A 227,295-nucleotide genomic window follows, 5' to 3' on the forward strand; every position below is an offset into this window, starting at 1 on the left:
ATGTATAACGCAGCACCATAGGATTGGGAACACTTCTGACGCGCCGTCAGGTCTCCTGTTGCCTGCGGATCGCGGGTGGCTGGTCGCGCAGTTCCCCGCGCCCCTGAAGGGCGGGGCCTGCGGCCCCTGCCCCATCGGCGCCGGGCACCCCCAACCCCCAAGGGGCGCGGGGAACTGCGCGACCAGCCCCCACTCACCCGCACCCGAACGAACCGCCGGGACATTTGTCCCACTGAACCCCGTACAAGAACCTCTGCCGGGCCCCACGGGCCACTCCGTAGCGTCAAGGACATGACGCAGACAGCAGCCGCTGGCATTCGGCTCGTACACCGTGATCTCCTACCGACGGTCCGCGAGGACGGAGTGAGCCTGACGAACGGGGAGAACGAGAACGTGGCGCCCAGCCTGCCGAGATTGCCGGAGCTGCCGAAGAGGAGCGCGCGCGACGCCGACCTCCCCGGCCCCCCGGCCAGCGGATACACCCTGCTGCCCTGGCTCCTGATGGGCCTGGGCGCCTTCTCCAACCTGGTCCAGGGCAGGACCGCGAACCCCTGGGTCGGCGGCGCGGGCCTGCTCGCCTTCAACTCCCTCTACGTCACCGTCGCCTTCCGCGCCTTCGACAAGGAGAAGCGCGAGAGCCGGACGACGCTGGTGATCCTGGCCGCGATGGCCGCGATCACCTACGGCCTCGCCCTCTTCTACGGCGGCAACTGGCTGTTCTTCTTCCCGCTGCTCTCGCTGGCCTGCGGCGCGGTGCTGCGGGACAGGCGCCTCGGTCTCACGATCATGGTCCTGGCGGGCTCGGCGGGCGCCGTCTCCGGCATGAAGGCCGGCGAGGTGTGGGGCAACGTGACCCTCGCGTACGGCACGTTCCTCTCCGGCATGGTGACGGCGGCGGTCCTCTCCCTCTCCCAGACCGTGCGCGAACTGCGCGACACCCGCCAGGAGCTGGCCCGTACCGCCGTGGAGAAGGAACGTCTCCGCTTCTCCCGGGACCTGCACGACCTGCTCGGCCACACGCTCTCGGTGATCGTGGTGAAGTCGGAGGCGGCCCGCCGCCTCGCCCCGCGCGACCTGGACGCCGCGCTCGGCCAGGTCGCCGACATCGAGGCGGTCGGCCGCCAGGCGCTCACCGAGATCCGCGAGGCCGTCACCGGCTACCGCGAGGGCAGCCTCGGCACCGAGCTGGACCGGGCCCGCTCGGCGCTGCTCGCGGCCGAAGTGGAGCCGGTGGTGACCCAGTCGGGCCCGCCGCTGCCCGCGCAAGTGGAGGCGCTGCTCGGCTGGGTGGTACGGGAGGCGGTCACCAACGTCGTACGGCACAGCGGCGCGACCCGCTGCGAGATCGTGGTCGACGGCGCGCCCGAGCGGGTACGGCTGAAGATCACCGACGACGGGTGCGGCGTACCGCCCGAACAGCCCGTGGCTCCCGGTCCACGCATCGGCGGCACGGGTCTGAAGGGGCTCACCGAACGCCTCGCGGCGGCCGGCGGCTCACTCGAAGCGGGCCCCGGGCCGCGCGGCGGCTTCCAGGTGAGCGCCGAGCTCCCGGTCGACCCGCTCGACGCGGAGCTCGACGCGGAGTTGGAGGCGCAGGGCTCACGGCAGGACTAGCGGGACCGCTTGGCGTACTCCACGAGTCCGGCGAAGGTGCCGGGGGACAGCAGGAGAACGGGGCTGTCGGTCAGCTTGCTGTCCCGGACGGGGAGCGGCCGGCCGCGTGTGTCCGGCTGGGGGAGGACCCGTGAGAGCCGGGGGTGTCCCGTTGTCGCTGGTGGTCGGCCTTAGCCTGTCGCCATGGATGAAATGCCTCGCGACCACCGCCCCGGAAAGTCCGTACGAGTCCTCCTCGCCGAGGACCAGGGCATGATGCGCGGTGCCCTCGCCCTGCTGCTCGGGCTTGAGGAGGACATCGAGGTCGTCGCGCAGGTCGGCGCCGGGGACAAGATCGTGGACGCGGCGCTCACCTCGCGGCCCGACGTCGCCCTCCTGGACATCGAACTGCCGGGCCTCAGCGGCCTCGACGCGGCGGCCAAGCTGCGCGAGGAGTGCCCCGACTGCCGGGTGCTGATCCTCACCACGTTCGGGCGGCCGGGGTATCTGCGGCGCGCGATGGAGGCGGGCGCGGCCGGGTTCCTGGTGAAGGACGGGCCGGTGGAGGACCTGGCCGAGGCGATCCGGCAGGTGCTGCGCGGCGAGACGGTGATCGACCCGGCCCTTGCCGCGGCCGCGCTCAGCGCGGGCGCGAACCCGCTGACCGCGCGGGAGCGGGACGTCCTGAACGCGTCGGTGGACGGCGCGACCGTCGCCGACATCGCGGGGAAGCTGCACCTGTCGGAGTCGACGGTGCGCAACTACCTCTCGTCGGCGATCGGCAAGACGAGCACCCGCAACCGCATGGAGGCGGTGCGGGCGGCACGGCAGCAGGGCTGGCTCTGAGCGGTCAGCGCCTGGTGGTCCTGGGCAGCCACACCAGCGCGACCACCGTGCTCGCGAGCAGGACGAAGCCGCCGGTGCGGAAGGCGAGCGCATAGCCCTCGGTGAGCGCCTCGGGCGTCAGCGAGTCGCCGATACGGGCGGTGGCGGCGGTCGACAGGATGGCGAGGCCGAGCGCGCCGCCCATCGTGCGGGAGGTGTTGACGAGCCCGGAGACGAGACCGGCCTCGCCGGGCGCGGCGCTGGAGGTGGCGAGCGAGGCGAGCGGCGTCGTCGCGAGCCCGGCGCCGGTCATCATCAGCATGCCGGGCACCAGGATCGACATCCAGTACGGGTCGTGCGCGTGCATCGTGGACTGCCAGCCGAAGCCGGCGGCGGCGATCAGGAGGGCGATGACGGTGAGGTTGCGGGTCCCGGTCACCGGCATGATGCGGGGCGCGATCTTGGCGCCGAAGACGATGCTCAACGAGCTGGGGATGAGGGCGAGTCCGGCGCCCAGCGGGGTGTAGCCGAGGACGTTCTGGGCGTACAGCGTCATGAAGTACCAGGTACAGAAGGTGGCCGAGCCGCAGGCGAACATCACGACGTTGGCGGACGAGACGGCCCGTATGCGCAGCAGCCGCAGCGGCATCAGCGGCGCCGCCGCCCGCGTCTCGACGGCGAGGAAGGCGCCGAGCAGCGCGAGCCCGCCGAGCAGCGTGGCGAGGGTCCGGGGCGCGGTCCAGCCGGCCTGTTCGGTCTGCACGATGCCGTACGCGAGGACCGCGAGCCCGCCGGTGACGGCGACCGCGCCCGGCAGGTCCAGGCGGTTGCGGGTGGCCGCGCGGCTCTCCGTGATCCACAGGGTGGCGCCGGTGAGGACGAGAGCGCCGACCGGCACGTTGATGAGCAGCACCCAGCGCCACGACAGGGTGTCGGTGAGCACCCCGCCGACGAGCCCGCCCGCCGCGCCACCGCCCGCGCCGACCGCCGCCCAGGTGCCTATGGCCCTGGTACGGGCGGCGCCCTCGGGGACGGCGGCGGTGAGGATGGTCAGGGTGGACGGCGCGAGCACGGCGGCGCCGAGGCCCTGCACGCCGCGCGCCAGCAGCAGCTGCCAGCCCTCCTGGGCGAGCCCGCCGGCGAGGCTGGCGGCGGTGAACAGGCCGAGCCCGACGAGGAACATGCGCTTGCGCCCGAAGAGGTCTCCGGCGCGGCCGCCGAGGAGCATGAACCCGGCGTACGCGATGGAGTAGGCGTTGACGACCCACTGCAGCCCGGTCGGGGTCATCCCGAGTCCGGTCCGCATCGAGGGCAGGGCCACGTTGACGACGGAGACGTCGAGCACGACGAGGAACTGCCCGGCGCAGGCGGCGAGGAGGACGAGCCAGGTGCGGGTGGGTTTCGTCCGGGCGGGTATGGCGGCGGTGTCTGCGGGCGCTTGGACCATGTGGCCATGTTTGCAGCCGGTCGTTCGATTCCCCACCCCGCCCCTTCCCTAAAGCCCTCTGGCGGGCGGCCGGTTGGGGCCTCGCCCCCGGGCCCGGTGTTCGTCTGCGGACCGTGGCTGGCTGGTCGCGCAGTTCCCCGCGCCCCTCAAATGCGCCCCTGCGGGGCGGCCCTGTAGGGGCGCGGGGAACTGCGCGAGCAACCCACCACGGTCCGCAGACGAAGCACCCGGCGCCCGCCCAGGGCTTTAGGTGAAGGGGCGGGGTGGGGCCACTACCTCCGTAGGAGCGTCAGCACCGCCGCTCCCCCCAACCCGATGTTGTGCGCCAACCCCACCCGCGCGCCCCCCACTTGACGCGCGCCCGCCTCGCCGCGCAGGTGCTGGACCAGTTCCGCCGTCTGGGCCAGGCCCGTCGCGCCGAGCGGGTGCCCCTTGGAGATCAACCCCCCCGACGGGTTCACCACCCACCGCCCGCCGTACGTCGTCGCCCCGGACTCCACGAGCTTCCCGGACTCCCCCTCCCCGCACATCCCCAGCGCCTCGTACGTCAGCAGCTCGTTGATGGAGAAGCAGTCGTGGAGCTCGATCACGTCGACGTCCTCGATGCCGAGGCCGGAGCTCTCGTACACGAGGCGCGCCGCCGCCCGGGACATGCCCGCGCCGACGACGTCGATGCACCGGCCGGAGGCGAACGACTCCTCCGTGTCCGTCGTCATCGCCTGGGCGACGATCTCCACCGCCCGTTCCTCCAGGCCGTGTTCGGCGGCGAAGCGCTCGGAGACGACCACGGCCGCCGCCGCGCCGTCGGACGTCGGCGAGCACTGGAGTTTCGTCAAGGGGCGGTGGATCTCCTTCGACGCCAGCACCTCCGCCACCGAGTAGTCCACCTGGAACTGCGCGTTCGGGTTGTTCACCGAGTGGCGGTGGTTCTTCGCGCCGACCGCCGCCAGCTGCGCCTCGGTCGTCCCGTACAGCTCCATGTGCTCACGCGCCGCGTTGCCGAAGATCTGCGCGGTCGGCGGGCTCATCTCGAAGCCGTGGGCGGCGGCCATGACGGAGTAGTGGCGGGCCACCGGGGACGTCGAGAAGTCGTCACCCGCGCCACCCCCCAGCGCGCCCCGCTTCATCTTCTCGAACCCCAGCGCCAGCACGCACTCGCTCGCCCCGCCCTCCACCAGCTGCCGCGCCAGCATCAGCGCGCTGGCGCCCGTCGCGCAGTTGTTGTTGACGTTGTGGACGGGGACGCCGGTCAGACCGAGTTCGTACGCCGCCCGCTGGCCCGCCGTAGACGGCTGGAAGCAGTAGCCCGCGATCACCTGCTCGACCTGCTCGTACGGGAGACCGGCGTCGGCCAGTGCCGCCTCACCCGCCTCCCGCGCCATGTCCCAGTACTGCCACTCCCGCGACTCGGGTTTCTCGAACCTCGTCATGCCGGCTCCGGCCACAAAGCTCTTCACGTCCGTACTCCTTCAGTCTCGCGGCAGGCCGAGGATCCGCTCGGCCACGACATTGAGCTGGACCTGGGTGGTGCCGCCCGCGATGGTCAGACAGCGGGACATCAGATAGCCGTGGACGGCCCGCCGCGCCGGGCCCTCGGCCGTCGCGCCCGCCGGGCCGAGCAGCTCCAGGGCGAGCTCGGCCACTTTCTGCTGGTGGGCGGTCTGGACGAGCTTGCGCACACTGGCCCCGGCGCCGGGCTCCAGGCCCGACACCTGGAGCATGGTGGTGCGCAGCCCGATGCAGGCGAGTGCGTGTGCCTCGGCGGCCAGCGCGCCGATCCGGGCGCGGTACGAGCCGTCCAGGCCGTCGGCGCGGGCCAGCAGCGCCTCCAGGCCGGTGTCGAAGGTCAACTGGTCGGCCATGTGGACGCGTTCGTTGCCCAGGGTGTTGCGGGCGACCCGCCAGCCGCCGCCCGGCTCGCCGACGACCGCGTCGTGCGGCAGCGGTGCCCCGTCGAAGTACACCTCGTTGAAGAGCGCGTCGCCGGTGATCTCGCGGAGCGGGCGTACGTCGATCCCCGGCGTGTGCTTCATGTCGACCAGGAAGTACGTCAGGCCTTCGTGCTTGGGTGCCTCGGGGTCGGTCCTGGCGAGCAGGATGCCGTGGTCCGCCCACTGGGCCGCGCTCGTCCACACCTTCTGGCCGGTGATCCGCCAGCCGTCGTCGGTGCGCTCAGCCCGGGTCCGCAGGCTCGCCAGGTCGGAGCCCGCCTCCGGCTCCGAGAACAGCTGGCACCACAGCAGGTCCCCGCGCAGGGTCGGCAGCAGGAAGCGCTCCTGCTGCTCGCGCGTCCCGTACGCGAGCAGCGACGGCACCACCCAGGTGCCGATGCCCAGCTCGGCGACCTTCACCCCGGCCGACCTCAACTCCTCCTGGATGACCAGTTGTTGCGTCGGATCCGCGCCCAGGCCGTACGGCGGGGGCAGATGCGGTGCGGCATAGCCGGTGGGGGCGAGGGCGCGGCGGGCGGCCGCCGGGTCGAGGCCGCGTACGGACTCCGCCGCCTCCCGCGCCGGGCCCCGGAACGCCTCCGCCTCCTCGGGCAGTTCGAGCCGCAGCTCCCGGCGCGCCCCGGCCCCGGCGAGCCGGACGGCCCGCTGCCGGTGGGCGTCCCCGGCGCCGAGGAGCTGGCGGGCCACCAGGGCGCGGCGCAGCTGGAGGTGGGCGTCGTGCTCCCAGGTGAAGCCGATGCCGCCGAGGATCTGGACGCAGTCCTGGGCGCAGGTGAACGCGGCGTCCAGGGCGGTGGCGGCCGCAAGCGAGGCGGCCAGGCCGCGCACCTCGGCCCGCTCCGAGTCCGCCGCCCGCGCCGCGTCCCACACCAGCGCGCGGGCCTGCTCGACCCGGACCAGCATGTCGGCGCAGAGGTGCTTGACCGCCTGGAACTGCCCGATGGGCCGCCCGAACTGCTCGCGCACCTTGGCGTGGGCGACCGCCGTGTCCAGCGCCCGGGCGGCGGTGCCGCACGCCTCGGCGGCGAAGAGGACGGCCGCGAGGTCCTGTACGAGCGCGGGGTCCACGGCGAGTACCCGGTCGTCCGCGACCGTGCGGCCGTGCGCGACGACCTCGGCGGTGGGGCGCGTCGGATCGGCGCTGTCGTGCGCCCGTACGTCCAGGTCCGCCGCGCCCACCACCAGCCACAGCGTCTCCTCGCCCGCACGGGCGGCCAGGACCAGCAGGTCGGCCTGCGCCCCGGCGAGGACGGGCGGCGCGACCCCGTCGAGCGTCCAGCCCGCCGGGTCCCGTACGGCGGTGAGGGTCCCGGGGCCCAGCGCCACGGCCGCGGTCCGCACCCCGGTCGCGATCGCGTCGACCTCCGCCGGATGTCCCGCCCGCTCAAGCACCGCCGCCGCGAGCACGCTCGACAGGTACGGGCCCGGCAGCACGCCCCTGCCCGCCTCCTCAAGGACCACCGCGAGCTCCACCAGGCTCCCGCCGCCGTACCGCTCGCCCAGGTGGACCCCGAGCAGGCCCTGCTCGGCCAGCGCGTCCCAGTACGGCGGCCTGGCGGCGTCCCCGGCGGGCGCGTCGAGCAGCTTGCGCACCTCCTCGACCGGCACGGCCCGCGCCAGCCGGCCGCGTACCGCCTCGGCCAGCTCCCGCTGCTCCCGGGTGATTCCGATGCCCATGCGCACTCCCCCGCCGCCACGGCCGCCACTGGAACGGCGTCAGACTAGAACACGTTCCAATCTGACGGAAGGTCAGATCAACGGCCGGTTCGGCGGGGATTACGATGTGGCGCCACCCGGAGACACGATCCGCGTCCCCTCACGACCCACAGGAGCCCTGCCATGGCGACACCCAAGCCGGAGATACTCGCCGCCTTCGAGGCCGCCAAGGGCTTCATGCCCGTACGCGAAGGGCTCGCGCTCTACGACGCGGCCGTGGAGGCGGGCGCGCTCGGCCTGCCGCTCCTGGAGGTCGGCACCTACTGCGGCCGCTCCACACTGCTGCTCGCCGACGCCGCCCGCGCCGCGGGGACCGTCGCCGTCACCGTCGACCACCACCGGGGCAGCGAGGAGCAGCAGCCCGGCTGGGAGTACCACGACCCCACCGTGGTCGACCCGGAGGTCGGCCTGATGGACACCCTGCCCACCTTCCGCCGCACCCTGCACCAGGCGGGCCTGGAGGACCACGTGATCGCGGTCGTGGGGCGCTCGCCGCAGGTGGCGCGGGTCTGGGGCGGCCCGGTGGGGCTCGTCTTCATCGACGGCGGACACACCGACGAGCACGCCACCGGGGACTACGAGGGCTGGGCCCCCCACCTCGCCGAGGGCGGCCTCCTGGTGATCCACGACGTCTTCCCCGACCCGGTCGACGAGTTCACCGGCCAGGCCCCGTACCGCGTCTATCTGCGCGCCCTCGCCTCCGGCGCGTTCACCGAGGTGTCGGCCACCGACTCGCTGCGCGTCCTGCGCCGCACGCGCGCCGGCGTGTGAGGACGCACGCCGCAGTGCACCCCTTCGGCCGCACGAACCGCGCCCCCACCGACCTCCCCGGCTAGCATCGCAGCGTGTCGTACGACAGCGAGTCCCCCACCCCCGCCCGGCGCCGTATGCGCGGCAACCTCGTCATCGTGACCGCCGCGCTGGTCCCGACCGCCCTGGCCGGATGGCTGGTGTGGCAGGCCATGGGCGGCTCCGGCGGCCAGGACGACAAGCCGCCGAAGGTGCTGCCGCTGCCGAGCGGGCCTGCCGTGCCGCCCTCGGGGAACGGGACCGCGAAGCCGCCGACCGTGACCGTGACGGCCACCCCGTCGCCGTCCGCCTCGGCCTCCACCCAGTCGGCCCGCCCCACCGGGCCGCTCGCCGGACGGGTCGTGGTGATCGACCCGGGGCACAACCCGAGCAACTTCAAGCACGCTGCCGAGATCAACCGCCAGGTCGACATCGGGACGAACAAGAAGGAGTGCGACACCACCGGCACCGACACGCAAGGCGGGTACACCGAGGCCGCGTTCACCCTGGACGTCTCGCACCGCATCCGGGCGCTCCTGGAGAAGCTGGGCGCGACCGTCACGTACACCCAGGACAACGACCGGCCGTTCGGCCCGTGCGTGGACGAGCGGGCGGCGATCGGCAACCGGGCGAAGGCGGACGCGGTCGTCTCGGTGCACGCCGACGGCGCGGACCAGGGCAACCACGGCTTCCATGTGATCCTGCCCGCCCTGGTGAACGCGGGGAAGGCGAACACCGCCCCGATCGTGGCCCCCTCGCGTGAGCTGGGTGTGAGGATCGCGGGGAAGTTCGTGCACGCCACGGGCATGCCGCCCTCCAACTACGTGGGGGACGGCACCGGGTTGGACGTCCGCAAGGACCTCGGCGGGCTCAATCTGTCGACCGTGCCGAAGGTGTTCATCGAGTGCGGGAACATGCGGGATTCGGGCGACTCGGCCCTGCTGACGAGCGCGGACTGGCGGCAGAAGGCCGCCCAGGGCATCGCGGACGGGATCAGCAGCTTCCTGCAGAAGTAAGGGTGTCGCCGACGCGAGCGGTCGGCTGCGGGTCGGTCACGGTCTGAGCACCGAGGGGACTTCCCACCCGGTCAGACGATAGATTCTCCTCCGGGCGGGGAACCGCCCCCGTGCTTCGCGCCGTGTGCACGTACACCGGCGGCAGCGATGACCGCCCCGACGAGACGACCCAAAAGGACTATTTACGTGAACATCCGCTCCCTCACGCGAGGCGACGGCGTGGTGATCGGAGCAGCGGTGGTGCTGTTCATCGCCTCGTTCCTCGATCTCTACTCGGTCGGCAATTCGTGCTCCGGTACGTTCTGCCCGAAGCTCGACCTGCCGAACGCCTGGGACTCGCTGGGCCTGCTGATGAGCATGTTCCTGGCCGGCATCATCGGAGCAGTCCTCATCGTGGTGGCCCGTTCGCTGCCGCAGCCGAAGAAGATCGCCGGCATCGACCTGGGCCAGTTCGGCACCGCGTTCACGATCTTCTCGGCGTGGACCGCGTTCTGGACCATCATCGACATGGACAAGGCCGGGGCCGGCATGATCCTCGGCCTGATCGCCGCGCTGGTGCTCGCCGCGGGCGCCGTGGCCGGCCCGATGGTCGCCGCGCTCAAGGCCCCGCTGATGGGCGCCCCGCGCCCGGCCGTGGCCCCGTACGGCGCCCAGCCCTACGGCGCGCAGCCCGCGGGCGGCTACGGCTACCCGGGCGGCGCCCAGCCGCAGCCCCAGCCGTACGGTGCCGCGGCCCCCGACCCGAGCCAGGGCGGCCAGGCCCCGGCGCCCGGCGCCCCGGCCCAGCCGCAGCCCGCGGCCGGCGCCGCGGCGGGCGACTTCGCCCCGTTCTGGTTCGCCGTTCCGGTGGCCCGTCCCCTGTACCCGGAGGACGGCTCCCCCACGCCGATCGCGGAACTCGCGCCCGGCACGTGGTACCTGGCGGTTGAGCAGCGTGGTGCGGCGCTGGTCGCGCAGACGCAGGACGGTCGTCGTGGGGTTCTTCAGGACACCACGGGGATCCAGCGGGGTTAGTTCGTTCATCCACCGCATGGCATCCACGGCCCCTCGCCCCTTTCGGGCGGGGGGCCGTTCCCGTACGCTCCCCTGACGATCCGTCAGATCTTGCTACGGACAGGGGCTCTCGTCATGCGGCTGGGACTCGCACTGGGCTACTGGGGGCGGGGCCCCGACCCCGGGCATCTGGAGCTGGCCCTGGAGGCCGAGCGGCTCGGGTACGACTCGGTCTGGACCGCGGAGGCCTGGGGGTCGGACGTGTTCACGCCGCTGACCTGGATCGCCGCGCACACCTCCCGTATCCGGCTGGGCACGGCCGTCGCGCAGATGGCAGCCCGCACCCCCACCGCGACCGCCATGCACGCGCTCACCCTCGACCACCTCTCCGGCGGCCGCGTGCTGCTCGGCCTCGGGCTTTCGGGGCCGCAGGTGGTGGAGGGGTGGTACGGACGGCCGTTCCCGTCCAGCCCGCTGACGGCGACGCGGGAGTACGTGGAGGTGATCCGGCAGGTGCTGCGGCGCGGGGCGCCGGTGGAGCTGGACGGCCGCTTCCACGCGCACCCGTACCGGGGCGCGGACGGCACCGGCCTCGGCAAGCCGCTCAAGTCGATCACGCATCCGCTGCGGGCGGACCTGCCGGTGCTGCTCGGCGCCGAGGGCCCCAAGAACATCGCGCAGACGACCCGGATCGCGGACGGCTGGCTGCCGCTGTACTGGTCGCCGACGCGGCTGGACGCGTACGAGGCGTCGCTGGCGGGGGCGCCCGAGGGCTTCACCGTCGCCCCCATGGTCCGGGCGCACGTCTGCGACGACGTGGCCGAGGGGCTGTTGCCGGTGAAGGCGATGCTCGGCTTCTACATCGGCGGGATGGGGCACGCGGCCCGCAACTTCCACGCGGATCTGATGGCGCGGATGGGGTACGAGGCCGAAGCCCGCCGGATCCAGGCGCTGTTCGCGGAGGGCCGCCGCGAGGAGGCGGTACGGGCGGTGCCCGACACGTTCGCCGACGAGATCTCGCTGGTCGGGCCGCGCGAACGGATCGCGGACCGGCTGGAGTCGTGGCGCGCGGGTCCGGTGACGGACCTGCTGGTCACGTCACCGGACCTGACGACCCTGCGGGTACTGGCGGAGCTGAACGGCTGAGCCGGCTCAGCCGCCGCTGAGCTGGGAAGCGGACGGCACCTGGTCCTTGACCTCGGCGCCCGCGCTCTTCCCGGCGTCCTTCACTCCACCGATGACGCTCTCGAACATCCCGACGTCCGCGTCGGTGGCATCGCCCTTGCGCAGCTTGGAGCCGAGGTTCTTGAGCGAGTCGATGCCGGAGCTGAGGGGGGCGACGGCCTTGGAGAGAAGCGGGTCGCCCTTGGCGTTGTTCACGGCCGCCTTCAGCCGGTTGTAGGTGAAGGCGCCGGCCAGACCGGCCTTGACCAGGGCGAACGTCCGCCCCTTGGTGCCCTTCTTGAACTTGCCCGCCTTGAAGGGTTTCACGATCCACTGGTAGGCGGCGCCCGCCGCGAGTCCCGCGTTGGCGACGAACCGCGTCTTGGCGAGCTTCTGCTTCTCGAAAGAGCTGGACGGCGTCGGGGAGGCGCTGGCCTCCGCCGCGGTCAGGCTGTTGCGGGCGCTCTTGGTTTCGCCTCCGCAGGCGGTCGTCGACACCAGGACGGTGGTGGACAGGACGACCGCCACGAGTATGCGGCGGAAGTTGAGCGTACTGGGCACGGTGACCTCCGGGGATGTGTCGTCCTCCCCGGCAGCCTCACCCGCCCCGGCCGACACCGCCACTCGGGCGAGCCCATGTGAGTGCCCGGTCTTTGTCTGCGGGCCGGTGGGGGCTGGTCGCGCAGTTCCCCGCGCCCCTAGGTAGTTAGGGGCGCGGGGAACTGCGCGAGCAACCCAGCACGGTCCGCAGACAAACGAAGCGGGGCGCAGGGGCCGCAGGCCCCGCAAAAGGGGTCCGGGGGCGAAGCCCCCGGGAAACCCACCTCCACCCCCACCCACCCCCGGAGGGTTTAGGGAACGGGCGGGGTGGGGTGATCGCAGCACTCGGGGCGCAGCCCACGCGGCAGGCGGTCGCCCGCGAACACCGCCGCCGTCGCCTCGTCGCCGCCCAGCGCCGCCACCGCGAGCAGCAGCGACCCCGCCGTCCACGTCGTGAGCTCCTCCGGCCACACCGCCCGGTCGCCCTCGAAGACGTAACCCGTCCAGTAGAGGCCGTCCCCGGCCCGCAGGTGCTGGATGGACTGGAGGATCTCCAGGGCGCGGTCCGACTCGCCCATCACCCACAGCGCGAGGGCGAGTTCGCAGCTCTCGCCGCCCGTGACCCACGGGTTCGGCAGCACGCACCGCACCCCGAGGCCGGGCACCACGAAGTCGTCCCAGCGTTCCTCGATGCGCGCCTTCGCCCCGGCGCCGGTCACCGCGCCGCCGAGGACGGGGTAGTACCAGTCCATCGAGTAGCGGGACTTGTCGAGGAAGCGCTCGGGGTGGGCGGCCACGGCGTGCGCGAGCGCACCGGTGGCCAGCTCCCAGTCCGGCTGCGGCTCCTCGCGCTGCTCGGCGATGGCGAGCGCGCACCGCAGCGCCTGGTGGATCGAGGAGCTGCCGGTCAGCAGCGCGTCGGTGACCGGCGAGCCGTCCTCCTCGCGCTTCCAGCCGATCTGCCCGCCCGGCTGCTGGAGCCGCAGCACGAACTCGACGGCCGCGTACACCACCGGCCACATCCGGTCGAGGAAGGTGTCGTCGCCGGTGGCGAGGTAGTGGTGCCAGACGCCCACCGCCACGTACGCGACGAAGTTGGTCTCCCGGCCCCGGTCGGTGATCCGCGCGAAGTCCCCGTCGTGGTACGCCGCGTACCAGGACCCGTCGTCGTTCTGGTGCCGCGCCAGCCACTCGTAGGCACGCGCCGCGGCCTCGTGCTCGCCCGCCGCGTCCAGGGCCATGGCGGCCTCGGTGTGGTCCCACGGGTCCAGGTGGTGGCCGCGGAACCACGGTATGGCGCCGTCCTCGCGCTGCACGGCGAGGATGCCTGCCACTGTGGCGGCGGCCTGCCCGGCGGTGAGCACCCCCGGCAGGACCAGGTGTTCGGTCCGCTCCGGTGAGGTCACTTGGCGGCGACCTTGTCGAAGCGCGCGAGGTGCAGCTTGGTCGCGTACGCCACGAAGCTCTTGCCGACGACCGGGTTGAGCGCCTGCTCCGCGAGCCGTGTGACCAGGGGCTTCTTCATGATGTCCCAGACGAGCAGCTTGTGGTACGCCCGCACCGGCAGCGCTTTGTCGTTGTCCACGCCGAATGCGCACTTCAGCCACCAGTACGGCGAGTGCAGCGCGTGCGCGTGGTGCGTGCCGTACGGCTTGAGGCCCGCCTCCTTCATCTTGCCCAGGAGCTCGTCCGCCTTGTAGATGCGGATGTGGCCGCCCTCGACCTCGTGGTACGCGTCGGAGAGCGCCCAGCAGACCTTCTCCGGCCCGTAGCGGGGCACGGTGACCGCGATCCGACCGCCCGGCTTGAGCACCCGGACCATCTCGGCGAGCACGCCCTTGTCGTCCGGGATGTGCTCCATGACCTCGGAGATGATCACGACGTCGAAGGACTCGTCGGGGAAGGGCAGGTTGAGCGCGTCGCCCTCCATCGCGGTGGCGGTCGCCCCCTCGGGCGCCTCACCGGCCTCCTTCATCGCCGCGAACCACTTGGCGACCTCGCGGATCTCCTCGCCGTTCTGGTCGAGCGCCACGACCTGCGCACCGCGCCGGTAGCACTCGAAGGCGTGCCGCCCCGCGCCGCAGCCCAGGTCGAGCACGCGGTCGCCCGGGGCGAGCGGGAAGCGGGAGAAGTCGACGGTCAGCACGGAGCCTGCCCTTTCACATAACAAAGACCGGAGGCCGCGGAGCGGCCGGGATTCTGGGCCGCGGAGCGGCGGGGGCCTGGGCGGCCGGGGTGGTGGGGGCCGGGGCGGTGCCGGGTCACCCGGTGGGCTTTCCGGCCGCGGAGCGGCCCTGCGCGGCGATCGCGGAGCGATACAGCTCGGCGGTGCCCTCGGCCGCCCGGGCCCAGGTGAACCGGTCGAGGACCCGCTCCCGCCCGGCCGCGCCGAGCCGTGCGCGCAGCTCCGGGTCACCGAGCAGCCGGTTCAGAGCCGCGGCCAGTGCGCCCGGCTCGCCCGGCGGCACCGCGAGGCAGGTCTCCCCGTCGGGCCCGGCGACCTCCGGGATGGCGCCGCCGGTCGTGGCCACCAGGGGTGTCCCCGTCGCCATCGCCTCGGCGGCCGGGAGCGAGAACCCCTCGTACAGCGAAGGCACACAGCTGACCTGCGCGGACCGTACGAGGTCGACCAGCTCCGCGTCGGTGATGCCCTTGACGAACCGGACCGCGTCGCCGAGCCCGTACTTCTCGATGGCCTGCGCGACCGGCCCGTCCTCGGCGCGCTTGCCGACCACGACGAGGTGCGCCGCGGGGTGCTCGGCGCGCACCTTGGCGAGCGCCTCGACGAGGAAGACGAGCCCCTTGAGCGGTACGTCCGCGCTGGAGGTGGTGACGATCCGGCCGGGCACCTCGGCCACCGACGGGTCCGGGGACCACAGGTCGGTGTCGGCGCCGATGTGCACGACGGAGATGCGGTCCTCGCGCACCCCGAGGTGCTCGACGATCTCGCGCTGCGAGGAGCCGGAGACGGTGAGCACGGAAGGCAGCCTGCGGGCGACCCGCTTCTGCATCCGGGTGAACCCGTACCAGCGGCGCACCGAGGAGCGCCGCTTCCAGTCGCCGGCGGCGTCCAGCTCCAGCTGCCGGTCGACGGTGATGGGGTGGTGGATCGTGGTGACGAGGGGCGCGCCGAGGTCCGCGAGCAGGCCGTAGCCGAGCGTCTGGTTGTCGTGGATGACGTCGAACTCGCCCTTGCGGGCGGCGAGGTGGCGCCGGGCCCGCAGCGAGAAGGTCAGCGGCTCGGGAAAGCCGCCGGTCCACATGGTGGCGACCTCGACGGCGTCGATCCAGTCCCGGTACTCGTCCTTCTTGGGCGTACGGAACGGGTCGGGCGAGCGGTACAGGTCCAGGCTGGCGAGCTCGGTGAGCGGCACGCCCTCGTCCAGGACGGGGTACGGCTGCGCGCCGATGACCTCCACGCTGTGTCCCAGGCGGGCGAGTTCGCGGGAGAGGTGGCGTACGTAGACGCCCTGGCCGCCGCAGAACGGATTGCCCTTGTACGTCAGGAGGGCGATCCGCAGCGGGCGGTCGCCCGCACGGGCCGGCTCCCCTGCGCGGGGGCTTGCCTCTACGGCCTCTGCGGTCACTCGCGGCCCCTTCATCGCTGCGTTTCGCCGGAGCGTAACCGCTCGCGCTAATCTAGAACAAGTTCCAGACTTGATCCTTCTTGATCTCTCCGAGGAGCCTCAAGAAGCTTCGAATCTACCGGCAGGTAGTGCGCGTGTGAGGGCCGGAACAGGTGATTCGCGCCACCACTGGAGCCCCTGCCATGCTGTGCCCCCCGGAAACGGGCCACCAGGGGCGGGAACCGCACGGGGAACACACGGCATCGGACGACGGAACGGGACAGATGACAGCGGAAGCCAAAGCAGCCATTCCTGCGTCGCCCGCCCTGACCGAGCGCCAGGAGGCGCGCCGCCGCCGCATCCTGCACGCCAGCGCCCAGCTGGCCAGCCGGGGCGGCTTCGACGCGGTCCAGATGCGCGAGGTGGCCGAGGCCGCGGGGGTCGCGCTCGGCACGCTCTACCGCTACTTCCCGTCCAAGATCCATCTGCTGGTCGCCACCATGCAGGACCAGCTCCAGCATCTGCACTCCACGCTCCGCAAGCACCCGCCGTCCGGCGATTCGGCCGCGGAGCGGGTCGCCGAGACGCTGATGCGGGCGTTCCGCGCGCTCCAGCGCGAGCCGCACCTCGCCGACGCGATGGTGCGCGCGCTGACCTTCGCCGACCGCTCGGTCAGCCCCGAGGTGGACACGGTCTCCCGGCAGACCACCGCGATCATCCTGGACGCGATGGGCCTGGACCACCCCACCCCGCAGCAGCTCTCGGCGGTCCGCGTGATCGAGCACACCTGGCACTCGGCCCTGATCACCTGGCTTTCGGGGCGGGCCTCGATCGCCCAGGTGAAGATCGACATCGAGACGGTGTGCCGGCTGATCGACCTCACCGCGCCGGACGGCACCCTGGCCTGACGCGTTCCCGGTCCGATCGGGCTCCCGGCCCGATCCAGCGTGGCGGAACCGGCTCTGCGCCCGGCGCGCACATACTGCGGGTACTACCGCCCCGCGCCGCTCTGTGCGCCGTGCGCGCCCCCGTGCCACCCCGTGGCTGATAATCCGGGTTCCCGTCTCCCGGGGCGCAGATAGAAATGTTTCGCGTGCAAAAGGAAGGCAACCGGTAGGCGGGGAGCTTGAGGGGGCTGAAACGTGATCCGGGTACTTCTCGTGCACGACGCCTGTCTGATGCGGTCGGCATTGGCCGACCGCCTGGCCCGTGAACCGGGCTTCGAGATCCATCACGCGCCCTGGCGCAGTGCACCCGCCCGCGCGCGGGTCCTGCGCCCGGATGTGTGCGCCGTGGACCTGGACTGTTCCGACTCGTACGGAATCGCACCGCTGGGGGAGTTACAGAGCCGGCACAACGGGTCGCGGGGCACCCGGCTCGTCGTGCTGGCCAGCGCCAACAGACCCGGGCCGCTGCGCCAGGCCGTGGAGGCGCACGCGCTGGGCTACGTCGGCAAGGACGCCACTCCGGAGTGTCTCGTCACGGCGATAAGACGGGCCGCCGCAGGCCAGCGGTTCGTCGACGACTCACTGGGTTGCGGGTTCCTGCGGGCGGCCGAAATGCCGCTGACGAGACGGGAGCTGAGCGTGCTCTCACTCGCCGCCGAGGGCGCCTCCATCGCGGACATCGCGCACAGCCTCCATCTGTCCAACGGGACCGTACGGAACTACATGGCGGCGATCACCCGTAAGACCGGCGCCCGCAACCGCGTGGACGCCATCCGCATCTCCCAGGGCGAGGGATGGGTGTAATCCGGTCAACTCCCGGTAGAACGCGGATTGTTGGAGAAGTTCGTCGTGCGTGCCGCGTTCCACCCCGGTGCCGCCGAGCATCAGCACCTGCCGGGCCCGGCGTGCCGAGCCGGTCCGGTGTGCCACGACCACCAGGGCCGTCCCGGGCCGCTCAGCGAACGCCCGCTCCGCCCGGTCCTCCGCCGCCGGGTCGAGATGGCAGGTCGCCTCGTCGAGCAGGACCAGGGGCGCGGGGGCCGCGTAGGCCCGGGCGAGCGCGATCAACTGCCGCTCCCCGGCGGAGAGTCCGGCCGGTGCGACGGTGGCGTCGAGTCCGCCGAGCCGGTCGACGAGTCCGCGGGCGCCCACGGCCGCACAGGAGGCGAGCAGGCTCTCGTCGCCGGGCGGGTCGTCCGGGCACAGATAGCTGAGGTTGGCGCGGACGGTGTCGGTGAAGACGTACGCCTGCTGGGGCACCAGGACCCGCGCGCATCCGCGTAAAACCTCGCCGCTGTCCGGCGCCCGCACCCCCGCCATGAGCTCGGCCAGCGTGGACTTGCCGATTCCGCTGGGGCCGACGACCGCGAGGTGCCCGCCGTGCGGCACGGTCAGGTCCAGGCAGTCGACGACGGGCGCCGCGCCCGGCCCGTACGCGAAGGTGACGCCCCGCAGCCGCACGGCCTCGCCCGGTCCGGGCTCCCCGCCGGGGCGCTCGGGTACCTCCTCGTGCGCCCCGTCCGCCGTCAGCCGCCGCATCACCACGAACAGCCGCGCCCCCGAGGTGCCCAGGCCCTGCATCAGGGACTGCAGGGCCGGGATCAGGGACTGGGTGAGATAGGCGAGGGCGCCGACGAACGCGCCCGGGGTGACGCCGTGGTCGAGCAGCCAGGGGGCCGCCGCGAGCAGCAGCACCACGGTCAGCCGGCCGCCGATCCCGGCCGCGAGGGTCCGCAGCACGCCCCAGCGGGCCAGTGCGCGCGAGGCGTGGAACTCGGCGTCGATCCGCTCCCGTACGTCCCTCCCCACCCGGTCCTGCGCCCCGGCCGCCGTGATGTCCCGCAACCCGCCGACCGCGAGCCCGAGTTCGGCGGCCAGTGCCTCGTCGGCGGCGAGGAACACCTCCTGGCGGCGGGCGAGCGGGCGCAGGGTGGCGAGGAACAGGGCGAGTCCGGCGACCAGCGGCAGCGCCACCACCGGCAGCAGCACCGGCGCCAGCGAGAGCAGCCCGATCAGCGCCCCTGTCGCCGTGACGACGAAGGTCCGCGACACCATCACCAGACCGGCGAGCGTGTCGCGGGCGATCTCCACCTGGTGGGTGAGCCGGGAGACCGCCGCCCCGTCCGGCGTCCGCAGCGCCCGGCGCACCACCCTGCGTACCAGGTCGTCGCGTACGGGCTCGACGAGCGCGGCCACCGCCAGATGCACCCGGCCGGTGCCGAACGCCCCGGCCACCACGCCGAGCGCCGCGAGCCCGAGCCAGCCGAGGCCGACTCCGGTGTGGCCCGCGAGGAAGCCCCGGTCGAGCGCCCGCGCCAGCGCGTAGCCGAGCAGGAACGTCTCCCCCGCCTCCAGCGCCGACCAGGCGGCGAGCCGGAGCAACGCCCGCCACCGGGGGCGCACGAACCGCATCAGGCGCCCCTGCGCCCGGTCTCCTCTCACCCCGCCTCCTCCCACCCGGCCTCCTCCGCGAACACCGCGCGGTACTCGGGCAGCCGCCACAGCTCCGCGTGCGGGGCGAGCGCGCGCACCCCGCCGCCGTCCAGCCACACCACCAGGTCGGCGCGGGCGGCCGTGGTCACCCGGTGGGCGACGATGAGCCGGGTGCCCGGGGTCAGCTCGTCGAGCAGGGCGCGGGACACCTTCAGCTCGGTCGCGGAGTCCAGGCTGGAGGTGGCGTCGTCGAGGATCAGCAACCGTCCGCAGTGCGCGAACGCCCTTGCGAGGCCGAGTCGTTGGGCCTCGCCGCCGGACATCGGGGCCTCGGCGCAGGGCGTGTCGTAGCCGAGCGGCAGTCTGCGGACGAACTCGTCGGCGCACGCCGCCCGCGCGGCCGCCCGGACCTCCTCGGGGCCCGGTTCGCCGACGCCGAACGCGATCGTGCCGCCGACGGTCGCGCCGAGGAGCGCGGGGCGGGCGAAGGCGTGGCCGACCTCGCGGCGCAGCGCGTCCCTGGAGAGCTCGGGCAGCGGGACGCCGTCGACCAGGACCGTGCCCCGGTCGGGGTCCGCGAGCCGGCCCGCGACCGCCGCCAGGGCCGTCTTGCCGCTGCCGGACCGCCCCACCACGGCGGCCACCGCCCCGCCGGGCACGTACAGGTCGACCTCGCGCAGCGGGCCGGTGGAGACGCTCCGGAACTCCAGGGCCCCCGCACCTTCGGGAAGTTGGCGTGTTCCGTACGTCATGGCGGGCGGGGCGAGTGCCTCGGCCAGGCGGTCGGTGGCGGCGCGGCCGCGCACCAGGGCGTTGAGCTGGCCGACCAGGGCGCCGGTGCCGGTGGCGAGGACCGCGTACCGCCAGGCCGCGAGCATCCCGCCGACGCTCAGCGCGCCGTCCGCGAGCCGCAGCCCGGCGACCGCGAGCACGGTGAGCTGGAGCAGGGGCAGCAGGGCGGCGGCCTGGGCGGTGGAGCGGCCGGTGACGCGCCACATGCGAAAGCCCTGGCGGGAGAGTTCGGGCAGGGGGGCGAGGATGCGGGCCGCGTCGCGTTCGGCGGTTCCGGCGGCCGCGATGGTGCGGGCGCCCTCCACCGCCTCGCTGAGCCGCCCGGCGATCTCGCCCTGGGCGCGCAGATAGGCGGCGCCCGCATCGGCGGACGCGCGCACGAACACCCGCAGCAGCAGGGCGAGTACGGGCATCCCGGCGAGCAGCGCGAGGGCCGTCCACCCGTCGGTGAGGGCGAGCGCCACCAGGCCGCCGACCGGGGTGAGCACGGCGGCGAGGGTGGCGGCGAGGGTGGCGGGGACGGGTCCGGCCTGGGCCGCGTTGCCGACGAGCCGGGCCACCAGGTCGCCCTCGGGCAGGACGGCGCGCGGCCCGGTCGCGAGGACGTGGCGCAGGACCCGGTCGCGTATCCACGCGGTGGTGCGGGCGGTGGCGGTGGCGGTGACCAGGCCGTCGAGGGCGCCGAGCAGGACGGTCGCGCCGGTGAGCGCCGCGCACAGCGCGAGCCAGGGTCCCGCGTCCGCCCGGTCGTCGCCGAGCAGCAGGTCGAGGGTGCGGCCGAGCGCCCACGGCAGGGCCAGGCCCGCCCCGGCGAGGGCCGTGGTCAGCAGCAGGACGAGGGCGGCGGGTGCCGCGCCGTACCGAACGGTCTCGCGGAGAAAGGGGCGCTGCGCCAAGGGGCCCTCCGGGGCGCGCACGCCCCGGGCGGAGAGCAGATCCGCCCGGGGCCGCGTCACACAGTTGATCAGGTTCGATCAAGGTTGATCAGGTGCAACAGGGATTGATCAAGGTGGCTCGTGTGCTCAGAGGCAGAGCAGGAAACTGTTCGAGCTGTGCTTGTCACACGCGAGCAGGCTGAGGCTGCTCTGGTCGCCGCCACCGCCGCCGCCACCACCGGTGGTCTCGGGAACGTCCAGCTTCTGCAGGTCGAGAAGTGTCATCGCCATCTCCTTCAGTCCAGAACTTCTTCGTGGGGACGGGTTCACCGTCCGGCCCCTCGCGGGGCCGTCTTGGGGGCCACCGGAAGCGGTGGCAGGAAGGGCAGCCCGACCGGGCGCCTTCGGGCGGACGCGGCACCGGGCACGGAGCCCAGGGCGAGCAGAACGCCCGCCGTGCCGGTCGCGAGGTCCATGGAGAGCCGCATCATCTGGTCTCCGGGAAAGGCCAGTTGGCCCTTGTACGGCACGGCGTACCAGGCGAGCGCCGCGCTCTGCGCGTCCAGGTCCGGGCGCGCGGCGCGGGTGCGGGCGAGGTGCAGCACCATGCCCGCGCGGCCGTTGAACAGGCCCGGCTGGGCGTAGTACCGCAGCCGGGCGGTGGGCAGGATCGCGGCCCTGGCCTCAGCGAACTCCTCGTCGTACCGGTGCGCCAGATAGTCGTCGAGCACCATCGCGATGCCGACGCCGCCCGCGCCGAGATAGGGCATGATCCGCGCGCCCTCGTCGACCTGGAGGGCGCCCGAGCGGTCGGTGACGCAGCGGGCGAGGTCGCGCCGGAGGAACTCGGCGGCGTGGTCGAGGAGCGCGGGCTCGCCGGTGTGCTCGTAGAGCCGCAGGAAGAGCAGGGCCGGACCGCTGGCGCCGTGCAGCAGCCCGGCGCGCGGGCGCCCCGCGGCGTCCGGCTCCGGCTGCCCGGCGATGGTCCAGGCCGCTTCCAGCGCCCGGTCGCGCAGATCGCCCTCGCCGGTGGTGCGGCCGAGCGAGTCGAGGGCGAGCCCGAGTCCGGCGAGGCCGCCGTGCAGCCCGGGCGCGAGCCGCTGCCACTTCTCGTCGAGCACCCGGTCGACGAGGTCGAGCGCGCGCTCGGTGTGGCCGAGCCGGTCGAGGACGTACGCGACGCCGCTCAGCCCGTCGTAGAAGCCCAGCGGACAGCCGGCGGGCGGCTCCTCGGTGCGGCGCAGCAGCCACTCCTCGCCGTCCCGGTAGCGGTCGGCGCCGGTGACGTCCAGGGCGTAGAGCACCCCGGCCGCGCCGTGCGCGACCCCGAGGCCGCCGCCGTCCGCGAACTGGGAGATGTCACCGGGGAAGAGCCGGTCCTCGCGCTCGGGCGTGGCGGAGGCGAGGATCGCGCGGACCATGGAGTCGCGCCCGGCGGGCCACTCGGCGGGGGCGACGGGCAGGTACGGCCGCCGCAGGGGCTCGTCCGTGCCCCGGATGACCCGCACCGCCTCCTCGAAGAAACCTTCCGGCACGGCGGGGAACTGGCTCGCCGCGACCTTCGCCAGATGCGCCGCCTTGTCCTGGTCCACCACAAGGAGCGTCGTCATCGGCACGAACAGCGCCAGTCGCAGACAGGCCAGCGCGTACTCGTCGACCTCGAAACCGGTGCGGTCACGCGGGGCCATGAACCCGGGATGCGCCATCATCTGCCCCTGGTGCTCGTCGACCGGCACCGCGGCCTCGAAGTCGAGGAGCTGCACGGAGACTTCACGGCCGCCTTCCGCCTCGCCCCCGTCCGGGGCGACCATCACGTTGAACATGTGCAGGTCGTTGCAGACCAGGCCGCGCGAGTGCACCGCCTCCACCGCCTGTTCCACCGCCTGGTGCACCGAGAGCGCCCAGGTCGTGTACGAGGCCACCGCGTCCGGGTCGGGCTCGACGGCGAGCAGCGGGTGGCGCTCGGCGAAGAACGCGTTCAGCGTGCGCCCCTCCAGGAAGTCCATGACGAGGAAGCGGTGGCCGCCCAGCTCGAACCAGTCGCGCACCTCGGGCGCCACGCCGAGCCCCGAGAGCCCCTCCAGGGCGGCCTTCTCGCGCTCCAGACGGGTGACCGCGTCGCAGCCGTCGGCGGCAAGACCCGCGTGCGGCCGGGCCTCCTTGAGGACGACCTTGCTGCCGTCGCGCGCATCGGTCCCCGCGTACACCCCGCCGCCGTTGGAGAAGTGCAGCGCCCGCTCGATGCGGTACGGCAGGTCGGCCACGGTCGTCGCGTTGCGCGCCGCCAACTGGGGCCCCAGGAACGGGGGCAGCGCCACCCACTCGGGCACCTGGAAGGCGGGGTCCCGGCGGTCGGGGACCAGCTCGCCCCGGGCGTTCTCGATCGCGGGGACCAGCGCCCCGCCCTCGCCGACGCAGTGCCGCTCGACAAAGCCCCCGTAACGGACGTACAGGGGCCCGGAGTTCCAGCGCAGATCGGTAAGGATGTACGGGCCCGGCTCACCCTCCAGGAGCTCGCCGAGCTCGTTCAGTATGCGCTCCAGCTCGCCCACGCCGGACGGGTAGATCGTGGCGAACTTCCCGCTCGAACCGCGCCCGGCGTACTTGGAGTTGCGCAGGTGCAGCGGCTGGCGGCCCGGCACGAACTTGAACGGCACGGCTCTGGGGACGCAGTACTCCCACACCTGCGCCGCCATCTTCTCGGCGTTGTCCAGACACGCCGAGACGTGGATCTTCCAGCCCTGGAGGGGACGGCCCGGGCGCGGTTCGCCGGCCGCGTCCACCGGACTGAAGTGGAGCCAGTCCCCGGAGACGAAGGTGCGCCATCCCTCGGGGACCGGGCGCTGGGCCGCCTCGAAGAGCGGAACGGACTCCCCGGTCCTGGCCGACAGCAACCGGTCCGGAGTCTCGTAGAAATGCCTGTCGGCCAGGCAGAAGACCTCGTACCGCTTGTCCATCGCTTCCCCCCTCGGTGGCGTGGCAACGAACGTGCCATGCCGGCCGTGGGCCGGACAGTCGCGGATGTCATGGGGTCACTGTGCGGTACGCATGCGTCAACCTGCGTTCGTAGGGGTTCGAACAGGCGGCGATTCGGCTGCGGGCCGGTGGGGGCTGAGCGCGCAGTTCCCCGCGCCCCTAGAGACGCCCCTTCGGGGCGCCCTTCACTGGGTGCGGTACCCCGTACCCCCTAGGGGCGCGGGGAACTGCGCGACCAGCCCCCACCGGCCCGCAGCCAACCGACTACGCAGCTGGCGAAGCACTCACTCCTCGGGGGGAAAAACGGGCTCGCCCGAATCGCGCAGCGCGATGCTGATCGCCTCGACCGGGCACCCCTCGGCCGCCGCGAGCACGCGCTCATTGGCGTCGATGTCGGCGACCCGCGGCCGCGACTGCCGGGCCGTGTCCAGCCCGAACCCACCCGGCGCGGTGTTCACACACATGCCCGACCCGATGCACACGCTCCGGTCGACCTCGACGTGCCAGCGGTCGCCCATCACACCTCGCCCCCGTACCCGGCGGGCAGGTGGATCATCTTGTGCTCCAGGTACTCGCTCAGCCCCTCGGGCCCGAACTCCCGCCCCAGGCCAGAGTTCTTGTAGCCGCCGAACGGCCCGAACATGTCCAGGCTGAAGGTGTTCACATTGAAGGTGCCGGTACGCACCTGCCGGGCGAAGTCGATGCCGTGCTCGACGTCGCCGGTCCACACGCTGCCGCTGAGCCCGTACTCGGAGTCGTTCGCGATCCTCAGCGCCTCGGCCTCGTCCGCGTACGACAGGAGGCAGATCACCGGCCCGAAGATCTCCTCGCGGGCGATCCGCATGGAGTTGTCGACGCCGCCGAAGAGCGTCGGCTCGACGTACCAGCCCCGGTCCTGCCCGGCCGGACGGCCGCCGCCCGCAAGGATCTTGGCGCCCTCCTCCTGGCCGATCCGGATGTAGTCGAGCGAGCGCTGCCGCTGCCGTTTGGCGACCAGCGGGCCGACCTGGGTCGCCGGGTCGAGCGGATCGCCGACGACCAGCTGCCCGGCGGCGGCCGCGAACGCCTCCGCGAACTCGTCGTAACGGCTCGCGGGCGCCAGGATCCGGGTCTGGGCGACGCACGCCTGCCCGTTGTTCATCCACGCGGCCGGGACGACTCCGGCGACGGTCGACGCCAGGTCGGCGTCGGGCAGGACGACGGCGGCGGACTTGCCGCCCAGCTCCAGGGTGACCCGGGTGAGGTTGCGCGCGGCGACCTCCATCACCCGCCGCCCCGCCGCGACCGACCCGGTGAACGACACCTTGTCCACGTCCGGGTGCCCGACCAGGTACTCGCTGACCTCGCGGTCGGCGGGCAGGATCGAGAGCACCCCCTCCGGCAGCCCGGCCTCCCGGGCGATCTCGCCGAGTATGTACGCGTCGAGGGGCGTCTCCGGGGACGGCTTGAGCACCACCGAGCACCCGGCGAGCAGCGCGGGCGCGAGCTTGGCGGCGGCCACGAACTGCGGGACGTTCCACGGGACCACGGCCGCCACGACCCCGACCGGCTCGCGCCGGACCAGGATGGGCCCGAGGACGCCGGCGCGCCGTTCCTCGTACGGGAAGTCGCGCGCGACGGTGATCGCCGCGTCCCAGACCATCATCGCGCCGAGGGCCTGCGCGAGGACGCTCCAGGAGTACGGGGAGCCGTTCTGCGCGCTGATGGAGCGGGCGATCTCCTCGTGGCGCACGGCGATCGCGTCCTTGATACGGGAGACGACCTCGATGCGGTCCGCGAGTGGCAGCCGTGGCCAGGGTCCCTCGTCGAACGCCCGGCGCGCGGTGGCGACGGCGTGGTCGACGTCGGCCCGGGAGGCGTGCGGCACCCGGCCGATGACCTGCTCGGTGTGGGGCGAGACGACGTCGATGACGTCGGTTCCTCGGGGGTCGGTGAGCTCCCCGCCAATATAGAGCTGGGTGTGCTCGATGAGATCGCTGGTCATGGCGTAACGCCTCCCACTGCGGTCCATTTTCTGACGGCATTTCAGATCTGCCAGAACTGATACCAGTTCCACTATCAGGAGTCCACGGGCCGGGAGACCCCTTGAGCACTGACTGAAACACGTTCTACTGTGGCGGTGCCCTGGAGCTTCCAGCAGGTGGCCGGAGACGAGGCTGATCCATGACGCAGGTGACACGGGGAACGCGGGTGGGAGACCACGGCGGGGGCGTCCACTCGATCGAGGTGCCCATCCCGGACAACCCCCTCGGCCACACGCTGGTGTACGTCGTCGACACCGACCGGGGCCCGGTCCTGATCGACACCGGGTGGGACGACCCGGCGTCCTGGGACACGCTGACGGACGGCCTGCGGCGGCTCGGCACCGATGTCGCCGACATCCACGGGGTGGTGCTCACCCACCACCACCCCGACCACCACGGGCTCTCCGGCCGGGTACGGGAGGCGTCCGGCGCGTGGCTCGCGATGCACGCGGCGGACACGGCGGTCGTACGACGCACCCGGGAGGCCGAACCGGGGGCGTGGCTCGACTACTTGACGGAGAAGCTGACGGCGGTGGGGGCGCCGGAGGACCACCTCGCGCCGCTGCGGGCGGCGCGGGCGCGGGGGTCCGGCCGGTCGCTGCCCGGCATGCGGGCGGCGCTCCCCGACCGGGAGATCGTCCCCGGCGACCTGCTCCCACTGCCGGGCCGCCGACTGCGGGCGATCTGGACACCGGGTCACACGCCGGGCCACGTCTGCCTCCACCTGGAGGAACGGCACCCCTCCGACCGCCCCGGCCACGGCCGCCTCTTCTCCGGCGACCACCTGCTGCCCGGGATCACCCCGCACATCGGGCTGTACGAGGACCCCGACGACGCGACGGTGACGGACCCTCTGGGCGACTACGTGTCCTCCCTCGAACGGGTGGGCCGCCTGGGGGTGGCGGAGGTGCTCCCCGCCCACCAGTACACGTTCACGGACGCGGCCGGTCGCGTCCGTGAACTCCTGACCCACCACGAGTCCCGCCTCGCGGACCTGCTGGCGCTCCTGGCATCGGAGCCGTTGACCCCCTGGCAACTGGCGGTCCGCATGGAGTGGAACCGCCCCTGGGAGGACATCCCCTACGGCTCCCGCAACATCGCGGTGTCGGAGGCGGAGGCGCATGTACGGCGACTGGTGAAGCTGGGGCGGGCGGAGGGGGTACCGGGCCGGCCGCAGGCCTATCGGGCGGTGGGGGTGGGTGGGGGCTGAGGTGGGTTTACCGGGGGCTGCGCCCCCGGACCCCGTTCGTCTGCGGACCATATGTGGCTGGTCGCGCAGTTCCCCGCGCCCCTGAATGCGCCCCTTCGGGGCGCCCAGGGGATGTCGCGCAGCGGCATTCAAGGGGCGCGGGGAACTGCGCGACCAGCCCCCACCGGGGCCGCAGCGAACAGGGTCCGGGGCGGAGCCCCGGTAGGGGCCCCCGGGCCAGGGACACGGCGGCCGGTACAGTGAACCCGTCGTCCATGACCGTACGGGGGGAAGCCGGTGCGAATCCGGCGCTGACCCTTCCCCAAGCTCTCGACTCCGCTCGAGCAGGGGAGACCCCAATCCGTAAAGCCGGAGCACCCCTACGGACATGACCGGCTCAGCGGTCACCGGCAGACAAGCCGATGACCGGCCCCGTCGAGGTACACGGAGCCGGAGCCGGCGTGCCCCCGCGCCCGCCTGTCGCCCGGCCCCCGCAGGAGAGGCACCGCCCGCCATGACCGTACGCCGCTGCGCCGCAGTGCTCGCCGCCACCGTCGTCCTGGGCGGCGCCGCCGCCCCGGCCGCCTTCGCCGACGGCACGGCGCCGTCCTCCTCCCCCGCCTCGACCCTCCCGCAGGGGCTGTACGGGACGAAGGACCCCGCGTACGACGGCGTCTGGCGGCAGTCGCTCGCCCTGCTCGCCCAGAGCACGGTCGGCGTGAAGCCCGCCGCGCAGGCGGTGACGTGGCTGACCGGGCAGCAGTGCGAGACCGGCGCGTTCGCCTCGTACCGCCTCGACGCCACCAAGCCGTGCGACGCGAAGACGATGCTCGACACCAACGCCACGGCCGCCGCCATCCAGGCCCTCGTGGCCCTCGGCGACCACACCGACGCCGTGAAGAAGGGCGTCTCCTGGCTGAAGACCGTGCAGAACGACGACGGCGGCTGGGCCTACAACCCCGGCGCCAAGAGCGACGCCAACTCCACCTCCGTCGTGATAGGCGCCCTCGCCGCCGCCGGTGAGAAGCCCGCCGACGCCAAGTCCGCCAAGGGCGGCAAGTCGCCGCTGGACGCGCTGCTCACGTTCGCCATGCCGTGCGACAGCACGCCGGGCTCGGGCGCGTTCACGTACCAGCCGGACCTCAAGACCGCGAAGCTGTACGCGAACGCCGACGCCAGCGCCGCCGCCGTGACCGCCTCGTACGGCAAGGGCCTCGCCGCCACCGCAGGGAACCCCGACGCCAAGGGCACCACCTGCGAGAAGGCGGCCACGCCGGAGCAGGCCGCGCACAACGGCGCCGCGTACCTGGCCAGGACCATGGCCAAGTCGGGCCACCTCAACTCCGCGATGCCGGGCGCCGAGAGCCAGCCCGACTACGGCAACACCGCCGACGCCGTCGTCGCCCTCGCCGCCGACGGCCAGGAGGCCCAGGCCAAGCAGTCCCTGCAGTGGCTGCAGAAGAACGCGTCCGGCTGGGCCAAGGAGAACGGCCCCGCCGCCTACGCCCAGCTCCTCCTCGCCGCGAACGCCACCGGCGCCGACCCGAGGAACTTCGGTGGCGCGGACCTGGTGTCCCAGCTGAACGCGACGGGCCCGACCCCGGCGGGAACGCAGGCCGCCGACCAGAGCAAGCCGGCGGTCAAGTCCGACGAGAAGAAGGACGACTCCTCCGGTATGGCGGTGTGGTGGATCGTCGGCGTGTTCTTCGTGGCGAGCGTGGGCGTCGGCTTCCTGGTGAGCGCGCGCAAGAAGAACGCGCAGAAGTGATGCCCAGGCACCGCCTCTCGGCCGTGACCGGCCTCGCCCTCGCGCTGACGCTCGGCGCGGGGGCGGTGGCGGGGCCCGCCCAGGCGTCGGGGTACCGGTACTGGTCGTTCTGGGACCGCCAGGGCACGACGTGGACGTACGCCACCCAGGGCCCGGCCACCGCGCACCCCTCGGACGGCGACGTCCAGGGCTTCCGCTTCGCGGTCAGCGCGGACTCCAAGGACGCGGCGACCCCGCGTTCGGCGCCGACGTTCACGGAGGTGTGCGCGTCGACGCCCGCGAAGCCGGGCCGCAAGCGGGTCGCCCTGGCCCTCGACTTCGGCACCCCGCAGGACGCCCCGGGCGGCGAGACGCCCCCGGCGGCTCGTACGGCGTGCGCGCAGGTCCCCGAGGACGCGACGACGGCGGACGCCCTGGCCTCGGTGGCCAAGCCGCTCCGCTACAACAGCGCGGCCCTGCTCTGCGCGATCGCGGGCTACCCGCACACGGGCTGCGGCGAGCAGGTGTCGGGCAGGACGGATACCTCGAAGCCCGCCGAGCAGTCGGCCGAGCCGAAGAAGACGTCCGACTCCGGCCCGTCCCTGGGCCTGCTGGCAGGCATCGCGGCGATCGTGGCGCTGGCCGCGGCAGCGATCTGGCAATCCCGCCGCCGTCGCGACTGACGCGACGATCAGATGCCCACGAACGAGGACAACCGGCAGCCGCAGACGCAGTCCCCCGCCACGGGCGGCACTCCCACCCATCCTCCGCAGCCGCCGACGGCGAATGCGCCCCGCAAGAGGACCCGCACCGGCGAACCCACTGTCACGGGCGGAGCGGGTTGGTACGCCAACCCGGCCGAAGGCCGGGTGCACGCCCACGGCCCGCGGTCGACGGCAGGCGCGCCCCGCCCCCGCCCCCGAACCCGCACGCCCGGCGCAGCCGCCCGCACCCCCTACGCCACCCGGTCCAACGCCCTGCACCCAGGCGCCTGGTGGCTCTGGGCCATAGGTCTCGCCACGGCCGCCTCCCGCACCACCAACCCCCTCCTCCTCGCCCTCCTCGTCGGCGTCGCCGGCTACGTCGTCGCCGCGCGCAGGACCGACGCCCCCTGGGCCCGCTCGTACACCGCCTTCGTCAAGCTCGGCCTCGCCGTCGTCGCCATCCGTCTCGTCTTCAACGTCGCCCTCGGCTCGCCGATCCCCGGCACCCACACCCTCCTCACGCTCCCCGAGGCCCCCCTCCCGGAGTGGGCGAAGGGCATCCGTATCGGCGGCCGCGTCACCGCCGAGGGCATGCTGTTCGCGCTGTACGACGGCGCCCGCCTCGCCACGCTCCTCATCTGCGTCGGCGCCGCGAACGCCCTCGCCAACCCGGCCCGCCTCCTCAAGGCCCTCCCGGGCGCCCTGTACGAGGCGGGCGTGGCCGTCGTCGTCGCGATGACGTTCGCGCCGAACATGGTCGCCGACGTCGCCCGCCTGCGTACCGTCCGCCGTCTGCGCGGCCGCCCCACCGGCGGCATCAAGGCGATCCTCCAGATCGGCCTGCCGGTCCTGGAAGGCGCCCTGGAACGCTCGGTCGCCGTCGCCGCCTCGATGGACGCCCGTGGCTACGGCCGCACCGCGCACGTACCGCCCGCCGTCCGCCACATCACCACCGTCCTCACCCTCGGCGGTCTCCTCGGCGTCTGCGCCGGTACGTACGGACTCCTCGCCGCCGAAGGCGCCCGCTACGGCCTGCCCGTCCTGCTCACCGGCCTCGCCGCCGCCCTCGCGGGCCTGCGCCTGGGCGGCCGCCGCTCGGTCCGCACCCGTTACCGCCCCGACCGCTGGGGCGCCCGCGCCTGGCTGGTGGCCGGTTCCGGCGCGGCGGTGGCGGCCGCGATGATCTGGGCGGGTACGTACGCACCGGACGCCCTGCACCCGGGCGTGGTCCCGCTCACCGCCCCCACGCTCCCCCTCTGGCCCGCCCTCGCCACCCTCCTCGGCCTGCTCCCGGCCTTCGTGACCCCCGCGCCCCAGGCCCCCCAGGCCCCCCAGGAGTCAAAATGATCCACTTCGAAGAGGTGTCGGTCACCTACGAGGGCCACGCCACCCCCACGATCCAACAGGTCCAACTCACCGTCCCCGAGGGCGAGTTGGTCCTCCTCGTCGGCCCCTCCGGAGTCGGCAAGTCGACGCTCCTCGGTACGGTCTCGGGCCTGGTCCCCCACTTCACCGGCGGCACCCTGCGCGGCCGCGTGACGGTCGACGGCCGTGACACCCGTACCCACAAGCCGCGCGAACTCGCCGACCTGGTCGGCACGGTGGGCCAGGACCCGCTCGCCCACTTCGTCACCGACACGGTCGAGGACGAGCTGGCGTACGGCATGGAGTCGCTGGGCCTCGCCCCGCACGTGATGCGGCGCCGAGTCGAGGAGACCCTCGACCTGCTGGGCCTCGCCGACCTCCGCGACCGCCCGATCGCCACGCTCTCCGGCGGCCAGCAGCAGCGCGTGGCGATCGGCTCGGTCCTGACGCCGCACCCCAAGGTCCTGGTCCTGGACGAGCCGACGTCGGCGCTCGACCCGGCGGCGGCGGAGGAGGTCCTGTCCGTACTGCAACGGCTGGTCCACGACCTCGGCACGACGGTACTGATGGCGGAGCACCGCCTGGAGCGCGTGATCCAGTACGCCGACCGCGTCCTCCTGCTCCCGTCCCCGTCCACACCCCCGGTCCTTGGCACCCCCGCGGAAATCATGGCAATCTCCCCGGTCCACCCCCCGGTGGTAACCCTGGGCCGCCTGGCGGGCTGGGACCCCCTCCCCCTATCGGTACGAGACGCCCGCCGCCGAGCAACCGACCTCCGCAGCCGCCTGGCAAGCAAGGGGCCGCAGCCGCCGACGGCGCCCCACGAGGAGACCCGCACCAGCGAACCCACCCGCCCCGCACCGGAAATCACCAGCCGCCTCCGCGCAGCGCTCCGCCGACGCCGAGGCACCAAGGCAACCCCCGCCACGACGGCAACCGCAACCGTCACAGGACTCGGCGTACGCCGAGCCCGCATCGACGCCCTCCGCCACATCACCCTCACCGTCACCCCCGGCGAAACCCTCGCCCTCATGGGGCGGAACGGCGCCGGCAAGTCCACCCTCCTCAACACCCTCGTCGGCATGATCGAGCCCACCACCGGCACGGTGACCGTCAACGGCCGCACCCCGCACCGCACACCCCCGCGCGAGCTGATCCGCGAGGTCGGCCTCGTACCGCAGGAGCCGCGCGACCTGCTGTACGCGGACACGGTCGAGGCCGAATGCGCGGCGGCCGACGCGGACGCCGAGGCGACCCCCGGCACCTGCCGCGACCTCGTCTCCGCCCTGCTGCCCGGTGTCCCCGACGACACCCACCCCCGCGACCTCTCCGAGGGCCAGCGCCTCGCCCTCGCGCTGGCGATCGTGCTGACCGGCCGCCCCCCGCTGCTCCTCCTGGACGAGCCGACCCGAGGTCTGGACTACGCCGCGAAGGCCCGCCTCGCGGACATCCTGCGAGACCTCGCCGCCGAGGGCCACGCGATCGTCCTGGCCACCCACGACGTGGAGCTGGCCGCCGAGATCGCCCACCGGGTGGTGATCCTGGCCGACGGAGAGGTGGTCGCGGACGGCCCGACGGCCGACGTGGTCGTCTCCTCGCCCTCCTACGCCCCCCAGGTCTCCAAGATCCTGGCCCCGGACCCGTGGCTCACGGTCACCCAGGTACGCGAGGCCCTGGCATGACGGCACCCCTGCAACAGAGCGACCGCCAGGTCAGAGCCGTCCACCTCGGCCCACGCGGGGTCGTCGCCCTCGCCCTCGTCACCCTCGTCGGCGTCGCCGCTTTCGGCTGGCCCCTTCTCGCGGACGAGGATTCCGGGCTCGCCCACTCCCAGGACGCCCCCTGGCTCTTCGCCGCGCTCCTGCCCCTCCTCGTCGGTGTGGTCGTCGCCACCATCGCGGACGAGGACGACGGCATGGACGCCAAGGCCGTCGCCATGCTCGGCGTCCTCGCGGCGGTCGGCGCCGCCCTGCGCCCGCTGGGTGCGGGCACGGCCGGTCTGGAGCCGATGTTCTTCCTGATGGTGCTGAGCGGCCGCGTCCTGGGCCCGGGCTTCGGCTTTGTGCTCGGCTCGGTCACGATGTTCGCGTCCGCCCTGCTCACGGGGGGTGTCGGCCCCTGGATGCCGTTCCAGATGCTGGCGATGGGCTGGTTCACCATGGGCGCCGGGCTGCTCCCGGGCCGACACCGCCTCCGGGGCCGGGGCGAGCTGGCGATGCTCGCGCTGTACGGCTTCGCGGCGTCCTTCGCGTACGGCACGATCATGAACCTCCAGGGCTGGACGTACATCGGCGGTATGTCGTCCGGCATCTCCTTCCACCCGGGCGACCCGCTGGGCGAGAACCTGCTGCGCTTCGCCGCGTACTGCGCGACCACCTCGCTGGGCTGGGACCTGGGCCGGGCGGTGCTCACGACGGTCCTGACGTTCACGCTCGGCTCGACCGTACTGAAGGCACTGCGCCGGGCCACCCGGCGTGCCGCCTTCGAGGCCCAGGTCACATTCGACGGGTCCCCCTCGGAGGCCCAGGTCACATCCGGGCGGCCGCCGGGGTGAGGCCCCCCACAGGACCTACGTCACATACGACCCGGAATAGTTGCTTTATACGGGCTAGATAAAGCCACAAATAACCCTTCCGACCAGCCGTTTCTCCGGCACCCCCCACCCGGGCCGTTCCGCCCCGGATGCGAGGACCACTAGTAACAGGGGTCGTTGCACCGGCCCCTCGGGGTCGCTAAAACTGGTGCAGTCGCCGGGCACCGCCTGGCCCGTCACCCGGGCCGCGGAAGCCCACGCAGGACGAAGAAACCCTCGCTCCTCCCGGGAGCTCATGTGGCTCTCCGGAGCTGCCACCTGCTCCGCGACAGCCCATGTCCCCGAAGTTAGGTGTCTCTGTGTCGTTCGCCGCCCGTCTCGCCGCCCGCAAGAAGTCGATCGCCGCCGGTGCTGCCACGCTGCTCGCCGCCGCCGGTATCGCGGTGGCCGCCGTTCCCGCCCAGGCCGCCCCCATGGGCGCCCAGGACGTGGCGAAGAAGATGATCCCCAGCGCCGCCCAGTTCCAGTGCTTCAGCAACATCGTCAACCACGAGTCCGGCTGGAACATCCACGCCTCGAACCCGTCCAGCGGTGCGTACGGCCTGGTCCAGGCGCTGCCCGGCTCCAAGATGGCCACCAAGGGCTCCGACTGGCAGACCAACCCGGCCACCCAGATCGCGTGGGGCCTGGACTACATGAAGTCGCGCTACGGCAGCCCGTGTGGCGCCTGGAACTTCTGGCAGCAGAACAGCTGGTACTGAGCCACCAGCTGAGCACGAGCAATGCGAAGCTCCCCGGTAGGAACGCCTACCGAGGGAGCTTCTCCCTTATGTCCGGGCGCCGGTCCTACAACCGCTGCTATCCGGGCGCCGGTCCTACAGCCGCTGCAGGATCGTCGCCGTCGCCAGCGCACCCCCCGCACACATCGTCACCAGCGCGAACTCCCGGTCACGCCGTTCCAGCTCGTGCAGGGCCGTGGTGATCAGGCGGGCGCCGGTGGAGCCGACGGGGTGGCCCAGGGCTATGGCGCCGCCGTTGACGTTCACCTTGTCCAGGTCCTGGTCGAAGACCTGGGCCCAGCTGAGGACCACCGACGCGAAGGCCTCGTTGATCTCGACGAGGTCGATGTCCCGCAGCGACATCCCGGCCTTGCCGAGCACCGCCCGCGTCGCGTCGATCGGCCCGTCGAGGTGGAAGTGCGGGTCGGCCCCCACCAGCGCCTGTGCCACGATCCGCGCCCGGGGCCGCAGCTTCAGCGCCCGCGCCATCCGCTTGGACGCCCACATGATCGCGGCCGCGCCGTCGGAGATCTGGGAGGAGTTCCCGGCGGTGTGCACGGCGGTCGGCATGACGGGCTTGAGCCCGGCCAGCGCCTCCATCGACGTGTCCCGCAGGCCCTCGTCCCGGTCGACGAGCCGCCACATGCCCTGCCCGGCCGCCTGCTCCTCGTCGGTGGTGGGCACCTGCACCGCGAACGTCTCCCGCTTGAACCGCTCCTCGGCCCACGCCACGCCCGCCCGCTCCTGCGAGAGCAGCCCGAGCGAGTCGACCCGCTCCCGCGTCAGCCCCCGGTGGCGCGCGATCCGCTCCGCCGCCTCGAACTGGTTGGGCAGGTCCACGTTCCACTCGTCCGGGAACGGCTTGCCCGGCCCGTGCTTGGACCCCGATCCCAGCGGCACCCGCGACATGGCCTCCACCCCGCAGCTGATGCCGACGTCCACGACGCCCGCCGCGATCATGTTGGCGACCATGTGGCTGGCCTGCTGGGACGACCCGCACTGGCAGTCCACGGTGGTCGCCGCCGTCTCGTACGGCAGCCCCATCGCCAGCCACGCGTTGCGCGCGGGGTTCATGGACTGCTCACCGGCGTGCGTGACCGTGCCTCCGACGATCTGCTCGACGCAGTCGGCGTGGATCCCGGTCCGCCCGAGCAGCTCGCGGTAGGTCTCGCCGAGCAGATAGGCGGGGTGGAGATTGGCGAGCGCACCTCCGCGCTTGCCGATCGGCGTGCGTACGGCTTCGACGATGACGGGTTCCGCGGCCATGAGCTCGTCCTCTCCTCGCACAGTCGCCGGGGCCTCCCGGAGCCCGCCGCGACCGAACCGGTCCGGAACTAGTACGCGTTCTAGTTCCGTATGCAGTCTGGTGAGACTTACCCCCGGTACGCAAGGGTTGTGCACGCACCCGCGCACTCCCGCGCCCGCAATCAACCACCCCCGCACCCTTGCGACTTGTAGAACCCGTTACTACCTTTCAGTCAAATTCTGATGGGCCGTCAGACAAGTGCCGTCGAGATGGAGTTGCCGATGCGCTGCCCCCACCTGCCCGAGGGGTTCGACTTCACCGACCCCGACCTGCTCCAGGACCGCGTCCCGTACCCGGAGTTCGCCGAGGCGCGGCAGACCGCCCCGGTCTTCTGGTGCCCGCAGCCGCACGGCCTCGCCGGCTTCGGCGACGACGGCTACTGGGTGGTGACCCGGCACGCCGATGTCAAGTACGTCTCCACGCACCCGGAGCTGTTCTCCTCCACCACCAACACCGCCGTCATCCGCTTCAACCAGAACATCACCCGCGACCAGATCGAGGTCCAGCGGCTGATCATGCTGAACATGGACCCGCCGGAGCACACCCGGGTCCGCCAGATCGTCCAGCGCGGCTTCACCCCGCGCGCGATCCGCTCCCTCGAAGGCGCCCTGCGCGACCGCGCCCGCCGGATAGTCGACACGGCCCTCGCGGCCTCCGAGGGCCACGACTCCTTCGACTTCGTCACCAACATCGCGGTGGAGCTGCCGCTCCAGGCGATCGCGGAACTCATCGGCGTACCGCAGGAGGACCGCGCGAAGATCTTCGACTGGTCCAACAAGATGGCGGCGTACGACGATCCCGAGTACGCCATCACCGAGGAGATCGGCGCCGAGGCCGCCATGGAGATCGTGTCGTACGCGATGAACCTCGCGGCGGCGCGCAAGGAGTGCCCGGCGAAGGACATCGTGTCGACGCTGGTCGCGGCGGAGGGCGAAGGGAACCTGCTGGCCGACGAGTTCGGCTTCTTCGTCATCCTGCTCGCGGTGGCGGGCAACGAGACGACCCGCAACGCGATCAGCCACGGCATGCACGCGTTCCTCACCCACCGCGACCAGTGGGAGCTCTACAAGCGCGAGCGCCCCGAGACGGCGGTGGAGGAGATCGTGCGCTGGGCGACGCCGGTGGTGTCCTTCCAGCGTACGGCGACGCAGGACACGGAGCTGGGCGGCCAGAAGATCAAGGCGGGCGACCGGGTCGGCCTGTTCTACTCGTCGGCCAACAACGATCCCGAACTCTTCGACGAGCCCGAGAAGTTCGACATCCTCCGCGACCCGAACCCGCACCTCGGCTTCGGCGGCGGAGGCCCGCACTTCTGCCTCGGCAAGTCGCTCGCGGTCCTCGAAATCAACCTGATCTTCAACGCGATAGCCGACGCCCTGCCGAACCTGACGCTGGCGGGCGACCCGCGCCGCCTGCGTTCGGCATGGCTGAACGGCATCAAGGAGTTGCAGGTCAGCCCGTGAGCTCGCGAGCTCGTGACCCCTACAGCTGCCGTACGAAGTCGCTGAAGGCGGCGGGGTCGAAGCGGATGGCGGGGCCGTGGGGGTTCTTGGAGTCGCGAACGGCGACGGTGTGAGGGAGGGCGGCGAGCTCTACGCAGTCGCCGCCCTGGTCACCGCTGTAACTCGACTTACGCCACCGAGCGTCGGCCAGCTCAGAGTTTCTGCTCCCCATAGCGCTCCTCCATCACCCGCCGGATCAGCTCTACCGAGTCCCGGAGAGACAGGGCGGCCGCCTGGAGATGATCGTATCGGAGCGAACAGTCCTTGACAGTCTCCGGGTTGGCCGTGGGATGCCCCATTCCGTAGCCCTCGGTGTAGACGATCGCGGGATCGCTGGAGAACCGATAGAGGTTGAATGAGCCTTGCAGCCCGGCGTGCGACCCGACCTCGTACGGCAGCACCTGAATGTTTACCTTCGGGTTGTCCTCGTAGCTCAACAGACGCGCCAGTTGATCCCGCATGACCTGCGAGCCACCAATTTCCTGGCTCAGGGCCGCCTCACTCAGGATCGCCCAGAGCACCGGCGCGCCGTCCTTCTCCAGAATCCGCTGTCGAGCGATCCGGACCGCCGTACGGTCCTCCAGATTGACCGGATCCACCGCACCCAGCACCGCCCGGGCGTACCCGCTCGTCTGGAGCAGCCCATGCACCATGTGCGTTTGGAACGTATAGACCTCAATCGCCCGCGCCTCCAGCTCAGCAACTTGCTGAAACCAAGCCGGGAGTTGACTTCGCAGCACCAGTGGCAGGAGCCGGGACAGCAGTCCGCCCGTGCCGAGCGCGATGTCCGCGCGCTCGCTGAAATCGGACGTCGGTAGTTTTCGGGCCGTTTCGATCTGGCCGATCAGTGAGCCCGTGTACGAGATGATCGCGCCCAGTTGCTTCTGGGTGAGCCCGCTCGCCTCGCGGTAGCGGCGCAGCTCGTAGCCGTAATAGTCGAGCGGCGAGGCGCTCGGGTCGAGGACGTTGATGTGGACCACGGCGGGTACCCCCTCGTGCTCAACTCCGCTTACTTCTAAGCAGGTTGCATTCGTGCCGTAGCCGAGAGTAGCCATCGCACGCCACGCTCGTCCCGTGAACGACAATACCCAGTACGGCATGCGCTTCACGGTCGGCGTGCACTCCGCGCGCCATGTCCGCAGGATCGTCCGTACGCACCTCGACTTCTGGGCCATGTCCGACCTCGCGGACGCGGCCGAACTCGCCGTGACGGAGCTGCTCGCCAACGTGGTGCGCCATGTGCCCGACCGCTACTGCGAGTTGAGCATCCACCGTCGGCCGCACGGCGTACGCGTCGAGGTGTCGGACAGATTCCCGCAGCTTCCCCTGCCGCTCACCGCGTCGGACGAGGACGAGTCCGGGCGCGGACTCGTCCTCCTGGACGCGATGGTCGACAAGTGGGGTGTCTCCCCGGGCCCGGCCAGGACCGGGAAGACGGTGTGGTTCGAGTGCACCACTGCCGACGGCACCACCGCCGACGGCATCGTCACCGACGGCCCCAGCGCCGATGACTCAGCCCGCGTAGTCGCGGATCACCTGCCGCGCCACGCGTGAGCGGGGGCCCGCGAGCTCGGCGTCGATCGCGGCGGTGGAGTCCTCGGTGGGGCGGACGGCGGCCGGGTGCGGCGCGGCCGCCTCGGCCAGGCGGCTGCGGCGCAGATGGGTCGGCGGGTGGGTCGAGTCGACGGCGTGGCCGCGCAGGGCGGCGGTTCGGCGCAGGCGCTCGTACTCCCGCTCCGGTACGGCTCCGATGTGCTCGGCGAGCCGGTCCCACAGGCCCCGCTCGGCCTCGTCGCGCGACGGGCCCCCGCGGCCCTTGGTGTGCGCGGCGACCGACTCGCGGCGCAGCTCAAGGGCGACCGAGCCGGCGACCAGGACCTTGTCCATCAGCTCCACGGCCGCGTCGGTCGAGGCGGCCCGGGCGGCGGCCTCGTCCGCGAGGTACTCGGCGCGCTGGGCCGCGCGGAGGGTGAGCTGGTCCAGCAGGACCAGCACGCCGTACACCACCCATCTCGGCACGGCCATCAGGTAGTTGGCGAACCGCTCGGTCATGGTCGGACACGGCTTGGGCGACAGGAAGTAGACCCACAGGGCGAGCGAGCGCAGTGCGTTGTGGACGATCGCGCCGTGCCGGGTGTCGCCGTTGGCGTAGTGGCCCAGCTCGTGGCCGAGGACGGCGACGCGCTGGCGGGGGGTCAGCACCTCCCAGAGGCCGAGCCCCAGCCGGAGCACCCGGCGCTGCCGGATCCCGTACGTGCTGACCGAGGCGTTGGCGTCGGCCTGGATCACCACCGCGTCCACCCCGCGCGTCCCGACCACGGCCGCGACCTCGTCGATCAGGCCGAACAGGTGCGGCGCGTCGGCCCGGTACAGCACCGGCTCCTCACCGGTCGCGGGCAGCGAACCGAAGCGGGGCCGGAGCACGAACGCGATGCCCAGGAGCAGAACGCCGAGCGCCCAGCCGCTGAAGGTGCCGATGCCGCTCACGAGGACCACCGCCCCCGCGACGGCGAGGCCGAGCGTGACGGCGTGCACGAGCAGCGCCAGCGCGCGGGCGAGAACACTGGACGGGTCCTTGTGGGCGCGGCCGTCGATCCCCTCCGCGAACAGCTGCTCGCCGTGCCGTCGCGCCAGTTGCCGCCGCAGCGCCTCCAGCCGCCCCTCGGGCGCTTCCGGCGAGCCCGGATCGACGTTCCAGCCGCACTCGGCGCACCACGTCACGAACCTCGGGTCGACGGGTACGTTCTGGCCGCAGTCCGGGCAGAGCTTCGCCGCCGGTCTTTCGGTCTCCACGGTTCTTTTTCCCTCCCCTGGCGGCCCCTCCCCAGGAGCCGCGTCCGATGCCGGGCGGGCGACCGCGCCGACGAGGCAGGGTAACGCCCGCCTCTTGATCGCCCACATGGCGAGGGGAGGGGCCGACGGTGAGCTCGGCCTCTGGGCCGGGGTGGTGCCGGTGCGGAGCTACTTCGACGCGCCGGAGCCCGACCCCGTTCTGCCCGCCGGCATCGCCTTGGCTCTCCATGTCGCCGCTCTGGGCACGGGCAGCTCCGGCAGCTGAATGCCGCGCGGGCCCGCCAGCACGTACACCAGGGCGAAGCCCGCGCCGACGACCGTCGCGCCGCCTATCGCGTCGAGCACCCAGTGGTTGGCGGTGGTGACGATCGCGCAGACCGTGAAGAGCGGGTGGAGCATGCCCAGCACCTTCATCCACAGCTTGGGCGCCACCACCGCGATCACGATGCCGCACCACAGCGACCAGCCGAAGTGCAGACTGGGCATCGCCGCGTACTGGTTGGTGACCTGCGTCATCGGCCCGTAGTCCGGGTTGGCCAGATCCTGCGGGCCGTGGACGGTGTCGATGAAGTCCATGCCCGGCATCAGGCGCGGCGGGGCGAGCGGGAAGAACCAGAAGCCGACCAGGCCGAGCAGCGTGGCGAAGCCCAGGGCGGCGCGCGCCCAGCGGTAGTCCGCCGGGCGGCGCACGTAGAGGACGCCCAGGATGGTCAGCGGCACCACGAAGTGGAACGACTCGTAGTAGAAGTTGAAGAACGACAGCAGCCATTCGGCGTGCTGGATCGAGTGGTTGGCCCAGTGCTCGATGTCGATGTGGAGGGCGCGCTCGATGGACACCACGGTCCGGCCGTGCGCCTCCGCCGTCTCCCGTCCGGCGGTGGCCTCCAGCCGGATGTGGGAGTACGCCGAGTAGCCGACGCGTATGACGAGCATTTCCAGGAGCAGGTTCGGGCGGCTGAGCACCCGGCGCCAGAACGGCAGCAGCGGGATGCGGGCCCAGCGGGCCGGGACGGGCTCCGCGTACGCGGTGGGGACCGGCGCCCGGAAGTGCTCGGAGGTGCGCGGCAGGAACGGCACCAGGCAGGCCGCCGTCAGCGCCGTCAGCAGGGGAACGTTGTCGCGTAACGGGTACAGCGACGGCACGTTCGGCAGCAGCACCGTGCCCGGGAGCGTCATCACCAGGATGACGACGGCGGGCCATGCCAGGCGGTCGCGGGCCCTGGTCCCGGCCCGGCCGACCATCGCGAGCAGCACCCACAGGAGCTGGTGCTGCCAGGCGGTCGGCGAGACGGCGACCGCGACGCAGCCGGTGAGGGCGACGGCGAGCAGGAGCTGGCCGTCGCGCGCGTAGCGGACGGCTCGGCGCAGCCCGAGGAAGATCACGGCGACGGCGAGCGCCAGGAAGAGCGCGATCTCCAGCGGCCCTTCGAGGCCGACCCGGAGCAGGGCGCCGTGCAGGGACTGGTTGGCGAGGCCGTCGGGGCGCGCGCCGAGCCCGGCGCCCGCCACGTGGTGCACCCAGTACGTCCAGGAGTCGTGCGGCATGACCGCCCAGGTCAGGGCGGTCGCGGCGACGAAGGTGGCGGTGGTGGAGAGGGCCGCGCGTCTGCGTCCGGTGAACCAGAGCAGCGGGACGAAGAGCAGCACGGTGGGCTGGAGGGCCGCGCCGATGCCGATGAGCACCCCGCAGGCGCGCTGTCCGCGTACGGCGAAGCAGCCGAGCAGGACGAGCAGAACGGGGATGATGCTGGTCTGGCCGGTGGTGAGGGCGTTGCGGACCGGCAGCGAGAGCATCAGGAGGCTGATGGCGACGGGCGCGGCCACCAGCGAACTACGGCGTGAAATCGGCCCCGGCAGCGCGCGGGCGGCGACGACGCCGAGAACCGCGACGAGCAGCAGGGTGGAGAACGTCCAGGCCACACCGAGCGCCTGCTCGGCGGAGTGGGTCAGCGGTTTGAGGACGAGCCCGGCGAAGGGGGTGCCGGTGAAGTGCTCCTGGTCGTACAGGGACCCTTTGACGTGCAGCACGCCGTTGACACCGTCGGCGCCGTTGGCACCGGTCCAGGTCTCCAGGTCGGTGAGCCGTTCACCGGGTGGAAGGCGCAGGACGTGGGCCATCTGCCGTAACGCGAGGACGGCGGCGACCAGCCACAGCACCGCCCGGGCCACGCCCGTCCGGGTGTCCGCCGACCCCGAGTCCACCGTGCTGCCGCGTCCGCCGTGCTCCGCATTAGCCACGCCGCGCCGAACCTCCCACCGTTCTCCGTAAGCCCGCTGTTCGCCCGTCGTACCGGCCCCCGACTGTGGGGCGACTCCCTAGAGCCTCGCACCACCCCTCCGAGGAGACTCAGACAACCCCCACTTCGCCTGACTGTCACCGGGGTTTTGACCGGAACCGCCTTGACCGAACTCCGGAACGGAGCGGAACCGGACGTGCCGCAACGCCGTCGTAGATCCCGTCGGCGTGCGGTATAAGGACGTCGTAAGGGCGTTGTAGCGACGTCGTACGGGCGTTGTTACGGAAGGCGGGGGAATGCGCGGCAAGGGCATCGGGCGGCGAATAGGGCTGCTCATGGGGGCATTGCTGACCCTCCAACTCGTTTCGCTCGTCTCCCCCGCGTACGCGTGCGGGTGCGGCGCGATGGTCCACGGCACGGGGACGCGGCTGGCGGTACGTCAGGAGACGTCGGCGGTGCGCTGGGACGGTCACAGCGAGCAGATCGTGATGAGCCTCACGGTCGACGGGAACGCCCCGAAGGCGGCGTGGATCATGCCGGTGCCGCACCGGGCGACGGTCGCGCTGGGCGACCGCGCGCTCTTCTCCGACCTGGAGAAGGCCACGGCGCCGGTGCACAAGGACCGCGACCACTTCTGGCCGGAGGACGGCGACTGGCCGTTCGCCCACCATCACCGCGCGGTGGGCGACGGCGCGGGCCCCCCGAGGGCGGCCGCGCCGCCGGTCGGCGTGGTCGACCGCCAGCGCCTGGGCCCCTTCGACGTGGCCCGCCTGACGGCGACGGACCCGGAAGCGCTGCGGAGTTGGCTGGAAACGAACGGCTTCCAGCTCCCGCCCACTCTCTCCACGGAACTGCGCCCCTACGTCGCCCAGAAATGGGAGTACGTGGCGATCCGCCTGGCCCCCGCGTCCGGCGACGGCCCCCTGACGGGCACGCTCGACCCCCTGAAGCTGACGTTCGCGAGCGACCGGTTGGTCTACCCGATGCGCCTGTCCCGCCTGGCGAAGACGGCCCAGTACCTGAACCTGTACGTGGTGTCGGCGCACCGGATGGAGCCGGAGTCGCCGATCGGGGGCACGCGGCCGGAGGTGCTGTATGCGGGGCGGGTACCGCAGGAGCAGGGCGAACTGGCGAGGTTCGCGGGGGTGTCGCACACCTCCGAAGGCGCCACCCCGTACCTCACGGCCCTGAGCCAGTCCTTCTGGCAGCCCTCCGCGATCACCGGCGACCACGAACTGACGCGCGCCACCGACGACACCCCGTTCCAACGGGTGATCTGGACGGACCGCCTGATGCGGATAGCGGGCATCCCGGCATGGCTCCTGACGGTGACCACGGGCTTGGCGGCGGTGGCAACGACGGCGCTCCTCCTCATACGCCGAGCCTTGCGCCGCCGCCGCGTGGTGATCCCGCCCGCACCGGTCGTGGTGCCGCCGCCGTTGGGGTGAACTCAGGCCCGTACGCCTGGAGTTCGCGTACGGGCCGTGCGTCCTGGCGCTGCTCCGCCTAGAGCTCCAGCATGCGTTCGGTGATCTCGCGGTAGTCGCGCAGTGCGAGGCGGAGTTCCTCCGTGTCGCCCTTGTCGGGGGCGGAGCGGCGGCGTTCCTTGACCAGTTCGGCGACGCGCGCGGTGGTCTCGCCCAGTACGGCGTCGGCCTCCTCGACGGCCTGTCGGGGCTCGTCGATGAAGCCGCTCACCGCCCGGTGCAGCCGCAGCGCCCACTTGTCGCGCTCCTCCGTGGGGAGCAGCGGGGCGGGCTTGAGGTCGGCGGGCGGGGGCGGGGCGGGCTGGTCGGGTGCGGCTGTCGGCGGGGCGGGGGCTCGTACGCCCGGATCGGACGCGCCCGCCGCCGGGGCGCGTACCGCCGGGTCCGACGGGTCCACCGCCGGGTCGGAGCCGCGTACCGCCGGAGCCACCGGGGTCGCCGCGACCCCGCCGCCCGCCGTCTCGTCCTCGTGGCGTCGCATCACACCGCACTTCCCTTCGCGTGCCGTCGCGGCAGGGCCGGGCGGCGGGTGGGCTGGGCGTGGCGGGGGCCCGCCGTGAGGAGTTGCTCGAACAGGGTGCGGGCCTCGATGACCGCCTCCCGTATCTCCTCGGTGTCGCCGGTGCCCCGCGCCGCGCTGTGCACCCGGCGGTAGCCGTCGAGCCGGCCGGCGTGGTGCACGGACAGCGCCGCGAGCTGGTCCTCGTACGCCTTCGCCGCCGGGAAGCCCCGGTCCTCGGCCAGCCGGGCCACCAGCTTGTCGGCCGCCTCGGCCGCCCGGCGCGGCGAGTCGACGAACTGCTCCTGGATGCCCGCCCAGCGCACGAGGTAGTGCTCCCGGGCCTCGGGGGGCAGCGGGCGTTCGGTGAGCGAGCCGTGCCGTTTCAGCCGCTCGGCGAGCTCGCGCTCGGCGGCCTTGCGGTCTCCGTCATGCAGGACGACCGCCCGTTCGTACTCGGGGCCGAAGCGCCGCCTCAGCCCGCGCCCGCCGGTCGTCGAGCCGCGCAGCGCGAACCGGACGGCGAGGGCGAGGGCGGCGAGGGCGAGCACCGCGATCAGGACGACAATCACGATCGTGGACATGTCTGCCTTCCCGGTGAGTTGGTCCGTACCCGCCGGGTTGCCAGGAATTCGGTGGCCAAACAGCACCGGTGTCGGGTAGGCAGACGCCCATGAGTTGGATCATGAACCGCGAGCCCTACGACTCCCCCGACGCGGCCCTGCTCCGCCGCGAGTACTACGACGAGGTGGCGAGCCGCTGGTACGGCCGCCCGGCCACCGCCGAGGAGATCGAGGAGGGCCTCACGGACGACGGCGCCGACCGGCTGCGCCCGCCCCTGGGCGACTTCGTGGTCGGCCGCCACGACGGAGTCGCCGGCGCCTGCGGCGGCATCCTGCTCTGCGAGACCGCCCCGGTCATCGACGGCACCGCCCCGGCCACCGCCGAGCTGACCCGGGTGTACGTACGCCCCGGCCTGCGCGGCACCGGCGGCGGCGCCGCCCTGCTCACCGCCCTGGAGACGGCCGCCCGCCGCCTCGGCGCCCGCCGCGTCGCCCTGGACACCCGCCACGACCTGGTCGAGGCCCGCGCGCTGTACGCGCGCAACGGCTACCGCGAGATCGAGCCGTACGCCCAACGCGCCTACGCGGAAAGGTGGTTCGCGAAGGAGCTGTGAGGGCGGCAGGGACACGCGCGGGAGGGAGTGACCCGCGCCTGGGTCACCTCGCGTGGTCCCGGCGCGCGTCGGGTCCCCTCGGGCTCTCCTCGTCCGAGCCCGACATCTCCGCCGTCAGCTCCTCCACCAGCTTGGCCAGGTCGGTCGGCCGGTCCGGGCCCCACCAGTCGCCGAGCAGCTCGGACAGGGACTCCTCGCGGGCCCGGGCGAGCCGGACCGCCGTCGCGCGGCCCGCCTCCGTGGCGACCAGGGCGATCCCCTCGCGTACGGCGAGGCCGCGCTCCTCCAGCTGGCGGGCGCCCTCCGTGATCAGCCGCAGCGGTACGCGCGTGCGCTCGGCCAGGAAGGCCGGTTCCGCCGAGCCGTAGTGGTGGATGCGCAGCAGGAACCAGCTCGACGCGGGCAGCAGGTCCAGGCCCGCGCGGGCGGTGATCTTCTCGTAGATCTCGCGGCGGCCCTCCCTCGTGCCCAGCACCGAAAGCGCCCGCGCGCACTCGTCGTACGACGAACGCTCGACCGGATTGGAGGCCACGGTCTGGCTGACGTCGGGCGCCGTGACCGCGCCGCGCAGCTTGTCCTCGCGCAGGAACCAGGCGATCACGAAGGCGACCAGTGTCACCGGCACCGCATAGAGGAAGACGTCGGTGATCGACTGCGAGTAGGCGTGCAGGACCGGGGGCCGCAGCGTCGGCGGCAGCTCGGCGATCGTGCGCGGATCCGCGGCCAGTTGGGAAGGGCCGGTGCCCGCCGGGAGCTCACGGCCCGCCAGCGCGTCGGCGAGCTTGCCGTTCAGGCGGTTGGTGAAGATCGTGCCGAAGATCGCCACGCCGAAGGACGCGCCGATCGAGCGGAAGAAGGTCGCCCCGGACGTGGCCACGCCCAGGTCCGCGTACGACACCGCGTTCTGGACGACCAGGACGAGCACCTGCATCACCAGGCCGAGCCCCGCACCGAAGACGAAGAAGTACAGGCTCATCTCCCAGGTGGAGCTCGTCTCGCTGAGCTCGTGCAGCAGGAGCAGCCCGACGGTGACGACGGCCGTGCCCGCGATCGGGAAGACCTTCCAGCGGCCGGTGCGCGACACGATCTGGCCGGACGCCGTCGACGTGATCAGCAGACCGAGCACCATCGGCAGCATGTGCACGCCGGACATCGTCGGGGTGACACCCTGCACGACCTGCAAGAACGTCGGCAGGTACGTCATCGCCCCGAACATCGCGAAGCCGATGACGAAGCTGATGACCGCGATGAGGGAGAAGGTGCGGATACGGAACAGCTTCAGCGGAAGAACAGGTTCCGCCGCCTTCCGCTCCACTGCGACGAACGCGCCGAGCAGCACCGCGCCCAGCACCGCGAGCCCGACGATCTGCGCCGAGCCCCAGGCCCAGGTGGTCCCGCCGAGCGAGGCGACGAGGACCAGACAGGTGGCGACGGACGCGATCAGGAAGGTGCCGAGGTAGTCGATGGTGTGGCGGGTGCCGTGCACCGGGATGTGCAGCACCGCGGCGATCACGAGCAGCGCGACGACACCGATCGGGAGGTTGATGTAGAACACCCAGCGCCAGCTGAGGTGTTCGGTGAAGAGACCGCCGAGCAGCGGGCCGAGCACACTGGTCGCGCCGAACACCGCACCGAACAGGCCCTGGTACTTGCCGCGTTCACGCGGGGAGACCAGGTCGCCCACAATCGCCATGGACAGCACCATCAGACCGCCGCCGCCCAGCCCCTGGAGCGCCCGGAAGGCGATCAGCTGGCCCATGTCCTGCGCGACTCCGCACAGCGCCGAGCCGACGAGGAAGATGACGATGGCGGCCTGGAACAGCTTCTTCCTGCCGTACTGGTCGCCGAGTTTGCCCCACAGCGGGGTCGCGGCGGTGGAGGCGAGCATGTACGCGGTGACGACCCAGGACAGGTGCTCCATCCCGCCGAGCTCGCTGACGATCGTCGGCAGGGCCGTGGAGACGATGGTCTGGTCGAGCGCGGCCAGCAGCATGCCGAGCAGCAGTGCGCCGATGGCCACGAGTACGGTCCGCCGCTCCTGGCCGACGCCGGGGCCGGCGCCCGGGGAGAGCGCGCTGGGGGCCGTTTCCTGAGCCATGGGCCGCCCCTCTCTGTCTCGGTCTCCACCCCGTCTGCCTCTGCCTCCGCCCCGCCTCCCTCCATCTTGATCGCAATGTCCGGATATGGCCTGCCGGGCCGGGCCGGGCGCCTCGGGCCGCCGCCACGGGCCCTGCATAATCGCAGGCAGTTCAAGGGGAGGGGACCCACGATGACGGGACAGGTATGTCCTGAATGCGGTACGGAGCGCGAGCCCACCGGCAGATCCACCGGCAGACCCGCCTGCGCCTGTGCGCTACGCGCGGAACGCTCGGCCGAGGTAGCCGCGTCGGAGGACTTCGACCCGCTCCGGATCAGGCCGTATGTGACGCTGGAGAACCTGGAGGGGGGCGACGGGGGTCCGACGGGAACCACCAGCGCCCCGGGCACGACGATGCCGCTGCGACCCGTCGACCCGGGGGCAACCATGCCGCTGCCGCCCATCCCCCAAGGGGCGCGGGGAACTGCGCGACAAGCCCCCACCGGCCCGCAGACACACCCCGGGCAGAAGGGGGCGCGACCAGCCACGGCCGACCCGCACCCGACCGAACGCACCCGGCGCCGCCCCCTCCTCCTCGCCCTCGCGGCCGCCGCAGCGATCGCGGCGCTGGGCACGACCGCGTTCGCGAGCGGCCTCTTCAGTGGCGGATCCGACGACAAGGCGACGGGCGCGGCCACGACCGTGAGCACCGCCCCGTACGGCGACGACACCACCTCCAGCGCCCCCTCCCCCACCGCACCGGCACCCACCCGCAGCACCCCCCGCACCAGCCCGTCCCCGCACAAGAGCTCGCCCTCCCCGAGCCGTACGCCCAAGCCCTCCACCAGCCCGTCCCGCCGCCCCGCCGCCCCCTCGCCGTCCTCTTCGCAGGTCACCGGCAGCGTCGACACCGCGACCGCCCCGGTCGCGCCGCCCGCCACGGCCCCCGTGCTGCGCCGGGGCGACGACGGCCCCGAGGTGGCCGAACTCCAGGACCGGCTGGCCCAGTTGACGATCTACAACGGGAAGGCCGACGGTCACTTCGGCTCCAAGACGGAGAGCGCGGTGCGTACGTACCAGTCGTACATGGGCCTCGAAGACGACCCGCCGGGCGTCTACGGCGCGGAGACGCGCAGCGCCCTGGAGGCACAGACATCGTGAGGGGCGATCAAGACACCTGAACCGGGCCGGTTGGACCGATCGGCACTTTGTTTTGTATCGTGATGGAACAAAGTGGTTCCGCCCGTACTCCCTGACCGGCGGGCGGAGCCACTTGTCTCTGCTCCCGCACCCAGGAGTCCGCCGATGACGGCCACGCCCACCACCCTGACCGCCCGCGCCCTCCTCCTCAACAGTTCCTCTTAAACACGCTCATCCGTCTGCGTTCGTGTCGTCGGCCCAGGGGTCGGGCTCCCATACCGGGTGCCATTCGATGCGCGATGCGGCCCGCACCTTGCCTTCCTGCTCGACTCGGTAAACCGCAACGCGCCGCAGGAGCTGGCGCAAGATCCCGCTACGCTCTCCGACTTCCAGGGTTTCCCATTCGTCGAGCAGGCCGACGATCAGTGGTTCGTAGTCGGTGATGTCTGGCGTTGCTTCGATGTCCGCCACCTTGGCGAGTGCGGCCTCAGCAGTCGCACGCTGGCGCTTGATGCGGTCTCTGGCAGCCTCGTAGGCCCCGTCCTGGTAGTCGTCTGGGTTGACGGCGCGGTCGGCTTGCAGTCGGGCTAGACCGGCTTGCAACTTGTCCAGCTCGGCGGTGAGGCGGGCTCGCTCCCGGGTTGCATGCGCTCGTTCCTTCGCGACGTCTCGGCGTTGCTGCGGCGTGGCTGGTGCCGCGTCGACACCCTCGGCGACCTCCCGGGCGAGCCACTTAAGGGTTTCCTGCTCGACGCGCTCGCGGGTGATCTGCCCGCCCTTGCAGCCGGTTCCGCCGGTGCGGTTGTTGAAGCTGCACCGGTAGCCGTAGCCGTTGATCGTCCCGTGTTTGCGGCTCTTGCTCTGTGTGGCGGCCATGCCCTGTCGGCAGTCCCCGTGTCGCATGAGGCCCGAGTGCGCGTAGGTGGCCGTCCGGGCGCGTGGTGCGAGGCTTTTGATCTGCTCACGGTGCTTCTTGTAGCGCTCCCACAGGTCGTCGCCGTCAGCGAAGATTGACGGCTGAGCGCCTGGTTTGAGTTGGTAGTTGGGGCACTTCCAGAGGGCCCCGCACTTGCAGGTGCGTTCGTGCACTCGGAGCAGGCCGGCAGGGAATCCGCTGTCCATGTACTTGCGTAGGGAGCTGTCGTCCCACAGATACCCGCGGACTGTGCGGTATCCGCCGAGGTTGAGCCATGCGGCGACGGTGGCGAATGCGTCACCGTCGACCTTCCGTTCGTACGCCTCGTAGAGGGCTTCGGCTGCTCCGTCGTCGCCGCTGAGCTCGTATCGCTCTTTTTGCAGGGTTTCGGTGATCGGGTCGTAGCGACGGTGCCATATGTAACCAAATCGGCGGCGGCCTGTCGCAGGCAGTTGGAGGGTGTCGCGTCTGTGGTCGTGCGTTTCTTTCCACTGTTCGGCTGCGCGGTTGCTCTCGAAGTTGCCGAAGGCGAAGATCATTTCACGCTGGAACTCGCCGATGGCTGTGCTTGCGTCCACGGGTTCGGTAGCGGATTCCAGCTGTCCACCAACCTGTTCGAGCCTCGCTAGGTTGACGGCATTGCCGGTGCGGTTGCGCCCGAAGCGGCTGTATCGCCATACGGCGATACCGCGGGCCTCGCCGCGCTCGACGCGTTCGATAGCACCCATGATCTTGCGCTTGAAGTTTCTGCCGGTGGCGTCGAGGTCGATGACCAGAGGCTCGATGAGTCGGCGCCCTGTACGTACCGCCCAGGCTCTGAGCGCCGACTCTTGGAGTTCCGGGCTGATCTTCTCTTCTTTCCACGTTGAGACGCGGATGTACCCGAGCCAGGGCTCGCCGTAATCCGGGCCGTCGACCGTGGGTGGTAAGTGCAGTTGGGTCACAGTGCCTTCCGTTCGGTGTCGCTGGTGGTCGGGTGCAGTGTGATCACGTTGCCCGCGGCCTGCTCGCGCTCGGCGGGGTGCCCTCCCCGGGGCGGTGAGGCGTGCTGGTCGAGCAGGCCGCGGGCGACGTGATCGAGGGCGCGGCGGTATCCGGCGTTGTCGGCGGCGGCGAGTTGGTGGGCGCTGAGGCGGTGCGCATTACGCAGGGCGCGTAGCGTGATCAGGAAAAAGGCGGTGATAGTGAGGAAGATTCCGCCGATTGTCTGGTCGTCGCTGTTGTCGAGCAGGCCGAGGGCGCCCGTGGTGATGCCGAGCCCGAGCAGGACGACGGCGGGTACGGGCGTGAAGCGGCTGATCACTGTGCCTCCGTACGGTTATTGCTCTGCGGCGCGGCCCTCGTTGTGGGTGGGGGAAGGGGTGCGTTGCAGGGTTTCTGTCATGTTGATGAAGAGGCGCCGCGACTGTTCGTCGGCGATGCCTAGTTCGTCGGCGGCCTGCTCGGGGGTGATGCGGCGGGAGCCGGGCGTGGGGTGTTGTACGGCGCGGAGTTCGGATTCGTCGAGGATTCCGGAGCGCACGAGTACTTCACCGAGGGGCAGGCGCAGGGCCTCGGAGAGGAGGGCGAGGACGCGGGTGTCGTTGGCGCCTTGGCCGGAGAGGATGCGGCTGATGGTTGCGCGGCCGATGCCGGAGTCGTCGGCGAATCGGGTTTGACCTCCGCCCCTAGGGCGTAGGTCGTAGCCGCGGCGTGTCAGCTGGTCGCGCAGCCATACGGCGAACTCGTGGGGGGTCGCCTGAGTCGTTCGTTCCATGGATGGAACATACCGCGCGTGGATGGTCCGTGGTGCGCACGCACAGGAAGTCGAGCGGAATGCACTGAATATCCCCCGTGTCTTGCCAGCGTAATGTAAATCGAACGTGCGACCGATGCGGCGGTCGCGCCGTCCATGTGGACCCAGTAGCCCCTCGGCCTTCGACGGGCCGAGAAAGCGCAAGCCAGGCGCAGACATGTCCGGCGCCTGGTCGCTGGGCAGTCAAGGCCGGGGGCCTGCTACCAGTTGGGGTCCTGCGCGGCGATGGGGGCGACGGTCGGCGCGGTGTCCCAGTTCGGGTCCTGCGGGGCGGGAGCAGCCCAGTTCGGGTCGCTCTGGGTCGCGACCATCCCGTCCGCGGCGGGGTCGGCCTGCGCGGGCACACCGAGACCGAGCACGAGGGCTGCGACGCCGGTGACACCGGCAGCGATAACGGCCAGCTTCCTTGTCATGATCAACTCCCTTTGACGGCAACAGGACCGCGTCAGCGCAGCCCCGCCGCCGCGAGTCTGGCGGGACCGGTTAGCGGGCGCATGACGTGCCGCCCCCTCCGTCCGCACAGGCATTCGACGATGCGGTTACAGCCAGTAGAGTGCGCGATTACGTATCGGTGATCAAGTAAGTTGCCGGGTGCATATTTCGGCAGTGCCGAAATTTTCCCTGGGGGGCAAAAGATGACTATTGAGGATGGAACTACTAAAAACGGGCTAACGGCAGAGGCGAATGAGCTCCGAGCACGGCTCTTGCAAGGGGGACTCGTAAAGGATGGCGAGAGCGGCCTCGACGAGCTGATGATCTTGTCGCTTGCCCGCCGCGATCCTATCCATGGCCAGTACATGAATGGTGACCTGCCGAGCGCTATCAGCGACATGGCCGACCGCATGGGTCGACTCGCCGCACTCCTGCGGGCTGGCGAAGAAGAAGACCGCCAGCACAGCAGGGGCGGCATCCGATGGGTCCCCACGAACAACCATGCCACCGCCGTCCTTTCGGCAGCATGCGAAACGGTCGCGTCCTACGTGTGGACATGCCACCCCACCGACCGGAACGCGGACGTGCTCGCGTCATCCGTGACACGCGACCTCGGCCTGCTTGAACGTGGCGTCCAGATGCGGACGATCTACCCGGACACCGCGCGGACGCGCCCCGCCGAAACGGCATGGGCCGCCGCGGTGAGCGAGGCCGGCGCGGAGGTGCGCACCGACGTACCGCCCTTCATGCGCATGGTGATCGTCGGCGGCGACGAACACGGCCGCGGCGCAGTCGCCGTCGTGGAGGACCCGGAACACACCGACGCGAGCGGCACACAGCCGCGGCCCGCCTACATCGTGACGTCGGCCGTCATGATCAAGGTCTTGGAGCACGCCTACAGCAGGCAGTGGGACGCAGCGGAGCCATGGATGGGCGGCATCCGTCGTCGCCCCGACGGCACGTTCACGACCCCCCGCCAACGCAAGATCCTCAACGCCCTGCGTGACCAGACGCCAGCATCGGTGATCCAGCGCGAGCTGGGGATCAGCGCGAAGACGTATCAGAACGACATCGCGAAGCTCTACGAAGGGTCCAGCACTAAAGGGCTGTTCGCGCTCGGGTATTGGTGGGGCTCGGAGGCGTCGGCCGCGGAGCGGCGCCGGAGCTGAGCCCGGCCGGGGACGGCCGGGCCCTCCCCCTCCGCTGCACGGTTCGGGCGACCGGCACACCGGAGGGCGGAGGGCGGCACCAATACCCCTTGCACGTGTGTTCGATGAACATTAACGTTCCACCCGTGGACGGAAGATCTCCGGCCACGAAAGGTCGATGCCCGTGTATGACCGTTCCCTCTTAGTTGACGCAGCCCGCAGAGCGGGCGACCGCACCCCCTCGGACACCGCGCGACGACTGACGATCGCGCGTAATACCGCGTGGCGCCTGTGGCACGGACACACCGCTCCCTCGGCCGCCATCGCCGCCGCCGTCGAGTACCACTACGGAGTATCGGCCGGTGAACTGCTCCAGCGGTCGGCCCCATGAACGACGCCGTGATCCCCCGCGAGCAGGCGTTCGCCGCCGCCCGCCGAGTCCTCGACGCCGCACGTCAGCGGCGAGACCGCGACCGCGCCGCCGGGCGCCTCGCCCCCGAGGTCGAGCAGCTCCTGCGCCGCCTCGAACACCAGCAGCGCACCGGGCAGCGCCCGGCATCGGCGTACCGCCCTGCCGCCTGAAACCACACGGCCAGCGCCCCGGATTGCGCTCGGGGCAACCCCGCCACGACCGCCAGGAAAGGACCGATCGTGCCCACCCCTGCCACTGCCTGCCGCACACCGCGCACCCCCCTCACCATCGACACCACAGTCGGGAAGGGGCGCCGATGATCCGTCCACAGCTGGACGGTAACGGGCTCGCCATCAGGTTGCCGATCGCCGAGCGCGCCACGCCGCTCGTCGACGATCTCTCCCTCGCCTACGCCGAGGACCCCGACATTGTCGGTCGTCTCCTGTGCGATCACGCCGAGAAGGTCGGACGCCTCGACCACGCCGCCGCGCGCCTCGACATGCCCGAGCACGTCCGAGCCATGCGGGCCGCCGAGGCCGACGGGACACGCGAGGCTCTGCTCGCCGAGACCGAGAGCGCCGACCGCCTCGACGACCTGCTCAGCCCCGACCAGGCGATCTCCCTCGCCAGCCGTCTTACGCATCTCGCCGCCCACATCCGCCACACCTCGAACAGGAGAACGCGCCCATGACCGTGTCACTCACCGACGCCGCGCGCCTGCTCGCCGAGCCGACGCCACTACCCGTGCCCGGACAGCTCGCCCTTGACGACGCCACACCGGCCCCCGCCGGACTCGCCGAAGCATTCGACGCCCGCACCCGCCAGACCGACGACGGCCATCGCGAGTGGATCGCCGGCACCACCACACACGGCGTCGGCCGCTTCCAATACAACGGCGCCGCCTACACCACCATGCGTGCGGCATTCATCCTGCGCACCGGACGCCAACCCGTGGGCACCGTACGCCCCGTGTGCGAGCAGCCCCGGTGCTGCGAGCCGGAGCATGTCGACGACCAGGCCACCCGCCAGCGCGACCGCGCTGCCCTCGCCGCCGTCCTCGGCATGACCCACCGCCCGCCGTCGTGCGACCACGACCGAGCCGTGCACGGCCGCCACCGCGCCGACGGCCGCCGCTACTGCAATGCCTGCAACAACGCGAAGGCACAGCCGAATTGTGAGTACGGCAACCCGCCGTGCGGCGCCAAGGCCGTGCGTCCTTACCCGTGCGGCCCGCGGTGCGAGGAGCACCAGCCGGCCCGGACCCGCCCGTACTACTCCGCCCCCTGATCGGGCCCCGGGGCGAGGACGAGCCGCGAGCCCTTCGCCCCGGGCGCCAACCTTGTAAGGAGCGCCCCGTTGTCTTGGTTCAAGGTCGACGACACCGCGCACGCGCACCCCAAGCTGTTGCGCGCGGGGAACGCCGCGCTCGGCCTGTGGATGCGGGCAGGCGCCTACGCCGCTCAGCACCTCACCGAGGGCGCCATTCCCGGTGTGGTCGCCCAGCTGTACGGCACCGCCCCACAGGTGCGGAAGCTGGTCGACGCTGGTCTGTGGCACGCCCACGGCCACCAATGCGCCCGGTGCGCCCAGCCGCCCGCTGGCGACTACGTGATGCACGACTACCTGATCTACAACCCGACCCGGGCCAAGGTCGAGGACGACCGCGCCCAAGCCGCCGGGCGCCAGAAGCGGGCCCGCGAGAAGGCCGCCGAGCAGCGGAACCAGGAACGTCATCCGCGCGATTCGTCGACGAACCGTCCGCGAATCAACGGCAATCCGTCAACGGAAAATTCGGAAAGCCACGCGAACCGCATCGAGTTTCCGGACGACATCGCAGGTCAGGGCCCTACGTCACAGCGTGACGGGGCCGACCCGTCACGGTCCCCCCGACCCGACCCGTCCCCTACTACCTCCTTCGGAGGTAGTAACCCCCCTTCCCCCCAAGGGGGCAAGCAGGCGCCCGCAGCCGAGATGTTCGACGCGTGGTGGACGCGCTACGGCCGCGGCACTGCCCAGGGTAAGGCCAGCATCCGCCGCGCCATCGAGGACGCCCTCGGCAACGGCATTGCCCCGCAGGAGCTTTGGGCCGCTCTCGACCGCCTCGGCGCCACGTCCAAGCCCGTCACGGGCGGCACGCTGCAATTCGCCCTCGCCGACCTCCGCAAGACCACGCAGACGGGCGCCGACGTGATCCCGCTAGCCGCCGGAGCACGCCGCGGCCGAGTCGCCCAGGCCGCCGACCTGTTCGCCGCCGCCCTCGCCAACACGCCCCAGGAGCACGCCCGATGAACCGCCAGGAAGTTGCCGCCCTGCTCGCCTACGCCGTGAAGCTCGCCCCGCATACCGCGCCCGCCGACCAGGCTGCCGCCGAGGAACGCCTCGACCAGTGGGCCGACCTGCTCGCCGACGTGCCGCCCACCGCCCCGCACCCCAACGGCCGCCACTGGGACGCTTCGCAAGTCGTCTTCCACCACGTCCGGACCTCGCCGTACCCGATCAAGCCCGTGGACGTAACTGGCCCGTGGCTCACCTTCCGCCGCGACGTCCTCGGCCGTCACACCGACCCCGTACCGGCCGTCGACCCGGACGACCCGGAGGCATACCGGTCTGAACTGCTCGGCGCCCGGTATGCCGTTGCCACCGGCGCCGTCGCAGCGACCACATACCGCGAACTGACGGGCGGGCCGCATCCGGACGTGGCCGACCGTCTCACCGCCCTCAGCAGCTCCATCCCGGACCACGTCGAGGAAGTCCTCGACCGGCACCGCCCGCGCAAGGCCGCCCGCCGCGCCGCCATCAAGGCCGGCCGTCCCGACGCCCTCGCCGTCACGTGCGCATGGTGCGGCGCCGAACCGGACGCCCCATGCACACAGCGCGCCATCGGCCCGAAGGCTGAGCACGGCACCCGTACCGAACGCGCCAACCCCCACCCGACCCGCCTCGACCGCGCCGCCCTCGACCAGAACCTCGACCGTCAGGAGTTCGCCGCATGAACCGCAGCAAGCACGCGGGCCGCGCCCCACACCGCCGCCGGGCGAACAGCACCGACCGCACGAAAAACACCACGGCGTACCGGATCACCGGATCGTGGAACGCCCGTCCGGACCGGCCCATCGTCAAGCCGACCGCCGACCGCAAGACAGCGCGCCGGATCTCCCGCGACATGGCCACACAGGGCGCGTACGTGATCGTCGAGGAACACGTCACCTACGGCCAGTGGCGCACGCTGTACGAGGTCGACGGGCCCGCGCTGCTCGCCGCACAGCTTGCCGCCGAACAGGGCCAGCACATTGCCGCCGAGGAAGCCGCACGAGCCGCCGCCGACGCCGAGCAGGCCCGCCGCACCGCCGAGCAGCGACGCGAGCGCGAACTCGCCGCCCTCGCCCGCCTGATGTGCCGCCCACCCGTCGCGCGCGAGGCGTGCGGACGCCGCGACGCTCGGCACATGACCGGGGCGCAGCGATGATCCCCGGTGCCGCGGTCGCCGCCATCCGGGCCGCCGTCGAGGAAGCCCAGCGCAACGACCTACGCCGCCCCGAGGCCGTGACCGAGCAGGTCGTCGAGGAACTGGCCGCCCAAGGCTGGACGATCACCAAGGAACCCGAAGGCCCGCAGCTCACAGCCGCGTAACCAGCAGGCAGGGGGCGGAATCTTCCAGGCCAAGGCCGCCCCCTACCCGCTATCGTCCATCCATGGATGGACATCAATCATCCACGGAAGCACATTCAGGTCGACTACATCCCGCAGGAGGCACCCTGATGGACCGGAAGACGCCCGCCCAGCGGTTCGCCGTCAAGGTCGACCCGCGCGGCCCCCTCCCGCTCATCCGCGGAGTCCTCGGCCCCTGCCACCTGTGGACCGGCAGTCTCAACGACAAGGGATACGGCACCTTTTGGGCCGACGGCCGCACCGTCAAAGCCCACCGCTACGCCTTTGAGCAGGCCAACGGCTCGATACCCGACGGCCTCGAAGTCGACCACCGATGCCGCCGCCGCAACTGCGTTGCCGTCCACCACCTCGACGCCGTAACCCACCGCGTCAACATCCTCCGCTCGGCAAACCACGTCGCCCGCCGCGCCGCCGTGACGCACTGCCCCGCCGGCCACGCCTACGACGACGCCAACACCTACCGAGCCCCCAACGGCACCCGGAAGTGCCGCGCGTGCAAGAACGCCCAGGCCCGTGCCGCCCGCGCCGCCAAGCGCGCCCCACAGCTCGCCGCCGTCGAGCCCATCCGCCTCCGCACCGACCACCACCTCGAAAGGGCCGCATAACCCATGAGTGGCGAGACCACCCTCACCATGACCGGCAACGTCGTGAACGACCCCGAACTCAGGTTCACCCCGTCGGGGGCCGCAGTCGCCAACTTCCGCATGGCCGCAACCCCGCGGAAGTTCAACCGCCAGACCAACGAGTTCGAGGACGGCGAACCGCTGTTCCTCGGCGTAGCCGTGTGGCGCCAGCAGGCCGAGCATGTCGCCGAGTCCGTCCAACGCGGCATGCGCGTGGTCGTCGTCGGCAGGCTCACTCAGCGCCAGTACGACGCCAACGACGGGACCAAGCGCAGCAGTTACGAAATCCAGGCCGACGAGGTCGCCCCTTCCCTGCTCCGCGCAACCGCCATCGTCACCAAGGCCGCAGGCAGCACCCAGAGCACGCCTCAGCAGCGCCAGCAGCCGCAGGCATACGGCTACGGCCAGCAGCCCGCCGCCGATCAGTGGGCCACCCAGCAAGGCGCCGAGCCGCCGTTCTGATCAGCCCCCGCGACCGGGCCGCGCGTCCGCTCGCGGGCCCGCCCGCGCGCGCGAACAGCACCTCGCCCCCTTGTCCTCGCACCATCGCACAGGAGCCCCCGCCCATGTCCCGCACACGTACCCGCACCGCCCGCAAGCAGCGCGACGCCGAGCGCGACGCCCGCCGCGAGTCCCTGTTCGTCCTGCTCGCCCGCGCACAGCGAGGCGTACCGCTCACCCCTGCCGAGGCCGGCCTGTTGCGCGCCCACGTCGAGGCCGAACTCGCCGAGGGCGACCAGGCCCGACGCTCGGCCGCCGGGCAGGCCACCGCCGTACGCCGCGAGCAGCAGCGCACCCGCGACGCCGAGGCCGCCATCGTCGAGGCCGAGGAGTACGCCCAAGAGCGCGCCGAGCAGCTGCTCACCGAGCGTGTGAAGAAGGCCGAGCAGCAGGCCGCCGAGCACGAAGCCGCGGCACTCCGGTACGCGAGCTACCTCGTAGACGCGCAGCGGGAATGCGGGGCGCCCAACTGGCCCGCGCTCCCCGACGCGATCAAGGCCCTTGCCGCCGAGCGCGACCGCGCCCTCGCGCGCCTCAGCAAGTAGCACCAGGAGCAGCCACCGTGACGACCGCCCTCGACCGTTCTCTCGCCCCGTCGCTCATTGCACGCCGCGCCGACGACGACCTCGCCGCCGTGCGTGAGCAGTGGGGCGATCTGCTCGCCGCCATCGCCCGGCCGCCGGCCGCCGAGTGGCCGCCGCGTGAGCGCCGCGGATTCCTCGACCAGCTCGCCGCCGACGGCCACATCGAGGACGACGCCCAGGCCGCCGAGCCCATCCTCGGCCGACTCCCGCTCACCATCCGCGAACACCCGGCCCCGCTCAACCTCGATGCCCTCGACGCCGCGGTCGAGGTCGAGCGCGACCTGTTCGCCCTCGCCGACCGCGTCGCCGAGCAGGTCCAGCGCCCCATACGCACCACGCGCGACGACCGCGGCCACCTCATTGCCGACCAGGCCGACGCCACCGACCCCGCACGGTGGCACTACCAGGCCCCCGACTCCCCGGGATCCCGCGCCTTTGGTCTGCATTGGGCCGTCGTGTGGATCGAGGGCCGCACCCTCGGCGAGGAGGACACCGACGGCCTGTTCGCCCCGATGCCCGCCCGCCTGCTCGACGAGGTCGCCGCCACCGCGCGCACTGCCCGCCGCACCGTCGAGCGCGCCCTCGGCCGTGACGGGCGCACGACTGATCTCGCCGACCCGTGCCCATGGTGTGGCGGACAGCTCGCCGGCCACACCCGACCCGGCGGCGAACCGGGCGTTACCTGCTCGACCGGCCCCCAGTGCACGGCCCCCGTCGAGGCCGACCACCGCGGACGCCGCACATGGCGGGGCGTCAAACTGGCCGACCTGTGGGGCGCCCTCGACGCCGCCCGTCGGCACGCCGCCGAGGCGTAGAACCCGGGCCGCACTTCCGGCCAACTTCCGCGGAGTGTTGGGCAGTTGTCCGACACTCCCTGCGTGAACTGACTTGAGAAACCACTTGTGTTGCGGCTTGTGAAGTGGCTACATTGGGTTCGCCGAGCCTCACTCGGCGAACCCGCCGGACCTCACCCGGCAACCACAACCAAGGGAGCAAACCCCATGGACACCTACGCACACGGCTACGGCTTAACCGGCCACTACGCCAAGCCCGGCACCCACGTGAGCTACTGCGGGCGCGAACTCCAGCACACCCCCAACACCGGCATAGCGGCACGCATCTGCGCCCCGTGCGCCAGGGCCGAGCAGCGCGACCACGTCGAGGCCGAGCAGGTCGCCGCCGACCGCGCCACCGACGGCCCCACCCTCGCCAAGCGTGCCAACGTTCGGTACACCACCGTCGGCACTGGCCGCCGTATCCACTACTCGAACAACGACGACACCCTCTGTGGGCGCGAGGTGAGCGAGTACGTCAGCGGCGAGGACCTGCTCGCCCTGCTCAACAAGGGCCGCGAATTGTGCACCCCGTGTACCAAGGCTGCCGAGCAGCGCGCGTACGACCGCGCCCTCGACGCCGCCGCGGCCAACGTTGCTAAGCAGATCGACAACGCCGACGCCCTGCTCGCCGACATTCGCCAAACCGCCACCGAGGCCGACAGCCTCGCGGCCGAGGTCGCCGCATGGGGCGCCGAGGTCGACGCCATAACCTCACCGACCGCCGAGGACACCAAGGCGCAGCAGGCCGCCGCCCTGATCACCGAAGCCGAGGCCACCGACGGCACATGGCGGGGCGAGTGGATCGGCGAGCAGCCGGCCGACGACACCCTGTTCACCGTCGAGCGCCCGACGGAACAGGGCGCCCTGTTCGACGCCGGGGCCACCGTCGAGGAGCGCCCCGCCCCCATCGTGGTGCGCGTCGCCTTCCGCCGCGAAGACCTCGACCGCATCCGCACCAAGGCCAACGCAGACCGGGCCGAGTACCGCGCCGAGATGGACGCCCGCCGCACGGCCGAGGCCGCCCGCTACGCGCCGCAGCAGGCCGAGCAGGCCGTCGAGCGGCACATCGTCGAGGGCGTGATCGTCGCGCACAACGGCCGGACCAAGGGCACCGCGCCCAAGCACTCGACCGATCCCGACACCCTCGCCGCCCTGACCGCCCTGGGGAATCTCCGCCGCGCCGAGGTCAGCGACCACGCCGACATCGGCGCCCGTCCGGGCGACATGGGGCACGCCCCGAACGCGTGGGGGTTCCTGATCGAGCCCCGCGGTAATGGGCGCGTCGCCCTCTATTGGGTCCAGGGCGGGCGCTACCTCGACCCCAGCGGCGAGCCGTGGATCGTCGAGCTGAGGATCGGCGCCGACAAGCTACGCGAGGCCGGTTGGCAAGTTGAGCCCACGTCCCGCCGATGCGTCTTTGCGTGGCGCCCCACCGAGTGAGCCGCCCTCGGCCCGCCCTCGCCCGAGGGCGGGCCCCGTCCCGACACAGGAGCAGCACACATGAACACCCCCGATCAGCAGCCACAGAGCCTTGAGCAGCAGCGCGCCGACCGCGGCATCGAGGCCACCCTCGAACCGGACCCCGCCGAATCCCGGGCCGCCCTCGACGCCCTGCTCGACGACCGCCCGCAGCTCGCCGCCCTCGCCCTCGACCTGCTCGACACTGTCGTACGGCACGGCGGTGCCGGCGGCACATGGACGCCCGCCAGCATCAAGCGCACCATGCGCCGGGGGCGCCGCGACCGCGAACTCGCCGAGCGTGCCGCGATGATTGAGGAGCGGTTCAGCGTCGAGCAGCGCCCCGCCGCCCACGCCCTCGTGCAGATTGCCGACACCCGCAAAGCAGGCGAGCAGGCCGTCGCCTCGACCCCTCTGGCAATCTGGCAAGCCGACACCGTCGGCATGAAGACGCCCGACGTTGCCCAGCTGCTCGGCCTCACGCCCTCCCGTGTCTACGCGATCCTGCGCGAGAAACGCGTCGAGTGGGACATCGAGCAGGGCGTCGCCGCCGACGTCGCCCGGGGCAACAACCCGCGCGCCTCCCTCGACAACTACACGCGCGCCCTCGCAGGCATCCCCGAGGGGCCGGACCGCACCGCCGCCGAGACGTTCCTCGACAAGCTGCGCGCTGAGGTCGAGAGGCACGAGCGCGCGGCGCACGAAGCGCGCCGCGCGCAACTGCCCGAGGGCCACGCGCTCTACACGTGGCGCCTCGACCTGTTCGACAGCGAGGCCGGCGAGGGGTGGCAGGAATGGGAGAGCGGCGAGGACCACCTCGCCGAAGGCAGCGAGGCCCGGCTCGCCGAGCAGGTCATCGAGAACGCAGGCGAAGGCGCCGCCACCCACCGCGCCCGCGTCCTGATCTGGGAAGGCCCCGAGGGCACCGACGACGAAGCCCTCTACCGCCACGAGCACACCCCGGACGCAAAGTAACCGGCCCCACGCAACAGCGCGGGCCCGCTTCGGCGACCTCACCGCCTCACGGGCCCGACTCACCACAGACGGGAGCAAACCCCGACCATGGATGACGCCAACCCTACCCAGCCCAAGACCACGACCCCGCCCGCACCCGGTAGCCGCCCCTCGGTACGCGTCGACCAGGCCCTTTCCGACGACCTCGCCGTCATCATGAGCACGGGCGGTACGTTCGCCGACGCTGTCCGACAGGCCGTCGGACAGCTCGCCGACATGTACCGGACCGCTTGGGCGCACGGCGTATGCCCGGACGGCACCGCGCCGACGCTGCTCAACTACCAACTACGCCGTCAGGCCCAGCCCGAGCCCGCTACCAGCGGGTATGACCGGCCGTCGGACAGGTCGACCGTCCGCGCACCGCGCCCGCTGGGCCGTCTGCTCCCCAGTCCGCCGCCCGGCCCCCACCTGCCCACGGCGTACGCCGACACTGTGCTCGGCCGTCCGACAGGGCAGCAGCCGCGACCGGACGCCGAGCGCGCCGCCCGCGCGTGAGGCCGCCCGAACCCCCTTGCGCCGTTATCGTTCCGTGACCTAGAGTTGGGTCCGTCTTCGGCGTGCCCGGAAACGGACGCCTTTCCCGAACGCCCCGCCGCTACCCCAGCGGCGGGGCGTTCGTATGCCCGCGGCGAGGAGGTGACCGCCCGTGGTGCGCCCTATCGACGACCGCGACCGCGAACAGGTCCGCCGCCTGCATGCCCAAGGCAAGGCGCGCAACGAGATCGCCCGAGCGATCAAGCGGTCGCCCTCGACCGTCTCGAAGATCGCCGCGGCATGCGACCCGCCGCTCACCTTCGAGCGCAGCCCCGAAGTCGTCGCTGCCACCGAAGCGCGCCGCATCGACCTCGCCGCGCGCCGCGCCCAGCTCGCCGAGCAGCTGCACACCGACGCCGAGCGGCTACGCGCGCAGCTGTGGGAGCCGACCACCCTTGGGGCGTTCGGTGGCAAGGACAACGTGTGGTCCGAGACCCGCCTCGACCGGCCCACGTTCGGCGATCAACGCCAGATCCTCGCCGCGGCCGGAACTGCGATCGAGAAGTCGATCAAGCTCGCCCCCGCTGAGGGCGGCGAGGACGCTACCCAGGTCCGTTCGATGCTCGGCGCACTTGGCGAGGCACTGACCCGCGCCGCCGACGATGACGAGGACGCCGACGAGGACGGAGGCGCCGCCGGGGGGTGAGCGTTGCTTGACCTCGACCTCGACGCCCTGCCCCTGTCCCGCAAGCAGCTGCGCAGCATCGGCCGCGCCGAAGCACGTATCAACTTGTGGCATGGGTCGGTTCGGTCCGGCAAGACGATCGCGAGTCTGCTTGCGTTCGTGATCGCAGTCGCCGCGGCCGGCCCTTCTGGGCTGATCATCATCTGTGGCCGATCGCTTCAGACGATCGAACGCAACTGCCTCGAACCGCTCCAAGACGTGGCGCTGTTCGGGCCGCTCGCCCGCCACGTCCACCACACCCGGGGCGCGACGACAGCAACGATCCTCGGCCGCACCGTCCACCTGATCGGCGCCGCAGACACCCGCGCCGAGGGCCGCCTACGCGGCCTTACCGCGCAGCTCGCCTACGTCGACGAGGCCACCCTCTTGCCCGAGGGATTTTGGACGCAGCTACTCGCCCGCCTCAGCACGCCTCAAGCTCGCCTGTACGCGACCACGAACCCCGACTCGCCGCGGCACTGGCTCAAGACCGGGTATCTCGACCGCGCCCACGAACTGAACCTTCGGGCCTGGCATTTCAAGCTCGCCGACAACCCGTCGCTGTCGCGCGAGTACGTCGCCGCCCTCGCCGCCGAGTACGTCGGCTTGTGGCGCAGGCGCATGATCGACGGCGCGTGGGTCGTCGCCGAGGGCGCCATCTACGACATGTGGGACGAGCCGCGCCACGTCGTGACCGACCTCCCCGAGATGCGCCGGTACTGGGCCGGAGTGGACTACGGCACCACCAACCCGTTTGCTGCACTGCTGCTCGGCGACGGCATCGACGGCCGCCTGTACGTCGTTGCCGAGTGGCGCCACGACTCCCGCGGCCGGCACCGCAGCATGACCGACGCCCAGTACAGCCATGCCGTACGGGCGTGGCTCGACGGCCTCGGCATCACGCCCGAGTGGACGTTCGTTGACCCGTCGGCCGCGTCGTTCTCTACGCAGATGTGGCAGGACGGATATCCGGGCCTCGCCCGCGCGAGCAACGACGTTGCCGACGGAATCCGCAGCGTCTCCAGTCTGCTCGCCGCCGGCCGCCTGCTCGTACACGAGTCGTGCGAGGGACTGCTCGGCGAGCTCCCCGGTTACAGCTGGGACCCGAAGGCCACCGCGCGCGGCGAGGACGCCCCGTTGAAGGTCGACGACCACAGCGCCGACGCGCTGCGCTACGTCGTCCACTCGACCGCGCACGAGTGGCGCCACCTGCTCACGACGCCAAAGGAGGCAACCCGTGCCCCTGCCTGACAACGGCGCCGCGTGGCCCCCGCCGCAGTGGGCCCCGTACTACGACGAGATGCGCCTTGACGACGCGTGGTACAGCGGCGACCCGCGCCGCCTCGCCCGCCTCTACACCAGCCACAAGCGGCCGGCCGAGCGTCGGCGCCTGTGGGGCCGACGCTCCGTCGAGCATCGCACCGGACGCCGCGACCACCGTCTACACGTCCCGTTGCCGGGCGACATCGCGAGCACGTCGGCCGACCTGCTGTTCGCGGACATGCCGACGATCACCGTCGAGGACACCGCCACACAGGCCCGCCTCGACCAGCTGCTCGACGAGGGCCGCGCGCAACAGACGTTCCTCGGCGCCGCCGAGCAGGCCGCCGCCCTGTCCGGGGTGTTCCTGCGCATCACATGGGACCGCGACCTAGCCTCGCGCCCCCTGCTCACTGTCATGCAGCCCGACGCGGCCCTGCCCGAGTTCCGATGGGGGATGCTGCGCGCCGTCAACTTCTGGCGCGAGCTGGACGGCTCCGACGGGGCCACCGTGTGGCGGCACATCGAGCGCCACGAGCCGGGCCGCATCGTGCACACCCTGTACGAGGGGACCACCGACAACATCGGTCGCGCTGTCCCCCTCAGCGAGCACCCCGAGACGGCCGAACTAGTCGACTCCCTCGACGCCGACGGGCAGTCGGTCAGCACTGGCATACGTGACCTGACCGCCGCGTACGTCCCGAACATGCTGCCCAACCGGCTGCACCGCGGCTCCCCAGTCGGGCGCAGCGACTACGCCGCCCCGCTGTACGGCCTGTTCGACGCGCTCGACGAGACGTGGACAAGTTGGATGCGCGACATCCGCCTCGCCCGCGCTCGGCTGATCGTGCCCGACGGGTACCTGCACAACGAGGGCCCCGGGCAGGGTGCATCGTGGGACGAGGACCGCGAGGTATGGCACTCCCTCAAGATGCCCCCGAACGAGGGCGCCGGAATCACCCTGGCCCAGTTCGACATCAGGGTCGAGGAACACCGCGCCAGCACCGAGGCGATCATGCGGCAGGCGGCACAGGCCGCCGGGTACTCGCCGCAGTCGTTCGGCCTCGACGGCGACGGGCAGCCCGTCACCGCGACCGAGGTCGACAACCGCGCCGCCCGCTCGATGGTGACCCGGAAGAAGAAGGCCGGGTATTGGCGCCATCCGTTGGCCGACATGGTGCATGTCCTGTTGCAGCTGGACGCGGTCGTGTTCGGCTCACGGATCACGCCCGCGCGCCCGCGCGTGGAGTTCGGCGACGGCGTTGCCGAATCCGAGCAGGCGACCGCCACCACGCTTGACCTGCTCAACCGCGCGGGGGCTGTCTCTACCGGAACCAAGGTCAAGATCCTTCATCCGGAATGGGACGACAGCACTGTTGCCGCCGAGGTCGCCGCGATCCTCGCCGAGAGCGGCGCCGCCGCGCCTGATCCAGTCGGGGCTTTCCCTCTCGCTGCATAAATAAATCGGGCAGCATCAAGGAGACAGGGATAGCTCACCCGTTAACCAGGCCGTGAGGAGAGCCACCGGGATTCCCACAACGAGAATAATCGATGAGGCCAGCAAGCCGAGGTTAGCCTGCACCATCCACTGCCGAAAGTCACCACGACTATACGGCAACACTTTCACACTTCCCCGCTGACGACCCAGCATACTAAGAAGCCCCATAGTCGCCGAAAAAGCGGCCGGGAACAAGTCATGATAGCGCCGAGGCATAGAACTCTCAAATTCCTGAAACCACGAAAATTGAATTAGGCTGCGAAACATCACCCACGGCATCCATGGCCACTTATAGCAAAATAGAGTAGTCCAAAATGCGGCCGCGTACCCACCAGCACTTTGAGCGTCCCAGAAGCGTCGCACCCAGGTCCGCCTCGCACCTCGGAAGACGTTGTTGATCTCAGTCTTGAGATACTGCTCAACATCTGCGGAGTAATCTACCCTCGCCGTCCTGAAGTCGATAACAATACTCGGACCTTCCGCGCGAAATTGCAGATGATTCAAATCGCGAGTGCGCGCCATCTTCAGGTCAGCAACTGCGTGAACCATTGAATCCCCGGGATGAATTGAGGCCCGCTGGGCACCGCTACAAAGAATCCCATAAATATCGTCCAAGTCTTCCAGCCATAACCTGACCCCTGGGATCTTTGCCGACTCCGGATATCGCAGAGGCGGATCAGTCGGGTACAGATAACTGCCCATAATCATCAGAGTATCGCCGCATCCGACCCGAGGGGAAGAGGGTTACAAAACCCTCTATCGATAATTTATTCGAGTCGATCATTCCGGGGGTTAAAGATCGCTATCCATCCCGGCATGGTCGAGCCCCTTGCCAAGCGCACACGCGACCTATACGCCGCCGCGGAGGAACGTCTACTCAGTATCATCGCCCGCCAGTTGGCCGACGGCCTCGACGCCCCCGGATGGGCCGAGCGCAAGCTCGCCGCCGTCCAGGCGTTGCGCCGCAGCGCGCAGGGGGTCGTCGACGAGTTGGGCAAGGCCGTGACCCTCGACGTGTTCGACGTGGTCGCCGAGGCGTACAACGAAGGGCACCGGGCCGCGGTCGCCGAACTTGGCGCCCTGTCCGACACCGCCCGCGCACTGGTCGACGACGTGACACCCAATGCGCAGGCTGTGGACAGGCTCGCCGCCGAGACTGTCGACCGCGTCACCTCAACGCACCGCAGCATTCTGCGGGCCGTCGTCGACATCTTCCGGGCCGTCGTTGCCGAGGTCACCGCAACGCCCCTGCTCGGGACCGGCACCCGCAGGCAAGCCACCCAGGACGCCATGCGCCGGTTTGCCGACGCGGGCATCCGGGCGTTCACGGACCGCGCCGGCCGCCGTTGGCAGCTCACCTCTTACGCCGAGATGGCGGTACGCACGTCCGTTGCCCGCGCCGCGACCGAGGCGCACATGCGGACCCTGTCCGATGCCGGTATCGAGTTGGTCGTCGTGTCCGACGCCCCGCGCGAGTGCCCGCTGTGCCGCCCGTGGGAGGGCCGCGTACTGGCCATCGAGGGGCCCGGCGGCGAGCGTACGGTCGAGGTCGAGCACGCCGTCGACGACGGCCGCATGATCCCCGTCAAGGTGGCGGGAACCCTCGACGAGGCCCGCCTCACCGGATTCCAACACCCCAACTGCCGACACAGCGTGTCCGCCTACACCCCAGGGCTCACCCGCACCGAGCAGGCCAAGCCCGACCCCGCCGGGTACGAGGCCGGACAGCGGCAGCGCGCCATCGAACGCAAGATCAGGCAGTACAAGCGGCGCGAGGCCGCCGCCGTCACCCCCGAGGCCAAGCAAGCGGCCCGGATCAAGGTCCGCCAGTGGCAAGGCGCCATGCGCACGCACCTTGGCGCGCACCCCGACTTGCGGCGCTTGCGCCAGCGCGAGCAGCCCGGAGCCTCGAACCTTCCCGAGCCGCGCCGCGAGGCGACGCCCGAGCAGGTCGAGGCCGCCCGCCTGTGGTCGGGCGACGAGCGGACCCCGCGCGAGATGAGCGACGACCAGCTCGCCGCCGCCGAGGGGTCCCGTCTGCTCGACGACCGCGCCCGCGCGCGCGTCGAGGCCGAGGCCGACCGCCGCGACCTCGACGACCTGCTCGCCCGCATCACGCCCGGCGGCACCCTCGCCGAGGACCTGACGCAGTTCGGCGACAGCGAGCTCGCCCGCGCGTACCGGCACCTCGACGACGGGGATGCACTGCGCGTCATGGCGGAGATGGACCGGCGCGACCGTGCCGCCCAACTCCCCGACATCAAGCCCGAGTTGGTCGGCTTGTCCGACCAACACCTCGCCGCCCGCGCCCGCGGAGCCGACGAGAGAACGCTCGGCCTGCTCGCCACCGAGGCAGCCCGCCGCGACCTGCTCGCCCGGATCTTCCCCGGCGGACAGCTGCGCGACGACCTCGCGGACCTGTCCGACGACGACCTCGCCTGGGCCATGCAGTACGCCGACCCGGGCGAACTGCGCGGGATCGCCGCCGAGTTGGACCGACGCGACGCCGTCGACCCGCCCACGCCAGCCGACAGCGACGACCCAGTTGCCGACCTGCTCGCCGACCGCGACGCCCTCGCCGACGCCATGGCCCCCGCGCCTGACCCGGAGCAGTGGGGGCGCCTCGCCGACGACGAGACGTTCGCCGCCGAGGCCGCCGCCCTCGCCGCCGGCCAGGAGCAGGAGGGCGACACCGACGAGCGGCACGTCATCACCCGCCGCGAGGCCCGCGCCCTGTACGACGAGTACGTCTATCGCCAGTACCTCCAGGCCGAAGAGGACTGCAACGGCTACTTGCTCAACAAGAAGGCCAGCGCCGCCGGTATCAACGCGGTATCCCTGTTCAGCGGGCCCGCGCGCATCGCGTACGCGCGGGCGTCCGACGAGCTGAAACAGTGGTGGGCCGAACATGGTCGGCTCACTCAGGCAGAGTTCATCGAGCAGGTAGTCGGCAAGCCCCAGCGATGGGCCACCGGCGCCCGTAAGAACGAGTCCGACCACCAGAACAAGCGATAGGGGGCGCAGCGTGGGTACACGCGAGGACATCGTCGAGGCAGTCACGGCCGGCCGCGACGCCGGGAAGCGGGGCGACCCGCCGACTGTCTGCCCCTACCCGCGCACGTCGACGCTGCGTACCGCATGGATTCGGGGATACGCCGAGTCGCGCCCTGTGTCGTCCCAGCCCGAGACGGCCGTCTAGCGCACACCAGCAGAACCACCCCAGGGGCCCGCCAGGAGCGGGCCCTTTTTGCATGTCCGCACGCGTCCGCCAGGAGCAGGCGCCCACCGCACCAGGAGTGCACCCATGAGCGAGACCTCGACGACCTCCGCAGCGCCGCAGGGCGACCCGACCGCGCCGACCGGGCAGGGCCCGACCGGCACCGCGCCGACACCGTCCGCGCCCCCGGCCCCCGTTGCGCCGCAGGGTGAGGACAGCGCCGCAACCATCGCCCGCCTCGAATCCGACCTCGCCGCCGCTCGCGCCGAGGCCGGAAAGCAGCGCGTCACCGCGAAGGAAAAGGCCGCCGAGGAGGCCCGTACGCAGCTTGCGCAGGACATCGGCCGCGCCCTCGGCATCGTTCCCGAGGGCGAGCCCGCCGACCCTGCCCAGCTCACCGCCCAGCTCACCGCCTCGCAGGCACAGGCACGGCAGACCGCGGTCGAACTGGCCGTGTACCGGCACGCCGCCGCGGCCGGGGGCGACGCCGACGCCCTGCTCGACTCCCGCACGTTCGCCGCCTCGCTCGCCGAGGTCGACCCGGCCGATACCGCTGCCGTACAGGCAGCGATCACCGCCGCCGTCACCGCAAACCCGAAGCTCGCCGCCGCACCGGCCGCGCCCGCACGCGGCGGGGCGGAGTTCTCCGGGGCGCCGAGCGGCGGAGTCACCCCGACCCAGTTCGCCGCCATGGACTACGCCGCCCGCGCCGAGCTGTTCCAGACCGACCCCGACACCTACCGGCGCCTCGCCGGGACCCCATAACAAAGGAGGGCCCGCGTGCCCCTGACGACCGCCGCAAATCTGATCGTTCCCGAAGTCTGGGCCGACATGGCACAGGCCAAGTTCACCGGCACCGTACGTGTCATGGGCAGTGGTGCCGTCGTCACCGACGACACACTCGTCGGCCAGCCCGGCGACAAGATCAACTTTCCGAAGTGGGCTGCGCTTGGCGAGCTGGATGACCTCACCGAGGGCACCGCCATGGCCACCAGCGTCATGACCCAGGCGGCAAGCAAGGCCGTTATTCAGGAGGCGGGCAAGGCTGTTGAGATCACCGACAAGGCCATGTTGACCGGTCTCGGCGACGCGCGCGGCGAGGCACAGCGCCAGTTCGGCATTCTCGCCGCCCGCAAGGTCGACGCCGCCCTCATTGCCCAGGCGCAGGCGGACGAGACCGCGCAGGGAGGCGGCAAGCCGTACCAGTTCACCACCGCGGCCGGGAAGACCCGGTTCACGTGGGGGGACGCGATCGTTCCCGCGCTCGCTCAGTTCGGCGACGAGTGGGAGCCGGCCGAGTTCGCCGGGTTGTTCCTCAACTCCGCTCAGCAGGCCGAGGCGTTCGCCGACCCGCAGTTCATCGACGCATCCAAGCTCGGCGGCGACACCCCGGTACGCACGGGCCAGATCGGCGCCATCGCCGGACTGCCCGTGTTCATCACGAACCGGATCGCTGCGGGCAAGTTCATGATCCTAAAGAACAACAGCCTTGGCGCCCTCTACAAGCGCCGCCCCCTCGTCGAGACCGACCGCGACATCCTCAAGCGCACCACCGTGATCACCACGAACGTCCATTACGCCGTCAAGCGCCTCGACGACAAGGGCGTCTGCGTCGGCACCCTCGCCGCCACCTGACCGGGAAGGAGAAACGTTCCCCCGTGCTGTTGCGCCGCTACCACGAACACCCCGCCCCGGACCCTGCTCCGGGCACCGAGCGCGACGCCCCGCAGCCACCGGCCGCGGAGCATTCGCCGTCTACCCGCAAGCCACGCAAGGAGGGGTAGCCGTTGGGCCGCGTCTACGCCACCCCCGAACAGCTCGCCGCATGGACCGGACAGCCCGCCCCGCCCGGGGCCGAGCGGCTGCTCGCCCGCGCCAGTGAGGACGTGGACGACGCCCTGTTGACCGCCCTGTATGCCACGGACAGCACCGGTATGCCGACCGAGGCGAAGGTCGCCGCGGCCCTCGCCGACGCCGCATGTGCACAGGTCGAGTACCAGGCCGCCACGGGCGACGACGGCACGGGCGCCGCCGGGAAGTGGGACGCCGTCAGTATCGGCCCCGTGGCCCTTTCCGGGCGCAAACAGGCCCCGACCGGCCCCGGCGAGGTCGACCTCGCCCCGCGTGCCCACCGCGCCCTGACCCGCGCCGGACTGCTTCCGGGGGTGATCTGGTGAACGTCCCCCGCTGGCTGCTCCGCCACCGCATCACCGTTGAGCCCTATCAAGGCGAAGGGGCGTACGGGGCCGTGTACGGGCCGCCCGTCGCCGACGTTCCCGCGCTGGTCGCCGAGACCGTCCGCACCGTGCGCGACCGCGAGGGGCGCGAGGTCACCAGCACCGCGCAGATCATCGCCGATCCCGGCCTCGTCTGTCCGGCCGAGTCCCGCATCACGCTGCCCGATGGCCGCACCACGAAGGCGATCACCATCGCCCACCACACCGCGCCGGGTCTGCCCGTGCCGCAGTCCACGGAGGTGAGTTGCGAATGACCCAGCGTGCCCGTCTTCGCTGGAACGGTGACGCCGTCCTGCGCGGCACCCGCGCCGGCGCCGTCCGCGGTCTGCGGATCGCCTCCGAGCATGTCCTGACCGAGTCCCGTAAGCGCGTTCCGATCGAAGAGGCCACCCTCGAACGGTCCGGTGCCGCGACTGTCGACGAGTCGAGCCTGACCGCCAGCGTCTCCTACGACACCCCGTACGCGGTGCGCCAGCACGAAGAGCTGAACTACCGCCACGATGCGGGGCGTACGGCGAAGTACCTCGAAGGGCCGTTGACCGAGGAAGCCGGAACAGTCGCCGAGATCATCGCCGCGCAGCTTCGGCGGTCGCTTCGTGGGTGACCTGCTCGACTCCCTCGCCCGACTGCTCACCGTCAAAGGCCACGCCACCTACCGGCCCGACGGAATCGGCGGCGACCTGTTCATCGAGAACATGCCGCCCGCCCCCGACGCCGCGGTCGGGTTGTGGCTGTACGACGGCGGCGCACAGGACACGCTCAACCCCTGCGACACCCGCCGTCTCCAGGTCCGTGTCCGCGGCGGCCCCGACCCGCGCGCCTCACGCCGCCGCTGTGAAGCGATCTACAGCGAGCTTCACGGCCTCGCCGGTATCCAGCTCCCGCCCGACGGACCGTGGTTGATCCTCGCCTCCGCGCGCGGCACCCCCGCCCCCATGGGCCCCGACAGCACCGGCCGGCACGAACACGTCGTGAACTTCGACCTCGACGTGTCAGCCCCCACCGTCCACCGCGCGTAGGGCTAAGCCAAGGTCGCCACACTCCACAGGGCCGCTCTGGCATCCCGAGCCGCTGCCACCCGAGGAGCCTCGCCTTCCTCGCCACGCACCCTTCACCCATTCGGGTGAACTCCGCCTCGCGTGCGAACTCGCACACATAGAGGCCATAAAATGAATTAGCCTTAGAGAAATAGGCTTGGAAATAGTTAAATTAATCAATTAAATAGTTCAGAAATCCTTGTCAATTAATTAATAAACCTCGCCTACATCCGAGGCCGATTCCGGCGCGCTGCGGCGGCAATTCCCGCTGCGCTACGGTCTTCCCCATGCCAGACATCACTGCGGCCATTGCGCCGCTCACTTCCATGGGCGCGATCGTTGGCGCCGTCATCGTGACCGCCATCGCGCACCCTGACCCCTTGGTGCGACTGCGGGCCCGCCAGGTGCTGGAAATCATCTTCACTCGGCGAGGCAATAGCTGATTCACGTGTCACGCTAATCCACAAGGGCGCTGGGCTGACCTCCGTCACCCCAGCGCCCTTTCCGTTGAGGAGGAAAGTCCATGGGGGGACGCCCCATTGATGCACGCGGCTGGGTTTTCGAAGTCGAGGACGGCACAGACCCCGCCGACAAGTGGCTAACCATCGGCCACCTGACCAGCTGGTCACGCAACGAGTCCGAGAACGAGGAGACCGCCGACACCACCACCAACGACAGCAACGGCTATTACGAACAGGACGTCATGCAGCGGGGCGCCACGATTGAGATCTCGGGCCTGTACGCCGCGGCCAACGGCATTCAGGACCCCGGGCAGAAGTACGTGGACGACGTGTGGACGTACCGGCTGGGGGCCGACTCCCGCAACAAGCTGCGCTATCGCCACGTGTCGCAGACCAGTTGGACCGTGTGGGAGGCGACGATGTCGCCGGGCGAGCAGTCCGGCGGCACCAACGACAAGACGTCGTGGGGCGCGACCTTCACCCGGTGCGGCAAGCCGACCACGGCCCCGGTGGTGACCGCCCCGTGAGCGATCCCCAGGACGGTGGTGTCGTTGACCATCGTGAAGTGGCGCCCGTACAGGTCGCCGACTTCGACGCGTTCTTTGCTGAGCATGGTCCGGCCAGGCGCACGGGTGCCGCGCTGCGCCTGTTCGGGCGCGACTACCAGTTGCCCGCCACGCTGCCCGCGCTGTTCACGGTCCAGCTCCACCGCGTGCAGCATTCGGCCCGTCCCGAGGACATCCTCGCCCTGCTCGCGACCTTGTTCGGTCCGGACGCCGCCGACGACTTCACCACCCATGGCATGGACGACGACCAGCTCGGCATACTGCTGATCTGGGCGACCGCGAACACCGCCGACCCGGGCAGCATCACCATCGCCCAGGCGGCCGAGCAGTACAAGCAGCGCGAGGACGCGAGGGGAAAAGCTCCCTCGCCCCGGCCCACGCAGAATCGTTCCGGCCGCCGGAGCGCCAGTCGGGGGCAGGGGAAGCGGCCGAGTTCTGGCAGGCAGTCGTAACCCACTGGGCCGCCGTCGAGGCCGACCTCGCCCGCGAGTACCACCTCGCCGCCCGTGATCTTGCCGCCCTGTCCACGCGGCGCCTGCTCGTGCTCCTTGCCGGCCTGCCTGCCGAGTCAGGGTTCGCCACGGCGTGGCGCACGACGCCCCGGGCCGTGACCGATCCCGCCGAGATCGCCCGACTCACCGGCCGACGGGGGCACTTGATCAACAACTGAACAGCTCCACAACTTCATAGGGGGTGCTCCGTGGCCCTCACCATCGGTGAACTCACCGGCTATATCGACCTCGACGACACCGGCGCCCGCCGCGGTGTCGCCGGGGCCGAGGCAGCACTCCAGGGGTTGCAGCGCGACACCGCCGGGCGGCTGCGCGATATGCGCGGCCGCTACGTCTCGGAGTCCGCGGCCATGGGCCGGGCACTCGGTGACGGAGTGCGGGCCGGGGCCCAGACTGCCGGGCAGGCGCTGACGGATGAGCTCACCGCTGCGGCCGGGGATGCGGGCCAGGCACTGGGCGAGGGTGTCCGGGCCGGGGCACAGGATGCCGGGCGGGCGCTCGGCGAGGACGTGGGCGGTGGTGCCGAGAGGGCAGGCCGCTCGCTGAATGTGCTGGGGCCGCTGCTGTCGGCCGTCAAGGTCAGCACGATGCTGCTGGCCGGTGGCGCGGTCGCGGCCGGTGGCGCACTCGCCGCGGTCCCGCTGGCGGTGATCGGGCTCGGGGCGAAGGTGCTCGCCGAGAACGCGAAGGTCAAGGCCGCGTTCTCCGACATGGCCGAGTCGGTCAAAGCCATCGTGCAGAAGGCGGCTCAGCCGCTGGTGGCACCGTTCGTTCAGGCCGCGCACCAGATCGAAGGAACGTTCAAGCAGATCGCCCCCAGCCTGGGCGGTCTGTTCGCGGCGGCTGCGCCGATGGTGCAGCCGCTCGTGGCGGGCATCGGGGCCCTGGTGGCGAACGTGCTGCCGGGGCTGGTGTCCGCACTGCAAGCCTCCCTGCCCGTAGTCGACGCACTGTCGACCGGGCTGGGACAACTCGGTACGGGCGTGGCCGGCCTGTTCCAGGGGCTGAGTACGGGGGCCTCGGGAGCGGCAACAGCGCTGGGCGGCATCTTCAGCGCCCTGTCCGTGATCCTTCCCGCTCTGGGGCAGTTCCTCGGCGTGCTGGCTCAAGCCGGTGGACCGGTGGTGTCCGCCCTCATGGGCGTTCTGGCCTCCCTCGTACAGACGCTGCTGGGCTCCCTGGGGCCCGCGCTGGCCAAGCTGGGGCCGCCACTCGCCCGTCTGATCACGGAGTTCGACGAGGGGCTGGCACCGGTCATCAAGGGACTCGGCCCGGTCTTTGATGCCGCCGCCGATGTGCTGGCGGCGCTGGTGAACGCGGTGGCCCCGCTGCTGCCGATCGTGGGCAAGCTCGCCGCGTCCCTGCTGCCCGCGCTCACCCCGCTGCTGACGGCGCTCAGTGACGTGATCAAGCGGGCCGCCCCGGTGGTGCAACTGCTCGTCGAGGCACTGGCAAAAGCACTCGCACCCGTTCTCGCACAGCTGCCCGCGCTGGTGACGCCCGTTGCCGCACTGCTGTCGTCGCTCGCACAGACGATCTTCCCGGTGCTGGCGCAGCTGGTCGTGGCACTCGCGCCGAGCATTGCCCAGATCGGGGCCGCGTTCACGTCGGTGGTGGTGGCACTCGCGCCGCTGCTGACGGTCCTGGGACAGCTGATCTCCACGGGGCTCGCGGCGCTCATGCCGCTGCTGACTCCGCTGATCACTCTTGTCGCCCGGCTCGCCGCGGTGTTCGCCGACCTGCTCGCCGGATACCTCACGAACATTGTCGTCCCGGCCCTGACCATGGTCACGCAGCTGCTCTCGGGCGACTTCTCCGGGGCCTGGACGTCAGCAAAGACCCTCGTCAGCAACGTCGGAACGTTCCTGCGCGACCTGTTCACCAAGCTCGGAGTGTGGGCACAGCAGGGCATCGACACCGTCGTGCGCTGGGTCAGCGGCCTGCCGGGCCGGGCCATGTCGGCGCTTGCGTCGCTCGGGCCGACCATGAACCGGGCTGCCACCAACGGGTTTCAGCGATTCAAGGACGGCGCGGTCGAGCGCAGCGAAACGCTGCTCACGTGGCTGCGCGGCCTGCCGCAGATGCTCGCTCGTGCTGTCGGACACCTCGGCTCGCTCCTGGTGGACGAGGGCAAGAACCTCGTCCGTGGCCTGTGGGAGGGCGTGCAGTCCCTCGGCGGCTGGATCAAGGACAAGCTCACCTCGTGGGCCAAGCAGATGATCCCCGGCCCCATCCGTAAAGCATTGGGCATCCACTCGCCCAGTCGTGTGCTGGCGCGCGATGTGGGCCGGTGGATTCCCGCGGGCCTGGTGGCGGGCATCGAGTCGGGCTCGGGTGCGGTCGACCGCACCATGCGCAGCCTCGTCACCCCGCCCCCCATCCCCCAGATTGCGCCTGCCCCCGCACGCGCGGGCGCCTACGGCTCCCCGTTCGCCGCGGCTGTGCCGGGCGGCGCGGTCGTGCACATCGAGCACTGGCACGCCGCCGAGCATCAAACCCCCGACGACACCGCCCGCGCACTCGCATGGCTGGCCAAGACGAGGGGGTGAGCGGTGTTCGTGGCTGGCTCGCTCCTCACCCGCCCCGGGCAAGCCCAGTACGGCGACCTCCTGCTCGGCGCAGGAACCCCCTACCGGTGGCGGACTCTCACCGGCTGGGAAGACCTCCCTTCCCTGGACTCCGGCAGCGTGCCCCGCAGCAACGCCCACGGTGCGCTCCCTGGTCCGCTGCTCGCACAAGCGCGGACGGTCAGCGTCGACGGTCTGGTCGTCCGTGCGCCGAACAGCACGGTCGGCGCGGTCGTCGGCGCACTCAACGCCGCGACCGCACCCGTCGAGGAGGAACGCCCCCTCGCGGTATGGCTGGATGAGCGCGGCCCCCTGCTCGCCTACGCACGCGCCACCCGCCGGGCGATCCCCACGACCCTCGGCTACGCCCTGGGAACGATCACCGGCGGGGCACTTCAGTTCGAGGCGAGCGACCCGCGCCGCTACAGCCTGACCGAACAGCGCATCGAGACGCGCTTGCCACAGGCCGAGCCCGGCCTCGACTGGAAGTCCGGCCTTGCGTGGCCGCTCGATTGGGGACCGCCCGGTGCGACCGGCAACCTGACCGCGCGCAACGACGGCGACGCCGCCACACACCCCGTCGTCTCCTTCCGCGGCCCGGTCGAACGGCCGAGCCTGACCAACATCAACACGGGCGACGTTCTCGAATACGACCTCGTCCTCGCCGACAGCGACGAGCTGATCGTCGACACCGCGGCCGGGACGGTCACCCTCAACGGCTCGGCTTCCCGGCTCTACACCGTGAGTGCGCGCAGCGTGCCCGAGCAGCTGTTCGCCTTCCCGCCCGGCGCGACGAATCTCGCCTTCCGGGCGGCGCCCGGTTCATCCGATCCCCGAGCCACCGCGACGCTGCGGTATCGCTCGGCCTACTGGTAAGGAGGCCGAAGCGATGACCGTGCGCTCTGCCTGGCTGCTCACCGCCCCGGGCGGACAGACCCGTGAAGACACACGACAAGCGCCGCTCGGCACGATGGTGCCCGAGGGCGAACTCACCTCCCGCGACGGCGTGATCGCCGGGGGTACACCGCTCAAGGCGACTGGCCTGTCGGCCATGTCGGTGCAGATCGGCACCGGCCGCGCTCTCGTGCAAGGCACCCTCTCTCAGGGCGCCTACCCGATTGCCGTCACCGCCCCGGAAGTCGTGAGCGTCGGTGATGGGCACGCGCAGTTCACCCGGGTCGACTCCATCGTCCTCCGCGTCTATGACGGTCTGTACGACACGAGCGGGCAGACACTCGCCCGTATCGAGGTGATCGTCGGCGAGGCGAATTCGGCACCGTCCGCACCGCCCCTGCCCCCGGCCACGCTGCGCCTGTGGGACGTCGTCGTTCCGGCCGGAGCGTCCGCCGGTAGCGGCGGCATCACCTGGGCCTCAGCCCTCATCGACCGGCGCCGCTACACCACCTCCCACGGCGGGATCACCCCGCCCGGTGGCCCCCAGTCCACCCCCGGCGCCTACGTCGGCCAGTACCGCGACAACGGGCGGGTCCTGGAGCGCTGGGACGGCACGGCCTGGCGGGACGCAGCCGAACGGCACTATGCGAGCGCCTTCAAGTCCGCGAAGTACAACCTCACCGCGCGCCAGTACACCACCGTCGTGTGGGACGGCACGGACGCCGCGACCGACGCGGCTATGTGGTCGCCGTCCGCGCCGACAAGGCTGGTCGCCCCGGTCACTGGTTTGTACGTCGCCTACGCCCATCAGATCTGGCCGAGCGGCGCCACCAACGCCCGCGTCCGCATCCTGATCAACGGGACCGGCGACATGCAGGTGTCCTACATCGCCACATCCAGCGGAGGGCAGGGCAACGCCGCCGCCCGCCCCGTAGTGCTGCGCGCCAACGACTACATCGAAATGTCGATCTACACCGACTCTGCTTTGACGGGTATCGACGGCTCGTACAGCAAAGCCGCCCTCACATGGCAGGGCCCGGCATAGCGGTACCGGAAGTCTGGTCACGGACCGCTCGCGGTGCCTCCTCCAAGCAGGCCGAGCGCGGTCAGCACGGTGACGGAAAGCGTCATCCACAGGATGAACGCGCCACCGCCGTAGAGCACTGAGCCAGCGATCCCCGTTCCGGCCACGTGGCAGAGCACGCCAGCGACCACGGCGACAAGGGCGGAGGAAACCACCGCCAGGACCAGGAAGAGCAGTTGCGCGGCGAAGGCGGAGAGTTTCACCGGTCCGAACCCTTTCGAAAGGGTGGCCGAACCGATGGCAGGGGGTACACCTCAGCTCGGCCACATGGATGTAGATGTGGCCTTACTGAGGCTTCGGACGCTTCAAAGCACTCTTCCGTACAGCTACGCCGCCGGTGCCCCCCTTGGAAGCCGTCCACCGGTTGAACGCAGCTCGTTCAGCAGCTTCTTCGACGGTCCTCGTTGCCGTCGTCCTGCCTCACTTCCACGCGCGAGGCCCCGCCTCGCTGTCACGAGCGTAGCTCTCTCAACTCATTGATCGCCATGGCGAGTTCTAAATTGCGAGGTGCCTACTGTCTCCTTCTGCCTACCGCGCCCTGTTCTGCGATCTGCGCACCGATCAGCTTCTCGACGTCTTGCCTATTCAGGGGGTGGGCCTCGATGACTGGATCGGCAAGACCGGCAGTGCGACAGGCGCGATCCCGATCCCCAATGCCGGTATGGCTGCACGTATCCGCGCCGCCGTGCAGCCCGCCCGAACCGCTCTGTGGATCGAGCGCGGGCGCTATCTGTGGTGGGGCGGCATCCTGTGGACCGCCACCGTGACCAGCGATGCCCGCGGGTTCCTGTCCATGGCCGTAGGGGCCGGCACGTTCGACAGCTACCTCGACCACCGCAGACTCCTCGACACCCAGACCGCGACGGGAGTTGATCAGTTCGACATTGCGCGGGGCCTGGTCGACTACGCGCAGCGCGTACCTGGCGGCGACATCGGCATCGAGTGCGACGACCACCTCTCGGGCATCCGCCGCGACCGCGTATACAGCCGGTACGACATGCCGACGATCCGCGACCTCCTTAGCCAACTCGGCTCGGTCGACGGCGGGTTCGAGTGGCGTATCGCCGTCCACCGTGATCCCGAGACCGGACGCCGCGTCAAACGCCTGCAACTGGGCCACCCGGCCATCCACAGCTCGACGACCGAGATCGTCCTCGCTCACCCTGGCCCGGTCCTCGCTTACGCATGGCCCGTGGACGGGACACAGCGGGCGACGTCGTGGCAGTCGCGCGGCGCCTCGACGAACTCGAACCAGACCACACAATCGGTACCGCTCCTGTCCGCCGCCCTGGTCGCCGACGACGACATCGGCGCCGGATGGCCGCGGCTCGACGGCGCGAGCGACTACTCGACCGTGGAAGACCAAGGCGTCCTCGACGCGCACGCCCGCGCCGACTTCGCCACCGCGCGCCGCCCGCACACGATCCCCGAAATCACGGTCGCGCTCGACCGCACCGAGCTGTCTCCCGCCCTGCTCGGCTCCACCATCCGGCTACGCATCCGCGACCTATGGCACCACCTCGACGAGCGATACCGCATCGTCGGCCTGTCCATCAGCCCACCCGAGAGGGGGCGACCAGAGACCGCCAAGCTGTATCTGGAGGTGCCGTAAGTGGCAGTGATCCCCCTCGATCTCCTTGACCGCATCCGCGCCCTCGAACGCCAGGTACGCGAGCTGTCCGGCCGGGCTCAGATGCGCCCGGCCATGGACACGATCACTCACGGGCGGGTGACGATCGGCGAGGGCGGAAGCCTCGCCGTGATCGGGCCGAACGGAAAGGTCGCCTTGTCCACGGGGCAGTGGGCCGACGGCACGTACGGTACGCGGCTGGGACGGGACGACGGCTCGGCGGCATGGACAGTGGGCGGGTCCGGTACGGACACCTCCAACATGGTCCGTATGTGGAGCCGCGACGGGCGGTCGGCCATCGTCATGGACGATGCATACAGCGACCGCCACCTCGGCCGCCCCTCGCTGCCCATCGCATGGCAGCCCACATCAGGCGCCACCACCAACAGCACCACAGGCGCGGTCGCGTGGTACGCCGCGACGCGGGTGCAGTGCCCGGTGTTCTGGCTCGGCATCGAAACCTACTGCCCCGCCAACGTTTCCGCGCGCGTCGAGCTGGAAGCGAACACGGCCGGATCAAACACGTGGGAGAACTGGCAGACGTGGACGGTTTCCGGCGGCGCCTCCGGGCGCTGGACCGCCAACGAGCTCACCCGCCCCATGCACCGCTTCGCCCACTTCGCCCACGTCACGTGGCGTATCCGCCAGACCGTGACCAGCGGACAGGGCCAGATCAGCACCAATGTGATGGGTGGCTACCAAAGGAACACGTTCACCCCTGGTGAGGCGCCGCAGGCGCCGCCCGCCTCTTTGACGAAGACCACCGCCGCACACCTGCTCGGCGCGCCCGGCGCCGAGCCGGCCCAGCTGTCCCCCGGCGCCGGAAGCGACCGCTCGTAACCGCGCCGGCCCGACTCATTCCGCCCCGTGCCTGTTGGCCGGGGCGTTTTTCATGTCCAGCCCAGGAAGGTTCTGCATGCAGTTCGTCACCCGCGCTCGGTGGGGCGCCCGCCCCTCGCGGTACTCGCTCACCTATATCGGGAGCACCCGCGGTGTGAAGATCCACTACGAGGGCACGGCCGTCCCGGCATCGCTCGCCCGCCCGGAGAGCCACGGCTCGTGCGCGGGCCGCGTCCGCGCGATCCAGGCAAGCCACCTCGCCAACCGTGAGGAGGACTACAGCGACATCGCGTACAACGCGATGGTCTGCCCCCACGGCTACGTCTATGAGGGGCGCGGCGCGCACAAGAAGACAGCCGCCAACGGCAATCAGCCCCTGAACATTGCGCACTACTCAGTGTGCGCCATGGTCGGAAGCTCCGGACTGACCCAGCCCACCGACGCCCAGCTGGGCGGCCTGCGCGACGCCATCGAGTGGCTTCGCGCCAGCGGCGGCGCAGGCTCGGAGATCCGCGGACACCGCGACGGGTACGCGACCGACTGCCCCGGCGCGCCCCTGTACGCGTGGGTCCAGCGCGGCGCTCCGCGGCCCGGCGGAAGCGGCACGCCGACACCAGCGTACGAGCCGTTCCCGGGCGTCGGCTTCTTCCAGCGCTCCCCTCGCTCGCCGATCATCACCGCGATGGGAACGCGTCTGGTCGCCGAGGGCTGCTCGGCCTACGTCGAGGGCCCCGGCCCGCAGTGGACCGACGCGGACCGCGCCAGCTACGCGAAGTGGCAGCGGCGGCTTGGGTACCGCGGCGCCGACGCGGATGGATGGCCCGGCCCGACCTCGTGGGAAGCCCTCCACGTCCCCAACGTCTAAACCCACCCCGAGAGCAGCCCCCCAGACCTCCCCGACCGAAGGAAAACCCCCATGACCGATGCCGCAAAGCGCACCATCCGCACCGTCCTTCAGACCGCTGTTGCCCTCGCCGTGGCTTTGCCGGCCATCGTTGACGCGTCAGGCGTCCCCGCGTCCCTGCCCTGGGTCGCGGGCGCCCTCTCTGTCGCCGGTGGCCTCGCCCGCGTGATGGCCCTGCCCGTCGTCGAGGCCCTGCTCGACCGCGTCGGCCTCGGCCTGGCCGACGACCACGGCGAGGGCGCGTGACCCAACCGCCCCCGCCCGAGCCCGTCGCCGTCGAGCTCGAAAAGCTCCGCGGCACCATGGCCGAGGGATTCGCCCGCGTCGACGGCGCCCTCGCCCTGCTTGTGCAGCGCGGCGACCAGACCGACCGCGCCCTCGCCGACCTCGACAACCGCGTCGACGCCCTCGAACGCGGCCGGTGGCCTCTGCCCTCACTGGCCGCCGCCGTCGGCGTAATCGGCCTTGCCCTGTCCCTGTGGCAACTCGCCCGCCCCTAACAGCACCACGCCCCCCGTCACCGGCCGATGCCGGTGACGGGGGGCACCTTCTTCGTTGTGGCAGATGCGAGAGGGCCCTCGACGGCAACCCCGCAGCCGTCGAGGGCCCCGAAGGGGGGCACCGCGCCGGGGACCTACACGGCCACCGGCGCGGGAACTGTATCCCCCTCCGTGCCGCAGTCCGCCTCTTCTTCTGGGGAGGCTGGGCGGACGCGGCGATCGTGGGCAGGCCATTCGTTGCGGGCATGCACCCGCCGTCTGCGGCCTGCGCCGGTGTGGACGGTCACGCGCACGGGGGCGCGCCAGCAGTAGCAGGTGTACGAATAGCCGTCCCGATCAGTGGGAGGCTCGCACGTGGCCCGGTACGGAGAGGGCATCGAGGAGTAGATCGCTACCAGGGCGAGCAAACCAAGGCCCACCGCTAAGGCGAGCAGGCCCCATAACGCGGGCGACGCACTCATGTAGCCACCTCCCACGAAGAGCCGCGGGGAGAGACAGCAAGCCCGAGTTCGTCACCCAGCTCGTACGTGAGGGAGCGCGCCTGTTCGGGCGTCAACTCGACGAGCGTCGCGAGGTCGCACCACAACTGCACCGCTGCCGGGGTGCCCACCGGGCCATAGCGCACCACGTGCACGGTTTCCGGGCGGATCATGCGGACGCCCCCTTGCCGCCCTCGTTCATCTTGAACCAGACAGCTTTGGAGTGCGGTTCCGCACCACCGTAGACAGTTACGCCCCACGCGTCGGACATGAGAGTCACGAGCTTGAGACCCATCCCCTGTTCTTGCAGCGTCAGGTATTCGGGCGGCACAGGTTGTACGCGGGGCCGATCGTCGTACACGTACACCGTCACGTACGTGGGGGCGAGGGTCACCTCGACGTGGACGAGAGCCGCGTTCGTATGGCGGTAGACGTTCGCGACCAGCTCGCTCGTGCACGAACGCGCGGACTCTACAAGCCCCTTGTGACCGGTGAAGGTCAACAGCGCGGCGACCAGCGCCCTCATCTCGCTGGCGGTGCTCGCACGGTTCGCCGCGCTCACGCGCAGGGTCCTCGTCGAGGTCGGTACAGGTGGTGCGGGAGGTACTAAGGCTGCGGTCATGTCGTCGTCTCCCAATGCGGTTGTAGACCGCGCGTAACCCGCCCGCCGTGGCGTTGGTCGCCCCCAGGGAACACGCCAACGGGCGTGCTTGCGACTGCACTTCGGACTCACTGGCGTGCGACGCGGTGCTACTAGGACCATAAGGCAGGCGGGATCAACATAGCTACCCCAAGCCGTAGCTATGTTGATCAGGGTGGACCCCGGCCACCCTCACAGGCACACTTGCGGCATGCCTCCCAGGACAGTCACGACAGCGCGCCAGCGGCGACTTGGCGCGGAACTGCGAAGGCTCAGGGAAGGCGCCGGCCACAACTCCCGCGAGGCTGCGGTACTACTGGGCATCGACCACACAAAGATCAGCCACATGGAAACGGCGCGCTTCGGCGTCAGCGGGGAGCGCATTCGCGCGCTTGCCTGCGTCTACGGCTGCGACGATCAGCAGTACGTCGACGCGCTTATCAAGATGGCCGAAGATCGCACCAAGGGCTGGTGGAGCGAGTACCGGGAAACCCTTCCTGCCGACTTCATTGATCTGGCAGAACTTGAGCACCACTGCCAAGGCTTGCGCACATATCAGATTGCACACATTCCCGGCCTACTACAGACCCCGGAACACATTAATGCGATTTTTTCCGAGACTGATCCGCCACTACTCGGAATCGACCTCGAACGCCGCATCACCCACCGACTGCGACGTCAGGAGATCCTCAACAGAGAATGGCCGCCGAAGTACGCCGCAGTAATCCATGAGGCAGCCCTTCGCATGCAGTTTGGCGGGAAGAAGGTGGCCCGCAAGCAGCTCGAACACCTGTTGAGCATGAGCGAACTTTCGCACATCACAATTAAGGTCATTCCGTTCAGCGCTGGAGGATTCGCAGGGTCCGGACAATCCATCTTCTACGCCCAGGGCGACGTTGCCGAGCTGGACACTGTACAGCTTGACGCCACCCACGGAGTGGCTTTTCTGGACTCACCTACACAGTTGCGGAATTATCGCAACCTCCTCGACCGAATGGAAGCCAAAGCTCTTTCGGTGGCAGAATCACGAGACTTTATCCAAGGCATCACAGAGGAATTGTGAAAGGCAAGGCATTAATGTCGGATAATCTTTGGCAGGAGTCGTCATTCTGTCAATCTGGGAATTCCTGCATCGGCGTACGCAAGGTCGGCAAGGCGATCCAGCTGCGCGAAAGCGATCAACCCGACGAGTTGATCACCACGACCCCGGAGAAGCTGCGCGACTTCATCCTTGGCGTCAAGGCTGGCGAATACGATCACCTAATCTAGAAGCACACAGACGCCCCGCATCGTTCAGATGCGGGGCGTTTTGCGCGCCTGGCATATGCCAATCTTGAACAGTTTCACCCTCGCGATGTAGCGGTGTTGTTCCCGACACATCACTGACGCTACGGTCTCCCTACGTCGCGGCTCGGGCCACTTTCATCGGCGAACCCATGCCGATTGCACCGCCAACTTCAATCACTGGCAAGCCTGTTGAAGGGGACCCCAAGGTCGGTCTCCCAAGCATCGTCAGCCATAGGAAGTCGGCAACCGCGCCGCCGCACTAGGAGGGCAGACGATGGGGACGAAGACACTCCGAGCGTCGACCCTGTCTCGCGCTGAAGGAGCCATCGCCGGAGGGTTTTGGTACGAGGTGCTGCTCTATCCCAGCGCCCACACCGCCGTACCTCACGTATCCCGGCTGTCCATGCTGGATACGGCATGGCGAGCAGTGCGCACGCTCCGGTGTGACCTGCGCGCCGGTCACGTTCTGGCACTCGACGCACGCGAGTCCCGCCGGGCCATTTCCTGGGCAGACACCGGGCACGTCCCTGCCCTCGGCACCTTGGCCCGTGGCGAGTCCGTCACGTTCACCCTGATGCTCCACGATGGCCGCACGGCCCAGTGGTGTATCCGGCCCGCTCTTTTTCTTCAACTCACGGCACACAATTGGTGCGACGGTCCTGGCCACAGCAACACGCCTTGACCGCACCGGAACGCTCTACTGCCCGTTGCTCAGGCCAGCGCCGCACGTCGTGTGGCGGCGCACCAACAGCGCAGAAAGAGGCGACCATGTCCATACAGGCTGTCAGCAGCGACAGCAACTCGCTTGACCTCGTGACGCATTCGCCAGATGGCGAGTCCCGAGGGATATTCGAGCGGGTCGGCGATCTCTTCCCGCTGAACCCCTTCCGGCACATCATGACCAGCATCGCCGACGCCCCGACCCCCGCCCGCCCGTGGGGACTGGCGTTCGCCACCGTCCCCCGCCCGTCGGCCGGCAAGCACGAAGGAGCGAGCAAGGCGACCAGCGGTGACACCGACTCCTCCAGCCCCGGCGAGGAAGTCTCGGACGACTGAGGAGCCCGCAGCCATGGGAAACACTGTTCTGATCCTCACCAACGACGAGGACACCACCGCTAACCGTGTAGCGGCTGAACTCGCTGTGCGCGGCGTCCCGCTCGTGCGGCTGGACTCCGCCGACTTCCCGACTCGCATCACCATGTCCGCAGAGATCGCAACGGGCGCGACATGGGCCGGGACCATCACCGGAACCGGGCGCAGTGCGCTCGACCTCACCGACGTGGGCGCCGTCTATTACCGGCGCCCCACGCAGTTTCAGTTACCCGAGGGCATGAATCCCGCCGAGCAGCAGTTCGCCTACGGAGAGGCCCGGCGCGGATTCGGCGGTGTCCTCGGCGCCCTCGACAGCGCCGTATGGGTCAACGACCGGATCGCGGCGGCCCGCGCCGAGTACAAGCCGCATCAGCTCGCGGCCGCGTCCCGAGTCGGCCTCGACATCCCGTCGACCCTGATCACCAACGACCCAGACCGAGCGCATCACTGGGCCAAACAACAGGACAGCCCGATCGTCTACAAGCCCCTCTCCGGCATCTGGCACGCCGACGACAACAAGCTACGCGCCATCTACACGAGTCCGGTAACCAATCTCGACGACTTGCTCGACCCTGCCCTCGGACACACCGCCCACCTGCTTCAACAGCAGGTCCCCAAGGCTCACGAAGCGCGGGCGCTCGTCGTCGGTGAGCGCGTGTTCGCCGTCGCGATCGATGCCTCGACCGACCGCGGACACACTGACTGGCGTTCGGACTATGACGCCCTCAGCTACCGAGTGATTGAGCTACCCGAGGCCGTGTCGCGCAAGCTCGTCGAGCTGCACCGGCAGCTTGGACTCGTCTTCGGTGCCGTCGACTTGATCCACTCGCCAGACGGCCAATGGGTGTTCCTCGAAACGAACCAGTCCGGCGAATGGGACTGGCTCGCCGAAGAGACCGGGATAGGCGTGGCCAGCGCACTCGCCGACCTGCTCACCGGAAAGGCCCCCACATGAAGGAGCAGCACCTCGCCCACCAGCTTGCCCAGCAGCTCACCACGGCCGGCAAGCTCTCCGGCCCATGGCGCGCAGCCTACGAAGCGGTACCGCGCCGCCACTTCATCCCCGACGTGGCGTGGGTCAAGCCCGACGGCCCCGCCCCCGGGTACAGCATCGACCGCGACCAGGACGAACTCTCGTGGTTGAGGGCGGTCTACTCCGACGCCTCCATCGTGACCCAGCTCGACGGCGGCACCGGCGATCTACGAACCGGCAAAGGCACCCCCACTTCGTCCTGCTCCGCCCCAGGCATCGTCTTCACCATCCTGAAGATCCTCGATGCCCGCGACGCAGACCGCGTGCTCGACGTCGGTACGGGCACTGGATGGACCGCTTCGCTCCTGTCGCACCGCGTCGGCTCACAGAACGTCGTCTCGGTCGAAGTCGACACGGAAGTCGCGGCCCAAGCCGCCGACAACATCAACGCAGCGGGCTACGCCCCTCGACTCGTCGTCGACGATGGCGGCGACGGGCACCCAGAGGCCGCCCCCTACGACCGGATCCATGCCACGTGCGCGGTCGAGCGCGTCCCGTACGCCTGGGTCCGTGACACCCGCCCCGGCGGCGTGATCGTCGCCCCATGGACCCCCGCCTACGGGCACGGGCTCCTTGCCCGGCTCGTCGTCACCAGCGAGGACCAGGCGATCGGACGCTTCCCCACCACTGCGAGCTTCATGTTGCTGCGCTCGCAGCAACAGAGCGCCGTATGGTCGCCCCACCACAACGACAAGGCGCACGAGTCGACGACCCGGCTCGATCCGCGATCTGTGGCGGTCGCCCCGGCGGGAGCAGATCTCTTCATCACTGCCATGGCGCCCGGCATCACGGCATTCCCCACCCCGGATGCGGACGGCGGGTTCTCCCTGCTGCTCGTGGAAGCTGACAACCCCGGCGGCGCGTGGGCCGCGGCCGACTACGTCCCCGGAGCGAGCGCGTACACGGTGACTTGGTTCGGCGACCGCAACCTCTGGGACGAGATCGCCGCCGCCTACCTCACTTGGGTGGCCGCGGGACAGCCTGAACGCGACCGATTCGGAATGACGGTCTCACCCCACGGTCAGCACCTGTGGCTCGACCAGCCTCAGCACGTGCTCGGCCCTCCCGGGTAGCCACCAGACCACTGCGCCCGCCATCGATCCGCAAGGGCCCCGACCCTCTCGTGGAGAGGGTCGGGGCCCTTGCCTGTGTGGTCAGCCTGGGGCGCTGGTCATCATCGACCGAGTTTTGTATCGTTGTGGAACAAACCCGCCGTGTCACACAAGGATGGTTCCTTTGCCCAGCTCACAGGTCATTAGTGGTTTTAAGGCACTCCTCCTCGACATGGACGGCACGATCGTCAACTCCGACGCCGTGGTCGAGCGGTGCTGGCGCCGCTGGGCCGTGGAGCACGGGCTGGACCCCGAAGAGGCGCTGAAGGTCGTCCACGGCCGCCAGGGCTACGCCACCATGGCCGTCCTGCTGCCGGACCGCCCGATGGAGCAGAACCTCGCGGACAACCGCGTGATGCTCGCTGAGGAGACGGCCGACACCGACGGTGTCGTCCCCGTCCCGGGCGCCCCCGCCTTCATGGCCTCCCTCGCCGGGCTGCCGCACGCCCTGGTGACCTCGGCGAACGAGCCGCTCGCCCAGGCCCGGATGAGCGCGGCCGAGCTGCCGATGCCGACCGTACGCGTCACCGCCGAACGGGTCGGCGCGAGCAAGCCGGACCCGGAGGGCTTCCTCAAGGGCGCCGCCGAACTGGGCTTCGCCCCGGCCGACTGCATAGTCTTCGAGGACTCGGAGGCAGGCATCCAGGCGGGCCTGGCAGCAGGAATGCGAGTCATAGGCATAGGCCCCCGAGCGGCCAAGCACACGCCGACGGCGCACGTCCCGGACCTGACGCACATAACGGTGACGGCAGAACCGAACGGCACGCTGACGCTGGAGATCGCCCAGTAGGGCGACCACCTTCACAGGGGCGCCCTTTCATAGGGGGCGCCCCTTCGGCGATCGCCCCACAGGGGCGCTTTCAGGGGCGCGGGGCTGTGACACTGTGCGGCTCCGCCGCGTGGGCGCGACCAGCCATAGACGGCCCGCGCCCGACCAACGACCGGAGATCGCCCCGCAGGGGCGTCCAAGGGGCGCGGGGAACTGCGCGACCAGCCACAGCCGGCCCGCAGACAAAGCCACCGCACCCCCGGAGGGCCCCGCACCCGAAAGTAGGCTCAGCCGGCCACGGCCTCAAACAGGCTGAACCCGGCGAGCGCACCCATCAGCGCCGCCGCAACCTTCGTGATCAACCGAAGCGGCACGTACTTCATCAGCGTCCGCCCGCCCAGAATCCCCAGCCCCGCGACCGCCCACAGCGCCAGCACCGCACCCACACCCACCGACAGCGGGCTGTCGTACCGCGCGGCCAGATTCGCCGTCATGATCTGCGTCAGGTCCCCGAACTCGGCGACCAGGATCAGCATGAACCCCGCCCCGGACACCTTCCAGAACGACTGGTCGGCCGGGGCCTTCACCCCGTCCTCCTCCTCGTCCTTCTTGAACAGCAGCATCGCCGCGCCCGCGAGGAAGAGGACGCCCACGATCGCCTGGAGCAGCCGGTGCGGCAGCAGGGTGAGTACGCTGCCCGCCGCGATGGCGAGCGCGACGTGCAGCAGGAACGCGGCCGCGACGCCGACGAACACGTACGACGCCTTGTAGCGGGTGCCGAGCATCAGGCCCGCGAGCGCGGTCTTGTCGGGGAGTTCGGCAAGGAAGACCACGCCGAACGTGATCGCCAGGATGGTGAAGCTGAGCACGGAAGAGGTTCCTCAATCGGTCGGGCGCGGTGCGGCCGTACCGAGAGCGTGACAACGAAAGAATCCGGGGTCGCTTCGGCACAGCAGCTGCGCCATGAAGCGGAAGCGGTCATGGTTCACTGCGGCCGAAGGTCTCGCTGGCGAGCCCTCGCGGGCCTGCCTCCGGGCGCCGGCTGGGTCCCTCCCGAAGGAGGGTCCAGCAGTATGTCGACGTTCCGGCGAAGAGCTACTCCCCTTCTGCTCCGTACAGAATACGTGACACCGCCCCGCACCCGGCAGGGACCAAAGTCCCCCGGGTCCCGGACGGGGCCGAGGTCACAGCGGCACGTCCCGGTGCACCCGCCCCCGCGCCACCAGCTCCAGCACCACCGACACCGCCACCGCCTGCACCGCCATCAGCGCGACCAGCACGAACAGCTGCACCGCCCCCGCCTGCACCGGTGACGCCCCGCCGAGCAGCATGCCGACGAACGCGCCGGGCAGCGTGACGAGCCCCACGGTCCGGGTCTGGTCGAGGCCGGGCAGCAGCGCGTCGGACGCGGCGGTCCTGGCCACCTCCAGCCGGGCGTCCCGGTCGGGCAGCCCGAGCGCCATCCCCGCCTCCACCTCGCCGCGCCGCACGGTCAGCTCGTCCAGCGCACGCCGCCCGCCGAGCACGGTCGCGGTGAGCGCGCCGCCGATGAGGATGCCGGTGACGGGGATGAGCGCGATGCCCTTGGCCGGGACGAGCCCGGTGAGCAGCAGGGCGCCGACCACCGGGGCCACCCCGGCCGCGATCGGCAGCGCGGCCCACCGCCAGGTGTCGTTGGCCGTCATCCGGCGCCCGGCCGTACGGACCGCCACCGCGTACATCAGCAGCAGGAAGCAGAGCAGCAGCGGCACCGAGCCGACCACCCAGCGGATGGCGCTCGCCACCACCGCGAGCTGAACGGCCGCGCGCACCCCGGCGACCAGGATCTCCTTCGCCCGGCCGAGCCGCGCCACCGCCGCGACACCGGCCGCGACCAGGAGCAGTACGGCGAGAACGACCCCGAGCGTGACATTGACGGGCAGCAGCACGCGCCCACGGTACGCCGGACCCGCCCCCGTATCGGGTGGGGCAACCGTGGCATACGGGGCGTCAGTTACCTTGCGGGACAAGGGTGTCAACAGCGCCGCAGCCCTTGATGTGACGTGCCCATGTCGTCACTCTGTTACCTGGCGCCCACCCCACGGAAACCTGGTGCCGCCACGATGACCGGGCCGCGCACCCGCGCGCCCGGCCAAGGTCCCCCCACACCAAGGGAGTTCGCATGTCAGGTGTCTACGCGCGTCGAATAGCCAGGCTCTCCGCGCTCACCGCCTCCGCCGCCCTCCTCGCCACCGCGAGCCTGCTCACCGCCCCCGGCGCCCAGGCCTCGCCCCCCACCCCGGTCAGCGCCGCCACCGCCCGCAGCTATCTCGCCGCCATGACCGCCACCCCGGAGGGCTCCTCCGACGGCTACAGCCGCTCCAAGTTCCCGCACTGGATCACCCAGTCCGGCACCTGCAACACCCGCGAAGTCGTCCTCAAGCGCGACGGCACCAACGTCGTGACGGACTCCAGCTGTGCGGCCACCAGCGGCAGTTGGTACTCCGAGTACGACGACGCCACCTGGACGGCCGCCGCCGACCTCGACATCGACCACGTCGTCCCGCTCGCCGAGGCCTGGCGCTCGGGCGCCAGCTCCTGGACGACCGCGCAGCGCCAGGGCTTCGCCAACGACCTGACCCGACCCCAGCTGATCGCGGTCACCGACAACGTCAACCAGGCCAAGGGCGACAAGGACCCGGCCAAGTGGCTGCCCTCGCGCACCGCGTACCGCTGCACCTACGCCCGGATGTGGGTGGACGTGAAGCACTACTACAACCTGACCGTGGACACCGCCGAGAAGTCCGCGCTGCAGTCCGTGCTCAACGGCTGCTGAAAGCCCGCCGGCTGCTGAAGATTCGCTGTCCCGCCCCTTCGTCGTTCCGTACCGTACGGAGCGACGGAGGGGACGACATGGCCGGACTGCGCCTGGGACCACTGCTGCGGTACGTCGACGGCGCGTCCGGCACCTCGGCCACGCTCTGGGTGGAGGCGGACCGGCCGTGCACGGCCGAGGTGCGCTGCCCCGGCGGCGCCTCGGGCTCCTCCCGTACGTTCCAGATCGCCGGGCACCACTACGCGCTGATCCCGGTCACCGGCCTCGCCCCGGGCACCGCCACCCCGTACGAAGTACTGCTCGACGGGCGGGGGGTGTGGCCGCCCGAACGCTCCCCCTTTCCCCCGCCCGTGATCCGCACGCCCGCGCCGGGCGCGGGCCCGCTGCGCGTCGCCTTCGGGTCCTGCCGGTGGGCCGCCCCTCCCAAGGGCGAGCGCGACCCCGCCGGGCCCGACGCCCTGGACACCCTCGCCACCGTCCTCTCCGCGCGCCTGACCGCCGACCCGGACGCCGAGCGGCCCGACGTCCTGCTGCTCCTCGGCGACCAGGTGTACGCCGACTCCGTCTCGTCGGCGACCCGCCGCTGGCTCGCCGCCCGGCGCGATCTGGCCGACCCGCCGGGGGCGCAGGTCGGGGACTACGACGAGTACACCCGGCTCTACGACGAGTCGTGGGGCGACCCCGAGGTGCGCTGGCTGCTCTCCACCGTGCCGAGCTGCATGATCTTCGACGACCACGACCTGATCGACGACTGGAACACCAGCGCCGCCTGGCTGGCCGAGATGCGCGCCACCCCGTGGTGGTCGGAGCGGCTGGTCGGCGGGCTGATGTCGTACTGGGTCTACCAGCACCTCGGCAATCTCCCGCCCGCCGAGCTCGCCGCCGATCCGCTGTACGCGGCGGTGCGGAGCAGCCCCGACGGCACGGAAGCGCTGCGCCGCTTCGCGGCCGGGGCGGGCGCCGATCCTGCCGCCGTGCGCTGGAGCTACCGCCGCGACTTCGGACGCGTACGGCTGCTGATGGTGGACAGCCGGGCGGCCCGGGTCCTGGACGAGCAGAAGCGCGCGATGCTCGACGAGGCGGAGGCCGACTGGGTGCGGGAGCAGGTGCTCGACGGGACCGGCCCGTACGACCACTTGCTGATCGGGACCTCGCTGCCGTGGCTGCTGCCGCCGCTCGTCCATGACGCGGAGGGCTGGAATGCGGCCCTGTGCCGGGGCGAACGCGGCCCGCGCTGGGCGCGGTTCGGCGAGAAGGTGCGCCGCCGGGCCGACCTGGAGCACTGGGCGGCCTTCCCCTCCTCCTTCGCCGGGCTCGCGGAGCTGATAGCCCGCGCCGGCACCGGGCCGCAGGCGCCGGCCACGGTCTGTGTGCTCTCCGGCGATGTGCACCACGCCTACCTCGCGGAGCCGGTCTGGCCCACCGGCGGCCCCGACGCGCGCGTGCTCCAGCTGACCTGCTCGCCCGTCCACAACTCCGTCCCCCGGGCGCTTCGGGCCGCGTTCCGCTTCGGGTGGAGCCGGTGGGGGCGGCGGCTCGGCCGGGGGCTGGCCCGGCACGGCCGCCTCGGCCGGCCGCCGGTGCGCTGGCGCCGCAGGGGCGGCCCCTGGTTCGGGAACCAGCTGATGACGCTGACGCTGACCGGGCGCGCGGCCCGGCTCCGGCTCGACCAGGCGCGGGCGGGGCGCGCCGGGGCCCGCCTGGTCACGGTCCTGGACGAGGACCTCACTCCGTAACCCTGCGTCCCGGCGCATTCGCTTTACGTCCATATATGCCCCCCGTAAAGGCAGATTCCAGCCAACCCCAGTCGGGAATCAACCGGAATCTGGCCATCTACTTAAACTTGAACTTGCAAGCACTAATCAGGTCTACCTAACCTTGAGGCTCCACCGGCCCCGTCCCCCACACCGAAGGAGCCCGTCCCCATGGCTTCCCCCACGCTCCCCTCCGCTCTGAACACCGAGCGCGCCAAGCCCTACGCCCTGGGCCTCTTCCGCATCGTCACCGGCTTCCTCTTCGCCTGCCACGGCGCCGCCTCGCTCTTCGGCTGGTTCGGCGGCGCGGCCGGCACCGGCGGCACCATCGAGACCGGCGCCTGGCCCAACTGGTACGCGGCCGCCATCCAGCTCGTCGGCGGCCTGCTGATCATGGCCGGACTCTTCACCCGCTCGGCCGCCTTCCTCTCCTCGGGCTCCATGGCGTACGCCTACTTCGACGTGCACCAGTCGGGCGCGCTGCTCCCGCTGCAGAACGGCGGCGAGAACGCCGCGATGTTCAGCTGGGTCTTCCTGCTGCTCGTCTTCACCGGTCCCGGCGCCCTCGCCCTCGACCAACTGCTCGGCGGCCGCACCGCCACCGCCGCCGCTCCGGAGGCGACTGCCGCCGCCACCCCGGCGGGCACGGCGCGCTGACGCGCTGACACATCCGAACGACCGTTCATCGGCTCGCCGGTGACACCCCACCCCCGAACGGAAACCCCATGCGCCCCAGGCGTACGCTGTACGGCTGTACAGCGACCCGGCCGCAGACCAGCGACAGCGGGGCGCATTCCGTTCGGGGGTCGTAGTGCTGGAGAGTGTGGGGTCGCTGACCGGCAGCCCATGGATTTATGCCGTGGTGACTGTCTCCGTTCTCCTGGACGTGTTCCTCCCCGTCCTGCCCAGCGGGGTCCTGGTGATCACCGCCGCGACCTCCGCGGCGGCCGGATCGACCACCGCGGCGGGCGCCCCGCACGCCATACGCGACGTGCCCGACCTGCTCCTCCTCGCCGCCTGCGCCGCCGCGGCCTCGGTGCTCGGCGACCTCGTCGCGTACCGCCTCGCCTGGCGCGGCGGGGCGCGGCTCGACAAGGCCATCGCCCGCTCCCGCCGGCTGACCCGCGCACAGGAACGTCTCGGCGCCGCACTGAGCCGGGGCGGCGGCGCGCTCGTCGTCATCGCCCGGTTCGCCCCGGCGGGCCGGTCCGTCGTCTCCCTCGGCGCGGGCGCGGCACACCGCACGCCCAGGGAGTTCCTGCCGTGGTCCGCCCTCGCCGGGGTGGCCTGGGCGGGCTACAGCGTCGGCCTCGGCTACTTCGGCGGGCGCTGGCTCGGCGCGACCTGGCTCGGCACGGGCATCTCCGTCCTCGCCCTGTTCGCGGCGGGCTCCCTCGCCGCCTACGTCATGCGCCGCCCGGCCCAGGCCGCGGTGGCCGGCCCGGCGGCCTGACGCACCGCAGGGCTACGCCGACGCCGGTGTCCTGACCGGCACTCCCCGTATCTCCAGGCCTTCGAGCAGCTCGGCCGTGGCCCGCGCTATCTCGTCCACCGCCCGGTCGAAGGCCTCCTGGTTGTGCGCGGCGGGCGCCCGGAAGCCGGACACCTTGCGCACGTACTGGAGAGCCGCCGCGCGGATCTCCTCGTCGGTGGCCTCCTCGGGGAGGACCGGCGGCCTGAGCGTCTTGATGCTTCTGCACATGCCTCAAGTGTGACGGGTACCACTGACAACGGCCTCGGTAGAGTCGGAGGCATGGCGGCAGCAGACGAGGCGAAGACACAGGAGCCCAAGGGGCCGACGGCACCGGCGGCACCGGCGGGGCCCTCGGAGCCCGTACGGATCGACAGCTGGATCTGGTCCGTCCGGCTCACCAAGACGCGTTCCATGGCGGCGACGGCGTGCCGGGCCGGCCATGTCCAGCTCAACGGCGAGCGCGTCAAGCCCGCGCACACCGTGAAGGTGGGTGACGAGGTGCGGGTGCGCCTGGAGGGGCGGGAGCGGATCGTCATCGTCGCGAAGGTCATCCGCAAGCGGGTGGGCGCGGCGGTCGCGGCCGAGACCTACGTCGACAAGAGCCCGCCGCCGCCCGCCCGTTCGGACGTGCTGGCCGCCGGTGTGCGCGACCGAGGCATGGGCCGGCCGACCAAGCGGGACCGCCGGGAGATGGAGCGGCTGCGCGGACAGTAGGGGCCCGCGAGTCGTTGGCCGGTACGTAACTCGGAGGCCAACTCCCGCTGTACCGGAGTAACTTGGAGGGCCGGGGGCCAGGGGAGCCCCCGAACCGTCCCTAGAGGAACACGCCATGATCCTGTTACTGCTCGTCCTGGCGCTGGTCCTGTACGGCTTCGGCTTCAGCCTCGGCGGCATAGTGTTCTGCGTCGCCGTGGTGGCCGTACTCTTCAGCGTCCCGCGCCGTGGCCGCTCCACGGCACCGTCCGGGGGTTCGTCCGGCAGCTCGTCCGGAGGCGGCGGATCCAGCCGTGGCACGGACACCGACTACCGGGCCTACCGCGCCCGCCGGGAACGTATGGACCGGTGGGAGCGGCGCTACCGCAGGGAGCGGAACAGCCGTCTGTTCTCCCTGCGTCGCCCTTGACCGATCGAGCGCCACCGAACAGCGCACCGAGCACGACCTACGCGCGCGAGGGCCCCGACCGACATCGTCACCGACGTCGGTCCGGGGCCCTCGTGCGTGCGGCGCGCCCGGTCAGTGGGCGGCCGCAGTCGTGCTGTCGACGGCCGTGCCCGTGCCGCGGGGCTCGGCCGTGGCGGCCTTGGGCGCCAGGAGCCGTTCGGCGAGGTGGCCGAAGACCAGCCCGAAACCGGCCCACAGGGTGAGCTGGATGGCGAGGGCCGCGAGCCGGAACTTCCAGAGCAGCATCGCCGGGAAGTCCTTCGGGACCTCGTTGACGGCGGGCAGGAACGCGTACGCGAGCCCGATGGCGACCAGGAAGGCGGCCGAGGCGGCGACGGTCGCGTTCCAGTTGCCGAGGCGGGGCGCGAGCCGCTTGCCGAGGATCACGGCGGAGACGGCGAGCAGCACGCTCAGCGCGATCATCAGGAAGTACAGGGCGGTGCGTTTGCCGATCGTGTCGGGGTCACCGATGGACGGCGGGTTCGCCGGGTACTTCAGGAACGGGACGACATAGACGGTCGCAAGCGCGCCGAGCGAGACGAACGCCGCCGTGGCGCGCGGCCCGAACCGGCCGATCCGGCCGAGCGCGACACAGAACGCGAGCGCGGCGATACCGCCGAGGGCCACTCCGAACACGAGCACACCGGTGGCGAGGCCGCCGGTGGACTGCAGGGTGCGGCTGAACACCTCTTCGCCGTGCTCGTGCGCGTGCGCGTCCTCGAAGTCGATGGCCGCGTCCACCCGGGGCTCGCCCAGGACGTACGCCACGATGAGCGCCAGCAGGCCCGCTGCGAGACCGGCGAGCATGCCGCGCACCAGCAGGGCCCTGACGTGCAGGGAGTTCACGAGTTGGTTCCCCTGGTCTCAGTGGCAGGGGAAGCCGAGCAGGTGGCGTCCGTCGTGGACCCACTCGTGGACGTTCTCACCGGAGAGGAGGCTCGTGGCGCCCTGCTCGGCGCCGACGAAGTACAGGAGGACGAGCATGAGGATGCCGAAGAAGAGCGCCCAGGGGGCGATCGCCTTGAGCGATATGGGGGTGATGGCCGGCGTTGCTGCTGCGCTGGGCGCAGGGGCGGCGGAGAGTGCCACGGCAGAACCTCCTGGGGAACACGCGTCCCGGTCATTGGTGCCTTTGTCGACGGTGGTGGGTCTGACTTCCCCGTCTTCGCTCCCTGTTGAGGGCGCTCGCCGGGTTCACAGTGGCGCGACCGTGCCGGATTCTCACCGGGCTTCCTTCACACCGTCTTTATGTCGACGAGACCGTACCGCGTGAGGGACCGCGCCGCTACGGCGCGCGGGGGCACAGCCCCCGCGCGAAGTGCGCGAACGGCCGTGCTCTGCTTGACCCATGACCGTACGCGTGATGTTGATCTCACCCCCGGCCGACCGCTACGCGCGCGAGGCGAGAGTCGGCGACGACGCGGCCGCCCCGGACGAGGGCGCGGTCCGCAGGGTCAAGGACGCGGCGGCGGCGCTTCCGGTGCCGGCCCGTCGGCTGAAACCGCCCGCCTCCCGCTACGAGTTGGCGGACGGCCTGCCCACGGGCGACGAACCGGCCCTGGCCGACTGGGATCTGGGCCGCTGGCGGGGGCGGCGCCTCGACGAGCTGAGCGCCACGGATCCCACGGGGGTACGGGCCTGGCTCACCGATCCCGGGGCGGCGCCGCACGGCGGGGAGAGCCTGCTCGCGCTCGTCGCGCGCGTGGGCGCGTGGCTGGACACGCTGCCCGCGGCGGGCGGCCGGATCCTCGCGGTCGCCTCCCCGGCGGTGGTCCGCGCGTCCGTGACCCACGCCCTGGCCCTGCCGCCCGCCTCCTTCTGGCGCCTGGACGTGGCCCCCCTGTCCCTGACCGAACTCTCGGGCCGCGCGGGCCGCTGGAACCTGCGGTGCGGGCGGCCGGCGGAGGGGGTGCAGTAACGACGAAGGTCCCCCGCCGTCGGATCCGGATGCGCTGGTGTGCCGCAGGGACGCGGCCTCGCCATCGACTCCGCCACCGGCTCGGAGGGGTCTGCCGTCGCTGGCCCTGGACCCGTACCGCAGGCAGTACGTATGAAGACGCCCCCCGTCTGGCCTTCGGGCCGGGCAGGGGGTCTTTCGTCCTGCCAGTGTTGACGGGCAGGATCAAGAACATGCGACGCACTCTCCTGCTCGGCGGCACCTGGTTCCTGGGACGCGCAATTGTCGAGGCTGCGCTGCTTCGCGGTCGGGAGATCACCATCTTCAACCGCGGGCGCTCAGGCCCCGACCTTCCGAACGTCGAATCGGTCCATGGCGACCGCACCAACACCGACGATCTCCAACGCCTCGCAAGACTCGGCCCGTGGGATGTGGTGATCGACACATCAGCGTCCGAGATGGCGCCCCGGCAGGTCCTCGACAGCAGCAAGGCTCTCGCGTCGGTCGTCGACCGGTACGTATACGTATCCACGGTCAACGCCTACAAGGGATGGCCCAACGAGCCACTGTCCGAGGCCAGCCCCCTCTATCCAGCACTCCCGAACGCCGACCGCGATTTCGGGGTGGCCGAGGGCGTCACTCTGCATTACGGGAAGCAGAAGGCCGGAGCCGAGGCAGCCGTGTCCAGCGTCTTCGGCAGCCGCGCCACGATCCTCCGGCCGAGCGTCATCCTTGGACCTGGCGAGTACGTCGGTCGTCTGCCCTGGTGGTTGCGCCGGGCGGAGCGTGGCGAGAGCATCCTCGCCCCCGGGCGGCCGGACAAGACGATCCAGCCGATCGACGTACGCGACGTCGCGGACTTCGCTCTCATGGACACGATCAGCGGCGCGTACAACTTGGCCGCGCCGCAAGGTCGAGCCACCATGAACGATCTCCTGACTACATGCGTGACGGTGACCGGCAGGCGTGGACACCTCGTATGGGCGGCCGATGAAGTGCTCACGTCCCACGGCGTCCGCGAATGGACTGAGCTCCCCTTGTGGCGCACCGCCGCCGGCACATGGGCTGTCGACACGACCCGGGCACAGGCAGCAGGACTGGTGTGCCGTCCGCTCACCGACACCGTGGCCGACACCTGGGCATGGCTGTGTGACGGAGACGGTCCGGTGGCTCATCCGCGTTGGGCCGACCACGGGATCGACCCTGTGAAGGAAGCCGCGATCCTCGCCGAGCTGGACTAGCTCTCTATCGCGATGCGGCTGCCCGGTAGCGACCGGGCAGCCGTCGCCGTGATGAAGTCCTCGATACGCTCGCCCAGCAGCCGCGCGACAGGCGCACCCTCCAGCTCGGGCCGCGTCAGGCCCGCCCGCAGATGCGAGACCCGATCGACGAGGCCAATGGTCCGCCAAGCGACCGGAGTTGCGAATACCTGCGCAAGCGCCTCTTCTGCGCCCTCTAGCTCACCTCGTTGCAGGCGCGCCCGCGCTAGGTCCACCACTACCCGCATGTGGACCGGTCGATCCCCGACTGGTCCGGAGTCCAGCAGGGCCAACGCGTGGAGTGCCGATGCCTCGGCTTTCGCGCTGTCGCCCAGCACGAGGTATGTCGTCGTGTGGCTCATCGCGGCGCGGGCGGGCGGGAACGCGAACCCGCCTCCGATGTCGTCGTGGAGCTCGTCGCGTACGCCGCTGCCCGACTCCAGGGCGGCCTGCACCGCCCGCTCGGCCTCGCGGACGCGTCCGAGGTGCGCGCAGGCCCGCGCCTCGATTGCCGATAGTCGGATGCGGCCCGTATCCCCCACGGCGGCAAAAGACTTGGCGATCTGGATGTCCCGCAGCGCCGCCGTGGGGCGCCCGTCCCAATAGGCCAGGTAGGCAAGGACGCCATGGGCGTACGCCTGGAGCGGAGCATGCTCGATGACCTGTCCGTACATAGCCGCAGTGCGGGCGAACTGCGTTGCCGGGCCGAGCATCCCGAGATCGAACGAAGCGACCGACAGGAGTGCCCCGGCCTGGCCGGCTGCGAGGTAGAGGCGTGACTGCTGGCTCGGGCGCCGAGTTCGTGTCAGCTTGTCCTGCGCGTCGAGCAGCAGTTCCTCCGCCCTGCGGAACGCAGCGACTGGGTCAGTCGTGTCGTAATCGATCGCCAGGGCGTGGACTTCGTCGTCGAGTTGGTCGAGGGTCATGTCGGGAAGGTGGGCCGAGGCGTCCGCGGCGTGGGCCGAGGCCTCACGAGCAGTCATGGCGATATCACTTTCCTTGAGCACTGGTTCTGAGGTGACCGCTTCCAGGCTCGGAGCAGGGGCCATCAGTTCCCGGACCGTAAGGCCAAACAATCGCTCCAAGATGCGCGGTGCTGGGGGGTTCGGGACCACGGGGTGCCCACTCGTCCACCGACGCCACGTAGGTTCAGAGATGTCTGCGGTCCGGTACAGGTCGTCGTCGTGTGCGGCGCCTATCTCTTTGCCGACCCGTCGGTATGCCGCCGCCACCTCCGCATACGGCCAGCCACGGGCCAGCGTCAGGGCATGGAGCAGATTCCTTGGCTCCTGCTGCGACATGAGCGTCCCTCCGGAGCATGCGCCAGGCCAATGGCGCCAGCCGGTCAGCATGGTGACTATCGCCCTCCCAGAGTGCCGTGGAACGGCTCTCGGCGAGGTGATATCCATGTGAAACCCCGCCGCGTCGTGTGAGACCCACGTGATAGCTCCAGCGCATGGTGCGCCTTCGCCTAGATCGCGAGCCTGGATGGCCAGACAAACCGGCCATGTATGAGGGGGCATTGGTGAATACGACTCGCGGAATCGGCCAGGCAACGGGCAGAGCCGCCTCGGAGCGCTGTGCTTTGGCGCAGTACCGGCGCTGCGAGGTGTGCCACGAGATGGGTGCAGACGTCATCACCCGCATGTTCGTCGCTGACTCCGGTGGCGACCACACGAGCTATGCGCACCGTGGCTGCGCCGAGGCGGCCGGGACCGCTGTGGTCCTGGAGGGCCAGACCTGGGAGCCGGGGCAGCTCGCCCCCGCCGGCCCGGCCACGGGCGGCTGCTGCGTCGGCCTGTACGCCTGCATCTCCGACAGCCGCGACCCGGACACGATGCTCGACGCACTCCGCACCTACGCCTCGGCCCAGGGCTGGATCGTGACGGCGGCGCTGTATGACGTCGGGCCGCTGGACCGCCCGAAGGACAAACGGCCGGGCCTCACCCGCGCGCTGCGATTGCTGGAGGACGGGCGGATCCAGGGCCTCGTGACGCTCACGGCGGCGCATCTGGCCGTCGCCGCCCCGTTCCGGGAGCTCGCCGCCGGTTCATTCATCAGCTACGTCCAGCCCAACGAAGTGAGCGCGCCGTGATGAACCAAGCCAGCAAAGCCATCACCGACTGGCTCGCCTCGGCCCACGACGTGCCGGCGCAGGCCCGCCGGGAGTTCGCCGTGGGTGTCGCACTCGTGCCGACCGGCGAGAAGTTCGACGCAATCCGTCTGCCCGCCGACATCGTCCACGCGGCGGCGGGCGGCGAGGACCCGGACACCGTCGCCTCGTTCCTCGCTGAGGCCCTGGAGGACGGAGCGGTCATCCATGACGCGTACGGCGTCGGCGTCTGGTACTACGCACTCGTTCCACCGGGCACGCACGCTGCCTGGCGAGTGCCGCGCGTCGAGTGCCTACGCCCGGGAACCTGGCTGGGCATGCCCCGCATCGACCTGACCGCACGGCCCGGCCCGTACTGGACCCTGCCGCCGAACGCGGTGGGCTCCGTGTGCGCGGCGCGGGCCGTGGCCGACCTGGTGGCGCTCGGCCAACGCAGGCTGCGACAGGCGCGGTCGGCGGAGCGGACGCTGTGAGCGACCCGCTGCACAAGGAGCCCGCACCCCGATGAACCGCCCGCTCCCGGTCGGATTGGGCCGCCGGGGGCGGGTGCCTACCTCGGCCGCTTGCCAGCCGCTGGCACGCGGCCGGGGTTACGCGGCGACAAGATGGGCGGGTGGGATCCTGATCGCTTCAGCGATCAGGATCAGGGAGTCGAGCGAAGGTGACGACTGGCCCTGCTTGATGCGGTTGTACGTGGCTCGGTCCATGTCGCACCGGATCGCCGCTGTCTTCTGCGACAGCTTCGCGTGGAGGCGTGCCTCGCGGATGCGGTCACCGACGGCCCGTCGGCGGGTGAGTACCCAGGCGGAGCGTGGCACCTGCCCACGCTCGTGGGTGCATGATCAAAAGCATGTAAAACCCCGCGGGAGTGACACATGAGCATGATCACTTGGGAATGTGGACTCTTAGTGGACTTCGATCACGCAACAGCCCCCCAGTCGATCAAGACTGAGGGGCTGTTAATCGTGCTCCTACCTGCTACGGAGCCTCACGGTGGGCATGGACGGTTTCGAACCGCCGACATCTGCTTTGTAAGAGCAGCGCTCTACCCCTGAGCTACACGCCCGTGGCACATCCGTGGATGAGGGAACAGCGTACATGGCCCCCGGGGCGGAGCTGCAAACCCGTTCGTGGGGGCAGGCGGGGTCGGGCCGGGTCGGGGGGGGGAGAGCGCGAACTAATCGGGCCGTGTGTTCGTCAGTACCAGGTGGGAGAATGAACCGGCAGGCGGACACGGCACGGGAGAGGGATGTGACGGCGACACACGCGCGGCCGTACAGCAGAGCGGGTGCCATCGTCCCCGGTGTCGCGGTGCGGGCCGCCGGGGGGCGGCGGGCCCTCGGGGACGCGCTCGCGCTCGTCGCGCTGCCGCTGGTGCTCGGGGCCGCGCTGCTGCCCGGGGCGTTCGCCGGAGGCGGGACGCGGCGGTGGTTCGGCGGGCGCGGGGAGAGCGTGCGGGCCGACGCGCAGGCGGCCAAGGACGCGGCGGCAGCCGCCTTCTACGAGCTGGACACCGCCCAGCGGGACCTGCGGATCTCCATCGAGACGATCACCGCCGTGGACAGCTCGCCGCGCGCCCGCAAGGCCGTGGACGACTTCGCGGCGCTCGGCCGGCGGATCGACGAGGTCAGCAACGACTACATCACCGCCGTCGACGCGCACGACCTGGACCGCGACGGCCTGGAGGCCTCGGTGGCCTCCCGGGCCCGGGGCGAGCTGACGAAGGCCAAGGACGACCTCGTACGGGTCAAGGGCGAGCTCGACCGGTTCGAGCAGAGCCTGGGGCCGCTGCTCTCCACCGCCGAGACCCAGCTGGCACGGCTCGCGCCGGCCGTGGAGCGGGCGCGACAGGCGCTCCTGGGCGCGAGCACCGCTCTCGATTCGGTGCGGGCGTCCGGACTGAGAGCGGACGATCTGGCCGCCCGCCTGGCCGCACTGGGGCCCGAGCTGACCCGGCTCAACCAGGGCGCCGGGCAGCACGGCGTGCCCGAGACCCTGGAGCGGGCCGACCGGGTGCTGCGGGAGGCCGAGGGCGTGCGTGCCGAGGCCGAGCGGCTGCCCGAGCGGGCCGCCGAGATCGACCGCCGCCTGGTCTCGCTGCGCACGCGCGCGCAGGCGCTGACCACCCGGGCCGGGACCGTCGACCCGGTCCTGAGCGAGCTGCGGCGCCGGTTCGCGGCCGCCTGCTGGCAGGACCTCCAGCAGGTGCCCGACCAGGCGCTCGCGAACGTACGGCAGGCCGAGGAGAAGCTGAAGGAGGCGGCCACCGCGCGCGACGAGCAGCGCTGGGCCGACGCGACCTCCCGGCTGAGCACGGTCAGGGCGCTCCTCAACTCCACCGACGAGGCCGTCTCGGCCGCCGGGGACCGGCTCCAGCGGCTCAACGCCGTCGCGAAGGACCCGCAGCAGGAGATCCAGCGGACGCGGTTCGCGATCCGGGACGCACAGCGCCTCGCGATGTCCGGCCGCAACACCCCGGACCCGCGCGACGCCCGCCCGCTGGACGACGCCGTGGCGCGCCTGGAGCGCGCGATCGCCACGCTGGAGGGCCGCCACCCCGACTACTGGCACTTCCTCACCGAGACCGAGGCGGTCCGGCAGACCACCGCGCGCGTGGTGGCCCAGATCCGCGAGGAGCGGGGGCACGGGGCCTGACGGCCGTCACCGGGACGAGTTGTCTCCGCCGCGCGGCGGGCGGATCCTGGGAGGTACGGACGACACGAGGAGGCCGCCCATGGCCACCCAGCCGCTTCATCCCCTGCGCCACCCCATGCGTACCCCCCATGTGTCCCTCGACGAGCATCTGCCCGTCGACCACCGGCTGAGCCAGGTGTACCGCTTCGGCGCCGGGCTCATGGGGCTGTTCCTGCTCGTCTTCGGCATCCTGGGGCTCACCCACAACATCGGGTTCTTCGACACCGGCGGCAAAGAGGTCGCCGGGCTGAGCACCAACGGCACGCTCAGCGTGATCTCGATCGTCGTCGGGGCGCTGCTCCTCTACGGCATGGTCAAGGGCGGCAACTTCGCCTCCTGGCTGAACATGTCTCTCGGGGTGCTGTTCCTGATCAGCGGGTTCGTGAACCTGGCCCTGCTGGACCGCGGCTCGCAGAATTTCCTCGCCTTCAAGATGCAGAACGTGATCTTCAGCTTCCTGGTGGGTCTGGCGCTGATGGTCTTCGGGATGTACGGGCGGGTCAGCAGCCATCTGCCGCACGACAACCCGTACTGGAGGGCGCGGCGCGAGGCGGAGGCGCAGGCGGAGCCGGGCGTACGGGAACGGCCCCTGCGGTAAGCGCACGCGGCCGCGGCAGGCCCGTTAGCCTTGGGCCATGCCTCGCTATGACTACCGCTGCCGCTCGTGCGGCGACACGTTCGAGCTCAGTCGGCCCATGGCCGAGTCCGCCGCGCCCGCGATGTGCCCTGCCGGGCACGAGGACACGGTGAAGTTGCTGTCCACCGTGGCTGTGGGTGGGATGGCCAAGGGTGCGCCTGCGCCGTCCGGCGGGGGCGGGTGTTGTGGTGGGGGCTGCTGCGGGTAGGTGCTTTGACTGCGGGCCGTATGGGGCTGGGCGCGCAGTTCCCCGCGCCCCTAGTGTCGCTTCCGCGACAATGTGAGGCCGTCCGCCACGATCAGCATCACCGTGTCCATCCGCTCGTCCCGCCTCACGTGCTCGTTGAACCGCTGGATCCCGGCGGCGGGACCGGTCGCCGCCGGGTCCAGGACCTCACCGTGAAAGAGCGTGTTGTCCACGGCGATGAGGCCGTTCTGCCGCATCCTGGGCACCAACTCCTCCCAGTACGCGATGTAGTTGTCCTTGTCCGCGTCGAGGTAGGCGAAGTCGATGTGCGGCTCGGCGGGCATCGCCCGCAGGGTGTCGAGCGCCGGAGCGATCCGTAGCTCCACTTTGTGCGCCACGCCCGCCTTCGTCCAGGCCTCGCGGCCGTACGCCGTCCACTCCTGCGAGATGTCGCACGCGATCAGCCGTCCGTCGTCGGGCAGCGCCTGCGCCATGGCGAGCGCCGAGAACCCGGTGAAGGTGCCGACCTCCACCACGTGCCGGGCGCCCGCCAGCCGGACGAGGAACGCGAGCAGCGGGGCCTGTTCCTCGGCCGACTGCATGCCCGCGTGGTCGGGCAGCCGGGCGTACGTCGTCTCCACGAGCTCGCGCTGCACCGCGTCCAGGGGCGGGTTGTGCGCCAGCATGTACGCGTACAGCTCGTCGGTGATCTTCGTGCTGTTTCCCTTGGTCATACGGGCGAGTATGCGACCGGTCAGGGCGTGGCGAGCGCATTGCGGGAGGCCGTGGCGCGGGCGGCGAACCGGCGCACGATCTCCTCGCCCGCCAGCACGCCCCGCTCGTCGAGGACGTCGACGTGCGGCGCGGTCCAGCCGGAGTCCGCGAGCTCGCCGTGGCCCGGGCGCCAGCCCTCGTCGGCGGCGAGCAGCAGGTCCGCGTCGAGGAGCGAGTCCCCGGCGGCCAGGGTGAGTTCGGCGCCGGTGCGGCGGGCCACCTCGTGCACGGCGGCGCTCTTGGTGAGCGGTTTCGGCACCGCGTAGATCTTGCGGCCCTGGAGCGAGACCGTCCAGCCGCGCTCCTCGGCCCAGGCGCCCAGCTCCTTGACCCAGTCCTCGGGCAGCAGCGCGCGCTCGACCACGAGGTAGGCGAACAGGTCCTCGGCGACCCGCTCCTTGCGCAGCCAGAGCGGGTCGGCGGTGGCCGAGATGTGGGCGCGCACCTCGTCGAGCGTGGCGCACTCGGCGGCGATCGTGGCGTCCACGAGCCGCCGCCAGTCGCGGTCGGCCACCCCGTCGACGAGGAGCTGCCCGCCGTTGGCGCAGATGGCGAACTTCGCGGGCAGGCCCGGCAGTTGGATGCGCTGGTACTGCTTGCGGGTCCGGGTCGTGGTGGGCACGAAGACCGTGTCCGGGTCCGCCTTGAGCGCGGCGAGCAGGGTGGCCGCGTTCTCGGTCATGTACGAGAGCGGCTTGTGCTCGTGGATCTCGACGCAGAGCAGCCGAGGCGCCCGGGGGTCGGGCATGGTCAGGTCGAGGGCCGCCGCCGAGTAGATCAGCGTACGGTCCAGATCGCTGGCTATCAGGGTGCTCATCGGGAGGCCACCGCCTTGCCGTCGGCGCCGGTCGCCCCGCGCGTGTACTGGGGGTGGATCAGTCCTACGCAGCTGTACGGCAGGTCGTCGACCCATTCCACCGGTACCCCGCGCTGCTCCGCAAGGAGGCGTACGTGGTCGAGGTCGGCCCCGGCGTCGCGGTGGGCCAGGATCTTCCAGGGGACGCGGCGCAGCAGGACGCGGGTGGTCTCGCCGACGCCGGGCTTGACGAGGTTGACGTCGTGGATGCCGTACTCCTCGCTGATCCGCTCGACGGCGGCCCAGCCCTCCCAGGTGGGGCTGCGGTCGGCGGCCCGCAGCGCCTTGGCCTCGCGCTCGACGTCGGCGGCGACCTCGTCGAAGCGGGCGGCGACGGCGTCCAGGAAGTCCACCGAGACGTCGGAGTCCGCCAGCTCGCGGTAGAACTTGGCGCCGTGGAAGTCGCCGGGCCCGATCAGGTCCTTGCGCAGCACGGTCCGCGATATCAGCCCCGACACGGTCGAGTTGAGGCACGCGGACGGGATCAGGAAGTCCTCGCGGGTGCCGTACGTACGGACGCAGGAGCCGGGGTCGGCGAGGACGGCGATCTCCGGGTCGAAGCGGTCAACCCCCGAGGATTCGGCGAACTCCCGGATCGCCGCGGCCAGTTCGCGCGTGATGGCGCCCTTGCCGGTCCAGCCGTCGACGAAGACGACGTCGGCGGGGTCGTGGTGGGCGGCGAGCCAGCGCAGCGCGTTGGGGTCGATGCCGCGGCCGCGCACGATGGAGACGGCGTAGTGCGGCAGGTCGAGCCCGTGCCGCTGCCCGGCCCAGCGGCGCATCAGGACGCCCACGGGGGTGCCCGCGCGGGCCAGCGAGACCAGGACCGGGCGGGGCGACCGCTCGGCCAGGACCGTCTCGGTCACGACGCCCACGGCACGGGCGATGCGCTCGGCCGAGGAGTCGAGCGCGGTGCGGAAGAGCTCCTGGTACTGGGGGGACGGCTGGTACTCGACCGGCAGCGACTCCGCGTAGTGGGCGCCGCCGCTCTGGATCGCCTCCTCGCGCTCCTCGGTCGGCGCCTCAAGCTCGACCCCGGACAGGTCCTTGAGCAGCCAGCCGACCTCGTCGGGCGCGTACGAGGAGAAGGCGGGCCCCCGGAGGGGCTCGGGCAGGGGCTCGGGCATGGGGGCACCTTTGGGTACGTACGAGGGGACGACGGCCAGCACGACGTGCGGGATGTGCGCGGCGAGCCTGGCGAGCAGGCCGTCGGGGGCGTGCAGTTCGGGGGTGTCGGCGGCGGAGTCGACGACGGCCACGACGGTGTCGTACCCGGCGCCGGCCACGTTGTACGCGTAGCGCTCGCCGGGGCCGTCGGCGGGGTCGTCGTGGGCGGGGAAGACCAGGCGGGTGCGGATGGCGTACCCGGGGTCGTCGACGGCCAGCACGGGCGACCTGGTGGTGGTCGAGTAGCGGACGTCCGTTCCTGTTCGCTCCAGGGCGAGGGCGAGGCGCAGGGGTGCGTACATCAGCTCCTCGAAGCCGAGCACGAGGGTACGGCCGGGGGTGGGCCCCAGGGCTCCCTTGATGGCGGCGGCCATCTGCGGAAGCGCGGCTTCCAGGTGCGTGCGGTGCGCCGGGGTGAAGCCGTGGCGTCCGCCGTCGGGGATGTTGGGGGGCCAGGGGAGGCCGACGCGGACCGGGGCTGGGGTCGAAGGAACGGCGCCCGGCGCCGGGGTGCCGCTGTGCCCACCCGTGCCGCCCCTGGCGGCACGCATGCCCACAGCGGCAGCGGGAACAGCAGAGGCAGCCGCAGGCGTCGTGGCCGCCCGGTCAGGGCTTTCGGGAAGGGGCGGGGTGGGGGAATTCTCGTGCTCGGCCGGCAGCGGCGCCGGGCGCGGGTCCGGCTCGGCCGCGGCCTCGTGCTGCGCCACCAGTGCCATCCCCCGTTCCAGCACCCCCTCCGGCAGGAGAACCGTTCCTGCTGCCAGGGTCACCAGGGCCACCTCCGCCCCGATCTCCGCCGCGAACGCGGTCAGGCGGGAGCGGTCCGCCGGGGAGCGCATGTCGACCAGGGCGACTATCACGTACCGGGTGCGCGGGTACCGCGCGTGCAGCGCCCTGATCGTGTTCAGGACCGTGTTGCCGGTCGAGAACTCGTCGTCGACCAGGACCAGCACCCCGTCCCCCGCCAGCAGCGCCGGATCCTCCGGCAGCAGCAGGTGGGAGGTCGCGTGGGAGTGGGACTCCTCGAAGCCGCCCGCCCGCGCGACCCCCTCGACGGGGCGGCGCGTGGAGTGGAGGTAGGGCGCCGCGCCCAGGCCGTCCGCCACCGCGTGGCCGAGGCCCGTCGCGGTCTCCGCGTAGCCCAGGACGACCGCTCCGGCCGCCTCCGGGCCGAGCAGCTCCCGTACCTCCTCGCCCAGCGCGTACCCCGCCCCGTACACCCGCGAGGGCCGCTGGGGCACGTGCTTGCCCAGCACGTTGGAGACCAGCAGATGCGCACGCTTGGGGTTGCGGCGCAGGGCGAGGCCCAGCAACTCGGGCAACCGCTCGTCACCCTGGAGTTCGACTCCGAGCCGCTCCGCGACCCACGTTCCCGACCAGACCACCACGTTGTCGACGCTCTCCGTCTTTGTCATCCGGCCAGGCCGGCGGTCAGCAGCTCCACGAAGCCGGTGTCCTCGTGCGCGACGCCGAAGACCTCGGCGCGCAGCAGAGTCCGCTCGGCCCACGCACGGTGCGGCTTCACTTCGTTCATTTTGTTCGTATACGCGGAACGCAGCACTCCGCCGCCGCCCCGCTCCGGCCGCAGGATGTCCCGGGCGTCGCTGTACTCCTCGTGGCTGACCACCGACAGCGCGTGCACCGGCACCACGTGCGAGGGGTGGATGCAGGTCTTGCCGAGCAGCCCGTTGGCGCGGTCGAGCTCGATCTCGCGCAGCAGGCCGTCGATGTCGTGCTCGATCAGCGTGTCGCGCAGTTCCTCCGCACGCCCCTCAAGGAAGGGGCTGCGGCGCAGCTGGGGCTTGAACATGCGCTCCTGGAGCCTGAAGTACTCCCAGACCGGGCCGGTGATCGTGAAGCCCGTGCCGTCGGCGCGGCCCAGCACGTTGACCACGTCCGCGATCACCCCGGCCACGATCTGCACGTCGTACGCCGTCATGTCCGGCGAGCGCCGCAGCCCGTACGCCGAGCAGAAGTCGGTCACGCCGAGCCGCAGCGCCAGCACCCGGTCGCGGTACTTGTCGACGGTCCGGGCGATGCCGGTCAGCGTCTCGCAGCGGGTCTCCAGGTGCAGCAGCTCGGGCGATTCGAGCACCGGCATGGCGAACAGCCGCCGCCCGCAGGCCGCCTCGGCCGCGCCCAGCGCCTCCAGGAACGGCACCCCGCGCTCCTCGGTGAACTTCGGCAGTACGAATCCGGACAGCATCCGCACCGAGGAGCCGAGCCGCCGCACCAGATCGGGGATCTGGGCGGGCTCGCGGACCCGGATGAACAGCAGCGGGGTCTGTCCGCCGCGCGCGTCGAGGTCGGCGAACTGGCGGACCAGATTGGCCTCCGCCCCCGCCACCTCGGCGTCGTCGATCGAGTCCTCCAGGCAGAGCACCATGGACACGACACCCCGGCGGGCCTGCTTGAGCACGTCGTCGGCGAGCGTGGGGCGGGTCGCGGGGCTGTAGAGCGTCGCCCCCAGGGCGGCGGACAGCACCCGCGCGGGAGAGTCCGAGTCGAACTCGACGGGTTCCCGGTGGAACAGGTCCTTACGAGCAGCAGGCGGAACGTGCCCGAAGTGACGCATATGGATTCCCCTGTACTGCAACGATGGCCCGGACTGAGTGAGGGTGGGTGGCCGGTAATAGTACGTAAGAACACATGTCGCGAGTTCCCCGCGTGCGTGAAATCCAGGTAACCGGCCCGCGCCCTTCCCGTGGCGCGCGCGGACGCGGTACGTAAGGTACGTACCGCTCATCTGCGGGACAAGGCCGCCCTCGGGCCCCCGCGTTGTCCGGGCGGGCGGCGGGAAGGCAGGATTGCGACCATGACGCACGCGATGCTGAAGGGATCCAACGTCCCGCTGGACGCCATGGCCGTGAGGGCCGTGCTCCGCTGGACGCCGGGCGCCGACGTCCCGGACGTGGACGCCTCGGCGCTGCTGCTCGCCGCCGACGGCCGGGTGCGCTCCGACGAGGACTTCGTCTTCTACAACCAGCCGCGCCACCCCTCGGGCCTGGTGCGGCGGCTGCCGAAGAAGCGGGTCGGGGACGGACTGACCGACACCATCGAGGCGGATCTGGCCGCGCTGGACCCGTCCGTCGACCGCGTCCTGGTCACCGCCTCCTCGGACGGCGCGACCTTCGGGTCCGTACGCGACCTGCGGATCCTGCTGTACGACGCGGGGCCGGGCGGCACCGAGCCGCTGGCTGTCTTCGATGTGAAGGCGGAGACCGGCGAGGAGACCGCGATCATCTGCGGCGAGCTCTACCGGCGCGGCGAGACGTGGAAGTTCCGCGCGGTGGGGCAGGGCTATCCGACCGGTCTGGTGGGTCTGGCGACGGAGTACGGGATCTCCGTGGACGAGGACGGCGAGGCGGGCGAGGAGGCCGACGCGGGCTCCTCCGGCGCCGACCGGGCCAGGACCCACGGCCAGGCCTCGCCCGGGGCCCACTCGGCGTCCGTGCCGCAGCCGCACGCCGTTCCCCCGGACCGGTCGCAGCCGCAGACCGAGCCCTATGTGCCGCCGCTGCCGTCCGCCTCGCCGCCCTCCTACGGCTATCCGCAGCCCGCGCCGCCGCAGCACCCTCCCGTGCACCAGCCCTCGTACGGCTATCCGCAGCCCGCGTCGGCGCAGCCCGGCTACGGCTATCCGCAGCCGGCGGCCGCGGCGGCGCACCCCGGGAACCCGGACTTCGTGCTGCCGCCGATGGGGCCGCAGTTCATTCGGCAGTGACGGGCGGGGCCGGGCGGGCGGCTGCCCGCCTGACCCGCTCACGGGCGCACTCTCAGGCCTTCGTCTTGTAGCCGCGCCCCCACTGGAGCCCCCATCCGTAGAGGCGGTCCAGCTCGGCCTGGAAGCCGTACACGAACTTCACCTCGCGGCGCACGACCATGTCCCCCTTGATGTTCTCGATGGAGACGACGGCGCAGGAGCGGGCCTGCGGGGCGTGCTCGTCCAGGTCGATCTCTATGCGCGGGCCGTTGCTCGGGTAGAGCGTGACTTTGGCGTGCGTACGGTCGAAGGCGGGCGTCTGGTCGTAGATGTAGACGAAGACCAGCAGCCGCTTGATGGACTCGCGGTGGTCGAGGTTGACGTAGATCGTCTCGCCGGACGGCGAGCCGAACCGGTCGTCGCCGCTGAGCTGGACGTACGGCGCCGCGTTGGTGGCGCCGAAGAAGCCGCCGAGCGGCTGCACCACGCCCTTGGAGCCGTCGTTGAGCTCGTAGAGGCAGCCGAGGTCGAGGTCGACGTTGACCACGCCCTGGGTGTGCGCCTGGACCACATCGGGCTTGAACAGCTTGAACGGGTGCCGCAGCACGCTGGGCCCCGACCGGCCGCCGAAGTCGGAGGTGCGCATCCGCCACGACAGGTTGACGCGCAGCGACCCGGAGTTGGCGCCCTGCTTGCCGAGCGAGACCACCGGGTGCCGTTTGGTCAGCTCGATGGCGTTGCTCGCGGCGCTGCCCGTGTCGAACTGCGCCGAGGGCCTGCCGCCGCGCAGCAGGTTGTCCCAGAAGGCCATCTGTTCCCCACCCCTATACGAACCAAGTGAACGGCCCCGCACCGGAAAGAACGGCGGGGCGGCCGGAAGGCGCGAACCTTCCGGCCGCCCCGCTCAGAGCGTTCCGCAATCGTCGACGGGTCACACCACGGATTCAGACCCCCGTGGAGACTTCCGCCTTCTCACTGAAATCCCCGCCGCCCTCCGCGGCGATCCGCTTGTTGCGGCGGACCGAGGACCAGAAGGACCAGGCGATCAGGAGGACGCCGACGCTGCCGGTGATGACCTCGTGGATCTCGTACTGGATGGTGACGAGCAGGATCACGGCGAGGGCGCCGATCGCGTAGTGCGCGCCGTGCTCCAGGTAGACGTAGTCGTCCAGGGTGCCCTGGCGGACCAGGTAGACCGTGAGGGACCGCACGTACATGGCGCCGATGCCGAGGCCGAGCGCCATCAGGACGATGTCGTTGGTGATGGCGAAGGCGCCGATGACGCCGTCGAAGGAGAACGAGGCGTCCAGGACCTCAAGGTAGAGGAACATGAAGAACGCGGCCTTGCCGGCGAGCAGGACCGCCGAGGCGCCGCCCTTGCCGCTCTTCTTGGCCTCTTCCTCGGCCTCCAGCTCGGCTTCTTCCTCTTCCTCCAGCTTGTCCTCGAAGTAGCCGGAGAGGCCGCCCACGATCATGTACGTGATCAGACCGGCGATGCCGGAGATGAGGACCGTCTCGCCCTTGTCCGCGTGCGCCCCGCCGTGCAGATGGGCGTGGGTCGCGAAGGTCATCGAGGAGACGAGCAGGACGCCGAGCGCGATGGCGACCGAGAGCATGTCGACCTTGCCGAGCTTGGCCAGCGGCCGCTCAAGCCAGCGCAGCCACTGGATGTCCCGGTCCTCGAAGATGAAGTCCAGGAAGATCATGAGCAGGAACATGCCACCGAAGGCGGCGATCGACGCGTGCGCGTCGGTCACCAGTTCCTTGTAGTGCTCCTTCTCGTTCAGCGCCAGGTTGACGGCCTCGATGGGGCCGATCTTGGCGCTGATGGCGACGATGACGACGGGGAAGACCAGTCGCATACCGAAGACGGCGATGAGCACGCCGATCGTGAGGAAGATCTTCTGCCAGAAGGCATTCATCTTCTTCAGAATTCCGGCGTTGACCACCGCGTTGTCGAACGACAGCGAGATCTCCAGGATGGACAGGATCGCCACGATCCCGAAGGCCGTCCAGCCGCCGTAGAGCACCGCAAGGACAAGACCGACCGCAGTGATCACGAATGACCAGCCGAAGGTTTTCAGAATCACTGACTTCCCCATCTAGCTAGTGGGGGTCCCCCCAGACGGAGTCTGGGGGAGGGTCTCCCCCCGCGCCGCACCCGACTTGGGCGTGGCTTTACGAAACGTTGACCCCGAAGTCTAGAGCGATCCCCCGGAGTCCGGACGCGTACCCCTGACCGACCGCACGGAACTTCCACTCGCCGCCGTAGCGGTAGAGCTCGCCGAAGATCATCGCGGTCTCGGTGGAGGCGTCCTCGCTCAGGTCGTAGCGCGCGAGTTCCTGGCCGTCGGCCTGGTTGACCACCCGGATGAAGGCATTGCTGACCTGGCCGAACGTCTGGCCTCGGTTGTCCGCCTCATGGATCGAGACAGGGAAGACGATCTTGTCGCAGCCGGCCGGCACCTTCGTCAGGTCGACGATGAGCGACTCGTCGTCGCCCTCGCCCTCACCCGTGAGGTTGTCCCCGGTGTGCTCGACCGAGCCCTCCGGGCTCGTCAGGTTGTTGTAGAAGACGAAGTAGTCGTCGCCGAGCACGCGCCCGGTCGCGCACAGCAGCGCGCTGGCGTCGAGGTCGAAGTCGGCTCCGGTGGTGGAACGCGCGTCCCAGCCGAGGCCGACCAGCACCTGGGTGAGGTTCGGTGCGGCCTTGGACAGGGAGACATTGCCCCCCTTGGCGAGCGTGACGCCCATGATCGTGTGTCCTCCCCTGAGTGGCGAACGAAGGGTTGAGCGCGTCCGGCGCCGCACTGGGGTGCGGCGCCGGACGAGGGAGAGCGACGGCTCAGACGTTGACGCCGAAGTCCTGCGCAATGCCACGCAGGCCCGACGCGTACCCCTGGCCGATGGCGCGGAACTTCCACTCCGCCCCGTTGCGGTACAGCTCGCCGAAGACCATGGCGGTCTCCGTCGAGGCGTCCTCGCTCAGGTCGTACCGGGCGAGCTCGGTGTTGTCGGCCTGGTTCACCACGCGGATGTACGCGTTGCGGACCTGGCCGAACGACTGCTGGCGGCTCTCGGCCTCGTAGATCGAGACCGGGAAGACGATCTTGTGAACCTCGGCCGGGACACCGGCCAGGTTCACCTTGATGACCTCGTCGTCGCCCTCGCCCTCACCGGTGAGGTTGTCACCGGTGTGCTCGACGGAACCGTCGGGGCTCTTGAGGTTGTTGAAGAAGACGAAGTTCGAGTCGTTGGCGACCTTGCCCTGGTCGTTGGTCAGCAGTGCGCTGGCGTCCAGGTCGAAGTCACCCCCGGTGGTGGTACGAGCGTCCCAGCCCAGACCGACGATGACCGCGGTCAGGTTGGGGGCGGCCTTGGTCAGCGAGACGTTGCCGCCCTTGCTGAGGCTGACTCCCACGAGTCCTCCCAATGGTGTGAGGGGCCGGCTTGGTCAGCGTCCCCGTCGTGCGTTGGCATCGGATCAACGTCTGGATCCTAGTGACCGGTTCCCGCCTCAAACAGGCGATTCGGCCGAAGGTTCACAGGGTGTCGAGCGCCTTGACGTAGTCATTCAGGTCCCGGGCGTCCGGCAGACCGTTCTCGACGGTCCAACGGACCACGCCGTCCTTGTCGATGACGAAGGTTCCGCGCACCGCGCAGCCCTTCTCCTCGTCGAAGACCCCGTACGCGCGCGAGACCTCGCCGTGCGGCCAGAAGTCCGAAAGCAGCGGGTACTCCAGACCCTCCTGCTCGGCGAAGACGCGCAGGGTGTGGATCGAGTCGTTCGAGACGGCGAGCAGCTGGGTGTCGCGGTCGGTGAACTGCGGCAGGTTGTCCCGCAGCTCGCACAGCTCGCCCGTGCAGACGCCGGTGAAGGCGAACGGGTAGAAGAGCAGCACCACGTTCTTCGCGCCGCGGAAGTCCGAGAGCTTCACGGTACGGCCGTGGTTGTCCTTCAGCTCGAAGTCCGGGGCCTTGGTGCCGACCTCGATCGCCATGGAAACGCATCCCTTCTGTGGGCCAGAACGGGCGGCCGCGGTGGGCCGTCCGGTGCGCCCCACCCTACGCACAGGGCCCCCACCGGCGATGCCGGTGGGGGCCCTGGGACGTGGAGGGTCAGCGCTTGCCGGACTTCAGGCGGGTGCCCGACCAGTCCTTGCCCACGCTGATGCTCTTGGCCGGGGAAAGGCCAGCAGTCTGCGCGGCGTCGTTGACGTCACTGGGCTCGACGTATCCGTCCCGGCCGGTCTTCGGAGTCAGCAGCCAGATGGTGCCGCCGTCCTCCAGGAGGCCGATGGCATCGACCAGGGCGTCCGTAAGGTCGCCGTCCTCGTCGCGGAACCAGAGAACGACGACGTCGGCGACGTCGTCATAGTCCTCGTCAACGATGTCCTGGCCAATCAGGGACTCGATGCCCTCGCGGAGATCCTGGTCGACGTCTTCGTCGTAACCGATCTCCTGGACCACCTGTCCGGGCTCGAACCCCAGCCTGATGGCCGGGTTGGTCCGCTCCTCCGCGTGGTCCGCGGTCGCGCTCACGGCTTGCCTCCTGATCTTGATTCGGTAAGTAATGCGGCCCCACGCACGCGCGAGGCTTGGGCGTAGTCCACACGGGCGGGACGAATCGCGCAAGTACCAGGCCCCCGAACCCGCCCTTTGGGGTGCAGTGTCCCCCCGGTAAGGGGCGAACCCGGGCCCGGTGGTGATTCATCCCACACCCTTGCAGATAGTTTGCACGCTTCTGCTCCGTGCGTACGCCAATCGGGGTGACGCGCCCTTTGGGGAACACACGCACGGCTTGGGCGTAAGGTTGCGATTTGGGCGGCCGCACACCTCGTTACCCCTCGGTAGAGATGACGTTTGCGTCCTCGCGGTCCACGATGGGATGCGGCGCACCAACCCCGCACGCCCCCCGACAGCGAAGGAACAGCGTGGCTTCCGGATCCGATCGCAACCCGATCATCATTGGCGGCCTTCCCAGCCAGGTCCCGGACTTCGATCCGGAGGAGACCGAGGAGTGGCTCGCCTCCCTGGACGCGGCGGTGGACGAGCGGGGGCGTGAGCGCGCCCGCTATCTGATGCTCCGCCTCATCGAGCGGGCCCGCGAGAAGCGCGTGGCCGTGCCCGAGATGCGCAGCACGGACTACGTCAACACGATCGCCACCAAGGACGAGCCGTTCTTCCCCGGCAACGAGGAGATCGAGCGCAAGGTCCTCAACGCGACCCGCTGGAACGCCGCGGTGATGGTCTCGCGCGCACAGCGCCCGGGCATCGGGGTCGGCGGCCACATCGCCACCTTCGCCTCCTCCGCCTCCCTCTACGACGTGGGCTTCAACCACTTCTTCCGGGGCAAGGACGACGGCAAGGGCGGCGACCAGATCTTCTTCCAGGGGCACGCCTCCCCCGGCATCTACGCCCGCGCCTACCTCCTGGACCGGCTCAGCGAGCAGCAGCTCGACGCGTTCCGCCAGGAGAAGTCCAAGGCGCCGTACGGGCTGTCCTCGTACCCGCACCCGCGTCTGATGCCGGACTTCTGGGAGTTCCCGACCGTCTCGATGGGCCTGGGCCCGCTCGGCGCGATCTACCAGGCCCGGATGAACCGCTACATGGAGGCGCGCGGCATCGCCGACACCTCCGACTCGCACGTGTGGGCGTACCTGGGCGACGGCGAGATGGACGAGCCGGAGTCGCTGGGCCAGCTCTCCATCGCCGCGCGCGAGAACCTCGACAACCTGACCTTCGTCGTCAACTGCAACCTCCAGCGCCTCGACGGCCCGGTGCGCGGCAACGGCAAGGTCATCCAGGAGCTGGAGTCGCAGTTCCGCGGCGCCGGATGGAACGTCATCAAGCTGGTCTGGGACCGCTCCTGGGACCCGCTGCTCGCCCAGGACCGCGACGGCATCCTGGTCAACAAGCTGAACACCACGCCGGACGGCCAGTTCCAGACGTACGCGACGGAGACCGGCGGCTACATCCGCGACCACTTCTTCGGCGGCGACCACCGGCTGCGCGCCATGGTCGAGAACATGACCGACCAGCAGATCCAGCACCTGGGCCGCGGCGGTCACGACCACAAGAAGGTGTACGCGGCGTACGCGGCGGCCAAGGCGCACAAGGGCCAGCCGACCGTGATCCTCGCGCAGACCGTCAAGGGCTGGACGCTCGGCCCGAACTTCGAGGGCCGCAACGCGACCCACCAGATGAAGAAGCTGACGGTCGAGGACCTCAAGCGCTTCCGCGACCGGCTGCACATCCCGATCACGGACGCCCAGCTGGAGGCCGGCGCCCCGCCGTACTACCACCCGGGCCGCAACTCCGAAGAGATCCAGTACATGCACGACCGCCGCAAGGGGCTCGGCGGCTATGTGCCGACCCGTGTGGTGCGCGCGAAGCCGCTGGCGCTGCCGGAGGACAAGACGTACGCGGCCGCGAAGAAGGGCTCGGGCCAGCAGTCGATCGCCACCACCATGGCGTTCGTCCGCATCCTGAAGGACCTCATGCGGGACAAGGAGATCGGCAGGCGGTTCGTGCTGATCGCGCCGGACGAGTACCGCACGTTCGGCATGGACGCGTTCTTCCCGAGTGCGAAGATCTACAACCCGCTCGGCCAGCAGTACGAGGCGGTCGACCGCGATCTGCTGCTCGCCTACAAGGAGTCCCCGACCGGTCAGATGCTGCACGACGGCATCTCCGAGGCGGGCTGCACGGCCTCGCTGATCGCCGCGGGCTCGGCGTACGCGACGCACGGCGAGCCGCTCATCCCGGTCTACGTCTTCTACTCGATGTTCGGTTTCCAGCGCACCGGTGACCAGTTCTGGCAGATGGCCGACCAGCTCTCGCGCGGTTTCGTCCTGGGCGCGACCGCCGGCCGCACCACGCTGACCGGTGAGGGCCTCCAGCACGCCGACGGCCACTCGCATCTGCTCGCCTCGACGAACCCGGGCTGTGTCGCCTACGACCCGGCGTTCGGGTACGAGATCGCGCACATCATGCAGGACGGTCTGCGCCGGATGTACGGCGAGACCGCCGACGGCAAGCCCGGCGAGGACGTCTTCTACTACCTGACCGTCTACAACGAGCCGATCCAGCACCCGGCCGAGCCGGCGGACGTCGACGTGGACGGCATCCTCAAGGGCATCCACCGCTACGCCCGGGGGACCGCGGGCACCATCCCGGCGCAGATCATGGCGTCCGGCGTGGCCGTCCCGTGGGCCCTGGAGGCGCAGCGGATCCTCGCCGAGGAGTGGAACGTACGGGCCGACGTCTGGTCCGCGACCTCCTGGAACGAGCTGCGGCGCGACGCCGTCGAGGCGGAGGAGCACAATCTGCTCCACCCGGAGGAGGAGCAGCGCGTCCCGTACGTCACGCGCAAGCTCTCCGGCGCCGAGGGCCCGTTCGTGGCCGTCTCGGACTGGATGCGGGCCGTGCCGGACCAGATCTCGCGCTGGGTGCCCGGCCGGTACACCTCGCTGGGCGCCGACGGGTTCGGCTTCGCCGACACCCGGGGCGCGGCGCGGCGCTTCTTCCACATCGACGCCCAGTCGATCGTCCTGGCGGTGCTCACCGAGCTCGCCCGGGACAACAAGGTGGACCGCTCGGTCCTGAAGCAGGCCGTCGACCGCTACCAGCTGCTCGACGTCACCGCGGCGGACCCGGGGGCCGCGGGCGGCGACGCGTAGCCGTCACGTTTCCGAGAGGGCGGTGGGGCCGGTTCCGGTCCCGCCGCCCTTCGGCGTTCTTCTGGCCGCTTCACCGCTTTTAGAGCCTGTCTTTGAACCCCCGTCGTCCGCCCGGAGGGCGGGCGCAGCGGCGGTCGGTGCGTGCGATCGGTGTGCGGCGCCCCAGGTCATGTGGCGGAGCCACCTGTCCTGGGGCGCCGTGCGCCGAGCGTGCGTGCCGACCGCCGCTGCGCAGACGGGGGTTCAAAGACAGGCTCTTACGATGCGCACATGAAGCAACTACCCGCACAGACGCGGTGGGAGCGGCGGACCCAGTGGCCGCTGCTCGCACTGGCCGTCTCCTTCGCCCTCGCGTACACCGTGCCCGTCGTCCACCCCGGGGCGGGGACCGGGGTGCAGGACGTGTGCGTCGGAGTGGAGTGGGTGGTGTGGGGCGCTTTCGCCTGCGACTACCTGGTGCGGCTCGCCCTGTCCGGGCAGCGGCTGCTGTTCGTCCGCACCCACTGGCTGGACCTGCTCGCGGTGGTGCTGCCGCTGATCCAGCCGCTGCGGCTGCTCCGGGTCGTCTCCACGCTCGCCCTGGTGGGGCGGCGGGCGCGGATGGCCCCGCAGATACAGCTGACCGTCTATGTCGGCGGGGCGGTGGTCGGGCTGCTGATGTTCGGCTCGCTGGCCGTCCTGGAGGTGGAGCGGGGCGCGCCGGCCGGGAACATCAAGACGCTGGGCGACGCCGTGTGGTGGTCGTTCACCACGATGACCACCGTCGGCTACGGCGATCACGCGCCGACCACCGGGCTCGGGCGGCTCATCGCGGTGGGCCTGATGCTGTCCGGCATCGCCCTGCTCGGTGTGGTGACGGCGAACATCGCGGCCTGGTTCATCTCCCGCTTCGAGCGCGACGGCGAGGAGGAGCGGCGCCAGACCGCGCTCTTGGAGGCGCTCACCCAGGAGGTGCGGTCGCTGCGCGGGCAGGTGGCGGCGCTGGCGGGCGGGACGGAGTGCGCCTGCGAGCGCGGCCCCCGGAGCACGCCCCTGCCCTGACGGAACACTCACCGCCTCTCAGCTCTGCCACACCTTGAATGCCCGGACCCGGTAGGGGTTCTGGGGCACCCAGGACCCGCCGCCCGGATGGGTGTCGAACTCGGCCGTCTCCGCGCACACCTCCGACTGGTACGCCGTCACCGGGCGGCCCGTCCGGTTGGCGAGGGACCCGGCGTCCGTGCCGGGCGGTAACGCCGTACAGCTCTCGATCTCGATGTTCCTCAGGTCGTACACCTGCCGGGCGCCCTTGAAGTCCGGCTGCTTCCAGAGGCACAGCTCGCCGGGCGCGCAGGCGCCGAGGCGCGGCGGGGCGGCCGCGCGGGCCTGGGCGGGCAGCAGGAACGCGGTGGCGGCGAGGACGGCCGCGGCTGTCGTCTGTGTGCGCATGGTGGGTGTTCGCATGGTGGGTCAACCCCCGTGTCATCGGCTTCGGTTGATCAGTGAACGCACCCCGATCACCCCGAGTTTCCGTACGACCCCACTTCACCCGGACAGGCGACCCCCCGCCGGATCATTGACGACCGAGCGCGAGGGGCTGGATGCGGAGAGCGATCCGCGCCCGCGTGTCGCGGTGGCCGCCTTCACCGATGTGACGAGAGTCGCGGGCGGGCCGCGGGGCAGGGGCGAGGACACCGGCGCGGAGACCCCGCGACGGTCGACCGAGGCCGTCCCGCCCAGCCGGGCCCGGCCCTCTCGGGCGACCGACGCACCTGATCACCGGGGGTGGATGCCGCACGGAGCGTGCGCCCGCGCGCGCGGTGGGTGAGACCTCCCCACCCTCCACGACCTGTTCAAACGTGATCTGAGTCACTGTCACCCCAGTGGACCTTCCGGGCCTCCTACTCTGTACCGCAGTGACTTCCTTCGACTCCTCCCCCACACTCAACGTCTGGCGCGCCCTGCTCGCGCTCGCCGTCGTGTTCATGATGCTCGCGACCTCGGGCTGGACCGCGGTCCGCGGCCACCAGGTGTCGACCGAGCCACGCTCCGTCGCCCTCGCCGCCTGGGCGAAGGGCACCCTCGACGGCGAGAAGCTCCCGGCCCCGGACACCTCACCGCGCCGGCTCAGCCGCTTCTTCGCCTCCCTGACGGCCATCGAGCGCACCGACCTGGTCCGGCACTACCCGCTGGTCGTCGGCAACCTCAACGGCGCGCCGATCCCGCTGCGCTACGAGGCGAACCGGCTGGCCCTCGCCGAGGCGCGCGACATCGAACGCGCCCGGATGCACGACAGCCGGCTCACCACCGACGGCCGCCAGAGCGCGGGCCGCCGGATGCACCGGTACGAGTCGCTGCTCGACGGCGACCGGCAGATCCTCGCCTTCGACCCGTCGGACAGCGGCCGCGTCGCCGAGGTCTTCGGCGACCTCGAACACGCCGAGCGCATCTCGATGGTCGTCCCGGGCGTCGACACGAACGTCATGACGTTCGAGAAGAGCACGCGCAAGTACTCCGCCCCGGTGGGCATGGCGCAGTCGCTGTACGCGGCGGAGCGCGCGGCAGGTCCCCGCACCCGCACCGCGGTGATCGCCTGGGCCGACTACACCACCCCGGCCGGGCTCGGCATCGACTCCGCGATCGGCCGGCTGGCCGAGGACGGCGCGGTCCGGCTCGACAAGCTGGTCCGTGCTCTGCCGGGGAACGCGCCGGTCTCCCTCTTCTGCCACAGCTACGGCTCGGTGCTGTGCGGCGTCGGCGCGCACCGGCTGCCGCCCCGGGTGGTCGACATAGCGGTCGCGGGCAGCCCCGGTATGCGCACCCAGAGCGCCTCCCACCTGGGCACCTCCGCCCGGGTGTGGGCGATGCGGGACCGCGACGACTGGATCGAGGACGTGCCGCACCTGGACGTCGCGGGCCTGGGCCACGGCGCGGACCCGGTGTCCTCCGGGTTCGGCGCGCGGGTGCTCTCGGCGGCCGGCGCCGTTGGCCACGCGGGCTATTTCGAGCCAGGCACACAGAGTCTCGCCAACTTCGCCGCGATAGGCGTCGGTTCGTACCAGTCCGTCAGCTGTCTCAAAGCCAATTCGGCCTGCCAGCGCGGTATTTCCGGCGCGGACGCGGCCTGACGCGCGTAGAAATCGGCGCCGCCGCGGACGTACGTGTGACATTGCGGCCGGCGCCGAGGGGGGACGCGCGGGCGTGCGCCGCCTACGATGAGGCGCATGGGTGATGTGCTGGCCGGAATTCATGCCACCTGGGAGTTCGAGCCCGACTCCGTACTCATCCGCTTCGAACGGGGGATCCGCACGCCGAAGCTGTTCACGGCGCTGCGCGAACGGCGCATCCCCCACGAAGCGTTGGAGTCGGTGACGCTGACCCCGGGCAAGCGCGGCACGGTGGTGCTGCACGCGGTGCCGAGACCGGGCGCCGACCCGCTGATGGAGGCCGCGGCGGGGCAACTCAAGGACGGGTGCGACCCGTACCGCCTGGTGCTGCCCGCGGAGCGGGAGACGCTCGCCGAGTACTACGCGGACGAGCTGCGCGCGCTGCTCGCACCGGATACGGCGGAGCCTTCGGAGCGGTACGTGGTGGCGGCGCCGGAGCTGCCGCAGAGCTTCAAGGCGTACGACGGGAAGGCCTCCTTCGACGGCCGCCAGGTGTCGTTCCGCTGGTTCTGGACGGGTGCCTCCTCGGCGAAGTGGAAGGCGGGCGACCAGACGTTCCCGCTGGCGTCGCTGTGCGGGGTCGAATGGCGCTCGCCGGAGGTCTTCGACGGCCATCTGCGGCTGCTTCGGCGCGATGCCGACGCCACCGCGCCGCAGGCCGACCAGGACCCGGCGGCGGTCGTCTTCGGCCTCGGGTACGGGCCGGTCCACGAGTCGCTGCCGTTCGCGGCGGCGCTCCTCCAGGCGATCCGGGGCGCGGCAGGCGCGCCGGTCCCGGTGGCCCACGCGTCCCCCGGGCGGCGCGACCCGGCCGACATCGCCGAAAGGATCCGGCACCTGGGTGAACTCCATCAGGCCGGGCTGGTGACGGACGCGGAATTCAGCGCGAAGAAGGCGGAGTTGCTGGCGGAGCTGTAGGCGGCCGGGGCGGGGCCCGTGGCCCCGCCCCGGCCGCCTAGGCTTGATCACGCCATGAACAACGCACCCCTCAATGTGCTCGGCTCACTCGTCCTGGCCCTGCGCACCCCGGCCGAGTCCGCCGAGCCACTCCTCGCGCGAGCGCCGCGGCGGTGGCAGCGGATGACCCCGTACGCCGTCGTCCTCTGCTTCGTCGTGCTGCTGCTCCCGATCACGGTCACCGTGCTGACGCACGACTACAAGGCGCCCGGCGGCTGGGCGGGGGCGCTCGCCATGGCGCAGACCGCGCCGCTGCTGCTCGCCCTGACCCGGCCGCTCCAGGCGTGGTGGATCGTGTTCACCGCCGACGTGGTGGGCGCGGTGGTGCTTTCGGGCACCCAGGGGATGGAGGGGCGGCCCTGGCCGTGGACGCCGATGGTGATCATCGGCCATCTGGTGCTGATGGCGTGCCTGGGGCTGCGCGCCGCGCCTCGTACGCTCGTCGCGGTCTGGCTGGTGACCGGCGCGGCCGGGGTGGCGCTCTCGGCGATGAAACCGGCGTACGCGACCTCCGCGACCAACGTCCACGTCCTGATGTTCGTGCTCAGCGGGGTGACCCTGCTGCTCACCGGCGCGCTGCGCGGCCGGGGCGAGGCGGAGCGCCTGCTCGCCGAGCAGGAGGCGATCAGCGAGGCCGAGCACGCCCAGCGGACCATCCTGGAGGAGCGCGCCCGGATCGCCCGCGAGCTGCACGACGTGGTCGCCCACCACATGTCGGTGATCACCGTGCAGGCCGACTCCGCGCCGTACCGCGTCCAGGGTCTGCCCGCCGAGGCGCGGGAGGAGTTCGCCACGATCGCGGCGAGCGCGCGGGAGTCGCTGAGCGAGATGCGGCGGCTGCTCGCGGTGCTGCGCAGCGACGGCAGCGAGAGCGAGCGGGCCCCGCAGCCGGGCGTCGACCGGGTGCAGCAGCTGGTCGAGGCGACGGTACGGGCCGGGGTGCCCGCCGAGTCGGCGCTGTCGGCGGACCTGCCGGGGCTGCCGCCCGCGGTGGACCTCTCGGCGTACCGGATCGTGCAGGAGGCGCTGGCGAACGTGGTCCGGCACGCGCCGGGCGCGCCGACGCGCGTCTCGGTCGGGGCGGACGGCGCGGATCTGCTGGTGGTGGTCGTCAACGGGCCCGCCGCCGAGCCCCGTTCGGCCCTGGAGACGACCGGGACGGGGCACGGGCTCGTCGGGATGCGCGAGCGCGTACGGTTGACCGGCGGAACGCTGGACACCGGCCCGCTGCCGGACGGCGGCTTCCGGGTCGCGGCCCGGCTCCCGCTGCACGCGCCGGACGGCTCCGGCTCCGGCACCCCTCTCTCCGACAGCACCGACAGCACCGACAGCACCGAGGACACCCGTTGACCATTCGCGTGATCATCGTCGACGACCAGGCCATGGTGCGGGCGGGGTTCGCCGCGCTGCTCTCCGCGCAGGCGGACATCGACGTGGTGGGCGAGGCTCCCGACGGCAGGCAGGGCATCGAGGTCGCCCGCCGCACGCATCCCGACGTGGTGCTGATGGACGTCCGGATGCCGGAGATGGACGGGCTCGCGGCGGCGCGGGAGCTCCTCGACCCGCCGCCCGGGGTGGTCCACCGGCCGAAGGTCCTGATGCTGACGACGTTCGACGTGGACGACTACGTGTACGAGGCGCTGCGGGCCGGGGCGTCCGGGTTCCTGCTGAAGGACGCGCCGCCGGCGGATCTGATCGCGGCGGTACGGGTGGTGGCGGCGGGCGAGGCACTGCTCGCGCCCTCCGTGACGCGCCGTCTGATCGCGGACTTCGCCAGGCAGCGCCCGCCGGTCCGCAAGGCCCCGGCCCTGCGGCTGAACGGGCTCACCCCGCGCGAGACGGAGGTCCTGGAACTGATCGCCCGGGGCCTGTCCAACCAGGAGATCGCGGCGAGCCTGATCCTCGCCGAGCAGACCGTGAAGACCCACATCGGCCGCGTCCTGGCCAAGCTGGAGCTGCGCGACCGGGCGCAGGCGGTGATCTTCGCGTACGAGTCGGGGCTGGTGTCGCCGGGGTCGTAGCCCCGTACACCCCCTACCCCGGTAGCACCCCCCACTCGGCACCCCGGTGTGACGCCCCCGCACCCGCCTTCTTCCTACCTTCCTCCTCGCAACGCCACACAACAGCGAGGAAAGGCAGGGCCACACCATGCGCCGATTCGGGAGGACCCTGGTCGCCGCCGCGCTGACCGTGACGGCCGTCGCGGGGACCGCCGGGTGGGCCTCGGCGGGGAGTCAGCAGGCCGTGGTGGGGCCGCCGCCGGGGGCCGCCGCCTGGGTGGCCGACACCGTGCTCGGACGGCCGCTGCCCGACCCGGCCACCGCCTCGCCGCGCGAAGTGGCGCTGTTCTTCGCCGGGTTGAGCCACCGGCAGTGCCAGGACCTGGTGCGGCGGCACCCGTTGACCGTGGGGAACCTGGACGGCGCTCCCGTCTCCCTGCGGTACCAGGCCAATCGGCTCGCCCTCGCCGCCGCGCACGACCCGCGCTACGACCGGCTCGCCGGGCCCGGTCACCGCGTCCTCGCCTTCGACCCGCGCGGACGCGGGCAGGTGGCCGAGGTGTACGGGGACCTGGAGCGGGCCGAGCACGTGTCCGTGGTGGTGCCGGGGTCGGACATCGACGCGGGCAACTTCGACCGGAGCAGCGACCCTTACGGCACCCCGGCCGGGATGGCCTCCTCGCTGCGGGCCGCGACCGGGGGCCGCAGCGCCGTGGTCGCCTGGACCGGCTACACCACCCCCGTCGGCCTCGGCGTCGACGCGGTCACCGATGACCTGGCCAAGGCGGGCGCGACCCGGCTGGCCCGGTTCACCGAGGGCCTGGCGGCCGTGGGCCTCCCGGACCCGGCGCTGTTCTGCCACAGCTACGGCTCGGTCGTGTGCGGCCTGGCCGCCCCGCGCGTCGTGGCCTCCGACATCGTCGTGCTCGGCTCCCCCGGCATGCACGCCGACACCGCCGCCGACCTGGGCACCGACGCCCGGGTGTGGGCCGCCAAGGACCCCTCGGACTGGATCTCGTACGTACCCAATGTTCGGTTCCTGGGCCTTGGGCACGGGGCGGACCCCGCTGATCCGGACTTCGGGGCGCGGCGCGTGGACGCCTCCGACGCCCAGGGGCACACCGGCTACTTCGCGCCCGGCACCGCCTCGCTGCGCCAGTTCGCCGCCATCGCGACGGGCGACGCGTGATGCCGGGGCACGTGGCTTCGAAGGACTTCGAGGGGCTTCGAGAGTCAGCCCTCGCGGCCCACCGACGTCGACGACGACATGTCCGGGTAGCGGTCGCCCGCCACCAGGTCCGCGATCGGCTCAAGAGCGGCCAGTTCCCCTGCGGTCAGCGTGATGCGGGTCGCGGCCGCGTTCTCCAGGAGGCGGGTGCGCTTGCGGGTGCCCGGGATCGGGACCACCGTCAGACCGTGCACCTGGGCGCGCTGCTGCACCCAGGCGAGGGCGATCTGCGCGGTGGTCGCCCCGCGCTCGGCGGCGATCTTGTGCAGCGGCTCCAGGAGCGCGGTGTTGGCGCGGGCGTTGTCGCCGGTGAAGCGCGGCTGGTGGCGGCGGAAGTCGCCGCCCGACAGCTCCTTGGCCGCGTCGGCGAACGCGCCCGTCAGGAAGCCGCGTCCGAGCGGCGAGTACGGCACGAAGGTCACACCGAGCTCGGCGGCGGCGCCGACCGCGCTGCGCTCGACGTCCCGGCTGAAGACCGACCACTCGGACTGGAGGGCGGCGATGGGGTGCACCGCGTACGCCTCGCGCAGCTCGGCGCCGGTCACCTCGCTCAGGCCCAGGTGCTTGACCTTGCCTTCCCGTACGAGGTCGGCCAGCGCGCCCACCGACTCGGCGAACGGGACGCCGGGGTCGCGGCGGTGCATGTAGTAGAGGTCGATGACCTCGACGTCCAGACGGCGCAGGCTCGCCTCGACGGCCGTCCTGATGTAGGCCGGATCGTTGCGGACGGCCCGGTACCCGGGGTCGTCGGCGCGGCGCTCGATGGCGAACTTGCTGGCCAGGGTGATCTCGTCGCGGTGGGCGGCGACGAACGGGGCCAGGAACTCCTCGTTGGCGCCGGACCCGTAGATGTCGGCGGTGTCGATCAGCGTGACGCCCGCCTCGACGGTCGCCTCCAGGGTGTCGCGGGCGGCGGCCTCGTCGGTCTCGCCGTAGAACTCGCTGATGCCCATGGCGCCGAAGCCCTGGACGCCGATCTCGGGGCCGCCGTCGCCGAGCCGTACGGTGGCGATCTTCTCGGTGCTCGTGCTCATAGCCGTTCAGGCCCTCTCCGACGCCCGCCGGGCGTCCGCGTAAAAGTCGATCTTGTGATCGAGGACGGCGAGCGTGTCCTGGAGCTCCGCCATGCGCGTGATGACGTCGCGCCGGGTCTGCTCCAGGAGCTCCTGCCGTTCGTCGAAGGTGTGCTCGCCCTCGCGGACCAGCTCGGCGTACCGGACCATGTCGGCGACCGGCATCCCGGTCAGCCGCAGCTTGGTGACGAAGGCCAGCCAGTCGAGGTCCTTGTTGGTGAAGCGCCGCTGCCCGGTGTGCGAGCGGTCCACGTGCGGCATCAGGCCGATCCGCTCGTACCAGCGCAGGGTGTGCGCGGTGAGGCCGCTGAGGGCGGAGACCTCGCTGATCGTGTAGCGGTCCTGGCCCTCGGGTCGCGGGTGCGACGGACGGGTCTTGCACAGGTCCACGACCGCCGACTTCACAGGGATGCTCTCGATCACCGTCATGACCTCCACGCTAGAACGTTGGAGTGCACTCGAAGCAAGCGGAATAGGAGGGCGGTTTCCGTGACCGTTTAGGCTCGTACGCATGAAGAGCCTGGCGCTGATCGAGAACTGGCCCGTGCCGCACGCGGCGGCCGCCGTCGTCCGTGCGGACGGCACCGTCGCCGGGGCGCACGGCCCGACCGGGCAGCGCTTCCCGCTCGCCTCCGTCACCAAGCCGCTCGCCGCGTACGCCGCGCTCCTCGCGTACGAGGAGGGCGCCGTCGAGCTGGACGAGCCCGCGGGGCCCCAGGGCTCGACCGTGCGCCATCTGCTCGCGCACACCTCGGGGCTCGCCTTCGACGAGCACCGGGTGATGGGTGCGCCCGGGGAGCGGCGGCTCTACTCCAACGCCGGGTTCGAGGTCCTGGGCGACCACATCGCGAAGCGGACCGGGATCCCGTTCGCCGACTACCTGCGCGAGGGCGTCCTCGAACCGCTCGGGATGACGTCGACGTCGCTCGACGGCTCGCCCGCCAAGGACGGCGTCTCGACCGTCGACGACCTGGTGCGGTTCGCGGCGGAGGTGCAGGCGCCGCAGCTGCTGCACCCGATGACGGTCGCGGAGGCGATGACGGTGCAGTACCCGGGTACGAAGGGCGTCCTGCCGGGGTACGGGCACCAGAACCCCAACGACTGGGGCCTCGGGTTCGAGATCCGGGCCGCCAAGTCCCCGCACTGGACGGGGATGTCGTCTTCCCCTCGCACGTTCGGCCACTTCGGCCAGGCCGGGACGTTTCTGTGGATCGACCCGGAGGCGTCGGCGGCGTGTGTCGCCCTGACGGATCGGGCGTTCGGGGCGTGGGCGGTCGAGGCTTGGCCGGCGTTCACGGATGCGGTGCTGGCGGAGCTGGGTTAGTTCCCCACCCCGCCCCTTCCCGAAAGCCCTGGGCCGGGCGGCTGGTTCGTCGGCTGCGAGCCGGTGGGGGCTGAGCGCGCAGTTCCCCGCGCCCCTGACCACCTGGGGCCCCGGGCCCCCCCTACGTCTCGTTCAGTTCCCAGAACAGGACTTCCGCCCCCGTCGTCGCCACCAGGTCCAGCTCGGCCGCGTCCGTCACCCTCGCCGAGTCGCCCGGGCCCAGGTGTTCGGTCGCCAGGACGACCTCGCCTCGTACGACGTGGACGTAGACGCCCGGCGCATCCGGGACCGCCGTGCGCTCGCCCGGAACCAGGCGGCGGACGTAGAGCATCGCGCCCGCCGCCAGGACCGCGTACGGGGTCGAGTCGGCTATGCCGCGGACGATCTCGTACGACGGGGTGCCGCCGGGCTGCCTGGGGGCCAGCCACATCTGGACGAAGACCAGGGGGGCGGTGCCGTCGTTGCGCTCCTCGTGGCGGACGCCTCCGGCCGAACTGAGGTGCTGGACGTCCCCCGCCCGTACGACCGTCGCATGGCCCGTCGAGTCGCGGTGGGTGAGCTCGCCCTCCACCACCCAGGTGACGATCTCGGTGTGGCTGTGCGGGTGCTCGTCGAAGCCCGCGCCCGGCGCGAGCCGCTCCTCGTTGCAGGCCAGGACCGGGCCGAAGCGCAGATTGTCCGGGTCGTAGAAACGGCCGAAGGACAACGCGTGCAGGGACTCGACACCGGCCGCCGCGTCGCCGCCCCGGTAGCGCTCGTGGGCGCGCCTCACGGAAATCACGGGGTCCACGGTAGGGCCTGTCCGGGCCCCCCGAACCCCCGGCACGGCACTCACCCGTCCTGATAAGGCAGTCTTGTCCCCGTGCCCGAACCCGAATCTGCGCCGCCGCCGAACGCCGCCCATCCGCACGCCGCGACCCTCAAGCGCCTTGAGCGGTCCTCCGGCCGGCTCGCCGCGAACGCCATCGCCCGCATGGACGAGACGCTGCCGTGGTACCGGGCGATGCCGCCGGAGAACCGGTCCTGGATCGGTCTGGTCGCCCAGGCCGGCATCGCGGCCTTCACCGAGTGGTTCCGGCACCCGGAGACCCCGCAGGCCATCTCCACCGATGTCTTCGGGACCGCGCCCCGCGAGCTGACCCGGGCCATCACCCTGCGCCAGACCGTGGAGATGGTGCGCACCACCATCGAGGTCATGGAGACCGCGATCGAGGAGGTCGCGGCGCCCGGCGACGAGTCGATCCTGCGCGAGGCCCTGCTGGTCTACGCGCGCGAGATCGCCTTCGCCACCGCCCAGGTGTACGCCCAGGCCGCCGAGGCACGCGGTGCCTGGGACGCCCGGCTGGAGTCCTTGGTCGTCAACGCCGTGCTCTCCGGTGAGGCCGACGAGGGGGCCGTCTCGCGCGCCGCCGCCCTCGGGTGGAACTCTCCCGAGCACGTGTGCGTGGTGCTCGGCACCGCCCCCGACGGCGACAGCGAGCTCACCGTCGAGGCGATCCGGCGGGCCGCCCGGCACGCCAAGCTCCAGGTCCTCACCGGGGTGCTCGGTGACCGCCTGGTCGTCATCGCGGGCGGCAGCGACAATCCGCTCCAGGTCGCCAAGGCCCTGATCGGGCCGTACGCGGCCGGTCCCGTGGTGGCCGGCCCGGTCGTCCCCGACCTGCTGGCCGCCACCCGCTCCGCGCAGGCCGCCGCCGCCGGGCTCAAGGCGGGCTCGGCCTGGCAGGACGCCCCCCGGCCCGTTCTGGCGGACGATCTCCTGCCGGAGCGCGCGATCGCCTCCGATCCGGCCGCGCGCGAGCAGCTGGTGGAGGAGATCTACAGACCGCTGGAGGAGGCGGGCTCGGCGCTCCTGGAGACCCTGAGCGTCTATCTGGAGCAGGCGAGCAGCCTGGAGGGCGCGGCCCGGATGCTCTTCGTGCACCCCAACACCGTGCGCTACCGGCTACGACGTGTGACGGACGTCACCGGCTGGTCCCCCTCCGATGTACGTTCCGCCTTCACTCTCAGGATCGCCCTGATCCTGGGGCGTCTGGCCGACGGAGATCCTCAGTCCTAGACTTTTGTCGGACACCCACAATTCCCCCGACGGTTCTTCGTCCCTGTCCCCACGGGCGAGCAGGGCCGTCCACAAGAGAGAGTGTGAGAGTGCTCGTACTCGTCGCTCCCGGCCAAGGCGCTCAGACGCCCGGCTTCCTGACTCCCTGGCTCGACCTCCCCGGCGCCGCCGACCGGCTCGCCGCATGGTCCGACGCCATCGGGCTCGACCTTGTCCACTACGGCACGCAGGCGGACGCGGACGCCATCCGCGACACCTCCGTGGCCCAGCCCCTGCTGGTCGCCGCCGGTCTGCTCTCCGCCGCGGCACTGGGTGACATCAGCCCGGGCGCGGTGGCCGGCCACAGCGTCGGCGAGATCACCGCCACCGCGTACGCGGGCGTGCTCTCCGAGGAGGCCGCGCTCGGCTTCGTCCGTACCCGGGGCCTGGGCATGGCCCGAGCCGCGGCCATCACCGAGACCGGTATGTCCGCGCTGCTCGGCGGCGACCCCGAGGTCGTCTTCCCGCACCTGGAGAAGCTCGGCATCACCCCGGCCAATGTGAACGGCGCGGGCCAGGTCGTGGCCGCGGGCACCCTGGAGCAGCTGGCCGCCCTGGAGGCGGACAAGCCCGAGGGTGTGCGCCGGGTCGTACCGCTGAAGGTCGCCGGCGCGTTCCACACGCACCACATGGCCCCGGCGGTCGACGAGCTGCGCGAGGCCGCGAAGTCGCTGGACATCGCCGACCCGAAGATCACCTACGTCTCGAACGCCGACGGCCGCACCGTCGCCACCGGCGCCGAGATCGTCGCCCGCCTGGTCAACCAGGTTTCGAACCCCGTCCGCTGGGACCTCTGTATGGAGACGTTCCAGGAACTGGGTGCCACCGCGCTGATCGAGGTGTGCCCCGGCGGCACCCTGACCGGCCTGGCCAAGCGCGCACTGCCCGGCGTGAAGACCGTCGCCCTGAAGTCCCCGGACGATCTCGAAGCGGCTCGCGCGCTCATCGCCGAGACCGGGACATCTGCCGCTGCCGCGGCGGGTGCCGAATAAGGAGCCGTAGCGCATGTCGAAGATCAAGCCCAGCAAGGGCGCGCCGTTCGCCCGGATCATGGGCGTCGGCGGCTACCGGCCGACCCGGGTGGTTCCCAACGAGGTCATCCTGGAGAAGATCGACTCGTCCGACGAGTGGATCCGCTCCCGCTCCGGCATCTCCACCCGGCACTGGGCCTCCGACGAGGAGACCGTGACGGCGATGTCGGTGGAGGCCGCGGGCAAGGCCATCGCGGACGCCGGTCTCACCCCCGAGCAGATCGGCGGTGTGATCGTCTCCACGGTCTCGCACTTCAAGCAGACCCCGGCCGTCGCCACCGAGATCGCGGACAAGATCGGCGCCGTCAAGCCGGCCGCGTTCGACATCTCCGCGGGCTGCGCGGGCTTCGGCTACGGCCTGACCCTCGCCAAGGGCATGATCGTCGATGGTTCGGCGGAATACGTCCTCGTCATCGGCGTGGAGCGGCTCAGCGACCTGACCGACCTGGAGGACCGCGCGACGGCCTTCCTGTTCGGCGACGGCGCGGGCGCGGTCGTGGTCGGCCCCGCGGACGAGCCGGGCATCGCCCGTACCGTCTGGGGCTCCGAGGGCGACAAGTCCGAGACCATCAAGCAGACCGTGCCGTGGACGGAGTACGACAGCTCCGGCAAGTTCCCTGCGATCACGCAGGAGGGCCAGGCGGTGTTCCGCTGGGCCGTGTTCGAGATGGCGAAGGTCGCCCAGCAGGCGCTGGACGCGGCCGGAATCAGCGCGGACGACCTGGACGTCTTCATTCCGCACCAGGCAAACATGCGGATCATCGACTCGATGGTGAAGACTCTCAAACTGCCGGAGCACGTCACGGTCGCCCGTGACGTGGAGACCACCGGCAACACCTCGGCCGCCTCGATCCCGCTCGCGATGGAGCGGCTCCTGGCGACCGGACAGGCGAAGAGCGGTGACACCGCGCTCGTCATCGGCTTCGGGGCGGGTCTCGTGTACGCCGCGACGGTCGTTACCCTCCCCTAGGCACACCGGATCTTCCGGATGCCCACAAACCCGTAAAAAAACCGAAGGAGCGCCACATGGCCGCCACCCAGGAAGAGATCGTCGAGGGTCTCGCCGAGATCGTCAACGAGATCGCCGGTATCCCCGTCGAGGACGTCCAGCTGGAGAAGTCCTTCACGGACGACCTGGACGTCGACTCGCTGTCCATGGTCGAGGTCGTCGTCGCCGCCGAAGAGCGCTTCGACGTCAAGATCCCGGACGACGACGTCAAGAACCTCAAGACCGTCGGCGACGCCGCGAGCTACATCCTGAAGCACCAGGTCTGATCCGGTATCCCCGGAATCAGTCCCGGACTCAGTTCCGCGTGACTGCCGCCACCCGGCGGTGGCGCCGCTGATCCCCCCTTACACCGTGGAGAAATTTCCTGTGAGCTCGACCAATCGCACCGTGGTCGTCACCGGTATCGGCGCAACCACACCGCTGGGTGGCGACTCCGCCTCGACCTGGGAAGGTCTGCTGGCGGGCCGTTCCGGCGTCCGGCCCCTGGAGGGCGAGCGCTTCGCCGACCTCCCGGTCCGCATCGCCGCCACCGCCGCCGTCGACCCGGGCGAGGTACTGCCCCGCCCGCTCGCCCGCAAGCTGGACCGCTCGGCGCAGTTCGCGCTGATCGCGGCCAAGGAGGCGTGGGCCGACGCCGGCTACACCGCTCCCGCCGGTGAGGACCAGCCCGTCACGCCCGAGCGGCTCGGCACGGTCATCGCCTCCGGCATCGGCGGTGTGACCACCCTGCTCGACCAGTACGACGTGCTGAAGGAGAAGGGCGTACGCCGCGTCTCCCCGCACACCGTCCCGATGCTGATGCCGAACTCCCCCTCGGCCAACGTCGGTCTCGAAGTGAACGCCCGCGCGGGCGTCCACACCCCCGTCTCCGCCTGTGCGTCGGGCGCCGAGGCGATCGGCTACGCCGTGGAGATGATCCGCACCGGCCGCGCCGACGTCGTCGTCGCCGGCGGCACCGAGGCGGCCATCCACCCGCTGCCCGTCGCGGCGTTCGCCAACATGATGGCGATGTCCAAGAACAACGACCACCCCGAGCAGGCCTCGCGCCCGTACGACAAGGCTCGTGACGGCTTCGTCCTCGGCGAGGGCGCCGGAGTCGTCGTCCTGGAGTCGGCCGAGCACGCCGCCAAGCGCGGCGCCCGGGTCTACTGCGAGGTGCTCGGCCAGGGCCTGTCGGCCGACAGCCACCACATCGCGCAGCCCGAGCCGACCGGCCGGGGTGTCGCGGCGGCCCTGCAGAACCTGCTGGACTCCACGGACCTCAAGCCGTCCGAGGTCGTCCACCTCAACGCGCACGCGACGTCCACCCCGCAGGGCGACATCGCCGAGATCAAGGCGCTGCGCAAGGTCCTCGGCGACGACATGGACCACATCGCGGTCTCCGCGACCAAGTCCATGACCGGGCACCTGCTCGGCGGCGCCGGCGGCATCGAGACCGTCGCGACGGTCCTGGCGCTGCACCACCGGGTCGCGCCCCCGACCATCAACCTCGACGACCTCGACGACGAGGTCGAGGCCGACATCGTCCGCGGCGAGCCGCGCGCGCTGCCCGCCGGGTCCATCGCTGCCATCAACAACTCGTTCGGGTTCGGCGGGCACAACGTCGTGCTGGCGTTCCGTTCCGTCTGAGACGCGTATACGTAACCGGAAGGGCCCCCACCGAGCGGTGGGGGCCCTTTCCGTTACGCATCAGACCGTGGTGCGTGTCAGACGACCTGGTGCAGCCACCTCACGGGCGCGCCCTCGCCCGCGTACCGGAACGGCTCCAGCTCGTCGTCCCAGGGCTTGCCGAGGAGGCGGGCGATCTCGGCCTCCAGATCGGTCTCACCCCGCACCGAGCGGGCGAGCGCGGCCCGCAGCCGGTCCTCGGGGATCAGGATGTCGCCGTGGATGCCGGTGACCGCGTGGAAGATTCCCAGGTCGGGCGTGGCGCTGTAGCGCTCGCCCTCGGCCTTGGCGCACGGCTCCGCCGTGACCTCGAACCGCAGCATCTGCCATCCGCGCAGGGCGGACGCGAGTTTGGAGGCGGTGCCGGGCTCGCCCTGCCAGGAGAACTCCGCTCTCCACGTGCCGGGCGAGGCGGGCTGGCGGATCCAGTCGAGCTGGACGCGCACACCGAGCACCCCCGCCACCGCCCACTCGACGTGCGGGCACAGCGCGCGGGGGGCGGAGTGGATGTACAGAACTCCACGTGTCGTCACCGGGACCTCCAGTGCGGTTCGAGGTTCGCCTTCCCCAGCGGCCTCGCGCCCCTACCGGTCCCGGTCAGGACAGCACCTGACATTCTGCCCCGGGGTTCAACAGTAAACAGCATCGGGAGTTAATCTCCTGAATGGGGACAGTATGTGACGTGATGTAATTTACCGGAGCCGTCTGGCGTGGTTCCTCTGGCTGGACGGGCCAAAGCTACCGCGCGGAGCAGACAGAAAGGTGTCGTACGGTCGGTCCTGAGCCCGGGAAACACGAAGCTTTCACCCGGCAGGACGCCAGTGGCACCCGAGGGAGGGGACCAGGGGATGGACCAGGGGACGTTGCCGACGCGCCGAAGCCGCCCCGCGCGGGGCCGCACCGCTGCCGCCGCCGCTCTCACGGCGCTCACTCTCGCCGTCACGGCGGGGTGCACCAGCTCGGAACCACCGGCGGACCACCGCGCCGAAGCGGCCCCGAAGCCGTCACCGTCGCCCGCCCCCCGCTGGAACCCCCGCCCGGCGTCGATCGCCGCCGTGGGCGACTCCATCACCCGGGGCTTCGACGCCTGCATGGTCCTCTCCGACTGCCCCGAGGCGTCCTGGGCGACCGGCAGCGACTCGGGCGTCCAGTCGCTGGCGACCCGGCTGCTCGGCGCCGGGTCCGCGGCCGCCCGCAGCTGGAACTACGCGAAGACCGGCGCCCGGATGTCCGACATCCCGGCCCAGCTGACCCGGGCGGCTGCCCACCGCCCCGAGCTGGTCACGGTGATGGTCGGCGGCAACGACGCCTGCCGGGACTCGGTCGACGGCATGACGTCGGCGGCCGACTTCCGGGCGGGCTTCGAGACGTCCCTGCGCCGGCTGCGCACCACCCTGCCCAAGACCCAGGTGTACGTGTCGAGCGTGCCGGACCTCAAGCGCCTCTGGTCGGAAGGGCGGGGCAACGCTCTGGGCAAGCGGATCTGGAAGCTGGGCATCTGCCAGTCCATGTTGAGTGACGCGGACGATCTGGGGGCGGCGGCGGGCGAGCGGCGCGACGCGGTGTACGAGCGGGTGGTGGCGTACAACAAGGCGCTGAAGGACGTGTGCGCGAAGGACCGTTACTGCCGTTACGACGGCGGCGCGGTCTTCGACTACCGCTTCACCGACGACCAGCTGAGCCACTGGGACTGGTTCCACCCCAGCAAGGACGGGCAGGGCCGGCTGGCGGAGATCGCGTACCGCAATGTGACGGCGGCGGGGCCGCCGCGGTAGGACGGTGCCCGGCCGTCGGCGGCTGGATACCTCCCCTTACCCTCCCGTAACTCCGAGCCCCCCTGTTCACACGGGAGTTCCTTCTCGATACTGGCCGCCCAGGCCTCGACGGAAGGATGCGCGGTGGTACGTGGACGGCGTGTACGGGTGGCACGGCTGGCCCTGCTGGTCGCTTCGATGACGTTCGGCGCGGTGCTCGCGCCGGTCCCGGCGCAGGCGCAGGCCCCGGCCGCGACGGGGGCGCCGCCGACCGTGGAGGAACGGCGCCTGGACCTGGCCGTACCGCAGGAGATACTGCGGCGCTCCGGGTTCGACGGCGTGGCCCCGGAGTTCGCGCGCGAGCTGCGCGGCGTACGGTCCTACCGCGAGGCCGAGCAGCTGGTCGCCCGCGAGGGCGCGGGGCTGTGGCGGCGCGCCGTGGACCGGGCGCAGGGGCGCGGCCCGGCGGGCGGCGACCTGTCCCGGGACGACGACCGGCCGCTGTACTGGGCGCGGCTGGGGATGACACGGGAACTGCGGGGCTGGGAGCCGGGGTTCGAGCTGTCGGCGGCGCGGCGGTCGGCGCTGCTCGACCGCCTGGAGCGGGGATCAAGGGGCCAGAACTCGATCACGTACGGGTCGGGCACGGGCTACAAGCGCGTCCTGGTCACCGGCTTCGACCCCTTCACGCTCGACCGGGACATCCGGATCAGCAACCCGTCGGGCGCGACGGCGCTGGCGCTCGACGGGACGTGGATACGTACGGCCGCCGGGCCCGCCCGGATCGAGACGGCCATGTTCCCCGTCCGCTGGGACGACTTCGCGGCGGGCACGGTCGAGCGGACGCTGCGGCCGGTGCTGCCGCAGGTCGACCTGTTCACCACGGTGAGCCAGGGGCGGATCGGGCGGATCGACGTCGAGCGGTTCAACGGGGCGTGGCGGGGCGGGTTCCCGGACAACGAGAACGTGTCGCGGACGGAGCAGGTGCCGGTGTCCGACCCGGCGAGCCAGCCGCAGTGGACGACGACGACGCTGCCGTACCAGGCGATCGTGGCGGCCCGGACGGGGCCGTACCCCGTGTACGACCACACGTCGGTGACGGAGGTTCCGGCGGGCGGGACGGGGCCGGTGGTACGGGACTCCGGCCCGACGCCGGGCTCTGTGGCGCGGGCGGGGGGTGGGGGTGACTACCTCTCCAACGAGATCGCGTACCGGGCGACGCTGCTGCGGGACCGGCTGGGGCTTTCGATCCCCGGGGGGCATGTCCACACCCCGGTGCTCCAGTTCGCGCCCGACAACGCGGATCCGTCGACGGGTTCGATCACGGATCCGGAGTTCGTGCGGAACCGGGGGGAGATTGTGGGGCAGGTACGGGCGATCGTGGCTACGGCGGTTGGTTCCCCCACCCCGCCCCTTCCCGCTGTGACATTTGCGGCTCCGCCGCGTGGCCTCCGGGGGTAGGTGGCTCTGCAGGCCGCCTGTGGCTGGTCGCGCAGTTCCCCGCGCCCCTTGAATGCCGCTGCGCGGCATCTTCAGGGGCGCGGGGAACTGCGCGAGCAACCCAGCACGGTCCGCGGACAAGGAACCCAGGCCGCCCGCCAGAGGGCTTTCGGGAAGGGGCGGGGTGGGGGTCAATCCCGGAGGGACGACAGGTCCGCCCCGGCCAGATCCCCCCGCCCCACCAACACCTCCCGCACCGCCTCCAACACCGGCAACCCACCCACCCCCGTCGCCAACGCCACATCCTTCGCCGCCAGCTCCACGGGGAAGTGCGCCTCCGTCGCGAACGCCCGCCCCACCAGGGGCCCCATCGGGCTCGCCGCCAGCGCCGAACGCGTCAGCGACGCCGGCAGGCCGAGCGCCGTGGCCAAGCGGAGGGACTCGGCCACCAGGGCCACCCCGCCGATCACCGCGCTGATCAGGACCAGTTTGAGCGCCGCCCCCGTACCCACCTCACCGCATCGCGTCACCGACCCCAGCTCGGCCAGCAGGCCGTCCACCGAAGCCGTCTCGCCGCCCGCCAGGATGAGGAGTTCGCCCGTCGCGGCCCGGTCCACGCTTCCCATCACCGGCGCGTCGATGAACGCGACGCCGTCGGGGAGCCGGGACGCCAGTTCGCGGACCGTGTCCGGGCCGACCGTCGACGTGTCGATCCACGTCGTCCCCGCCCGCAGCGCCGGAACCACCGCGTCCGCCACGGCGAGCGCCGCCGCCGGGTCCGCCAGCATCGTGATGACCACGTCCGCCTCGCGGACCGCCTCGGCGGGGGTCGCCGCGGCCACGGCCCCCTCGGCCACCAGCGCCTCCGCCTTGCTCGCCGTACGGTTCCAGACCGTCAGCCCATGCCCCGCCGCGAGCAGCCGACGAGCCATCGGCGCCCCCATGTTGCCCAGCCCCAGAAACGCGACCCGCTGAACGTTCGTCTTTGTCGTCTCGGTGTTCATGGGACGACCGTACGAACCCCGCCACCCATGCCACAAGCGAATGTCTAGCATGGCAGCCATGAGCTCCCCGCATGCCACTACCCACAGCCTCTACGACGTCTTCCTCCGCGTCGCCTCCGACGGCTCCTTCACCGCCGCCGCCCAGGCCCTCGGCTACACCCAGTCCGCCGTCTCGCGGCAAGTCCAGGCGCTGGAGGACGAGTTGGGGAGCGTGCTCTTCGACCGGCTGGCGCGGGGGGTCCGGCTCACCGAGGCGGGGCGGGTGCTGGTGCCGCACGCCGAGGCCGTACGGGACCGGCTCGCCGCCGCCCGTGCCGAGCTCTCCGCGCTGCGCACACTCGACGGCGGGCTGCTGCGCGTGGGGGCGTTCTCGACCGCCGACGCCGCGCTGCTCCCCCGCGCCCTCGCCGCGTTCCGGCGCCGCCACCCCGGGGTGACCCTCGCCCGTACCGAAGGGCCATCCGTCAAGCACCTCGGGCTGCTCGCCGCCGGGGAGTTGGACATCGCCGTGGTCAGCGCCACCGCCGGGCGCGCCCTCGACGGCTGTGCGCTGCGGCATCTGCTCGACGAGCCGATGTTCGTGGCGATGCCGCAGGACCACCCGCTGGCGGGCCGGAAGCGGCTGCGGCTGGCCGAGCTCGCCGACGAGGAGTGGGTCGCGGGCAGCACGCGGCCGGAGGACACGTTGATGCGGCCGGTGCTGGAAGCCGGGTTCCGGCCGCGTACGACCCTCGTCGTACGGGACTGGATCGCCAAGCAGGGCTTCGTCGCGGCCGGGCTCGGCGTCACGCTGCTGCCCGCCCTCGCCGCCGACTCGGTCCGCGCCGACATCGTGCTCGTCCCCGTGCACCCGGACGACGTACCGCACCGCGCGGTCTACGCGGCGACCCCGCACGGCCGCGCCGACTCCCCGGCCGTGGCCGCCTTCCTGACCGAACTCCGGTCGGCGGCGCGGCAGATCACCCCGCCGTCGAGCCGCCCATAGGTGCCGACTCCGGCTCCGGCTCCGGCCGCGAGTCCGCCGTCTCGTCCAGCAGGTCCCGCACCATCAGCGTCGCCCCCGCCACCGCCCCCGGCATCAGGAACACCGCCACGAACGGCACCAGGAACGCCAGCGTCAGCGGGACGCCGAAGCCGAGGACGAGCAGGCGGCGCGTACGCAGCAGGGCGAGGCGATCCGCCAGCTCCACTCTCCGGCGCTGGAGCGCCACCGCCGTCAGCTCCTCGGTGAGGAAGAAGCCGGAGACGCAGAAGCCGATCGCGGGGACCACCGTCTGGCCGATCACCGGCACGAAGCCGAGGGCGAAGAGGAGGACGCCGTACAGGACGACGCGCGTCAGGACGCGTACGGAGTCACGGGCGGAGATCCACAGCTCACGCCAGAGCGGCAGGCCGGACTCCGGTGCCTCGCCGCCGCTCTCCGCGCGGTCGACGTCCTCGGACAGCTTCTCGTAGAAGGGCTGGCCGACCAGGAGCGTCACCGCCGTGAAGGTGATCACCGCCAGGAACAGGCCCATCGCGAAGACCAGCGCCGTCAGGAAGCCCCGGAACAGGCTCAGCCACGGCGAGGACCAGCCGTCGGCGAACGGGGTCGCCCAGTCGACGAAGTCGTCCGCCCCGTAGCCGAGCCCGGTCAGCGCCGCCGCGTACAGGACCAGGGTGACCAGGCCGGGCAGCAGTCCGACCCCCAGGGACCGGCCGTGGCCGGTGACCCATCGCTGCCCTTTGACCAGATAACCGAAGCCCGCCCCGAGATCACGCATGGCCGAACTCTATCGGCCGGTAACCGCCCCTCTCGTACGGGAGTTCCCCGCTCCGGAACACGGCGAAGGGCCGCACCCCGCCGTGCCGGGTGCGGCCCTTCGTACGGACGTCGGGCGACCGTGGGGCCGTCAGGCGACCGCGAGGTCGACCGTGATGTTGCCGCGGGTGGCCTTCGAGTACGGGCACACCTGGTGCGCCTTCTCGACGAGGTCGCGCGCGGTGGCCGCGTCCACGTTCGGGATGGCCGCGGTGATCTTGACGATGATGCCGAAGCCGTCGTCGTTCTTGCCGATGCCGACCTCGGCGGTGACCGTCGAGCCGGATATGTCGGCGTTCTCCTGGCGCGCGACCACACCGAGGGCGCCCTGGAAGCAGGCGCTGAAACCGGCCGCGAACAGCTGCTCCGGGTTGGTGCCCGCGCCGCTGCCGCCCATCGCCTTCGGCGGGTTCACGACCACGTCGAGCGAGCCGTCGTCGGTGGCGACCCGGCCGTCCCGGCCGTTCTCGGCGGCGGCGACGGCGGTGTACAGAACGTCGGACTGCTGGATGGACATGCTGCGTGCTCCTCTTGCTCGTCCCCGGCCGCTCGCGCCCACGACAGCCGGGATGTGGAAAGACCTTATCGGATGGCGGAAGTCATCCGATAAGGTCTTCAGGAGTGGCAGAGGTCACTCGGGCGGGGTTACGCGGGCGGGGTCACTCGCCCAGCGAGACGACCATCTTTCCGGTGTTCTCGCCCCGGAGCATGCCCAGGAAGGCGTCCGCGCCGTTCTCGATGCCCGCGACGACCGTCTCGCCGTACTTCAGCTCGCCGGAGGCGATCCAGCCGGCCACCTCCTGGACGAACTGCGGCTGGAGCGCCGCGTGGTCGCCGACGAGGACGCCCTGGAGCCGCAGCCGCTTGCCGATGATCATGGCCATGTTGCGCGGGCCGGGGGTCGGCTCGGTGTCGTTGTAGCCGGCGATCATGCCGCAGATGGTGGCGCGGCCGTGCACGTTCAGCGAGGAGATCGCGGCTTCCAGGTGCTCGCCGCCGACGTTGTCGAAGTAGACGTCGATGCCGTCCGGGGCGGCCGCGCGCAGCTGGTCGCGGACCGGGCCGTTCTTGTAGTTGAAGGCAGCGTCGAAGCCCAGCTCCTCCACCAGCCACTTCACCTTCTCGTCGGAGCCGGCCGAGCCGATCACCCGCGAGGCGCCCTTGAGGCGGGCCAGCTGGCCGACCTGGCTGCCGACCGCGCCGGCCGCGCCGGAGACGAAGACCGCGTCACCCTCCTTGAAGGAGGCGACGTCGAACAGGCCCGCGTACGCGGTCAGGCCCGTCATGCCGAGCACGCCGAGGTACGCGGAGAGCGGGGCCAGCGAGGCGTCGACCTTGGTGGCGTGCTTGGCGTCCAGGTCGGCGTACTCGCGCCAGCCGAGCCCGTGCAGCACGTGGTCGCCGACGGCGAAGCGCTCGTCGCCCGAGGCCACGACCTCGCCCACCGCGCCGCCGTCCATCGGCTTGTCGAGCTGGAACGGCGGGATGTACGACTTCACGTCGTTCATCCGGCCCCGCATGTACGGGTCGACGGACATGAAGAGGTTGCGGACCAGGATCCGGCCCTCGGCGGGCGCGGCGACCGGGACCTCGCGGAGCGCGAAGTCGGCCGGGACCGGCCAGCCGTGCGGGCGAGCGACGAGGTGCCATTCACGGCTGGTGGCGGGGAGTGCGGACGGTGCGGACATGAGGGTGCGTCCTCCTGCGGTGCGGTCGCCGGATCCGGCGGATTACTTCAGGTACTGAAACAACCATGCTCCTGGATATTTGAGATTGTCAAGTAACTCGGTACGCTGGTTCCATGGCCACGCGTATGGATGCCCTCACCCTCGAAGTCGTCGACCTCATCGGCTCGGTGGTGTCGCGCTACCACGAGGAGTACGAGCGGGCCGCCGCCGAGCACGCACTCACCGGCGCGCAGGCGCGCGTGCTCGGGCTGCTCTCGCTGGAACCGGTGCCGATGCGCAAGATCGCGCGCAAGCTGAAGTGCGAGCCGTCGAACGTCACGGGGATCATCGACCGCCTGGAGGCCCGCGGCCTCGTCGAGCGGCGCCCCGACCCGGCCGACCGCCGGGTCAAGCTGGCCGCACCGACGGAGGAGGGCCGCCGTATGGCGGCGGCCCTCCGCGACTCCCTGGACTTCGCCCGCGAGCCGCTGGCGGAGTTGTCGTCCGAGGAGCGGACGGTGCTGCGGGATCTGCTGCGGCGGATGCTGGGGCAGTGAGCCCGGGGTTCGTCCGCGGACCGTCTGTGGCTGGTCGCGCCCACGCGGCGGAGCCGCACATGTCACAGCCCCGCGCCCCTAAATGCGCCCCTCCGGGGCGCCCAGGGGGTTGCCGCGAAGCGGCATTTTAGGGGCGCGGGGAACTGCGCGCCCAGCCCCCACCGGCCCGCAGCGAAACTACAAGCACCACCACAGGAAGCGGTTGCACGTCTGGGTCGGGGTCGGCGAGGGGGACGGCGCCGGTGGTGGCGGTACGTCCGATGTGGACGGCTGGGGCGAGGTCGACGGCAGGGGGGAGCCGTCCGGACCCGTCGGCGTGGGCGCCGGGGCGCTGGTCGGGCCGGTGGCCGGGTGCGAGCCGCCCGGGGTGGGGGCGCCGCCGGTCCCGGTTCCGCTACCGGTGGAGCCCGGGCCGGGGCGCGTACCGCCCGGGGTCGGGTGGCTCTTGCCGTGACCGTTCCCGGCGGGCACAGCGCTCGGCCGCTTGGGCCCGCCCACGTCGCTCGCGTCGGGAGCCGGCGCCTCCGTCTCCTGCGAGATCTGCTCCTCCTCGTGTACGGAGGTGGCGGCGCCGCGGTCGTCCGGCGGCGGCTCGATGGCGAGCTGCGCGATACCCAGCGCGCCGGCCGCGAGGACCACACCCGCCGAGCCGAACAGCACGAGGCGGCCGCGCCGCTTGCGGGCGCGGCGGCGCGGTCGGGCCCGGGGCGGCTCGCGGCGCGCGCGGCGGTGACCGGCGGGGGCCGGGTCCGCACCGGATGCGGCGGCCTCGTAGACCCCGAGGTCGATGGTTTCTGGCTGCCGCAGTTCCTCCGCGGGGGTGCCGCATCCGGCGCAGGCCAGTGCGCCGTTGAGGTGCCGTCGGCAGGCGTGGCAGTAATCCATGGCCAACGGAGGCTATGCGGGTAGCGGTCGACAATTGGGGACGGGAATGTGTGGATCTTGTGTGGAACCCCTCGTTCCAGGGCGTGTCGGGGGCACGAAGTCGGGCGTTCGGTGCGATGTCGGTGGGGCCGGGCAGGATGGGGTCATGACGGACGCACAGCCTCACCGTTTCGGCCCGCTCGACTTCCAACTCGTCCTGCTGCAGCGGATGGCCGACCACCAGCCGGAGCTGGTCGACGACGCCCGCCGCGAGCTGGGGGTGTCCATGGCGGAGATGCGGGAAGCCAACCGCCGCTGGCAGGCGATGGCCCGCTCGCCGCGCTCCCGGGGCGCCGCCGCGCGCTACCGGTCGGTGCTCGGCGAGCCCGAGACGGTGGCCCGGCGCAAGGTCGGCGACCTGGAGTGCGAGGCCCGGCTGTGGCCGGTGCCGCTGTGGCCGACGCTGCGGTTCGAGGTGCTGGCCGGGCCGGACGGGACGGTGTGGAACGAGTGGCTGGTCCGGGCCCCCGGCGAGCCCGGCCCCGCCCTGGAGGCGGCGGCGGACCTGCGCCCGTGGTCCTGCACGGTCGACGAGGCGGCCCGCGCCTTCCCCCCGGCCCGCCCGATGGAGGGCAGCGCCCCCACCCGCTGGCAACTGGAGCTGACGCTCCCGGGCGATGAGAAGTGCGTGGCCGAGTTCGCGTGGGGCTTGCTGCAGCGACTGCTGTCGCCGGTGTAGGCGGGGTCCCGGGGCACGTCTTTCACCTGCGGGCCGGTGGGGGCTGGGCGCGCAGTTCCCCGCGCCCCTTAAGGGGACGTGGTCGCCCAGCGAGGCAAAGCCAGGCGCACCGGCCCCGCCGAGGTCGCACCCCCGCCGATCGGCAACCCCCTAGGGGCGCGGGGAACTGCGCGACCAGCCCCCACCGACCCGCAGACGAAAGCGCACCCAGGACCCAGCCCGCGCCCCCCAACTCCCGCAGGCGCACCGATGCGCACCCCGCAGTCCCCCAATTGGCCCTCCCCCGGAGGGAACTCGCACTCAGTCAGCCGACGCCCGACCGGCGCAGCCCAGCGCGCGCCCCGGGTGCGGGGGCCGGACGATTCGATCAAGAGCCGCCACTCGGGAGGATCGCCGTGACCGTCAATCTGGAGCAGTTGCGCCGTTGCCACGTAGCCGTCGACCTCGGCGCCGCGAGGACGCGCGTATTCGTCAAGGGCCTGGGACTCGTCGTGGACGAGCCCAGCGTCGCGGCCGTCAACACCCGTACCGGCGCGCTGATCGCCGTCGGCGCGTTCGCCGAGAAGATGACCGGCCGTACGCCCGACTACATCCGCGTCGCCCGGCCCGTGACCGGCGGCACCGTCGTCGACATCGAGATGGCCCAGCGCATGCTGCGGCATCTGGTCGGTGAGAAGCTGCGGCGCCAGCTGCGGCGCAAGCCCGGGCTGCGGGCCGCCGCCTGCACCCCGCACGAGGCCGACCCGCTCGCCCAGCGCGCCACCGTCGAGACCCTGGTGGGACTCGGCGCCCGCCGGGTCGAGCTGGTCGACACCCTGATCGCGGCGGCCGTCGGCTGCGGGCTCCCGGTCGAGCAGCCGACCGCCACCATGATCATGGTGTGCGGGGCGGCCACGACCCAGATCGCGGTGCTCTCGCTCGGCGCGATCGTCACCGCCCAGCGGATCCCGGTCGGCGGCGACGCGATCGACCACGCCGTCATCCAGCATCTGCGCCACCAGCACGAGCTGATGCTGCCGAGCCAGTCCGTGCGCCCCCTCCAGCTCGCCCTCAGCGGCAACGGGCTGACCCCGCACGGCCCCGCCTCCACCGAGATCCACGGCCGGGACGTCGCCACCGGCCTCGCCCGCTCGGTCCAGGTCGACACCGCGGCCGTCCGCGACGCGATCCACACCCCGCTGACCGCCGTCCTCGACGGCATCGGCAAGGTCCTGCGCGACTGCCCGCCCGACCTGGTCGCGGACCTGGCGGACCGGGGGATCATGATGGTCGGCGGAAGCGCCCTGCTGCCGGGCCTGGACCAGATGCTGCGCAAGGCGACCGGCATGCCCGTCGCGATCGCCGAACGCCCGGACGTCTGCGCCATCCTGGGCCTCGGCGCGATGCTGGACGGCAAGATCGAGCCGTTGGTCCTCGACCCGCTCGCGGAGTGAGGTGCCGAGTGAGGCGCCGGCTGAGGTGCCGGGTGATGGCAGGAGGGGCGCGGTGCGCGCGGACGACGGATCCGGGGCCGGGACACCGCTGCCCGTCCTGCTCGAAGCCGTCCTCGGCGTCGGCTCCGAGCTCGAACTGCGCACCACCCTCCAGCACATCGTGGACACCGCGGCCGAACTGACCGGCGCCCGGTACGGGGCGCTCGGCGTCGTCGACCCCGAGCGCGGCCGGCTCACCGAGCTGTTCACGGCCGGGCTCACCGACGCCGAGCGGGAGCGGATCGGGGCGCTTCCGGACGGGCACACCGGGGTGCTCGGCGCGCTCGTCCAGGACCCGCGGCCGCTGCGGCTCGCCGACCTCACCACCGACCCGCGCTCGTCGGGCGTGCCGCCCGGCCACCCGCCGATGCGCTCGTTCCTGGGCGTCCCCATCCGCGTACACACCGAGGTGTTCGGCAACCTCTACCTCACCGAGAAGCGCGGCGGAGCGTTCACCGAGGAGGACCTGGCGCTGCTGCGGGTGCTCGCCTCGCAGGCGGGGATCGCGATCGGCAACGCCCGGCTGTACGAGACGGCCCGGCGCCGCGAGCGGTGGATCGAGGGCGCCGCCGCCGTCACCACCTCGCTGCTGACCGGCGACACGGCGGCGGACGCGCTGATGACGGTCGCCGAGCGGGCCCGGCTGCTCGCGGACGCGGCGGCCGGGGTGGTGCTCCAGCCCACCGAGGAGGGCGGGATGGAGATCGTCGCCGCCTCCGCGCCGGACGACCCGGGCGACATCGTGGGGACGACCATCGCGCCCGGCTCGCCGGTGCTGGTCCAACTGCTCGGCGGGGAGCCGGTGTTCATCGAGGACTCGGCGAGCGACCCCCGGATGACCACGCACGTACGGACCCGGTTCGGGCCGAGCATGATGCTGCCGCTGCAGAGCGGCGGCAAGCTCATCGGTACGCTCGCGCTCCCCCGGCGCCGCGGGGCCGAGCCGTACACGGCGGTGGAGCGGCTGCTGGCAGCGCAGTTCGCCTCGCAGGCGGCGCTCGCGCTCGTCCTCGCGGACGCGCAGCACAACCGGGAGCGGCTCGCGGTGTACGAGGACCGCGACCGGATCGCCCGCGACCTCCACGACCTGGTCGTCCAGCGGCTGTTCGCGACCGAGATGATGCTGGAGTCGACGCGCCGCCGCGCCGCGAAGGCCTCCGGCGACGACACGGACGAGCTGCTCATCCGGGCCGTGGACGAGCTGGACTCCACGATCCAGGAGGTCCGCACCGCCATCTTCGCCCTCCAGCAGCCGCCCGCCGACGCGCCGACGACCGTACGGGGCCGGGTGCTGCGCGAGACGGACGGCGCGGGGGCGCTGCTCGGGTTCCGGCCGTCGGTGGTGTTCGCGGGGGCGGTGGATGCCGTTTTGGGCGACGCCGTCGCCGGGCGGCTGTTGTCGGCCCTGCGCACCGCGCTGGCCGCCGCGCACCGCCGTACCGGGGTTTCGTCCGTCGCGGTCGCCGTCGATGCGACCGTCGTCCTCCCGGACGGGCGTCCCGGTGTGCGGCTCACCGTCACGGACGACGGGGAGGGGGGCGGTCCCAAGGTGTGGGAGGCGCGGCTGTAGGGGGCGGTGGAGGTGCGTCGGCGACTGCGGATCGTGCTGGGTTGCTCGCGCAGTTCCCCGCGCCCCTTAAATGCGCCCCTGCGGGGCGCCCCTTTAGGGGCGCGGGGAACTGCGCGACCAGCCACAGCGAGCCCGCAGACGAACGGCATCCGGGGCGAAGCCCCGAAAGCGGGGTGCAGGGGCCACAGGCCCCGCAACGGGGTCCCGGGGGCAGCCCCCGGGAACGCGCCTCCACCACCCACCCACCCCCGGAGGGCCCACGTAGGGTTTCCGATGGCCCTTCAGGGCCGGTGCCGTCGACCGCGAGGAGCCCTTTCCGTGTCCCCTCTCTTTCCCGCGCTGAGGACCGCCGACCGCAAGGAAGCCCTTCGGTTCGGCGAGCACGTCCTCACCTACGCCGAACTCGCCGGGGCCGCGGGCGCCCTGGCAGGCCGGATCGCCGGGGCGGGCCGCGTCGCCGTCTGGGCGACCCCGACCCTGGAGACGGCCGTCGGGGTGGTCGCGGCGCTGCTGGCCGGGGTGCCCGCCGTACCGCTGAACCCCAAGACGGGCGAGCGCGAGCTGGCGCACATCCTGACCGACAGCGCGCCCACGGCCGTCCTCGCCGCCCCGGGCGACCCACTGCCGCCCGCGCTGGCGGCGCTGACCAGGATCGACGTGGTCCCGACGGCGGGACCGGCGGCGCGGCTCCCGGCCACCGAGCCCGACGACCCCGAGTCGCCCGCCCTCATCGTCTACACCTCCGGCACCACCGGCCCGCCCAAGGGGGCCGTACTCCCCCGCCGGGCCGTCGCCGGCACGCTCGACGCGCTGGCGGAGGTCTGGGCGTGGACCCCCGACGACGTCCTCGTACACGCTCTGCCGCTCTTCCACGTCCACGGCCTGATCCTCGGCGTCCTCGGCCCGCTGCGGCTCGGCGGCTCGGTCCGGCACCTGGGCAGGTTCTCGGTGGAGGGCGTGGCCCGCGAGCTGTCGACGGGCGCGACCATGCTCTTCGGGGTGCCGACGATGTACCACCGCATCGCCGAATCCCTCGACACCGACCGGGAGTTGGCGAAGGCGCTGGCCGGGGCGCGGCTGCTGGTGTCTGGTTCGGCGGCGCTGCCCGTCCACGACCACCGGCGGATCGCGGCGGCGACCGGCCGCACGGTGATCGAGCGGTACGGGATGACCGAGACGCTGATGAACACGAGCGTACGGGTGGACGGCGAGCCGCGCCCCGGCACGGTCGGCGTGCCGCTGCCGGGCGTGGAACTGCGCCTGGCGGACGAGTCGGACGGCATCGGCGAGATCCAGGTGCGCGGCCCGAACCTGTTCAGCGGCTATCTCAACCGGCTGGACGCCACGGCCGCCGCGTTCACCGAGGACGGCTGGTTCCGCACCGGCGACATGGCGAGCCTGGACGCCGACGGATACGTACGGATCGTCGGCCGCAAGGCGACGGACCTGATCAAGAGCGGCGGCTACAAGATCGGGGCGGGCGAGATCGAAAACGCGCTGCTCGACCACCCCGGGGTGCGTGAGGCCGCCGTCACCGGCGAGCCGGACGCCGATCTCGGGGAGCGGATCGTGGCGTGGGTGGTCCCGGCCGACCCCCAGTCCCCGCCCACGGCCGAGGAGTTGGCCGGGCACGTGGCCGCCCAGCTCTCCCCGCACAAACGGCCGCGTACGGTCCGCTTCCTGGAGGCGCTGCCGCGCAACGACATGGGCAAGATCATGAAGCGGGCGCTGGGGAACGGCAATGGCTGACCGCCTGAGCGCGAGGGCGGCGATCGCGGCGGCGACTTCGGGCTTCACCGAGCTGCACGCGCCCGAGCGGGAGCCCCGGCGGGAGACCGCGGCCGAGGGCCCGCTCGGCTGGGAGGGCTACGAGGCGTCACGGGCGCGCGCGAGGGAGCGCACGGGCGAACAGGAGTCGGTGATCCACGGCCGGGCGACCGTGGAAGGACAGGAGTGCATCCTCCTCTCCTTCGAATTCGGCTTCCTGGGCGGCTCGTTGGGCGAACGTACGGGTGACCGCCTGGAGGCGGCCTACCGGGCGGCGCGGGAGCGGCGGCTGCCGCTGGTCTCGCTGATCGCGACCGGCGGCAGCCGAATGCAGGAGGGCATGGTCGCGCTCACCCAGCTCCAGCGGGTGGCCCGCCAGTCCACCCTGCTGCGGTCGGCCGGGCTGCCGCAGATCGCGGTCCTGCGCGACCCGACGACGGGTGGCGGCTGGGCCACGCTCGGCGCGGGCGCGGACGTGGTCCTGGCGCTGCCCGGGGCGCAGGTGGGCTTCGCGGGTTCGCGGGTACGGCCCGCCGACGCGGATCCGGCGGCGTACGCGGCGGAGGGCCAGCTGGCGGCCGGGGCGGTGGACGCGGTGGTTCCGGCGGCGGAGCTGCGCGGGGTGCTGGGGAGGTGGCTGGGGCTGCTCTCCGGCGGGACCCCGGGCGGCCCGGTGCCCCCGGCCGACGTGCCCCCGGCGCTCGGGGGGACGGCGCTGCCGGGGACGGGCTGGGAGGCGGTGGAACAGGCACGCGCGCGTTCCCGCCCACGGGCGTCGGCATACCTGGACGCGTACTTCGACTTCCGCCTCCCCCTCCACGGGGACCGGTGCGGGGGTGTGGACGCGGGGATGCTGTGCGGGTTCGGGGAGCGGGCCGGACGTACGGTCGCGTACGCGGCCCAGGCCGGCACCCCCACGCACCCGGCGGGCTACCGCACCGCCGCCCGCCTCCTCCGCCTCGCCGACCGCCTGGGCGTCCCCGTCCTCACCCTGGTCGACACCCCGGGCGCGGCGAACGACGCGGCGGCGGAACGGGCGGGCCAGGGCGCGGCCGTCGCGGACTGCTTCGCGGCGGTGGCGGGGGTGGGGGTGCCGGTGACGACGCTGGTGATCGGCGAGGGCGGCTCCGGCGGAGCCCTGGCGCTGGCGTCCCCCGGCCGCACCTGGGTGACGCCGGACAGCTACTTCTCCGTGATCGCGCCCGAGTTGGCGGCGGCGATCCTGAAGCGGGGCGCGGCGGAGGTGCGGGGCACGGCGGACCAGCTGGGGGTGCGGCCGCAGGACCTGGTACGGCTGGGGGTGGCCCGGGGAGTGGTCTCCCCGGGCCACCCCCTTCCCTGAACGGTTGCGCCGGTTACGCCCGGTTACGCCTCCGGGTTACGGGAGTCGTACCGCGCGAACCGGCGGCGGGTGACGCCGAGCAGCGTCACCGCGAGCACGCACGCGAGGCCGCCGCCCGTGACGGCGACCGTGGGCGAGGCGAGGTCGGCGGTGGTGCCCGCGAGGAAGTCCCCGAGCCGGGGCCCACCGGCGACGACGACGATGAAGACGCCCTGCAGCCGCCCGCGCATCTCGTCCGGCGCGGCGACCTGGAGCATGGTGTTGCGGAACACCATGGACACGGTGTCGGCGCACCCGGCGATGGCGAGGAAGACCAACCCGAGCCAGAGGTTGCGGGTCAGCCCGAACACGGCGATCGCGGCGCCCCACGCGCCGACGGCCAGCAGGATCGCGAGCCCGTGCCGGTGAATGCGGGCGAGCCACCCCGAGAACACCCCGCCGAGCAGCGCCCCGAGCGCGGGCGCGGCGACCAGGAGCCCGGTGGTACGGGCGTCACCGCCGTACCAGAGCGCGGCGACGGCCGGGAACAGCGCGCGGGGGTGCGCCAGGATCATGGCGCAGAAGTCGGAGAAGAACGTCATGCGCAGATTGGGCCGGCTGGCGAGGAAGCGGAACCCGTCGAGGACGGAGGCCCGCTTGGCGGCCGTACGGTCCCGGTCGGGCAGCATCGAGGGCAGCCGCCACATCGCGTACAGGGAGGCGGCGAAGGTGACGGCGTCGATGAGGTACGCCGACTGGTACCCCGCGAACCCGACGATCAGCCCGCCCAGCATCGGGCCGAGCAGCGTCCCCGAGGTCATGGTGATCGAGTTCAGCGCGTTGGCGGCGGGTAGCTGTTCGGGAGGCAGCAGCCGGGGAATCATGGAGGACCGAGCAGGCCCGTTGAGAGCAGCACACACGGACTGCAGCGCGACGATCCCGTACAGGAACCACACGTGCGCGAACCCGGCGATCGCGGCGGCCGCGAGCCCCGCCGAGAGCACGGCGGACCCGGACGCGCTGCCCAGCCCGAGCCTGCGCCGGTCCACGGTGTCCGCGATCGCACCGCCGTACAGCCCGAACACCATCAGCGGCACGAGGGAGAACAGCCCCACGAGCCCCACGCTGAAGCTGGACCCGGTGATGTCGTACACCTGGAGCGAGATCGCCAGGGAGGTCATGCCCTGCCCCACCCAGGAGATGGTGCTGCCGAACCACAGCCGCCGGTAGTCCGGGGAGCTGCGCAGGGGGGTGAGGTCGGCGAGTATTCGGGAGCGGGGTGGGGAGCTGGTGTCGGGGGTCACGGGGGATGCTAACCGGTGCCGTGGGGCGGTTGGCCTGCGGGTCCTTTTCGGCCCGGTGTCTGTCTGCGGGTCGGCTGTGGTTGCTCGCGCAGTTCCCCGCGCCCCTGAGGGGGTTGCTGGGTGGCCGGGGTGCGGGCTTGCCCGGGGCGGTGCGGATTCGTCTGCGGGTCGACTGTGGCTGGCCGCGCAGTTCCCCGCGCCCCTTCTCGGCCCGGTGTTCGTCTGCGGGTCGACTGTGGTTGCTCGCGCAGTTCCCCGCGCCCCTAAAGGCAGGACGGGGTCCGGCCAAATTCAGCCCCTCCGGCGTTTGAGGAGCGGGGTCCGGGGCGGAGCCCCGAAAGCGGGGTGCAGGGGCCGCAGGCCCCGCAACGGGGGTCCGGGGGCGCAGCCCCCGGGAAACCACCCTCACCCCCACCCACCCCCGGAGGGTTAAGGGAACGGGCGGGGTGGGGGGAATCAACCGTCAGATGCGCTCCGCGTGCACGTACGACATCGGGTACACGATGCGCCCCTTCGCGTCGACATCGAACGCGTTCGGGTCGAACGGCAGCGTCCCACCGGTCTCGGCCCGCTGCTTCTCGAAGTACTCACGCGTGTGGTTCGTCGTGCACAGGCTGTCCTCGATCGCGAGGATGCGCCACGTGCCCTCCAGGTTGACGCGGAAGTTGTCCTTGCTGACACGGAGCTGCTGCGGCGGCAGCCCGACCAGCTCGGACTCCGCGAAGGCGAACAGGTGCAGCTGGGCCCCCGGCGCCGTCACCCGGTGCAGCGCGGCCGCGTACTTGCGCCGCTGCTCGTCGGTGAGGACGTGGTAGAGCCCGTAGTCGAGGACCGTCTCGAAGTCGCCCTCGACGCCCTCGAAGGCGGTCGCGTCCGACACGGCGAACTTCACATCGGCCCCGCGCTCCCGCGCCCGCTCCTGCGCCTGCTCGATCGCGGAGGGCGAGAAGTCGAGGCCGGTGACGCGGTGGCCGCGGCTCGTCAGGTGCAGCGAGTTCTGCCCGGTGCCGCACCCCGCGTCCAGCACCTTCCCACGGAACGCGCCGGACGCCTCCAGGGCGACCACGACCGGCTGCGGCTCGGGGATGTTCCAGGGCGCGAAGTCGAACTTCATGCCCAGGCCCTCTGTCCGCACCTTCCCCGCGTACAGCGGATCGAAGTTGGCACTGCCCGCCGTGTAGACCTCGCCGCCCTGCGGTTCTTCCGTGCTCACCTGGTGCCTCCCCTTTGCGAATCGTGATGTGGTCAATCTCCCGGACCGAATCACCTCCGGACAAGCCCGGGCGGCTGATCAGACGTTCAATCGCGGGAACTCCGCGGTTGAACACAGGGCTTGACAATTCAACGAAAGAGACGATGGAGGCGAAGGAAATGCGCCACGGGGTCGCGGGCCCGCCCCCGGCTCGCCGCGCCGACGCCCCAGGCCGCGCAGCCACGCCCCCCGCGCCCCACCGGCCCAGCCACGCCCCCCAGGCCCCCACGCCCGCCCGCCTGCGGCCGCGGCCCCGCCACCCCGGCGGACGCCACCCCGGGCGGCCCCCGCCCCGCCCCCGCCCCCGGGGCCGGGACCGGATCGGAATGCGGGGGAATTCAATTCACTCCCGGCCCATCTCTCCCGTACACGTACACGTACACGTACACGCACACATACACGCACCCGGAATCGGGAATTCACGGCGCCCGAAAGACGGCGCGGCGCACCACGGCGTATCGCAATTACGGGGAATGCGCCCCAGAACTCCGGAAGCCGCGAACCCCGGAACCCCGGAAGAAAGCCCGCCCCGCGCGCCAAGCCGTACACCCGGCCGCGCCTCCCGCTCCCCGGCCCCGCCCGGCCCCCGCTCCGCCGTCACTCCGACCGGGTGGGTGCCACGATGCCCCCGGTGTGTCGTACGTGGAGTACGACGCCCCGGGGGCATCATGGTCGCGCCTGTCTGAAACGTTCCTGCAGGAACGCCGCGTGGTGGGGCGGGTGGGACTCGAACCCACGGCCGACGGATTATGAGTCCGCTGCTCTAACCGGCTGAGCTACCGCCCCTAACGGCGCGTCGCGCACATTTGTGCGCGCCGTCTGCCGCAGCATAGCCGCTCATACGATCTCCTGCCTCGGATGGTCGGCAACGCACGACCATGAGGACCCCGTCGCGGCCCGCCCGGTTCCCCGGGGCATGAAAAAGGACCCTCAAGGGGTCCTTTTCACTGCTCTCCCGACTGGACTCGAACCAGTAACCTGCCGGTTAACAGCCGGCTGCTCTGCCAATTGAGCTACAGGAGACCGAGCTCCCCCGACTGGACTCGAACCAGTAACCTGCCGGTTAACAGCCGGCTGCTCTGCCAATTGAGCTACAGGGGAATGTCTCGTTGCATCGAACGTACCTACCCCGGGTGTCCCCGGGCGGCGTGCGCTCGCTGCGACACATACATTAGCGCAAGCAGGGGGGTGCTCCGCCAATCGGTTCCGCCCCGGGTGATCACGGGGCTGCACGGGTAGGCGCAGCACACGACGCCACAGCGACGTCAGACAGACGCCACAGAAGGGTGACCGCCATGCGCTACCGGCTCACGTTCGCCGTCGGACTCGTCGTCGGGTACGTGCTCGGGACCCGTGCCGGACGCGAGCGGTACGAGCAGCTGAAGAAGTCCGCCCGGCAGGTCGCCCAGAACCCGGCGGTCCGCAACACCGCGGAGTCGGCCGCGCAGAACGGCCGCGCGTACGCGGGCAAGGCGCTCCACGCGGTGAGCGAGAAGGTGTCCGAGAAGGTCGGGGACGGCGTGCCGGAGGCGGTCGCCAAGCGGGTGCGGGCGCTGCGCGAGCGCGGCCAGGGCTCCGCCGAGGACGACTGGGGCACCAGCAACACCTGACGGATCCCGCACACCGGCGGCGCTCGCCGGGGCCCCCGCCCGCAAGACCGGACCGCCGCGGGGCCCCGGTGGCCCCCGGCGTGATGCAGAATCGTGCGCATGGGGATAGTCGCCGGGCTGGACAGCTCTTCCGCCTTCACACGCATCGTCGTCTGCGACACCGACACCGGTGCCGTGCTGCGGCAGGGGTACGCCCCGCATCCCGTCGACCCGAAGGCCACCGAGGTCGATCCGCAGGCCTGGCTGCTCTCGCTCGGCGAGGCCGCGGCGGGCGGGCTGCTCGAAGGCGTGCAGGCCATCGGCGTGGCCGCCCAGCAGCACGCGCTGATCGCACTCGACGGGCAGGGCGCTCTCGTACGGGCGGCGCTGACCGGCAACGACAAGCGCGCCCAGGCCGGCGCGGCGGATCTGACCGACGCGCTCGGCGGGCGCGAGGCGTGGGCCAAGGCCGTCGGCTGTGTGCCGCAGGCCGCCCAGGCCGTGGCGAAGCTGCGCTGGCTGGCCCGTACCGAACCGGAGTCCGCCCAGCGCACCGCCGCGATCGTGCAGGCGCACGACTGGCTGGTGTGGCAGTTGCTCGGCCGTCCGGCCCGCCGCACCACCGACCGGGGCGCCGCCTCCGGCACCGGCTACTGGTCGGCCGCGACCGGCTTCTACCGCCCCGATCTCGTCGAGCTCGCGCTCGGCCACCACGTCGCGCTCCCCGAGGTGCTCGGCCCCTCCGACGCGGCCGGGACCACCCCCGAGGGGCTGCTGATCTCGGCCGGCACCGGCGAGACGATGGCCGCCGCGTTCGGGCTCGGCGTCGGGCCCGGCGACGCGGTCGTCTCGCTCGGCGCGTCGGGTTCCGTCATGGCCGTGCACCACGAGGCGCTGGCCGACCCGGCCGGGATGATTACGTCGTTCGCCGACGCCACCGGCCGCCATCTGCCGGTCGTGCATACGAGCAACGCGGTACGGGCGCTGCGCGGCACGGCGGAGATGCTCGGCACCGAGAGCCTGGAGGAGCTCTCCGCCCTTGCGCTGAAGTCCACTCCGGGCGCCTGCGGGCTCGTCCTGCTGCCGTATCTGGAGGGCGAGCGCACGCCCCGGCTGCCGCACGCGGCCGGCACGCTGGCGGGGCTGCGGCGCGAGTCGATGAAGCCCGAGCACCTGGCGCGGGCCGCCTTCGAGGGCATGCTCTGCTCGCTGGCGGACGCGCTCGACGTACTGCGGCTGCGCGGGGTCGAGGTGCGGCGGGTCTTCCTGCTCGGGGCCGCGGCCGAACTGCCCGCCGTACAGGCGGCGGCGCCCGCGATCCTGGGCACACAGGTGGTCGTCCCGCAGCCCGCCGAGTACGCGGCGCTCGGCGCGGCCCGGCAGGCGGCCTGGGCGCTCGGCGTCTCGCAGGGCACCCTCGCCGCGCACACCCCGCCGGCCTGGCAGGGCGCGGCCGCGCAGGTCTTCGAGCCGGGCGAGGAGCTGCCCGTGGGGCAGGCGGTGCGCCAGCAGTACATCGCGACGCGCGACGAGATCCACCCGGGCGCGTTCGACACGGGAGCCTGAGTTCGACGCGAGTGGCTGAGGCGGTGCTTCCGGTCGCCGGAGGCGGAGAATCAGCCGTACGGGGTGCTCTTCGGCGTGTCGTCTTGACTGCGCCGGAGGTCCCCTCTTGACTCATCCTTTTGACTCGCCCTTGGCTTAATCGCTTGAGGTTCCAGGGGTGGAGTGTCGCAAGATGGGGGGTCGAACCCCTCGATCTTGCCGACCCGGAGAGCCTCCACGTGCTCATACGACTCCTGCGGACCCATCTGGTTCCGTACAAGAAACCGATCGCGCTCCTGGTGCTGCTGCAGCTGCTCCAGACGTGCGCGACCCTCTATCTGCCGACCCTGAACGCCGACATCATCGACAACGGTGTCGTCGGCGGGGACACCGGTTACATCCTGGAGTTCGGCGGCATCATGATCGCCGTCAGCCTGGTCCAGGTGGTCTGCAACGTCGGCGCCGTCTACTTCGGCGCACGCACCGCGTCCGCCGTGGGCCGGGACATGCGGGCGGCCGTCTTCGGGCGCGTCCAGTCGTTCTCCTCGCGCGAGGTGGGCCACTTCGGGGCGCCGACCCTGATCACCCGGACCACCAACGACGTACAGCAGGTCCAGATGCTGACGCTGATGTCGTTCACGCTGATGGTGTCCGCGCCCATCATGTGCTTCGGCGGCATCATCATGGCGCTCGGCCAGGACGTGCCGCTGTCGGCGGTGCTGCTGGCCGTGGTGCCGGTGCTCGGCATCTCCGTCTCGCTGATCGTGCGCAGGATGCGACCGCTGTTCCGCACCATGCAGACCCGCCTGGACACGGTGAACCGCGTACTGCGCGAGCAGATCACCGGCAACCGTGTGATCAGGGCGTTCGTGAAGGACGACTACGAGAAGAACCGCTTCAAGGGCGCCAACACCGAGCTGACGGACGTCTCCCTGGGCACCGGCCGGCTGATGGCGCTGATGTTCCCCACGGTCATGACGGTGGTCAACGTCTCCTCGGTGGCCGTGGTGTGGTTCGGCGCCCACCGGATCGACAGCGGCTCCCTGCAGATCGGCCAGCTCACCGCGTTCCTCACGTATCTGATGCAGATCGTGATGGCCGTGATGATGGCCACGTTCATGTTCATGATGGTGCCGCGCGCCGAGGTCTGCGCCGAGCGCATCGAGGAGGTCCTCGCCACCGACACCAGTGTGGTCCCGCCGCTCTCGCCGGTGCGCGAGCTGCGCCGCAGCGGCCATCTGGAGGTCCGCGGCGCCGACTTCACCTACCCGGGCGCGGAGGAGTCCGTCCTGAACGGGGTGGACCTGGTGGCCCGTCCCGGCGAGACCACCGCGATCATCGGGTCTACGGGCAGCGGCAAGTCGACGCTGCTCGGGCTGGTGCCGCGGCTGTTCGACGTGACGGACGGCACGGTCCTGGTCGACGGCGAGGACGTGCGCGGAATCGATCCCGTACTGCTCGCCAAGACCGTGTCGATGGTGCCGCAGAAGCCGTATCTGTTCTCCGGGACGGTCGCGACCAATCTGCGGTACGGCAACCCCGACGCCACCGACGACGACCTGTGGCACGCCCTGGAGGTCGCCCAGGCCAAGGAGTTCGTCTCCGAGCTGGAGGGCGGGCTCAACGCGCCGATCGCGCAGGGCGGCACCAACGTCTCCGGCGGCCAGCGCCAGCGGCTCGCGATCGCGCGGACCCTGGTGCAGCGCCCGGAGATCTACCTCTTCGACGACTCGTTCTCGGCGCTCGACTACGCGACGGACGCGGCCCTGCGGGCGGCGCTGCTGCACGAGACGCGCGAGGCGACCGTCGTGATCGTGGCCCAGCGGGTCTCCACGATCCGCGACGCCGACCGGATCGTCGTCCTGGACGAGGGCCGGGTCGTCGGCACCGGCCGCCACCACGAGCTGATGGCCGAGAACGAGACGTACCGGGAGATCGTGCTCTCCCAGCTGACGGAGGCCGAGGCGGCATGAGCGGAAACATGGCCCGGATGATGGGTCAGGGCGACGGCAAACGCTCGATGGACTTCAAGGGCTCCTCGAAGCGGCTGCTGCGGCAACTCGCCCCGGAGAAGGGCACGCTCTATGTGATGGTCGTCGCCGCGGTGCTCAGCGTCGCGCTGTCGGTGGTCGGGCCGAAGATCCTCGGCAAGGCGACCGACCTGGTCTTCGCAGGCGTCGTCGGCCGGCAGATGCCGGACGGGACGACCAAGGAGCAGGCTCTCGACCGGCTGCGCGAGAAGGGCGACGGCGGGCTCGCCGACATGCTCTCCGGGGTGGACTTCACCCCCGGCCACGGCATCGACTTCGGCTCGGTCGGCGGGGTGCTGCTCTGGGCGCTCGCGGTGTACGTGGGCGCGGGGCTGCTGATGCTGGTGGCGACCCGGCTCTCCAACCGGGCGATCAACCGCACGGTGTTCCGGATGCGCGAGCAGGTGCAGGCGAAGCTGTCGCGGCTGCCGCTGTCGTACTTCGACCGCGCCAAGCGCGGCGAGGTGCTCAGCCGCGCCACCAACGACATCGACAACATCTCGCAGACGATGCAGCAGACGATGGGCCAGCTCATCAACTCACTGCTCACCATCGTCGGCGTGCTCGCGATGATGTTCTGGATCTCGCCGCTGCTCGCCCTGGTGGCGCTGGCGACCGTACCGCTGTCGGTGGTCGTCGCGACGAAGATCGGCAAGCGGTCGCAGCCGCAGTTCGTGCAGCAGTGGAAGACCACGGGCCGGCTCAACGCGCACGTGGAGGAGATGTACACCGGGCACACCCTGGTGAAGGTCTTCGGGCGCCAGGAGGAGTCGGCGCGGCAGTTCGACGAGCAGAACGAGGCGCTGTACGAGGCCGGGTTCAAGGCGCAGTTCAACAGCGGTGTGATGCAGCCGCTGATGATGTTCATCTCGAACCTGAACTACGTCCTGGTCGCGGTCGTCGGCGGGCTGCGGGTCGCCTCCGGCGCGCTGTCGATCGGCGATGTGCAGGCGTTCATCCAGTACTCGCGGCAGTTCTCGATGCCGCTCACCCAGGTCGCCTCGATGGCGAACCTGGTGCAGTCGGGGGTCGCCTCCGCCGAGCGGATCTTCGAACTGCTCGACGCGGACGAGCAGGAGCCGGAGCCGGACGCGCAGTCGGCCGAGCGGCCGGTGGAGCGGCGCGGCGCGGTGACGCTGGAGAAGGTGGCGTTCCGCTACGACCCGCAGAAGCCGCTCATCGACGACCTGTCGCTGAAGGTCGAGCCGGGCCAGACGGTCGCGATCGTCGGCCCGACCGGCGCGGGCAAGACGACGCTGGTCAACCTGCTGATGCGGTTCTACGACGTGACGGACGGGCGGATCACCCTGGACGGGGTGGACGCGGCCCGGATGTCGCGCGAGGAGCTGCGCTCGGGCATCGGCATGGTCCTCCAGGACACCTGGCTGTTCGGCGGCACCATCGCGGACAACATCGCGTACGGGGCGTCGCGGCCGGTCACCCGCGAGGAGATCGAGGAGGCGGCCCGGGCCGCCCACGCGGACCGGTTCGTACGGACGCTGCCGGACGGCTACGACACAGTGATCGACGACGAGGGTACGGGGGTGAGCGCGGGCGAGAAGCAGCTGATCACCATCGCCCGGGCGTTCCTGTCCGACCCGGTGATCCTGGTGCTGGACGAGGCGACGAGTTCGGTGGACACCCGGACCGAGGTGCTGATCCAGAAGGCGATGGCGCGGCTCGCCCACGGGCGCACGAGCTTTGTGATCGCCCACCGGCTGTCGACCATTCGCGACGCCGACGTGATCCTGGTGATGGAGAACGGGTCCATCGTCGAACAGGGCACGCACGACGAGCTGCTGGCGGCGGACGGGGCCTACGCGCGGCTGTACGCGGCGCAGTTCGCGCAGGCGGTGGCGGAGGTCGACTGAGGCCGGGGCGGGGGCGGGCCCGGAGCCCGGCCCCGCCCGCTCAGTCCAGATAACCGCGCAGCTGGTCCGCGAACGCGTGGTCGCGGAGCTTGTTGAGCGTCTTCGACTCGATCTGGCGGATGCGCTCGCGCGTGACGCCGAAGATGCGGCCGATCTCCTCCAGCGTGCGCGGGCGCCCGTCCGCGAGCCCGTAGCGCAGCTGGACCACCTTGCGCTCGCGCTCGCCCAGCGTGGACAGCACCGCCTCCAGGTGTTCACGCAGGAGCAGGAAGGCCGCGGACTCCACGGGGGACGCCGCGTCGCCGTCCTCGATCAGGTCGCCGAGCGCGACGTCGTCCTCCTCGCCCACGGGTGCGTGCAGCGAGACCGGCTCCTGGGCGAGCCGCAGCACCTCGCTCACGCGCTCGGGCGCCAGGTCGAGCTGTGCGGCCACTTCCTCCGGCGTCGGCTCGTAGCCGCGCTCCTGGAGCATCCGGCGCTGCACCCGGACGACCCGGTTGATCAGCTCCACCACGTGGACGGGGACGCGGATCGTACGGGCCTGGTCGGCCAGCGCGCGGGACATGGCCTGGCGGATCCACCACGTCGCGTACGTGGAGAACTTGTAGCCGCGCGCGTAGTCGAACTTCTCGACCGCGCGGATCAGTCCGAGGTTTCCCTCCTGGACCAGGTCGAGCATGGTGAGCCCGCGGCCGACGTAGCGTTTGGCGACGGAGACGACCAGGCGCAGGTTCGCCTCGATGAGGCGGCGTTTGGACATCCGGCCCATGACCACCAACTTGTCGAGATCCACGGCGAGTTGGGAGTCCAGGTCCGGGGTGTTGCCGAGCTTCTCCTCGGCGAACAGGCCAGCTTCCACCCGGCGGGCGAGCTCGACCTCCTCGACAGCGGTGAGCAGCGGGATCCGGCCGATCTCACGCAGGTACTGCCGGAAGAGGTCGGATGACGGGCCGCCGGTGTCCACCCGTCCGGGCACCCTTTCGGGCGGCTCCGGCACGTCCACCACGTCGTCGACGATCTCGACGGCGGGCGCTTCGGCTTCGGGGTGGAGCACGGCCCGGGTCTGCGGGGGCACGGTGGCCATGACGTCGTTGTCGGTCAGGGTCTGGGTCTGCACGGGGGCGACCTCCAGGGTGATCGCTGCCGGATCGGGGGCGTGCGGCAGCGGGACGGGGGCGGCCGGGCCGCTGTCCGTCCCGTACACGATGAGCGGATCCGCGGGGGTGAGGTACCCACCTTCGGTGGGCCGGCCGCGCTCCGAGGACTCAGGCACCGCACCCCAGTGTGGGGTAAGACACATCTCCGCCACGAGGGGCGTGCGGTGACTTTTTGAAGCCGGTCCGTGACCGGGCGGTTACCCGAGCGGCAGCGGCTCGCGCCGCGCTGTTGCGGGTTCGGGTACCCCGGCGCCGGTCGGGTAAGCGGTCCGGGGCGCCCGGGACGGGCCGCGCGCCGGCCTCAGAGGGCTTCGGAGCCCCGGTTGCGCAGCGCCTGCCCGTACTGCTGGAGGACCCACAACTCGTTCTGCACGGCGGCCAGTCGCTCCGGGTCGCCGTTCTGCCCGAGACGCGCCAGGGTGCCCTGGATGTCGAGGAGGCGGCGGTCGACGGCCCGGCGGCGGACGGCCACCAGCTGCTCGCCCGCGTACGCCTCGTCGACCACGCGCGCGTGGATGGCCTCCACGGCGAGCTCGGTGACGAGCGCGCGGACCGTGTCGTTGGGGGCCGAGTCCATGACCGCCGGGAGGTAGTCGGAGGGGGCGTCCGTGGCGCCGCCCGCGTCCATGACGCACTGGCGCACCGCCGCGTACGGCGGGGCCGTGAACTCGTCCACGCCGTACGCGTCGAAGGCCGGGGAGACCAGGTGCGGGTGCTGGAGGGCGAGCTTGAGGAGCTCGCGCTCGGTGCGGTGGGCGGGGCTGCGCAGGTTCAGGGCGGGGCCGGAGGGGGCGGCGGACGGGGCCTGCACCTCCCCGTACTCGCGACGGCGGTCCGGGGCCGGGCCCTTGCCGCCGCGGTCGCGGGCCCAACGGGCCAGCTGGCCCACGCGCTTGACCACGAACTGGGTGTCCAGGATGCCGAGGATGCCGGCCAGCTGGACGGCCACCTCGTGCTGGGAGGCGATGTTCTTGATGCGGGCGACGATCGGGGCGGCCTCGTCGAGGGCGGCCGCACGCCCCGCCGGGGTCTCCAGGTCGTACCGCTGCACGATCTGGCGGATCGCGAACTCGAAGAGCGGGGTGCGCGGCTGCACCAGGTCCGCGACCGCCTCATCGCCCTTGGCCAGGCGCAGGTCGCAGGGGTCCATGCCGTCGGGGGCGATGGCGATGTAGGTCTCGGCGGCGAACTTCTGGTCGTCCTCGAAGGCGCGCAGGGCGGCCTTCTGGCCCGCCGCGTCACCGTCGAAGGTGAAGATCACGCGCGCGCTGCCGTTGTCCATCAGGAGGCGGCGCAGGATCTTGATGTGGTCGCCGCCGAAGGCCGTGCCGCAGGTGGCGATGGCGGTGGTGACCCCGGCGAGGTGACAGGCCATCACATCGGTGTAGCCCTCGACGACCACCGCGCGGCTGGACTTGGCGATGTCCTTCTTGGCCAGGTCGATCCCGTACAGGACCTGCGACTTCTTGTAGATCGCGGTCTCGGGGGTGTTGAGGTACTTGGGGCCGTTGTCGTCGTCGCGGAGCTTGCGGGCGCCGAAGCCGACCACTTCGCCCGAGACGTCGCGGATCGGCCACATCAGCCGGCCGCGGAAGCGGTCGATGGGGCCGCGGCGGCCCTCCTGGGAGAGCCCGGAGAGGGTCAGCTCCTTGTCGCTGAAGCCCTTGCCGCGCAGGAAGCGGGTGAGGTGGTCCCAGCCCGCCGGGCTGTAGCCGACGTCGAAGTGGGCGGCGGCGGCCTGGTCGAAGCCGCGCTCGGCGAGGAACTTGCGGCCGATCTCGGCCTCGGGGCTGGTGCCCAGCTGTTCGATGTAGAACTGCGCGGCGACCTTGTGCGCCTCGACCAGGCGGATGCGCTCACCGCGCTGGTGGGAGGGGTTGTAGCCGCCCTCCTCGTAGCGCAGGGTGATGCCCGCGGTGGCGGCCAGGCGCTCGACGGCCTCGGAGAACGACAGGTGGTCGATCTTCCGGACGAAGGCGATCGTGTCGCCGCCTTCCTGGCAGCCGAAGCAGTGGAAGAGACCCTTGCTCGGGCTGACCTGGAAGGACGGGGACTTCTCGTCGTGGAACGGGCAGAGGCCCTTGAGGTTGCCGCCGCCCGCGTTGCGCAGCTGGAGGTACTCGGACACGACGGCGTCGATCGGGACCGCGTCCCGGACCGCCTTCACGTCGTCATCGTTGATCCTGCCAGCCACGCACGAAGTCTACGTGGCAGCGGTGACAGTCAGGACTAGTCAGGACTGGTCGGGCAGCAGGTCTCCCAGGGGCACGGACGGGTCCGCGAGCCGGTCGGGGTCCACCTGGACGCCCTTGGTTCCGGCCCTGATCAGGCCCTGGATCGACTCTGTGACGTCCCACACATTCACGTTCATCCCCGCCAGCACCCGCCGCTCCTTCAGCCAGAAGGCGATGAACTCGCGCTTGCCCGCGTCGCCCCTGAGCACCACCTGGTCGTACGAGCCGGGGGGCGCCCAGCCCGAGTACTCCAGGCCCAGGTCGTACTGGTCGGAGAAGAAGTACGGCACGCGGTCGTAGCTGACCTCCTGGCCCAGCATCGCTCGCGCGGCGGCCGGGCCGCCGTTGAGGGCGTTGGCCCAGTGCTCCACGCGCAGCCGGGTGTCGAGCAGCGGATGGTGGGAGGCGGCCACGTCTCCGGCGGCGAAGATGTCCGGGTCGGAGGTGCGCAGCGAGGCGTCGACGGCGATCCCGCCGCCGTCGGCGCGGTCGACGAGGGCGAGCCCCGCGTTCTCGGCGAGGGCGGTGCGCGGGGCGGCGCCGATCGCGGCGAGCACGTCGTGCGCCGGGTGCTCCTCGCCGTCGTCGGTGCGGGCGGCGAGGACCATGCCGTCCTGGCCGGTGATCTCGGTGAGCCGGGCGCCGAAGTGGAAGCGGACTCCGTGCTCGGCGTGCAGATCGGTGAAGATCTGGCCGAGCTCGGGGCCGATGACCTGGTGCAGCGGGGTCTGCTCGGGCTCGACGACGGTGACCTCCGCCCCGTATCCGCGCGCGGCGGCGGCGACCTCCAGGCCGATCCAGCCGGCCCCGGCGATCACCAGGTGGCCGTTGTCGCGGCCCAGCGCCTTGAGCATGTTGCGCAGCCGCTCGGAGTGGGCGAGGCGGCGCAGGTGGTGGACGCCCGCGAGGTCGGTGCCGGGGATGTCGAGGCGGCGGGGCTCGGAGCCGGTGGCGAGCAGCAGCTTGTCGTAGCCGATGAGGGTGCCGTCGCCGAGCCGGACGGTCCTGGCCTCACGGTCGATGGCGGTGACGGTCTGGCCGAGGTGGAGCTCCACGTCGTTCTGCGCGTACCAGGCGGGCTCGTGGACGAAGACGCTGTCGCGCTCCTCCTTGCCGGAGAGGAACCCCTTGGACAGGGGAGGCCGTTCGTACGGGTGCTCCCGCTCGTCGCCGATGAGGATCACCCGGCCGTTGAACCCCTCGGCGCGCAGGGTCTCGGCGGCCTTGGCCCCGGCCAGTCCTCCACCGACAATGACAAATGTCCGGTCTGCGTCGACCACTTGATGCCTCCTCGTTGCTCAACCGCCATCTGCGAGCGTCCCGCACGGAGCGTGATGGGGGAAGAGGGCTTGCTCCGTTGGGGGCGCCGAGTGGCCTGGCTTCATCGGTGCGTCATAGGTGTGTCATAGGTGTGTCATACGTACGTCGTACGGGGGCGAAAGCGCCTTCCACCGTGCCTCATCCGCGCCGCGCGGTGAGTCTGGCGTGCAGGGACAGGGCGGCCGCGTCGGTCAGGGACGCGATCTGGTCGACGATGACCCGTTTGCGGGCGCGGTCGTCGGGGGCGGTCGCGAAGAGCGCGCGGAACTGCGGGTCGAGCCCCTCGGCGGGTGCGCGCGCGGTGAGCGCTTCGGCCAGTTCGGCCAGAATGATGCGCTGGTCGGCGCGGAGCCGCTCCTGCTCGTCGCGCTGCATCACATAGCGGTCGGCCACCGCCTTGAGCACCGCGCACTCGTTGCGCGTCGCGCGCGGCACGACCAGCTCCGCCCCGTACCTGGTGAGCCGCCCGGAGCCTCCCCCAGAGCCTGAAGGGCCTGGGCGGTGCCCCCAGTGCTCGCGGGTCGCGCCCTCGGCCGCCAGGCAGAACCGGCCGATGAGCTGGCTGGTGGCGTCCTTGAGGCGGGCCTGGGCGACCGCCGAGCCGTCGTACCCGTGCGGCCACCACTCCTCGTCGATCAGCCGGTCGAGGGCGTCCGCGAGCTCCTGCGGGGCGGTGTCCGCCGGCACGTACCGCCCGATCGCCACGCGCCAGATGTCCTGCCGCTCGGGCTCGGAGAAGAGCAGGTTGGGGTCGATGTGGCCGGCGTGCAGCCCGTCCTCGAAGTCGTGGACCGAGTACGCCACGTCGTCCGACCAGTCCATGACCTGGGCCTCGAAGCACTTGCGGTGGGGCTCGGAGCCCTGGCGCACCCAGTCGTAGACCGGCAGGTCGTCCTCGTAGACCCCGAACTTCACGGACTGCGGGTCGGTGGGGTGGCCGCCGCGCGGCCAGGGGTACTTGGTGGCCGCGTCCAGGGCGGCCCTGGTGAGGTTGAGGCCGACGCTGACGGGCTCGCCGGCGCCCTCGCCGCGCACGAAGCGCTTGGGCTCCAGACGGGTCAGCAGGCGCAGCGACTGCGCGTTGCCCTCGAAGCCGCCGCAGTCCTTGGCGAAGTCGTTGAGCGCCTGCTCGCCGTTGTGCCCGAAGGGCGGGTGGCCCATGTCGTGCGAGAGGCAGGCCGCCTCGACGAGGTCGGGGTCGCAGCCGAGGGCGGCGCCGAGCTCGCGGCCGACCTGGGCGCACTCCAGGGAGTGGGTGAGCCGGGTGCGCGGGCTCGCGTCCCACAGCTGTCCGGTCACACCGGGCGTCACGACCTGCGTCTTGCCCGCCAGACGGCGCAGCGCCCCGGAGTGCAGCACGCGCGCGCGGTCGCGCTGGAAGGCGGTGCGGCCCGGCCGTTTGTCTGGCTCGACGGCCCACCGCTCGACGTCGGACGGGTCGTAGCCGGGGTGGTGTGCTGCGATGCCTTCCATGCACCGACAGTAAACGGAACCACTGACAACCGGGGCAGGACGGTAATCAGGCCGTGGCGAGTTCGCGGTGCGGGGCGGCGAACGGGGCCGCGGCGAGGGCCTGGTCGTAGCGGGTCAGGACGAGGCGGGCGACGGCCGGGTGCGCGCCGAGCGGGGCGGCGGCGACACCGCGCGCGTGGGCGGCGCTCTGGGTGGCGAACCGGCCGGGCGCGGTGAAGTACGACGCGATCGCGACCCGGTGGCGGCCGCGCGCGGCGAGCGCCCGCAGCGCCTCGGGGACGGTGGGGGCGGCGGCCGAGGCGTAGGCGGGTATCACCGGCACCCCGCCGAGGCGCTCGCTCAGCATCGCGGCGGTGCGGCGGGTGTCGGCGGCCGACTCGGGGTCGCGCGACCCGGCCCCGGCGAGCACGACTCCCCCGGCGCCACGCGCGCGCGGGTCGTCGTCCCACCCGGCCTCGACGAGCCGCTCGTACAGCGCCTCGACGAGCAGCGGGTGCGGGCCGAGCGGCCGCGCGACGCGGGCGCGCAGCCGGGGGGCGTCGGCGACGGCCGCCGGGATGTCCTGCTTGACGTGGTAGCCGCGGCTCAGCAGCAGCGGTACGAGGACGGCGCGGCCCGCGCCGAGCTCGGCGAGCGTGGCGGGCAGCGCGGGCTCGTCGATCTCGATGTGGCCGAGCCGTACGTCGAGCCCGGGGCGCAGTTCGCGGACCAGGTCGAGCAGGGCGGTGACGGTGCGCAGGGCCCGGGGGTCGCGGCTGCCGTGCGCGACGGCGACCAGGGCGGGCCGGGCGGGGGCCGGCCGGGAAGTCGTGGGCATCGGCTTGCGGCTCCCGTTCAGTCGGACGTGGCTGAGCTGGCTGCCCAGTTGGGCGGCGATGCGGGTGACGAGTTCGGCTGTGCTGTCGAGTGGCAGCGACTGGCCGGCGGACAAGAACTGCGACTGAGTCTCCGGTTCCATCTCCGTCATGGACCGATCCTGCCGGGCCCACATTGCCATGTCGTTGCGCCGTGGTGACGAGTGTTTTCCGTCGCCTCACGGGGGCGGGGCGGGCGGTGGGATCGGGAGCGCCCCCGGGACACCGGGCAGAACCGCCCGCCCCTCCCCTGCGTCCGATCACTCGGAAACCGCCGAACCGCTCGAACACCGTCGAAACCCAGGGGGAACCTCATGCGCCTGCCGCGCACTCGCGTACGGATCGGGCTGCCGCGCACCCGCACCGGGCAGCGGCGGGCCGTGCAGGCCGTCGCGGCGCTGTGCACCCTCGCGCTGGCGCCCGCCGCGTGGATGTTCACGGCCGCCGACGGCAAGGTCGGCACCGTGGCGCGGGCGCCCGCGTCCGGGGTCGCGGTGGTGTTCGGGGCCGGGCTGTGGGACGGCGAGCCGTCGCCGTACCTGGCGCACCGCCTCGACGCGGCGGTCGAGCTGTACCGCGCCGGGAAGGTCAGGGCGGTCCTGGTGACCGGGGACAACGGGCGGGCCGAGTACGACGAGCCGGACGCGATGCGCGCGTACCTGGTCAAGCACGGTGTCCCGGACCAGCGGGTGGTCAGCGACTTCGCCGGGTTCGACACCTGGGACTCCTGTGTACGGGCCAGGAAGATCTTCGGGGTGGAGCGCGCGGTGCTGGTCAGCCAGGGTTTCCACATCCGGCGGGCGGTCGCGCTGTGCGAGGCCGCCGGGGTCGACTCGTACGGGGTCGCGGTCGACGCCGTGCACGACACCACCTGGTACTACGGCTCCACCCGCGAGGTGTTCGCGGCGGGCAAGGCCGCCCTGGACGCCGCTTTCAAGCCCGATCCGCGTTTCCTCGGGCCGAAGGAGAGCGGGGTGGCGCGGGCGCTGGCCGACGGGCGCTGAGCCAGTCGCCACTGGGCAGCGGTGTGCCGTGCGTCCGCAGCTCGCGGGCCAGCGGGGCCGCCGCCAGATAGACCCAGGCGCGGGCGGTGCCCCCGCCCGGCAGCTCGACGGTCCGCGCCACCCGGTCGTACAGGTTCCTGGGGTCGCCCGGCCCGTAGCACTCCTCCAACTGGTCGAGCACCCGCAGGACTTGGCCGTACTCCTCGGGGAGCGGCGTGATGAGCGCGCCGGTGACGACGCCGTCCCCCCGCGTCGCGTACGGATAGCCGGGCCCCTCGTACAGCACCGCCCCCGGCAGCCGCGCGGGCGCCTCGGAGGCGGTGCGGCCGGTCAGCAGGCGCAGGTAGTAGCGCTCGCCGGGGCGCAGGGTGCCGTAGACGAAGAACGGGAGGCCGCCGTCCCGGGGCGGCCCGTCGGCCGGTGTCACAGACGCTCTCCCTCGGGGTGACGGGGGCCTCCGGCCTGGCCGAAAGTCCCTGTTCGGACGGCTGAAGCTGTGCGTACGCACAGCTGTTACACAGTGTCCCGGGTTCCGTGATGATCCGGTTCTACCGTTGATTGTCGCGGCCGGCGGATCCGGCCGGTCCCCCGCCCCCGCCCTCTGTCACCAGGCCGTCCCGCCATGATCCAGTGCCTCCGCGCCACCGCGGCCGTCGCCGTGCTCGCCGTCTGCGTCCTCGCGGTGAGCGGCTGTGGCGCGCCCACCGGGCTCGGCGACGGCGGCGCCGCGCCGCCCGTGGCCGCGCAGCCGACGCCGCAGCCGCTGTGGCCCAACTGGTCCGACGGCGCCCGCAAGCGGCCCGGCGCCGGCGACCCGGCCGGGAAGCAGCCGCCGCCTGCGCCGCTGGCCAAGGGGCCCGAGGTGCCGAAGGAGGGGCTCGTGGCGGTCGACCCGTACGAGGTGCTGCGGGCCGATCCCCGTACCAAGGCGCTCGGCCGGCGCGAGAAGATCCACCGCCCGGGGCAGCCCGGTATCCGCCCGCCCGTCCTGCGCGATCTGACCGGCGACGGTTCGCCGGAGCTGATCGTCTCCGCCGATCTGGAGAGCGGCCGCACGGTGATGGCGGTCTACACGGCCCGCGCCGGCAAGGTCGTCCCGGTCCTCTACACCGTGGGCAAGGGGCTCGCGGTGGAGACCGTCGGCACCGACCTGGTGGTCCGCAGCGCCGCCGACGACGGCGCCGAACAGGCCGTCCGCTACCGGTGGGACGGGGCGCGGCTGGCATCGGTGAGCGACATCAAGACGTACAAGCGGGACGAGAGCGCCCCGGCGCCGGAGGGCGGGCCGTGAGGGCCGCCCCGCGCACGTGGCGCTGCCGGGCTGATTCCGCGCGCCCCGGCCGTCGGCTCCGGGCCGCCCGGCGGGCCTTCCGCGCGCGCCGGGCCCTCACGCGCCGCACCCCCGCGCGGCTCGCCCGGTCGGTGTGGGCGGGCTCGCGCGCCCTCGTCCGGCGCGTCCGCGCCTTCTCCCAGGGGCTCAGCCTGCGCTGGAAGATCGCCGCGGCGCTCGCGGGCGGGTGCGCGCTCGTCGCCGTCGCCATCGGGCTCCTGATCCACCAGGCGCGGGTCGCGCAGACGGTGACGACGGCCCGCGAGTCGGCGACGGCGCAGCTGGTACGGGTGCGCCAGCTGTACGAGCTGACCGGCCAGGTCGACCAGAGCGACGCCGACGCGGCGGTGGACGACGGGCGGCTGCCGTCCGCGCTGCGCGGGTCGGCGCTGGCGGGCCGCCGCAGCACCTTCGTCGACCTGGACGGGCCCGACCCGGCCGTGTGGGCGGCGCGGCCGATCGGCGGCCAGGTGCTGTCGGTACGGCTGCCGCTGGCCGCCGAGCGGGCCGATCTGCGGGAGTTCGACCGGGAGCTGGTCGCCTGGGGCGCGCTCGTGGTGGCGCTCGCGGCGCTCGGCGGGGCCGGGCTCGCCAGCCGCCTCAGCCGGGAGCTGCGTACGGCCGCGGCCACCGCGCGCCGGATCTCCCGGGGCGAACTCGACGCCAGGATCGGCCAGTCGGGCCCGGACACCGCCCGCAACGAGGTGGCGGAGCTGGCCCGCGCGGTCGACACGATGGCCGCGTCGCTCCAGCGGCGGCTTGAGGCGGAGCAGCGGTTCACCGCCGATGTGGCGCACGAGCTGCGCACGCCGCTGACCGGGCTGCACACCGCCGCCGAACTGCTGCCGCCGAGCCGCCCCACCGAGCTGGTGCGCGACCGGGTCGCCGCGCTGCGCACGCTCACCGAGGACCTCCTCGAAATCGCCCGCCTCGACGCGCGCGTGGAGCGGCCCGCGCTTGAGATACGGCCGCTGGGGGCGCTGGTCGAGGGGATCCTGCGGCGCTGCGGGTTCGCGGTGGAGCTGGTGGACGTCGACGGTCGCGAGGACACGCTGGTACGGACGGACCCGCGCCGCCTGGAGCGGATCGTCGCCAACCTGGTGGCCAACGCCCGCCGCCACGGGGCGTCGCCGGTCGAGGTCACGGTGACCGGGACGACCGTGACGGTCCGGGACCACGGGCCGGGCTTCCCCTCGCACGTGCTGCGCGACGGTCCCCAGCGATTCGTTACGGGCTCGCAGGAGCGGGGGCAGGGGTCGGGGTTGGGGCTGACGATTGCCCTCGGGCAGGCGGACGTGATCGGGGCGGAGGTGACGCTTCGCAACGCGGAGTCGGGCGGGGCGGTGGCGACGGTGGCGCTGCCGGGGGCTTAGCACGTCGGGGCTACGCCCCTTTTGGGCCCGGTGTTCGCCTGCGGGCCGGTGGGGGTTGCTCGCGCAGTTCCCCGCGCCCCCAAACCCCCGTCAATCCGCGGACCGTGCTCGCTCCTCGCGCAGTTCCCCGCGCCCCTAAGAATGCCGCTGCGCGGCATCCCCCCTGGGCGCCCCGCAGGGGCGCATCCAGGGGCGCGGGGAACTGCGCGAGCAACCACCCACGGTCCGCAGGCGAACTCCGGGCTAAAGAAAGGGCGCACCCCGGAGGGCCCCGCCCTATGGACACCACCTGTCATGTACCCCTAAAACTGATGCGGCATCAGCTTTACCCGAGCAGCCCCCCCCATGACCGAGGAGCCCGATGAGACCGACCCGGAACGCATCGCGCCTCACCACCGCCGGGATAGCCGTCGCGGCCGGTGCCATGCTCGCCGCCGCGCTCGCCCCCGTCTCCGCCGTGGCCGAACCCCGGCCGCAGGTCCCCTCCCGTGACGCCGCCGTCCGGGACGCCGACAGCGCCGTCGGCGCGCACGCGGACGCGCTCGCCGTGACCGCCGCCCAGGGCACGTCCGTACGGGACGTGATCGTGGACCCCGACGGCAGCCGACACGTGCGCTACGACCGCACGTACCGCGGACTGCCCGTGCTCGGCGGCGACTTCGTCGTCCACCTCTCCCCCACCGGTGCCTACCGCGGCGCCGACCGGGCCGTGGCGAACGACCTCGCCGTGCCCACCGTCACCCCCGCGCTCTCCGCGCCCCGCGCCGCCGGCCTCGCCTCCGCCGAGCTGCGCGCGGCCCACCAGGGCCTGAAGGGTCTGACCGCCAAGCCCGAGCTCGTCGTCGACGCGCTGCACGGCACGCCCAAGCTCGCCTGGCGCACCCAGACCGCCGCCCGGGACTCGCTGGGCAACCCGGTCGCGCGCGTGGTCCTCACCGACGCCCGCACCGGCGCCCGCATCGACGCCTGGGACTCCATCGAGACCGCGTCCGGCGACGGCAAGTCGCTGTACGGCGGGACCGTGCCCCTGGAGACCACGCTGTCCGGGTCCTCGTACCAGCTCAAGGATCCCACCCGCGGCAACACCTACACCGGTGACGCCCAGAACAAGACGGACCTGTGCATCTTCGGCATCTGCTTCGTCCGGGCGCCCGCCGTCGTGTTCACCGACGCCGACAACCACTGGGGCAGCGGCGCCAACACCGACCGCTCCACGGCCGCCGTGGACGCCCAGTACGGCACCAACACGACCTGGGACTACTACAAGAACGTCCACGGCCGCAACGGCATCGCCGGAGACGGGAAGGGCTCGTACAACCGCGTCCACTACGGCAGCAACTACAACAACGCCTTCTGGGACGACAGCTGCTTCTGCATGACGTACGGCGACGGCGACGGCACCACGTTCGGGCCGCTCGTCGCCCTCGACGTGGCCGGGCACGAGATGTCGCACGGCGTCACCTCCAAGACCGCCGCCCTCACCTACTCCGGTGAGTCCGGCGGCCTCAACGAGGCCACCAGCGACATCATGGGCACCATGGTCGAGTGGTACGCGGCCAACGCCGGCGACCAGGGCGACTACCTCATCGGCGAGAAGATCGTGAAGCCGGGCTTCGGCAAGCCCGCCCTGCGCTTCATGGACAAGCCCTCGACCGACACCAAGTCGGCGGACTGCTGGTACTCGGGCATCGGCAACCTCGACGTCCACTACTCCTCCGGAGTGGCCAACCACTTCGCCTATCTGCTCTCCGAGGGCAGCGGCGCCAAGGTGATCAACGGCGTCTCGTACAACAGCCCCACCTGCAACGGCTCCTCGGTCTCCGGCATCGGCCACGACAAGGTCGGCAAGATCTGGTACCGGGCCCTGAGCGTCTACATGACGTCCTCCACCAACTACGCGGCCGCCCGCACGGCGACCCTCAACGCGGCGAAGGACCTCTACGGCAGCGGCAGCGCCGAACAGAACGCGGTCGCCGCCGCCTGGTCGGCGGTCGCCGTCGGCTGACCCCGCACCCCGCTCCCCCGTCCGTACGCCGGGCTCAAGCGGCGTACGGACGGGACTCCTTGGCGTCCCGCAGCGTCCGTCCCCACCAGCCGAGCTGGTCCAGGAGCCGCTTGACGGCCGCCTCCGGCTCGGCGGGCTCGCGCAGCTCGCCGTCGGGCTCGAAGAGGCCGCGGGCGTGGTGGAAGCTGACCGTGTCCCGGACCGTGACCGCGTGCATCTCGGCGAAGACCTGGCGCAGCTGCTCGACGGCCCGCAGACCGCCCGACATCCCGCCGTAGGAGACGAAGCCGACCGGCTTGGCCTGCCACTGGACGTAGTGCCAGTCGATGAGGTTCTTGATCGAGGCCGGGAAGGAGTGGTTGTACTCGGGGGTGAGGACGAGGAAGGCGTCGGCCCGCGCGAGCTTGGGCGTGACGGTGTCGAGGACCGCCTTGACGGGCGGCGCCGGGTCGTACGAGAGCGAGGTCGGCAGGGCGATCTCGGCCAGGTCGATCAGCTCGACCTCGAAGTCGTCGCGCTCGCGCAGCCGGGCGAGCAGCCACTCCCCGACGACCGGGCCGAAACGGCCCTCGCGGTTGGAGCCGAGGATGACGGCGAGGCGGAGCGGGGCGGCGGAGACGGCGGCGGTGGGCTCCATGACGGGAGCGGTGGTGATGTCCATGCCGAGGAGCCTCACACCTCGACTTAGCTTCAGGTCAAGCCCGGTTACGGTGGCCCCATGACGTCTCCCTATGTCGAGATCAACGGCCGCCCCGCCGACGCCGAGAATCTGCGCATCCCCGCTCTGACCGGCGCGTACGGCCACTTCACCGCGATGCAGGTACGCGGCGGCCGGGTGCGCGGGCTCGCGCTGCACCTGGCGCGGCTCGACGCGGCGACCCGCGAGCTGTTCGGCCCCGGCCTCGACGGCGAGCGGGTCCGCGCGCTGGTCCGGCAGGCCCTGAAGGCGGCCGGCACCGAGGACGCGGCGACGCGCGTCTATGTGTACGGGCCGGACGAGGACCCGGCCGTGATGGTGACCGTACGGCCGCCGCTGGACATGTCGCCGGAGCCGCAGCGCCTGCTCTCCGTGCCGTACGAGCGGCCGGTCGCCCACATCAAGCACCTCGGCGGCTTCGGCCAGGCCTACTTCGGCCGGGTCGCCGCCCGCGAGGGCCGTAACGAGGCGCTCCTGACCGGTCCCGGCGGGGAGATCGCCGAGGGGGCGATCACCAACATCGCGTTCTGGGACGGGAGTTCGGTGGTCTGGCCGGACCGTGCGGCGCTGCTCGGCACGACCATGGCGCTGATCGAGTCACGGCTGCCGGAGTACGGCACGGCCACGGTCCGGCGCCCGGTCACGCTGGACGATCTCGGCGCGTACCGGGCGGCCTTCGTCACCAACTCGCAGGGCATCGCACCGGTGGCCGGGATCGACGACACCGCGTTCGCCGTGGACGCGGAACTGATGAAGACGCTCTGGCGGCTGTACGCGGAGGTGCCCTGGGACACGATCTGAGGCGGGGAGCGCGCGGCGGCGCCTCAGGGGCCCGCCCGCGCGAACGGGTGACGGGCGCCCCGCCGCCGTCACCCTTTCGCCCCCCGCCAGGGGGCGGGCGTCCGCGCGGGCCACTTACCTCGGAGGGAGAAGCAAGGCACCCCGCTCCCCGGAGGACCCATGCGTACTGCCCGCCTGCTGACCGGTTCCGCGCTCGCGGCCGCCCTGCTGGGCCTCGGCGGCGCACCCGCGTACGCCAATGACTTCGGCGGCGCGGGTCTGGAGATCTGGCCGTCGTCGGCCGCGCCGGGCACCACCGTCACCGTGAACACGACCGCGTGCGGCCACGACGGGCATGCCACCGGGGACGCGCGGGCGCTGGGCGACGGGGAGTTCCCGCTCACCGTCTCCACCCGTAAAGACGTGCTCGCCGGACAGTTCACCGTGCCCCACACCGCCAAGTCCGGGACCTCCGAGATCATCGTGACCTGCGACAACGGCAAGTCCGCCCGGGGCGATGTGACGATCTCGGGCGGCGGCGAGCACACCGGATGGGACCGGGGCGACCGCCCTGACACGCATGACAAGGGCGAGCACAACGAGCCCAAGGGCCATGTGAAGACCGGGCTCGGCGGCAGCGCGACCACCTCCAACCGGACCGAGATCGCGGCCGGTGCGGCCGTCCTGTCCGTCGCCGCCGTCACCGGCGGTCTGCTGCTGCGCCGCCGGGCGCGCGGCCCGCAGGACCGGGGCTGACGGCTCTTGTCGGCGCGGTCGGCCCAGTCGCTGCGGGACGCCCAGGCCGCCCGGCGCCGCAACGGCTGGCTGGTCTGCATCGCCGTGTGCGTCGGGGTCTGGCTGCTGCGGCAGGGCATGGAGACGACCGAGCCGCCGCAGCCGTCGCGAACGGAGTCGTTCACGGGCGCGGCGAGCGGCACCCCCGCCCCGGCGGGCGGCACCGGCTCGCCCCACGCGCGCGTGGGTGAAGCCCGCACGGGCGGCGCCCTCGCGGGAGCGGCCCTGCCGCCCTCCGAGCCCGTACGCATCCGGATCCCGGCGATCCGGGTGGACGCGCCGGTGATGCGGCTCGGCCTGGCCCGGGACGGCAGCCTGGACGTGCCGCCGCCCGGCAGCAGCGGGTCCGCCGGGTGGTACAAGGACGGCACCCCGCCGGGGGCCGACGGCACGGCCGTGATGGCCGGGCACGTCGACGACGCGCGCGGGCCCGCCGTCTTCTACGCGCTGGGCGCGCTGAAGAAGGGCAGCCGGATCGAGGTGGCCCGCGCGGACCGGCGTACGGCGCTCTTCACCGTCGACGCGGTCGAGGTGTATCCGAACGACGCCTTCCCCGACCGGCGTGTGTACGGCCCGGCCGGGCGCCCCGAGCTGCGCGTGATCACCTGCGGCGGCGGCTTCAACGAGAAGTCGGGCTACCGGGGGAACGTGGTGGTCTTCGCCCATCTGACCGGCACGTAAGCGCTCCGCCGGGTGCGGTGATTCCTCTGCGGGCCGTCTGTGGCCGGTCGCGCAGTTCCCCGCGCCCCTCATGGGCGCCGAACGGTGGCCGTCGGCACGCGGTGTCTCACGGCCGCCCCCGCCGCGTCTCCAGAACACTCACAGAGGTCCCCCCTCCGGGCTGAGCGGGCCGTTGCGCCCGGGAAACCGGTCAGATCCGACCGGGAAACAGCGGCCTTGCAGGCTGCGGTCATGGGTTCGGACACCGTGCCGGTCGGCCCGCCGGCCACCCCGCCCCCGCCGCACCCGCTCACCCACGACGGAGGGTTCCGACATGACCACACCCGCACCCTCGGCCGCAGCCCGCACGATCGTCGTGGTCGGCCACGGCATGGTCGGCCAGCGATTCCTGGAGGCCCTGGCCGAGAAGGGGGTCACCGACCACACCCGCGTGGTGGTGCTCGGTGAGGAGCCCCGCCCCGCCTACGACCGGGTCCACCTCACCTCGTACTTCACCGGCACCACACCCGACGAACTCTCCATGGTGGAGGACGGGTTCATCGAGAAGTACGGCATCGAGCTGCACCTCGGCGACCCCGCACAGAGCGTGGACCGGGCCGCCCGCACGGTCACCGCGCGCTCCGGGAGCGTCTTCGCGTACGACGTCCTGGTGCTCGCCACCGGCTCGTACCCCTTCGTGCCGCCGGTGCCCGGCAAGGACCTGGCGGGCTGTTTCGTCTACCGGACCATCGAGGACCTGCTCGCCATCGAGGAGTACGCCCGCACGGCGACCACCGGCGCGGTGGTCGGCGGCGGGCTGCTCGGCCTGGAGGCGGCGGGCGCGCTCCAGGGGCTTGGACTGGCCACGCACATCGTGGAGTTCGCGCCGCGGCTGATGCCCGCCCAGGTCGACGCCGGCGGCGGCGCGGCCCTCCTGCGCACCATCGAGAACATGGGTCTGTCGGTCCACACCGGCGTCGGCACCCAGGAGGTCACCGGTGAGCGGGCCGTGGACGGCATGCTCCTGTCCGACGGCTCCCGCCTCGACACCGACCTCGTCGTCTTCTCGGCCGGGGTACGCCCGCGCGACCAGCTGGCCCGCGACTGCGGTCTGACGGTGGGCGAGCGCGGCGGCATCGTGGTCGACGAGCAGTGCCGCACCTCCGACCCGGCCGTCTACGCGATCGGCGAGTGCGCGCTGGCCTGCGACGGAAAGGTGTACGGCCTGGTCGCGCCCGGATACGAGATGGCGGTCGCGGTCGCCGACACCCTCGCGAGCGGCGAGGAGCGGCCGGAGAAGTCCTTCACCGGCGCCGACATGTCCACCAAGCTGAAGCTGCTCGGCGTGGACGTCGCCTCCTTCGGGGACGCGCACGGCACCGCCGAGGGCAGCCTCGACGTCGTCTACACGGACGCGCGCTCGGGCATCTACAAGAAGCTGGTCGTCTCCCCCGACGGCACCCTGCTCGGCGGGGTCCTGGTGGGGGACGCCGAGATGTACGGCACGCTGCGCCCGCTCACCGGCCACATCCCGCCGATCCCGGCCGAGCAGCTGGTGCTGCCCCCCGGCCTCGGCGCACCCGTCGCGCTCGGCCCCGAGGCGCTGCCCGACGACGCGGTGATCTGCTCCTGCCACAACGTCACCAAGGGCGCGATCACCCCGCTCGGCTCGCTGCCCGAGGTCAAGAAGTGCACCAGGGCCGGTACGGGCTGCGGCAGTTGCCTCAAGACCATCGAGAAGCTGCTGCCGAAGACCGGCGACGGCGGTCTGTGCGACTGCTTCGCCCACACCCGCCAGGAGCTGTACGAGATCGCGCTCGCGCTGCGCGTCGGCTCGTACCAGCAGCTCCTGGACGAGCACGGGCGCCCGGCCGCGCGCGGCGGCGACGGCTGCGAGATCTGCAAGCCCGCCGTCGCCTCCATCCTGGCGAGCCTCGGCAACGGCCACATCCTCGACGGCGAGCAGGCCGCGCTCCAGGACACCAACGACCACTTCCTCGCCAACATCCAGCGCAACGGCTCGTACTCGATCGTGCCGCGCATCCCCGGCGGCGAGATCACCCCCGAGAAGCTGATCGTCATCGGCGAGGTGGCCCGCGACTACGGCCTCTACACGAAGATCACCGGCGGCCAGCGCATCGACCTCTTCGGCGCGCGGGTCGACCAGCTCCCGGTGATCTGGGCGCGCCTGGTGGCCGCCGGGTTCGAGTCGGGCCACGCGTACGGCAAGTCGCTGCGCACGGTGAAGTCCTGCGTGGGGCAGACCTGGTGCCGCTACGGGGTGCAGGACTCGGTCAAGATGGCGATCGAACTGGAGCTGCGCTACCGGGGTCTGCGCTCCCCGCACAAGCTGAAGTCGGCGGTCTCGGGGTGCGCCCGCGAGTGCGCGGAGGCCCAGTCCAAGGACTTCGGCGTGATCGCCACGGCCAACGGCTGGAACCTGTACGTGGGCGGCAACGGCGGCGCGACCCCGCGCCACGCGGATCTGCTGGCCCAGGACCTCACCGACGAGGGACTCGTCCGTCTGATCGACAGGTTCCTCATGTTCTACATCCGCACCGCCGACCGCCTGGAGCGCACCTCGGTGTGGCTGGAGCGGATCGAGGGCGGCCTCAAGCACGTCAAGGACGTGGTGGTCGACGACTCGCTCGGCATCTGCGACGAGCTGGAGGCGCTGATGGCCACCCATGTCTCCGCGTACCGCGACGAGTGGGCCGAGACGGTCGAGGACCCCGAGCGCCTCGCCCGGTTCGTCTCCTTCGTCAACGCGCCCGGCACGCCCGACCCCACGGTCCGGTTCGTGCCGGAGCGCGGCCAGATCAAGCCCGAACTGCCCGTCCTGACCCTGGAGGTGGCCGCACGATGAACAAGGCAACGATGAACAACGCGACGATCAGCGACAGCAGCATCCGACTCCTTCTGGACGACGGCTGGTTCGAGGTCTGCGAGCGCGCGCGGCTCATCCCGGGCCGGGGGGTCGCCGCGCTGCTGCCCGACGGGCGCCAGGCGGCGGTCTTCACCGACCGCACCGGACGCGCGTACGCGATCGACAACCGCGACCCGTTCACCGGCGCGTACGTCATGTCGCGCGGGCTGCTCGGGACGGCTCAGGGCCGGGCCTTCGTCGCTTCCCCGCTGCTCAAGCAGCGCTTCGATCTGGAGACGGGCCAGTGCCTGGACGACGACGAGGTCTCCCTCCAGGTGTACTTGACCGATCATTCCATATAGCTCTACTGTCGTCCTCGTGGCCAGGACCAAGGAATTCGATCCGGACGCCGCGCTCCAGTCGGCCATAGAACTGTTCTGGCAGCGCGGCTACGAGGCGACGTCGATGGCGGACCTCGTCGAGCACCTCGGCATCGGCCGCGCCAGCATCTACGCGACCTTCGGCAACAAGCACGAGCTCTATCTGAAGGCGCTCGACCGGTACGGCGAGACGCACAGCGCGATCCTGCTCCGCGAGCTGTCGGCGCCGGGCCCCGCACTGCCCGCCGTACGGGCCGTCGTCCGCCGCTTCGCCGCCGAGTCGACTGCCCCGGAAACCCGCCTGAACGGCTGTTTCGCCACCAACACCGCCGCCGAGGTGGGCCCGCACGACGCCGCCGCGGCCCGTCGGGTCGAGCAGGCCTGGGAGCGGCTGGAGACGCTGCTGCACTCCGCGCTCGTACGGGCCGGGGCCCAGGGCGAGCTGCCGCCCGAGCGCGATCCGCGCTCGCTGGCCCGGCTGTTCCTGGTGCTCATGCAGGGCATGCGGGTGATGGGCAAGGCCTCCGACGACCCGGCGAGGGTACGGGAGGCGGCCGAGGCCGCGCTGGCACTGCTGGACTGAACAAAGCAGCCCCGACACGGGCGCCGCACCACGACGGCGCCCGTTTTCTTCTCTCCCAATAACAGAACGATTGGTCAAAAAATGTCTACTCGCTCCACCGCCGCCCGCTTCACCGGCAGGACCGCGCTCGTCACCGGCGCCGGATCCGGCATCGGCCGGACCATCGCGCTCGCCTTCGCCGCCGAGGGGGCCCGGGTGGCCGTCGCCGGACGTACCGCGGCCTCGCTCGACGAGACCGTGGCGCTGATCGAGGAGGCGGGCGGGGTGGCGGCCGCGTTCACCGCCGACGTGTCCCGCGCCGAGGACGTGCGCGCCCTGGTGTCCGCCGTCGTCGACCGCTTCGGCTCGCTCGACATCGCCGTCAACAACGCGGCGGTGCTGCGCGGCAAGGGCGGAGCGGCCCTCGCCGACCTGGCGCCCGAGGACTGGCAGGCCATGCTCGACATCAACCTCACCGGCGTCTTCCTCGCCCTCCAGGCCGAGGTCGCCCAGATGCGCACCCAGGAGCACGGCGGCGCGATCGTCAACGTCGGCTCCAACCTCGGCGCCCACAAGCGGATCCCGGGCGCCGCCGGATACCTCACCACCAAGGCCGCGGTCTCCGCGCTGACCCGGGCCGCCGCCCTCGACCACATCCAGGACGGCATCCGCATCAACGTGGTGAGCCCCGGCGCCTCCGCCACCACGATGTCGCTGCGCGCGGGCGAGACGGAGGCCGAGCGCGCGGTGCGGATGAAGACGGACTCGCCGCTGGGCCGGGTCTCGACCACCGCCGAGATCGCGGCGGCGGTCCTCTATCTGGCCTCGGACGACGCGGCGTCGGCGGTGGGCACGGACCTGGTGATCGACGGCGGCTCGGCCGCGTAGGGGCGGTCCGGCGGCCCCCTGCTGTCCGGACCTACCGGACGGTACGGTGGGCCGCATGACTCAGGGCTGGAGCGCGAGGGACATCCCCGACCAGAGCGGCCGTACGGCGGTCGTCACCGGGGCGAACAGCGGCATCGGACTCGTCACGGCACGCGAACTCGCCCGCAAGGGCGCGCACGTGATCCTGGCCTGCCGCAGCGAGGCCCGGGGCAAGGAGGCGGAGGCCCTGATCAACCGTCAGGTATACGGCGCGAACGTCCAGTTCGTGCCTCTGGACCTGGCGGACCTCTCCTCGGTCCGGACTTTCGCAGAAACGTATCAGCAGTCCAGTTTGGACCTGCTGATCAACAACGCGGGTGTGATGGCGCTGCCGTACGGCAGGACGGCGGACGGCTTCGAGCGGCAGTTCGGGGTGAACCACCTGGGCCACTTCGCGCTGACCGGCCTGCTCCTGTCCCGGCTGCGGGCGGCTCCGGCGGCGCGGGTGGTCTCGGTCTCCAGCGGCCTGCACGCCCTCTCCAACATCGACCTCGCCGACCTCAACAGCGAACGCCGCTACCGCCGTTGGATCGCCTACGCCCGCTCCAAGACGGCCAACCTCCTGTTCATCCACGAACTGTCCCGCCAACTCCGCTCGGCGGGCTCGGCCGTGGTGGCCGCCGCCGCGCACCCCGGCTACGCCTCGACCAACCTCCAGACGGCCGGCGCCCGCATGGAGGGCCGCCGCACCGCCGAACGCCTGGCAGAACTCGGCAACCGCGTCCTGGCCCAACCGGCCGAGGCAGGCGCCCTCCCCACCCTGTACGCCGCCACGGCCCCGTCCGTCCACCCCGACTCCTTCACAGGCCCCCGCCTCCAGGGCTGGCGCGGCGCCCCCACAAGATCGGCCCGAGCGAAGTGGACGCTGGACGACGCGACGGGGGAACGCCTGTGGGTGGCTTCTGAGGAACTTACGGGGGTGCGGTACGGGTGGTAATTCCTGGGGTCACGCCCCCGGATCCCCCCGTTTGCCTGCGGGCGAGTGGGGGCTGGTCGCGCAGTTCCCCGCGCCCCTGGAAGCGCCCCTCCGGGCCGCCCAGGGGGATGCCGCGCAGCGGCATTCTTAGGGGCGCGGGGAACTGCGCGACCAGCCAAAGAATGCCCGCAGACGAACGGGGTCCGGGGCGCAGCTCCCGGGAAGCCACCCTCCCCGGAGGGTTCAGGCAAGCGGATTGCCCGGGGCTGGGGTGACCCGGCTGAACGAGGTCACGACGGCTCGGAACCCGGCATGATCATGCTGCCGCGCGGTGTGCCGGATCGCCCAGTCCTCCGGTCCCGCCCGCTCGTCGGAGGGCGGGGAGGCGTCGAGGCACGTCGTGCACTCCATTACGTGGATCGGTCCGGAGGCGCCGGGGGTTGGGTCCGCGCCGAGCATCCACTCTGCGTACCGGATCACCGACCGAGGGCTCACGGCATCCGCTCCGGCGACGGCACCTGACGCAGCCGGGTCTGCCCGAGCGCCACCAGGTCGGCCACGGCCCGCGCCGCGCACACGCTGCCCACCGCGCTCGGAGGCAGCGCCCAGTAAGGGCCCGGCCGTGCGGTCAGGTCGACGCGCGGTACCCCCAGCCACGTTCCCGGGCGCAGGCACTCGACGCCCGGCACCTGCCAGTGGGCGTGCGTGCCCGGGGGGACCAGCGCGTAGTACCAGACACCGACGCCGTACGCGTCGTGGATGACGGCCCCGTTCGCGAGCGTCTGGGCGAGGTACGCGGCCACGGCGTCCGGGTCTTCACTGCCCGCGGCCGCGTGGACGACGGGGGCGGACAGCCGGATCGCGTCGAACTTCTCGCCGGTCGGCACGAGCGCGATACCCACGTCGAACTCCCGCCGGGCCTGGGCGGGGGCGTCGTGGGCCGAGGCGAGCCAGTCGGTGATGGCTCCGGTTGACTGGTCGATCACGGCGTGACCGCCTCGCCGACCCCGGTCGCCTCGGCGCAGCCACGGTGGGCGTAGCTGGTGCGGTCGCCGCCGGCGTCGCCGATGACCATCCACGTGGGGACGTCGGCGCCCGGCTCCGTGCAGACCTCGCATCGGCGGTACGCGGCCGGATTGACCGGCTGCTCAATGGCGTTCACGGGAGCGCTCCTTTGGTGGTTGACTGTGCGCCCCCAGATTCCGGTCACGGTCGGTGCCGGTTCGATAACCGAGCGGTAATCTCACGGTGAGATGGATTCTCATCCCCCTGTGGATAGGGAGCACAGCCGTGTCCGCATCGGTCGGCGCCATCAGCATCCCGGCATGGGCGTGGGAGCAGGCCGCGGTCCGCCAGGCCCTCCGACGCCGGGACATCGCCTCGGTGTTCGCGTACGTCCAGCAGTACTCGGGAGCGAGCCAGGCCCGGATCGCCGCAGCGGTCGACATGACCCAGAGCCGCGTCAACGAGATCATCAACCGGCGCCGCGAAGTGGCCCGGCTCGACGTGTACGAGCGGATCGCCGACGGCCTCGACATGCCCGATGACGCCCGCCACCTCCTCGGCCTGGCGGCCGGCCGGGAGAAGCGCTCAGGCGGGGCCGCGTTCGACCTGACCGCCTTCCCCGAGGTCGTGCGCGTCTACGCCTCCCAGGCCTCCGCCCGCGAGGAGATCCGTCAACAGGCCCGTGCCGCCCAGGAACTGGACGTCCTGGCCGTACGCGGCCTCGGCCTCATCGGCCTCAACGACTCGCTGCTGCGGGCCTGTCTACCGCGCGAGCAGGGCGGCTCGGGGCTCCGGGTACGTGTCCTGCTCCTCGATCCCGAGGCGCCCGCCCTCGCCCGGCGCGCAGCCGAGATCGGAGAATCCGAGGAGTCTCTGGCCAGCGGCGTACGTCTGGCTGAGGCACGGCTGAGGGAGCTTGCCGAGACATGCGACATTCAGGTCTACCGGTACGGCATGCTGCCTACTTGGCGGATGATCCGCACCGACAGCACCATGTTCGTCAGCGCCTTCGACACCGGGTGGGAAGGACACGAGTCGGCGACGTACAAGGTGATGGAGACGCCACACGGACCGCTGTTCCGAGGATTCCGGCGGATGGTCGAGGCGATCGTCGGCGGGGCCGAGCGCACTGTCTGAGGAGAAGGGGGCACCACGTGATCGAGGCCGAGCTGAAGGCCCGCGTCCACGAGCCCGAGGCGGTGCTCCGGCGCCTCGACGAGCGCGCCCCGAGCCGGGCCGAGGTGTACCAGGACACCTACTACGACACCCCGGACGGCGCGCTGGAGGCCCGGGATGCGGAGCTGCGGGTGCGCACCGTGCACGGGCGGGACGAGACCCGCACCGTCCTCACGTACAAGGGCGCCCGGGTGGACGAGGAATCGGGGTCGAAGCCGGAGCACGAGACCCGTGTCGAGGACGCCGGGGCGGTGCACGCGATGCTCCGGGGCCTCGGCTACGTACCGGCCATCGCCTTCGAGAAGCGGTGCCGGAACTACGCCTTCGAGGCGCGCGGCCGTCGCATGCTCGCGACGCTCGTCCGGGTCCCGGAGATCGACGGGACGTTCGTCGAGCTGGAGACACTCGTTGACGAGGGCGACTTGGCGGCGGCTCTCGACGACGTACGCGCGGTGCTGGGCGATCTGGGCATCGACGCCGCCGACTTCACGCGCGAGCTGTACACCGATGCCGTACGAGCTCGGCGAGCGGCACGCCGGTGACGGCGGCGGAGCAGCGTCCCGGCGCGCACCAGCGCATCCGGCCCCACCCCGTCAAGACCCCGTAAGGAACCCACCCCCACCCGACAAGGCCCCGCCAATAAGCCCGGCCCGCCGGGCGAGCGCGGCGGACCATCGGGGCATGCTGATCAAGCCGATGACCCGGGCCGCCGAACCCGCGGCCGAGGAACCCCCCGGAGCCGCAGGCGCACCCCGCGAGGCCGACCGACACCGCCTCACCGCCACCCAGGGCCTCGCCGCCCTCTCCCTCGACGCCATGGCCTCCGTGGCGTACGGCCCCGAGGCCATCGTGCTGGTGCTGGCCGCGGCCGGGTCGTACGGGCTCGGGTTCACCCTGCCCGTGACGCTCGCCATCGCCGCCCTGCTCGCCGTGCTCGTCGCCTCGTACCGGCAGGTCATCGCCGCGTTCCCGAACGGCGGCGGCTCGTACGCGGTGGCCCGCGCCCACCTCGGCCCCCGCACCGGCCTGGTGGCGGCCGCCTCGCTGATCCTCGACTACGTACTGAACGTCGCCGTCTCCGTCACCGCCGGCGTGGCCGCGCTGACCTCCGCCTTCCCCGGCCTCTACGACGAGCGGCTCCCCATCTGCCTCGGCGTGCTCGTCCTCGTCACTGCCGTGAACCTGCGCGGCATCGTCGAGTCCGCCAAGGCCTTCCTCGTCCCCACGGTCGTCTTCGTCGGGTCGATTCTGGCGATCGTCGTCGCCGGGCTGCTGCGCGACGGGCCGGTCTCCACGCAGGCCGCCGACGGGCATGCCTCGGTCCTGACCGGCAACGCCACCAGCGTCGGCGCGCTGCTCCTGCTCAAGGCGTTCGCCTCCGGCTGCTCGGCGCTGACCGGCGTCGAGGCCGTCGCCAACGCCGTGCCGTCCTTCCGCGCCCCCGCCGCCAAGCGCGCCCAGCGCACCGAGGTCGCCCTGGGCGCCCTGCTCGGCGTGATGCTGATCGGGCTCTCCGTGCTCATCGGGCGCTTCCACCTCCAGCCGGTCGACGGCGTCACCGTCCTCGCCCAGCTCGCGGACGCCTCCCTCGGCCACAACTGGGCGTTCTACGTCGTCCAGTTCGCCACCGTCGTCCTGCTCGCGCTCGCCGCGAACACCTCCTTCGGCGGACTGCCCGTCCTCATGTCGCTGCTCGCCCGCGACAACTACCTGCCGCACGTCTTCGGCCTGAAGGCGGACCGCCAGGTGCACCGCCACGGCGTCCTCGCGCTCGCCACCGTCTCGGGCGCGCTCCTCGTCTTCTCGGGCGGCGACACCAACACCCTCGTACCGCTCTTCGCGATCGGTGTCTTCGTCGGGTTCACCATCTGCCAGACCGGCATGGTGCTGCACTGGAAGCGGGAGGGGTCGCCGCGCTGGCGCGCCAAGGCCGCGCTCAACGGCTTCGGCGCCCTGCTGACCGGGGTGAGCGCGGTCGTCGTCACCGCGACCAAGTTCACCGACGGCGCCTGGCTCGTGGCGATCGCGCTGCCGCTGCTCGTGCTGGCCTTCGAGGCGGTGCACCGGGCGTACGGCAGGATCAGCGAGCGCATCGGCCTGGGCCGCGTCCCGGAGCCGCCGCACCGCGACCGCTCCCTGGTCATCGTGCCGGTGTCGCATCTGTCCCGGCTCACCGGCGACGCGCTGAACGCGGCCGTGTCCCTGGGCGACGAGGTACGGGCCGTCACCGTCACCCACCCCGACGAGGAGGACCGCCGGGCCACGGAGGCGCTGCGCCGCGACTGGCAGCTGTGGAACCCGGGCGTGGAGCTGGTCGAACTGCACTCGCCGCACCGCACGGTGGGCCGTCCGGTCGCCGCGTACGTGGACCGCGTGCACCGGTACCACCCGAACACCCGGGTCACCGTGCTGATACCGGAGGTCGAGCCCGCCCACATCTGGCAGCGGCTGCTCCAGAACCAGCGCGGCTCGGTCCTCGCGCACGCGGTGCGGCGCGACACGGACGCGGTGATCTGCCGCCTGCGCTTCCGGCTCTGAGGTCGGGCCCGCGTACGGCGGCCCGGCACCTCCGGCGGCGGGCCCGCGTCCGAGGACCCGCCGAGGACCTGCCGGGGAGCGACTGTTTCCAGCCACTCCCCGGCCCGTACGCCCTACAGCGTCGCCGGGGCGGAACGTTCCGCCATCACCGGCTGGCCGCCCCGCAGCAGCGCCGTCCCCAGCGGGGTCAGCGTGTGCAGCACCGCGCTCCCGTGCCGCAGGGTCACCAGCAGGCCGGCCTCCCGCAGGACGCCGGCGTGCTGGCTGGCCGAGGCGAGCGACACCCCCGCCCTGCGGGCGAGTTCGCTCGTCGTACAGCCGTGGCCTATCGACTGGAGCACCGCCGAGCGGGTGTGCCCGACCAGCCGGCCGAGCGAGGGGCCGGGCGCGGTGCCCGCGCTCTGCCTCTCGTACGGCGTGAGGGTGTGCGTCACCGGATAGACCAGCACCGGCGCCAGCAGCGGGTCCTGGAGCGTCACCGGCGTACGGCGGCAGAAGAAGGACGGCTGCAGCAGCAGCCCGCGGCCCTCCAGGTACACATCCCGGTCCACCGGGTAGTCCGCCTCCAGGACGGGGGCCCGCCAGCGCATCATCGGCGGGAGCGAGGCGAGGAGTTCGTCCGCCCCGCCGTCGAGGAGCGCGCGGCCGCGGGCGGCCCGGTCGGCGTCGACGCGGGCCTGGATGTGCGTCCAGTACGGCGAGATGGCGGCCCGGTGGTAGCTGCGCAGTGTGCCCATGAGACGATCCAGCGGCTCGCCACGGCCCTCGGCAAGCGCCCGCACCCAGCGGGGCAGCCCCCGGGGCCCGGCGACCCGGGAGAGCTCGTCGTGCAGCCGGTCCTGCCCCGTCTCGCGCACGACCTCAAGCCCTGACTCGATGGTGTGCGGCCCTTCGGCGGGCGTGAGGAAGTCGGGAAAATAGCCGCGGCCCGGCACCACTGCGGAGAGCAGACGTGTTTCACCGTTCAACCGGGTACGCGTTTCCGTTCGCCATTCACCGAAGACTAGGGCGCCTCGACGGTCTCTTAATCGATGAAAGCTGAGAATCGTTTCCCACAGCGCGTCCGGACCAGGCGCCATACGCACCCGGGCCAGGTCCACGCCAGTGAAATGAATACGCAGCACCGAATCTCCACCTGTCTCGAATGTTGCAACGTGTTGCATCATGTTGCATCCGCAATCGTCCCGCCCCTGAGTATGCCTACCGTCACAGGCCGTGACCACCGGCCTTTCAGCCACACTTGAAAGGCATCGCGAGCAGCCCGTGTGTACCGAAAAGCTGTACGACGTCGGGCACGACACCTGGCCAACCGGAAAGACGTTGTGAGGACCGTGGGGGGCTTTGCTTCGTCTGGCGGCGGTCGGCATGGTGGCGGCTCCGTGCCCGGCGGGGATGACAGAGTGCGGTTCGCGGATGGGGATCCGTGAACCGCACTCTGCATTTAGGGCCAAGGGCCCGTTAAATGTCCGCACTTCAACAGGAATTAAGCGGACGCACACCCAGAAAACATGTGTGCCGGGCCCGGAACAAGCGGCACAAGGGCACGCGGCATGCGGCACAAGGGCACCCGGGCATGCGGAAGGGGCAGCACCCCCGCACAGGGTGCCGCCCCTTCTCTGTGGATCCGGGGCCGCCACCGGATCGGTGTTGAGGGTCGGGGACCCGGTGGCGGCTCCGGGGTCTTATCGGGAGTCGCTGCCCTTCGACTCCGCGGCCGCGCGGCCCGCCTCAAGACGGGCGACCGGGATGCGGAACGGCGAGCAGGACACGTAGTCCAGGCCCACCTCGTGGAAGAAGTGCACCGACTCCGGGTCGCCGCCGTGCTCGCCGCAGACGCCCAGCTTCAGGTCGGGGCGGGTGGCCCGGCCGGCCTGGACGGCGGAGCGCACCAGCGAGCCGACGCCGTCCTTGTCGATGGTCTCGAACGGCGAGACCCCGAAGATGCCCTTCTCCAGGTACGCGGTGAAGAAGCTCGCCTCCACGTCGTCCCGCGAGAAGCCCCAGACCGTCTGGGTCAGGTCGTTGGTGCCGAAGCTGAAGAACTGGGCCGCCTCGGCGATCTGGCCCGCCGTCAGGGCGGCGCGCGGCAGCTCGATCATCGTGCCGATGGTGAGCTTGAGGTCGGTGCCGGTGGCCGCCTCGACCTCGGCGATGACCTGGTCGGCCTCGTCGCGGACGATCTCCAGCTCCTGGACCGTGCCGACCAGCGGAATCATGATCTCCGCACGCGGGTCGCCCTTGGCGCCCCGGCGCTCGGCCGCGGCCTCCGCGATCGCCCGCACCTGCATGGCGAACAGACCCGGGATGACCAGGCCGAGGCGTACGCCGCGCAGACCCAGCATCGGGTTCTGCTCGTGCAGCTTGTGGACGGCCTGGAGGAGGCGCAGGTCGTTCTCGTTGGCGTCCTTGCGGGACTCGGCGAGGGCGACGCGCACCGACAGCTCGGTGATGTCGGGCAGGAACTCGTGCAGCGGCGGGTCGAGCAGCCGTACCGTCACCGGCAGCCCGTCCATCGCCTCGAAGAGCTCGATGAAGTCCTTCTTCTGGAGCGGCAGCAAGGCACTGAGTGCCGTCTCGCGCTCCTCGTCGGTGTCGGCCAGGATCAGCCGCTCGACCATCTCGCGGCGCTCGCCGAGGAACATGTGCTCGGTGCGGCACAGGCCGATGCCCTGGGCGCCGAACCGCCGCGCCCGCAGGGCGTCTTCGGCGTTGTCGGCGTTGGCCCGTACGCGCAGGCGGCGTACTCGGTCCGCGTACGCCATGATCCGGTGCACGGCCGCGACCAGCTCGTCCGCGTCGTCGGCGCCCGCGTGCATCCGGCCCTCGAAGTACTCGACGACCGGCGACGGCACGACCGGGACCTCACCGAGGTACACCTTGCCGGTGGAGCCGTCGATGGAGACGACGTCGCCCTCCTCGACGACCACACCGCCCGGCGCGGTCATCCGCCGCCGCTTGGTGTCGACCTCCAGCTCCTCGGCGCCGCAGACACAGGTCTTGCCCATGCCGCGCGCCACGACCGCCGCGTGCGAGGTCTTGCCGCCGCGCGAGGTCAGGATGCCCTCGGCGGCGATCATGCCGTCCAGGTCGTCCGGGTTGGTCTCGCGGCGGATCAGGATGACCTTCTCGCCCGAGCGGGACCACTTGATGGCGGTGTACGAGTCGAAGACCGCCTTGCCGACCGCGGCGCCCGGGGAGGCGGCGATGCCGCGCCCGAGCTGCTCGACCTTGGCCTGGTCGTCGAAGCGCGGGAACATCAGCTGGGCCAGCTGGGCGCCGTTGACGCGCTGGAGCGCCTCGGCCTCGTCGATCAGGCCCTGGTCCACCAGCTGGGTCGCGATCCGGAAGGCGGCACCGGCGGTGCGCTTGCCGACCCGGGTCTGGAGCATCCAGAGCTGGCCGCGCTCGATGGTGAACTCGATGTCGCAGAGGTCCTTGTAGTGGGTCTCAAGGGTCTCCATGATCTGCATGAGCTGGTCGTACGACTTCTTGTCGATCGACTCCAGCTCGGCCAGCGGCACGGTGTTGCGGATACCCGCGACGACGTCCTCGCCCTGGGCGTTCTGCAGGTAGTCGCCGTAGACGCCCTGGTGGCCGGAGGCGGGGTCGCGGGTGAAGGCGACGCCGGTGCCCGAGTCGGGGCCGAGGTTGCCGAACACCATCGAGCAGATGTTGACGGCGGTGCCCAGGTCGCCGGGGATGCGCTCCTGGCGGCGGTAGAGCTTGGCGCGGTCGGTGTTCCACGACTCGAAGACCGCCTTGACGGCGAGGTCCATCTGCTCGCGCGGGTCCTGCGGGAAGTCGCGTCCGCACTCGGTCTTGACGACCTTCTTGAAGTGCTTGACCAGCTTCTTCAGGTCGGCGGCGTCGAGGTCGGTGTCGACGGTGACCTTCTTGGCGGCCTTGGCGTCCTCAAGGGCGTCCTCGAAGAGCTCGCCGTCCACGCCGAGCACGGTCTTGCCGAACATCTGGATGAGGCGGCGGTAGGAGTCCCAGGCGAAGCGCTCGTCGCCGGACTGCTTGGTGAGACCGGTCACCGAGGCGTCCGAGAGCCCGATGTTGAGGACGGTGTCCATCATGCCGGGCATGGAGAACTTGGCGCCCGAGCGTACGGAGACGAGCAGCGGGTCGTCGGCCTGGCCGAGCTTCTTGCCCATCTTCTGCTCAAGGGCGTCGAGGTGCGCACTGACCTCGTCGCGCAGCGCGGCCGGCTCCTCGCCGCTGTCGAGGTAGACCTTGCACGCCTCGGTGGTGATGGTGAAGCCGGGAGGGACCGGCAGGCCGAGGTTGGTCATCTCGGCGAGGTTCGCGCCTTTTCCACCGAGCAGGTCCTTGAGGTCCCTGTTCCCTTCGGTGAAGTCGTAGACGAACTTCTGGCTGCGCTGGAGGTCTTTGTCTTCCGACACGGGTCTCGACTCCTCGGCTCCGAAATAGCGTGGCGGCTGCCCTGACGGCGAGGAACATACCCAGATCGAAGGTGTCTGGGTACGTCCACTTGTGCGTCATGGGGCCGTAACCACTCGTCCGCCACCAGATCGAAAGTAACCGCCAGGTAACCGGAGCGATCTTGATGTGTTCACTTCCTGAACTCAAATATCCCGAGAATGCGGTTCTAGCGCTCATCCGAGCACCCATAAGCGCAAGTGAGTCCACTTCTTGAACACGGAAGGGGTGGCACTGAGTGCCACCCCTTCTAGAGATGCAGCCGCCTCGAAAGTGCTCATCTGAGCGCAACCCCTATCAGGGGTGGCGAGAATCACGCCGCCGGACGGGCCGGAATTCCACGATCCGGACCCTGGATCACGCCAACGCGAAACGGCGGAACCGAGTCCGGTTCCGCCGTTTTCCTCCAGTTGGTACTGATCTACCCGCCCGAGGTGTCCAACTCGGCGTCCGCGCTGATCCCCGAGCAGTCGTACGGGTCCTTCAGCCAGCCGTCCGGCAGAACCACCCGGTTGTTGCCCGAGGTACGGCCGCGCGGGCCGTCGGCGCCGTCCGGCCACCCCTGGTCCAGGTCGAGCTCGCTCAACTGAGCGCTCAGCTCGTCCAGGGACGAGGTGATCGCCAGTCGCTTGCGCATCTCCGAGCCGACCGCGAACCCCTTGAGGTACCAGGCCACGTGCTTGCGGAAGTCGATCACACCGCGCGACTCGTCGCCGATCCACTCGCCGAGCAGCGTCGCGTGCCGCACCATCACGTCGGCGACCGTGCGCAGCGTGGGGCGCGCATAGGAGTCCGTACCCTCGAACGCGGCCACCAGGTCGCCGAAGAGCCAGGGGCGGCCGAGGCAGCCGCGGCCCACGACGACGCCGTCGCAGCCGGTCTCCTTCATCATCCGCAGCGCGTCCTCGGCGGACCAGATGTCGCCGTTGCCGAGCACCGGGATCTCCGGGACGTGCTCCTTCAGGCGTGCGATGGCGTCCCAGTCGGCGGTGCCGCCGTAGTGCTGGGCGGCGGTGCGGCCGTGCAGCGCTATCGCGGTGACGCCTTCTTCGACGGCGATGCGCCCGGCGTCCAGATAGGTGATGTGGTCGTCGTCGATGCCCTTGCGCATCTTCATGGTGACCGGCAGGTCCCCCGCGTTGGAGACGGCCTCGTTGAGGATCGCGCGCAGCAGCGGCCGCTTGTAGGGCAGGGCCGATCCCCCGCCCTTCCTCGTCACCTTGGGCACCGGGCAGCCGAAGTTCAGGTCGATGTGGTCGGCCAGGTCCTCGTCGACGATCATCCGGACCGCCTTGCCGACGGTGACCGGGTCGACCCCGTACAGCTGGATCGAGCGAGGCGTCTCCGTCTCGTCGAAGTGGATCAGCTGCATGGTCTTCTCGTTGCGCTCGACCAGCGCCCGCGTCGTGATCATCTCGCTCACGAACAGCCCCTTGCCCCCGCTGAATTCGCGGCAAAGGGTACGGAACGGGGCATTGGTGATGCCGGCCATGGGTGCCAGCACCACGGGAGGCTGCACGGCATGCGGGCCGATGTTGAGCGTGGTCATCCAGCCATTGTCGCGCATCATCCCGGTCATTAGTTAGCCGTACTACATGGACCGGGTCGTTAGTTAGGCATACTATCCATGCATGCCCGATCTCAACCCCCGGCGACGCATACTCGTGCTGGCGATCTGCTGCATGAGCCTGCTGATCGTCGGCCTCGACAACACGATCCTGAACGTGGCGCTGCCCACCATGCAGCGCGAACTGCACACCACGGTCTCCGGGATGCAGTGGACGATCGACGCGTACACGCTCGTCCTCGCCTCCCTGCTGATGCTCTCCGGCTCGACGGCCGACCGGATCGGCCGCCGCCGGGTCTTCATGGCGGGCCTGATCGTCTTCACCCTCGGCTCGCTGCTCTGCTCGCTCGCCCCGAACCTCTCCTCCCTGGTCGCCTTCCGCACGATCCAGGCGGTCGGCGGCTCGATGCTCAACCCGGTGGCGATGTCGATCATCACCAACACCTTCACCGAGCCGCGCGAGCGCGCCCGCGCCATCGGCGTGTGGAGCGGGGTCGTCGGTATCTCCATGGCGGCGGGCCCGATCGTCGGCGGCCTCCTGGTCGACTCGGTCGGCTGGCGCTCGATCTTCTGGATCAACCTGCCGGTGGGCCTGGCCGCACTCCTGCTGACCTGGCGTTACGTGCCCGAGTCCCGCGCGCCGAAGCCGCGCCGCCCCGACCCCGTGGGCCAGCTCCTGATCGTGGCACTGCTCGGCTCCCTCACGTACGCGATCATCGAGGCGCCGAGCGCGGGCTGGACGTCGGCGCGGATCCTGTTCTTCTGCGCGGTGGCGGCCGCCGCGCTCACCGGCCTCCTGATCTACGAGCCGAGGCGCCGCGAGCCGCTGATCGACCTGCGGTTCTTCCGCAGCGTGCCGTTCAGCGGGGCGACGGTGATCGCGGTCTCGGCGTTCGCCGCGCTGGGCGGCTTCCTGTTCGTCAACACGCTCTACCTGCAGAACGTACGCGGCCTCAACGCCCTGCACGCCGGGCTCTACATGGTGCCGATGGCGGCGGTGACGCTGGTGGCCGCACCCCTCTCCGGCCGTCTGGTGGCAAGCCGGGGCCCACGCCCGTCGCTCCTGATCGCGGGCGTCACGATGGCCGCGAGCGGGCTGGTGTTCGCGGCGTTCCGGGGCGAGTCGTCGACGCCGCTGCTCTTCACCGGGTACGTCCTGTTCGGCCTCGGCTTCGGCATGGTCAACTCCCCCATCACCAACACGGCCGTCTCCGGAATGCCCCGCTCCCAGGCGGGCGTCGCGGCGGCGGTGGCCTCGACCAGCCGCCAGACCGGCCAGACGCTGGGCGTCGCCGTGATCGGCGCGGTCCTCGCGGGAGGCCTGTCGGGCGCGGCCCCGGGCGGCTACGCCGACGCCTTCCCGGACGCGGCCCGCCCGGCCTGGTGGATCATCACGGGCTGCGGCCTGGCCGTCCTCGTCATGGGAGCGGCCACCAGCGGCCGCCGGGCCCGGGAGTCGGCACGGCGGACGGCGGAGCGGTTGGAGACGGAGACGGAAGTGGTGGGGGCGGGGGTCGCGTAGAGATCAGCGTTACGCGGGGAGCTCGCCGTGCTCCAGGTACACAGGATGCTGCTGGGCCCGGGCGGCCACGGCTGCCTTGACCCGGCGGGCGAGTCGCGGGATCAACAACTGGTCGACGTCTTTCGTCGGATGGAATGCGGCAGCCAACAGCTCGTCCGGCGAGAGCTTGATCGACGCCGAGGCCTGCTCACTCAATTCCCCACCGTCGAAGACATACAGGACTTTGTCCCCTTCGGTGGGGCTGGGTGCCCAGTCGACGACAAGGAGCGGGCCGATGTCCGGGCGGATGCCCAGCTCTTCCTCGACCTCGCGCCGACACGCGGCCAGAGGAGACTCGCCGGTCTCGACGTATCCGCCGGGGATCTCCCACATCGGCTTGTACGAGGGGCGGACCAGCAGGACACGGCTCTGAGCATCGAAGAACACCGCGCCCGCCGCCATGCGGGGCCGTGCCATCCGCTGCTCGTGGTCGTTCTCAGGCATGACACGAGCCTACTGACCACCCGTCGGCAGTCCGACTCGGCCATGGGCCGGTCGGCCAGGGCCCAGCCGTGTGACACTCGCCCGGACGGAGCAAGGGGGCCCTGTGCACGCCATCGCTGACCGCCTCGCGTTCGGCAGACGGACGCGGTTCCACCGGGAGCGGCGCGGCCTCACCCAGGGGGAGCTCGGCGCGCTGCTGAACCGGTCCGAGGACTGGGTGTACCGGGTCGAGTCCGGCCGCATTCCGGTCAACAACCTGAAGATGCTGACGGACTTGGCGGCAGCGCTACGGATCCGCTTGGAGGATCTGCTCGGGTCTGCGGCGCTTCTCGACGGCCGTGACGAGTGCGACGGCCACCTGCCCGCCATCCGGTCGGCGCTGATGTGGTCCCGGCACCTCGCCGGAGGCTTGTACGAGGGGCGGGAGCCGCCGCGCCCGGAGCGTCTCACCTGGGAGGTCGGCGCCGCATGGAGCCTCTACCAGTCGTCGCAGTACGCGCGGCTCATCGGACTCCTTCCGGCGCTGCTGGCGGACGTACGCCTGGCCGCACAGAAACATTCCGCCGGGCCCGACAAGGCCCGGGCACTCGGCCTGTTCGCGCTGACGTGCCATGTCACCGCAGCCGTCCTGCGCAAGCGGGGAGAGACCGACCTCGCCTGGACGGCCGCCGACCAAGGTGACGTGGCCGCGTGCGAGTCCGGTGATCCGGCCGTGATCCTCGCTCTGCGGCGGTGCGTGGCACACGTCCAGCTCGGGGCCGGGATGCCGGCGGAATCGGTGAACACCACGTTGCGCGCTGCGGACGGTCTCCCGCATGGCTGGTGGGACTCCTCTCCCACGTCGCTCTCCCTGTACGGGACGCTCCTCCTGAACGGTGCGGTCGCGGCCGCACGGCTGCGCGACCGGCCGTTGGCCGACGACCTCATGACGAGGGCAACCGGGGCAGCCGATCGGCTGGGCCTGGACACCGATGAGATGTGGACGTCGTTCGGGCCGGCGAACGTCGAGATCCACCGCCTGGCGCTGGCGCTGGAGTTCGACGACGTACAGCTGGCCCTGGAAATGGCGATCGGCCTGCGCCCCAGCCCGAAGCTGCCGGTTGAGCGGCGGGCGCGGGCTCGTCTCGACGTCGCCCGGGCGTACGGGGAGGCGGGTCGCACGGATGAGGCGGCAGAGCAGCTGAAGCGGGCCTTCAGGGCGGCTCCCGAACAGATGCGGGCGCACGAGCTCGCGCGCGGTCTGGCGCGCCGCCTGTACAAGCGGAGCGGCCGTCGCGAGGTCCGCGAACTCGCCTTGGGGCTGGGCGCGCTCGACTAGGCGCGCCTCCTTGAGCGGGTCGCGGGCCGGACCCGGAATTTCCTTCCGGGTCCGGCCCGTCTCCCGGCTCTACGGTCTCCCTTCCAGGCCGCTCGCACAGGGAGAGTGGCCGATCGGCTGACGCCATCGAAGGAGCGGTCATGGGATGGGGAACCGGTAAGGGCGGTAGCGGTGGCGACGGACAGCACTCGGGCGGCAAGGACCCGGGTACCTCCAAACCCTCGCCGGACAGCTCGCAGCCCAAACCGCCGCCGAAGCACGGGAAGTAGAGCCCGAAGAGCGATGACGAACCACATCGGAACCGCTGAGCAGACCGCGATGCGGGGTCTGCTCGGCGCACTCGACGACGACCGGCTCTCGCCCCTTCCCCCGGAGTGGGAGCAAGCGTTCTGGGCCGTGCCCCGGCACAGGTTCCTGCCGGAGAGGATCTGGCTCGGCGACGACCTGAAGGCCTGCACCCGGGACTCGGCACCGGCCACCTGGCTGCGCGCGGCGTATGCGGACGGGCCCGTGGTGACGCAGCTCAATGACGGTGAGGACCCCGGCGCCAAGGGGCGCTGGCCCTCGTCGTCAGCCTCGTCACCGTCCATCGTCTTCCGCATGCTCGACCTGCTCAGGCTTCGGCCCGGTCACCGGGTGCTGGAGATCGGCACTGGAACGGGCTGGAACGCGGGGCTGCTCGCCAACAGGCTCGGGTCGGCGAACGTGACCACCGTCGAAGTGGACCCGACGCTCGCGGAGAACGCCGCACGCGTGCTGAAGAGCATCGGCCTGGAGCCGAAGGTGGTCGCCGGGGACGGCTCTCACGGCCACCCGGACGCGGCACAGTACGACCGCGTCATCGCCACATGCTCGGTCCGAGAAGTGCCCCACGCCTGGCTCGAACAGACCGCCCCGGGCGGACTGATCCTCACTCCATGGGAGACGCCGTGGCTCTGCTACGGGCTGCTGCGCCTCACCGTCGACGGTGAGGGCGTGGCCTCCGGCTGGTTCTCCCCGCATGCGTCGTTCATGCTCATCCGGGGCCAACGCACTGACCTGCGGGTCTATCGGGACGTGGTACGAGACGAGCATGTCCCCGCAGAGTCGGTCACCCATCTCTCGCCGTGGGCAGTGGCAGGGGACAACTGGGCCGCCCAGTTCGCCATCGGGCTCCGCACCCGTGACGTCTGGCGGACCTGGCATGAGGGCCCCGACGTCGACGGAGTCGCTTCCCGGCTCTGGCTGGCCACCACCGACGCGACGTCGTGGGCGGCGGTCGACCAGGACGGCCTGGACGTGGATCGCTTCACCGTGTGGGAGTACGGTCCCCGGCGGCTGTGGGCCGAGGTGGAGGCGGCGTACGAGTGGTGGCGGCACATCGGCAGACCCAAGCCGGACCGCTTCGGAATGACGGTGTCCCCGGACGGTCGGCATACGGCCTGGCTCGACTCGCCGGACCACCCGGTGCCCGGGCCGGGTTGAGCTCAATCCGGCTACGCGCGCGCAGCGGCACTCCAGCCGATGGGGCCCTACACCGCCGCGCCCTCCAGCACCGCCATCTCCAGCAACCGCTCAAGCCCTGCCCGCGAGGCGTCGTCCAGCGGAACGTACGTCACCAGGCGCGGGCCCGAGGACGGGCCCAGCCACAGGTTGGTGTGTTCCAGGTGGAGGAGGCCCACATGGGCGTTGCGGATGTACTTCTCGCGGCCGCTCTGGTCGACCACCTCGTGGCGGGCCCAGATCTCGCGGAACTCGGGCGAGCCGTTCTCCAGCCGGTTCAGGAGCGTCTTCCAGGCGGGCTCGGCCAGGTGCTCGGCCATGGAGGCGCGGAACTTCGCGGCCATCATCCGGTTGACGTCCGGCAGATCGGCGACCGCCGCGCGCCAGTCGTCGTCGGTGAAGGCCAGCCACATGCAGTTGCGGTCCTCGGGCGGCAGCGCGTCCAGGTCGCAGAGCAGCCTGGCGTACGTGCGGTTGTACGCCAGGATGTCGTACCGGCTGTTCTGGATGCAGGCGGGCAGCGGCTCCAGTTGGTCCAGCATCGCGCGCATCGACGGAGTCACCGTCGGGCAGGGCGCGTTGGGGTTCGGGTCGCTCGTGCCCGCGAGGGCGAAGAGGTGCGCGCGCTCGCTGGGGTCCATCAGCAGGGCGCGCGCGAGCGCGTCCAGGACCTGCGCGGAGACCTGGATGTCCCGGGCCTGCTCCAGCCAGGTGTACCAGGTGACGCCGACGGCGGAGAGGTGGGCGACATCCTCGCGGCGCAGCCCGGGGGTGCGCCGGCGGCGGCCGTGCGGCAGGCCGACCTGTTCGGGCGTGATGCGCTCGCGGCGGCTGCGCAGAAACTCCGCCAGCTCGTGCCTGCGGACGTCGGACTCCGGGGCCACAGTGGTCATGGAACCAGGGTGCCGCAGCGCCCACCCCATTGCCAGGTACTGCATGTACCAGGATAAAGAGACTCTGGTACCAGGCTGAGCGAAGGACGATCGTCTTCTGCGTGAGCAATGACGTGAGTACTTCCGGATCCACATCCACCGCAGAGGTCGCCGCCACCGCAGAGGTCGCCGCCGTCCCGGTCATCCGCCACGGCGGCACGGCGATCGGCTCGCTCGGGCTGTTCACCGTGCTGCTCGGCGCGGCCCTGCCCCTGATCGACTTCTTCATCGTCAACGTCGCCCTGCCCACCATGGAGAAGGACCTGTCCGCGGGCCCGGCCACGCTGGAACTGGTGGTCGCGGGCTACGGCCTCGCGTACGCCGTCCTGCTCGTCCTCGGCGGCCGGCTCGGCGACACCGCCGGGCGGCGCCGGCTCTTCCTCGTCGGCATGGCCGCCTTCGGCGTGACCTCGCTGGCCTGCGGTCTGGCGCCGACCGCCTGGACACTCGTCGCGGCCCGGGTCGCCCAGGGCGCCGCGTCCGCGCTGATGCTGCCGCAGGTCCTCGCCACCATCCAGGCCACCACGGCCGGACCGCGCCGGGCCCGCGCGATGAGCCTGTACGGGGCGACCGCCGGGCTCTCGATGGTCGCCGGGCAGATCCTCGGCGGCGTGCTGGTCGCCGCCGACATCGCGGGCAGCGGCTGGCGCGCGGTCTTCCTGGTCAACGTCCCCGTGGTGATCGTCGGGCTGGTGCTCGCGGTCCGCAGTGTGCCGGAGACCCGCTCGGACCGGCCCGCCTCGGTGGACGTGCCCGGCACGCTGCTGCTCGCGCTCTCGCTGATCAGCCTGCTGCTGCCGCTGACCGAGGGGCGCGCGGCCGGGTGGCCGCTGTGGACCTGGGTCTCGCTCGCACTCTTCCCGTTCGCCGCCTTCGCGTTCTTCCGGACCGAGCAGCGGGCCGACCGCCGCGGCGGTACGCCGCTGGTCCCGCCGAGCCTGCTGAAGCTGCCCTCGCTGCACCGGGGCCTCGCCATGATCGTGCCGTTCTCGGTGGGCTTCAGCGGCTTCATGTTCGTGATCGCGGTCGTCCTCCAGCAGGGCCTGCGGATGGGCCCGGTCTCCGCCGGGCTCGCCCTGGTGCCGATGGCGGTGGCGTTCTTCGCCGCGTCGCTCGCCGGGCCGCGTCTGATCGGCCGGTACGGGAGCCGGGTCGTCACCGCCGGCGGCCTCATCCAGGGCCTCGGCATCACGGTCCTGGTGCTCACCGTCTGGCAGGACTGGTCCGGCCTCGGGATAGCCGAGCTGGCGCCGGGTGTCGCGCTGGCCGGGCTCGGCCAGGGCCTCCAGCTTCCGGTGCTGTTCCGGATCGTGCTCTCCGACGTCCCGACCGACCGCGCGGGTGTGGGCAGCGGCGTCCTGGTGACCACCCAGCAGTCCGCCCTCGCCCTCGGCGTCGCCACCCTCGGCAGCCTCTTCCTCTCGCTCGCGTCCTCGATGGGCACCCGGGACGCACTGGTGGTGACCTTGCTGGTGCAGCTGGCGGCGGTGGTACTCACGGTGCTGCTGAGCCTGCGGCTGCCGAAGACGGTGGGGTGACGGCCGACCCGTAGGCGCGGAATGACAGATGACAAGTAACAGATGACAGATATTGAAATCTGTCATCTGTTATGCGATGGTTGGTATCGCAACCCCCACACCCCTCAAGGAGTGACCAGCCATGCGCACCCGCACCCTCGGCACCACCGGCCCCCAGGTCTCCGCCCTCGGCCTCGGCTGCATGGGCATGTCCGCGCTGTACGGCGAGGCCGACCGGGCCGAGTCGATCGCCACCATCCACGCCGCGCTCGACGCGGGCGTGACCCTGCTCGACACCGGCGACTTCTACGGCATGGGCCACAACGAGCTGCTGATCGGCGAGGCGCTGCGCAGCGCGCCCGCCGCCGCGCGCGAACAGGCGCTCACCAGCGTCAAGTTCGGCGCCCTGCGCGACCCGGACGGCGGCTGGGCCGGTTACGACGGCCGCCCCTCGGCGGTGAAGAGCTTCGCCGCGTACTCCCTCCAGCGGCTCGGCGTCGACCACATCGACGTCTACCGCATCGCCCGGCTCGACCCGGACGTCCCGGTCGAGGAGACCGTCGGCGCCATCGCCGAACTGGTCGAGGCCGGACACGTACGACACATCGGGATGTCGGAGGTCGGCGCGGACACCCTGCGCCGGGCCGCCGCGGTCGCCCCGATCTCCGACCTCCAGATCGAGTACTCGCTGATCTCGCGCGGCATCGAGGACGAGATCCTGCCGACCGCCAAGGAGCTGGGCATCGGCATCACCGCGTACGGCGTGCTCTCGCGCGGTCTGATCAGCGGCCACTTCACCCGTGACCGGCAGCTGGCGGCGAATGACTTCCGCGGGATGAGCCCCCGCTTCCAGGGCGACAACCTCGACCGCAACCTGGACCTGGTCGAGGCGCTGCGCGAGGTCGCCGAGCACCAGGGCGTCTCGGTCGCGCAGATCGCGATCGCCTGGGTGATCGCGCAGGGCGAGCGGTTCGGCGCGGACGTGGTGCCGCTGGTCGGCGCCCGCCGCCGGGACCGCCTCACCGAGGCGCTCGGCGCCCTGGACGTCACGTTCGACGCCCGTGACCTGGCCGCGATCGAGGCGGCGGTCCCGGCCGGAGCGGCCTCGGGCGAGCGCTACCCGGCGGCGCAGATGGCCCATCTGGACAGCGAGCACTGAGTTGTCCACAGGGCCGGGCCGGGTGGCGGACACGGCGGGTAACGTCAAGGTCATGAGTACGGAACCACTGACCGCCGAGCGCATCCTCGAAGCGACCGAGGAAGTGCTGCGCCGCCACGGCCCGGCGAAGGCCACGGTCGTCGATGTCGCCCGCCAGCTCGGCGTCAGCCACGGCAGTGTGTACCGCCACTTCCGTACGAAGTCGGCGCTGCGGGAGGCCGTCACCAAGCGCTGGCTGGACCGTACGACGCGCGAGCTGAACTCCATCGCGGACGACGAGCCCAAGGACGCGGAGGCGTCGCTGCGGGCCTGGCTGGCGGGGCTCTTCGAGGCCAAGCGCCGCAAGGCGGGCGACGACCCCCAGCTGTTCGCGACGTACGAGGTGCTGCTCGCGGAGAACAGCGCGGTGGTCGAGGAGCACATCACCGAACTGGTCGCGCAGATCGAGCAGATCGTCCACCGGGGCGTGGAGCGCGGTCAGTTCACGTCCCTGGGGCCGGACGCGAGCGTGGCCCGCGCGGTCTTCGACGCCACGAGCCGCTTCCACGACCCGGCGTACGCACCGCAGTGGCTCAAGCCGGAGATCCTGGCGGAGTTCGGGGCCGTGGCCGACCTGGTCCTGGGCGGCCTGCGGCTCCCCCGGGGCCGCTAACGCCGGCGGGTGTAGTCCACGGTCGCGGCGCCCGAGCCGGAGGACACCGTGATGCGGCGGTCCGAGGCCGGGTCGCGCAGGGAGTCCTCGATGTCGCGGGCGCCCGAGCCCTTGGTGCCCTCGACCCGGTAGCGGGAGCCCGCGGGGAGTCGGAGGTCGACGCTGCCCGAGCCGGTGGAGGCGGTGACCTCGCGGGGCGGGGCGGCGAACTCCAGCTCCGCGTGGCCGGAGCCGGAGTGCACCTCGGCCTTGGTGGAGCCGATCGCGTCGCCGCTGAAGGAGCCGGAGCCGACGGAGGCGTTGATCGGGCCGCGTACGCCGTAGAGCTTGACGGTGCCGGAGCCGCCGTCGACGTCGACCGGGCCGGTGAGGCCGCTGACCCGGACGGTGCCGGAGCCGCTGTTCACCTTGAGCGCGACCCCGGCGGGCACGGTCAGGTCCAGCTCGACGGAGCAGCCGAGGCTGGTGACGGCGAACCTGCCGTCGCACTCGGGCCGCAGCTTGAGGGTGTCGCCGTCCCACTCCTTGGCGACCTTCGGTTTGCGCAGCGACCAGGAGAGCCGCTCCTGGATGCGGACCTCGCCCTCGACGCCCGGCGTCACGGTCAGCTCGGCGCTGCCCGCGTCCACCTGGATCGTCCTGACCGGGTGGCGGTCGCTGGTCTCGACGCTGGTGTGGCTGGAGGTCTGGCGGGCGTACTGCGCGTACACCTCGAAGCCCAGCGGCGCCACCACGAGCAGCGCGCTGAGCGCGGCGGCCAGGATCCACCGCCCTCGGTGCCGGGGCCGCTCGCGGTTCGTACCGGCACCCGGGGGGCGGGTGTCGGTGGCGGTCATGAGCCGCCGTCCAGGAACCGCAGGACCGCGAGGACACGGCGGTGGTCGCCGTCGGCGACGGGCAGGTCGAGCTTGGCGAAGATGCTGTTGATGTGTTTGGCGACGGCGCTCTCGCTGACGACCAGCTGCTCGGCGATGCCCGCGTTGGAGCGGCCCTCGGCCATCAGGGCGAGGACTTCGCGTTCGCGCGGGGTGAGGCGTTCCAGCGGGTCGTTGCCGCCGCCCCGGCGCAGCAGCAGCTGGGCGACGACCTGCGGGTCGAGCGCGGTGCCGCCGCCCGCGACGCGCCTGAGCGCGTCGATGAACTCCTCGACGTCGGCGACCCGTTGCTTGAGCAGGTAGCCGATGCCGCCGCTCTGGGCGGTGAGCAGGTCGGCCGCGTACCGCTCCTCGACGTACTGCGAGAGGAGCAGTACGGCGGTGTCCGGCCACTGCTGACGGATCATCAGGGCGGCTCGTACGCCCTCGTCGGTGAAGCCGGGCGGCATCCGCACGTCGACCAGGGCCAGCTTCGGCCGGTGTTCCTCGACGGCGGCGAGCAGCCCGTCGGCGTCCTCCGCCTCGGCGGCCACCTCGAACCCCGCCATCTCCAGGACCTTGACGAGTCCTATCCGCAGCAGCACCGAGTCCTCGGCGATCACAGCCCGCACGGCAGCTCCACAGTGATGACGGTCGGGCCCCCGAGGGGGCTGTTGATCCGGATGGTTCCGTCCACGGACCCTACGCGTTTGGCGAGGCCCCGCAGTCCGGTGCCGGCGGCGGCGTCGGCGCCCCCGGCCCCGTTGTCGGAGACGGTGAGGCGCAGCAGGTCGCCGCGGCGGCCGATCTGGACGGAACAGCGCGTCGCCCGGGCGTGCTTGGCGACGTTCGCCAGCGCCTCGGAGACGACGAAGTAGGCGACGGCCTCGACCGTGGGGGCCGGGCGGCGGTCGATGTCGACGGTGAGCTCGACGGGCAGCGGGGCACGGGCGGCGATGCCGGACAGGGCGGCATCCAGGCCCCGGTCGTCGAGGACGGCCGGGTGCAGCCCGCGCACCAGGTTGTTGAGCTCCTCGATGGCCTCCTTGGCCTCGCGGTGCGCCTCGTCGATGACGGCCCGGGCCTCGGGCGGCAGATCGGTGAGGGTGGCGCGGGCCAGGCCCAGGTTCATGGCGAGCGAGACCAGCCGCTGCTGGGCGCCGTCGTGCAGGTCGCGCTCGATGCGGCGGCGCTCGGCGTCGGCGGCGTCCAGCACCCCGGCGCGGCTCTCGGCCAGGGTCTCCACGCGCCGCTCCAGCTCCTTGGCGCGGTTGGGGCCGAGCAGGGCGGCGGCCGCATGGCCGTCGAGCCGTGCGGCGGCGGCCGCGAACCAGGGGGTGGCGAGCAGGAGCAGCACCCCGCCGACGGAGAACAGGACGTACGCGTCGGTCCAGACCGGGAGCCGGGCGTTCAGCGGCAGCGCCCACAGCCACGACAGGACGAAGGCGCACACGCAGCCCGCCACCCAGCCGCACACCACCAGGACGCCCGCCGCCGCGGCGAGCGGGGCGACGAGGAGGTGGTAGCCGTACTGCCGCCAGGTCGACTCCGACCGCAGCCGCTCGACGAGCCCGCGCCAGCTCAGTCTGCGGCTGCGCCAGGCGATGCCCGGCACGTCGAGGCCGAGCAGCGACCAGAAGCGGCTGCGCTGGAGGGCGGTGAGGAGCGGGCTGAGGACGAGCACGGACAGCAGGGCGCCGGGGGTATGTCCGGGCGCGAGGACCATGTACGTGACGGAGCCGGCGGCGGGCAGTGCGAGCGGTATGCCCGCCACCGCGAAGGTGGTGTTGCGCCAGGCCCACGCCGACCACGGGGCGTGCGCGGCGGCCCAGTCGAACGCGCGCCGCAGCGGGCCGGGAGTTGCCATGTGCATACCGTAAACGCCCAGGTCGGAGCGGTGCCATCACGCTACTGCCCGCTCGGGGGTATAGCTGGCACCACCCCCAGGTCGGACAGTCGCGCTACTGATCTCAACCGCCCGGCGGGCGAGGCTTGTTGCCGTGCCCGGAGGAGAGACCACCGGGCCGGAAGGAGCCCCACCACCATGACGCTCGTCGCCCCGCAGATCCGCATCCGCCGGCCGCGCCTCGCGACGCTGCTGACGGGAGCGGGGGTTTCTCTGGTGCCGTGGATGGTGGTCCTCGCGCAGACCCTGCCGCAGACCGTCGAGGTCTCCAACTGGCCGCTGGCGTGGATAGGCCTGGACGCGGGGCTCGCCGTGGGGCTCGTGGGGACCGGGGTACTGCTGCGGCGCGGGGACCCGCGGGTGTCGGCTGCGGCGGCCGCGACGGGGGCGCTGCTGTTGATGGACGCGTGGTTCGACGTCACGACCGCGGCGCCGGGTGCCGAGCTCGCGACGGCCGTCGCACTCGCCGTACTTGCGGAGCTGCCGCTGGCGGCGGCCTGCGCGGTCCTCGCGGGGCGGCGCGCGTAGGACTTCACCTGCGGGCCGGTGGGGGCTGGTCGCGCAGTTCCCCGCGCCCCTATAGGCAAAAGGCCTGGCCCCGTACCGCATGCTCATGCGGTACGGGGCCAGGCTTTTAGGGGCGCGGGGAACTGCGCGACCAGCCACAGCGCACCCGCAGACGAACTAGCAGCCGAGAAGCCGCGCACCCAGGTACGACTGGATCTGGTCCAGGGACACCCGCTCCTGCGACATCGTGTCCCGCTCGCGAACCGTCACCGCGTTGTCGTCCAGCGTGTCGAAGTCGACCGTGACACAGAACGGCGTACCGATCTCGTCCTGGCGACGGTAGCGACGGCCGATCGCGCCCGCGTCGTCGAACTCGATGTTCCAGTTCTGCCGCAGGTCCGCCGCCAGGCCCTTCGCCTTCGGGGAGAGCTGCGGGTTGCGCGAGAGCGGCAGCACCGCGACCTTGACCGGCGCCAGGCGCGGGTCGAGGCGCATCACGGCGCGCTTCTCCATGACGCCCTTGGCGTTGGGCGCCTCGTCCTCGTTGTAGGCGTCGAGGAGGAAAGCGAGCATGGAGCGGCCGACACCGGCGGCGGGCTCGATGACGTACGGGGTCCAGCGCTCGCCGGCCTCCTGGTCGAAGTACGACAGGTCGCTGCCGGACGCCTTGGCGTGCGCCGAGAGGTCGTAGTCGGTGCGGTTGGCGACGCCCTCAAGCTCGCCCCACTCGCTGCCGCCGAACTGGAAGCGGTACTCGATGTCGGCGGTGCGCTTGGAGTAGTGGGAGAGCTTCTCCTTCGGGTGCTCGTACCAGCGCATGTTCTCCTCGCGGAGACCCAGGCCCGTGTACCAGTTCCAGCGCTGCTCCATCCAGTATTCCTGCCACTGCTCGTCCTCGCCCGGCTTGACGAAGAACTCCATCTCCATCTGCTCGAACTCGCGGGTGCGGAAGATGAAGTTGCCGGGCGTGATCTCGTTGCGGAAGGACTTGCCCATCTGCGCGATGCCGAAGGGCGGCTTCTTGCGCGAGGTCTGCTGGACCTGGCCGAAGTTGGTGAAGATGCCCTGCGCGGTCTCGGGGCGCAGGTAGGCGACGGAGCCGCTGTCCTGGGTCGGGCCGAGGTGGGTGGAGAGCAGACCCGAGAAGTTCTTGGGCTCGGTGAAGGTGCCCTTGTTGCCGCAGTTGGGGCAGTTGAGCTCGGCGAGGCCGTTCGCGGGCTCCTTGCCGTGCTTCTCCTCGTACGCCTCGATCAGGTGGTCCGCGCGGAACCGCTTGTGACAGGAGGTGCACTCGGTGAGCGGGTCGGTGAAGGTGGCGACGTGGCCGGAGGCCTCCCAGACCTCGGTGGCCAGGATCACCGACGAGTCGATGCCGACGACGTCCTCGCGCGCGGTGACCATGTAACGCCACCACTGGCGCTTGAGGTTCTCCTTCAGCTCGACACCCAGCGGCCCGTAGTCCCAGGCGGCGCGCTGACCACCGTAGATCTCACTGCAGGGGTAGACGAAGCCACGGCGCTTGCTCAGGTTGACGATGGTGTCGATCTTGTCGGCGGCCACGGTGCTCTCTTCATTACGACGACGACGAACGGCGAATGCCCCAGATTAGCGGCGGCCTCCACCCCTGGATCAAATCGGTATCGCCGCACGGCCTGAAGCACGGCCTGGAGCACCGCCCGGAGCGCGGCCCGGAGGCCGTCCGAAGCAAGACCCACACCCGCCCTTGTTGACAATCGTTTCCACTTTTGTTGAAAATGACTGTCATGAATGTACGACGCCTCATACCCGCCGCCACCCTCTCCACCGCCGTGGTGCTCGGCCTCGGCGCCCTGACCGCCTGCTCGGACTCCGGCACCGGCTCGGGCATGAAGGACGGCAAGCTGGACGTGGTGGCGTCGTTCTATCCGATGCAGTACCTCGCGGAGCGAATAGGCGGCGACCACGTCTCCGTACGCAACCTCACCAAGCCGGGCGTAGAGCCGCACGACCTGGAGCTCAGCCCCAAGCAGACCGCCTCCCTCGGCGAGGCCGGCCTGGTCGTCTACCTCAAGGGCATCCAGCCCGCCGTGGACAAGGCCATCGCGCAGTCCGGTGCCAAGCACACCGTCGACGCCGCCGGCCTCACCAAGCTGGAGGACCACGGCACCGAGGTCGGCCACGGCCACGAGGGCGAGGAGCACCACGGCGAGAGCGAGGCCGGCGCCGACCCGCACGTCTGGCTGGACCCGGTCAAGTACGCCGAGGTCGCCCAGGGCGTCGGCAAGGCCCTGGAGAAGGCCGACCCCGACCACGCGGCCGACTACAGGAAGAACACCGACGCCGTGGTCAAGGACCTCGGGGCGCTGAACCAGAAGTTCGCGGCGGGCCTGAAGAACACCGCCACCAAGACCTTCATCACCACCCACTCCGCCTTCGGCTACCTCGCCGAGCGGTACGGGCTGACCCAGGAGGGCATCGCGGGCATCGACCCCGAGGCCGAGCCGAGCCCCGCCCGGGTCAGGGAGCTCCAGTCCATCGCGAAGAAGGACCACGTCGACACGGTCTTCTTCGAGACACTGGCCAGCGACAAGACCGCCAAGACCCTCGCCGGGGACACCGGGCTGAAGACCGACGTCCTGGACCCCCTCGAAGGCATCACCAAGAAGTCCAAGGGCGACGACTACCTCAAGGTGATGGAGTCCAACCTGGCCGCGCTCCAGAAGGCGCTCGGCGCGAAGTGAGCATCCCCCCGTCCGCATCCGGCACCCCGGAATCCGGCACATCGGAGGCCCCAGTGATGGAACCCGTGATGGAACCCGTCATATCCCTGCGCGGAGCCACGGCGACCCTCGGCTCGCGTCCGGTGCTGCGCGGCATCGACCTCACCGTCCGACGCGGCGAGGTCGTCGCCCTGCTCGGCGCCAACGGCTCCGGCAAGTCCACCGCCGTGCGCTCGGTGATCGGCCAGGTGCCGCTCACCGGGGGCCGCATCGAGCTGTTCGGTACGGAGCTGAAGCGCTTCCGGGACTGGGCGCGCGTCGGCTATGTGCCCCAGCGCACCACCGCCGCCAGCGGGGTCCCCGCGACCGTCCGCGAGGTCGTCGCCTCGGGGCGGCTCTCCCGTACGAAACTGGGCCTGCTCTCCAAGGCGGACCGGGCGGCCGTGCGCCGCGCCATCGAGCTCGTGGGCCTCGCCGACCGCGCCAAGGACTCGGTGAACGCCCTCTCCGGCGGCCAGCACCAGCGCGTCCTGATCGCCCGCGCGCTCGCCTCCGAGCCCGAGCTGCTGATCATGGACGAGCCGATGGCGGGCGTCGACCTGGCCAGCCAGGAGATCCTCGCCGCGACCCTGCGCGAGCAGGTCGCGGGCGGCGCGACCGTGCTGCTCGTGCTCCATGAGCTCGGCCCGCTGGAGCCGCTGATCGACCGCGCGGTGGTGCTGCGCGACGGCTGCGTCACCCACGACGGCCCGCCGCCCAAGGCCACCGGCCAGCACGCGCTGCCGGGCCACGACCACGTCCACCCCCACTCGGCCGCCGAGCCGATCCGTACAGGACTGCTGACCTGATCATGGAAATCCTCCAGACCGCCTTCATGCAGCGGGCGCTCATCGCGGCCGTCCTGGTCGGCATCACCGCGCCCGCCGTCGGCATCTACCTGGTCCAGCGCCGACAGGCCCTGATGGGCGACGGCATCGGCCACGTCGCCATGACCGGCGTCGGCCTCGGCTTCCTGCTCAACGCCAGCCCGGTGTGGATGGCGACGCTCGTCTCCGTGGTCGGCGCCGTGACGATGGAGCTGATCCGGGCGTACGGCAAGACGCGCGGCGACATCGCGCTCGCCATGCTCTTCTACGGCGGCATGGCGGGCGGTGTGCTTCTGGTCAACCTCTCGGACACCGGCTCCAACGCCAACCTCTCCTCGTACCTCTTCGGCTCGCTCTCCAGCGTCTCGGACTCGGACGTCACCTCGATCTGTCTGCTCGCCGCGTTTGTGGTGCTCGTCACGGTCGGGCTGCGGCGGCAGCTGTTCGCGGTGAGCCAGGACGAGGAGTTCGCGCGGGTCACCGGACTGCCGGTGCGGGCCCTGAACCTGCTGATCGCGGTGACCGCTGCGATCACCGTCACGGTCGCCATGCGGGCCGTGGGGCTGCTGCTCGTCAGCGCGCTGATGGTGGTCCCGGTGGCGGCGGCCCAGCAGATCTCCCGCTCCTTCGCGGTGACGTTCGTCCTCGCGGTGGTCATCGGCACGACGGTCACGCTGGCCGGAACGGTCACCTCGTACTACCAGGACGTGCCGCCCGGCGCGACGATCGTGCTGCTCGCCATCGGCGCGTTCATCGCCCTGACCGCGCTCGCCGCACCTTTGGCGCGCAGGCGTGCGCGGATGGCCGAAACCGCCGCGGAACAGTGCACCCTGGAGGTGCCGGGGTCGCGTACCGCGGCCGACGAGGCCACGGTCTGACCCCGACCTGGCAGAATGGCCCGACGACGTGAGCGGGCGACGGTTAGAGGGAGGCACCTGTGGCGACGGCTGGACCACCCGTACGCGGCCGGTCGACCAAGCAGCGGGCCGCCGTGGCGGCGGCCCTCGACCAGGTGGACGAGTTCCGCAGCGCGCAGGAGCTGCACGACATGCTCAGACACCGGGGTGACTCGGTGGGGCTGACCACGGTCTACCGCACCCTGCAGTCGCTCGCCGACGCCGGCGAGGTCGACGTGCTGCGCACCAGCGACGGCGAGTCGGTCTACCGGCGCTGCTCGTCGGGCGACCACCACCACCATCTGGTCTGCCGGATGTGCGGCAAGGCCGTCGAGGTCGAGGGCCCGGCGGTGGAGAAGTGGTCCGAGGCGATCGCCGAGCAGCACGGCTTCGTCAACGTGGCGCACACCGTGGAGATCTTCGGCACCTGCGCGGAGTGCGCGGCGGCCGCGGCGGCCGCGGAGAAGTAGGCACGCGCGGGACGTACGAGACCTACGAAAAGGGGCCCTGGGAGTCGTTCCCGGGCCCCTTTCGCGTACCCGGCGCGAGGGGCACTTGCAGACCGGGTGTCCCGTTCGTAGCGCGCCGGAACTCTGGATTCAGCCGTGAGCAACCGGCTGAATCCAGCCGTCAGAACATACGTCGATGTCGCCCCACTGCGCCTTAAGTGCAGGTCAGCGAGGTGGAGCGCGGATGCGTTCGGGCCACTCCGGGAACGCTTTGGGCCAGACTCGACCAGGACTAAAGAAACCGTCGGGTTGGTTTCTATACAATCTCCTCCTTGGCTCCTGTCCTGCAGAAGCCCCCTCCTTCATGCGACAACGGAGTTACACCATGAGCAAGCAGCAACGGGCTGAGCGGACACGTCAGACGCTGATCCTGGCCGCGGCCGAGGTGTTCGACACGGACGGCTTCGCACCGTCCTCACTGACCGCGATCAGCACCCGGGCCGGCGTCAGCAACGGGGCGCTGCACTTCCACTTCGTCAGCAAGAACGCCCTGGCCGAGGCCGTCTGCGACCACGCCATGGCGTCCCTGCGGCAGATCGCGCGCCCGCGCGACACCGGGCACGGCCGGGCGCTCCAGGTCCTCGTGGACACCACGCACGCGCTGGCGTTCCGGCTCGGCGACGACGTGATCCTGCGGGCCGGGTTCGGGCTCAGCTCCGACGCGACCTGGAAGGGGGCGACGGACCTGCGCCAGTACTGGGTCGACTGGGTGGGCGACGTGCTGGCCGGGGCGGCCGCCGAGGGCGCGCTCGCCGACGGGGTCGCGGTGGAGGACGCCAAGGCGGTGATCGCGGCGACCACCGTCGGCTTCGAGGCGATGGGGCGCAGCCAACCGCGCTGGTTCTCGCGGCAGATGTTCGGCAAGTTCTGGGGGCTGCTGCTGCCCCGGCTGGCCCGGGCCGACGCGCTCGGCGCCCTGAAGCCCGACGGCAGCCCGGGGCTGGCGGCGGCGCTGCCTTTGTAGGGGCCGCTATTAGGGGCTGCGGCGGATCCCCGCCGCACCGGACGTGTTCGGGCGCCGAGGTGAGTGCGTGTCCCGCCCCCCGACGGGACACGCACTCACCTCGGCGCCCGAACACGTCGAAGGCCACGGGCGGCGCGGGCGGTCAGGCCCCGATCCGCCGGGGCGGCCGCGCGAAGGGCGCGGAGTACGCCGCAGCCGCCGCCGAGCCCGGACGGGCGTACACCTCACGCACCCGCCAGTGCCGCGGGGAGCCCTCGGCCGGGCCGTAGGAGACCTCGGGTCCGGCGGCCGCGCGGGAGTCGTCGCAGACGAGGATCTCGCCGGGCGCGGCCAGCGCCAGCAGCCGCTGGCAGAGGTCCAGGAGCGCCCCGTTGACGGACAGCGGGGTGCCGGAGTCGCCGGGCGCGAAGCGGACCAGCGCCTCACCGGTCGCCACCGCCGCGTGCAGGGTCAGGCCCGGGTCGGCGTGCGAGCGGCGGACGGCGGTCCGGCCGGGCGGGGCGACCGCGTCGCGTACGGCGGCGGCCGCCCGCAGCGCGCGCAGGGCGGCGCCCACCCGTCCCGTACCGTCCCCGCCGTCCTCCTCGTCCTGGAAGAGACCGAGCGAGACCGGGCCGATGGAGCCGACGACACGGCCGCCGAAGTGCTCGATCCGCGCGCGCGTGGCCCCGCTGACCCGCTCCAGCGTCTCGTCAAGAGCGACCGCCCGGTCGGGCTGGAGCGCGTCGTCGAGGTGGACCGCCCCTGGGGCGATCCTGGTCTGCACGAGGAGCACGCTCAGCGCCTGACGTCGCATCACATCGGGTCGTACGACAGCCCGTTGGGGCACGTTCACCGCGCGCGACGGCGCCGTACGCTCGGGGGCGTGGCCGTGCCTGCGGTGCCCGGAGACTGCGGTCAGCGTACGGCGCCGGTCAGCGCGTTCGCACGGCTGGTCGGCGGCGGGGACGGGCGCGAGCGACGTCGGCTGCGCGGGTGCGGCGGCCGGGCGCGGGGGCGCGAGGCCCAGGGACGGATCCTGGGCGAGGATCGCCTGCTGGAGGCGGCGCAGCTCGCGGCCGGGCTCCAGGCCGAGGTCCTCGACCAGAGTGGCGCGCAGGCGGTTGTAGACGGCGAGCGCGTGGGCCTGCCGCCCGCAGCGGTACAGGGCCAGCATCAGCAGCCCCGAGCTGCGCTCGCGCAACGGCTCGGCCTCGACGGCGGCTTCCAGCTCGCCGAGGACCGCGTAGTGCTGGCCGCACGCCAGCTTCGCCTCGAAGTAGTCCTCCAGGACGTCGAGCCGGGTGTTCTGCACGGCCGTGAGCTCGGGCCACATGATGCCGGTCTCGGCGAGGTCGGCGAGCGCCGGGCCGCGCCACAGGCCGAGTGCCGCGCCGAGCGAGGCGACGGCCGCCTCGGGCCGCCCGCCCGCGAGTTCGGCCCGCCCCTCTCCGACCCGGCGCCGGAAGACGTTCAGGTCGATCTGCTCGGGGTCGGTCCGGATCAGGTACCCGGGAGCCCGGGTGACCAGCTCGGCCGCACCCCCGGCGCCGTCGGGGCCGCCCCCGGCGAGGGTCCCGCGGAGCCCCCACACCGCGTTCTGCAGGATCTTCCGCGCCGTGACGGGCGTGTTGTCCGCCTGCCAGAGCGCGGCCAGCAGTCGGCTCGTCGGGACGACCTGGTTGGCCTGCAGCAGCAGACAGCCCAGCGTCGCCCGCTGCTTGATTCCCCCCAGTGGGACCTGCTGGTCGCCGGACATCACCTCCAGCGGGCCCAACATCCTGAAGCGCATAGCTCCCCCGGTCCTGTGTGCACAGTCGTGCCGCATTGACTCGTTGAAGAGATTACAAACCGGAATCCCGGTTTGTCAAAGCCGCTAAACCAGTACGAAATCCCCCAAAGGCTCAAGCCGATTGCCGAGTTCGAGCCCTGCGCAAGCAGAGGAACCGTACGACAGGGCGGTTTTAGTGTGCCTTACGGGGTGGCGACCGCACCCGGCGTACGGGCAAATCACGAGAGGAGCCCGCTCGCCGGCCCACTCCGGCTCGCTCCGGCTCGCTCCGATTCGTTCCGGTTCACCTGGGCTCCGCCCTCAACTGACTCAAGGGTCACTACAACTGCCGGGAGAGCGAGGAATTCAAGGGTTCCGTTTCCCGCGATCAGGAATGCATTTCGTCGGCCGATCGCCGGCCGGGGCCGAAGTCAACCCCGAAGTGATTTCCGGCAATTCCCTGCCACACGGGACCACTCGGGGTGGGCCCCACCTGCGGCGCGGCCCCGACTCCCGGGCACGCCAGGGGCCTTGGGTGGGCCCGTCCGGTACTCGGCACTCCCCGTTTGACTTCCGGACGGTGGACAACTGCGGAGTAACGCCGGATACGGTCCCTCAAGGATGCTTCGAGGGTGGAGCTGTACAAACCCACTCGGTGTTTCGTTCTCGATCTTTCCACTTCAGCACCGCAAGTTGAGGAGCAGTCGTCGTGCGCAAGGTGCTCATCGCCAACCGTGGTGAAATCGCTGTCCGCGTTGCCCGAGCCTGTCGGGACGCCGGGATCGCCAGCGTAGCCGTCTACGCCGATCCGGACCGGGACGCTCTGCACGTCCGCGCGGCCGACGAAGCATTCGCTCTGGGCGGTGACACCCCGGCCACCAGCTACCTGGACATCGCCAAAGTCCTCCAGGCCGCCGCCGACTCCGGCGCCGACGCGATCCACCCGGGTTACGGCTTCCTCTCCGAGAACGCCGACTTCGCCCAGGCCGTCCTCGACGCCGGTCTGACCTGGATCGGCCCGCCGCCGCAGGCCATCCGCGACCTCGGCGACAAGGTCGCCGCCCGCCACATCGCCCAGCGCGCCGGCGCCCCCCTGGTCGCCGGCACCCCCGACCCGGTCTCCGGCGCCGACGAAGTCGTCACCTTCGCCGAAGAACACGGCCTCCCCATCGCGATCAAGGCCGCCTTCGGCGGCGGCGGCCGCGGCCTCAAGGTCGCCCGCACCCTCGAAGAAGTCCCCGAGCTCTACGACTCCGCCGTCCGCGAGGCCGTCGCCGCCTTCGGCCGCGGCGAATGCTTCGTCGAGCGCTACCTGGACAAGCCCCGCCACGTCGAGACCCAGTGCCTCGCCGACACCCACGGCAACGTCGTCGTCGTCTCCACCCGCGACTGCTCACTCCAGCGCCGCCACCAAAAACTCGTCGAAGAGGCCCCCGCGCCGTTCCTGAGCGAGGCACAGAACGCGGAGCTGTACGCCGCCTCCAAGGCCATCCTCAAGGAAGCCGGCTACGTCGGCGCCGGCACCGTCGAGTTCCTCGTCGGCACCGACGGCACCATCTCCTTCCTCGAAGTCAACACCCGCCTCCAGGTCGAACACCCGGTCACCGAAGAAGTCACCGGCATCGACCTCGTCCGCGAAATGTTCCGCATCGCCGACGGCGAGGAACTCGGCTACGGCGACCCCGAGATCCGCGGCCACTCCTTCGAGTTCCGCATCAACGGCGAGGACCCCGGCCGCGGCTTCCTCCCCGCCCCCGGCACGGTGACGCTCTTCGCCCCGCCCACCGGCCCGGGCGTGCGCCTGGACGCCGGCGTCGAATCCGGCTCCGTCATCGGCCCCGCCTGGGACTCCCTCCTCGCCAAACTGATCGTCACCGGCGCCACCCGCGAACAGGCCCTGCAACGCGCCGCCCGCGCACTCGGCGAGTTCAAGGTCGAAGGCATGGCCACCGCCATCCCCTTCCACCAGGCCGTCGTCGTCGACCCCGCCTTCACCGCCGACCCGTTCCGCATCCACACCCGCTGGATCGAAACTGAATTCGTCAACGCCATCCCGGCGTTCGTCCCCCCTGCGACCGACGGGGACGAGGAGGCGGCCACCGAGCGGGAGTCGGTGGTGGTCGAGGTCGGCGGCAAACGCCTCGAAGTCTCGCTGCCCTCTTCCTTGGGCATGACGCTCGCTCGTACGGGCCTCGCGGCCGGGGCCAAGCCCAAGCGCCGGGACAAGAAGAAGACGGGATCCGCCATTTCGGGTGACGCGCTGGCGTCCCCGATGCAGGGCACGATCGTCAAGGTCGCCGTCGAAGAGGGCCAGGAAGTCAAGGAAGGCGACCTCGTCGTCGTCCTCGAAGCCATGAAGATGGAACAGCCCCTCAACGCCCACCGCTCCGGCACCATCAGGGATCTCGCCGCGGCGGTGGGCGCGTCCGTCACGTCCGGCGCCACCATCTGCGAAATCAAGGGTTGAGGAGCCACCCAATGCTGAAGGAAGTCAAGCGTCTTGATCGGGTGATCATCCGTTTCGCGGGTGATTCGGGTGACGGGATGCAGCTGACGGGCGACCGGTTCACGTCGGAGACCGCCTCGTTCGGCAACGATCTGTCGACCCTGCCGAACTTCCCCGCCGAGATCCGTGCTCCCGCAGGGACCCTGCCCGGTGTCTCCAGCTTCCAGCTCCACTTCGCCGACCACGACATCCTCACCCCGGGCGACGCGCCCAACGTCCTGGTCGCCATGAACCCCGCCGCGCTGAAAGCCAACCTCGCGGACGTGCCGCGCGGCGCGGACATCATCGTCAACACCGATGAGTTCACCAAACGCCCGATGGCGAAGGTCGGTTACGCCACCAACCCGCTGGAAGACGGCACCCTGGACGCCTACAACGTCCACCCCGTCCCCCTCACCACCCTGACGGTGGAGGCGCTGAAGGACTTCGGCCTGCCGCGCAAGGAGGCCGAGCGCAGCAAGAACATGTTCGCGCTGGGTCTGCTGTCGTGGATGTACCACCGCCCCACCGAGGGCACCGAGCGCTTCCTGCGGCAGAAGTTCGCCAAGAAGCCGGAGATCGCCGAGGCGAACGTGGCGGCGTTCCGGGCGGGCTGGAACTTCGGCGAGACCACCGAGGACTTCGCGGCCTCCTACGAGGTCGCCCCGGCCACCAAGGCCTTCCCCACCGGTACGTACAGGAACATCTCCGGGAACCTGGCTTTGGCATACGGGCTGATCGCCGCGGGCCGCCAAGCGGACCTGCCCCTGTATCTCGGCTCGTATCCGATCACCCCGGCCTCGGACATCCTGCACGAACTGTCCAAGCACAAGAACTTCGGCGTCCGCACCTTCCAGGCCGAAGACGAAATCGCCGGAATCGGCGCCGCGCTGGGAGCCGCCTTCGGCGGATCCCTCGCGGTCACCACCACCTCCGGCCCCGGCGTCGCGCTCAAATCCGAGACCATCGGACTCGCGGTCTCGCTGGAGTTGCCGCTGCTCATCGTGGACATCCAGCGCGGGGGACCCTCCACCGGGTTGCCGACGAAGACCGAGCAGGCAGACCTGTTGCAGGCGATGTACGGGCGCAACGGCGAAGCACCCGTCCCCGTCGTCGCGCCGAAGACACCCGCCGACTGCTTCGACGCCGCACTCGACGCCGCCCGCATCGCCCTGACCTATCGCACCCCCGTCTTCCTGCTCTCCGACGGCTACCTCGCCAACGGATCCGAGCCCTGGCGCATCCCCGACACCGACGAACTCCCCGACCTGCGCGTCCAGTTCGCCACCACCCCCAACCACACCCTCGCCGACGGCACCGACGTGTTCTGGCCCTACAAACGCGACCCCCACACCCTCGCCCGCCCCTGGGCCATCCCCGGCACCCCGGGCCTTGAACACCGCATCGGCGGCATCGAAAAACAAGACGGCACCGGCAACATCTCCTACGACCCCGCCAACCACGACCTCATGGTCCGCACCCGCCAAGCCAAAATCGACGGCATCGAGGTCCCGGACCTAGAGGTGGACGACCCGGACCAAGCCCGCACGCTGGTGATCGGTTGGGGCTCCACATACGGGCCCATCACAGCCGCAGTGCGACGGCTCCGGACCGCCGGGATCCCCATCGCCCAGGCGCACCTGCGCCACCTCAACCCCTTCCCGGGGAATCTGGGCGAGGCCCTGAAGCGTTACGAGAAGGTAGTGGTGCCGGAGATGAACCTCGGCCAGCTCGCGACTCTGCTCCGGGCCAAGTACCTCGTCGACGCACAGTCCTACACGCAGGTCAACGGCATGCCGTTCAAGGCAGAGCAGCTCGCGGAGGCCCTCAAGGAGGCCATCAATGACTGAGACGACGGCACGCACCCTGCTCTCCCTGGTCCCCAAGGCCGAGGCCCCGCAGTCGATGAAGGACTTCAAGTCGGACCAGGAAGTGCGCTGGTGCCCCGGCTGCGGTGACTACGCCGTCCTCGCCGCCGTACAAGGCTTCATGCCCGAACTCGGCCTCGCCAAAGAAAACATCGTCTTCGTCTCCGGCATCGGCTGCTCCAGCCGCTTCCCCTACTACATGAACACCTACGGGATGCACTCCATCCACGGACGCGCCCCCGCCATCGCCACCGGCCTCGCCACCAGCCGCCAAGACCTCTCCGTCTGGGTCGTCACCGGCGACGGCGACGCCCTCTCCATCGGCGGCAACCACCTCATCCACGCCCTCCGCCGCAACGTCAACCTCAAAATCCTCCTCTTCAACAACCGGATCTACGGCCTCACTAAAGGCCAGTACTCCCCCACCAGCGAAGTCGGCAAAATCACCAAGTCCACGCCGATGGGCTCCCTCGACGCGCCCTTCAACCCCGTCTCCCTCGCCCTCGGAGCCGAAGCCTCCTTCGTCGCCCGCACCATCGACTCCGACCGCAAACACCTCACCCAAACCCTGCGCGCCGCCGCCGACCACCCCGGCACCGCCCTCATCGAGATCTACCAGAACTGCAACATCTTCAACGACGACGCCTTCGAGATCCTCAAGGACAACGAGCAGGCTCAGGAGGCGGTGATCCGTCTGGAGCACGGTGAGCCGATCCGCTTCGGCGCCGACCTGCACAAGGGCGTCGTCCGCGACCCCGCCACCGGCGACCTCCAGGTGGTCGAGGTGACCCCGGAGAACGCGTCGCGGATCCTCGTCCACGACGCGCACGCCGCCTCCCCCACCACCGCGTTCGCCCTCTCGCGGCTCGCCGACCCCGACACCCTGTACCAGACCCCGATCGGCGTCCTGCGCAGCGTGACCCGGCCGGTGTACGACACGCAGATGGCCGACCAGCTGGAACAGGCCATCGAGCAGCGCGGCAAGGGCGAGCTCGGCGCTCTCCTCGCGGGCAACGACACCTGGACCGTCGCGGGCTAGTCCAAGGCGAACGAGCCGAACAAGCCGAATACCCCAGCAAAACCCAAGGATCCCCGGTGGTAAACCGGGGATCCGGTTTGTTATTGTCCCTCTCGTCCGAACATCCGGGGGGAGGACACATGAGCGCACGACTGCACTCCGTCGTAGGTGACGGTCTCGCGGGGCGTGCGCTCTGCCACGCCGTGGCCCCCTCCGCCGTGGACACCCGGCCTCTCCTCCCCCGCCACCGCCGGCCGGGGACGCACCCGATGACCGACCGGCACGACGGCCTCGGCGGGTACCCAAGCGTCGAGAGCTCGCCAGGGAACGGCAACCGCATCGACGTACATCTCCCCCTGTGCCGACAGTGGTCGGCACAGACACACGTCCCCTCCCGTCCTTACGGAGCACCTCCATGCCCCAGCAGCACTGCCCGTTCGCCATCGACGCCGCCGGCACCGACATCCACGGCGAGATCGCCCGTATCCGCGCGCACGGCCCGGTCACCCGGATCGAGTTGCCGGGCGGCGTGGCCGCCTGGTCGGTCACCAGCGCCGAGGCGGCCAAGAGCCTGATGACCGACCCGCGCGTCTCCAAGGACGCCGAGCGGCACTGGCCCGCCTGGATCAACGGCGAGATCCCCCGGACCTGGCCGCTCGCCATCTGGATATCGGTCCGCAGCATGATCACCGCGTACGGCGACGAGCACAGCCGGCTGCGCAAACTGACGTCCAGGGCGTTCACCGCACGCCAGACGGCGGCGCTGCGCCCGACGATCGAGCGGATCGTCTCCGACCTCCTCGACAAGCTCGCGGACACCCCGCAGGGCCAACCGGTCGATCTGCGCAAGGCGTTCGCGAGCCCGCTGCCCGTCCAGGTGATCTGCGAGCTCTTCGGCGTCCCGGAGAGCGCCCGCGACCGGCTCTGCCGCCTCATCGACATCACCTTCCTCACCGAGGTGACTCCCGAGGAGGCCGAGGCGACCGGGCGTGAACTCTATGTGGCGCTCCACGAGTTCATCGCCTTCAAGCGCGCCAACCCCGGTGACGACATGACCAGCGGTCTGATCACCACCCGCGACGAGAGCGACGGCAGCGGCCTGACCGAGGTCGAGCTCGTGGACACCCTGCTGCTGATGATCTCGGCCGGGTTCGAGACCGTGGTCAATCTGATCGACCAGGCCGCGTACGCGCTGCTCACCCACCCCGAGGAACTGGCCCGCGTCCGGCGCGGCGAGGTCGCCTGGGAGGACGTGGTCGAGGAGACCCTGCGCTGGGAGCCGCCGGCCGCCCATGTGCCGCTGCGGTATGCCGTAGAGGACATCGAGATCGGCGGCGTGGTGATCCCCAAGGGCGAGCCGATCCTGGTCGCGCTCGCCGGGCCAGGCCGCGACCCCGAGGTGCACGGCGAGGACGCCGACCGCTTCGACCCGTCGCGCCCGCTGCGCCGCGAGCACCTGGCCTTCGGGCACGGCGTCCACTTCTGCCTGGGGGCCCCGCTGGCCCGCCTGGAGGCGACGGTGGCGCTGTCGGCCCTCTTCGAGCGCTTCCCGGAGCTGGCCCTGGCGACCCCGGGCGAACAGCCCGCCCAGCTCCCGTCGTTCATCTCCAACGGCCACCGGGAACTGCCGCTCCTGCTGAACGGCTGACCCGCCGGACGGAACCAGACAAAGCTGGGGCCTTGCCGGACACTTCCGGCAAGGCCCTTACGTACGTAGTACGTAGGTGACGCCCCACACCCGCACCCGCCCCTCAGGCGAAGGCGTCCGCATGGTCGCGGGCCCACTCGGCGTACGAGCGCGCCGGGCGGCCCGTCAGCTCCTGGACGGTCTGCGCGACCCCGGCCTTCGCCCCGGCGCGCTGTCGCTCGGCGCTGTGGAGCAGCGCCTCGGCCACCGGCTGCGGATAGCGCGCCAGGAGCGCGGCACGCGCGCGTTCGGGGCCCAGCTCCTCGAACCGGAGCGGCCTGCCCAGGGCGTCGCCGAGGAGCGCGGTCTGCTCGGCGGCCGTGACGGCGGCCGGGCCGGAGAGCGCGTACGCGCGGCCCTCGTGGGCGCCCGGCTCGGTGAGCACCCTCGCCGCCACCTCGGCGATGTCGCGCGGGTCCACGGTCGCGTTGGGCGCGTCCCCGTGGAGCGCGCGCACCACGCCCTCCTCGCGCACCGAGCGCGCCCAGGACAGGGTGTTGGTCATGAAGGCGCGGGGCCGCAGCAGGGCCCAGGCGAGCCCGGACTCCCGTACGGCCGTCTCGTTCTCGCGCTGGCGGCGGGTGATCAGGTCGTCGGCGGCCGGGTCGGTGACGGCCAGCGCGGAGAGCTTGACCAGATGGCGCACCCCGGCCGCGCGGGCCGCCTCCACGAACCGGAGGTCGTCGGGTTCGCCGATGCTGCCGGTGACCAGGAAAGCCGCCCGTACGCCCTTGAGCGCGCGGTCGAGGCTGTCGCGGTCGGCGTACTCGCCGCCGGCCACCTCGACGGCCGGGCCGGTGACCGTCACCCGCTCCGGCCTTCTGGCCAGGATGCGCAGCGGGTGGGCGGCCGCGAGCAGCCGGGCGACCTCGCCCCCCACGGTTCCGGTCGCCCCGGTCACCAGAATCATCGTCGTCCTCTTCTCGCTTGCCGCGCCGGTCAGTCGGCGCGCGGCGCCGACAGCGTGGCGAGGAAGACCAGGCTCTCCTCCTGGTGGCCGGTGACCTGCACACTGGCCATGCCGGGGCGCCGGGGCGCCGCGTCGGTGACCTGTATCCAGCACGGGCTGTCGAACTCCGCGTACCGGTGGAACGCTATGTCACCCCCGACCGGGACGAACGGCGCGGGCCCCAGGGCCGCGCTCGCCGCCTGCCGGGCCGCCTCCAGGAGGAGCATGCCGGGCACGTGGTCGTTGGGGCGCTGGAAGAGCGTGGGGTGCGTGGTGTCCGCCCGCAGCCGCCAGACGCGCTCCTGCGGGCAGGCCGCGAGCACCACGTCGGCGGCGCGGGTGCGGCCCGCCAGGTCGGCGGGGACGGGCAGCGGGAGGTATCCGGTGGTGTCGCCGGGGGTCGTCCGGTCGCCGCGCAGTCGCCGGTAGACGCCCGGGCTCAGGACGCGGGCCTGGCCGGAGCCGGTGGCGACGAGCCGTCCCAGCCTGCGCAGCACCCAGCGGACCTTGAGCCGCGAGAGCTTGCCGCCGCGCCATTCGAGCCGGGAGAACTCCAGCTCCACGTCTATGAGCGCGGGCTGTCCGCCGACGTCCAACTGGCTCGGGTTCGCGGTGTATTCGAGGTCGGTGAGCATGAAGTGCCAGTCGAGCGGCACCCCGTAGCCCGCGTGCACTATCAGCATCGCGGACTGCCGCATCGTCTCGACGACGAGCAGCGGGTCGTGCAGATCGCCCGCGACGGGTTCGAAGAACACATGGTTGTGCGGCCAGTGCGCGGTGACCGAGAACGTGTGCTCGTCGTGCTGGCGCCAGCCGTGCGGAAAGGCGTCAGCGGGCCTGGCCCGGTGGACCAGTTCGGGTGAGACAGGGTGCGATTGAGTCATATTGGTGGGCCGGGCACCGGTTATGGGTATGGCGCTGGTCAATACTGCTTCAGTTTTGGACATGGCTCCCCCCGAGGCATGTACGAAGAACATAGTCCTGCGTCCCACTGTTAAGATACAAACTAGACGGTTTTTTTCAAGTGGCGGGGAGTAGGCGGCCCCGAAGTTCACGGCGTCGATACCGCGGCGCAACACGAGGAGGCAGCGTGGCGAAGCAGGACCGTGCGATCCGCACCAGGAGGGCGATCCTGGAGGCCGCGGCCATCGTCTTCGAGAAGCAGGGGTTCCAGGCCGCCACGATCACGGACATCCTCAAGATGGCCGGGGTCACCAAGGGTGCGCTCTACTTCCACTTCCAGTCGAAGGAAGCGCTCGCGCACGGGGTTCTGAACGAGCAGGGCTCCGGCCCCTCGCTGCCGCCGCAGCCCGTCAAACTCCAGGAGCTGATCGACTCCGGCTCGGTGCTCGCGCACCGACTCCGTACCGACCACCTGGTTCGCGCCAGTATCCGGCTGACCCTCGACCAGCAGGCGACCGGGCTCGACCGCAGCGGCCCGTTCCGGCACTGGAGCGAGGTGAACGTCGAGGTGCTGACCCTGGCGCAGCAGCGCGGCGAGCTGATGCCCAACGTGGTCATCTCCGACACCGCCGAGCTGTACGTGGGAGCCTTCGCCGGGCTCCAGATGATGTCCCAGACGCTCAGCGACTACCAGGACCTCTCGCACCGCCACTCGGTCCTCCAGCGCCATGTGATGTCCAGCATCGCCGTGCCGTCGGTGCTCGCGGCCCTGGACTTCTCCGAGGACCGCGGCGCCCGGCTCACCGCCGAGATGGAGACGACACCCGTCGCCGAGTGCGCGGCGGCCGCGGTCTGACGACCCGGCCGCCCCACCCCGGCACGGGAGTTACTCGCCCGCCCCGGCGCCGTCCTGCCGGGGGATGTCGAGGTTGGGGAGCGCCCCGCCGAAGCGGCGGTCGCGCTGGGCGTACTCCAGGCAGGCGCGCCACAGGTCGCGGCGGTCGAAGTCCGGCCACAGCACGTCCTGGAAGACCATCTCGGCGTAAGCGCTCTGCCAGAGAAGGTAGTTGGAGGTGCGCTGCTCGCCGCTGGGGCGCAGGAACAGGTCCACGTCCGGCATGTCGGGGTAGTAGAGGTACTTGGCGAAGGTCTTCTCGCTGACCTTCGACGGGTCGAGCCGGCCCGCCTTCACGTCCTCGGCCAGCGCCTTCGCCGCGTCGGCGATCTCGGCCCGGCCGCCGTAGTTCATGCAGAAGTACAGCGTGAGCCGGTTGTTGTCCTTCGTCTGCTCCTGGGCGATCTGGAGCTCCTTGGCCACCGAGCGCCACAGCTTGGGCATACGGCCCACCCAGCGCACCCGGATGCCCAGTTCGTCGAGCTGGTCGCGGGTCTTGCGGATGAAGTCGCGGTTGAAGTTCATCAGGAAGCGCACCTCGTCGGGCGAGCGCTTCCAGTTCTCGGTGGAGAACGCGTAGAGCGAGATGGAGCCGACGCCCATCTCGATCGCGCCCTGGAGCACGTCGAGGACGCGCTCGGCGCCGACCTTGTGGCCCTCGGTGCGCGGCAGCCCGCGCTCCTTCGCCCAGCGCCCGTTGCCGTCCATGACGACCGCCACGTGCTTGGGGACCAGCTCGCCGGGGATCTTCGGCGGGCGCGCACCCGAGGGGTGCGGCTCGGGGGTCGTGTACTCGCGCCGGGACCGGCCGCCCAGGATTCCGCGTCGTGCCATGTGGCGTTCTTCTCCCTCAGGTCTTCTCTACGTACCGCAGTGAGCGCAGGCCGCGCTCCAGATGCCAGTGCAGATAGGCCGACACGAGACCGCTGCCCTCGCGCACATGCCTCGGCTCGCTCGCATCCGCCGTCGCCCAGTCCCCCGTGAGCAGCGCGCTCAGCAGTGCGACCGCCTCCGCAGAGGGTACGACGCTGCCGGGTACCCGGCAGTCGGCGCAGACCACACCGCCGCCGGCGATCGAGAAGAACCGGTTGGGCCCGTGGATGCCGCACTTCGCGCAGTCCTCGAAGCTGGGCGCGTAGCCGTTGACGGCGAGCGAGCGCAGCAGGAAGGCGTCGAGGATCAGGTTGGGGGCGTGCTCGCCGCGCGCGAGCGTGCGCAGCGCGCCCACCAGCAGCAGGTACTGCTGCACGGCGGGCTCGCCCTCGTGGTCGGTGAACCGTTCCGCCGTCTCCAGCATCGCGGTGCCGGCGGTGTACCGGGCGTAGTCCGTGACGATCGCGCCACCGTACGGAGCGATCGTCTCACTCTGGGTGCACAACGGCAGGCCGCGCCCGACCAGTTCGCTGCCGCGCGCGAAGAACTGCACGTCCACGTGCGAGAAGGGCTCCAGACGGGCCCCGAACTTGGACTTGGTGCGGCGCACCCCGCGGGCGACGGCGCGCACCCGCCCGTGCCCGCGGGTCAGAAGCGTGATGATCCGGTCGGCCTCACCGAGCTTCTGGGTCCGCAGCACGATGCCGTCGTCCCGGAACAGACTCATGGAGCCATTGTTTCACCGTCGGCAGGAAGCTCCGTCAGGACGGGGTGCGGGCCGCCGCGAGCAGCCGGGCCACGTCGTCCGTGCACAGCTGGAGCGCGCCGCCCACCGTGGTGAGGACCTCGCGCTCGGCCGGGCTGTACGGGCCGTCGGCGAGGGCGATACGGGCGCCCTGGAGCAGGATCGACTCGCGGCCGGCCGGGGCGAGGTGCGGGGCCAGCGGCTCCAGGGACTCGTGGAGCTCGATGGCGAGGGCCGCGCCGCACGGGTCGGCCTCGGTGTCGGTGAGGAACCGCCCGGTGTCGGCCGCGAGCGCCTCGATCAGGGTGATCAGCTGCTCCTCGGTGCAGTCGTCGTACCCGGCGGCGCGGACCGTGGCGACCGCGGTCGAGGTGACCGTACGGGAGGAGGTGCCGCCCGCGGCGAGGACGGCGAGGGCGACGGTGTGGACGGCGTCGCGCAGCATCGCCGAGAAGCGGATGGTGGTGGGGTGGTCGAGGGCGTCCGTCCCGAAGTGGGTCTCGCAGGCCGCGCACTCCACGACGGGTCCGGCGGCCCCGCGCGGCAGCAGCGGCACGCCCAGGACGGCCAGGCGCCGACGTCCGGTGCGGCGGCGGAAGTTGCGGTCGCCCCCGCACTCCGGGCAGAAGAACTCCCCGTCGCCGACGGTGGTCCAGGACGTACGGATCGTCCAGACTCGTTCGGGGATGCCCACGGCGCGAGGCTTCGTCCTGTTCTGTCCTCGGCCTTGCACCACCGCGCACCTCCGTAACGGACCGGCAACATTGCCGCGTTGACGTGATGTTAGCCACATCGACGATGTGACGTCAGCACCCCGTCAGGAGGAGTGGCGCAAAGACGGCGCCCCACCGGCCTTTTGGGGCCGGTGGGGCGCGGTGCACGGCTGGGGGCTACTGGCGGGCCGAGCGGTTGACGGCGGAGATGACGGCCTTCAGCGACGCGCGCGTGGTGTTGGCGTCGATGCCGATCCCCCACAGGACCTGCCCGTCGATGGCGCACTCGATGTACGAGGCGGCCTGCGCGGAGGCGCCCTCGCTCATCGTGTGCTCCTGGTAGTCCAGCAGACGGGCGTCCACGCCGATGGCGGCCAGCGCCTCGAAGAAGGCCGAGATCGGACCGTTGCCGGTGCCGGTCAGGACCGTCTCGGCGCCGTCCACGACCGCCTCGACGGTCAGTGTGTCCCGGCCGTCCGTGTCGGTCGTGGTCTGGCCGGATCGCAGCTGGATGCGGCCCCACTGGTTGGCCGGATTCGGCAGGTACTCGTCCTGGAAGACCGACCAGATCTGGCCCGGCGTGACCTCGCCGCCCTCGGCGTCGGTCTTCGCCTGGATGATCCGGGAGAACTCGATCTGCATCCGGCGCGGCAGGTCCAGCTTGTGGTCGTTCTTCAGGACGTACGCGATGCCGCCCTTGCCGGACTGCGAGTTGACCCGGATGACTGCCTCGTAGGAGCGGCCGACGTCCTTCGGGTCGATCGGCAGGTACGGGACGGCCCACTCGATGTCGTCGACGGTGACGCCCTTCGCGGCCGCGTCGGCCTCCATGGCGTCGAAGCCCTTCTTGATGGCGTCCTGGTGGGAGCCGGAGAAGGCGGTGTAGACCAGGTCGCCCGCGTAGGGGTGGCGCGGGTGGACCTCCATCTGGTTGCAGTACTCGCTGGTGCGGCGGATCTCGTCGATCTGCGAGAAGTCGATCTGCGGGTCGACGCCCTGGCTGAACAGGTTCATGCCCAGGGTGACCAGGTCGACGTTGCCGGTGCGCTCGCCCTGCCCGAACAGACAGCCCTCGATGCGGTCGGCCCCGGCCATGATCGCCAGCTCGGCCGCCGCCACCGCCGTACCGCGGTCGTTGTGCGGGTGCACGGACAGGCAGACGAACTCGCGGCGGGTCAGGTTGCGGCTCATCCACTCGAACCGGTCCGCGTGCGTGGAGGGCGTCGAACGCTCCACCGTGGCGGGCAGGTTGAGGATGATCTCGCGGCCCTCCTCGGGCTGCCAGACGTCGCAGACCGCCTCGCAGACCTCCAGGGCGAAGTCCAGCTCGGTGTCGGTGAAGATCTCCGGGCTGTACTGGTAGCCGAAGGTCGTCTCCGGGCCCAGGATCTTCTCCGCGTACTCCATCACCAGCCGGGTGCCGTCGACGGCGATCTGCTTGATGTCGTCCTTGGAGCCGCGGAAGACGACCCGGCGGAAGGTCGGGGCGGTGGCGTTGTACAGGTGCACGGTGGCGCGGTGGGCGCCGCGCAGGGACTCCACGGTCCGCTCGATCAGATCCTCGCGGGCCTGGGTCAGGACGGAGATGGTGACGTCGTCCGGGATCGCGCCCTCTTCGATGATCGAGCGTACGAAGTTGAAGTCGGTGTCGCCCGAGGAGGGGAAGCCGACCTCGATCTCCTTGTAGCCCATGCGTACCAGCAGGTCGAACATCTCGCGCTTGCGGGCGGGCGACATCGGGTCGATCAGCGCCTGGTTGCCGTCGCGCAGATCGGTGGACAGCCAGCGCGGCGCCTTGGTGATCCGCTGCTCGGGCCAGGTGCGGTCGGGGATGTCCACGGCGTCGTACCTGCCGTACTTGTGGATCGGCATCCCGGAGGTCTGCTGGGTGTGGGTCGCGTTGGTGACGGGCGTCGGGCGACCGACGGAGACAGAGTTCTCAGACATTGCGTAGGGCTCCTCGGGTCCTGCAAACGTAGGACGGCCGACTGAGTCGAAGCAGCACCAGATCCCGCGGGGAGGGGGTCGGCCTACGACTACAGGCCCTCGCCGCGGCAGCTAAGGAGAAGCAGCCCGAAACGCATGATGTGCCGCAGCCTAGCCGAGGGGCGCCGAAAGCGCCGGTCCCGTTTCAGTATGCGGGACGTGACAGAAGGGGCCAGGGACCAAAGTCCTGATCGGTACCGGTCCCGATGGCTTGGAACCAATCATGGTGGCGAGTAGTGACAGTCTCATGACCCAGTGCCACATTGTCGCGACATGAACGCGCATACGCCCGTCTTCTGCACCATCGTGCCACCCCACGTCCTCGACAAACTGGCCACCGCCGAGGACCCCGCGCTGTCCGGCATCGCGCGCAAGACGCTCGTCGCCGACGCCGCCCAGCGCACCGCCCGCCGGCTCACCACGGTGCTGGGCGCGCCCACGGTCGCCCCGCCCGCCGGAGCCGTCGAGGGACAGCCGCACCGCACGATCTACGACGCCCGGCACGGCACCGCGCTGCCCGGCCGCAAGGTCCGCGGCGAGGGCGACAAGCCGGTCGAGGACGCCACCGTCAACCGCGCGTACGCCGGGCTCGGCGCGACCTTCGAGCTCTACCTCAAGGCGTACGGCCGGAGCTCCATCGACGGCGGCGGAATGCCGCTCGACGCGACCGTCCACTTCGACGCCGACTACAACAACGCCTTCTGGGACGGCGAGCGGATGGTGTTCGGGGACGGCGACCGCCAGATCTTCCTGGACTTCACGATCCCGGTCGACGTGATCGGGCACGAGCTGACCCACGGCGTCACCCAGCACACGGCGAACCTCACGTACTTCGGCCAGCCGGGCGCGCTCAACGAGTCGATGTCGGACGTCTTCGGCTCGCTGATCAAGCAGTACACGCTGGACCAGGACGCCCACCAGGCCGACTGGCTGATCGGCCAGGGCCTGCTCGCCCCCGCGGTGACGGGTACGGCGCTGCGCTCGATGAAGGCGCCCGGCACGGCGTACGACGACGACGTGCTCGGCAAGGACCCGCAGCCCGCGACGATGGACCACTACATCACCACCGGCCGCGACAACGGCGGCGTCCATCTGAACTCGGGCATCCCCAACCACGCCTTCTACCTCGTCGCGGAGACGCTCGGCGGCAAGGCGTGGGAGCGGGCCGGGCAGATCTGGTACGACGTGCTGACCGGCGGCGAGCTCGGCAAGCAGGCCCTGTTCGCGGACTTCGCCCGGCTGACGGCGGCGGCGGCGCGCGCCCGTTACGGGGAGGGCGGGGAACTCCAGGCGGTCCTGAAGGCCTGGTCCCAGGTCGGCGTCCCGACTGGCTGACCCCGACCGGCTGAGCCCGACCGGCTGGGCCGGGACCGCTGACGCGGGGGCGGTGCGCTGCTACACAGGGAGCATGCGCATCCAGGTGACCCGCACAGGAGGATTCGCCGGCATCGA

Annotated in this window: 219 protein-coding genes, 4 tRNA genes, 1 pseudogene and 1 riboswitch (1 of these 225 running past the window's edge); of the genes and pseudogenes, 137 read left to right on the forward strand and 87 right to left on the reverse strand. The window is 71.4% G+C overall.

What is annotated here, in order from left to right; genetic code table 11:
• The first annotated feature begins 501 nt into the window (after positions 1–501).
• Positions 502–1,614: a sensor histidine kinase gene (locus OG965_RS14265; protein ID WP_371656940.1), complete on the forward strand. Its 1,113-nt coding sequence runs from the start codon at positions 502–504 to the stop codon at positions 1,612–1,614.
• Between the two features lie 183 nt (positions 1,615–1,797).
• Positions 1,798–2,439, forward strand: a complete 642-nt coding sequence (locus tag OG965_RS14270; RefSeq protein ID WP_371652431.1) for a response regulator — start codon at positions 1,798–1,800, stop codon at positions 2,437–2,439.
• A 4-nt stretch (positions 2,440–2,443) separates the two neighbouring features.
• On the opposite strand, the gene OG965_RS14275 is transcribed toward OG965_RS14270, so the two are convergent.
• The 3 genes from OG965_RS14275 to OG965_RS14285 form a co-directional block, all read right to left on the reverse strand.
• Entirely contained in the window at positions 2,444–3,865 is a 1,422-nt protein-coding gene (locus tag OG965_RS14275) for an MFS transporter (protein ID WP_371652432.1), read from the reverse strand.
• A gap of 272 nt (positions 3,866–4,137) precedes the next feature.
• Positions 4,138–5,322: a lipid-transfer protein gene (locus OG965_RS14280; protein ID WP_371652433.1), complete on the reverse strand. Its 1,185-nt coding sequence runs from the start codon at positions 5,320–5,322 to the stop codon at positions 4,138–4,140.
• Positions 5,323–5,334: 12 nt separating this feature from the next.
• Positions 5,335–7,494, reverse strand: a complete 2,160-nt coding sequence (locus tag OG965_RS14285; protein WP_371652434.1) for an acyl-CoA dehydrogenase — start codon at positions 7,492–7,494, stop codon at positions 5,335–5,337.
• Positions 7,495–7,656: 162 nt separating this feature from the next.
• Between OG965_RS14285 and OG965_RS14290 the strand changes: the two genes are divergently transcribed.
• The 4 genes from OG965_RS14290 (at position 7,657) to OG965_RS14305 (ending at position 11,477) form a co-directional block, all read left to right on the forward strand.
• Positions 7,657–8,304 carry a class I SAM-dependent methyltransferase gene (locus tag OG965_RS14290; RefSeq protein WP_371652435.1) on the forward strand — a complete coding sequence of 216 codons (648 nt, stop codon included), beginning with the start codon at positions 7,657–7,659 and terminating at the stop codon, positions 8,302–8,304.
• A gap of 74 nt (positions 8,305–8,378) precedes the next feature.
• Positions 8,379–9,338, forward strand: a complete 960-nt coding sequence (locus OG965_RS14295) for an N-acetylmuramoyl-L-alanine amidase (protein ID WP_371652436.1) — start codon at positions 8,379–8,381, stop codon at positions 9,336–9,338.
• Positions 9,339–9,524: 186 nt separating this feature from the next.
• Complete coding sequence (locus tag OG965_RS14300; RefSeq protein ID WP_371652437.1) at positions 9,525–10,352, forward strand: hypothetical protein; 828 nt, start codon at positions 9,525–9,527, stop codon at positions 10,350–10,352.
• A 114-nt stretch (positions 10,353–10,466) separates the two neighbouring features.
• Positions 10,467–11,477, forward strand: coding sequence for an LLM class F420-dependent oxidoreductase (locus tag OG965_RS14305; protein ID WP_371652438.1), 1,011 nt, complete (start codon positions 10,467–10,469; stop codon positions 11,475–11,477).
• Between the two features lie 6 nt (positions 11,478–11,483).
• Here OG965_RS14305 and OG965_RS14310 read toward each other — a convergent pair whose 3' ends face one another.
• From OG965_RS14310 to OG965_RS14325, 4 genes are all read right to left on the reverse strand, one after another.
• Positions 11,484–12,056 carry a hypothetical protein gene (locus OG965_RS14310; RefSeq protein WP_371652439.1) on the reverse strand — a complete coding sequence of 191 codons (573 nt, stop codon included), beginning with the start codon at positions 12,054–12,056 and terminating at the stop codon, positions 11,484–11,486.
• 290 nt (positions 12,057–12,346) lie between these two features.
• The gene (locus OG965_RS14315; protein WP_371652440.1) at positions 12,347–13,441 is read right to left on the reverse strand and encodes a prenyltransferase; all 1,095 of its coding nucleotides are present in this window, start codon (positions 13,439–13,441) and stop codon (positions 12,347–12,349) included.
• Positions 13,438–14,181: a class I SAM-dependent methyltransferase gene (locus OG965_RS14320; RefSeq protein ID WP_371652441.1), complete on the reverse strand. Its 744-nt coding sequence runs from the start codon at positions 14,179–14,181 to the stop codon at positions 13,438–13,440. Before OG965_RS14320 ends, OG965_RS14315 begins: the two co-directional genes overlap by 4 nt.
• A 115-nt stretch (positions 14,182–14,296) precedes the next feature.
• Positions 14,297–15,622 carry a glycosyltransferase family 4 protein gene (locus OG965_RS14325; RefSeq protein ID WP_371652442.1) on the reverse strand — a complete coding sequence of 442 codons (1,326 nt, stop codon included), beginning with the start codon at positions 15,620–15,622 and terminating at the stop codon, positions 14,297–14,299.
• A 263-nt stretch (positions 15,623–15,885) separates the two neighbouring features.
• Between OG965_RS14325 and OG965_RS14330 the strand changes: the two genes are divergently transcribed.
• Positions 15,886–16,509: a TetR family transcriptional regulator gene (locus OG965_RS14330; protein WP_371652443.1), complete on the forward strand. Its 624-nt coding sequence runs from the start codon at positions 15,886–15,888 to the stop codon at positions 16,507–16,509.
• A 270-nt stretch (positions 16,510–16,779) separates the two neighbouring features.
• Positions 16,780–17,268 (forward strand): annotated as a pseudogene (locus OG965_RS14335) (LuxR C-terminal-related transcriptional regulator); the annotation flags it as partial.
• Here the strand turns inward: OG965_RS14335 and OG965_RS14340 are convergent.
• The 6 genes from OG965_RS14340 to OG965_RS14365 all read right to left on the reverse strand — a co-directional run bounded on the left by OG965_RS14340 (position 17,194) and on the right by OG965_RS14365 (position 25,608).
• The gene (locus tag OG965_RS14340) at positions 17,194–18,960 is read right to left on the reverse strand and encodes an ATP-binding cassette domain-containing protein (RefSeq protein ID WP_371656941.1); all 1,767 of its coding nucleotides are present in this window, start codon (positions 18,958–18,960) and stop codon (positions 17,194–17,196) included. The pseudogene OG965_RS14335 and the gene OG965_RS14340 sit on opposite strands and share 75 nt — an antisense overlap.
• Positions 18,961–18,986: 26 nt before the next feature.
• On the reverse strand, positions 18,987–20,729 hold the full coding sequence (locus OG965_RS14345) for an ABC transporter ATP-binding protein (RefSeq protein ID WP_371652444.1): 1,743 nt from the start codon (positions 20,727–20,729) through the stop codon (positions 18,987–18,989).
• A 66-nt stretch (positions 20,730–20,795) separates the two neighbouring features.
• Positions 20,796–20,933 carry a SapB/AmfS family lanthipeptide gene (locus OG965_RS14350; RefSeq protein ID WP_266979139.1) on the reverse strand — a complete coding sequence of 46 codons (138 nt, stop codon included), beginning with the start codon at positions 20,931–20,933 and terminating at the stop codon, positions 20,796–20,798.
• A 41-nt stretch (positions 20,934–20,974) separates the two neighbouring features.
• Positions 20,975–23,605 (reverse strand): class III lanthionine synthetase LanKC, encoded by a 2,631-nt coding sequence (lanKC, locus tag OG965_RS14355; RefSeq protein WP_371652445.1) that lies wholly within the window; start codon positions 23,603–23,605, stop codon positions 20,975–20,977.
• Positions 23,606–23,908: 303 nt separating this feature from the next.
• Positions 23,909–24,142, reverse strand: a complete 234-nt coding sequence (locus OG965_RS14360; RefSeq protein WP_371652446.1) for a ferredoxin — start codon at positions 24,140–24,142, stop codon at positions 23,909–23,911.
• Positions 24,142–25,608, reverse strand: coding sequence for an aldehyde dehydrogenase (locus OG965_RS14365; protein ID WP_371652447.1), 1,467 nt, complete (start codon positions 25,606–25,608; stop codon positions 24,142–24,144). The genes OG965_RS14360 and OG965_RS14365 overlap by 1 nt, the downstream gene beginning before the upstream one ends.
• A 179-nt stretch (positions 25,609–25,787) precedes the next feature.
• Here OG965_RS14365 and OG965_RS14370 point away from each other — a divergent pair, with 179 nt between their 5' ends.
• From OG965_RS14370 to OG965_RS14400, 7 genes are all read left to right on the forward strand, one after another.
• Positions 25,788–26,858, forward strand: coding sequence for an MBL fold metallo-hydrolase (locus OG965_RS14370; protein WP_371652448.1), 1,071 nt, complete (start codon positions 25,788–25,790; stop codon positions 26,856–26,858).
• 493 nt (positions 26,859–27,351) lie between these two features.
• Positions 27,352–28,605: a prenyltransferase/squalene oxidase repeat-containing protein gene (locus OG965_RS14375; RefSeq protein ID WP_371652449.1), complete on the forward strand. Its 1,254-nt coding sequence runs from the start codon at positions 27,352–27,354 to the stop codon at positions 28,603–28,605.
• Positions 28,605–29,267 carry an SCO2322 family protein gene (locus OG965_RS14380; RefSeq protein WP_371652450.1) on the forward strand — a complete coding sequence of 221 codons (663 nt, stop codon included), beginning with the start codon at positions 28,605–28,607 and terminating at the stop codon, positions 29,265–29,267. The genes OG965_RS14375 and OG965_RS14380 overlap by 1 nt, the downstream gene beginning before the upstream one ends.
• Before the next feature lie 12 nt (positions 29,268–29,279).
• Entirely contained in the window at positions 29,280–30,635 is a 1,356-nt protein-coding gene (locus OG965_RS14385; protein WP_371652451.1) for an energy-coupling factor transporter transmembrane component T, read from the forward strand.
• Positions 30,632–32,335 (forward strand): ABC transporter ATP-binding protein, encoded by a 1,704-nt coding sequence (locus tag OG965_RS14390; protein ID WP_371652452.1) that lies wholly within the window; start codon positions 30,632–30,634, stop codon positions 32,333–32,335. Before OG965_RS14385 ends, OG965_RS14390 begins: the two co-directional genes overlap by 4 nt.
• The gene (locus OG965_RS14395; protein WP_371652453.1) at positions 32,332–33,207 is read left to right on the forward strand and encodes an ECF transporter S component; all 876 of its coding nucleotides are present in this window, start codon (positions 32,332–32,334) and stop codon (positions 33,205–33,207) included. The genes OG965_RS14390 and OG965_RS14395 overlap by 4 nt, the downstream gene beginning before the upstream one ends.
• A 314-nt stretch (positions 33,208–33,521) precedes the next feature.
• Positions 33,522–33,947, forward strand: coding sequence for a transglycosylase SLT domain-containing protein (locus OG965_RS14400; protein WP_371652454.1), 426 nt, complete (start codon positions 33,522–33,524; stop codon positions 33,945–33,947).
• A gap of 114 nt (positions 33,948–34,061) precedes the next feature.
• On the opposite strand, the gene OG965_RS14405 is transcribed toward OG965_RS14400, so the two are convergent.
• Positions 34,062–35,231 (reverse strand): steroid 3-ketoacyl-CoA thiolase, encoded by a 1,170-nt coding sequence (locus tag OG965_RS14405; RefSeq protein WP_371652455.1) that lies wholly within the window; start codon positions 35,229–35,231, stop codon positions 34,062–34,064.
• A gap of 261 nt (positions 35,232–35,492) precedes the next feature.
• Between OG965_RS14405 and OG965_RS14410 the strand changes: the two genes are divergently transcribed.
• Complete coding sequence (locus OG965_RS14410; protein WP_371652456.1) at positions 35,493–36,734, forward strand: cytochrome P450; 1,242 nt, start codon at positions 35,493–35,495, stop codon at positions 36,732–36,734.
• A gap of 19 nt (positions 36,735–36,753) precedes the next feature.
• Here OG965_RS14410 and OG965_RS14415 read toward each other — a convergent pair whose 3' ends face one another.
• Both OG965_RS14415 and OG965_RS14420 read right to left on the reverse strand, forming a co-directional pair.
• A complete protein-coding gene (locus tag OG965_RS14415; protein ID WP_371652457.1) occupies positions 36,754–36,945 on the reverse strand; it encodes a DUF397 domain-containing protein in 192 nt (63 codons plus the stop codon).
• A complete protein-coding gene (locus tag OG965_RS14420) occupies positions 36,926–37,753 on the reverse strand; it encodes a helix-turn-helix domain-containing protein (protein ID WP_371652458.1) in 828 nt (275 codons plus the stop codon). The genes OG965_RS14415 and OG965_RS14420 overlap by 20 nt, the downstream gene beginning before the upstream one ends.
• Positions 37,754–37,847: 94 nt before the next feature.
• Between OG965_RS14420 and OG965_RS14425 the strand changes: the two genes are divergently transcribed.
• The gene (locus OG965_RS14425; protein ID WP_371652459.1) at positions 37,848–38,327 is read left to right on the forward strand and encodes an ATP-binding protein; all 480 of its coding nucleotides are present in this window, start codon (positions 37,848–37,850) and stop codon (positions 38,325–38,327) included.
• Here OG965_RS14425 and OG965_RS14430 read toward each other — a convergent pair.
• A complete protein-coding gene (locus OG965_RS14430; protein WP_371652460.1) occupies positions 38,286–39,566 on the reverse strand; it encodes a M48 family metalloprotease in 1,281 nt (426 codons plus the stop codon). The genes OG965_RS14425 and OG965_RS14430 overlap by 42 nt on opposite strands.
• Before the next feature lie 168 nt (positions 39,567–39,734).
• Positions 39,735–41,723, reverse strand: coding sequence for a bifunctional glycosyltransferase 87/phosphatase PAP2 family protein (locus OG965_RS14435; RefSeq protein ID WP_371656942.1), 1,989 nt, complete (start codon positions 41,721–41,723; stop codon positions 39,735–39,737).
• Between the two features lie 376 nt (positions 41,724–42,099).
• Between OG965_RS14435 and OG965_RS14440 the strand changes: the two genes are divergently transcribed.
• Positions 42,100–43,251: a DUF2330 domain-containing protein gene (locus OG965_RS14440; RefSeq protein WP_371652461.1), complete on the forward strand. Its 1,152-nt coding sequence runs from the start codon at positions 42,100–42,102 to the stop codon at positions 43,249–43,251.
• Between the two features lie 58 nt (positions 43,252–43,309).
• Here the strand turns inward: OG965_RS14440 and OG965_RS14445 are convergent, their stop codons facing one another.
• The gene (locus OG965_RS14445) at positions 43,310–43,771 is read right to left on the reverse strand and encodes a hypothetical protein (protein ID WP_371652462.1); all 462 of its coding nucleotides are present in this window, start codon (positions 43,769–43,771) and stop codon (positions 43,310–43,312) included.
• Complete coding sequence (locus OG965_RS14450; RefSeq protein ID WP_371652463.1) at positions 43,771–44,373, reverse strand: hypothetical protein; 603 nt, start codon at positions 44,371–44,373, stop codon at positions 43,771–43,773. The genes OG965_RS14445 and OG965_RS14450 overlap by 1 nt, the downstream gene beginning before the upstream one ends.
• 89 nt (positions 44,374–44,462) lie before the next feature.
• Here OG965_RS14450 and OG965_RS14455 point away from each other — a divergent pair, with 89 nt between their 5' ends.
• On the forward strand, positions 44,463–44,966 hold the full coding sequence (locus OG965_RS14455; RefSeq protein WP_371652464.1) for a GNAT family N-acetyltransferase: 504 nt from the start codon (positions 44,463–44,465) through the stop codon (positions 44,964–44,966).
• Positions 44,967–45,009: 43 nt separating this feature from the next.
• Here the strand turns inward: OG965_RS14455 and OG965_RS14460 are convergent, their stop codons facing one another.
• Positions 45,010–47,064 carry a DHA2 family efflux MFS transporter permease subunit gene (locus OG965_RS14460; RefSeq protein WP_371652465.1) on the reverse strand — a complete coding sequence of 685 codons (2,055 nt, stop codon included), beginning with the start codon at positions 47,062–47,064 and terminating at the stop codon, positions 45,010–45,012.
• 171 nt (positions 47,065–47,235) lie between these two features.
• On the opposite strand from OG965_RS14460, the gene OG965_RS14465 reads away from it, so the two are divergent.
• On the forward strand, positions 47,236–48,204 hold the full coding sequence (locus tag OG965_RS14465) for a peptidoglycan-binding protein (RefSeq protein WP_371652466.1): 969 nt from the start codon (positions 47,236–47,238) through the stop codon (positions 48,202–48,204).
• Between the two features lie 210 nt (positions 48,205–48,414).
• Here the strand turns inward: OG965_RS14465 and OG965_RS14470 are convergent, their stop codons facing one another.
• From OG965_RS14470 to OG965_RS14485, 4 genes are all read right to left on the reverse strand, one after another.
• The gene (locus OG965_RS14470; RefSeq protein WP_371652467.1) at positions 48,415–50,043 is read right to left on the reverse strand and encodes a recombinase family protein; all 1,629 of its coding nucleotides are present in this window, start codon (positions 50,041–50,043) and stop codon (positions 48,415–48,417) included.
• Positions 50,040–50,402 carry a hypothetical protein gene (locus tag OG965_RS14475; protein WP_371652468.1) on the reverse strand — a complete coding sequence of 121 codons (363 nt, stop codon included), beginning with the start codon at positions 50,400–50,402 and terminating at the stop codon, positions 50,040–50,042. Before OG965_RS14475 ends, OG965_RS14470 begins: the two co-directional genes overlap by 4 nt.
• A gap of 15 nt (positions 50,403–50,417) precedes the next feature.
• Positions 50,418–50,855, reverse strand: a complete 438-nt coding sequence (locus OG965_RS14480) for a helix-turn-helix domain-containing protein (RefSeq protein WP_371652469.1) — start codon at positions 50,853–50,855, stop codon at positions 50,418–50,420.
• Between the two features lie 239 nt (positions 50,856–51,094).
• Positions 51,095–51,307: a hypothetical protein gene (locus tag OG965_RS14485; RefSeq protein ID WP_371652470.1), complete on the reverse strand. Its 213-nt coding sequence runs from the start codon at positions 51,305–51,307 to the stop codon at positions 51,095–51,097.
• Positions 51,308–51,529: 222 nt separating this feature from the next.
• On the opposite strand from OG965_RS14485, the gene OG965_RS14490 reads away from it, so the two are divergent.
• From OG965_RS14490 to OG965_RS14575, 18 genes are all read left to right on the forward strand, one after another.
• A complete protein-coding gene (locus OG965_RS14490) occupies positions 51,530–52,495 on the forward strand; it encodes a hypothetical protein (RefSeq protein WP_371652471.1) in 966 nt (321 codons plus the stop codon).
• Between the two features lie 366 nt (positions 52,496–52,861).
• On the forward strand, positions 52,862–53,056 hold the full coding sequence (locus tag OG965_RS14495) for a hypothetical protein (protein ID WP_371652472.1): 195 nt from the start codon (positions 52,862–52,864) through the stop codon (positions 53,054–53,056).
• A gap of 146 nt (positions 53,057–53,202) precedes the next feature.
• Complete coding sequence (locus OG965_RS14500) at positions 53,203–53,577, forward strand: hypothetical protein (protein ID WP_371652473.1); 375 nt, start codon at positions 53,203–53,205, stop codon at positions 53,575–53,577.
• Positions 53,574–54,173 carry a hypothetical protein gene (locus OG965_RS14505; protein ID WP_371652474.1) on the forward strand — a complete coding sequence of 200 codons (600 nt, stop codon included), beginning with the start codon at positions 53,574–53,576 and terminating at the stop codon, positions 54,171–54,173. The genes OG965_RS14500 and OG965_RS14505 overlap by 4 nt, the downstream gene beginning before the upstream one ends.
• A 69-nt stretch (positions 54,174–54,242) precedes the next feature.
• The gene (locus tag OG965_RS14510; protein WP_371652475.1) at positions 54,243–55,175 is read left to right on the forward strand and encodes a mucin-2; all 933 of its coding nucleotides are present in this window, start codon (positions 54,243–54,245) and stop codon (positions 55,173–55,175) included.
• Positions 55,172–55,879, forward strand: coding sequence for a cell surface glycoprotein (locus OG965_RS14515; RefSeq protein WP_371652476.1), 708 nt, complete (start codon positions 55,172–55,174; stop codon positions 55,877–55,879). The genes OG965_RS14510 and OG965_RS14515 overlap by 4 nt, the downstream gene beginning before the upstream one ends.
• Entirely contained in the window at positions 55,876–56,352 is a 477-nt protein-coding gene (locus tag OG965_RS14520) for a hypothetical protein (RefSeq protein WP_371652477.1), read from the forward strand. The genes OG965_RS14515 and OG965_RS14520 overlap by 4 nt, the downstream gene beginning before the upstream one ends.
• Complete coding sequence (locus tag OG965_RS14525) at positions 56,349–56,516, forward strand: hypothetical protein (RefSeq protein WP_371652478.1); 168 nt, start codon at positions 56,349–56,351, stop codon at positions 56,514–56,516. The genes OG965_RS14520 and OG965_RS14525 overlap by 4 nt, the downstream gene beginning before the upstream one ends.
• Positions 56,517–56,644: 128 nt before the next feature.
• Entirely contained in the window at positions 56,645–57,160 is a 516-nt protein-coding gene (locus tag OG965_RS14530) for an HNH endonuclease signature motif containing protein (protein ID WP_371652479.1), read from the forward strand.
• Between the two features lie 3 nt (positions 57,161–57,163).
• Entirely contained in the window at positions 57,164–57,640 is a 477-nt protein-coding gene (locus OG965_RS14535) for a single-stranded DNA-binding protein (RefSeq protein WP_371652480.1), read from the forward strand.
• A gap of 104 nt (positions 57,641–57,744) precedes the next feature.
• A complete protein-coding gene (locus OG965_RS14540) occupies positions 57,745–58,224 on the forward strand; it encodes a hypothetical protein (RefSeq protein ID WP_371652481.1) in 480 nt (159 codons plus the stop codon).
• Between the two features lie 17 nt (positions 58,225–58,241).
• Positions 58,242–59,078, forward strand: a complete 837-nt coding sequence (locus OG965_RS14545) for a hypothetical protein (protein WP_371652482.1) — start codon at positions 58,242–58,244, stop codon at positions 59,076–59,078.
• 186 nt (positions 59,079–59,264) lie between these two features.
• Entirely contained in the window at positions 59,265–60,539 is a 1,275-nt protein-coding gene (locus OG965_RS14550) for a hypothetical protein (RefSeq protein WP_371652483.1), read from the forward strand.
• Positions 60,540–60,599: 60 nt separating this feature from the next.
• Positions 60,600–61,532, forward strand: a complete 933-nt coding sequence (locus tag OG965_RS14555; RefSeq protein WP_371652484.1) for a hypothetical protein — start codon at positions 60,600–60,602, stop codon at positions 61,530–61,532.
• A gap of 87 nt (positions 61,533–61,619) precedes the next feature.
• On the forward strand, positions 61,620–62,066 hold the full coding sequence (locus OG965_RS14560; RefSeq protein WP_371652485.1) for a hypothetical protein: 447 nt from the start codon (positions 61,620–61,622) through the stop codon (positions 62,064–62,066).
• Positions 62,067–62,217: 151 nt separating this feature from the next.
• Positions 62,218–62,751: a helix-turn-helix domain-containing protein gene (locus OG965_RS14565; protein WP_371652486.1), complete on the forward strand. Its 534-nt coding sequence runs from the start codon at positions 62,218–62,220 to the stop codon at positions 62,749–62,751.
• Between the two features lie 3 nt (positions 62,752–62,754).
• Positions 62,755–64,020: a PBSX family phage terminase large subunit gene (locus tag OG965_RS14570; protein ID WP_371652487.1), complete on the forward strand. Its 1,266-nt coding sequence runs from the start codon at positions 62,755–62,757 to the stop codon at positions 64,018–64,020.
• Complete coding sequence (locus OG965_RS14575) at positions 64,007–65,488, forward strand: phage portal protein (RefSeq protein ID WP_371652488.1); 1,482 nt, start codon at positions 64,007–64,009, stop codon at positions 65,486–65,488. Before OG965_RS14570 ends, OG965_RS14575 begins: the two co-directional genes overlap by 14 nt.
• Positions 65,489–65,503: 15 nt before the next feature.
• Here OG965_RS14575 and OG965_RS14580 read toward each other — a convergent pair whose 3' ends face one another.
• Positions 65,504–66,229, reverse strand: a complete 726-nt coding sequence (locus OG965_RS14580; protein WP_371652489.1) for a hypothetical protein — start codon at positions 66,227–66,229, stop codon at positions 65,504–65,506.
• Between the two features lie 114 nt (positions 66,230–66,343).
• Between OG965_RS14580 and OG965_RS14585 the strand changes: the two genes are divergently transcribed.
• From OG965_RS14585 to OG965_RS14650, 14 genes are all read left to right on the forward strand, one after another.
• Positions 66,344–68,542, forward strand: coding sequence for a phage minor capsid protein (locus OG965_RS14585; RefSeq protein ID WP_371652490.1), 2,199 nt, complete (start codon positions 66,344–66,346; stop codon positions 68,540–68,542).
• Between the two features lie 10 nt (positions 68,543–68,552).
• Positions 68,553–68,726, forward strand: coding sequence for an Rmf/CrpP fold protein (locus OG965_RS14590; RefSeq protein WP_371652491.1), 174 nt, complete (start codon positions 68,553–68,555; stop codon positions 68,724–68,726).
• A gap of 105 nt (positions 68,727–68,831) precedes the next feature.
• Positions 68,832–69,509: a hypothetical protein gene (locus OG965_RS14595; protein ID WP_371652492.1), complete on the forward strand. Its 678-nt coding sequence runs from the start codon at positions 68,832–68,834 to the stop codon at positions 69,507–69,509.
• Positions 69,510–69,524: 15 nt separating this feature from the next.
• The gene (locus OG965_RS14600; RefSeq protein WP_371652493.1) at positions 69,525–70,379 is read left to right on the forward strand and encodes a phage head protein; all 855 of its coding nucleotides are present in this window, start codon (positions 69,525–69,527) and stop codon (positions 70,377–70,379) included.
• A gap of 152 nt (positions 70,380–70,531) precedes the next feature.
• Entirely contained in the window at positions 70,532–70,921 is a 390-nt protein-coding gene (locus OG965_RS14605) for a hypothetical protein (protein WP_371652494.1), read from the forward strand.
• A complete protein-coding gene (locus OG965_RS14610) occupies positions 70,918–71,235 on the forward strand; it encodes a hypothetical protein (protein ID WP_371652495.1) in 318 nt (105 codons plus the stop codon). The genes OG965_RS14605 and OG965_RS14610 overlap by 4 nt, the downstream gene beginning before the upstream one ends.
• The gene (locus tag OG965_RS14615) at positions 71,232–71,585 is read left to right on the forward strand and encodes a hypothetical protein (protein WP_371652496.1); all 354 of its coding nucleotides are present in this window, start codon (positions 71,232–71,234) and stop codon (positions 71,583–71,585) included. The genes OG965_RS14610 and OG965_RS14615 overlap by 4 nt, the downstream gene beginning before the upstream one ends.
• Entirely contained in the window at positions 71,578–72,000 is a 423-nt protein-coding gene (locus tag OG965_RS14620; RefSeq protein WP_371652497.1) for a minor capsid protein, read from the forward strand. The genes OG965_RS14615 and OG965_RS14620 overlap by 8 nt, the downstream gene beginning before the upstream one ends.
• Positions 72,001–72,305: 305 nt before the next feature.
• Positions 72,306–72,461: a hypothetical protein gene (locus OG965_RS14625; RefSeq protein WP_371652498.1), complete on the forward strand. Its 156-nt coding sequence runs from the start codon at positions 72,306–72,308 to the stop codon at positions 72,459–72,461.
• A gap of 80 nt (positions 72,462–72,541) precedes the next feature.
• Complete coding sequence (locus tag OG965_RS14630; RefSeq protein WP_371652499.1) at positions 72,542–73,006, forward strand: phage tail tube protein; 465 nt, start codon at positions 72,542–72,544, stop codon at positions 73,004–73,006.
• A 38-nt stretch (positions 73,007–73,044) separates the two neighbouring features.
• Positions 73,045–73,497: a hypothetical protein gene (locus OG965_RS14635; RefSeq protein WP_371652500.1), complete on the forward strand. Its 453-nt coding sequence runs from the start codon at positions 73,045–73,047 to the stop codon at positions 73,495–73,497.
• A gap of 248 nt (positions 73,498–73,745) precedes the next feature.
• Positions 73,746–76,106 (forward strand): hypothetical protein, encoded by a 2,361-nt coding sequence (locus OG965_RS14640; protein WP_371652501.1) that lies wholly within the window; start codon positions 73,746–73,748, stop codon positions 76,104–76,106.
• A gap of 9 nt (positions 76,107–76,115) precedes the next feature.
• The gene (locus OG965_RS14645) at positions 76,116–77,000 is read left to right on the forward strand and encodes a hypothetical protein (protein ID WP_371652502.1); all 885 of its coding nucleotides are present in this window, start codon (positions 76,116–76,118) and stop codon (positions 76,998–77,000) included.
• Positions 77,001–77,013: 13 nt separating this feature from the next.
• On the forward strand, positions 77,014–78,063 hold the full coding sequence (locus OG965_RS14650) for a hypothetical protein (RefSeq protein WP_371652503.1): 1,050 nt from the start codon (positions 77,014–77,016) through the stop codon (positions 78,061–78,063).
• Positions 78,064–78,080: 17 nt separating this feature from the next.
• Here the strand turns inward: OG965_RS14650 and OG965_RS14655 are convergent, their stop codons facing one another.
• Positions 78,081–78,305 carry a hypothetical protein gene (locus OG965_RS14655; protein ID WP_371652504.1) on the reverse strand — a complete coding sequence of 75 codons (225 nt, stop codon included), beginning with the start codon at positions 78,303–78,305 and terminating at the stop codon, positions 78,081–78,083.
• A gap of 458 nt (positions 78,306–78,763) precedes the next feature.
• Here OG965_RS14655 and OG965_RS14660 point away from each other — a divergent pair, with 458 nt between their 5' ends.
• The 5 genes from OG965_RS14660 (at position 78,764) to OG965_RS14680 (ending at position 81,976) form a co-directional block, all read left to right on the forward strand.
• Positions 78,764–79,714 carry a hypothetical protein gene (locus OG965_RS14660; RefSeq protein ID WP_371652505.1) on the forward strand — a complete coding sequence of 317 codons (951 nt, stop codon included), beginning with the start codon at positions 78,764–78,766 and terminating at the stop codon, positions 79,712–79,714.
• Positions 79,715–80,572: a hypothetical protein gene (locus tag OG965_RS14665; protein WP_371652506.1), complete on the forward strand. Its 858-nt coding sequence runs from the start codon at positions 79,715–79,717 to the stop codon at positions 80,570–80,572. It abuts the gene before it with no gap.
• A gap of 76 nt (positions 80,573–80,648) precedes the next feature.
• Positions 80,649–81,437, forward strand: coding sequence for a peptidoglycan-binding protein (locus tag OG965_RS14670; RefSeq protein ID WP_371652507.1), 789 nt, complete (start codon positions 80,649–80,651; stop codon positions 81,435–81,437).
• 51 nt (positions 81,438–81,488) lie between these two features.
• Entirely contained in the window at positions 81,489–81,722 is a 234-nt protein-coding gene (locus OG965_RS14675) for a hypothetical protein (protein ID WP_371652508.1), read from the forward strand.
• Complete coding sequence (locus OG965_RS14680) at positions 81,719–81,976, forward strand: hypothetical protein (protein WP_371652509.1); 258 nt, start codon at positions 81,719–81,721, stop codon at positions 81,974–81,976. Before OG965_RS14675 ends, OG965_RS14680 begins: the two co-directional genes overlap by 4 nt.
• A gap of 457 nt (positions 81,977–82,433) precedes the next feature.
• Here OG965_RS14680 and OG965_RS14685 read toward each other — a convergent pair whose 3' ends face one another.
• Positions 82,434–82,628 carry a hypothetical protein gene (locus OG965_RS14685; RefSeq protein ID WP_371652510.1) on the reverse strand — a complete coding sequence of 65 codons (195 nt, stop codon included), beginning with the start codon at positions 82,626–82,628 and terminating at the stop codon, positions 82,434–82,436.
• A complete protein-coding gene (locus OG965_RS14690) occupies positions 82,625–83,017 on the reverse strand; it encodes an ATP-binding protein (protein WP_371652511.1) in 393 nt (130 codons plus the stop codon). The genes OG965_RS14685 and OG965_RS14690 overlap by 4 nt, the downstream gene beginning before the upstream one ends.
• A 289-nt stretch (positions 83,018–83,306) precedes the next feature.
• On the opposite strand from OG965_RS14690, the gene OG965_RS14695 reads away from it, so the two are divergent.
• The 6 genes from OG965_RS14695 (at position 83,307) to OG965_RS14720 (ending at position 88,409) form a co-directional block, all read left to right on the forward strand.
• Entirely contained in the window at positions 83,307–84,158 is an 852-nt protein-coding gene (locus tag OG965_RS14695; protein WP_371652512.1) for a helix-turn-helix domain-containing protein, read from the forward strand.
• Positions 84,155–84,364 (forward strand): DUF397 domain-containing protein, encoded by a 210-nt coding sequence (locus tag OG965_RS14700; protein WP_371652513.1) that lies wholly within the window; start codon positions 84,155–84,157, stop codon positions 84,362–84,364. Before OG965_RS14695 ends, OG965_RS14700 begins: the two co-directional genes overlap by 4 nt.
• A 786-nt stretch (positions 84,365–85,150) precedes the next feature.
• Entirely contained in the window at positions 85,151–85,438 is a 288-nt protein-coding gene (locus tag OG965_RS14705; protein WP_371652514.1) for a hypothetical protein, read from the forward strand.
• A gap of 13 nt (positions 85,439–85,451) precedes the next feature.
• Positions 85,452–86,429: an ATP-grasp ribosomal peptide maturase gene (gene tgmB / locus OG965_RS14710; RefSeq protein ID WP_371652515.1), complete on the forward strand. Its 978-nt coding sequence runs from the start codon at positions 85,452–85,454 to the stop codon at positions 86,427–86,429.
• The gene (locus OG965_RS14715) at positions 86,426–87,580 is read left to right on the forward strand and encodes a methyltransferase domain-containing protein (protein ID WP_371652516.1); all 1,155 of its coding nucleotides are present in this window, start codon (positions 86,426–86,428) and stop codon (positions 87,578–87,580) included. Before tgmB ends, OG965_RS14715 begins: the two co-directional genes overlap by 4 nt.
• A 163-nt stretch (positions 87,581–87,743) precedes the next feature.
• On the forward strand, positions 87,744–88,409 hold the full coding sequence (locus OG965_RS14720) for an HAD family hydrolase (RefSeq protein ID WP_371652517.1): 666 nt from the start codon (positions 87,744–87,746) through the stop codon (positions 88,407–88,409).
• A gap of 266 nt (positions 88,410–88,675) precedes the next feature.
• Here the strand turns inward: OG965_RS14720 and OG965_RS14725 are convergent, their stop codons facing one another.
• Together OG965_RS14725 and OG965_RS14730 are read right to left on the reverse strand one after the other, a co-directional pair.
• Complete coding sequence (locus tag OG965_RS14725) at positions 88,676–89,257, reverse strand: TMEM165/GDT1 family protein (protein WP_371652518.1); 582 nt, start codon at positions 89,255–89,257, stop codon at positions 88,676–88,678.
• A 315-nt stretch (positions 89,258–89,572) separates the two neighbouring features.
• Positions 89,573–90,316, reverse strand: a complete 744-nt coding sequence (locus OG965_RS14730; protein ID WP_371652519.1) for an ABC transporter permease — start codon at positions 90,314–90,316, stop codon at positions 89,573–89,575.
• Between the two features lie 233 nt (positions 90,317–90,549).
• Here OG965_RS14730 and OG965_RS14735 point away from each other — a divergent pair, with 233 nt between their 5' ends.
• From OG965_RS14735 to OG965_RS14750, 4 genes are all read left to right on the forward strand, one after another.
• Positions 90,550–91,203: an HNH endonuclease family protein gene (locus OG965_RS14735; protein WP_371652520.1), complete on the forward strand. Its 654-nt coding sequence runs from the start codon at positions 90,550–90,552 to the stop codon at positions 91,201–91,203.
• 77 nt (positions 91,204–91,280) lie between these two features.
• Complete coding sequence (locus tag OG965_RS14740) at positions 91,281–92,939, forward strand: alkaline phosphatase D family protein (protein WP_371652521.1); 1,659 nt, start codon at positions 91,281–91,283, stop codon at positions 92,937–92,939.
• A 189-nt stretch (positions 92,940–93,128) separates the two neighbouring features.
• Positions 93,129–93,614 carry a DoxX family protein gene (locus OG965_RS14745; RefSeq protein WP_371652522.1) on the forward strand — a complete coding sequence of 162 codons (486 nt, stop codon included), beginning with the start codon at positions 93,129–93,131 and terminating at the stop codon, positions 93,612–93,614.
• A gap of 154 nt (positions 93,615–93,768) precedes the next feature.
• Positions 93,769–94,410: a DedA family protein gene (locus OG965_RS14750; RefSeq protein ID WP_371652523.1), complete on the forward strand. Its 642-nt coding sequence runs from the start codon at positions 93,769–93,771 to the stop codon at positions 94,408–94,410.
• 12 nt (positions 94,411–94,422) lie between these two features.
• On the opposite strand, the gene OG965_RS14755 is transcribed toward OG965_RS14750, so the two are convergent.
• Positions 94,423–94,659, reverse strand: a complete 237-nt coding sequence (locus tag OG965_RS14755) for a DUF2277 domain-containing protein (protein WP_371652524.1) — start codon at positions 94,657–94,659, stop codon at positions 94,423–94,425.
• 51 nt (positions 94,660–94,710) lie between these two features.
• On the opposite strand from OG965_RS14755, the gene OG965_RS14760 reads away from it, so the two are divergent.
• Both OG965_RS14760 and OG965_RS14765 read left to right on the forward strand, forming a co-directional pair.
• Complete coding sequence (locus OG965_RS14760) at positions 94,711–95,145, forward strand: RNA-binding S4 domain-containing protein (protein ID WP_371652525.1); 435 nt, start codon at positions 94,711–94,713, stop codon at positions 95,143–95,145.
• 115 nt (positions 95,146–95,260) lie between these two features.
• On the forward strand, positions 95,261–95,554 hold the full coding sequence (locus OG965_RS14765; RefSeq protein WP_371652526.1) for a hypothetical protein: 294 nt from the start codon (positions 95,261–95,263) through the stop codon (positions 95,552–95,554).
• A gap of 111 nt (positions 95,555–95,665) precedes the next feature.
• Here OG965_RS14765 and OG965_RS14770 read toward each other — a convergent pair whose 3' ends face one another.
• Both OG965_RS14770 and OG965_RS14775 read right to left on the reverse strand, forming a co-directional pair.
• A complete protein-coding gene (locus OG965_RS14770) occupies positions 95,666–96,439 on the reverse strand; it encodes a CbtA family protein (protein WP_371652527.1) in 774 nt (257 codons plus the stop codon).
• An 18-nt stretch (positions 96,440–96,457) separates the two neighbouring features.
• Complete coding sequence (locus OG965_RS14775; protein ID WP_371652528.1) at positions 96,458–96,682, reverse strand: CbtB domain-containing protein; 225 nt, start codon at positions 96,680–96,682, stop codon at positions 96,458–96,460.
• Between the two features lie 33 nt (positions 96,683–96,715).
• Positions 96,716–96,873: riboswitch (cobalamin riboswitch) on the reverse strand.
• Between the two features lie 68 nt (positions 96,874–96,941).
• Between OG965_RS14775 and OG965_RS14780 the strand changes: the two genes are divergently transcribed.
• Together OG965_RS14780 and OG965_RS14785 are read left to right on the forward strand one after the other, a co-directional pair.
• A complete protein-coding gene (locus OG965_RS14780; protein ID WP_371652529.1) occupies positions 96,942–97,511 on the forward strand; it encodes a histidine phosphatase family protein in 570 nt (189 codons plus the stop codon).
• Positions 97,512–97,723: 212 nt separating this feature from the next.
• Positions 97,724–98,731: an NAD-dependent epimerase/dehydratase family protein gene (locus tag OG965_RS14785; protein WP_371652530.1), complete on the forward strand. Its 1,008-nt coding sequence runs from the start codon at positions 97,724–97,726 to the stop codon at positions 98,729–98,731.
• Here the strand turns inward: OG965_RS14785 and OG965_RS14790 are convergent.
• The gene (locus OG965_RS14790) at positions 98,728–99,675 is read right to left on the reverse strand and encodes a hypothetical protein (protein ID WP_371652531.1); all 948 of its coding nucleotides are present in this window, start codon (positions 99,673–99,675) and stop codon (positions 98,728–98,730) included. The two genes, OG965_RS14785 and OG965_RS14790, sit on opposite strands and share 4 nt — an antisense overlap.
• Before the next feature lie 695 nt (positions 99,676–100,370).
• Between OG965_RS14790 and OG965_RS14795 the strand changes: the two genes are divergently transcribed.
• Together OG965_RS14795 and OG965_RS14800 are read left to right on the forward strand one after the other, a co-directional pair.
• Entirely contained in the window at positions 100,371–100,844 is a 474-nt protein-coding gene (locus OG965_RS14795; RefSeq protein ID WP_371652532.1) for a hypothetical protein, read from the forward strand.
• Positions 100,844–101,335: a hypothetical protein gene (locus OG965_RS14800; protein ID WP_371652533.1), complete on the forward strand. Its 492-nt coding sequence runs from the start codon at positions 100,844–100,846 to the stop codon at positions 101,333–101,335. Before OG965_RS14795 ends, OG965_RS14800 begins: the two co-directional genes overlap by 1 nt.
• A gap of 117 nt (positions 101,336–101,452) precedes the next feature.
• Here the strand turns inward: OG965_RS14800 and OG965_RS14805 are convergent, their stop codons facing one another.
• Positions 101,453–101,680 (reverse strand): helix-turn-helix domain-containing protein, encoded by a 228-nt coding sequence (locus tag OG965_RS14805; protein WP_371652534.1) that lies wholly within the window; start codon positions 101,678–101,680, stop codon positions 101,453–101,455.
• 176 nt (positions 101,681–101,856) lie between these two features.
• A tRNA-Val gene (locus tag OG965_RS14810) sits at positions 101,857–101,928 on the reverse strand.
• Positions 101,929–102,113: 185 nt separating this feature from the next.
• Here OG965_RS14810 and OG965_RS14815 point away from each other — a divergent pair.
• The 3 genes from OG965_RS14815 to OG965_RS14825 all read left to right on the forward strand — a co-directional run bounded on the left by OG965_RS14815 (position 102,114) and on the right by OG965_RS14825 (position 104,401).
• The gene (locus tag OG965_RS14815; RefSeq protein WP_371652535.1) at positions 102,114–103,517 is read left to right on the forward strand and encodes a hypothetical protein; all 1,404 of its coding nucleotides are present in this window, start codon (positions 102,114–102,116) and stop codon (positions 103,515–103,517) included.
• A gap of 79 nt (positions 103,518–103,596) precedes the next feature.
• Complete coding sequence (locus OG965_RS14820; protein WP_371652536.1) at positions 103,597–104,154, forward strand: DUF4383 domain-containing protein; 558 nt, start codon at positions 103,597–103,599, stop codon at positions 104,152–104,154.
• 37 nt (positions 104,155–104,191) lie between these two features.
• Positions 104,192–104,401 carry a zinc ribbon domain-containing protein gene (locus OG965_RS14825; RefSeq protein WP_371652537.1) on the forward strand — a complete coding sequence of 70 codons (210 nt, stop codon included), beginning with the start codon at positions 104,192–104,194 and terminating at the stop codon, positions 104,399–104,401.
• Positions 104,402–104,451: 50 nt separating this feature from the next.
• On the opposite strand, the gene OG965_RS14830 is transcribed toward OG965_RS14825, so the two are convergent.
• From OG965_RS14830 to OG965_RS14845, 4 genes are read right to left on the reverse strand one after another with little or no spacing between them, the layout of a single operon-like run.
• The gene (locus OG965_RS14830) at positions 104,452–105,114 is read right to left on the reverse strand and encodes an O-methyltransferase (protein ID WP_371652538.1); all 663 of its coding nucleotides are present in this window, start codon (positions 105,112–105,114) and stop codon (positions 104,452–104,454) included.
• 20 nt (positions 105,115–105,134) lie between these two features.
• Entirely contained in the window at positions 105,135–105,971 is an 837-nt protein-coding gene (locus tag OG965_RS14835) for an HAD family hydrolase (RefSeq protein WP_371652539.1), read from the reverse strand.
• Positions 105,968–108,592 (reverse strand): phosphoribosyltransferase, encoded by a 2,625-nt coding sequence (locus tag OG965_RS14840; protein WP_371652540.1) that lies wholly within the window; start codon positions 108,590–108,592, stop codon positions 105,968–105,970. The genes OG965_RS14835 and OG965_RS14840 overlap by 4 nt, the downstream gene beginning before the upstream one ends.
• On the reverse strand, positions 108,589–109,752 hold the full coding sequence (locus OG965_RS14845; RefSeq protein ID WP_371652541.1) for an HpcH/HpaI aldolase/citrate lyase family protein: 1,164 nt from the start codon (positions 109,750–109,752) through the stop codon (positions 108,589–108,591). The genes OG965_RS14840 and OG965_RS14845 overlap by 4 nt, the downstream gene beginning before the upstream one ends.
• 240 nt (positions 109,753–109,992) lie before the next feature.
• On the opposite strand from OG965_RS14845, the gene OG965_RS14850 reads away from it, so the two are divergent.
• The gene (locus OG965_RS14850) at positions 109,993–110,901 is read left to right on the forward strand and encodes a TerD family protein (protein ID WP_371652542.1); all 909 of its coding nucleotides are present in this window, start codon (positions 109,993–109,995) and stop codon (positions 110,899–110,901) included.
• Between the two features lie 52 nt (positions 110,902–110,953).
• Here the strand turns inward: OG965_RS14850 and OG965_RS14855 are convergent, their stop codons facing one another.
• The 6 genes from OG965_RS14855 to OG965_RS14880 form a co-directional block, all read right to left on the reverse strand.
• The gene (locus tag OG965_RS14855; protein ID WP_371652543.1) at positions 110,954–111,691 is read right to left on the reverse strand and encodes a Tellurium resistance; all 738 of its coding nucleotides are present in this window, start codon (positions 111,689–111,691) and stop codon (positions 110,954–110,956) included.
• A gap of 133 nt (positions 111,692–111,824) precedes the next feature.
• Entirely contained in the window at positions 111,825–112,970 is a 1,146-nt protein-coding gene (locus tag OG965_RS14860; protein WP_371652544.1) for a DUF475 domain-containing protein, read from the reverse strand.
• An 88-nt stretch (positions 112,971–113,058) separates the two neighbouring features.
• On the reverse strand, positions 113,059–113,634 hold the full coding sequence (locus OG965_RS14865) for a TerD family protein (RefSeq protein WP_371652545.1): 576 nt from the start codon (positions 113,632–113,634) through the stop codon (positions 113,059–113,061).
• Positions 113,635–113,725: 91 nt separating this feature from the next.
• Positions 113,726–114,301 carry a TerD family protein gene (locus OG965_RS14870; protein ID WP_371652546.1) on the reverse strand — a complete coding sequence of 192 codons (576 nt, stop codon included), beginning with the start codon at positions 114,299–114,301 and terminating at the stop codon, positions 113,726–113,728.
• A gap of 121 nt (positions 114,302–114,422) precedes the next feature.
• The gene (locus OG965_RS14875) at positions 114,423–114,881 is read right to left on the reverse strand and encodes a peroxiredoxin (RefSeq protein WP_371652547.1); all 459 of its coding nucleotides are present in this window, start codon (positions 114,879–114,881) and stop codon (positions 114,423–114,425) included.
• Between the two features lie 118 nt (positions 114,882–114,999).
• Positions 115,000–115,422 (reverse strand): DUF3052 domain-containing protein, encoded by a 423-nt coding sequence (locus tag OG965_RS14880; RefSeq protein WP_371652548.1) that lies wholly within the window; start codon positions 115,420–115,422, stop codon positions 115,000–115,002.
• A gap of 392 nt (positions 115,423–115,814) precedes the next feature.
• Between OG965_RS14880 and aceE the strand changes: the two genes are divergently transcribed.
• A complete protein-coding gene (gene aceE / locus OG965_RS14885) occupies positions 115,815–118,562 on the forward strand; it encodes a pyruvate dehydrogenase (acetyl-transferring), homodimeric type (protein ID WP_371652549.1) in 2,748 nt (915 codons plus the stop codon).
• 270 nt (positions 118,563–118,832) lie between these two features.
• Positions 118,833–119,603 carry a potassium channel family protein gene (locus tag OG965_RS14890; RefSeq protein WP_371652550.1) on the forward strand — a complete coding sequence of 257 codons (771 nt, stop codon included), beginning with the start codon at positions 118,833–118,835 and terminating at the stop codon, positions 119,601–119,603.
• An 18-nt stretch (positions 119,604–119,621) separates the two neighbouring features.
• Here the strand turns inward: OG965_RS14890 and OG965_RS14895 are convergent, their stop codons facing one another.
• Positions 119,622–119,990 (reverse strand): peptidase inhibitor family I36 protein, encoded by a 369-nt coding sequence (locus OG965_RS14895; RefSeq protein ID WP_371652551.1) that lies wholly within the window; start codon positions 119,988–119,990, stop codon positions 119,622–119,624.
• Between the two features lie 467 nt (positions 119,991–120,457).
• Between OG965_RS14895 and OG965_RS14900 the strand changes: the two genes are divergently transcribed.
• The 5 genes from OG965_RS14900 to OG965_RS14920 all read left to right on the forward strand — a co-directional run bounded on the left by OG965_RS14900 (position 120,458) and on the right by OG965_RS14920 (position 125,854).
• The gene (locus tag OG965_RS14900; protein WP_371652552.1) at positions 120,458–121,669 is read left to right on the forward strand and encodes an alpha/beta hydrolase; all 1,212 of its coding nucleotides are present in this window, start codon (positions 120,458–120,460) and stop codon (positions 121,667–121,669) included.
• A 96-nt stretch (positions 121,670–121,765) separates the two neighbouring features.
• Positions 121,766–122,626: a DUF4429 domain-containing protein gene (locus OG965_RS14905; protein ID WP_371652553.1), complete on the forward strand. Its 861-nt coding sequence runs from the start codon at positions 121,766–121,768 to the stop codon at positions 122,624–122,626.
• A gap of 54 nt (positions 122,627–122,680) precedes the next feature.
• A complete protein-coding gene (locus tag OG965_RS14910) occupies positions 122,681–124,015 on the forward strand; it encodes a sensor histidine kinase (protein WP_371652554.1) in 1,335 nt (444 codons plus the stop codon).
• Entirely contained in the window at positions 124,012–124,686 is a 675-nt protein-coding gene (locus OG965_RS14915; RefSeq protein ID WP_371652555.1) for a response regulator, read from the forward strand. Before OG965_RS14910 ends, OG965_RS14915 begins: the two co-directional genes overlap by 4 nt.
• 127 nt (positions 124,687–124,813) lie before the next feature.
• A complete protein-coding gene (locus OG965_RS14920; protein WP_371652556.1) occupies positions 124,814–125,854 on the forward strand; it encodes an alpha/beta hydrolase in 1,041 nt (346 codons plus the stop codon).
• A 44-nt stretch (positions 125,855–125,898) separates the two neighbouring features.
• Here OG965_RS14920 and OG965_RS14925 read toward each other — a convergent pair whose 3' ends face one another.
• Entirely contained in the window at positions 125,899–126,927 is a 1,029-nt protein-coding gene (locus tag OG965_RS14925; protein WP_371652557.1) for an aldo/keto reductase, read from the reverse strand.
• A 6-nt stretch (positions 126,928–126,933) separates the two neighbouring features.
• Positions 126,934–127,395: a MerR family transcriptional regulator gene (locus OG965_RS14930; RefSeq protein WP_371652558.1), complete on the reverse strand. Its 462-nt coding sequence runs from the start codon at positions 127,393–127,395 to the stop codon at positions 126,934–126,936.
• Positions 127,396–127,477: 82 nt separating this feature from the next.
• On the opposite strand from OG965_RS14930, the gene OG965_RS14935 reads away from it, so the two are divergent.
• Entirely contained in the window at positions 127,478–128,290 is an 813-nt protein-coding gene (locus tag OG965_RS14935; RefSeq protein WP_371652559.1) for a serine hydrolase domain-containing protein, read from the forward strand.
• A 121-nt stretch (positions 128,291–128,411) separates the two neighbouring features.
• Here OG965_RS14935 and OG965_RS14940 read toward each other — a convergent pair whose 3' ends face one another.
• Entirely contained in the window at positions 128,412–129,071 is a 660-nt protein-coding gene (locus tag OG965_RS14940) for a pirin family protein (protein ID WP_371652560.1), read from the reverse strand.
• An 81-nt stretch (positions 129,072–129,152) separates the two neighbouring features.
• Here OG965_RS14940 and OG965_RS14945 point away from each other — a divergent pair, with 81 nt between their 5' ends.
• From OG965_RS14945 to fabF, 5 genes are all read left to right on the forward strand, one after another.
• The gene (locus OG965_RS14945) at positions 129,153–130,349 is read left to right on the forward strand and encodes a PucR family transcriptional regulator (RefSeq protein ID WP_371652561.1); all 1,197 of its coding nucleotides are present in this window, start codon (positions 129,153–129,155) and stop codon (positions 130,347–130,349) included.
• An 89-nt stretch (positions 130,350–130,438) separates the two neighbouring features.
• The gene (locus OG965_RS14950) at positions 130,439–131,380 is read left to right on the forward strand and encodes an ACP S-malonyltransferase (RefSeq protein WP_371652562.1); all 942 of its coding nucleotides are present in this window, start codon (positions 130,439–130,441) and stop codon (positions 131,378–131,380) included.
• Between the two features lie 13 nt (positions 131,381–131,393).
• Positions 131,394–132,389: a ketoacyl-ACP synthase III gene (locus OG965_RS14955; RefSeq protein WP_371652563.1), complete on the forward strand. Its 996-nt coding sequence runs from the start codon at positions 131,394–131,396 to the stop codon at positions 132,387–132,389.
• Positions 132,390–132,445: 56 nt separating this feature from the next.
• Positions 132,446–132,694, forward strand: coding sequence for an acyl carrier protein (locus tag OG965_RS14960; RefSeq protein ID WP_371652564.1), 249 nt, complete (start codon positions 132,446–132,448; stop codon positions 132,692–132,694).
• 100 nt (positions 132,695–132,794) lie between these two features.
• Positions 132,795–134,057 (forward strand): beta-ketoacyl-ACP synthase II, encoded by a 1,263-nt coding sequence (fabF, locus tag OG965_RS14965; protein WP_371652565.1) that lies wholly within the window; start codon positions 132,795–132,797, stop codon positions 134,055–134,057.
• Positions 134,058–134,134: 77 nt separating this feature from the next.
• Here fabF and OG965_RS14970 read toward each other — a convergent pair whose 3' ends face one another.
• Positions 134,135–134,629 carry a DUF3145 domain-containing protein gene (locus tag OG965_RS14970; protein ID WP_101388175.1) on the reverse strand — a complete coding sequence of 165 codons (495 nt, stop codon included), beginning with the start codon at positions 134,627–134,629 and terminating at the stop codon, positions 134,135–134,137.
• A gap of 315 nt (positions 134,630–134,944) precedes the next feature.
• On the opposite strand from OG965_RS14970, the gene OG965_RS14975 reads away from it, so the two are divergent.
• Entirely contained in the window at positions 134,945–135,871 is a 927-nt protein-coding gene (locus tag OG965_RS14975; protein ID WP_371652566.1) for an SGNH/GDSL hydrolase family protein, read from the forward strand.
• 177 nt (positions 135,872–136,048) lie between these two features.
• On the forward strand, positions 136,049–137,311 hold the full coding sequence (locus OG965_RS14980) for a pyroglutamyl peptidase (RefSeq protein WP_371656943.1): 1,263 nt from the start codon (positions 136,049–136,051) through the stop codon (positions 137,309–137,311).
• 170 nt (positions 137,312–137,481) lie between these two features.
• On the opposite strand, the gene OG965_RS14985 is transcribed toward OG965_RS14980, so the two are convergent.
• On the reverse strand, positions 137,482–138,294 hold the full coding sequence (locus OG965_RS14985) for an NAD(P)-dependent oxidoreductase (RefSeq protein WP_371652567.1): 813 nt from the start codon (positions 138,292–138,294) through the stop codon (positions 137,482–137,484).
• A 58-nt stretch (positions 138,295–138,352) separates the two neighbouring features.
• Here OG965_RS14985 and OG965_RS14990 point away from each other — a divergent pair, with 58 nt between their 5' ends.
• Positions 138,353–139,279 (forward strand): LysR family transcriptional regulator, encoded by a 927-nt coding sequence (locus tag OG965_RS14990; protein ID WP_371652568.1) that lies wholly within the window; start codon positions 138,353–138,355, stop codon positions 139,277–139,279.
• On the opposite strand, the gene OG965_RS14995 is transcribed toward OG965_RS14990, so the two are convergent.
• The 3 genes from OG965_RS14995 to OG965_RS15005 all read right to left on the reverse strand — a co-directional run bounded on the left by OG965_RS14995 (position 139,254) and on the right by OG965_RS15005 (position 141,783).
• Positions 139,254–140,057 (reverse strand): EI24 domain-containing protein, encoded by an 804-nt coding sequence (locus OG965_RS14995; RefSeq protein ID WP_371652569.1) that lies wholly within the window; start codon positions 140,055–140,057, stop codon positions 139,254–139,256. The two genes, OG965_RS14990 and OG965_RS14995, sit on opposite strands and share 26 nt — an antisense overlap.
• 129 nt (positions 140,058–140,186) lie before the next feature.
• Positions 140,187–140,612 carry an organic hydroperoxide resistance protein gene (locus tag OG965_RS15000; protein WP_371652570.1) on the reverse strand — a complete coding sequence of 142 codons (426 nt, stop codon included), beginning with the start codon at positions 140,610–140,612 and terminating at the stop codon, positions 140,187–140,189.
• Between the two features lie 142 nt (positions 140,613–140,754).
• Complete coding sequence (locus OG965_RS15005; RefSeq protein ID WP_371652571.1) at positions 140,755–141,783, reverse strand: NADP-dependent oxidoreductase; 1,029 nt, start codon at positions 141,781–141,783, stop codon at positions 140,755–140,757.
• A gap of 113 nt (positions 141,784–141,896) precedes the next feature.
• Here OG965_RS15005 and OG965_RS15010 point away from each other — a divergent pair, with 113 nt between their 5' ends.
• Complete coding sequence (locus tag OG965_RS15010; protein ID WP_371652572.1) at positions 141,897–142,319, forward strand: MarR family winged helix-turn-helix transcriptional regulator; 423 nt, start codon at positions 141,897–141,899, stop codon at positions 142,317–142,319.
• A 177-nt stretch (positions 142,320–142,496) separates the two neighbouring features.
• Here OG965_RS15010 and OG965_RS15015 read toward each other — a convergent pair whose 3' ends face one another.
• On the reverse strand, positions 142,497–143,204 hold the full coding sequence (locus OG965_RS15015) for a hypothetical protein (RefSeq protein ID WP_371652573.1): 708 nt from the start codon (positions 143,202–143,204) through the stop codon (positions 142,497–142,499).
• A gap of 145 nt (positions 143,205–143,349) precedes the next feature.
• Between OG965_RS15015 and OG965_RS15020 the strand changes: the two genes are divergently transcribed.
• From OG965_RS15020 to OG965_RS15040, 5 genes are all read left to right on the forward strand, one after another.
• On the forward strand, positions 143,350–143,922 hold the full coding sequence (locus OG965_RS15020; protein ID WP_371652574.1) for a hypothetical protein: 573 nt from the start codon (positions 143,350–143,352) through the stop codon (positions 143,920–143,922).
• Between the two features lie 395 nt (positions 143,923–144,317).
• A complete protein-coding gene (locus tag OG965_RS15025) occupies positions 144,318–145,355 on the forward strand; it encodes a rod shape-determining protein (RefSeq protein WP_371652575.1) in 1,038 nt (345 codons plus the stop codon).
• 52 nt (positions 145,356–145,407) lie between these two features.
• On the forward strand, positions 145,408–146,964 hold the full coding sequence (locus OG965_RS15030; RefSeq protein WP_371652576.1) for a GAF domain-containing protein: 1,557 nt from the start codon (positions 145,408–145,410) through the stop codon (positions 146,962–146,964).
• Between the two features lie 318 nt (positions 146,965–147,282).
• The gene (locus OG965_RS15035; RefSeq protein ID WP_371652577.1) at positions 147,283–148,713 is read left to right on the forward strand and encodes an acyl-CoA synthetase; all 1,431 of its coding nucleotides are present in this window, start codon (positions 147,283–147,285) and stop codon (positions 148,711–148,713) included.
• Positions 148,706–150,073 (forward strand): carboxyl transferase domain-containing protein, encoded by a 1,368-nt coding sequence (locus OG965_RS15040; RefSeq protein WP_371652578.1) that lies wholly within the window; start codon positions 148,706–148,708, stop codon positions 150,071–150,073. The genes OG965_RS15035 and OG965_RS15040 overlap by 8 nt, the downstream gene beginning before the upstream one ends.
• 23 nt (positions 150,074–150,096) lie before the next feature.
• On the opposite strand, the gene OG965_RS15045 is transcribed toward OG965_RS15040, so the two are convergent.
• From OG965_RS15045 to OG965_RS15065, 5 genes are all read right to left on the reverse strand, one after another.
• The gene (locus OG965_RS15045) at positions 150,097–151,356 is read right to left on the reverse strand and encodes an MFS transporter (protein ID WP_371652579.1); all 1,260 of its coding nucleotides are present in this window, start codon (positions 151,354–151,356) and stop codon (positions 150,097–150,099) included.
• A gap of 463 nt (positions 151,357–151,819) precedes the next feature.
• Positions 151,820–152,569, reverse strand: a complete 750-nt coding sequence (locus tag OG965_RS15050) for a class I SAM-dependent methyltransferase (protein ID WP_371652580.1) — start codon at positions 152,567–152,569, stop codon at positions 151,820–151,822.
• Between the two features lie 748 nt (positions 152,570–153,317).
• Positions 153,318–153,394 (reverse strand) — tRNA-Ile (locus OG965_RS15055).
• A gap of 164 nt (positions 153,395–153,558) precedes the next feature.
• Positions 153,559–153,631: transfer RNA gene (locus tag OG965_RS15060), tRNA-Asn, on the reverse strand.
• A 5-nt stretch (positions 153,632–153,636) separates the two neighbouring features.
• Positions 153,637–153,709 (reverse strand) — tRNA-Asn (locus OG965_RS15065).
• A 194-nt stretch (positions 153,710–153,903) separates the two neighbouring features.
• Here OG965_RS15065 and OG965_RS15070 point away from each other — a divergent pair.
• The 4 genes from OG965_RS15070 (at position 153,904) to OG965_RS15085 (ending at position 159,643) form a co-directional block, all read left to right on the forward strand.
• Positions 153,904–154,218 carry a YtxH domain-containing protein gene (locus OG965_RS15070; protein ID WP_371652581.1) on the forward strand — a complete coding sequence of 105 codons (315 nt, stop codon included), beginning with the start codon at positions 153,904–153,906 and terminating at the stop codon, positions 154,216–154,218.
• 99 nt (positions 154,219–154,317) lie between these two features.
• A complete protein-coding gene (locus OG965_RS15075; RefSeq protein ID WP_371652582.1) occupies positions 154,318–155,763 on the forward strand; it encodes an FGGY family carbohydrate kinase in 1,446 nt (481 codons plus the stop codon).
• A gap of 218 nt (positions 155,764–155,981) precedes the next feature.
• The gene (locus OG965_RS15080; protein WP_371652583.1) at positions 155,982–157,715 is read left to right on the forward strand and encodes an ABC transporter ATP-binding protein; all 1,734 of its coding nucleotides are present in this window, start codon (positions 155,982–155,984) and stop codon (positions 157,713–157,715) included.
• Complete coding sequence (locus OG965_RS15085; protein ID WP_371652584.1) at positions 157,712–159,643, forward strand: ABC transporter ATP-binding protein; 1,932 nt, start codon at positions 157,712–157,714, stop codon at positions 159,641–159,643. The genes OG965_RS15080 and OG965_RS15085 overlap by 4 nt, the downstream gene beginning before the upstream one ends.
• Positions 159,644–159,683: 40 nt before the next feature.
• Here OG965_RS15085 and OG965_RS15090 read toward each other — a convergent pair whose 3' ends face one another.
• The 5 genes from OG965_RS15090 to OG965_RS15110 all read right to left on the reverse strand — a co-directional run bounded on the left by OG965_RS15090 (position 159,684) and on the right by OG965_RS15110 (position 166,794).
• Positions 159,684–160,916 carry an RNA polymerase sigma factor gene (locus OG965_RS15090; protein ID WP_371652585.1) on the reverse strand — a complete coding sequence of 411 codons (1,233 nt, stop codon included), beginning with the start codon at positions 160,914–160,916 and terminating at the stop codon, positions 159,684–159,686.
• A 185-nt stretch (positions 160,917–161,101) separates the two neighbouring features.
• Positions 161,102–162,994 (reverse strand): DNA primase, encoded by a 1,893-nt coding sequence (gene dnaG, locus OG965_RS15095; RefSeq protein WP_371652586.1) that lies wholly within the window; start codon positions 162,992–162,994, stop codon positions 161,102–161,104.
• Positions 162,995–163,033: 39 nt separating this feature from the next.
• A complete protein-coding gene (locus tag OG965_RS15100) occupies positions 163,034–164,314 on the reverse strand; it encodes an NAD(P)/FAD-dependent oxidoreductase (RefSeq protein WP_371652587.1) in 1,281 nt (426 codons plus the stop codon).
• A 178-nt stretch (positions 164,315–164,492) separates the two neighbouring features.
• Entirely contained in the window at positions 164,493–165,827 is a 1,335-nt protein-coding gene (locus OG965_RS15105) for a deoxyguanosinetriphosphate triphosphohydrolase (RefSeq protein ID WP_371652588.1), read from the reverse strand.
• Between the two features lie 46 nt (positions 165,828–165,873).
• Positions 165,874–166,794 carry a sirohydrochlorin chelatase gene (locus OG965_RS15110; RefSeq protein ID WP_371652589.1) on the reverse strand — a complete coding sequence of 307 codons (921 nt, stop codon included), beginning with the start codon at positions 166,792–166,794 and terminating at the stop codon, positions 165,874–165,876.
• A gap of 201 nt (positions 166,795–166,995) precedes the next feature.
• Between OG965_RS15110 and OG965_RS15115 the strand changes: the two genes are divergently transcribed.
• Positions 166,996–167,685 carry a vancomycin high temperature exclusion protein gene (locus OG965_RS15115; protein ID WP_371652590.1) on the forward strand — a complete coding sequence of 230 codons (690 nt, stop codon included), beginning with the start codon at positions 166,996–166,998 and terminating at the stop codon, positions 167,683–167,685.
• On the opposite strand, the gene OG965_RS15120 is transcribed toward OG965_RS15115, so the two are convergent.
• A complete protein-coding gene (locus OG965_RS15120; RefSeq protein ID WP_371652591.1) occupies positions 167,615–168,112 on the reverse strand; it encodes a gamma-glutamylcyclotransferase family protein in 498 nt (165 codons plus the stop codon). The genes OG965_RS15115 and OG965_RS15120 overlap by 71 nt on opposite strands.
• 195 nt (positions 168,113–168,307) lie before the next feature.
• On the opposite strand from OG965_RS15120, the gene OG965_RS15125 reads away from it, so the two are divergent.
• The 3 genes from OG965_RS15125 (at position 168,308) to OG965_RS15135 (ending at position 172,393) form a co-directional block, all read left to right on the forward strand.
• On the forward strand, positions 168,308–168,976 hold the full coding sequence (locus tag OG965_RS15125; protein WP_371652592.1) for a hypothetical protein: 669 nt from the start codon (positions 168,308–168,310) through the stop codon (positions 168,974–168,976).
• On the forward strand, positions 168,973–170,388 hold the full coding sequence (locus OG965_RS15130) for a sensor histidine kinase (RefSeq protein ID WP_371652593.1): 1,416 nt from the start codon (positions 168,973–168,975) through the stop codon (positions 170,386–170,388). The genes OG965_RS15125 and OG965_RS15130 overlap by 4 nt, the downstream gene beginning before the upstream one ends.
• A 361-nt stretch (positions 170,389–170,749) precedes the next feature.
• On the forward strand, positions 170,750–172,393 hold the full coding sequence (locus OG965_RS15135; RefSeq protein ID WP_371652594.1) for a M4 family metallopeptidase: 1,644 nt from the start codon (positions 170,750–170,752) through the stop codon (positions 172,391–172,393).
• 34 nt (positions 172,394–172,427) lie between these two features.
• On the opposite strand, the gene OG965_RS15140 is transcribed toward OG965_RS15135, so the two are convergent.
• The gene (locus OG965_RS15140; protein WP_371652595.1) at positions 172,428–173,054 is read right to left on the reverse strand and encodes an NADPH-dependent FMN reductase; all 627 of its coding nucleotides are present in this window, start codon (positions 173,052–173,054) and stop codon (positions 172,428–172,430) included.
• A gap of 57 nt (positions 173,055–173,111) precedes the next feature.
• Between OG965_RS15140 and OG965_RS15145 the strand changes: the two genes are divergently transcribed.
• From OG965_RS15145 to OG965_RS15180, 8 genes are all read left to right on the forward strand, one after another.
• Complete coding sequence (locus OG965_RS15145) at positions 173,112–173,891, forward strand: aminotransferase class IV family protein (protein ID WP_371652596.1); 780 nt, start codon at positions 173,112–173,114, stop codon at positions 173,889–173,891.
• Between the two features lie 159 nt (positions 173,892–174,050).
• The gene (locus tag OG965_RS15150) at positions 174,051–174,626 is read left to right on the forward strand and encodes a hypothetical protein (RefSeq protein WP_371652597.1); all 576 of its coding nucleotides are present in this window, start codon (positions 174,051–174,053) and stop codon (positions 174,624–174,626) included.
• Positions 174,627–174,632: 6 nt separating this feature from the next.
• On the forward strand, positions 174,633–175,346 hold the full coding sequence (locus OG965_RS15155; protein WP_371652598.1) for a class F sortase: 714 nt from the start codon (positions 174,633–174,635) through the stop codon (positions 175,344–175,346).
• Positions 175,347–175,659: 313 nt separating this feature from the next.
• Entirely contained in the window at positions 175,660–178,191 is a 2,532-nt protein-coding gene (gene nirB / locus OG965_RS15160) for a nitrite reductase large subunit NirB (RefSeq protein ID WP_371652599.1), read from the forward strand.
• Positions 178,192–178,202: 11 nt separating this feature from the next.
• Positions 178,203–178,553, forward strand: a complete 351-nt coding sequence (nirD, locus tag OG965_RS15165; protein WP_371656944.1) for a nitrite reductase small subunit NirD — start codon at positions 178,203–178,205, stop codon at positions 178,551–178,553.
• A gap of 16 nt (positions 178,554–178,569) precedes the next feature.
• Entirely contained in the window at positions 178,570–179,154 is a 585-nt protein-coding gene (locus OG965_RS15170; RefSeq protein WP_371652600.1) for a TetR/AcrR family transcriptional regulator, read from the forward strand.
• A gap of 81 nt (positions 179,155–179,235) precedes the next feature.
• Positions 179,236–180,021: an SDR family NAD(P)-dependent oxidoreductase gene (locus OG965_RS15175; RefSeq protein WP_371652601.1), complete on the forward strand. Its 786-nt coding sequence runs from the start codon at positions 179,236–179,238 to the stop codon at positions 180,019–180,021.
• A gap of 55 nt (positions 180,022–180,076) precedes the next feature.
• The gene (locus OG965_RS15180) at positions 180,077–180,997 is read left to right on the forward strand and encodes an oxidoreductase (protein WP_371652602.1); all 921 of its coding nucleotides are present in this window, start codon (positions 180,077–180,079) and stop codon (positions 180,995–180,997) included.
• 470 nt (positions 180,998–181,467) lie between these two features.
• On the opposite strand, the gene OG965_RS15185 is transcribed toward OG965_RS15180, so the two are convergent.
• Positions 181,468–181,962 (reverse strand): hypothetical protein, encoded by a 495-nt coding sequence (locus OG965_RS15185; RefSeq protein ID WP_371652603.1) that lies wholly within the window; start codon positions 181,960–181,962, stop codon positions 181,468–181,470.
• Entirely contained in the window at positions 181,959–182,138 is a 180-nt protein-coding gene (locus tag OG965_RS15190; protein WP_371652604.1) for a hypothetical protein, read from the reverse strand. The genes OG965_RS15185 and OG965_RS15190 overlap by 4 nt, the downstream gene beginning before the upstream one ends.
• Before the next feature lie 128 nt (positions 182,139–182,266).
• On the opposite strand from OG965_RS15190, the gene OG965_RS15195 reads away from it, so the two are divergent.
• From OG965_RS15195 to OG965_RS15205, 3 genes are all read left to right on the forward strand, one after another.
• Positions 182,267–183,118 (forward strand): helix-turn-helix domain-containing protein, encoded by an 852-nt coding sequence (locus OG965_RS15195; protein ID WP_371652605.1) that lies wholly within the window; start codon positions 182,267–182,269, stop codon positions 183,116–183,118.
• Positions 183,119–183,135: 17 nt separating this feature from the next.
• Positions 183,136–183,699 carry a class IV adenylate cyclase gene (gene cyaB / locus OG965_RS15200; protein WP_371652606.1) on the forward strand — a complete coding sequence of 188 codons (564 nt, stop codon included), beginning with the start codon at positions 183,136–183,138 and terminating at the stop codon, positions 183,697–183,699.
• A gap of 139 nt (positions 183,700–183,838) precedes the next feature.
• Positions 183,839–185,695: an APC family permease gene (locus OG965_RS15205; RefSeq protein ID WP_371652607.1), complete on the forward strand. Its 1,857-nt coding sequence runs from the start codon at positions 183,839–183,841 to the stop codon at positions 185,693–185,695.
• 113 nt (positions 185,696–185,808) lie between these two features.
• Here OG965_RS15205 and OG965_RS15210 read toward each other — a convergent pair whose 3' ends face one another.
• The 3 genes from OG965_RS15210 to dusB all read right to left on the reverse strand — a co-directional run bounded on the left by OG965_RS15210 (position 185,809) and on the right by dusB (position 191,705).
• On the reverse strand, positions 185,809–186,819 hold the full coding sequence (locus tag OG965_RS15210; RefSeq protein ID WP_371652608.1) for an ArsR/SmtB family transcription factor: 1,011 nt from the start codon (positions 186,817–186,819) through the stop codon (positions 185,809–185,811).
• 558 nt (positions 186,820–187,377) lie between these two features.
• Positions 187,378–190,101, reverse strand: a complete 2,724-nt coding sequence (gene ppdK, locus OG965_RS15215; RefSeq protein ID WP_371652609.1) for a pyruvate, phosphate dikinase — start codon at positions 190,099–190,101, stop codon at positions 187,378–187,380.
• Between the two features lie 458 nt (positions 190,102–190,559).
• Entirely contained in the window at positions 190,560–191,705 is a 1,146-nt protein-coding gene (gene dusB / locus OG965_RS15220; RefSeq protein WP_371656945.1) for a tRNA dihydrouridine synthase DusB, read from the reverse strand.
• Between the two features lie 64 nt (positions 191,706–191,769).
• Between dusB and OG965_RS15225 the strand changes: the two genes are divergently transcribed.
• Positions 191,770–193,227, forward strand: a complete 1,458-nt coding sequence (locus OG965_RS15225; protein WP_371652610.1) for an MFS transporter — start codon at positions 191,770–191,772, stop codon at positions 193,225–193,227.
• A gap of 9 nt (positions 193,228–193,236) precedes the next feature.
• On the opposite strand, the gene OG965_RS15230 is transcribed toward OG965_RS15225, so the two are convergent.
• A complete protein-coding gene (locus OG965_RS15230) occupies positions 193,237–193,710 on the reverse strand; it encodes an NUDIX domain-containing protein (RefSeq protein WP_371652611.1) in 474 nt (157 codons plus the stop codon).
• Between the two features lie 103 nt (positions 193,711–193,813).
• On the opposite strand from OG965_RS15230, the gene OG965_RS15235 reads away from it, so the two are divergent.
• Both OG965_RS15235 and OG965_RS15240 read left to right on the forward strand, forming a co-directional pair.
• Entirely contained in the window at positions 193,814–195,028 is a 1,215-nt protein-coding gene (locus tag OG965_RS15235) for a helix-turn-helix domain-containing protein (RefSeq protein WP_371652612.1), read from the forward strand.
• 282 nt (positions 195,029–195,310) lie between these two features.
• A complete protein-coding gene (locus OG965_RS15240) occupies positions 195,311–196,492 on the forward strand; it encodes a methyltransferase domain-containing protein (protein ID WP_371652613.1) in 1,182 nt (393 codons plus the stop codon).
• A 47-nt stretch (positions 196,493–196,539) separates the two neighbouring features.
• On the opposite strand, the gene OG965_RS15245 is transcribed toward OG965_RS15240, so the two are convergent.
• Positions 196,540–197,403 carry a helix-turn-helix transcriptional regulator gene (locus OG965_RS15245; RefSeq protein WP_371652614.1) on the reverse strand — a complete coding sequence of 288 codons (864 nt, stop codon included), beginning with the start codon at positions 197,401–197,403 and terminating at the stop codon, positions 196,540–196,542.
• Positions 197,404–197,585: 182 nt separating this feature from the next.
• Here OG965_RS15245 and OG965_RS15250 point away from each other — a divergent pair, with 182 nt between their 5' ends.
• The 3 genes from OG965_RS15250 (at position 197,586) to OG965_RS15260 (ending at position 200,770) form a co-directional block, all read left to right on the forward strand.
• A complete protein-coding gene (locus tag OG965_RS15250) occupies positions 197,586–198,980 on the forward strand; it encodes an MFS transporter (protein ID WP_371656946.1) in 1,395 nt (464 codons plus the stop codon).
• Between the two features lie 121 nt (positions 198,981–199,101).
• The gene (locus OG965_RS15255; RefSeq protein WP_371652615.1) at positions 199,102–200,118 is read left to right on the forward strand and encodes an aldo/keto reductase; all 1,017 of its coding nucleotides are present in this window, start codon (positions 199,102–199,104) and stop codon (positions 200,116–200,118) included.
• Positions 200,119–200,170: 52 nt separating this feature from the next.
• Positions 200,171–200,770, forward strand: coding sequence for a TetR family transcriptional regulator (locus OG965_RS15260; protein WP_371652616.1), 600 nt, complete (start codon positions 200,171–200,173; stop codon positions 200,768–200,770).
• Here OG965_RS15260 and OG965_RS15265 read toward each other — a convergent pair.
• The 3 genes from OG965_RS15265 to OG965_RS15275 are packed head-to-tail and all read right to left on the reverse strand — an operon-like array spanning position 200,767 to position 203,497.
• Complete coding sequence (locus OG965_RS15265) at positions 200,767–201,606, reverse strand: DUF4097 family beta strand repeat-containing protein (RefSeq protein WP_371652617.1); 840 nt, start codon at positions 201,604–201,606, stop codon at positions 200,767–200,769. The genes OG965_RS15260 and OG965_RS15265 overlap by 4 nt on opposite strands.
• Positions 201,603–202,256: a response regulator gene (locus tag OG965_RS15270; RefSeq protein WP_371652618.1), complete on the reverse strand. Its 654-nt coding sequence runs from the start codon at positions 202,254–202,256 to the stop codon at positions 201,603–201,605. The genes OG965_RS15265 and OG965_RS15270 overlap by 4 nt, the downstream gene beginning before the upstream one ends.
• Positions 202,244–203,497, reverse strand: coding sequence for a histidine kinase (locus OG965_RS15275; RefSeq protein ID WP_371652619.1), 1,254 nt, complete (start codon positions 203,495–203,497; stop codon positions 202,244–202,246). The genes OG965_RS15270 and OG965_RS15275 overlap by 13 nt, the downstream gene beginning before the upstream one ends.
• 171 nt (positions 203,498–203,668) lie before the next feature.
• On the opposite strand from OG965_RS15275, the gene OG965_RS15280 reads away from it, so the two are divergent.
• Positions 203,669–204,058, forward strand: coding sequence for a hypothetical protein (locus OG965_RS15280; RefSeq protein ID WP_371652620.1), 390 nt, complete (start codon positions 203,669–203,671; stop codon positions 204,056–204,058).
• A gap of 156 nt (positions 204,059–204,214) precedes the next feature.
• On the opposite strand, the gene OG965_RS15285 is transcribed toward OG965_RS15280, so the two are convergent.
• Positions 204,215–205,597 carry a glycine--tRNA ligase gene (locus OG965_RS15285; protein WP_371652621.1) on the reverse strand — a complete coding sequence of 461 codons (1,383 nt, stop codon included), beginning with the start codon at positions 205,595–205,597 and terminating at the stop codon, positions 204,215–204,217.
• Positions 205,598–205,800: 203 nt separating this feature from the next.
• Between OG965_RS15285 and OG965_RS15290 the strand changes: the two genes are divergently transcribed.
• From OG965_RS15290 to OG965_RS15310, 5 genes are all read left to right on the forward strand, one after another.
• Positions 205,801–206,757, forward strand: coding sequence for a metal ABC transporter substrate-binding protein (locus tag OG965_RS15290; protein ID WP_371652622.1), 957 nt, complete (start codon positions 205,801–205,803; stop codon positions 206,755–206,757).
• Positions 206,758–206,813: 56 nt separating this feature from the next.
• Complete coding sequence (locus OG965_RS15295; protein WP_371652623.1) at positions 206,814–207,584, forward strand: metal ABC transporter ATP-binding protein; 771 nt, start codon at positions 206,814–206,816, stop codon at positions 207,582–207,584.
• Between the two features lie 2 nt (positions 207,585–207,586).
• On the forward strand, positions 207,587–208,480 hold the full coding sequence (locus tag OG965_RS15300; protein ID WP_371652624.1) for a metal ABC transporter permease: 894 nt from the start codon (positions 207,587–207,589) through the stop codon (positions 208,478–208,480).
• Between the two features lie 59 nt (positions 208,481–208,539).
• Positions 208,540–208,968, forward strand: coding sequence for a Fur family transcriptional regulator (locus OG965_RS15305; RefSeq protein ID WP_371652625.1), 429 nt, complete (start codon positions 208,540–208,542; stop codon positions 208,966–208,968).
• A 364-nt stretch (positions 208,969–209,332) separates the two neighbouring features.
• A complete protein-coding gene (locus OG965_RS15310; RefSeq protein ID WP_371652626.1) occupies positions 209,333–209,971 on the forward strand; it encodes a ScbR family autoregulator-binding transcription factor in 639 nt (212 codons plus the stop codon).
• A gap of 142 nt (positions 209,972–210,113) precedes the next feature.
• On the opposite strand, the gene OG965_RS15315 is transcribed toward OG965_RS15310, so the two are convergent.
• Positions 210,114–211,742: a BTAD domain-containing putative transcriptional regulator gene (locus OG965_RS15315; protein ID WP_371652627.1), complete on the reverse strand. Its 1,629-nt coding sequence runs from the start codon at positions 211,740–211,742 to the stop codon at positions 210,114–210,116.
• 688 nt (positions 211,743–212,430) lie between these two features.
• Here OG965_RS15315 and OG965_RS15320 point away from each other — a divergent pair.
• The 4 genes from OG965_RS15320 (at position 212,431) to OG965_RS15335 (ending at position 218,740) form a co-directional block, all read left to right on the forward strand.
• Positions 212,431–214,188 (forward strand): biotin carboxylase N-terminal domain-containing protein, encoded by a 1,758-nt coding sequence (locus OG965_RS15320; protein WP_371652628.1) that lies wholly within the window; start codon positions 212,431–212,433, stop codon positions 214,186–214,188.
• An 11-nt stretch (positions 214,189–214,199) separates the two neighbouring features.
• Positions 214,200–216,056: a 2-oxoacid:acceptor oxidoreductase subunit alpha gene (locus OG965_RS15325; protein ID WP_371652629.1), complete on the forward strand. Its 1,857-nt coding sequence runs from the start codon at positions 214,200–214,202 to the stop codon at positions 216,054–216,056.
• Complete coding sequence (locus OG965_RS15330; RefSeq protein WP_371652630.1) at positions 216,049–217,113, forward strand: 2-oxoacid:ferredoxin oxidoreductase subunit beta; 1,065 nt, start codon at positions 216,049–216,051, stop codon at positions 217,111–217,113. The genes OG965_RS15325 and OG965_RS15330 overlap by 8 nt, the downstream gene beginning before the upstream one ends.
• Positions 217,114–217,507: 394 nt before the next feature.
• On the forward strand, positions 217,508–218,740 hold the full coding sequence (locus tag OG965_RS15335) for a cytochrome P450 (RefSeq protein WP_371652631.1): 1,233 nt from the start codon (positions 217,508–217,510) through the stop codon (positions 218,738–218,740).
• 103 nt (positions 218,741–218,843) lie between these two features.
• Here OG965_RS15335 and OG965_RS15340 read toward each other — a convergent pair whose 3' ends face one another.
• Entirely contained in the window at positions 218,844–219,689 is an 846-nt protein-coding gene (locus tag OG965_RS15340) for an NAD(P)H-binding protein (protein WP_371652632.1), read from the reverse strand.
• Positions 219,690–219,718: 29 nt separating this feature from the next.
• Positions 219,719–220,612, reverse strand: a complete 894-nt coding sequence (locus OG965_RS15345) for a ScbA/BarX family gamma-butyrolactone biosynthesis protein (protein WP_371652633.1) — start codon at positions 220,610–220,612, stop codon at positions 219,719–219,721.
• A 206-nt stretch (positions 220,613–220,818) separates the two neighbouring features.
• Between OG965_RS15345 and OG965_RS15350 the strand changes: the two genes are divergently transcribed.
• Positions 220,819–221,487, forward strand: coding sequence for a ScbR family autoregulator-binding transcription factor (locus OG965_RS15350; protein ID WP_371652634.1), 669 nt, complete (start codon positions 220,819–220,821; stop codon positions 221,485–221,487).
• 30 nt (positions 221,488–221,517) lie between these two features.
• Here OG965_RS15350 and OG965_RS15355 read toward each other — a convergent pair whose 3' ends face one another.
• The 4 genes from OG965_RS15355 to leuA all read right to left on the reverse strand — a co-directional run bounded on the left by OG965_RS15355 (position 221,518) and on the right by leuA (position 225,804).
• A complete protein-coding gene (locus tag OG965_RS15355) occupies positions 221,518–222,360 on the reverse strand; it encodes an isoprenyl transferase (RefSeq protein WP_371652635.1) in 843 nt (280 codons plus the stop codon).
• 16 nt (positions 222,361–222,376) lie between these two features.
• Positions 222,377–223,126, reverse strand: coding sequence for a DNA repair protein RecO (gene recO, locus OG965_RS15360; protein WP_371652636.1), 750 nt, complete (start codon positions 223,124–223,126; stop codon positions 222,377–222,379).
• Positions 223,127–223,160: 34 nt separating this feature from the next.
• Positions 223,161–223,880 carry a TerB family tellurite resistance protein gene (locus tag OG965_RS15365; RefSeq protein ID WP_371652637.1) on the reverse strand — a complete coding sequence of 240 codons (720 nt, stop codon included), beginning with the start codon at positions 223,878–223,880 and terminating at the stop codon, positions 223,161–223,163.
• A gap of 154 nt (positions 223,881–224,034) precedes the next feature.
• A complete protein-coding gene (gene leuA, locus OG965_RS15370; RefSeq protein WP_371652638.1) occupies positions 224,035–225,804 on the reverse strand; it encodes a 2-isopropylmalate synthase in 1,770 nt (589 codons plus the stop codon).
• A 312-nt stretch (positions 225,805–226,116) separates the two neighbouring features.
• On the opposite strand from leuA, the gene OG965_RS15375 reads away from it, so the two are divergent.
• Positions 226,117–227,178 carry a M4 family metallopeptidase gene (locus OG965_RS15375; RefSeq protein ID WP_371652639.1) on the forward strand — a complete coding sequence of 354 codons (1,062 nt, stop codon included), beginning with the start codon at positions 226,117–226,119 and terminating at the stop codon, positions 227,176–227,178.
• A 73-nt stretch (positions 227,179–227,251) separates the two neighbouring features.
• Positions 227,252–227,295, forward strand: the 5' end (the start) of a protein-coding gene (locus OG965_RS15380) for a protealysin inhibitor emfourin (protein WP_371652640.1). It continues 223 nt past the right edge of the window; 44 of the gene's 267 nt are visible here — the first part of the coding sequence; its start codon is at positions 227,252–227,254; its stop codon lies off the right edge, out of view.

The organism is Streptomyces sp. NBC_00224, assembly GCF_041435195.1.
In the GTDB taxonomy this organism is placed as follows: Bacteria; Actinomycetota; Actinomycetes; order Streptomycetales; family Streptomycetaceae; genus Streptomyces.

Excerpts from the sequence above, each read along its gene's own strand:
- OG965_RS15205 (WP_371652607.1), top strand. The coding sequence starts at position 183,839 with ATGCTGATCAAGCCGATGACCCGGGCCGCCGAACCCGCGGCCGAGGAA.
- OG965_RS15140 (WP_371652595.1), bottom strand. The coding sequence starts at position 173,054 with ATGGACATCACCACCGCTCCCGTCATGGAGCCCACCGCCGCCGTCTCC.
- OG965_RS14695 (WP_371652512.1), top strand. The coding sequence starts at position 83,307 with ATGCCTCCCAGGACAGTCACGACAGCGCGCCAGCGGCGACTTGGCGCG.
- OG965_RS15280 (WP_371652620.1), top strand. The coding sequence starts at position 203,669 with ATGACGCTCGTCGCCCCGCAGATCCGCATCCGCCGGCCGCGCCTCGCG.
- OG965_RS14415 (WP_371652457.1), bottom strand. The coding sequence starts at position 36,945 with ATGGGGAGCAGAAACTCTGAGCTGGCCGACGCTCGGTGGCGTAAGTCG.
- OG965_RS14840 (WP_371652540.1), bottom strand. The coding sequence starts at position 108,592 with ATGACAAAGACGGAGAGCGTCGACAACGTGGTGGTCTGGTCGGGAACG.
- OG965_RS14450 (WP_371652463.1), bottom strand. The coding sequence starts at position 44,373 with ATGTCCACGATCGTGATTGTCGTCCTGATCGCGGTGCTCGCCCTCGCC.
- OG965_RS14370 (WP_371652448.1), top strand. The coding sequence starts at position 25,788 with ATGACGCAGGTGACACGGGGAACGCGGGTGGGAGACCACGGCGGGGGC.
- OG965_RS15330 (WP_371652630.1), top strand. The coding sequence starts at position 216,049 with ATGACTGAGACGACGGCACGCACCCTGCTCTCCCTGGTCCCCAAGGCC.
- OG965_RS14825 (WP_371652537.1), top strand. The coding sequence starts at position 104,192 with ATGCCTCGCTATGACTACCGCTGCCGCTCGTGCGGCGACACGTTCGAG.
- OG965_RS14960 (WP_371652564.1), top strand. The coding sequence starts at position 132,446 with ATGGCCGCCACCCAGGAAGAGATCGTCGAGGGTCTCGCCGAGATCGTC.
- OG965_RS14305 (WP_371652438.1), top strand. The coding sequence starts at position 10,467 with ATGCGGCTGGGACTCGCACTGGGCTACTGGGGGCGGGGCCCCGACCCC.
- OG965_RS14995 (WP_371652569.1), bottom strand. The coding sequence starts at position 140,057 with ATGCGTGATCTCGGGGCGGGCTTCGGTTATCTGGTCAAAGGGCAGCGA.
- OG965_RS14515 (WP_371652476.1), top strand. The coding sequence starts at position 55,172 with ATGAACCGCCAGGAAGTTGCCGCCCTGCTCGCCTACGCCGTGAAGCTC.
- OG965_RS15290 (WP_371652622.1), top strand. The coding sequence starts at position 205,801 with ATGAATGTACGACGCCTCATACCCGCCGCCACCCTCTCCACCGCCGTG.
- OG965_RS15355 (WP_371652635.1), bottom strand. The coding sequence starts at position 222,360 with ATGGCACGACGCGGAATCCTGGGCGGCCGGTCCCGGCGCGAGTACACG.
- OG965_RS14675 (WP_371652508.1), top strand. The coding sequence starts at position 81,489 with ATGACCGATGCCGCAAAGCGCACCATCCGCACCGTCCTTCAGACCGCT.
- OG965_RS15240 (WP_371652613.1), top strand. The coding sequence starts at position 195,311 with ATGACGAACCACATCGGAACCGCTGAGCAGACCGCGATGCGGGGTCTG.
- OG965_RS15230 (WP_371652611.1), bottom strand. The coding sequence starts at position 193,710 with ATGCCTGAGAACGACCACGAGCAGCGGATGGCACGGCCCCGCATGGCG.
- OG965_RS14275 (WP_371652432.1), bottom strand. The coding sequence starts at position 3,865 with ATGGTCCAAGCGCCCGCAGACACCGCCGCCATACCCGCCCGGACGAAA.
- OG965_RS14760 (WP_371652525.1), top strand. The coding sequence starts at position 94,711 with ATGGCGGCAGCAGACGAGGCGAAGACACAGGAGCCCAAGGGGCCGACG.
- OG965_RS14820 (WP_371652536.1), top strand. The coding sequence starts at position 103,597 with ATGGCCACCCAGCCGCTTCATCCCCTGCGCCACCCCATGCGTACCCCC.
- dusB (WP_371656945.1), bottom strand. The coding sequence starts at position 191,705 with ATGCGCGACAATGGCTGGATGACCACGCTCAACATCGGCCCGCATGCC.
- OG965_RS15135 (WP_371652594.1), top strand. The coding sequence starts at position 170,750 with ATGAGACCGACCCGGAACGCATCGCGCCTCACCACCGCCGGGATAGCC.
- OG965_RS14835 (WP_371652539.1), bottom strand. The coding sequence starts at position 105,971 with ATGAGCACCCTGATAGCCAGCGATCTGGACCGTACGCTGATCTACTCG.
- OG965_RS14375 (WP_371652449.1), top strand. The coding sequence starts at position 27,352 with ATGACCGTACGCCGCTGCGCCGCAGTGCTCGCCGCCACCGTCGTCCTG.
- OG965_RS14755 (WP_371652524.1), bottom strand. The coding sequence starts at position 94,659 with ATGTGCAGAAGCATCAAGACGCTCAGGCCGCCGGTCCTCCCCGAGGAG.
- OG965_RS14460 (WP_371652465.1), bottom strand. The coding sequence starts at position 47,064 with ATGGCTCAGGAAACGGCCCCCAGCGCGCTCTCCCCGGGCGCCGGCCCC.
- OG965_RS14985 (WP_371652567.1), bottom strand. The coding sequence starts at position 138,294 with ATGAACACCGAGACGACAAAGACGAACGTTCAGCGGGTCGCGTTTCTG.
- OG965_RS14405 (WP_371652455.1), bottom strand. The coding sequence starts at position 35,231 with ATGGCCGCGGAACCCGTCATCGTCGAAGCCGTACGCACGCCGATCGGC.
- OG965_RS15015 (WP_371652573.1), bottom strand. The coding sequence starts at position 143,204 with ATGGATTACTGCCACGCCTGCCGACGGCACCTCAACGGCGCACTGGCC.
- OG965_RS14360 (WP_371652446.1), bottom strand. The coding sequence starts at position 24,142 with ATGGGCGACCGCTGGCACGTCGAGGTCGACCGGAGCGTGTGCATCGGG.
- OG965_RS14540 (WP_371652481.1), top strand. The coding sequence starts at position 57,745 with ATGTCCCGCACACGTACCCGCACCGCCCGCAAGCAGCGCGACGCCGAG.
- OG965_RS14465 (WP_371652466.1), top strand. The coding sequence starts at position 47,236 with ATGACGGGACAGGTATGTCCTGAATGCGGTACGGAGCGCGAGCCCACC.
- OG965_RS14490 (WP_371652471.1), top strand. The coding sequence starts at position 51,530 with ATGACTATTGAGGATGGAACTACTAAAAACGGGCTAACGGCAGAGGCG.
- OG965_RS15310 (WP_371652626.1), top strand. The coding sequence starts at position 209,333 with ATGAGCAAGCAGCAACGGGCTGAGCGGACACGTCAGACGCTGATCCTG.
- OG965_RS14350 (WP_266979139.1), bottom strand. The coding sequence starts at position 20,933 with ATGACACTTCTCGACCTGCAGAAGCTGGACGTTCCCGAGACCACCGGT.
- OG965_RS14550 (WP_371652483.1), top strand. The coding sequence starts at position 59,265 with ATGGACACCTACGCACACGGCTACGGCTTAACCGGCCACTACGCCAAG.
- OG965_RS14505 (WP_371652474.1), top strand. The coding sequence starts at position 53,574 with ATGACCGTGTCACTCACCGACGCCGCGCGCCTGCTCGCCGAGCCGACG.
- OG965_RS14670 (WP_371652507.1), top strand. The coding sequence starts at position 80,649 with ATGCAGTTCGTCACCCGCGCTCGGTGGGGCGCCCGCCCCTCGCGGTAC.
- OG965_RS14790 (WP_371652531.1), bottom strand. The coding sequence starts at position 99,675 with ATGACCCTCGACCAACTCGACGACGAAGTCCACGCCCTGGCGATCGAT.
- OG965_RS14765 (WP_371652526.1), top strand. The coding sequence starts at position 95,261 with ATGATCCTGTTACTGCTCGTCCTGGCGCTGGTCCTGTACGGCTTCGGC.
- OG965_RS14495 (WP_371652472.1), top strand. The coding sequence starts at position 52,862 with ATGAACGACGCCGTGATCCCCCGCGAGCAGGCGTTCGCCGCCGCCCGC.
- OG965_RS15265 (WP_371652617.1), bottom strand. The coding sequence starts at position 201,606 with ATGACCGCCACCGACACCCGCCCCCCGGGTGCCGGTACGAACCGCGAG.
- OG965_RS15085 (WP_371652584.1), top strand. The coding sequence starts at position 157,712 with ATGAGCGGAAACATGGCCCGGATGATGGGTCAGGGCGACGGCAAACGC.
- tgmB (WP_371652515.1), top strand. The coding sequence starts at position 85,452 with ATGGGAAACACTGTTCTGATCCTCACCAACGACGAGGACACCACCGCT.
- OG965_RS14895 (WP_371652551.1), bottom strand. The coding sequence starts at position 119,990 with ATGCGCACACAGACGACAGCCGCGGCCGTCCTCGCCGCCACCGCGTTC.
- OG965_RS14555 (WP_371652484.1), top strand. The coding sequence starts at position 60,600 with ATGAACACCCCCGATCAGCAGCCACAGAGCCTTGAGCAGCAGCGCGCC.
- OG965_RS14855 (WP_371652543.1), bottom strand. The coding sequence starts at position 111,691 with ATGGCCTTCTGGGACAACCTGCTGCGCGGCGGCAGGCCCTCGGCGCAG.
- OG965_RS14270 (WP_371652431.1), top strand. The coding sequence starts at position 1,798 with ATGGATGAAATGCCTCGCGACCACCGCCCCGGAAAGTCCGTACGAGTC.
- recO (WP_371652636.1), bottom strand. The coding sequence starts at position 223,126 with ATGAGTCTGTTCCGGGACGACGGCATCGTGCTGCGGACCCAGAAGCTC.
- OG965_RS15245 (WP_371652614.1), bottom strand. The coding sequence starts at position 197,403 with ATGACCACTGTGGCCCCGGAGTCCGACGTCCGCAGGCACGAGCTGGCG.
- OG965_RS14685 (WP_371652510.1), bottom strand. The coding sequence starts at position 82,628 with ATGATCCGCCCGGAAACCGTGCACGTGGTGCGCTATGGCCCGGTGGGC.
- OG965_RS15150 (WP_371652597.1), top strand. The coding sequence starts at position 174,051 with ATGCGTACTGCCCGCCTGCTGACCGGTTCCGCGCTCGCGGCCGCCCTG.
- OG965_RS15255 (WP_371652615.1), top strand. The coding sequence starts at position 199,102 with ATGCGCACCCGCACCCTCGGCACCACCGGCCCCCAGGTCTCCGCCCTC.
- OG965_RS14535 (WP_371652480.1), top strand. The coding sequence starts at position 57,164 with ATGAGTGGCGAGACCACCCTCACCATGACCGGCAACGTCGTGAACGAC.
- OG965_RS15335 (WP_371652631.1), top strand. The coding sequence starts at position 217,508 with ATGCCCCAGCAGCACTGCCCGTTCGCCATCGACGCCGCCGGCACCGAC.
- nirD (WP_371656944.1), top strand. The coding sequence starts at position 178,203 with ATGAACAACGCGACGATCAGCGACAGCAGCATCCGACTCCTTCTGGAC.
- OG965_RS14905 (WP_371652553.1), top strand. The coding sequence starts at position 121,766 with ATGGGTGATGTGCTGGCCGGAATTCATGCCACCTGGGAGTTCGAGCCC.
- OG965_RS14440 (WP_371652461.1), top strand. The coding sequence starts at position 42,100 with ATGCGCGGCAAGGGCATCGGGCGGCGAATAGGGCTGCTCATGGGGGCA.
- OG965_RS14480 (WP_371652469.1), bottom strand. The coding sequence starts at position 50,855 with ATGGAACGAACGACTCAGGCGACCCCCCACGAGTTCGCCGTATGGCTG.
- lanKC (WP_371652445.1), bottom strand. The coding sequence starts at position 23,605 with ATGGACAAGCGGTACGAGGTCTTCTGCCTGGCCGACAGGCATTTCTAC.
- OG965_RS14390 (WP_371652452.1), top strand. The coding sequence starts at position 30,632 with ATGATCCACTTCGAAGAGGTGTCGGTCACCTACGAGGGCCACGCCACC.
- OG965_RS14625 (WP_371652498.1), top strand. The coding sequence starts at position 72,306 with ATGCCAGACATCACTGCGGCCATTGCGCCGCTCACTTCCATGGGCGCG.
- OG965_RS15300 (WP_371652624.1), top strand. The coding sequence starts at position 207,587 with ATGGAAATCCTCCAGACCGCCTTCATGCAGCGGGCGCTCATCGCGGCC.
- OG965_RS14740 (WP_371652521.1), top strand. The coding sequence starts at position 91,281 with ATGGCCGGACTGCGCCTGGGACCACTGCTGCGGTACGTCGACGGCGCG.
- OG965_RS14735 (WP_371652520.1), top strand. The coding sequence starts at position 90,550 with ATGTCAGGTGTCTACGCGCGTCGAATAGCCAGGCTCTCCGCGCTCACC.
- OG965_RS14365 (WP_371652447.1), bottom strand. The coding sequence starts at position 25,608 with ATGACCAGCGATCTCATCGAGCACACCCAGCTCTATATTGGCGGGGAG.
- OG965_RS14395 (WP_371652453.1), top strand. The coding sequence starts at position 32,332 with ATGACGGCACCCCTGCAACAGAGCGACCGCCAGGTCAGAGCCGTCCAC.
- OG965_RS15260 (WP_371652616.1), top strand. The coding sequence starts at position 200,171 with ATGAGTACGGAACCACTGACCGCCGAGCGCATCCTCGAAGCGACCGAG.
- OG965_RS14285 (WP_371652434.1), bottom strand. The coding sequence starts at position 7,494 with ATGGGCATCGGAATCACCCGGGAGCAGCGGGAGCTGGCCGAGGCGGTA.
- OG965_RS14925 (WP_371652557.1), bottom strand. The coding sequence starts at position 126,927 with ATGAGCACGAGCACCGAGAAGATCGCCACCGTACGGCTCGGCGACGGC.
- OG965_RS14830 (WP_371652538.1), bottom strand. The coding sequence starts at position 105,114 with ATGACCAAGGGAAACAGCACGAAGATCACCGACGAGCTGTACGCGTAC.
- OG965_RS14845 (WP_371652541.1), bottom strand. The coding sequence starts at position 109,752 with ATGCGTCACTTCGGGCACGTTCCGCCTGCTGCTCGTAAGGACCTGTTC.
- OG965_RS14660 (WP_371652505.1), top strand. The coding sequence starts at position 78,764 with ATGGCTGCACGTATCCGCGCCGCCGTGCAGCCCGCCCGAACCGCTCTG.
- OG965_RS15075 (WP_371652582.1), top strand. The coding sequence starts at position 154,318 with ATGGGGATAGTCGCCGGGCTGGACAGCTCTTCCGCCTTCACACGCATC.
- OG965_RS15145 (WP_371652596.1), top strand. The coding sequence starts at position 173,112 with ATGACGTCTCCCTATGTCGAGATCAACGGCCGCCCCGCCGACGCCGAG.
- OG965_RS14780 (WP_371652529.1), top strand. The coding sequence starts at position 96,942 with ATGACCGTACGCGTGATGTTGATCTCACCCCCGGCCGACCGCTACGCG.
- OG965_RS14520 (WP_371652477.1), top strand. The coding sequence starts at position 55,876 with ATGAACCGCAGCAAGCACGCGGGCCGCGCCCCACACCGCCGCCGGGCG.
- OG965_RS15315 (WP_371652627.1), bottom strand. The coding sequence starts at position 211,742 with ATGCGCTTCAGGATGTTGGGCCCGCTGGAGGTGATGTCCGGCGACCAG.
- OG965_RS15110 (WP_371652589.1), bottom strand. The coding sequence starts at position 166,794 with ATGACGGAGATGGAACCGGAGACTCAGTCGCAGTTCTTGTCCGCCGGC.
- nirB (WP_371652599.1), top strand. The coding sequence starts at position 175,660 with ATGACCACACCCGCACCCTCGGCCGCAGCCCGCACGATCGTCGTGGTC.
- OG965_RS14410 (WP_371652456.1), top strand. The coding sequence starts at position 35,493 with ATGCGCTGCCCCCACCTGCCCGAGGGGTTCGACTTCACCGACCCCGAC.
- OG965_RS14595 (WP_371652492.1), top strand. The coding sequence starts at position 68,832 with ATGAGCGAGACCTCGACGACCTCCGCAGCGCCGCAGGGCGACCCGACC.
- OG965_RS14485 (WP_371652470.1), bottom strand. The coding sequence starts at position 51,307 with ATGACAAGGAAGCTGGCCGTTATCGCTGCCGGTGTCACCGGCGTCGCA.
- OG965_RS15375 (WP_371652639.1), top strand. The coding sequence starts at position 226,117 with ATGAACGCGCATACGCCCGTCTTCTGCACCATCGTGCCACCCCACGTC.
- OG965_RS15020 (WP_371652574.1), top strand. The coding sequence starts at position 143,350 with ATGACGGACGCACAGCCTCACCGTTTCGGCCCGCTCGACTTCCAACTC.
- OG965_RS15225 (WP_371652610.1), top strand. The coding sequence starts at position 191,770 with ATGCCCGATCTCAACCCCCGGCGACGCATACTCGTGCTGGCGATCTGC.
- leuA (WP_371652638.1), bottom strand. The coding sequence starts at position 225,804 with ATGTCTGAGAACTCTGTCTCCGTCGGTCGCCCGACGCCCGTCACCAAC.
- OG965_RS14975 (WP_371652566.1), top strand. The coding sequence starts at position 134,945 with ATGGACCAGGGGACGTTGCCGACGCGCCGAAGCCGCCCCGCGCGGGGC.
- OG965_RS14850 (WP_371652542.1), top strand. The coding sequence starts at position 109,993 with ATGACGCACGCGATGCTGAAGGGATCCAACGTCCCGCTGGACGCCATG.
- OG965_RS15125 (WP_371652592.1), top strand. The coding sequence starts at position 168,308 with ATGATCCAGTGCCTCCGCGCCACCGCGGCCGTCGCCGTGCTCGCCGTC.
- OG965_RS14785 (WP_371652530.1), top strand. The coding sequence starts at position 97,724 with ATGCGACGCACTCTCCTGCTCGGCGGCACCTGGTTCCTGGGACGCGCA.
- OG965_RS14580 (WP_371652489.1), bottom strand. The coding sequence starts at position 66,229 with ATGGGCAGTTATCTGTACCCGACTGATCCGCCTCTGCGATATCCGGAG.
- OG965_RS15340 (WP_371652632.1), bottom strand. The coding sequence starts at position 219,689 with ATGATTCTGGTGACCGGGGCGACCGGAACCGTGGGGGGCGAGGTCGCC.
- OG965_RS15040 (WP_371652578.1), top strand. The coding sequence starts at position 148,706 with ATGGCTGACCGCCTGAGCGCGAGGGCGGCGATCGCGGCGGCGACTTCG.
- OG965_RS14560 (WP_371652485.1), top strand. The coding sequence starts at position 61,620 with ATGGATGACGCCAACCCTACCCAGCCCAAGACCACGACCCCGCCCGCA.
- OG965_RS15295 (WP_371652623.1), top strand. The coding sequence starts at position 206,814 with ATGGAACCCGTGATGGAACCCGTCATATCCCTGCGCGGAGCCACGGCG.
- OG965_RS15010 (WP_371652572.1), top strand. The coding sequence starts at position 141,897 with ATGGCCACGCGTATGGATGCCCTCACCCTCGAAGTCGTCGACCTCATC.
- OG965_RS14930 (WP_371652558.1), bottom strand. The coding sequence starts at position 127,395 with ATGACGGTGATCGAGAGCATCCCTGTGAAGTCGGCGGTCGTGGACCTG.
- OG965_RS14990 (WP_371652568.1), top strand. The coding sequence starts at position 138,353 with ATGAGCTCCCCGCATGCCACTACCCACAGCCTCTACGACGTCTTCCTC.
- OG965_RS14400 (WP_371652454.1), top strand. The coding sequence starts at position 33,522 with ATGTCCCCGAAGTTAGGTGTCTCTGTGTCGTTCGCCGCCCGTCTCGCC.
- OG965_RS14715 (WP_371652516.1), top strand. The coding sequence starts at position 86,426 with ATGAAGGAGCAGCACCTCGCCCACCAGCTTGCCCAGCAGCTCACCACG.
- OG965_RS14380 (WP_371652450.1), top strand. The coding sequence starts at position 28,605 with ATGCCCAGGCACCGCCTCTCGGCCGTGACCGGCCTCGCCCTCGCGCTG.
- OG965_RS14875 (WP_371652547.1), bottom strand. The coding sequence starts at position 114,881 with ATGGCGATCGAGGTCGGCACCAAGGCCCCGGACTTCGAGCTGAAGGAC.
- OG965_RS14865 (WP_371652545.1), bottom strand. The coding sequence starts at position 113,634 with ATGGGCGTCACGCTCGCCAAGGGGGGCAATGTCTCCCTGTCCAAGGCC.
- OG965_RS14800 (WP_371652533.1), top strand. The coding sequence starts at position 100,844 with ATGAACCAAGCCAGCAAAGCCATCACCGACTGGCTCGCCTCGGCCCAC.
- OG965_RS15115 (WP_371652590.1), top strand. The coding sequence starts at position 166,996 with ATGCGCCTGCCGCGCACTCGCGTACGGATCGGGCTGCCGCGCACCCGC.
- OG965_RS14615 (WP_371652496.1), top strand. The coding sequence starts at position 71,232 with ATGACCCAGCGTGCCCGTCTTCGCTGGAACGGTGACGCCGTCCTGCGC.
- OG965_RS14795 (WP_371652532.1), top strand. The coding sequence starts at position 100,371 with ATGGGTGCAGACGTCATCACCCGCATGTTCGTCGCTGACTCCGGTGGC.
- OG965_RS14385 (WP_371652451.1), top strand. The coding sequence starts at position 29,280 with ATGCCCACGAACGAGGACAACCGGCAGCCGCAGACGCAGTCCCCCGCC.
- OG965_RS15275 (WP_371652619.1), bottom strand. The coding sequence starts at position 203,497 with ATGCACATGGCAACTCCCGGCCCGCTGCGGCGCGCGTTCGACTGGGCC.
- OG965_RS14585 (WP_371652490.1), top strand. The coding sequence starts at position 66,344 with ATGGTCGAGCCCCTTGCCAAGCGCACACGCGACCTATACGCCGCCGCG.
- OG965_RS15175 (WP_371652601.1), top strand. The coding sequence starts at position 179,236 with ATGTCTACTCGCTCCACCGCCGCCCGCTTCACCGGCAGGACCGCGCTC.
- OG965_RS14330 (WP_371652443.1), top strand. The coding sequence starts at position 15,886 with ATGACAGCGGAAGCCAAAGCAGCCATTCCTGCGTCGCCCGCCCTGACC.
- OG965_RS15180 (WP_371652602.1), top strand. The coding sequence starts at position 180,077 with ATGACTCAGGGCTGGAGCGCGAGGGACATCCCCGACCAGAGCGGCCGT.
- OG965_RS14530 (WP_371652479.1), top strand. The coding sequence starts at position 56,645 with ATGGACCGGAAGACGCCCGCCCAGCGGTTCGCCGTCAAGGTCGACCCG.
- OG965_RS14630 (WP_371652499.1), top strand. The coding sequence starts at position 72,542 with ATGGGGGGACGCCCCATTGATGCACGCGGCTGGGTTTTCGAAGTCGAG.
- OG965_RS15105 (WP_371652588.1), bottom strand. The coding sequence starts at position 165,827 with ATGGAAGGCATCGCAGCACACCACCCCGGCTACGACCCGTCCGACGTC.
- OG965_RS14340 (WP_371656941.1), bottom strand. The coding sequence starts at position 18,960 with ATGCGGTTCGTGCGCCCCCGGTGGCGGGCGTTGCTCCGGCTCGCCGCC.
- OG965_RS15000 (WP_371652570.1), bottom strand. The coding sequence starts at position 140,612 with ATGTCCATCCAGCAGTCCGACGTTCTGTACACCGCCGTCGCCGCCGCC.
- OG965_RS14980 (WP_371656943.1), top strand. The coding sequence starts at position 136,049 with ATGACGTTCGGCGCGGTGCTCGCGCCGGTCCCGGCGCAGGCGCAGGCC.
- OG965_RS14935 (WP_371652559.1), top strand. The coding sequence starts at position 127,478 with ATGAAGAGCCTGGCGCTGATCGAGAACTGGCCCGTGCCGCACGCGGCG.
- OG965_RS15070 (WP_371652581.1), top strand. The coding sequence starts at position 153,904 with ATGCGCTACCGGCTCACGTTCGCCGTCGGACTCGTCGTCGGGTACGTG.
- OG965_RS14455 (WP_371652464.1), top strand. The coding sequence starts at position 44,463 with ATGAGTTGGATCATGAACCGCGAGCCCTACGACTCCCCCGACGCGGCC.
- OG965_RS14525 (WP_371652478.1), top strand. The coding sequence starts at position 56,349 with ATGATCCCCGGTGCCGCGGTCGCCGCCATCCGGGCCGCCGTCGAGGAA.
- OG965_RS14290 (WP_371652435.1), top strand. The coding sequence starts at position 7,657 with ATGGCGACACCCAAGCCGGAGATACTCGCCGCCTTCGAGGCCGCCAAG.
- OG965_RS14955 (WP_371652563.1), top strand. The coding sequence starts at position 131,394 with ATGTCGAAGATCAAGCCCAGCAAGGGCGCGCCGTTCGCCCGGATCATG.
- OG965_RS14745 (WP_371652522.1), top strand. The coding sequence starts at position 93,129 with ATGGCTTCCCCCACGCTCCCCTCCGCTCTGAACACCGAGCGCGCCAAG.
- OG965_RS15345 (WP_371652633.1), bottom strand. The coding sequence starts at position 220,612 with ATGACTCAATCGCACCCTGTCTCACCCGAACTGGTCCACCGGGCCAGG.
- OG965_RS14705 (WP_371652514.1), top strand. The coding sequence starts at position 85,151 with ATGTCCATACAGGCTGTCAGCAGCGACAGCAACTCGCTTGACCTCGTG.
- OG965_RS14910 (WP_371652554.1), top strand. The coding sequence starts at position 122,681 with ATGAACAACGCACCCCTCAATGTGCTCGGCTCACTCGTCCTGGCCCTG.
- OG965_RS14445 (WP_371652462.1), bottom strand. The coding sequence starts at position 43,771 with ATGCGACGCCACGAGGACGAGACGGCGGGCGGCGGGGTCGCGGCGACC.
- OG965_RS14890 (WP_371652550.1), top strand. The coding sequence starts at position 118,833 with ATGAAGCAACTACCCGCACAGACGCGGTGGGAGCGGCGGACCCAGTGG.
- OG965_RS14265 (WP_371656940.1), top strand. The coding sequence starts at position 502 with ATGGGCCTGGGCGCCTTCTCCAACCTGGTCCAGGGCAGGACCGCGAAC.
- OG965_RS15325 (WP_371652629.1), top strand. The coding sequence starts at position 214,200 with ATGCTGAAGGAAGTCAAGCGTCTTGATCGGGTGATCATCCGTTTCGCG.
- OG965_RS14650 (WP_371652503.1), top strand. The coding sequence starts at position 77,014 with ATGACCGTGCGCTCTGCCTGGCTGCTCACCGCCCCGGGCGGACAGACC.
- OG965_RS14500 (WP_371652473.1), top strand. The coding sequence starts at position 53,203 with ATGATCCGTCCACAGCTGGACGGTAACGGGCTCGCCATCAGGTTGCCG.
- OG965_RS14920 (WP_371652556.1), top strand. The coding sequence starts at position 124,814 with ATGCGCCGATTCGGGAGGACCCTGGTCGCCGCCGCGCTGACCGTGACG.
- OG965_RS15005 (WP_371652571.1), bottom strand. The coding sequence starts at position 141,783 with ATGTCCGCACCGTCCGCACTCCCCGCCACCAGCCGTGAATGGCACCTC.